The sequence below is a fragment of the Fulverythrobacter ferritrahens genome (assembly GCF_020539485.1).
Lineage (GTDB): Bacteria > Pseudomonadota > Alphaproteobacteria > Sphingomonadales > Sphingomonadaceae > Andeanibacterium > Andeanibacterium ferritrahens.
On sequence record NZ_JACDXU010000001.1, the window covers coordinates 956,726 to 1,187,411 of the forward strand.

206 protein-coding genes, 5 tRNA genes and 2 pseudogenes (2 of these 213 cut by a window edge) are annotated in these 230,686 nt (G+C 62.4%); 73 read left to right on the top strand and 140 right to left on the bottom strand.

The genetic code is table 11. From position 1 onward, the window contains the following. The 5 genes from H0274_RS04670 to H0274_RS04690 form a co-directional block, all read right to left on the bottom strand. Positions 1–319, bottom strand: partial view of a squalene/phytoene synthase family protein gene (locus H0274_RS04670; protein ID WP_226793371.1) — the start only. It extends 338 nt beyond the left edge of the window; only the first 319 of its 657 coding nucleotides appear in the window; it begins with the start codon at positions 317–319; its stop codon lies off the left edge, out of view. Between the two features lie 56 nt (positions 320–375). Beyond that, positions 376–1,728: a pyruvate dehydrogenase complex E1 component subunit beta gene (locus H0274_RS04675; protein ID WP_226793374.1), complete on the bottom strand. Its 1,353-nt coding sequence runs from the start codon at positions 1,726–1,728 to the stop codon at positions 376–378. A 1-nt stretch (position 1,729) separates the two neighbouring features. Beyond that, entirely contained in the window at positions 1,730–2,839 is a 1,110-nt protein-coding gene (pdhA, locus tag H0274_RS04680; RefSeq protein ID WP_226793377.1) for a pyruvate dehydrogenase (acetyl-transferring) E1 component subunit alpha, read from the bottom strand. Positions 2,840–3,012: 173 nt separating this feature from the next. Next, entirely contained in the window at positions 3,013–3,324 is a 312-nt protein-coding gene (locus H0274_RS04685) for an FtsB family cell division protein (protein ID WP_226793380.1), read from the bottom strand. 68 nt (positions 3,325–3,392) lie between these two features. Beyond that, complete coding sequence (locus tag H0274_RS04690; RefSeq protein WP_226793383.1) at positions 3,393–4,424, bottom strand: aldo/keto reductase; 1,032 nt, start codon at positions 4,422–4,424, stop codon at positions 3,393–3,395. Between the two features lie 191 nt (positions 4,425–4,615). Between H0274_RS04690 and H0274_RS04695 the strand changes: the two genes are divergently transcribed. Beyond that, complete coding sequence (locus tag H0274_RS04695) at positions 4,616–5,197, top strand: hypothetical protein (protein WP_226793386.1); 582 nt, start codon at positions 4,616–4,618, stop codon at positions 5,195–5,197. Between the two features lie 86 nt (positions 5,198–5,283). Here the strand turns inward: H0274_RS04695 and H0274_RS04700 are convergent, their stop codons facing one another. Then, positions 5,284–6,501, bottom strand: coding sequence for a MarR family transcriptional regulator (locus H0274_RS04700; protein ID WP_226793390.1), 1,218 nt, complete (start codon positions 6,499–6,501; stop codon positions 5,284–5,286). An 896-nt stretch (positions 6,502–7,397) separates the two neighbouring features. Between H0274_RS04700 and H0274_RS04705 the strand changes: the two genes are divergently transcribed. Together H0274_RS04705 and H0274_RS04710 are read left to right on the top strand one after the other, a co-directional pair. Then, positions 7,398–10,940 carry a TonB-dependent receptor domain-containing protein gene (locus tag H0274_RS04705; RefSeq protein WP_226793394.1) on the top strand — a complete coding sequence of 1,181 codons (3,543 nt, stop codon included), beginning with the start codon at positions 7,398–7,400 and terminating at the stop codon, positions 10,938–10,940. A gap of 183 nt (positions 10,941–11,123) precedes the next feature. Further along, on the top strand, positions 11,124–12,110 hold the full coding sequence (locus H0274_RS04710) for a zinc-dependent alcohol dehydrogenase family protein (RefSeq protein WP_226793397.1): 987 nt from the start codon (positions 11,124–11,126) through the stop codon (positions 12,108–12,110). A gap of 109 nt (positions 12,111–12,219) precedes the next feature. Here H0274_RS04710 and H0274_RS04715 read toward each other — a convergent pair whose 3' ends face one another. The 5 genes from H0274_RS04715 to grxC form a co-directional block, all read right to left on the bottom strand. Next, positions 12,220–13,569 carry an aldehyde dehydrogenase family protein gene (locus H0274_RS04715; RefSeq protein ID WP_226793401.1) on the bottom strand — a complete coding sequence of 450 codons (1,350 nt, stop codon included), beginning with the start codon at positions 13,567–13,569 and terminating at the stop codon, positions 12,220–12,222. Positions 13,570–13,685: 116 nt separating this feature from the next. Further along, positions 13,686–13,762 (bottom strand) — tRNA-Arg (locus H0274_RS04720). Between the two features lie 40 nt (positions 13,763–13,802). Then, positions 13,803–14,285: a DUF1178 family protein gene (locus tag H0274_RS04725; RefSeq protein WP_226793403.1), complete on the bottom strand. Its 483-nt coding sequence runs from the start codon at positions 14,283–14,285 to the stop codon at positions 13,803–13,805. Continuing rightward, the gene (locus H0274_RS04730) at positions 14,282–15,127 is read right to left on the bottom strand and encodes a carbon-nitrogen hydrolase family protein (RefSeq protein ID WP_226794438.1); all 846 of its coding nucleotides are present in this window, start codon (positions 15,125–15,127) and stop codon (positions 14,282–14,284) included. Before H0274_RS04730 ends, H0274_RS04725 begins: the two co-directional genes overlap by 4 nt. A 36-nt stretch (positions 15,128–15,163) precedes the next feature. Next, positions 15,164–15,427, bottom strand: coding sequence for a glutaredoxin 3 (gene grxC, locus H0274_RS04735; RefSeq protein ID WP_226793406.1), 264 nt, complete (start codon positions 15,425–15,427; stop codon positions 15,164–15,166). Positions 15,428–15,603: 176 nt separating this feature from the next. Between grxC and H0274_RS04740 the strand changes: the two genes are divergently transcribed. Next, complete coding sequence (locus H0274_RS04740) at positions 15,604–16,074, top strand: Hsp20 family protein (RefSeq protein ID WP_226793409.1); 471 nt, start codon at positions 15,604–15,606, stop codon at positions 16,072–16,074. 76 nt (positions 16,075–16,150) lie between these two features. On the opposite strand, the gene H0274_RS04745 is transcribed toward H0274_RS04740, so the two are convergent. From H0274_RS04745 to tpiA, 3 genes are all read right to left on the bottom strand, one after another. Further along, positions 16,151–17,782: a CTP synthase gene (locus H0274_RS04745; protein WP_226793413.1), complete on the bottom strand. Its 1,632-nt coding sequence runs from the start codon at positions 17,780–17,782 to the stop codon at positions 16,151–16,153. 130 nt (positions 17,783–17,912) lie between these two features. Beyond that, entirely contained in the window at positions 17,913–18,317 is a 405-nt protein-coding gene (secG, locus tag H0274_RS04750) for a preprotein translocase subunit SecG (protein ID WP_226793420.1), read from the bottom strand. A gap of 108 nt (positions 18,318–18,425) precedes the next feature. Further along, positions 18,426–19,184: a triose-phosphate isomerase gene (tpiA, locus tag H0274_RS04755; RefSeq protein WP_226793423.1), complete on the bottom strand. Its 759-nt coding sequence runs from the start codon at positions 19,182–19,184 to the stop codon at positions 18,426–18,428. Positions 19,185–19,395: 211 nt separating this feature from the next. On the opposite strand from tpiA, the gene H0274_RS04760 reads away from it, so the two are divergent. The 9 genes from H0274_RS04760 to lexA all read left to right on the top strand — a co-directional run bounded on the left by H0274_RS04760 (position 19,396) and on the right by lexA (position 28,652). Next, positions 19,396–21,330, top strand: a complete 1,935-nt coding sequence (locus tag H0274_RS04760) for a peptidylprolyl isomerase (protein WP_226793426.1) — start codon at positions 19,396–19,398, stop codon at positions 21,328–21,330. 8 nt (positions 21,331–21,338) lie between these two features. Further along, entirely contained in the window at positions 21,339–22,853 is a 1,515-nt protein-coding gene (gene trpE / locus H0274_RS04765; protein WP_226793430.1) for an anthranilate synthase component I, read from the top strand. Then, positions 22,853–23,653, top strand: a complete 801-nt coding sequence (locus H0274_RS04770) for a phosphodiester glycosidase family protein (RefSeq protein WP_226793434.1) — start codon at positions 22,853–22,855, stop codon at positions 23,651–23,653. Before trpE ends, H0274_RS04770 begins: the two co-directional genes overlap by 1 nt. Next, complete coding sequence (locus tag H0274_RS04775) at positions 23,650–24,234, top strand: anthranilate synthase component II (protein WP_226793437.1); 585 nt, start codon at positions 23,650–23,652, stop codon at positions 24,232–24,234. Before H0274_RS04770 ends, H0274_RS04775 begins: the two co-directional genes overlap by 4 nt. Then, positions 24,231–25,226 (top strand): anthranilate phosphoribosyltransferase, encoded by a 996-nt coding sequence (gene trpD / locus H0274_RS04780; protein WP_226793440.1) that lies wholly within the window; start codon positions 24,231–24,233, stop codon positions 25,224–25,226. The genes H0274_RS04775 and trpD overlap by 4 nt, the downstream gene beginning before the upstream one ends. 34 nt (positions 25,227–25,260) lie before the next feature. Next, complete coding sequence (trpC, locus tag H0274_RS04785; protein ID WP_226793443.1) at positions 25,261–26,046, top strand: indole-3-glycerol phosphate synthase TrpC; 786 nt, start codon at positions 25,261–25,263, stop codon at positions 26,044–26,046. A gap of 162 nt (positions 26,047–26,208) precedes the next feature. Next, the gene (moaC, locus tag H0274_RS04790; RefSeq protein ID WP_226793446.1) at positions 26,209–26,685 is read left to right on the top strand and encodes a cyclic pyranopterin monophosphate synthase MoaC; all 477 of its coding nucleotides are present in this window, start codon (positions 26,209–26,211) and stop codon (positions 26,683–26,685) included. Between the two features lie 4 nt (positions 26,686–26,689). Further along, positions 26,690–27,886: a molybdopterin molybdotransferase MoeA gene (locus tag H0274_RS04795; RefSeq protein ID WP_226793449.1), complete on the top strand. Its 1,197-nt coding sequence runs from the start codon at positions 26,690–26,692 to the stop codon at positions 27,884–27,886. A 70-nt stretch (positions 27,887–27,956) separates the two neighbouring features. Further along, entirely contained in the window at positions 27,957–28,652 is a 696-nt protein-coding gene (gene lexA / locus H0274_RS04800) for a transcriptional repressor LexA (RefSeq protein WP_226793453.1), read from the top strand. Between the two features lie 10 nt (positions 28,653–28,662). Here lexA and H0274_RS04805 read toward each other — a convergent pair whose 3' ends face one another. Beyond that, positions 28,663–30,927, bottom strand: coding sequence for a ComEC/Rec2 family competence protein (locus H0274_RS04805; RefSeq protein ID WP_413463461.1), 2,265 nt, complete (start codon positions 30,925–30,927; stop codon positions 28,663–28,665). 28 nt (positions 30,928–30,955) lie between these two features. Between H0274_RS04805 and gltX the strand changes: the two genes are divergently transcribed. Together gltX and H0274_RS04815 are read left to right on the top strand one after the other, a co-directional pair. Further along, positions 30,956–32,398 (top strand): glutamate--tRNA ligase, encoded by a 1,443-nt coding sequence (gltX, locus tag H0274_RS04810; protein ID WP_226793456.1) that lies wholly within the window; start codon positions 30,956–30,958, stop codon positions 32,396–32,398. A 12-nt stretch (positions 32,399–32,410) separates the two neighbouring features. Further along, positions 32,411–33,697, top strand: coding sequence for a citrate synthase (locus H0274_RS04815; RefSeq protein WP_226793460.1), 1,287 nt, complete (start codon positions 32,411–32,413; stop codon positions 33,695–33,697). 54 nt (positions 33,698–33,751) lie between these two features. On the opposite strand, the gene H0274_RS04820 is transcribed toward H0274_RS04815, so the two are convergent. Genes H0274_RS04820 through H0274_RS04835 form a run of 4 tightly spaced genes read right to left on the bottom strand, consistent with a single transcriptional unit; the run spans position 33,752 to position 37,671 of the window. Next, entirely contained in the window at positions 33,752–35,122 is a 1,371-nt protein-coding gene (locus H0274_RS04820) for a sensor histidine kinase (RefSeq protein WP_226793463.1), read from the bottom strand. Beyond that, complete coding sequence (locus H0274_RS04825; RefSeq protein ID WP_226793466.1) at positions 35,122–36,081, bottom strand: hypothetical protein; 960 nt, start codon at positions 36,079–36,081, stop codon at positions 35,122–35,124. Before H0274_RS04825 ends, H0274_RS04820 begins: the two co-directional genes overlap by 1 nt. A gap of 29 nt (positions 36,082–36,110) precedes the next feature. Then, the gene (locus H0274_RS04830; RefSeq protein ID WP_226793469.1) at positions 36,111–37,310 is read right to left on the bottom strand and encodes a hypothetical protein; all 1,200 of its coding nucleotides are present in this window, start codon (positions 37,308–37,310) and stop codon (positions 36,111–36,113) included. A 52-nt stretch (positions 37,311–37,362) separates the two neighbouring features. Then, positions 37,363–37,671, bottom strand: a complete 309-nt coding sequence (locus H0274_RS04835; protein WP_226793472.1) for an Hpt domain-containing protein — start codon at positions 37,669–37,671, stop codon at positions 37,363–37,365. Positions 37,672–37,739: 68 nt separating this feature from the next. Here H0274_RS04835 and H0274_RS04840 point away from each other — a divergent pair, with 68 nt between their 5' ends. Beyond that, complete coding sequence (locus H0274_RS04840; protein ID WP_226793475.1) at positions 37,740–40,004, top strand: coiled-coil domain-containing protein; 2,265 nt, start codon at positions 37,740–37,742, stop codon at positions 40,002–40,004. Between the two features lie 10 nt (positions 40,005–40,014). Here the strand turns inward: H0274_RS04840 and H0274_RS04845 are convergent, their stop codons facing one another. From H0274_RS04845 to H0274_RS04960, 24 genes and pseudogenes are all read right to left on the bottom strand, one after another. Next, positions 40,015–40,308: a DUF1467 family protein gene (locus H0274_RS04845; RefSeq protein WP_226793478.1), complete on the bottom strand. Its 294-nt coding sequence runs from the start codon at positions 40,306–40,308 to the stop codon at positions 40,015–40,017. Between the two features lie 4 nt (positions 40,309–40,312). Beyond that, positions 40,313–41,959: a ribonuclease J gene (locus H0274_RS04850; RefSeq protein ID WP_226793481.1), complete on the bottom strand. Its 1,647-nt coding sequence runs from the start codon at positions 41,957–41,959 to the stop codon at positions 40,313–40,315. Beyond that, positions 41,956–42,750, bottom strand: coding sequence for a type III pantothenate kinase (locus tag H0274_RS04855; RefSeq protein WP_226793484.1), 795 nt, complete (start codon positions 42,748–42,750; stop codon positions 41,956–41,958). The genes H0274_RS04850 and H0274_RS04855 overlap by 4 nt, the downstream gene beginning before the upstream one ends. Beyond that, positions 42,750–43,481, bottom strand: coding sequence for a biotin--[acetyl-CoA-carboxylase] ligase (locus tag H0274_RS04860; protein WP_319018202.1), 732 nt, complete (start codon positions 43,479–43,481; stop codon positions 42,750–42,752). The genes H0274_RS04855 and H0274_RS04860 overlap by 1 nt, the downstream gene beginning before the upstream one ends. After that, the gene (gene nuoN, locus H0274_RS04865) at positions 43,482–44,945 is read right to left on the bottom strand and encodes an NADH-quinone oxidoreductase subunit NuoN (protein ID WP_226793487.1); all 1,464 of its coding nucleotides are present in this window, start codon (positions 44,943–44,945) and stop codon (positions 43,482–43,484) included. Continuing rightward, entirely contained in the window at positions 44,945–46,477 is a 1,533-nt protein-coding gene (locus tag H0274_RS04870; RefSeq protein ID WP_226793490.1) for an NADH-quinone oxidoreductase subunit M, read from the bottom strand. The genes nuoN and H0274_RS04870 overlap by 1 nt, the downstream gene beginning before the upstream one ends. Continuing rightward, positions 46,477–48,519, bottom strand: coding sequence for an NADH-quinone oxidoreductase subunit L (gene nuoL / locus H0274_RS04875; protein WP_226793493.1), 2,043 nt, complete (start codon positions 48,517–48,519; stop codon positions 46,477–46,479). The genes H0274_RS04870 and nuoL overlap by 1 nt, the downstream gene beginning before the upstream one ends. Before the next feature lie 4 nt (positions 48,520–48,523). Beyond that, positions 48,524–48,829, bottom strand: coding sequence for an NADH-quinone oxidoreductase subunit NuoK (gene nuoK / locus H0274_RS04880; protein WP_054529815.1), 306 nt, complete (start codon positions 48,827–48,829; stop codon positions 48,524–48,526). Between the two features lie 46 nt (positions 48,830–48,875). Continuing rightward, on the bottom strand, positions 48,876–49,493 hold the full coding sequence (locus H0274_RS04885; protein WP_226793496.1) for an NADH-quinone oxidoreductase subunit J: 618 nt from the start codon (positions 49,491–49,493) through the stop codon (positions 48,876–48,878). 15 nt (positions 49,494–49,508) lie between these two features. Beyond that, positions 49,509–49,994 (bottom strand): NADH-quinone oxidoreductase subunit NuoI, encoded by a 486-nt coding sequence (nuoI, locus tag H0274_RS04890; protein ID WP_226793499.1) that lies wholly within the window; start codon positions 49,992–49,994, stop codon positions 49,509–49,511. Continuing rightward, on the bottom strand, positions 49,991–50,401 hold the full coding sequence (locus tag H0274_RS04895; RefSeq protein WP_226793501.1) for a hypothetical protein: 411 nt from the start codon (positions 50,399–50,401) through the stop codon (positions 49,991–49,993). Before H0274_RS04895 ends, nuoI begins: the two co-directional genes overlap by 4 nt. Then, entirely contained in the window at positions 50,398–51,444 is a 1,047-nt protein-coding gene (gene nuoH, locus H0274_RS04900) for an NADH-quinone oxidoreductase subunit NuoH (protein ID WP_226793504.1), read from the bottom strand. Before nuoH ends, H0274_RS04895 begins: the two co-directional genes overlap by 4 nt. Next, positions 51,441–53,450: an NADH-quinone oxidoreductase subunit NuoG gene (gene nuoG / locus H0274_RS04905; RefSeq protein ID WP_226793507.1), complete on the bottom strand. Its 2,010-nt coding sequence runs from the start codon at positions 53,448–53,450 to the stop codon at positions 51,441–51,443. The genes nuoH and nuoG overlap by 4 nt, the downstream gene beginning before the upstream one ends. Next, positions 53,450–54,235, bottom strand: coding sequence for a hypothetical protein (locus H0274_RS04910; RefSeq protein WP_226793510.1), 786 nt, complete (start codon positions 54,233–54,235; stop codon positions 53,450–53,452). Before H0274_RS04910 ends, nuoG begins: the two co-directional genes overlap by 1 nt. Beyond that, positions 54,232–55,542 (bottom strand): NADH-quinone oxidoreductase subunit NuoF, encoded by a 1,311-nt coding sequence (gene nuoF / locus H0274_RS04915; RefSeq protein WP_226794441.1) that lies wholly within the window; start codon positions 55,540–55,542, stop codon positions 54,232–54,234. The genes H0274_RS04910 and nuoF overlap by 4 nt, the downstream gene beginning before the upstream one ends. Continuing rightward, on the bottom strand, positions 55,539–55,679 hold the full coding sequence (locus H0274_RS04920; protein WP_226794475.1) for a hypothetical protein: 141 nt from the start codon (positions 55,677–55,679) through the stop codon (positions 55,539–55,541). Before H0274_RS04920 ends, nuoF begins: the two co-directional genes overlap by 4 nt. Beyond that, positions 55,679–56,347, bottom strand: a complete 669-nt coding sequence (locus H0274_RS04925; protein ID WP_226793513.1) for a complex I 24 kDa subunit family protein — start codon at positions 56,345–56,347, stop codon at positions 55,679–55,681. Before H0274_RS04925 ends, H0274_RS04920 begins: the two co-directional genes overlap by 1 nt. Then, positions 56,347–56,697: a nuclear transport factor 2 family protein gene (locus tag H0274_RS04930; RefSeq protein WP_226793516.1), complete on the bottom strand. Its 351-nt coding sequence runs from the start codon at positions 56,695–56,697 to the stop codon at positions 56,347–56,349. Before H0274_RS04930 ends, H0274_RS04925 begins: the two co-directional genes overlap by 1 nt. Further along, positions 56,694–57,908 carry an NADH-quinone oxidoreductase subunit D gene (locus H0274_RS04935; protein WP_226793519.1) on the bottom strand — a complete coding sequence of 405 codons (1,215 nt, stop codon included), beginning with the start codon at positions 57,906–57,908 and terminating at the stop codon, positions 56,694–56,696. The genes H0274_RS04930 and H0274_RS04935 overlap by 4 nt, the downstream gene beginning before the upstream one ends. After that, positions 57,905–58,465 carry a hypothetical protein gene (locus H0274_RS04940; protein ID WP_226793522.1) on the bottom strand — a complete coding sequence of 187 codons (561 nt, stop codon included), beginning with the start codon at positions 58,463–58,465 and terminating at the stop codon, positions 57,905–57,907. Before H0274_RS04940 ends, H0274_RS04935 begins: the two co-directional genes overlap by 4 nt. A gap of 14 nt (positions 58,466–58,479) precedes the next feature. After that, positions 58,480–59,094 (bottom strand): annotated as a pseudogene (locus H0274_RS04945) (NADH-quinone oxidoreductase subunit C); the annotation flags it as partial. 2 nt (positions 59,095–59,096) lie between these two features. Then, complete coding sequence (locus tag H0274_RS04950; protein WP_319018203.1) at positions 59,097–59,651, bottom strand: NuoB/complex I 20 kDa subunit family protein; 555 nt, start codon at positions 59,649–59,651, stop codon at positions 59,097–59,099. Further along, complete coding sequence (locus H0274_RS04955) at positions 59,642–60,016, bottom strand: NADH-quinone oxidoreductase subunit A (RefSeq protein ID WP_054529802.1); 375 nt, start codon at positions 60,014–60,016, stop codon at positions 59,642–59,644. Before H0274_RS04955 ends, H0274_RS04950 begins: the two co-directional genes overlap by 10 nt. Positions 60,017–60,162: 146 nt before the next feature. After that, positions 60,163–61,611, bottom strand: a pseudogene (locus tag H0274_RS04960) (coniferyl aldehyde dehydrogenase); the annotation flags it as partial. Positions 61,612–61,714: 103 nt separating this feature from the next. Between H0274_RS04960 and H0274_RS04965 the strand changes: the two are divergent. Continuing rightward, positions 61,715–62,911 (top strand): thiolase family protein, encoded by a 1,197-nt coding sequence (locus tag H0274_RS04965; protein WP_226793530.1) that lies wholly within the window; start codon positions 61,715–61,717, stop codon positions 62,909–62,911. 91 nt (positions 62,912–63,002) lie between these two features. Continuing rightward, the gene (locus H0274_RS04970) at positions 63,003–63,377 is read left to right on the top strand and encodes a hypothetical protein (RefSeq protein WP_226793533.1); all 375 of its coding nucleotides are present in this window, start codon (positions 63,003–63,005) and stop codon (positions 63,375–63,377) included. Positions 63,378–63,395: 18 nt separating this feature from the next. Here H0274_RS04970 and H0274_RS04975 read toward each other — a convergent pair whose 3' ends face one another. Next, entirely contained in the window at positions 63,396–63,866 is a 471-nt protein-coding gene (locus tag H0274_RS04975; protein WP_226793536.1) for an SH3 domain-containing protein, read from the bottom strand. A gap of 88 nt (positions 63,867–63,954) precedes the next feature. Here H0274_RS04975 and H0274_RS04980 point away from each other — a divergent pair, with 88 nt between their 5' ends. Both H0274_RS04980 and H0274_RS04985 read left to right on the top strand, forming a co-directional pair. Further along, complete coding sequence (locus H0274_RS04980) at positions 63,955–64,983, top strand: 2-hydroxyacid dehydrogenase (protein WP_226793539.1); 1,029 nt, start codon at positions 63,955–63,957, stop codon at positions 64,981–64,983. 145 nt (positions 64,984–65,128) lie between these two features. Beyond that, positions 65,129–66,427 carry an ammonium transporter gene (locus tag H0274_RS04985; protein ID WP_226793542.1) on the top strand — a complete coding sequence of 433 codons (1,299 nt, stop codon included), beginning with the start codon at positions 65,129–65,131 and terminating at the stop codon, positions 66,425–66,427. A 50-nt stretch (positions 66,428–66,477) separates the two neighbouring features. Here the strand turns inward: H0274_RS04985 and H0274_RS04990 are convergent, their stop codons facing one another. From H0274_RS04990 to H0274_RS05020, 7 genes are all read right to left on the bottom strand, one after another. Further along, positions 66,478–67,206 (bottom strand): esterase/lipase family protein, encoded by a 729-nt coding sequence (locus tag H0274_RS04990; RefSeq protein WP_226793545.1) that lies wholly within the window; start codon positions 67,204–67,206, stop codon positions 66,478–66,480. Positions 67,207–67,224: 18 nt separating this feature from the next. Further along, the gene (locus H0274_RS04995; protein ID WP_226793548.1) at positions 67,225–68,631 is read right to left on the bottom strand and encodes an NAD(P)H-dependent flavin oxidoreductase; all 1,407 of its coding nucleotides are present in this window, start codon (positions 68,629–68,631) and stop codon (positions 67,225–67,227) included. A 28-nt stretch (positions 68,632–68,659) separates the two neighbouring features. Next, positions 68,660–69,403 carry a class I SAM-dependent methyltransferase gene (locus H0274_RS05000; protein ID WP_413463462.1) on the bottom strand — a complete coding sequence of 248 codons (744 nt, stop codon included), beginning with the start codon at positions 69,401–69,403 and terminating at the stop codon, positions 68,660–68,662. Further along, positions 69,400–70,527, bottom strand: a complete 1,128-nt coding sequence (prfB, locus tag H0274_RS05005; RefSeq protein ID WP_226793551.1) for a peptide chain release factor 2 — start codon at positions 70,525–70,527, stop codon at positions 69,400–69,402. Before prfB ends, H0274_RS05000 begins: the two co-directional genes overlap by 4 nt. A 100-nt stretch (positions 70,528–70,627) precedes the next feature. Then, entirely contained in the window at positions 70,628–71,176 is a 549-nt protein-coding gene (locus tag H0274_RS05010) for a peroxiredoxin (protein WP_413463471.1), read from the bottom strand. Positions 71,177–71,215: 39 nt separating this feature from the next. Beyond that, a complete protein-coding gene (locus H0274_RS05015) occupies positions 71,216–73,744 on the bottom strand; it encodes a penicillin-binding protein 1A (protein WP_226793557.1) in 2,529 nt (842 codons plus the stop codon). Positions 73,745–73,799: 55 nt separating this feature from the next. Further along, positions 73,800–74,675: an N-acetylmuramoyl-L-alanine amidase family protein gene (locus H0274_RS05020; protein WP_226793560.1), complete on the bottom strand. Its 876-nt coding sequence runs from the start codon at positions 74,673–74,675 to the stop codon at positions 73,800–73,802. A gap of 564 nt (positions 74,676–75,239) precedes the next feature. On the opposite strand from H0274_RS05020, the gene H0274_RS05025 reads away from it, so the two are divergent. Next, positions 75,240–78,038: an Rne/Rng family ribonuclease gene (locus H0274_RS05025; RefSeq protein WP_226793563.1), complete on the top strand. Its 2,799-nt coding sequence runs from the start codon at positions 75,240–75,242 to the stop codon at positions 78,036–78,038. Positions 78,039–78,222: 184 nt separating this feature from the next. On the opposite strand, the gene H0274_RS05030 is transcribed toward H0274_RS05025, so the two are convergent. After that, positions 78,223–78,858, bottom strand: a complete 636-nt coding sequence (locus H0274_RS05030; RefSeq protein WP_226793566.1) for a class I SAM-dependent methyltransferase — start codon at positions 78,856–78,858, stop codon at positions 78,223–78,225. A gap of 166 nt (positions 78,859–79,024) precedes the next feature. Between H0274_RS05030 and H0274_RS05035 the strand changes: the two genes are divergently transcribed. From H0274_RS05035 to zapE, 3 genes are read left to right on the top strand one after another with little or no spacing between them, the layout of a single operon-like run. Beyond that, entirely contained in the window at positions 79,025–79,807 is a 783-nt protein-coding gene (locus H0274_RS05035; RefSeq protein WP_226793569.1) for a succinate dehydrogenase iron-sulfur subunit, read from the top strand. Between the two features lie 5 nt (positions 79,808–79,812). Further along, the gene (locus tag H0274_RS05040; protein WP_226793572.1) at positions 79,813–80,250 is read left to right on the top strand and encodes a GFA family protein; all 438 of its coding nucleotides are present in this window, start codon (positions 79,813–79,815) and stop codon (positions 80,248–80,250) included. Next, complete coding sequence (gene zapE, locus H0274_RS05045; protein ID WP_226793576.1) at positions 80,250–81,368, top strand: cell division protein ZapE; 1,119 nt, start codon at positions 80,250–80,252, stop codon at positions 81,366–81,368. The genes H0274_RS05040 and zapE overlap by 1 nt, the downstream gene beginning before the upstream one ends. Before the next feature lie 53 nt (positions 81,369–81,421). On the opposite strand, the gene H0274_RS05050 is transcribed toward zapE, so the two are convergent. The 13 genes from H0274_RS05050 to H0274_RS05110 form a co-directional block, all read right to left on the bottom strand. Beyond that, the gene (locus H0274_RS05050) at positions 81,422–82,318 is read right to left on the bottom strand and encodes a crotonase/enoyl-CoA hydratase family protein (protein WP_226793580.1); all 897 of its coding nucleotides are present in this window, start codon (positions 82,316–82,318) and stop codon (positions 81,422–81,424) included. A 267-nt stretch (positions 82,319–82,585) separates the two neighbouring features. After that, a complete protein-coding gene (locus H0274_RS05055; RefSeq protein WP_226793583.1) occupies positions 82,586–84,484 on the bottom strand; it encodes an XrtA/PEP-CTERM system amidotransferase in 1,899 nt (632 codons plus the stop codon). An 11-nt stretch (positions 84,485–84,495) separates the two neighbouring features. Beyond that, positions 84,496–86,058 (bottom strand): exosortase A, encoded by a 1,563-nt coding sequence (gene xrtA, locus H0274_RS05060; RefSeq protein WP_226793585.1) that lies wholly within the window; start codon positions 86,056–86,058, stop codon positions 84,496–84,498. Continuing rightward, positions 86,048–87,286, bottom strand: coding sequence for a TIGR03087 family PEP-CTERM/XrtA system glycosyltransferase (locus tag H0274_RS05065; RefSeq protein WP_226793588.1), 1,239 nt, complete (start codon positions 87,284–87,286; stop codon positions 86,048–86,050). The genes xrtA and H0274_RS05065 overlap by 11 nt, the downstream gene beginning before the upstream one ends. After that, positions 87,283–88,341: a FemAB family XrtA/PEP-CTERM system-associated protein gene (locus tag H0274_RS05070; protein ID WP_226793591.1), complete on the bottom strand. Its 1,059-nt coding sequence runs from the start codon at positions 88,339–88,341 to the stop codon at positions 87,283–87,285. Before H0274_RS05070 ends, H0274_RS05065 begins: the two co-directional genes overlap by 4 nt. Continuing rightward, entirely contained in the window at positions 88,338–89,237 is a 900-nt protein-coding gene (locus tag H0274_RS05075; protein WP_226793594.1) for an XrtA system polysaccharide deacetylase, read from the bottom strand. The genes H0274_RS05070 and H0274_RS05075 overlap by 4 nt, the downstream gene beginning before the upstream one ends. Before the next feature lie 10 nt (positions 89,238–89,247). Next, entirely contained in the window at positions 89,248–90,429 is a 1,182-nt protein-coding gene (locus H0274_RS05080) for an XrtA/PEP-CTERM system-associated ATPase (RefSeq protein WP_226793597.1), read from the bottom strand. A gap of 31 nt (positions 90,430–90,460) precedes the next feature. Further along, positions 90,461–92,104, bottom strand: a complete 1,644-nt coding sequence (locus tag H0274_RS05085) for an autotransporter outer membrane beta-barrel domain-containing protein (RefSeq protein WP_226793600.1) — start codon at positions 92,102–92,104, stop codon at positions 90,461–90,463. A 1-nt stretch (position 92,105) separates the two neighbouring features. Then, positions 92,106–93,230 carry a P-loop NTPase family protein gene (locus tag H0274_RS05090; protein ID WP_226793603.1) on the bottom strand — a complete coding sequence of 375 codons (1,125 nt, stop codon included), beginning with the start codon at positions 93,228–93,230 and terminating at the stop codon, positions 92,106–92,108. 13 nt (positions 93,231–93,243) lie between these two features. Then, on the bottom strand, positions 93,244–94,764 hold the full coding sequence (locus H0274_RS05095) for an XrtA system polysaccharide chain length determinant (protein ID WP_226793606.1): 1,521 nt from the start codon (positions 94,762–94,764) through the stop codon (positions 93,244–93,246). Between the two features lie 19 nt (positions 94,765–94,783). After that, a complete protein-coding gene (locus H0274_RS05100; protein ID WP_226793609.1) occupies positions 94,784–95,422 on the bottom strand; it encodes an XrtA/PEP-CTERM system exopolysaccharide export protein in 639 nt (212 codons plus the stop codon). 210 nt (positions 95,423–95,632) lie between these two features. Further along, positions 95,633–96,859 carry a pyridoxal-dependent decarboxylase, exosortase A system-associated gene (locus H0274_RS05105; protein ID WP_226793612.1) on the bottom strand — a complete coding sequence of 409 codons (1,227 nt, stop codon included), beginning with the start codon at positions 96,857–96,859 and terminating at the stop codon, positions 95,633–95,635. Beyond that, the gene (locus H0274_RS05110) at positions 96,856–98,382 is read right to left on the bottom strand and encodes an acyl-CoA ligase (AMP-forming), exosortase A system-associated (RefSeq protein ID WP_226793615.1); all 1,527 of its coding nucleotides are present in this window, start codon (positions 98,380–98,382) and stop codon (positions 96,856–96,858) included. The genes H0274_RS05105 and H0274_RS05110 overlap by 4 nt, the downstream gene beginning before the upstream one ends. A gap of 42 nt (positions 98,383–98,424) precedes the next feature. Between H0274_RS05110 and H0274_RS05115 the strand changes: the two genes are divergently transcribed. Genes H0274_RS05115 through H0274_RS05130 form a run of 4 tightly spaced genes read left to right on the top strand, consistent with a single transcriptional unit; the run spans position 98,425 to position 101,204 of the window. Next, on the top strand, positions 98,425–99,405 hold the full coding sequence (locus tag H0274_RS05115; RefSeq protein ID WP_226793618.1) for a GNAT family N-acetyltransferase: 981 nt from the start codon (positions 98,425–98,427) through the stop codon (positions 99,403–99,405). A gap of 45 nt (positions 99,406–99,450) precedes the next feature. Continuing rightward, the gene (locus tag H0274_RS05120; RefSeq protein ID WP_226793621.1) at positions 99,451–99,732 is read left to right on the top strand and encodes a phosphopantetheine-binding protein; all 282 of its coding nucleotides are present in this window, start codon (positions 99,451–99,453) and stop codon (positions 99,730–99,732) included. Between the two features lie 3 nt (positions 99,733–99,735). After that, positions 99,736–100,419, top strand: coding sequence for an alpha/beta hydrolase family protein (locus H0274_RS05125; RefSeq protein ID WP_226793624.1), 684 nt, complete (start codon positions 99,736–99,738; stop codon positions 100,417–100,419). Next, a complete protein-coding gene (locus H0274_RS05130; protein WP_226793627.1) occupies positions 100,416–101,204 on the top strand; it encodes a hydrolase 1, exosortase A system-associated in 789 nt (262 codons plus the stop codon). Before H0274_RS05125 ends, H0274_RS05130 begins: the two co-directional genes overlap by 4 nt. 12 nt (positions 101,205–101,216) lie before the next feature. Here H0274_RS05130 and H0274_RS05135 read toward each other — a convergent pair whose 3' ends face one another. From H0274_RS05135 to H0274_RS05170, 8 genes are all read right to left on the bottom strand, one after another. Continuing rightward, positions 101,217–102,422 carry a class I SAM-dependent RNA methyltransferase gene (locus H0274_RS05135; RefSeq protein WP_226793630.1) on the bottom strand — a complete coding sequence of 402 codons (1,206 nt, stop codon included), beginning with the start codon at positions 102,420–102,422 and terminating at the stop codon, positions 101,217–101,219. Further along, complete coding sequence (locus H0274_RS05140) at positions 102,419–103,807, bottom strand: NAD(P)H-hydrate dehydratase (protein ID WP_226793633.1); 1,389 nt, start codon at positions 103,805–103,807, stop codon at positions 102,419–102,421. The genes H0274_RS05135 and H0274_RS05140 overlap by 4 nt, the downstream gene beginning before the upstream one ends. Continuing rightward, entirely contained in the window at positions 103,791–104,171 is a 381-nt protein-coding gene (locus H0274_RS05145; protein ID WP_226793637.1) for a hypothetical protein, read from the bottom strand. The genes H0274_RS05140 and H0274_RS05145 overlap by 17 nt, the downstream gene beginning before the upstream one ends. Positions 104,172–104,263: 92 nt before the next feature. Then, complete coding sequence (ilvD, locus tag H0274_RS05150) at positions 104,264–106,120, bottom strand: dihydroxy-acid dehydratase (RefSeq protein WP_226793639.1); 1,857 nt, start codon at positions 106,118–106,120, stop codon at positions 104,264–104,266. Between the two features lie 258 nt (positions 106,121–106,378). Then, complete coding sequence (locus H0274_RS05155; RefSeq protein WP_226793643.1) at positions 106,379–107,107, bottom strand: N-formylglutamate amidohydrolase; 729 nt, start codon at positions 107,105–107,107, stop codon at positions 106,379–106,381. Further along, positions 107,104–107,910: a 4-(cytidine 5'-diphospho)-2-C-methyl-D-erythritol kinase gene (locus H0274_RS05160; protein WP_226793645.1), complete on the bottom strand. Its 807-nt coding sequence runs from the start codon at positions 107,908–107,910 to the stop codon at positions 107,104–107,106. Before H0274_RS05160 ends, H0274_RS05155 begins: the two co-directional genes overlap by 4 nt. Beyond that, complete coding sequence (locus H0274_RS05165) at positions 107,907–108,338, bottom strand: endonuclease domain-containing protein (RefSeq protein WP_226793648.1); 432 nt, start codon at positions 108,336–108,338, stop codon at positions 107,907–107,909. The genes H0274_RS05160 and H0274_RS05165 overlap by 4 nt, the downstream gene beginning before the upstream one ends. A gap of 54 nt (positions 108,339–108,392) precedes the next feature. Continuing rightward, entirely contained in the window at positions 108,393–110,039 is a 1,647-nt protein-coding gene (locus tag H0274_RS05170; RefSeq protein ID WP_226793651.1) for an electron transfer flavoprotein-ubiquinone oxidoreductase, read from the bottom strand. Between the two features lie 87 nt (positions 110,040–110,126). Between H0274_RS05170 and H0274_RS05175 the strand changes: the two genes are divergently transcribed. The 6 genes from H0274_RS05175 to H0274_RS05200 all read left to right on the top strand — a co-directional run bounded on the left by H0274_RS05175 (position 110,127) and on the right by H0274_RS05200 (position 116,195). Beyond that, complete coding sequence (locus H0274_RS05175; protein ID WP_226793654.1) at positions 110,127–110,897, top strand: hypothetical protein; 771 nt, start codon at positions 110,127–110,129, stop codon at positions 110,895–110,897. A gap of 1 nt (position 110,898) precedes the next feature. Beyond that, positions 110,899–112,674 (top strand): lytic transglycosylase domain-containing protein, encoded by a 1,776-nt coding sequence (locus tag H0274_RS05180; RefSeq protein ID WP_226793657.1) that lies wholly within the window; start codon positions 110,899–110,901, stop codon positions 112,672–112,674. Between the two features lie 47 nt (positions 112,675–112,721). Then, positions 112,722–113,249: a molybdenum cofactor biosynthesis protein B gene (moaB, locus tag H0274_RS05185; protein ID WP_226793661.1), complete on the top strand. Its 528-nt coding sequence runs from the start codon at positions 112,722–112,724 to the stop codon at positions 113,247–113,249. Positions 113,250–113,606: 357 nt separating this feature from the next. Further along, on the top strand, positions 113,607–114,491 hold the full coding sequence (locus H0274_RS05190; RefSeq protein ID WP_226793664.1) for a hypothetical protein: 885 nt from the start codon (positions 113,607–113,609) through the stop codon (positions 114,489–114,491). A gap of 179 nt (positions 114,492–114,670) precedes the next feature. After that, positions 114,671–115,753 carry a PA0069 family radical SAM protein gene (locus tag H0274_RS05195; protein WP_226793667.1) on the top strand — a complete coding sequence of 361 codons (1,083 nt, stop codon included), beginning with the start codon at positions 114,671–114,673 and terminating at the stop codon, positions 115,751–115,753. A 67-nt stretch (positions 115,754–115,820) separates the two neighbouring features. Beyond that, on the top strand, positions 115,821–116,195 hold the full coding sequence (locus H0274_RS05200; protein WP_226793670.1) for a hypothetical protein: 375 nt from the start codon (positions 115,821–115,823) through the stop codon (positions 116,193–116,195). Here H0274_RS05200 and dnaE read toward each other — a convergent pair. Further along, positions 116,192–119,659, bottom strand: coding sequence for a DNA polymerase III subunit alpha (gene dnaE, locus H0274_RS05205; RefSeq protein ID WP_226793673.1), 3,468 nt, complete (start codon positions 119,657–119,659; stop codon positions 116,192–116,194). The genes H0274_RS05200 and dnaE overlap by 4 nt on opposite strands. 130 nt (positions 119,660–119,789) lie before the next feature. Here dnaE and H0274_RS05210 point away from each other — a divergent pair, with 130 nt between their 5' ends. Further along, positions 119,790–120,407 carry a Yip1 family protein gene (locus H0274_RS05210; protein ID WP_226793676.1) on the top strand — a complete coding sequence of 206 codons (618 nt, stop codon included), beginning with the start codon at positions 119,790–119,792 and terminating at the stop codon, positions 120,405–120,407. Between the two features lie 63 nt (positions 120,408–120,470). On the opposite strand, the gene H0274_RS05215 is transcribed toward H0274_RS05210, so the two are convergent. The 3 genes from H0274_RS05215 to recG all read right to left on the bottom strand — a co-directional run bounded on the left by H0274_RS05215 (position 120,471) and on the right by recG (position 124,576). Then, positions 120,471–121,157, bottom strand: coding sequence for an ABC transporter ATP-binding protein (locus H0274_RS05215; protein WP_226793679.1), 687 nt, complete (start codon positions 121,155–121,157; stop codon positions 120,471–120,473). Beyond that, a complete protein-coding gene (locus tag H0274_RS05220) occupies positions 121,150–122,391 on the bottom strand; it encodes a lipoprotein-releasing ABC transporter permease subunit (protein ID WP_226793682.1) in 1,242 nt (413 codons plus the stop codon). Before H0274_RS05220 ends, H0274_RS05215 begins: the two co-directional genes overlap by 8 nt. A 127-nt stretch (positions 122,392–122,518) precedes the next feature. Beyond that, positions 122,519–124,576, bottom strand: coding sequence for an ATP-dependent DNA helicase RecG (gene recG, locus H0274_RS05225; protein ID WP_226793685.1), 2,058 nt, complete (start codon positions 124,574–124,576; stop codon positions 122,519–122,521). A gap of 119 nt (positions 124,577–124,695) precedes the next feature. Between recG and H0274_RS05230 the strand changes: the two genes are divergently transcribed. The 3 genes from H0274_RS05230 to mfd all read left to right on the top strand — a co-directional run bounded on the left by H0274_RS05230 (position 124,696) and on the right by mfd (position 129,015). After that, positions 124,696–125,100 (top strand): host attachment family protein, encoded by a 405-nt coding sequence (locus H0274_RS05230; protein ID WP_226793688.1) that lies wholly within the window; start codon positions 124,696–124,698, stop codon positions 125,098–125,100. A 1-nt stretch (position 125,101) separates the two neighbouring features. Beyond that, positions 125,102–125,374, top strand: a complete 273-nt coding sequence (locus tag H0274_RS05235) for an FAD assembly factor SdhE (protein WP_226793692.1) — start codon at positions 125,102–125,104, stop codon at positions 125,372–125,374. A gap of 161 nt (positions 125,375–125,535) precedes the next feature. Beyond that, positions 125,536–129,015, top strand: coding sequence for a transcription-repair coupling factor (mfd, locus tag H0274_RS05240; protein ID WP_226793694.1), 3,480 nt, complete (start codon positions 125,536–125,538; stop codon positions 129,013–129,015). Positions 129,016–129,034: 19 nt separating this feature from the next. On the opposite strand, the gene H0274_RS05245 is transcribed toward mfd, so the two are convergent. Further along, the gene (locus tag H0274_RS05245; protein ID WP_226793697.1) at positions 129,035–130,354 is read right to left on the bottom strand and encodes a GGDEF domain-containing phosphodiesterase; all 1,320 of its coding nucleotides are present in this window, start codon (positions 130,352–130,354) and stop codon (positions 129,035–129,037) included. A gap of 160 nt (positions 130,355–130,514) precedes the next feature. On the opposite strand from H0274_RS05245, the gene H0274_RS05250 reads away from it, so the two are divergent. Together H0274_RS05250 and H0274_RS05255 are read left to right on the top strand one after the other, a co-directional pair. Next, positions 130,515–131,303 carry an NAD kinase gene (locus H0274_RS05250; protein ID WP_226793700.1) on the top strand — a complete coding sequence of 263 codons (789 nt, stop codon included), beginning with the start codon at positions 130,515–130,517 and terminating at the stop codon, positions 131,301–131,303. 85 nt (positions 131,304–131,388) lie between these two features. Further along, positions 131,389–131,463: transfer RNA gene (locus H0274_RS05255), tRNA-Asn, on the top strand. A gap of 67 nt (positions 131,464–131,530) precedes the next feature. Here the strand turns inward: H0274_RS05255 and H0274_RS05260 are convergent. The 5 genes from H0274_RS05260 to H0274_RS05280 form a co-directional block, all read right to left on the bottom strand. Beyond that, positions 131,531–132,265 carry a class I SAM-dependent methyltransferase gene (locus H0274_RS05260; protein WP_226793703.1) on the bottom strand — a complete coding sequence of 245 codons (735 nt, stop codon included), beginning with the start codon at positions 132,263–132,265 and terminating at the stop codon, positions 131,531–131,533. Between the two features lie 62 nt (positions 132,266–132,327). Further along, positions 132,328–133,530, bottom strand: a complete 1,203-nt coding sequence (locus tag H0274_RS05265; protein WP_226793706.1) for an MFS transporter — start codon at positions 133,528–133,530, stop codon at positions 132,328–132,330. Between the two features lie 15 nt (positions 133,531–133,545). After that, a complete protein-coding gene (locus tag H0274_RS05270; RefSeq protein WP_226793709.1) occupies positions 133,546–134,424 on the bottom strand; it encodes an SMP-30/gluconolactonase/LRE family protein in 879 nt (292 codons plus the stop codon). A gap of 81 nt (positions 134,425–134,505) precedes the next feature. Beyond that, positions 134,506–137,265: a preprotein translocase subunit SecA gene (gene secA / locus H0274_RS05275; RefSeq protein ID WP_226793711.1), complete on the bottom strand. Its 2,760-nt coding sequence runs from the start codon at positions 137,263–137,265 to the stop codon at positions 134,506–134,508. Between the two features lie 104 nt (positions 137,266–137,369). Further along, complete coding sequence (locus H0274_RS05280; protein WP_226793713.1) at positions 137,370–137,642, bottom strand: hypothetical protein; 273 nt, start codon at positions 137,640–137,642, stop codon at positions 137,370–137,372. A 125-nt stretch (positions 137,643–137,767) separates the two neighbouring features. Here H0274_RS05280 and argJ point away from each other — a divergent pair, with 125 nt between their 5' ends. Both argJ and H0274_RS05290 read left to right on the top strand, forming a co-directional pair. Next, positions 137,768–138,994 (top strand): bifunctional glutamate N-acetyltransferase/amino-acid acetyltransferase ArgJ, encoded by a 1,227-nt coding sequence (argJ, locus tag H0274_RS05285; protein WP_226793716.1) that lies wholly within the window; start codon positions 137,768–137,770, stop codon positions 138,992–138,994. Next, a complete protein-coding gene (locus tag H0274_RS05290) occupies positions 138,991–139,797 on the top strand; it encodes an inositol monophosphatase family protein (protein ID WP_226793720.1) in 807 nt (268 codons plus the stop codon). The genes argJ and H0274_RS05290 overlap by 4 nt, the downstream gene beginning before the upstream one ends. Before the next feature lie 31 nt (positions 139,798–139,828). Here the strand turns inward: H0274_RS05290 and trxA are convergent, their stop codons facing one another. From trxA to ahcY, 8 genes are all read right to left on the bottom strand, one after another. Continuing rightward, on the bottom strand, positions 139,829–140,149 hold the full coding sequence (trxA, locus tag H0274_RS05295) for a thioredoxin (protein ID WP_226793723.1): 321 nt from the start codon (positions 140,147–140,149) through the stop codon (positions 139,829–139,831). A 77-nt stretch (positions 140,150–140,226) separates the two neighbouring features. After that, positions 140,227–143,682, bottom strand: a complete 3,456-nt coding sequence (addA, locus tag H0274_RS05300; protein ID WP_226793726.1) for a double-strand break repair helicase AddA — start codon at positions 143,680–143,682, stop codon at positions 140,227–140,229. After that, positions 143,679–146,735, bottom strand: coding sequence for a double-strand break repair protein AddB (gene addB, locus H0274_RS05305; protein ID WP_226793729.1), 3,057 nt, complete (start codon positions 146,733–146,735; stop codon positions 143,679–143,681). Before addB ends, addA begins: the two co-directional genes overlap by 4 nt. Next, positions 146,728–147,444, bottom strand: coding sequence for a nucleotidyltransferase family protein (locus H0274_RS05310; protein WP_226793732.1), 717 nt, complete (start codon positions 147,442–147,444; stop codon positions 146,728–146,730). Before H0274_RS05310 ends, addB begins: the two co-directional genes overlap by 8 nt. Beyond that, on the bottom strand, positions 147,441–148,424 hold the full coding sequence (locus tag H0274_RS05315) for an aminoglycoside phosphotransferase family protein (protein WP_226793735.1): 984 nt from the start codon (positions 148,422–148,424) through the stop codon (positions 147,441–147,443). Before H0274_RS05315 ends, H0274_RS05310 begins: the two co-directional genes overlap by 4 nt. After that, entirely contained in the window at positions 148,421–148,864 is a 444-nt protein-coding gene (gene tsaE, locus H0274_RS05320) for a tRNA (adenosine(37)-N6)-threonylcarbamoyltransferase complex ATPase subunit type 1 TsaE (RefSeq protein WP_226793738.1), read from the bottom strand. The genes H0274_RS05315 and tsaE overlap by 4 nt, the downstream gene beginning before the upstream one ends. Then, positions 148,861–151,203 carry a sensor histidine kinase gene (locus H0274_RS05325; protein ID WP_226793741.1) on the bottom strand — a complete coding sequence of 781 codons (2,343 nt, stop codon included), beginning with the start codon at positions 151,201–151,203 and terminating at the stop codon, positions 148,861–148,863. Before H0274_RS05325 ends, tsaE begins: the two co-directional genes overlap by 4 nt. Positions 151,204–151,299: 96 nt before the next feature. Further along, positions 151,300–152,709 (bottom strand): adenosylhomocysteinase, encoded by a 1,410-nt coding sequence (ahcY, locus tag H0274_RS05330; protein ID WP_226793744.1) that lies wholly within the window; start codon positions 152,707–152,709, stop codon positions 151,300–151,302. Positions 152,710–153,004: 295 nt separating this feature from the next. Here ahcY and H0274_RS05335 point away from each other — a divergent pair, with 295 nt between their 5' ends. Continuing rightward, positions 153,005–153,484 carry a peroxiredoxin gene (locus H0274_RS05335; RefSeq protein ID WP_226793747.1) on the top strand — a complete coding sequence of 160 codons (480 nt, stop codon included), beginning with the start codon at positions 153,005–153,007 and terminating at the stop codon, positions 153,482–153,484. Positions 153,485–153,532: 48 nt separating this feature from the next. Here H0274_RS05335 and H0274_RS05340 read toward each other — a convergent pair whose 3' ends face one another. From H0274_RS05340 to H0274_RS05360, 5 genes are all read right to left on the bottom strand, one after another. After that, entirely contained in the window at positions 153,533–154,006 is a 474-nt protein-coding gene (locus H0274_RS05340; RefSeq protein WP_226793750.1) for a GFA family protein, read from the bottom strand. A gap of 16 nt (positions 154,007–154,022) precedes the next feature. Beyond that, positions 154,023–154,598 (bottom strand): GTP cyclohydrolase I FolE, encoded by a 576-nt coding sequence (gene folE / locus H0274_RS05345; protein ID WP_226793753.1) that lies wholly within the window; start codon positions 154,596–154,598, stop codon positions 154,023–154,025. 100 nt (positions 154,599–154,698) lie between these two features. After that, positions 154,699–155,190, bottom strand: coding sequence for a hemerythrin domain-containing protein (locus H0274_RS05350; RefSeq protein WP_226793756.1), 492 nt, complete (start codon positions 155,188–155,190; stop codon positions 154,699–154,701). A gap of 199 nt (positions 155,191–155,389) precedes the next feature. Continuing rightward, positions 155,390–155,466 (bottom strand) — tRNA-Arg (locus tag H0274_RS05355). 45 nt (positions 155,467–155,511) lie between these two features. Next, on the bottom strand, positions 155,512–155,952 hold the full coding sequence (locus tag H0274_RS05360; RefSeq protein ID WP_319018204.1) for a (deoxy)nucleoside triphosphate pyrophosphohydrolase: 441 nt from the start codon (positions 155,950–155,952) through the stop codon (positions 155,512–155,514). Here H0274_RS05360 and H0274_RS05365 point away from each other — a divergent pair. Both H0274_RS05365 and H0274_RS05370 read left to right on the top strand, forming a co-directional pair. Next, the gene (locus H0274_RS05365; RefSeq protein WP_226794476.1) at positions 155,842–156,210 is read left to right on the top strand and encodes a Flp family type IVb pilin; all 369 of its coding nucleotides are present in this window, start codon (positions 155,842–155,844) and stop codon (positions 156,208–156,210) included. The genes H0274_RS05360 and H0274_RS05365 overlap by 111 nt on opposite strands. Before the next feature lie 98 nt (positions 156,211–156,308). After that, positions 156,309–156,485 (top strand): Flp family type IVb pilin, encoded by a 177-nt coding sequence (locus H0274_RS05370; RefSeq protein ID WP_226793759.1) that lies wholly within the window; start codon positions 156,309–156,311, stop codon positions 156,483–156,485. Between the two features lie 106 nt (positions 156,486–156,591). On the opposite strand, the gene H0274_RS05375 is transcribed toward H0274_RS05370, so the two are convergent. The 5 genes from H0274_RS05375 to H0274_RS15595 form a co-directional block, all read right to left on the bottom strand. After that, complete coding sequence (locus tag H0274_RS05375) at positions 156,592–158,073, bottom strand: M48 family metalloprotease (protein WP_226793762.1); 1,482 nt, start codon at positions 158,071–158,073, stop codon at positions 156,592–156,594. Positions 158,074–158,175: 102 nt separating this feature from the next. Next, entirely contained in the window at positions 158,176–159,117 is a 942-nt protein-coding gene (locus H0274_RS05380) for an acetyl-CoA carboxylase carboxyltransferase subunit alpha (RefSeq protein ID WP_226793765.1), read from the bottom strand. Between the two features lie 10 nt (positions 159,118–159,127). Then, on the bottom strand, positions 159,128–160,021 hold the full coding sequence (locus H0274_RS05385; RefSeq protein ID WP_226794445.1) for a tyrosine recombinase: 894 nt from the start codon (positions 160,019–160,021) through the stop codon (positions 159,128–159,130). Positions 160,022–160,025: 4 nt separating this feature from the next. Beyond that, positions 160,026–161,855 (bottom strand): hypothetical protein, encoded by a 1,830-nt coding sequence (locus H0274_RS05390; RefSeq protein WP_226793768.1) that lies wholly within the window; start codon positions 161,853–161,855, stop codon positions 160,026–160,028. Then, the gene (locus tag H0274_RS15595) at positions 161,852–161,986 is read right to left on the bottom strand and encodes a hypothetical protein (RefSeq protein ID WP_264295447.1); all 135 of its coding nucleotides are present in this window, start codon (positions 161,984–161,986) and stop codon (positions 161,852–161,854) included. Before H0274_RS15595 ends, H0274_RS05390 begins: the two co-directional genes overlap by 4 nt. Before the next feature lie 96 nt (positions 161,987–162,082). Here H0274_RS15595 and H0274_RS05395 point away from each other — a divergent pair, with 96 nt between their 5' ends. From H0274_RS05395 to H0274_RS05405, 3 genes are all read left to right on the top strand, one after another. After that, positions 162,083–162,652 carry a shikimate kinase gene (locus H0274_RS05395; protein WP_226793771.1) on the top strand — a complete coding sequence of 190 codons (570 nt, stop codon included), beginning with the start codon at positions 162,083–162,085 and terminating at the stop codon, positions 162,650–162,652. After that, positions 162,643–163,749 carry a 3-dehydroquinate synthase gene (aroB, locus tag H0274_RS05400; protein WP_226793774.1) on the top strand — a complete coding sequence of 369 codons (1,107 nt, stop codon included), beginning with the start codon at positions 162,643–162,645 and terminating at the stop codon, positions 163,747–163,749. The genes H0274_RS05395 and aroB overlap by 10 nt, the downstream gene beginning before the upstream one ends. 217 nt (positions 163,750–163,966) lie before the next feature. Continuing rightward, positions 163,967–165,367 carry a peptide MFS transporter gene (locus H0274_RS05405; RefSeq protein ID WP_226793777.1) on the top strand — a complete coding sequence of 467 codons (1,401 nt, stop codon included), beginning with the start codon at positions 163,967–163,969 and terminating at the stop codon, positions 165,365–165,367. A gap of 22 nt (positions 165,368–165,389) precedes the next feature. Here H0274_RS05405 and H0274_RS05410 read toward each other — a convergent pair whose 3' ends face one another. The 6 genes from H0274_RS05410 to gorA all read right to left on the bottom strand — a co-directional run bounded on the left by H0274_RS05410 (position 165,390) and on the right by gorA (position 172,247). Continuing rightward, positions 165,390–166,667, bottom strand: coding sequence for an O-acetylhomoserine aminocarboxypropyltransferase (locus H0274_RS05410; RefSeq protein ID WP_226793779.1), 1,278 nt, complete (start codon positions 166,665–166,667; stop codon positions 165,390–165,392). Positions 166,668–166,712: 45 nt separating this feature from the next. After that, complete coding sequence (bioB, locus tag H0274_RS05415) at positions 166,713–167,720, bottom strand: biotin synthase BioB (protein WP_226793782.1); 1,008 nt, start codon at positions 167,718–167,720, stop codon at positions 166,713–166,715. A 56-nt stretch (positions 167,721–167,776) separates the two neighbouring features. Beyond that, a complete protein-coding gene (locus H0274_RS05420; RefSeq protein ID WP_226793785.1) occupies positions 167,777–168,556 on the bottom strand; it encodes an enoyl-CoA hydratase-related protein in 780 nt (259 codons plus the stop codon). A gap of 146 nt (positions 168,557–168,702) precedes the next feature. Further along, entirely contained in the window at positions 168,703–169,035 is a 333-nt protein-coding gene (locus H0274_RS05425; protein WP_226793788.1) for a hypothetical protein, read from the bottom strand. Between the two features lie 236 nt (positions 169,036–169,271). Continuing rightward, positions 169,272–170,804, bottom strand: a complete 1,533-nt coding sequence (locus H0274_RS05430; RefSeq protein WP_226793791.1) for an acyl-CoA carboxylase subunit beta — start codon at positions 170,802–170,804, stop codon at positions 169,272–169,274. Between the two features lie 99 nt (positions 170,805–170,903). Next, entirely contained in the window at positions 170,904–172,247 is a 1,344-nt protein-coding gene (gene gorA / locus H0274_RS05435; RefSeq protein WP_226793795.1) for a glutathione-disulfide reductase, read from the bottom strand. A 160-nt stretch (positions 172,248–172,407) separates the two neighbouring features. Between gorA and ygiD the strand changes: the two genes are divergently transcribed. Then, complete coding sequence (gene ygiD / locus H0274_RS05440) at positions 172,408–173,226, top strand: 4,5-DOPA-extradiol-dioxygenase (RefSeq protein ID WP_226794446.1); 819 nt, start codon at positions 172,408–172,410, stop codon at positions 173,224–173,226. Between the two features lie 4 nt (positions 173,227–173,230). On the opposite strand, the gene ybaK is transcribed toward ygiD, so the two are convergent. Both ybaK and pgi read right to left on the bottom strand, forming a co-directional pair. Next, positions 173,231–173,704: a Cys-tRNA(Pro) deacylase gene (gene ybaK / locus H0274_RS05445; RefSeq protein ID WP_226793798.1), complete on the bottom strand. Its 474-nt coding sequence runs from the start codon at positions 173,702–173,704 to the stop codon at positions 173,231–173,233. A gap of 125 nt (positions 173,705–173,829) precedes the next feature. Next, positions 173,830–175,347 carry a glucose-6-phosphate isomerase gene (gene pgi / locus H0274_RS05450; RefSeq protein WP_226793801.1) on the bottom strand — a complete coding sequence of 506 codons (1,518 nt, stop codon included), beginning with the start codon at positions 175,345–175,347 and terminating at the stop codon, positions 173,830–173,832. A 207-nt stretch (positions 175,348–175,554) separates the two neighbouring features. Between pgi and lepB the strand changes: the two genes are divergently transcribed. From lepB to era, 3 genes are read left to right on the top strand one after another with little or no spacing between them, the layout of a single operon-like run. Further along, entirely contained in the window at positions 175,555–176,430 is an 876-nt protein-coding gene (gene lepB, locus H0274_RS05455) for a signal peptidase I (RefSeq protein WP_226793804.1), read from the top strand. Then, positions 176,385–177,110 carry a ribonuclease III gene (gene rnc, locus H0274_RS05460; protein ID WP_226793807.1) on the top strand — a complete coding sequence of 242 codons (726 nt, stop codon included), beginning with the start codon at positions 176,385–176,387 and terminating at the stop codon, positions 177,108–177,110. The genes lepB and rnc overlap by 46 nt, the downstream gene beginning before the upstream one ends. Next, positions 177,107–178,009, top strand: coding sequence for a GTPase Era (gene era, locus H0274_RS05465; RefSeq protein WP_226793810.1), 903 nt, complete (start codon positions 177,107–177,109; stop codon positions 178,007–178,009). The genes rnc and era overlap by 4 nt, the downstream gene beginning before the upstream one ends. Before the next feature lie 77 nt (positions 178,010–178,086). Here era and topA read toward each other — a convergent pair whose 3' ends face one another. From topA to plsY, 4 genes are all read right to left on the bottom strand, one after another. Beyond that, positions 178,087–180,663, bottom strand: coding sequence for a type I DNA topoisomerase (gene topA / locus H0274_RS05470; RefSeq protein WP_226793813.1), 2,577 nt, complete (start codon positions 180,661–180,663; stop codon positions 178,087–178,089). 106 nt (positions 180,664–180,769) lie between these two features. Then, a complete protein-coding gene (locus H0274_RS05475) occupies positions 180,770–181,456 on the bottom strand; it encodes a hypothetical protein (protein ID WP_226793817.1) in 687 nt (228 codons plus the stop codon). Positions 181,457–181,539: 83 nt separating this feature from the next. Continuing rightward, complete coding sequence (dprA, locus tag H0274_RS05480; protein ID WP_226794447.1) at positions 181,540–182,631, bottom strand: DNA-processing protein DprA; 1,092 nt, start codon at positions 182,629–182,631, stop codon at positions 181,540–181,542. Between the two features lie 23 nt (positions 182,632–182,654). Next, entirely contained in the window at positions 182,655–183,248 is a 594-nt protein-coding gene (gene plsY / locus H0274_RS05485; RefSeq protein WP_226793821.1) for a glycerol-3-phosphate 1-O-acyltransferase PlsY, read from the bottom strand. 138 nt (positions 183,249–183,386) lie between these two features. Here plsY and murI point away from each other — a divergent pair, with 138 nt between their 5' ends. From murI to H0274_RS05500, 3 genes are all read left to right on the top strand, one after another. Beyond that, a complete protein-coding gene (gene murI / locus H0274_RS05490; protein WP_226794448.1) occupies positions 183,387–184,181 on the top strand; it encodes a glutamate racemase in 795 nt (264 codons plus the stop codon). 128 nt (positions 184,182–184,309) lie between these two features. After that, the gene (gene hemA, locus H0274_RS05495; RefSeq protein ID WP_226794449.1) at positions 184,310–185,530 is read left to right on the top strand and encodes a 5-aminolevulinate synthase; all 1,221 of its coding nucleotides are present in this window, start codon (positions 184,310–184,312) and stop codon (positions 185,528–185,530) included. Between the two features lie 51 nt (positions 185,531–185,581). After that, complete coding sequence (locus H0274_RS05500) at positions 185,582–188,161, top strand: cation-translocating P-type ATPase (RefSeq protein WP_226793824.1); 2,580 nt, start codon at positions 185,582–185,584, stop codon at positions 188,159–188,161. A 27-nt stretch (positions 188,162–188,188) separates the two neighbouring features. On the opposite strand, the gene H0274_RS05505 is transcribed toward H0274_RS05500, so the two are convergent. The 5 genes from H0274_RS05505 to H0274_RS05525 all read right to left on the bottom strand — a co-directional run bounded on the left by H0274_RS05505 (position 188,189) and on the right by H0274_RS05525 (position 194,057). Next, entirely contained in the window at positions 188,189–189,781 is a 1,593-nt protein-coding gene (locus tag H0274_RS05505; protein ID WP_226793827.1) for an EAL domain-containing protein, read from the bottom strand. A gap of 56 nt (positions 189,782–189,837) precedes the next feature. After that, positions 189,838–191,040 (bottom strand): type III PLP-dependent enzyme, encoded by a 1,203-nt coding sequence (locus H0274_RS05510; RefSeq protein WP_226793830.1) that lies wholly within the window; start codon positions 191,038–191,040, stop codon positions 189,838–189,840. Positions 191,041–191,227: 187 nt separating this feature from the next. Continuing rightward, a complete protein-coding gene (locus H0274_RS05515; protein WP_226793833.1) occupies positions 191,228–192,403 on the bottom strand; it encodes a carboxynorspermidine decarboxylase in 1,176 nt (391 codons plus the stop codon). Between the two features lie 10 nt (positions 192,404–192,413). Beyond that, a complete protein-coding gene (locus tag H0274_RS05520) occupies positions 192,414–192,764 on the bottom strand; it encodes a DMT family protein (RefSeq protein ID WP_226793835.1) in 351 nt (116 codons plus the stop codon). Between the two features lie 81 nt (positions 192,765–192,845). Continuing rightward, the gene (locus tag H0274_RS05525; protein WP_226793838.1) at positions 192,846–194,057 is read right to left on the bottom strand and encodes a saccharopine dehydrogenase family protein; all 1,212 of its coding nucleotides are present in this window, start codon (positions 194,055–194,057) and stop codon (positions 192,846–192,848) included. 47 nt (positions 194,058–194,104) lie between these two features. Between H0274_RS05525 and H0274_RS05530 the strand changes: the two genes are divergently transcribed. Then, entirely contained in the window at positions 194,105–195,079 is a 975-nt protein-coding gene (locus tag H0274_RS05530; RefSeq protein WP_226793841.1) for a threonine ammonia-lyase, read from the top strand. Between the two features lie 73 nt (positions 195,080–195,152). Beyond that, positions 195,153–195,581, top strand: coding sequence for an MAPEG family protein (locus H0274_RS05535; protein ID WP_226793844.1), 429 nt, complete (start codon positions 195,153–195,155; stop codon positions 195,579–195,581). A gap of 84 nt (positions 195,582–195,665) precedes the next feature. Here H0274_RS05535 and trxB read toward each other — a convergent pair whose 3' ends face one another. After that, positions 195,666–196,631, bottom strand: coding sequence for a thioredoxin-disulfide reductase (trxB, locus tag H0274_RS05540; protein ID WP_226793847.1), 966 nt, complete (start codon positions 196,629–196,631; stop codon positions 195,666–195,668). Between the two features lie 205 nt (positions 196,632–196,836). Between trxB and H0274_RS15695 the strand changes: the two genes are divergently transcribed. Further along, positions 196,837–198,399 (top strand): class I adenylate-forming enzyme family protein, encoded by a 1,563-nt coding sequence (locus tag H0274_RS15695; RefSeq protein ID WP_226794450.1) that lies wholly within the window; start codon positions 196,837–196,839, stop codon positions 198,397–198,399. Here the strand turns inward: H0274_RS15695 and H0274_RS05550 are convergent. The 6 genes from H0274_RS05550 to H0274_RS05575 form a co-directional block, all read right to left on the bottom strand. Further along, a tRNA-Met gene (locus H0274_RS05550) sits at positions 198,356–198,432 on the bottom strand. The two genes, H0274_RS15695 and H0274_RS05550, sit on opposite strands and share 44 nt — an antisense overlap. Positions 198,433–198,507: 75 nt before the next feature. Then, positions 198,508–199,023, bottom strand: a complete 516-nt coding sequence (locus tag H0274_RS05555) for a 2'-5' RNA ligase family protein (protein WP_226793850.1) — start codon at positions 199,021–199,023, stop codon at positions 198,508–198,510. Between the two features lie 16 nt (positions 199,024–199,039). Further along, positions 199,040–199,435 (bottom strand): hypothetical protein, encoded by a 396-nt coding sequence (locus H0274_RS05560; RefSeq protein ID WP_226793854.1) that lies wholly within the window; start codon positions 199,433–199,435, stop codon positions 199,040–199,042. A gap of 32 nt (positions 199,436–199,467) precedes the next feature. Beyond that, the gene (gene mltG, locus H0274_RS05565) at positions 199,468–200,454 is read right to left on the bottom strand and encodes an endolytic transglycosylase MltG (RefSeq protein WP_226793857.1); all 987 of its coding nucleotides are present in this window, start codon (positions 200,452–200,454) and stop codon (positions 199,468–199,470) included. A gap of 3 nt (positions 200,455–200,457) precedes the next feature. Next, a complete protein-coding gene (gene fabF / locus H0274_RS05570) occupies positions 200,458–201,720 on the bottom strand; it encodes a beta-ketoacyl-ACP synthase II (RefSeq protein ID WP_226793860.1) in 1,263 nt (420 codons plus the stop codon). A gap of 98 nt (positions 201,721–201,818) precedes the next feature. Further along, positions 201,819–202,055 carry an acyl carrier protein gene (locus H0274_RS05575; RefSeq protein ID WP_054529543.1) on the bottom strand — a complete coding sequence of 79 codons (237 nt, stop codon included), beginning with the start codon at positions 202,053–202,055 and terminating at the stop codon, positions 201,819–201,821. Between the two features lie 371 nt (positions 202,056–202,426). On the opposite strand from H0274_RS05575, the gene H0274_RS05580 reads away from it, so the two are divergent. Continuing rightward, a complete protein-coding gene (locus tag H0274_RS05580; protein WP_226793863.1) occupies positions 202,427–203,545 on the top strand; it encodes an NADH:flavin oxidoreductase in 1,119 nt (372 codons plus the stop codon). 51 nt (positions 203,546–203,596) lie between these two features. Here H0274_RS05580 and H0274_RS05585 read toward each other — a convergent pair whose 3' ends face one another. From H0274_RS05585 to aspS, 3 genes are read right to left on the bottom strand one after another with little or no spacing between them, the layout of a single operon-like run. Beyond that, a complete protein-coding gene (locus tag H0274_RS05585) occupies positions 203,597–204,496 on the bottom strand; it encodes a CHAD domain-containing protein (RefSeq protein ID WP_226793866.1) in 900 nt (299 codons plus the stop codon). Positions 204,497–204,527: 31 nt separating this feature from the next. After that, the gene (locus H0274_RS05590; RefSeq protein WP_226793869.1) at positions 204,528–205,466 is read right to left on the bottom strand and encodes a tetratricopeptide repeat protein; all 939 of its coding nucleotides are present in this window, start codon (positions 205,464–205,466) and stop codon (positions 204,528–204,530) included. 36 nt (positions 205,467–205,502) lie between these two features. Further along, positions 205,503–207,284 carry an aspartate--tRNA ligase gene (aspS, locus tag H0274_RS05595; protein WP_226794451.1) on the bottom strand — a complete coding sequence of 594 codons (1,782 nt, stop codon included), beginning with the start codon at positions 207,282–207,284 and terminating at the stop codon, positions 205,503–205,505. Between the two features lie 167 nt (positions 207,285–207,451). Between aspS and rnd the strand changes: the two genes are divergently transcribed. From rnd to H0274_RS05610, 3 genes are read left to right on the top strand one after another with little or no spacing between them, the layout of a single operon-like run. After that, positions 207,452–208,654: a ribonuclease D gene (gene rnd / locus H0274_RS05600; RefSeq protein ID WP_226793872.1), complete on the top strand. Its 1,203-nt coding sequence runs from the start codon at positions 207,452–207,454 to the stop codon at positions 208,652–208,654. A 12-nt stretch (positions 208,655–208,666) separates the two neighbouring features. After that, positions 208,667–209,563 (top strand): hydrogen peroxide-inducible genes activator, encoded by an 897-nt coding sequence (locus H0274_RS05605; RefSeq protein ID WP_226793875.1) that lies wholly within the window; start codon positions 208,667–208,669, stop codon positions 209,561–209,563. A gap of 31 nt (positions 209,564–209,594) precedes the next feature. Continuing rightward, positions 209,595–210,110 (top strand): DUF2721 domain-containing protein, encoded by a 516-nt coding sequence (locus H0274_RS05610; protein WP_226793878.1) that lies wholly within the window; start codon positions 209,595–209,597, stop codon positions 210,108–210,110. A gap of 43 nt (positions 210,111–210,153) precedes the next feature. Here H0274_RS05610 and pgsA read toward each other — a convergent pair whose 3' ends face one another. Continuing rightward, entirely contained in the window at positions 210,154–210,720 is a 567-nt protein-coding gene (gene pgsA, locus H0274_RS05615; protein WP_226793881.1) for a CDP-diacylglycerol--glycerol-3-phosphate 3-phosphatidyltransferase, read from the bottom strand. Positions 210,721–210,858: 138 nt separating this feature from the next. Here pgsA and H0274_RS05620 point away from each other — a divergent pair, with 138 nt between their 5' ends. After that, complete coding sequence (locus H0274_RS05620) at positions 210,859–212,175, top strand: MFS transporter (protein ID WP_226793884.1); 1,317 nt, start codon at positions 210,859–210,861, stop codon at positions 212,173–212,175. A gap of 24 nt (positions 212,176–212,199) precedes the next feature. Here the strand turns inward: H0274_RS05620 and H0274_RS05625 are convergent, their stop codons facing one another. Further along, positions 212,200–212,343, bottom strand: coding sequence for a hypothetical protein (locus tag H0274_RS05625; RefSeq protein ID WP_226793887.1), 144 nt, complete (start codon positions 212,341–212,343; stop codon positions 212,200–212,202). 282 nt (positions 212,344–212,625) lie between these two features. Between H0274_RS05625 and H0274_RS05630 the strand changes: the two genes are divergently transcribed. Beyond that, positions 212,626–214,317: a thiamine pyrophosphate-binding protein gene (locus tag H0274_RS05630; RefSeq protein ID WP_226793890.1), complete on the top strand. Its 1,692-nt coding sequence runs from the start codon at positions 212,626–212,628 to the stop codon at positions 214,315–214,317. Between the two features lie 63 nt (positions 214,318–214,380). Here H0274_RS05630 and H0274_RS05635 read toward each other — a convergent pair whose 3' ends face one another. Next, on the bottom strand, positions 214,381–214,551 hold the full coding sequence (locus H0274_RS05635; protein ID WP_226793893.1) for a CsbD family protein: 171 nt from the start codon (positions 214,549–214,551) through the stop codon (positions 214,381–214,383). Positions 214,552–214,631: 80 nt separating this feature from the next. Continuing rightward, a complete protein-coding gene (locus H0274_RS05640) occupies positions 214,632–215,039 on the bottom strand; it encodes an EVE domain-containing protein (RefSeq protein WP_226793895.1) in 408 nt (135 codons plus the stop codon). Positions 215,040–215,202: 163 nt separating this feature from the next. On the opposite strand from H0274_RS05640, the gene H0274_RS05645 reads away from it, so the two are divergent. From H0274_RS05645 to H0274_RS05680, 8 genes are all read left to right on the top strand, one after another. Continuing rightward, positions 215,203–216,891 (top strand): putative bifunctional diguanylate cyclase/phosphodiesterase, encoded by a 1,689-nt coding sequence (locus H0274_RS05645; protein WP_226793898.1) that lies wholly within the window; start codon positions 215,203–215,205, stop codon positions 216,889–216,891. 175 nt (positions 216,892–217,066) lie between these two features. Next, positions 217,067–218,248: a chromate efflux transporter gene (gene chrA / locus H0274_RS05650; protein WP_226793901.1), complete on the top strand. Its 1,182-nt coding sequence runs from the start codon at positions 217,067–217,069 to the stop codon at positions 218,246–218,248. Between the two features lie 134 nt (positions 218,249–218,382). Further along, positions 218,383–219,192 carry a diaminopimelate epimerase gene (gene dapF, locus H0274_RS05655; protein WP_226793904.1) on the top strand — a complete coding sequence of 270 codons (810 nt, stop codon included), beginning with the start codon at positions 218,383–218,385 and terminating at the stop codon, positions 219,190–219,192. After that, positions 219,189–220,373 (top strand): MiaB/RimO family radical SAM methylthiotransferase, encoded by a 1,185-nt coding sequence (locus tag H0274_RS05660; protein ID WP_226793907.1) that lies wholly within the window; start codon positions 219,189–219,191, stop codon positions 220,371–220,373. Before dapF ends, H0274_RS05660 begins: the two co-directional genes overlap by 4 nt. Further along, positions 220,370–221,293 carry a signal recognition particle-docking protein FtsY gene (ftsY, locus tag H0274_RS05665; protein WP_226793910.1) on the top strand — a complete coding sequence of 308 codons (924 nt, stop codon included), beginning with the start codon at positions 220,370–220,372 and terminating at the stop codon, positions 221,291–221,293. The genes H0274_RS05660 and ftsY overlap by 4 nt, the downstream gene beginning before the upstream one ends. Further along, positions 221,293–221,958, top strand: a complete 666-nt coding sequence (locus tag H0274_RS05670; protein ID WP_226793913.1) for an inner membrane-spanning protein YciB — start codon at positions 221,293–221,295, stop codon at positions 221,956–221,958. The genes ftsY and H0274_RS05670 overlap by 1 nt, the downstream gene beginning before the upstream one ends. A gap of 137 nt (positions 221,959–222,095) precedes the next feature. After that, the gene (locus H0274_RS05675; protein ID WP_226793916.1) at positions 222,096–222,668 is read left to right on the top strand and encodes a urate hydroxylase PuuD; all 573 of its coding nucleotides are present in this window, start codon (positions 222,096–222,098) and stop codon (positions 222,666–222,668) included. 36 nt (positions 222,669–222,704) lie between these two features. Then, positions 222,705–222,872 (top strand): hypothetical protein, encoded by a 168-nt coding sequence (locus H0274_RS05680; RefSeq protein WP_226793919.1) that lies wholly within the window; start codon positions 222,705–222,707, stop codon positions 222,870–222,872. A gap of 94 nt (positions 222,873–222,966) precedes the next feature. Here the strand turns inward: H0274_RS05680 and H0274_RS05685 are convergent, their stop codons facing one another. The 8 genes from H0274_RS05685 to H0274_RS05720 all read right to left on the bottom strand — a co-directional run bounded on the left by H0274_RS05685 (position 222,967) and on the right by H0274_RS05720 (position 230,150). Continuing rightward, positions 222,967–224,922 (bottom strand): potassium transporter Kup, encoded by a 1,956-nt coding sequence (locus H0274_RS05685; protein WP_413463463.1) that lies wholly within the window; start codon positions 224,920–224,922, stop codon positions 222,967–222,969. A 110-nt stretch (positions 224,923–225,032) separates the two neighbouring features. Next, a complete protein-coding gene (locus H0274_RS05690; RefSeq protein ID WP_226793921.1) occupies positions 225,033–225,686 on the bottom strand; it encodes a tetratricopeptide repeat protein in 654 nt (217 codons plus the stop codon). Further along, positions 225,683–226,087: a cytochrome c-type biogenesis protein gene (locus H0274_RS05695; RefSeq protein WP_226793923.1), complete on the bottom strand. Its 405-nt coding sequence runs from the start codon at positions 226,085–226,087 to the stop codon at positions 225,683–225,685. The genes H0274_RS05690 and H0274_RS05695 overlap by 4 nt, the downstream gene beginning before the upstream one ends. After that, positions 226,084–226,620, bottom strand: coding sequence for a DsbE family thiol:disulfide interchange protein (locus H0274_RS05700; RefSeq protein ID WP_226793925.1), 537 nt, complete (start codon positions 226,618–226,620; stop codon positions 226,084–226,086). Before H0274_RS05700 ends, H0274_RS05695 begins: the two co-directional genes overlap by 4 nt. Continuing rightward, positions 226,617–228,578, bottom strand: coding sequence for a heme lyase CcmF/NrfE family subunit (locus H0274_RS05705; RefSeq protein ID WP_226793927.1), 1,962 nt, complete (start codon positions 228,576–228,578; stop codon positions 226,617–226,619). Before H0274_RS05705 ends, H0274_RS05700 begins: the two co-directional genes overlap by 4 nt. A 24-nt stretch (positions 228,579–228,602) precedes the next feature. Continuing rightward, the gene (gene ccmE, locus H0274_RS05710; RefSeq protein ID WP_226793929.1) at positions 228,603–229,064 is read right to left on the bottom strand and encodes a cytochrome c maturation protein CcmE; all 462 of its coding nucleotides are present in this window, start codon (positions 229,062–229,064) and stop codon (positions 228,603–228,605) included. Between the two features lie 140 nt (positions 229,065–229,204). Beyond that, positions 229,205–229,924 carry a heme ABC transporter permease CcmC gene (ccmC, locus tag H0274_RS05715; protein WP_226793931.1) on the bottom strand — a complete coding sequence of 240 codons (720 nt, stop codon included), beginning with the start codon at positions 229,922–229,924 and terminating at the stop codon, positions 229,205–229,207. A gap of 149 nt (positions 229,925–230,073) precedes the next feature. Continuing rightward, positions 230,074–230,150: transfer RNA gene (locus H0274_RS05720), tRNA-His, on the bottom strand. 190 nt (positions 230,151–230,340) lie between these two features. On the opposite strand from H0274_RS05720, the gene H0274_RS05725 reads away from it, so the two are divergent. After that, positions 230,341–230,686, top strand: partial view of a prolyl hydroxylase family protein gene (locus H0274_RS05725; RefSeq protein ID WP_226793933.1) — the 5' portion only. 287 nt of this gene lie beyond the right edge of the window; only the first 346 of its 633 coding nucleotides appear in the window; it begins with the start codon at positions 230,341–230,343; its stop codon lies off the right edge, out of view.

Sequence of the window (230,686 nt, forward strand, 5' to 3'; positions counted from 1 at the left end):
CAGGATCGATCCACTCTGAAAGCAGTAGCTCCCAGCCATCCACGAGCTTGCGAAGCGCCTCTTCCTCCCCCTCGAAGGCCGCCAGGGCGCGTATCAGCTCGTCCGAGTTTTCGCGCTTTTGGGAGGCAAGGCTCAGTTGGTCGCGCCACCACGCAAGGCGCATCTGTGCCATGATAGGCTCACTGGCCTGTCGCACTGCCTGAGCGAGCCGTGCTTCCAGTGCCAGAAGCGCCAAGGTGGCAGGCTTCATTCGTCCCGGTGCGTAGGCCAAGGCAAGCCGGTGGGCGGGCGACAGGGTTTCGATCAGGCTTTGCGACATGGATGGCGGATCGCGCAAAGCGCCCGCCGTGGCAAGCCACGGCGGGCTTCAATCGCTTAGCGGTAGCAGACCTTCTTCACTGCCTCGACGATGCGCGGGGCATCGATCAGCGCCATCTTTTCGAGATTGGCGGCATAAGGCAGCGGAACGTCCTCGTCGCAAACGCGCAGGACAGGGGCGTCAAGATGATCGAAGCCGTCTTCCATGCAAATCGCCTGGATTTCCGAAGCGATGGAGCATTGCGGCCAGCCTTCCTCTGCCACCACAAGGCGGTTGGTCTTGGCGAGGCTTGCCAGCACGGTTTCCTTGTCGAGCGGACGCAGGGTGCGCAGATCGATCACTTCCGCATCGATCCCTTCCTCGGCCAGCTTGTCCGCTGCTTCCAGCGCCAAGCCAACGCCGATGGAATAGGACACGATGGTCACGTCCTTGCCCTCACGCATGATCCGGGCCTTGCCGATCGGCAACACATGATCGTCGAGCTGGGCCAGTTCATAGCTGCGGCCGTAGAGCAGCTCGTTTTCGAGGAAGACGACCGGATCATCGCAGCGGATCGCGGCCTTCAGCAGGCCTTTCGCGTCGGACGCATCATAGGGAGCGATCACGATCAGGCCCGGCACAGCGGAGTACCACGGCGCATAATTCTGGCTGTGCTGTGCGCCCACGCGGCTCGCCGCACCGTTGGGACCACGGAACACGACCGGACAACGCATCTGGCCGCCGGACATGTAGTTGGTCTTGGCCGCCGAATTGATGATGTGGTCAATCGCCTGCATCGCGAAGTTGAAGGTCATGAATTCCACGACCGGGCGCAGGCCGCCCATCGCCGCACCGGTGCCGATACCGGCAAAGCCATATTCGGTGATCGGTGTGTCGATCACGCGCTTCGGCCCGAATTCTTCGAGCAGGCCCTGCGTGACTTTGTAGGCACCCTGATATTCGGCAACTTCCTCGCCCATCACGAAGACGCGGTCGTCACGGCGCATTTCCTCGGCCATGGCATCGCGCAGCGCTTCGCGAACGGTGACGGAGATCATGTTGGTTCCCGCCGGGATTTCCGGATCGCTGGCGCGCGGTGCAGCCACGGGCTTCTCGGCCTTGGCGACCGACGGCTCAGCCGGAGCTTGTGCAGCGGCGGCGGGAGCCGGGGATGCGGATACAGTTTCGCCCTCGCCCGCAATCAGTGCGATCACGGTGCCGACTTTCACATTCTCCGTCCCTTCCGGAACCAGAATGGAACCGATCGTACCTTCATCCACGGCTTCGAATTCCATCGTCGCCTTGTCGGTTTCGATCTCGGCCAGAATATCGCCGGCGCGCACTTCGTCGCCTTCCTTAACCAGCCACTTGGCCAGTGTGCCTTCCTCCATGGTGGGGGAAAGGGCGGGCATCTTCAGTTCGATCGCCATCTCAGTAGCTCCCCACCAATACGTCGGTGTAGAGTTCGTTCGCCTCGGGTTCGGGCGAATTCTCGGCGAAATCGGCCGCTTCGGCGACCTGGGCGCGGATCACTTTCTCGATTTCCTTCAGGCGGTCTTCCGAAATGCCGCGCTCGAGGAGTTCGGCCTTCGCATGGTCGATCGGGTCCTTCTTCTCGCGGACGCCCTGCACTTCCTCGCGCGTGCGATATTTCGCCGGGTCAGACATTGAATGGCCGCGATAGCGATAGGTGTTCAGCTCCATCAATACGGGGCCATGTCCTTCGCGCACGTGCTTCGCGGCGATCTCGGTCGCCTGCCGCACTTCCAGCACGTCCATGCCATTCACATCCATGCCGGGAATACGGAAGGCCGTGCCACGGCGATAGAAGTGCGTTTCGGCCGAGCTGCGCTTGACCGAAGTGCCCATGGCATACTGATTGTTCTCGATCACGAACAGGATCGGCAGCTTCCACAGCGAGGCCATGTTGAAGGTCTCGTAGACCTGACCCTGGTTCGCCGCGCCGTCGCCAAAATAGGCGACGCAAATGCCGCCATCTTCACGGTACTTATGGCCGAAGGCGAGACCCGCGCCGAGCGGAACCTGCGCGCCGACGATGCCGTGACCGCCATAAAACGCATGCTCGGTGCTGAACATGTGCATGGAACCGCCCTTGCCCCGGCTGATGCCGGCGGCACGGCCCGTAAGTTCGGCCATGATGATCTTGGGATCGATTCCATAGGCCAGCATATGGCCATGGTCGCGATAGCCGGTGATGACGCTGTCCTTGCCGGATTCCAGCGCGGACTGGATACCCACCGCGACAGCTTCCTGGCCGATATAAAGGTGGCAGAAACCGCCGATCAGGCCCAGGCCGTAAAGCTGGCCCGCCCGCTCTTCGAAGCGGCGGATGAGCAGCATCTTCTCGTAAAGATCGAGCAGTTCCTCGTCGCTCGCTTGATAGCGCTTCTGCTGTGCATGCGCTTCCTGAAGACTATGGAGCGCGAAATTGTCGCCTGCCGTAGCGGCGGAAGATTCCCCAGCGGAATTCTCGTTCGTCTTGCTGGAAGAAGTACCGGATTTGGAGGCAGGTTTTGCCAAAATCGTATCCCTTCGTCTGGCCTCTCGCATATGCCGTGCACGCTTTCGCACGAGGCGGCTTCGCGCTGCCTATAAGCGCAAGGCAAGCGCCTAGGCAACGCCCCGAATGCACAGATAATGAAAAGCTTGAAACACGTTTCGGTGCCAGGACAGCTCAAAAATAACCAAAAAGGTTAGTCGAGCTTAATAACGACTTCGTCTTGATGCACGACGTTCAGATTCTTGCGCAGCAATTCGCCCACGAGATCGGGATCGGCCTTGTTGGGATCAAGCAAGGCGACGCGATTCTGCAGCTCATCCCGCTCTGCCTTGAGTTGAGCGATCTGATCTTCCCGCTTGTCGAGCAATCGGAGATTCTCGCCCCAGGCGAGCACCCCGCTGGGCCCTGCGAGAGACAGGCCGCCAAGCACCAGAAGCCAGCCAAGCGCGCCCATCTGGACCAGCTTGTCTTTCGGCGTCAGGAGCGTTGGATCATTGCGCGACATAGCTCACCTATGAATCACAGATAAAGGCAGGATTCAAGGGATTTCGCGCATTTCCCGGCCAGTCTGCGCTACCTTGGGCGGCGAAGCGATTCCCGAGTGGTTCCGCTCGGCATATCAGTAAGTGGATTGACGGAGGTCCCCGGCGCGCAAATGGCATCGATTGCGTCCAGCAAGGACGGATCAAGCCGCATCTCTCCACATGCCAGCAGGCTTTCCAGATGGTCCATCACTCGAGGGCCGATAATCGCGCTGGTGACTGCCGGATGCTCGATGGCGAAGGCAATCGCCATCTGCGCAAGAGGTAGCCCGGCGTCGTGCGCCAGCTTCTCAAGCCGCGCAACCAGTTCCAGCTTGCGTCGGATAAGCTGCGATTCCGGATCGAACTTGCCCGTGAAGCGCTTGGAGAAGGTGACAACCCGGCTGGATTCGCCGAAATCCGAGGCCCCCTTGTACTTCCCCGAGAGGAAACCCCCATCGAGCGGGCTCCACACGATCATGCCCATTCCATGTCGCGCACAGGCGGGCAGCACGAACCGCTCTATATCGCGGTTGAAGATCGAATAGACGCTCTGCTCGCAGCGGAAAGGCAGATAATTGCGACGATCCGCCGCCCATTGGGCTTCGACGATGCGGTCGGCAGGAAACATCGAGCTGCCAAAGCTGCGGATCTTGCCCTTGCGCACCAGTTCGGTGAGCGTGAACAGCACTTCGTCTATATCGGTAGCAGCATCCCAGCGGTGCATCTGGTAAAGATCGATATAGTCCGTCTGGAGGCGGCGCAGACTTTCGTCCACGGCCCGTTCAATCCATCGGCGCGAGCCGCCCCGCATATTGGGATCATCTCCCATCGGATTGAAGAATTTGGTGGCCACTACAATCGTATCACGTCGCCCCTTCAGGGCGCGCGCCACGATCTCTTCCGATTCGCCGCGTGAATAGACATCCGCCGTATCGAGAAAATTGATCCCGGCATCGAAGGCGCGATGCATGATGCGCACACAATCGTCATGATCGGGATTGCCAAGCGCCCCGAACATCATCGTGCCCAGGCAAAGCCGGCTGACCTGCATTCCCGTGCCGCCCAGAACCCGCATTTCCATGTAAGCACCCTTCCCCGTCGGCTTGTGGCCCGGATCTCTAGACCCCCACTCAGCGATTTCCAGCCAAAAGCGTTCCCGCCCCGTCGTGCCTGTGCTAGCAGCCGCGCAAGAAACGAGTGTTGCAACGGCTTGATGTGCCTCTTGCGCGAGCGGGGCCGTGCCGCCAGTGTCGCCGTGGTATTGAGAGGAGAATGTCGATTATGGTCCACCGCATGAAGCACATGCAGCACGCGACCGCACTGCTGGTAAGTGCCGGCGCGGCGGCGGTTTGCCTGTCTGCCCCGGCGTTTGCGCAGGTGGACCCGGCCACTACGCTCAACATCATGCGCGAATGCGCGAAGATCGACGATCCGACGGCACGCCTTGCCTGTTATGACAATAATATCCGCATGGGCGGCGGTTCTCCGCGTGTCCCCGGTGCCGGAGAGCGCGTGCAGGGCGGCGGCGCAGTCCTCGGTGCTGCGAGCAATGGCGGCACTCAGGGTTTCGGGGCAGAGAGCGTGAAGAACGCCGATCGCTTCAGAAGCTCTGAAGATCGTGGCCAGGGCCCCGACGAAATCCGCGCCAAGATTCTCGAAGTGCGGGAACGCGAACCGGGCATCTATCTGGTAACGCTGGAAGGCGGCGCGCAATGGCAGTTCTCGGACTCGGTGGGGCGCAGTTTCCGCGCGCCGCGCAAGGGTGCCCTTGTCGAGATTCAGCGTGCCTCGCTCGGCAGCTTCCTCATGGTTGTGGATGGACAGGCAGGCGTAAGAGTGCGCCGCGTCAAATAATCTCGAACAATCCACTCCGAATTCTAAGAGGGGCCGCCGGGTTCTGTCCGGCGGCCCCTCTTGCGTTTACCGTCCAGAGCAGATTGTTAGTGGCTCTCGAGTTCCTCGAACGCCCGCTCCCGCTCGAGCTGAGCTGCGGCATTGCGGCGAATTTTGTCGAAAGTGGTGAGAAATGCCTCCAATTGTCGCGCGGGCACAGGTTCCATCAGGAACTTGCTCCGATTGAAGCCAGTCTCCACGATTATGTCGTAAAGCACCTGTCCTTCCGCGCTGGGAGAGAAGCGACCGTGCCTGCGGCCCAGCTTGCCTTCCCGCACTACGAGGCCTTTTTCGATCAGATGATTGACGGTGCGCCCCGCCTGACTGTGATCGCGCTCCAATATGCGGACGAGATAGGCCCAATCGGTCGGCGGGTTCTTCCCGATTTCGCTCAGTACCCAGGCTTCGAAATTTGAAAGACCCGTGCGCCGTTTGAAAGCGAGCGCGCCACTTCTGGAAAAATACGCGCTCAAGGTAAGCAGCGGGGAGACAATGCGCGATCTGTCGATCACAATCGGCTCGTTAACTCTGCCAACTTCGATGCCATGTCCCGGTTCGATTTCCTGATCGGAACGACCGGCTTTGTGGGCGAGTTCCCTCTCTTGCTCGTAAAGAGTGACTGCCCGGTCCAGCAGTATCTCCGTGACAGCGAAGAAATCCTGCAATTCCTTGTCGCTCACGTCGAAAGCCAGTTCGCGGTTGCGCAGTTCCGCCATGCGAAGCAGGCGCTCGCCCAGCGCTTCCCCTTTCCGGGTGAGGGCCACGGGGCTGCGAATTTGCTCCCGCTGAACCAGCTTCAGTTCAAGCAAACGCTTCACAGACCGGCTGACTTGAGCCTTGTCGACGCCGATTGCGGAAGACAGGCCGGCGGGAACCAGCGGCCCGCGAATTTTGAGAAGGAACAGGATGCGGCGATCAAGCTCGACCAGATCGATCTCGCGCGCATAGAAAAGTTCCGCGCTCTCCCGAACCTTGTGCAGCACCTGCCACAATTCGCTCTGGAACAGCCGGGGCGGCGCCTGTCCCTGCGGCTGGGCCGATCCCGCGGCGGTAACCGGAGTGAATCCTTCAAGTATGCGGTCAAGCTGCCGGGTAAACTCCTCGCCCGGAGACGATGCTTCGCCCCCGTTCGCGAATGTTTCCGTTGCGGCCCCCATCGCGAGGCGATCGACAAGGCGCAAGGCGTCTTCCGCCTGCTGGCCCAGGAACACCGCCAGACTGTTGATCGCGCTCTCGTCGAGCTTGGGGATCGTTGTGCCATTCATCAGGCTATCAAGGATTTCCCGCCATCGACGCCGTGCATGCCTGCGCAGCAAAAGCTGCCAGTCTCCAGCGATCGCTGACGCGCCGCCTGCATGTGTATCGTCCGCTTGCCCGCCCATCTTGGTGGCAATCCCTCCTCGTTTGTCCAACCGCGTCGCTCTTGTCCGGCGAAAATCCTGCGGCCCCACGGTCAGCCTAATCGGAAAGTTTCCAGATTGATAGAGCGTTAGATTTGCGTTCCCCCGCCCCTCCCCGCTCCGGTATTTCTCCATTCCGGCACGAAACTTCGCTCTCAATCCACCAATCGGCCGAACGGGATGATGTGCGGGCGCAGGGCTCCCATTTTCAACATGCAGAACTCATGTTGAAGCCAGACATCATCAACCTGCTGCTGCCAGAAGTACTATCGCCGAAGAAACGCGCGCGACTCGCAATGGAGCCCTGTTTTTTATTCTGGCTTGGCGAAGTTACGGAATCCGCTACGGCATACCGCAGGTTGATCGCCGATAAGCCGTGCGAGTGTCACCATCCTGACACAGTCACGAAGTTCCTCAGCAACCAGGCCTTGGCGACTAGACAAGATCAACATGCCCACATAATATTACAAGGCTGGTCGAGAGTTCCGAGACAAAACGGGCCTCGATGTGGGAGAGAGTAAATGGGGCAATCGCAGCTTTCTGCTGCCTGTGACGGCTATTTGGGATGCGCTTTTTGCGCGTCCATGGGTGATTCTCGCCGTCCTGTTTCCAGGTCTTCTCTGATCATCCCTAACATCGGGTCTGATTTGCCTGCCCTTTCAGGGCTGGGCACTTTCGGCGTTTTCACCGCCAATTTCTGAGAAGTTTCCTACCCGACGGCGCCCTGCCGTCGCAAAGATTGTCAAAGGGAGGGTAGAATAGTGAGTACCACTTTTAACACCGCACGGGGTTTCAGGACCCTGTTGCTTGCCGGAAGCGCCAGCGCTGTTGCGCTGTCGTTCGCCGCGCCAGCCTATGCGCAGGATGGCGCAACCGAGGATGATAGCGCACCTATCATCGTCACGGGTTCGCGCATTCAGCGCAAGGACTTCGAATCCAACAGCCCGATCGTCACGGTGAATGAGGATCTGCTGCAGCAGTCCAGCACCGCTGCGATTGAGCAGAACCTGAACAAGCTGCCCCAGTTCACCCCGGCGAAGACGCCCACGGGCGGTGGCGACATTCAGCCGACCGCGACCAACACCCCCGGTGCCGCGACCATCTCGCTGCGCGGCCTTGGCGCCAACCGCAACCTCGTGCTGCTCGACGGCCGTCGCGTGACGCCCAGCAACGCTGCGGGTATCGTTGACATCAACACCATCCCGTCGGCCGCCATTCAGCGCGTCGAAATCATCTCGGGCGGTGCTTCGGCAACCTACGGTGCAGACGCTGTTGCCGGTGTCACGAACTTCATCCTGAAGAAGAACTTCAACGGCCTCGAGCTTGATGGCCAGTATGGCATCACCGAGCATGGCGATAACGCCGAATATCAGCTGTCGGGCATCATGGGCACCGACTTTGCCGATAATCGCGGTAACATCAGCATCGCGATGTCGTGGAACAAGCGCGAAGAAAGCTTCCAGCGCGATCGCGACTGGTATCAGGATCTCTGGCGTGACCCGACCACGGGTGCCGGCGGCCGCTTCTTCCCGCTCAATCCGGGCATCGCACTGGGTTACGGCAATGCGCCCGACCCGACCGTATTCCTGAGCAAGTTCCCCGGCGCCAATGCCGTAAATCAGGTGATTTCGCTTAAGCCCGGCGCAAACCCGGCCTTGGGCACGAGCTATACCTGCACCAACACTTTTGGCGCAGCTCCTATTGATAGCGGCCTTTGCAGCATTGCCGCGATTCCGACCGGTCCCGACACCTATAACCCGGTGAACGTACTCGGCGGCCTGCAGGGCTTCTCGATCTACGCCAATCAGAATGGCAGCCTGTTCACCACCGGCTACAACCAGCGCGGTGGCGCCGGTCTGTTCGATGGCAAGACCGGACAGGGTGACATTGCGGTTCGCAACTCGAACGGCAGCCTGAAGTTCGTCGATACGAATGCTTATCTGATCCTGCCGCTCACGCGCTACAACATGTTCATGCGCGGCAATTACGAGATCAATGACTGGATCGGCGTATTCGCACAGGGTCTCTTCAGCAATACGAAGACCTTCACCACCCAGCAGGGCGGTGCCATCACCAGCGGTTGGGACGTGTTCCTGCCCTATGGTACGGGCGTCTATACCGGTAGCGCCAACTCGGCGACTGCCTATGGCAGCGTTGGCCTGCCCAGCTCGGTCATCCTCAACGGCATGTCCTATAACGGTTCGGCCTTCGTCGATGCCACTCCGGGCGACCTGAGCGACAACCCGACCAACCCGGCTTTTGCTTCGGCATATGGCAGCCAGTACTCCTGCGCACTGAATGCTGTTGGCGGTTGTTCGAATAATCAGGTTATCGGCCAGTACCTGCCGCAGAATATTCAGGACATCCTGAATAGCCGTACCGATCCGAACGGCCGCGTTGAAATCAACTATGGTTTCCCGCAGAATCGCTCGGTCACCAACGAAGTCACCACTTTCGATCTGATGGCCGGCTTCGAAGGCATGATTCCGGGTACGGACTGGACCTGGGAAGCATACGTCAAGCACGGTGCGACTTCGACCTACACCCGTCAGACCGGCGTGTTCTCGCTTAGCCGTCTTCGCACTCTTCTCATGTCGCCTGGCATGGGCAAGGGCTTCAAGGCGAACAGCAACACCGCCAGCGGCCGTCCGGGCTTCGGTGCGAACTTTGCAAGCTGCACCAGCGGCATGAACTTCTTCGCGCTGAGCTGGGATCAGATTTCCGCCGATTGTAAGCAGGCCGTTACGGCTGACCTGAAGAACAACTCCAAGGTCTCGCAAACGATCGCGGAAGCCAACGCACAGGGTAAGCTGGCGGATCTGCCCGCTGGCGAACTGCGTGCAGCGCTTGGTGCCAGCTATCGTAAGCTGAGCTATCAGTTCATCAACGATACGCTGACCAACCAGGGCGAATCCTTCCTGGATCAGGCCGTTGGCATCTATCCGAGCAGCGACTCGTTCGGCGAATACAACGTCAACGAGTTCTACGGCGAACTGCTGATTCCGGTGTTGCATGACATCCCGGGCATCAAGGCGTTCAACCTGGAAGTCGGTGGCCGTTATTCGGATTACAGCACCACCGGTGGCAGCTGGACCTACAAGATCCTCGGCGACTGGGAAGTGACCGACTGGCTTCGTTTCCGTGGCGGCTTCAACCGTGCGGAACGTGCGCCTAACATCGCTGAACTCTTCCAGTCCTCGTCGCAGATCTTCGGCTTCAACGCTCTGGGCGATCTGTGTTCCGAACGGTCCACCTATCGCGTCTCGGCCAATGCGGCGGCTGGCGGCAACTCGGCAGCCAATGCGGCTGACGTGAAGGCGGTCTGTAGCGCTGTGATGGACAAGACCGGCGGTGCCAACACCGGTGCGAGCTATTATGGCCGCGACATCACCCAGCAGCCGGCTCCGGGCGGCGGTTTTGCCTGGACCAACGCGAAGGGCAATCCCAACCTGAAGCCCGAAACGGCTGAAACCTGGACTGCCGGTGTCGTGATCAGCTCGCCGTTTGAAAGCGCAGCGCTTTCGCGCCTGCGTCTGGCGGTTGACTGGTACAAGATCCAGCTCAGCAATGCGATCGGTCTCCAGGGTGCCGGTACCGCTCTCCAGCAGTGCCTTGATCCCTATTGGAACCCGAGCGTAGCTGGCGCCGCCAGCGATGCTGCCAAGGCAGCTGCGGCGGCTAACAACCAGTATTGCGCCGGTATCCGTTACGATCCGGCTCCGGTACTGGGTGCGGCCAACTTCGACGTGACCTATTACAACGCCGGTGAAGTCAGCATTCAGGGCCTCGACGCCCAGCTTGACTACGCCGTCGATGTGGGTCCGGGTACGCTCACGACCAATGTGCTCGTGAACTACTACCTCGAATACAAGTCGCGCGAACTGATCAACAACCCGCTGGTCGACTATGTCGGCACGCTGGGTACTGCTCAGAACGGCCTGAATGCCGGTGCATTCCGTTATCGTGTCCTGACCACGCTGGGCTACAGCGTCGGCCCGGCCTCGCTGACGCTGCAGTGGCAGCATCTGCCCTCGATCAAGCAGGAAAGCGCCGCCGTGGCGCCGACCCCGATCAGCGGCTACAAGGCCTATGACATGTTCAACCTGTACGGCACCTACAGCGCGACCGACAACCTCACCTTCCGGGTGGGCGTCGACAATCTGCTGAACACGGCGCCGCCGGTTGGTGGCATCAACACCGCGACCACGCCGACCTCGTCGACGCTGCCGGGTGGTGCATTCAACAGCCAGTTCTATGATACGAACGGCCGCCGCTTCTACATTGGTGCGAACGTCAAGTTCTGATCCTTTCAGGAAGCAACAGAATCAGGGCCTTCCCTTCGGGGAGGGCCCTTTTTCTTTGCGCTCAATTCTTCCCCCCGAGCGCATTACTTATGCGTATCAGCGCGGTGGACAGCGACGCCGGAACGATCCTATCGTTTCGATAAATCAGAACATTCGGGCCAGAACATTCGAGAGGGTACAGAAATGGCAAAAGTAATCCGCCTCCATCGCCAGGGTGGGCCGGAAGTCCTCGAGTTTGAAGATATCGACCTGCCTCCGCCAGGTAAGGACGAAGTTCACATCAAAGTTGAAGCGATCGGACTGAACCGTTCCGAAGCGATGTATCGGGCAGGACGTTATCCCGTGCCCGTCACACTCCCCTGCCTGATGGGCTATGAGGCCGCAGGCACTGTGCTGGCGCTGGGCGAAGGGGTCGAGGGCTTCGCGGTGGGGGACAAGGTGTCGGTCGTCCCCAAATATCGGCTCGGAACCTATGGCGTCTGGGGCGAGGAAGCGATTGTGCCGGCTCACGCCCTGCTCCCTGCGCCTCCCGGCCTCAGCATGGCAGAGGCTGCATCGGTCTGGATGCAGTATTTCACGGCCTTCGCGCTTGTCGAGGTGGCAAATGTCGGCGTCGGCGATGCGGCGATCATCCGCGCAGCTTCATCCAGTGTGGGGATCGCGGCGATCCAGCTCGCCAACTGGGCTGGCGCCACTCCCATTGCCTGTACGCGAACCAGTGCCAAGGCAGATGCCTTGAGGAACCTGGGCGCGGCCCATGTGGTCGCCACCGAGGAGGAAGATCTGGTGGCGCGCGTGATGGAGATCACCGAGGGGAAAGGCGCCCGTTGCGCGTTTGATCCGGTTGGCGGCCCCTATGTTTTCACGCTGGCCTCCGCGCTTGCGGAACGCGGCATACTCTTCATTTATGGCGGCCTCAGCGAGACGGAAACTCCCTACGCCCATTGGCCTTGCGCGATGAAAGGAGCCTCGATGCGCGGTTGGGTTGCCAGCGAGATATGGAACCATCCCGAGCGTTACCGGAACGCACAACGCATCATCTACCAAGGATTGGCAGAAGGCCATCTGAAGCCTGTGATCTCGAAGAGTTTTCCCTTGGAACAGATCGCAGAGGCCAATGCTTATCTGGAATCCAACCAGCAGATCGGCAAGGTAGTCGTCACCGTCTGAAATCTCACTTTGAGATCACACTACGGAGCGAAAAAAGGAAAGGGCACCCCGACGGGATGCCCTTTCTCTTATTCAAAGGCAGCACCACATCCTGCCTGTCCCGATGAGCTTACTGGTGGATGTAAACCGCCCGCTCGTGCGAAAAGGCCTTGAAGCCGAAATAGCCGTGATAGCTGCCCATGCCGCTGCCATTGACGCCGCCAAACGGCAGGCGGTTTTCCAGATAGTGCGAGAACACGCCATTGACGGTCACGCCGCCCGAGGAAGTCCGGTCCAGCACCTTCTGAACATTGTTTTCATTCGGGCTGAAGACATAGAGCGCCAACGGCTTGTCGCGCGCCTCGATATAGCCGATCGCCTGATCGAGATTGTCATAGGTCATGACCGGCAGCAGCGGAGCGAAGATTTCCTCCTGGAGGATCTTCATCTGCGGAGTGACGTCAGTCAGCATGGTGGGGTGCACGGTGAGGTCAGCCTCGTCGAACGTGCCGCCAACCGCGACTGTAGCGCCCTTCTCCACCGCGTCGTCGAACATCGCCTTCACGCGGTTGAAGTTGCCCTGGTTCACGACCTGGGCAATCGCCTGCTTATTGATCGATCCAGCTTCGTCATAGAGGTTCTTCTGGACGTTGCTCTTGAAGGCTTCGACCAGTTCCGCCTTCTTATCTTCCTTCACGAAGACATAGTCGGGGCAGATGCAGGCCTGGCCGCCATTGAACTGCTTGGCACCGGCCAAGGCCGCACCGATGGCGCCGATATCCGCGCCATCGTCGATGATGACGGGGGATTTGCCGCCCAGTTCCAGCGTCACGCTGGCGAGGTTCTTGGCCGCAGCAGCCATCACGATCTTGCCGACGCGGGTGCTGCCGGTGAAGAAGATGTGATTGAAGGGCAGTTCGAGCAGCGCTTCAGCCACGCTGACATCGCCTTCAAACAGTGCGACTTCGTTCTCGTCGAAAACTTCCCGGATGATGGTGCCGGCAATCTTGGCGGTGGCCGGGCACAGGTCGGTCAGCTTGACGATGCAGCAATTGCCGGCGGCAACGGCGGCAGCGACGGGGCCGAGTGTCAGGCCGAGCGGGAAGTTCCAGGGACCGAGGATGAGGCACACGCCGCGTGCTTCGTAAACGATCTGAGCCCGGTCGGCGGGATTCTTCGACGGAGTAACTTCGGTGGGCTTCATCCAGTCATCGAGACTGTCGATGTTAAGCTGGATATTGCCGAGGATGTTCAGCACCTCGGTGACGCGAATTTCGCCCTCGGGCTTACGCGTATCTTCCAGAACAGCCGCGACGATATCATCCGCATGGGCTTCGATGGCGGCCTTCAGCTTCGTGAGCTTGGCTTTGCGCTGCTCTGCGGTGGAAGCTTTGACGTCCCACTGATGCGCCTGTTGCAGGGCAAATACACGGGCGATGTCCTTGGAGAGGTCTGCGGCAGTTTGCGTGGAGCTGGTCATGAGGTTTTCCGTCTATGATCGAAGTGAAATCCGCGGCCCTGTCGGCATCCTGAGCGCACCAAGCATCCCGCGAACCCGCCAGCCAAGATGGCCATTCTTCGATGGCCATTCAAGGTTGGTGCGCCCGACAGGATTCGAACCTGTGGCCCCCAGATTAGGAATCTGGTGCTCTATCCTGCTGAGCTACGGGCGCACGCATCCGAGCCTTTAAGCGGCCTTCGCCGCGCTGGCAATCAGTTGAGTTCGTCTGGCGGAGCGACGGGGAAAAGAAGCGGCGCAACCGCGATACCCTCCTCCAGCAATTCCTTTGCTTGCGCGGGGCTGGCCTTGCCGTGCACGGATTCCGCATCACGCTCGCCATAATGCATCGCGCGCGAAACCTCGGCAAAATCTTCCCCAACCCATTTGGACTGCTTGAGGGCTTCGGCCTGAATCTCGGCCAGTTTTTCGAAGACCTGCGCCATTTCGGGGGGCATGCCCCCAGCCACTGCCACACCCTGCCCTTCAGCCACTGTCGGCTCGGGTAAAGGAATGCTGCTTACCTGATTGCCCTTGCGCGGCACGGCCGGGGCCATGGGTGCCTTGGCGACCTCGGCGGAGCCGCAATGCGGGCACGAGACGAGGCCGCGCGCCTGTTGGCCGGCATAATCCTCCGACGAGGAAAACCAGCCCTCGAAACGATGGCCCTGTTTGCACGAGAGATCGAAGACGATCATGATTGGCCCGACTTAGAAATTTCCCGGCGATTGGCAAGACTTGGCAATTGGGAACGCACTTCTGCGATGCGCGCGGGATCAATCTCGGCAAAGCCCAGACCAGGCGAATTGCCGCCCATATCGAGCAGGACTTCGCCCCAGGGATCCACCACCAGCGAATGGCCGTAGGTGCGCCGCCCATCCTCATGTTCTCCCACTTGCGCGGCGGCGATGACATAGGCGCTCGCCTCTACCGCGCGGGTGCGCAGCAGCAGATGCCAATGGGCTTGGCCGGTGGGGACCGTAAAGGCCGCGGGAATTGAGATTGCATTACAATAACGCTTCCCAAGCTCTTCAAACAACGCGGGAAAACGCATGTCATAGCATATGGCTAGGCCCAACCTGCCGAGCGGTGTCTCGGCCGTCACCACCCTCTCGCCCGGAGCATAGGCTGCGCTTTCACGCCACTGCTCTCCGGTCGATAGCTGCACGTCAAACATGTGGATCTTGTCATAACGGGCGGCGATCGAACCACCCGGGGCGATCAGGAAGGTGCGGTTCGCCCCGCGCGGATCTTCCGCGGGATCGGCGTCGCTTTGGGTCACGGCCAGCGAACCGAGCGAGACCCATATGCCCGCATCCCGCGCCGCGACCCGAGCGGCGGAGAGGACGGGATTCTCATCCTCCGGCACGATATGCTTCGCCGCGCGCTGGCGATCGCGATCGATCATGCCGCACATTTCCGGGGTGAACAGCATGGCTGCCCCGCCCTTTGCGGCATCGGCAATTGCGGCATCGATCGCTCGGGCATTGACGAGCGGATCGATACCGGACGTCATCTGCAAGATAGCAATACGGGTCATATCCGGGCGGGTCATGTTAGGCATTATTGCCGGGCATCAAAGGCCAAGCAGCGGGTCAAGCTTGCCCTCGCGGTCCAGCGCCGCGAGATCATCCGATCCGCCAACGTGATAGTCCCCGATGAAAATCTGGGGCACGGTGCGCGCATCGGGCGCCCGGCGCACCATTTCCTCGCGCTTCTCGCCGCCGAAGGTCACATCGATTTCCTCAAACTCCACCCCTTTCCTGGTGAGCAGGCTCTTGGCGCGTACACAATAGGGGCAGCCGAATTTGGTATAGATATCAATCTTTGGCGCGCTCACGGCGTGATCCTTTCGCTGTTGCGATTCCCATAGTGCTTACCACTTGAAGCATGGGCTGGACTTCATATCTAAGCATTGGAGCCGCGTGCCGGAAGGGCGCGGAGTTCCAAATGAAGGAAGTGCCGTATTTCGGGCTTCCACAGGGTCAAATTGCTCAGTTGAGGATTTGTGGAAATATGAACCGTTTCGACCTTACCCCCTATCGCCGCAGCACCGTGGGTTTCGACCGCCTGTTCGATCTTCTCGAAGGCCAGGCCCGCCTCAATACCGGCGATAATTACCCCCCCTTCAATATCGAGCGCCGCGGTCAGGATGCCTATCGCATCACCGTGGCCGTCGCCGGTTTCCGTCCCGAGGATCTGGACATCACCGCACAGCAGAACCTGCTGGTGATCCAGGGCCGCAAGAAGGAAGAGACGCAGGAAGGCGAATTCCTCCATGTCGGCATCGCCAATCGTGGCTTTGAACGTCGTTTCGAGCTGGCCGATTATGTCCGCGTGGAGAATGCCCAGCTCGCAGATGGCCTTCTGGTGATCGACCTCCTGCGCGAAGTGCCTGAGGCGATGAAGCCCAAGAAGATCCTGGTGAACGGCCAGAAGGCGCTCGAAGTGGTGCGCAACGAGGATGGTCAGGCCGACGCTGCCTGATCGCTTCGCGCATAGCTGAAAAACGAAGGGCGGGCCCATCGGGTCCGCCCTTATTGTTTGGCTTGGAGGCTTCCGCTCAGACCAGTCGCGACTGGTGCAGCGCGGCCTGGATGAAGCTCGCGAAAAGCGGGTGCGGATCGAAGGGCTTGCTCTTCAGTTCCGGGTGGAACTGGACACCGATGAACCACGGGTGGTCAGGCCGCTCCACGATTTCCGGCAGCAATCCATCAGGCGACATGCCCGAGAAGATCAGCCCGCCCTTCTCCAGCGCATCCTTATAGGCACCGTTCACTTCGTAGCGATGGCGATGCCGTTCAGAAATGGAGGTTACCCCGCCATAGACGGAGGAGACATGGCTGTTGGCCGCAAGGTGCGCCTCATAGGCGCCAAGGCGCATGGTACCACCCAGATCGGTATCGGCGCCGCGCTTCTGCAAGCCTTCCTTGCTCATCCATTCGGTGATGATACCCACCACCGGATCCTTGGTCTCGCCAAATTCGGTTGAGCTTGCGCCTTCAATGCCCACTGCCCGCGCGCCTTCCACGCAGGCCATCTGCATGCCCAGACAGATGCCGAAGAACGGCACCTTGCGTTCCCGCGCGAAACGGACCGAGGCGATCTTGCCTTCCGATCCACGCACGCCAAAGCCGCCAGGCACCAGAATGCCGTGCATCGGCTCAAGCTGGGCAGCGATATCCAGATCGTCCTGCTCGAAGATTTCGGCATCGATCCAGCGGATATTGACCTTCACCCGGTTCGCCATGCCGCCATGGACCAGCGCTTCGTTGAGCGACTTGTAGGCATCGGGCAGGCCGACATATTTGCCGACCACGCCGATGGTCACTTCGCCTTCGGGGTTCTGGTAGCGGTCGATGATGTCGTTCCACCGCGTCAGATTGGGCGCCGGGGCTTCAAGTCCGAAATGGCGGAGCACTTCCGCGTCCAGACCTTCGCGGTGATATTGCAGCGGGACGGCATAGATCGAGCTGGCGTCCAGCGCCGGGATAACCGCTTCAGGCCTCACATTGCAGAACAAGGCGATCTTGCGCCGCTCGCCTTCGGGCAGCGGATGTTCGCAGCGGCACAGCAACACATCGGGCTGCACGCCAAGGCTGGTCAGTTCCCGCACGGAATGCTGAGTGGGCTTTGTCTTCAATTCGCCCGCTGCCGAGACATAGGGCACCAGCGTGACATGGATGGCGCAGGTCTGTTCCCGGCCCATCTCGTTGCGCAGCTGACGGATCGCCTCGATAAAGGGCAAGCCTTCGATATCGCCGACGGTGCCGCCGAATTCGCACAGGATGAAATCGAGATCATCGGTATCCGCCAGGGCGAATTCCTTGATCGCATCGGTCACATGCGGAATCACCTGCACCGTCGCGCCAAGATAATCGCCGCGACGTTCCTTGGCGATGATATCGCGATAGACTCGGCCTGAAGTGATGTTGTCGCCCTGATGGGCGGACACGCCAGTGAAGCGTTCGTAGTGGCCAAGATCGAGATCGGTCTCCGCCCCGTCGTCGGTCACATAGACTTCGCCATGCTGATAGGGGCTCATCGTCCCCGGATCGACGTTGAGATAGGGATCGAACTTGCGGATGCGGACCTTGAAGCCGCGCGCCTGCAAGAGAGCGGCAAGACTTGCCGCCATGAGACCTTTTCCGAGCGAGGAGACCACGCCGCCGGTGATAAATATGTACCGCGCCATGGGAGTCGGGCCTTAAGACGAGTTTCGGATTCGGCGCAAGCGAATGCTTGCGCCAGATGGTGGCAATCCACAATTATGTGGGCCACGCCTGCGATGGGATACACGCCGCATGCAGCGCGCGGGCGCTGCCTTACTGGGCTGCGCCCTGCAGCGGATCGCCGCCGGCCGGCTGAGCCGTGCCGCTGGCTGCATCCGCAGGAGCCCCTGACGGAGCCGCCGCACCACCGATGAGATCGGCTTGAGCGTTCTTTTCCGGAGTTACCGAGCGATCGAGCGTGGCATCAACTTCACGGCCGGAAGTCGCCCCGACGGCAAGTGCTGCCAGAACGATGCTGAGCAAGACGAATATAGTCGCAAGAATCGCGGTTGCCCGGGTGAGGAAGTCCGCGGCACCGCGCGCCGACATCAGGCCGGCCGGGCTACCGCCCCCGCCGAGACCGAGGCCGCCGCCTTCGGAACGCTGCATCAGCACGACAGCCACAAGGGCCAGAGCTACGATGGCCTGGACGACCGTAAGAAACAGGAAAAGCGACATCTGTCGGGTCTGGCCTTCTTGATATTCTCTATCGTTGGAGCGGCAGATAGCGATGCAAGGCCGGAACCGCAAGGGAGCGGCCCCGATCCGTCATCGCCGATCCTGCCTTCAGCCTTCGGTGCGTTCCGCCGCGGCGACGATAATGCCGAGGAAGCTCTCCGCCGTGAGGCTCGCCCCGCCAACCAGCGCACCGCCAACTTCGGCGACATGCAGGATGTCGGCTGCGTTCTCCGCCTTCACCGAACCGCCGTAAAGAATGCGGATTTCCGTGCCCGCCGCGCCGAAAATTTCTACCAGTTGATCGCGGATGGAGCGATGCATCTGGCCGATTTCTTCAATCGAGGGGGTCCGGCCCGTGCCGATGGCCCAAACGGGCTCATAAGCGATGGTCATCTTTTCGGCATATTCCGTGCCATCGGGCAGGGAAGCTGCGATCTGGGCGGCCACGACTTCTTCAGCCTTGCCTGCGTCACGATCCGCTTCGCTTTCGCCCACGCACAGGATCACCTGCAATCCGGCATGGAGGGCCGAGCTCGCCTTGGCCTTCACCACTTCGTTGGTTTCGCCATGGTCGGCGCGGCGTTCGCTGTGGCCGACGATGACAAAGCCTGCGCCGGCATCCTTCAGCATTGCCGCCGAAACGTCGCCCGTATGGGCACCGCCTTCGGCCTGGTGGCAATCCTGCGCGCCCACGCCGATCAGCGAGGCTTCTTTGCGGATGGCATGGATCAACGTGTAGGGCGGCGCAATCGCCACCTCTGCCTTGATCAGACGTTCTGCCGCACGGTCGATCGCGCGGGCTTCGGCGAGCATGGCGCGAGTGCCATGCATTTTCCAATTGCCGACAATATAGGGGCGCTGGGCCATCAATTGTCCTTAACCTGTTCGCGGGGCGCCGCGATTCCGGCGCCGCCTGGGGTGATGCCCGCTAGTCCCGGGCGGCTTGCTTGTCAAAACCGCTTTTCCACATAGGGGCAAAGCTGCCTCCACTGTTGCCCCCCAGCCTCAGCGGGGATAAAGCGCCTGCCGACCGGGCAGAAGAGCCCAGAAACCATTACTGATCAGGCGGCGCCTACCCATGCTTCAGCTGTTCCGCAGTTTCATGAATTCCAAGTCCGGCGTGTTCGTCACGCTGGCAGTGCTCGCCCTGATCGCGATTGCCTTCGCGATCGGGGATATCGCCAATACCGGCACGTTCGGGGGCGTTGCAGGGGGGGATCGTGTAGCCATTGTCGGCAAGCGCAAGATCAGCACTTCCGAGCTGGAACAGGCCGCCCGCACCGAATTCGAGAATCAGCGTCGCAGCAACCCCACGCTCACCATGGAGGCGTTCATCGCCCAGGGCGGGCTGGAGCGCGTGCTTGACCGCCTGATCGACCGCACGGTGCTTTCCGAATTCGCCAAGACACACGGGCTGCGCGCCGGGGAACGTCTGGTGGGCAGTGAAATTGCCCGCATTCCCGCCTTTACCGGCCCGGACGGCAAGTTCAGCCAGGATGCCTATCGCGCCGCGATTGCGCAACAGGGGCTGACCGACCAGCAGGTTCGCGAAGACATCGCCTCCGGTCTGCTCGTGCAGCAGGCGATTGCGCCGGTTCTGCCGGGCGGCGTCATGCCGCCTTCACTGGTCTCCCACTATGCGGCACTGCTGCGCGAGAAGCGCCATGGGTCGATCGGCCTGCTTCTGAGCGATGCCTATGCGCCCACCACCGGGCCGAGTGCCGCGCAGCTTGACGAGTTCTACAAGAAGAACAAGGCGGCCTACATGCGCCCAGAGCGGCGCGTGATCCGCTATGCCCTGTTCGATGCAAGCGCGGTCAAGAACGTTACCGAGCCCACCGAGGCGGAAATCGCGGCCCGTTACAAGCGGGATGCGGCCCAATATGCCGCCACCGAAAAGCGCCGCCTGACGCAGCTGGTCGTTCCGACCGATGCGGCAGCCAAGGCCATCCGCGATGAAATGGCCAAGGGCAAGTCGCTCGATGTCGCCGCCCGTGAAAAGGGCCTGCAGGTTACGCAGATCGGTCCGATCACCCAGAGTGAGCTTTCCGCGCAGTCTTCCGCTGCCGTTGCGCAGGCGGCCTTTGCCGCCCAGCGGGGCCAGATGGCTGCCACTGCGCGCGGCGGGCTGGGTTTCTACATTCTCCGCGTCGATGCGGTTGAAAGCACTGCCGGCCGCACGCTGGATCAGGCACGGGCGGAAATCCGTACTGCTCTGATGGCGGAGAAGCATCGTCAGGCCATCGCCGACCTCAGCGCAAGGGTGGAAGACGAATTCGATGGCGGTTCGAGCCTGGCAGAAGTTGCCAAGGATCTCGGAGTTCAAGTCCAGGCCACGCCCGAAGTGATCGGCAATGGCGCGGTTTACCTCAAGCCGGGCGAAACCGCTCCGGCGGTTCTGGGCCGCGTTCTTTCCACTGCCTTCCAGATGGAGGAAGGCCAGCCCCAGCTCGCCGAAGTGGAGCCGGGCAAGACCTTCCTGATCTTCGACGTAAGCGGCATCACGCCTGCCGCCGCCGCCCCACTCGCCGATGTGCGCGAAATGGTGGAGAAGGCATGGCGCCGCGCCGAGGGAGACAAACTGGCCAAGGCTGCCGCCGACCGTGTGATGAAGGCCGTCGCCAAGGGCGAGACGGTCGCCGCCGCAATGGCCAAGGAAAAGGTGAAGCTGCCTGCTCCCGATCCCGTAAACATGAACCGCGAGGATCTCGCCAGGCTGGGCGGACGCGTGCCGCCGGTGCTGGCGCTGCTGTTCAGCATGGCCGAAGGCACGGTGAAGCGGCTTGAAGCCCCGAACGACAATGGCTGGTTCGTGGTCAAGCTGGACGATATCGAGCCCGGCAAGCTGCTGCCCAACGATCCGCTGCTTGCCCAGGTCAATGGCCAGCTGGGCCAGGCGCTGGGTGACGAATATGCGCAGCAATTCACTGTCGCCGCCCGCAAGGAACTCGGCGTGGAACGTAACAAGGCGGCTATCGATGCCGTCAAGAAGCAGCTGGCGGGTCGCAATTGAAAACCGTGATGCTTTCCGGAGCCCTGCCTGAGAATGCCGCTGCGGCCCGCGCTGCCCTTGCTGAAGGGCGGCCCGCGCTGGTGTGGCGCAAGCTCGTTGCCGATACGGAAACCCCGGTCGGCGCGGCGCTGAAGCTGATCGTGCCCGGCCGCGGCGATTTCCTGCTGGAATCGGTCGAAGGTGGCGAGACGCGCGGGCGCTACAGCCTGCTAGGCCTCGATCCGGACCTGATGTTCCGGGCCACCGGAGCAGCCTGTGAAGTCAATCGCCGCTGGCAGCATGACCGGGAGGCTTTCGAGCCCCTACCCGGCGAGAGCTTTGCCGAGTTGCGCGCTCTGGCCGCCTCCTGCCAGATCGACATGCCGAAGGAGCTGCCTCAGGCTCTCGCATGCCTCGTAGGCTATTTTGCCTATGAGACGATCGGGCTGGTGGAAGATCTGCCGCGCGCGCCGCAGAGCGAGCTGGCCGTTCCCGACATCCTGATCGCCCGCCCCACGGTGACGCTGGTGTTCGACCGGCTGAGTGACGAGCTGTTCTGCATCTCCCCCATCTGGTCGGCCGAGAATCCTGACCGCGCGATCGAGCTTGCGGGAGAGAAGATCGACAGCGTGCTGCGCCGCCTTGCAGGGGCAATTCCCGGTCAGGTGAAAGACGCGACGCTGCCTGACATGGAGCTGACCCCGGTGATGCCGGAAGGGCTCTATGAAAGCATGGTCGCGCGCGCGAAGGACTATATCGAAGCGGGCGACATCTTCCAGGTGGTGCTGGCGCAGCGTTTCACCTGCCCCTTCCCCCTGCCCCCGCTGGCGCTTTACCGCGCGCTGCGCCGGGTGAACCCCTCGCCCTTCCTCTATTTCCTCGACCTGCCCGGCTTCGCCGTGGTCGGATCGAGCCCGGAAATCCTGGTGCGTGTGCGCCATGGAGAAGTGACTATCCGCCCGATCGCCGGCACCCGCCCGCGCGGCAAGACGGATGAGGAAGACCGGGCGAATGAGGAAAGCCTGCTGGCCGATGCCAAGGAACGGGCAGAGCATCTGATGCTGCTCGACCTCGGCCGCAACGATGTGGGCCGCGTCGCCAGCAAGGGCAGCGTCAAGGTGACGGCCAGCTTCACTATCGAACGCTACAGCCATGTCATGCACATCGTCAGCAATGTGGTGGGCAAGCTCTCGCCCGATCATGACGCGCTGGACGCCCTGTTCGCTGGCTTCCCGGCGGGCACCGTTTCAGGCGCGCCCAAGATCCGCGCCTGCGAGATCATTGCCGAGCTGGAACCCGAATCACGCGGTCCCTATGCGGGCGGCGTCGGCTATTTCGGGCCCGATGGCTCCATCGACAGCTGCATCGTACTGCGCACCGCCGTTGTGAAGGATGGCGTGATGCATGTGCAGGCCGGCGCGGGCATCGTGGCGGACAGCAATCCCGAATATGAACAGGCGGAATGCCGGCACAAGGCAGGCGCGCTGATCGCGGCGGCCCGCGAAGCCGCGCGGGTGGCGAGCGAGCCGGACTTCGGGCAGTAATGCGGGCGCTGGTTGCCCCTTTTCTCGCAGGGGCGGCGCTCGCGCTTTCCTCCTGCGGGGCGTCTCTGCCGGGCGGAGATCCTGCGCTCGATCTGACGGCAGGCTGCCATGAGACGCGCTTCGAGAATGTTCCGCTGACCCTGTGCGTGGCCGACCCTGAACTGCATTCCATCCGCACGGCGCTCGCCCCCGCTACCGAGACCGGCGGCGGGCCGCCCTGGCGCAGTCTCGCGGCTTTTGCGGCCAACCGCTCGCCCGAGGCACCGCCGGTGGTTTTCGCCTTCAATGCCGGCATGTTCGACGATGATGGCAAGCCCATCGGCTATTACGTCGAAAATGGCGAACGGTTGCAGGCGCTGAGCCGCAAGGCCGGGCCCGGTAATTTCCACATGCTGCCCAATGGTGTCTTCTATGGCGCGGGCGGCAAGTGGGACGTGCGCAGCGCGGAAGATTTCTTCTCCAGCGTCACCAACCGCCCCGATTTCGGCACGCAATCCGGGCCGATGCTGGTGGTGGATGGCGAGCTGCATCCCGGCATTCAGGACGACGGCGCATCTTTGCGCATCCGCAACGCCGTGGGCGTGGACGATAATGGCCGCGCGCTGTTCGTGATTTCCGACCAGCCCATCAGCTTCGGCAAGCTTGCCCGTTACTACCGGGACGTTCTGAAAGTCAGGAACGCGCTGTTCCTTGACGGGACGGTTTCCCAGCTCTGGGACCCGGAAAACAGACGGCTGGACAATACCTATCCCATCGGCCCCTTGATCGTGGTCGAGAAACGGGCAAAGGCGGCACCATGATCCTGGTTATCGACAATTATGACAGCTTCACCTGGAACCTGGTCCATTATGTGATGGAACTGGGCGCCGAGGTGAAGGTCGTCCGCAACGATGCCCTTACTGCTGCGGAGGCTCTGGCCACCGGCGCGCAGGGCTTCCTGCTCTCGCCCGGCCCCTGCACTCCCAACGAGGCAGGCATCAGCCTCGATCTCGTGGCAGCCTGTGCCGAGGCGAAGAAGCCGCTGCTGGGCGTATGCCTGGGCCACCAGTCCATCGGCCAGTATTTTGGCGGCAAGGTGGTGCGCGGCGGGCTGATGCACGGCAAGACCTCGCCCGTGCGGCATGACAATACCGGCGTGTTCGAAGGCCTGCCGAGCCCCTTCATCGCCACGCGTTATCACTCGCTGATCGTTACCGACATTCCTGACGATCTGGTGGTGAACGCCACGGCCGACGATGAATTCGTGATGGGCTTCCGCCACCGTGAGCTGCCGATCCATGGCGTGCAATTCCACCCGGAAAGCATCGCCACGGAACATGGCCACGATCTGCTGGCCAATTTCCTCAAGATCTGCGGCATCAACGCCACAACACTGGCATGAGCGGCCTCCCCCACGTCGTCGACGTTCCGCTGGAGGAAGCGGAAGCGGAAGAAGCCTTCGGCGCGATCCTTGATGGCTCGGTGCCGGACGAGGACATCGCCAACTTCCTGATCGCCCTGTCCGACCGGGGAGAAACCGCCAGCGAGATCGCGGGTGCGGCTCGTGCCATGCGCGCGCGGCTGATCCCGGTCCGCGCGCCCGAAAATGCCATCGACGTCTGCGGCACTGGCGGGGACGGCCATCACACGCTGAATGTCTCCACTGCCGTCTCGCTGGTCGTGGCCGCCTGCGGCGTTCCGGTCGCCAAACACGGCAATCGCGCGGCTAGCAGCAAGGCTGGCGCGGCTGACACGCTGGAAGCGCTGGGCCTTGATCTGGACCGGGCAATGGCCACGGCAGAAGAAACGCTGGCCGATATCGGCATCTGCTTCCTCTTCGCCGGGCGTCACCATCCCTCGATGGGCCGCATCATGCCCATCCGCAAGGCAATCGGCCGCCGCACGATCTTCAACCTGATGGGCCCGCTGGCCAATCCGGCCAATGTGAAGCGCCAGTTGGTTGGCATCGCCCGCCCGGCCTATGTCCCGATCTATGCCGAGGCACTACTGCGCCTTGGCACAGAACATTCCATGGTCATTTCGGGCGACGAGGGGCTGGACGAACTCAGCCTCGCCGGGGGCAGCGAAATCGCCGAAGTGCGCGACGGGCGCATCCTGATGAAGCGGGTCGAACCTGCCGATGCGGGCCTGCCCGCCGCGCCGCTCAGCGCGATCAAGGGCGGTGATCCCGTTCACAACGCCGCCGAATTGCGCAAGCTGCTGATGGGCGAGCATGGCCCCTATCGCGATGCCGTGCTGCTCAACGCAGCCGCCGCGCTGATCGTGGCGGGCGAAGTGCAGAGCTGGATCGAAGGCGTTGAGGAAGCCGCAGAGGCAATCGACAAGGGCCTGGCCAAGGCCATTCTCGATTGCTGGATCGATGCGGTGAAGTAAGACTACGCTTAAGTGAAAATTCAGGGCCGGGACAATGGATAAACTCGCCGAAATCTGCGCCACCAAGCGCGAGGAAGTGGCCGCGCGCAAGCCGCTGGCCACTCTGGCCGATCTTGACGCTTGCGCTGCTACGCAATCCGCCCCTCGCGGTTTTCGCCGCGCGCTCGAAGCGAAGATCAATGGCGGCTATGGCCTGATCGCGGAGATCAAGAAGGCCAGCCCCAGCAAGGGCCTGATCCGCCCGGATTTTCATCCCGCCGACCATGCCCGTGCCTATGAAGCGGGCGGCGCGGCATGCCTTTCCGTGCTGACCGACGCCCCCTATTTCCAGGGGCATGAGGATTTCCTGATCGAAGCCCGCGCGGCCTGCGCCCTGCCGGTGCTGCGCAAGGACTTCATGGTCGATCCGTGGCAAGTGGCGGAAGCTCGCGCCATCGGGGCCGACGCGATCCTGATCATCGTCGCCGCGCTGGACGATGCGCAGATGGCCGAGATCGAGGCTGCCGCCATCGAGCGCGGCATGGATGTTCTGGTAGAAGTCCATAATGAGGCGGAGATGGAACGTGCCGCCGCGCTCAAGTCCCGCCTGATCGGGGTCAACAACCGTGACCTGAAGCGCTTCGTCACCGATCTCGCCACTACCGAAAGGCTTGCTCCGCTCGCGCCGGAAGGCAGCTTGCTGGTGGGCGAAAGCGGCATCAATTCCCATGCCGATATCCTCCGCCTGGCCGAGGCTGGCGTGCGCTGCTTCCTGGTGGGTGAAAGCCTGATGCGGCAGGCGGATGTGACGGCGGCGACGAAGGCGCTGCTGGGAGGCTGAACCGCCCCCTGTCCTACACCCGCCCAATCTGGCATGGGGACAGGATGAACGCACACTTGCACAGGGTTTTCGGCCACCTTTCCCGTCTTCCGGAGAGGTCCGAAACCGATCTCTTTGTACTGTGTCAACCTTGTCAACTTCGGCGGAAAAGCGCGTAGCCAGATGACCCAGCTCACTCATATCGACGAATCGGGCGCGGCCCGCATGGTGGATGTCGGCGCCAAGGCGGAGACTGCCCGCAAGGCCGTCGCGACGGGCCGCATCCGCATGTCGGTCGAGGCACTCGCCGCGATCCGCGATGGCGATGTTCCCAAGGGCGATGTCTTCGCCGCCGCGCGTATTGCCGGGATCATGGCCGCGAAGAAAACGGGCGAGCTGATCCCGCTCTGCCATCCGCTGTCGCTCGACGCAGTGACTGTCAACTTTGCGTTTGAGGAAGGCGCCGTGCGCGCCACCGCCACGGCCAGCCTCACCGGCAAGACCGGCATAGAAATGGAAGCAATGACAGCGACTTCCATCGCACTCCTGACAATTTACGATATGGCCAAGGCCATCGACAAGGGCATGGTAATCGAAGGCGTCCGCCTGCTGGCCAAGAGCGGGGGCAAATCCGGCGACTGGCACGCTCCGGAAGAATGATCCGATGAAGCCGCCCATTCCGCTTGTCGAGGCACAGGCCCGACTGCTCGCGTCCGTCACCGCGCTACCTGCCGAGAACGTGCCGGTGGAAGCCGCGCTGGGCCGCTGCCTGGGCGAACCTCTGGCCGCGCATCGCACTCAGCCTCCCGCCGATCTCTCCGCCATGGATGGCTATGCCCTGCATCTGGGAGAAGAAGGGCCGTGGCGCGTGATTGGCGAAAGCGCAGCCGGGCATCCCTTTCCCGGAACGGTGGGCCCGGGCGAGGCGATCCGCATTTCCACCGGCGCGCTGATGCCTGCGGGGGCCGATGCCGTGCTGTTACAGGAAAATGCCACGCGCGATGGCGATGTGCTGAGCCTCAATGGCGAGGGCGAGCCCCGTGCCCGCCATATCCGCCGGGCAGGGTTCGACTTCCGCCAGGGGGACGAATTGCTACCTGCCGGCACTCGCATCGGCGCGGCGCAGATCGCGCTGGCGCTGTCGGGCGGGAATGCTGCCCTGCCGGTCCATCGCCTGCCGCGCCTTGCCATTCTCGATAGCGGGGATGAACTCGCCGCCGACCCTGCCAATTGCGCGCCACATCAGATCCCCGCAAGCAACGGGGCCATGCTGGCCGCCATGGCGCGCGGGCTGGCGGGGAGTATAAACCGCATCGGCCCGGTGCCCGACGATCTCGATACCCTCGCCCATGCGCTGGAACAGGCGAGCGGCGCCGATGTGATCGTCACCAGCGGCGGTGCTTCCGTGGGCGATCACGATCTGATCCGCCCGGCGCTGCAAACCTGGGGCGCCGAGATCGATTTCTGGCGCGTGGCCATGAAGCCCGGCAAGCCGCTGCTGGTTGCCCGCAAGGGCGCAACTATCGTGCTGGGCCTGCCCGGCAATCCGGTGTCCAGTTTCGTCACGGGCTATTTCTTCCTGCTGCCACTGCTGCGCGCATTGGCAGGCGACCGCACCCCCCTGCCCCTTCCGATCCCGCTGCCGCTGGGCGTGGATCTTCCGGCGGGAGGCTCACGCATGGAATTCCTGCGCGCTTCGCTGACAGACGGTAAGGCCATGCCCGTATCCGAACAGGATTCCAGCGCATTGAGGGCCATGGCCTCCGCCGGACTGCTGATCGAACGCCCGGCAAATGCCCCTGCTGCTCCGGCAGGTTCGGTCATTCCGGCCTATTGGATCGAAAATGGCGGTGTTGCTTGACTTGACGGGATAAGTTGCCTAGTTGTTCCGCATTCGTTCCCTAAATGGAACATATGAGGAGGCCGCTTCGATGCTCACCGCCAAGCAACATGAGCTTCTGCTGTTCATTCAGACGCGTCTGGAGGAATCGGGCATTTCCCCGAGTTTCGAGGAAATGAAGGAAGCACTGGACCTCAAGTCCAAGTCTGGCGTGCATCGCCTGATTTCCGCGCTGGAAGAACGTGGCTTCATTCGCCGCCTGCCCAATCGGGCACGCGCGCTGGAAGTGCTCAAGAATCCCGAGGATGTGAACGCCAAGGGCGCCCGGCCTGCCAATGATGTCGCGGCCGATCCGGTAAGCCGCGTCACCACGCCGCCACGCGCTCCGGCCTTTGCGGCCAATGACGTGATCGAGATTCCGCTTCACGGCAAGATTGCAGCAGGCGTGCCTATCGAGGCACTGGAAAGCGACCGCACCCTGCCTGTTCCGGCCGCCCTGCTCGGCGCCGGCGATCATTATGCGCTTGAGGTTTCGGGCGATTCGATGATCGAAGCGGGCATTCTCGATGGCGATTTCGCTCTGGTGAAACGTACCAGCACGGCCCGCGATGGGGAAATCGTGGTCGCACTGGTTCGCAATGAGGAAGCGACTCTCAAATATCTGCGTCACGAAGCGGGCAAGATCCGGCTCGATCCGGCCAATGCCGCCTATGATCCGCAATATTACGAACCACATGAAGTGATGGTGCAAGGGAAGCTGGCGGGGCTGCTGCGCCAATATCACTGAGTTCTGAGGCTCAGTTCTGACGCTCAGTTCCGGCACTCAGCCGGTTACTCTGGGGGTGAATTGATGGGGAGGCTGAAGGTGGCCGGAATCGTGCCGCCTCGGCTTCCTTCCCTTTCCACCAGCCATGATCGCCCTGCCCCTCGGCGACTGTGTGGATTTCCCGCTTGTCGAGATAGATCGCAAGACCGCCCGTTTCGCTCAGCATGCGGCGGTCGGCCTTGATCCATCGGGGGTGGCAGGATCGTGGCAGAGAGCGTTCCGCCACCACGATGTCGGCCAGATCGCAGGCGGCTGCCAGTTGGCGCTCCTCGATCCGTTGTTTGCTCAGGGCCAGCAGCAAATGCCAGTCTCGCCCGCCGCGGCTGAGAGTGACCGAGCAGAAATCCGCGCTGCATTGTGCGCCAGGCCATTCGGACAGGGCCAGCACCTGGCCTTCCATTCCAGCCATTTCCTGCAGTGTTTCGCGTGTGAAGCCGCTCTTCGATTCCCGCAAGACCAGCAGCCTTTCCCCCTCGCCTGAAATGCCCACCTGCCTGCCGTCGCCAGAGACGAGCAGATCGGGAACGGGCGTGAGGACCAGCATGATCGTGGCCAGAACCAGCGGCGTAAAGCCCAGCAGCCTGATGGGGCCTCGCCACAGGCCGAGCCACAGGCTGCCCGCAGCAAACAGGGCAAAAGTGCCTTGCCCCATCTGCGGCATCAGCTTGACCGCGCCGGGCTGGTCCGCCGTGAAATGGGCAAGCCAGATCAGCAGGTCGAGCGACTTGCCCGCCAGCCACCAGGCCGGGCCGCCCAGCCCCACGCTGTCGAGCAGCAGACCCAGCGCGATCAGGGGCATGGAAATGAAAGTGGTAAGCGGAATGGCGATCACATTGGCGAAAGCTCCATATCCGCCCATGCGGTGGAAGTGGAACAGCACCACCGGCATCAGCGCGATTTCGATGACCAGCCCGGTCGCCAGCAGCATGGCTCCCTGCCGCCCGGCACGGATAAGCCAGCCTTCCTCACGCGGCGCCAGAAATGCCCGCACCGGAGCCGCGCCATGCAGGGCGACAATCGAGATCACGGCCGCGAAGCTCATCTGGAAACTCGGCCCGACAAGCGATTCGGGCCACAGCAGCAGCACGAATGCCGCCGCCACGGCCACCAGCCTGAGCGACAGGGGTTCGCGCCCCAAAGCCAGCGCCAGCAGCACCAGCACTGCCCCAACGCAGCTTCGCACCGTCGGCACTTCCGCCCCGGTCAGCAATGTGTAGCCAATCCCCGCCCCTGCCGCGAGTGCCGCCGCGACAACCGGCAGGCGCACCCGCAAGGCCAGCCAGGGCCACAGGCCCAGAAGCCGGATCGCCAGGAAATAGGCCGCCGCGATCACCGCGCTGACATGCAGCCCGCTGATCGACAGCAGGTGCGAAAGGCCCGCATCGCGCATCGCATCCTCATCTTCCGGCGCGATCGCACCCCGGTCTCCACTGGCCAGCGCGGCAGCAATCGTACCGGCGGAGCCATCCAGGCGGGAACGGACATGATCGGCCAGGGACCGCTGCAAGGAAGCCAGCCCCTGCCGTTCCCTTGCCGGTTCGACCAGTTCGGGCGTCGCAAGCGCGCTACCGGTCGCAGCCAGGCCGTTGAACCACGCGGCCCGCGCAAAATCATAGCTTCCCGGCAGCATCGGCGGAGCGGGAGGCATCAGCCGGGCCTTGACCCGGATTCGTGCGCCTTCGCCCAGTCCGGGGGCATCCTTTTCCAGCGGCAGGTTCACACGCACTTTCATCGCCCGGCCACTTCCCGGCTCCCGGGTGGCCAGCACGAAACGCACACGCCCCTGCGCGGGCTGCTCGATCCGCTCCAGCACCCGGGCATCGAATATACCTGCTATGGGCCGCTCTATCGGCTCTGCCCCGACCAGCGCGGACTTGGCCCACACCACGGCGACTCCGGCAGCGAAAGCGAGTCCCACTGCCGCGACCGCCATCCGCAAGTGCGCTCCGCGCCCCTCCTCGGGCCACCATCGAAGCGCTACCATGGCGGCAAAACCCGCCGCCAGTGCCGTGCCCAGCCATTGGAGCGGCCCGGAAAGCGCGAACCAGGCCCCGATTCCGGCGGAAAATGCCACGGCCACCCATGGTCCGCGATCGAATCCGGAAGCGTCCAAAAATGCGTCGATCCTGTCTCGCGCGCTAGACAAGAGCCGTTCCATTCGCCAATGCGTCTGCTGCATCGCAGCATCCTGTGGCACGTCATCCTGAAGGACTGAAACGGGTGGGCTGTCTGCCATAAGAACAATGGAAAGGATCAAGTGGGTCATGGCAAGCGTTAGCGGCAATGCGGCTGAAACCGGCACCCCGGTGGTCACGCGTTTTGCGCCGTCGCCCACCGGCTTTCTTCATATCGGCAATGCCCGTACCGGCCTGTTCTCGTGGCTCTATGCCCGCCATCATGGCGGCAAGACCCTGCTGCGTATCGAAGATACGGACAAGGTGCGTTCCACCAAGGAAGCGATCGACGTCATTCTTGACGGGCTGGATTGGCTGGGCCTCGAATTCGATGGCCACACCTATTACCAGTCGCAGTTCGAGGCGCGCCACGCCGAAGTGGCGCATGAGCTGATCGCCAGCGGCGCGGGCTATCGCTGCTATCTCACCCAGGAAGAACTGGCTGCCCGCCGCGAGAAAGCGCGCGAGGAAAAGAAGCCCTTCCGCATCGAGAGCGAATGGCGCGACGCCGATCCTTCGACCTGGCCCGAGGGGCAGGATTACGTGGTCCGGATCAAGGCCCCGCGTGAAGGCGAAACGGTGATCGAGGATCTCGTCCAGGGCAAGGTGACGGTAAAGAATTCGGAGCTGGACGATTTCGTCCTCCTCCGTTCCGACGGGACGCCCACCTACATGCTTGCCGTGGTGGTGGACGATCACGACATGGGCGTTACCCATATTATTCGCGGTGACGACCATCTGAACAATGCCTTCCGTCAGCTGACCATCATCAAGGCGATGGGCTGGCCCGAACCGCGCTATGCTCACATCCCGCTGATCCACGGGCAGGACGGCGCCAAGCTTTCCAAGCGTCACGGCGCCATGGGCGTCAGCGACTATCGCGACGAGCTGGGCATTCTGCCCGAAGCACTGCTGAACTATCTGCTCCGCCTTGGCTGGGGCCATGGCGACCGCGAGGAGTTCACCAAGGAAGAAGCGATCGAGCTGTTCGACATCGGCGGTGTCGGCAAGAGCCCTTCGCGCTTCGACATGAAGAAGCTGCTCAGCCTTAACGGGCACTACATTCGCGAGGCGGACAATGCGCGGCTCGCGGCGCTGATAGCCCCGCGCATCGGCCCCAAGGCCGATATCGACACGCTGGTGGCAGCCATGCCCGTGCTGAAAACCCGCGCGCGCGATATCAACGAGCTGGCCGATGGCGCCGCCTTCCTTTTCAAGTCCCGTCCGCTTGAATTGACGGCCCAGGCGCAAGCCTTGCTGGACAGCGATGCCCAATTGCTTTTGTGGCGGATTTCCGCCCGTTTGGCGGCTGAAAATGACTGGACATCCGGCCCGCTGGAGGCCAGTTTGAAGGCAATGGCGGAAGAGCTGGGGCTGGGCCTCGGCAAACTCGCACAGCCGCTGCGCGCGGCGCTGACGGGGCAAACCACCTCGCCAGGTATTTTCGACGTACTGGTCCTGCTCGGGAAGGAAGAAAGCCTTGCGCGTATCGATGCGCAGGCCATTCCGGGCGACCAGACTGCAGAGCTTTGAGGAGTACGACACTTGGCTGACAAGCACGCGAAGCTGACCGTTGGAGACAAGAGCTACGATTTCCCGGTCCTGGAGGGCAGCGTAGGCCCGGATGTAGTCGACATCCGCAAGCTCTATGGCCAGTCCCATCTGTTCACTTACGATCCGGGTTTCACCTCCACCGCTTCCTGCGAAAGCGCGCTGACCTATATCGATGGCGAGGAAGGCGTCCTGCTCCATCGCGGTTATCCCATCGGCCAGTTGGCGGAACATTCCAGCTTCATGGAGGTGGCCTATCTGCTGCTGAATGGCGAACTGCCCAACGCCGACGAATATGACAACTTCACCCGCACCATAACGCGCCACACCATGCTGCACGAACAGCTGGCGACCTTCTATCGCGGTTTCCGCCGCGATGCGCACCCGATGGCGGTGATGTGCGGCGTGGTCGGGGCCCTGTCCGCCTTCTATCACGACAGCACCGATATTTCCGATCCCGAACATCGCCGGATCAGCTCGCACCGCCTGATCGCCAAGATGCCGACCATTGCGGCGATGGCGTATAAATATTCGGTGGGCCAGCCCTTCATGTATCCGGACAACAAGCTGTCCTACACGGGCAACTTCCTGCGCATGACCTTCGGCGTGCCGGCCGAGGAATATGAAGTGATCCCCGCGGTGGAACGCGCGATGGACCGGATCTTCATCCTCCATGCCGACCACGAGCAGAACGCATCGACCTCCACGGTCCGTCTCGCCGGCTCGTCGGGTGCCAATCCCTTCGCCTGCATCGCGGCCGGTATTGCCTGCCTCTGGGGCCCGGCCCATGGCGGCGCGAATGAAGCCGCGCTCAACATGCTGCATGAGATCGGCACGCCCGACAAAATCCCGCATTATATCGAGCGCGCGAAGGACAAGAACGATCCGTTCCGCCTGATGGGCTTCGGCCACCGCGTCTACAAGAATTACGACCCCCGTGCGACTGTGATGCAGAAGACGGTCCGCGAAGTCTTCGAAGCGCTGAAGGTGGACGATCCCCTGTTCGAAACCGCACTGCGGCTCGAGGAACTGGCGCTTCATGACGATTACTTCGTCGAAAAGAAGCTGTTCCCCAATGTGGACTTCTATTCGGGCATCATCCTGTCGGCGATCGGTTTCCCGACCACCATGTTCACCGCCCTGTTCGCTCTCGCCCGCACCGTGGGCTGGGTGGCGCAGTGGAACGAAATGATCAGCGACCCCGGCCAGAAGATCGGCCGTCCGCGTCAGCTCTACACCGGCCCGACGCAGCGGGATTATATCCCCTTCGACAAGCGCTGAGCCCTATCATGCGCCTGCGCCGCCAACAGGTGGCGCAGGCAGCAGGCTCACATTTTATCGATCTTCGCGGGGCAAGGTCAGAGTAAAACGGGCACCCTTGCCCGGCATGCTGCTGACACTCAGTTCGCCGCCCATCGCCCGGGCAAGCTTGCGCGAAATATAGAGGCCCAGGCCCGAACCGCCATCGCCGCTGCGGCCCAGTCGTTCGAACTTGTCGAACACCTTGGCCTGCTGTTCTTGGGACAACCCCTGCCCCTCATCCGCGATCGTGACACTCGCTTCGCCAGCACCGCTGCCCAGCTCGACATGAACCCGCGATCCTTCCGGCGCGTAGCGAATGGCATTGCCGATCAGGTTGAGCAAAACCTGCAGCACTCGCCGGAATTCGCCGACGGCAGGCAGGCGCTCGGCCAGAGCTGGCGGATCGATTGCAATTCCCTGTTCCTGCGCGCGCACCGCCAATATGCCGACGGCGCGGCGGGTCACATCGGCCAGATCGATACGGTCGGGCGCGGTAGTGAACTCCTCCGCCTCGACCACTTCCAGATCGGACAGGTCATCTATCAGGGCAAGCAGATGCTGCCCGGCCGCGGCAATGTCTGCTGCGTAATTGCTATATTCCTCTGCCAGTGGCCCAGCGAGCCGGGTGCGGATCGTTTCCGCATTGGCGATGATCCGCGCAATGGGCTGTCTCAGCACGGGTGCGACATCCCGGCCAATCGCCGCCCCCGGAACCGCCCTTGGCGCTTCCGCTGTATAGGCGAGCGGCATCTGGGTGGGCGGCTGATCCGCGGATAGATAGAGTTCAAAGCCATTGCTGCCCGGCTCAGCCCCCCCAAGAGGGACGAGACTGGCGCGCCAATGGCGGTTCGATCCCGGCAGGCGCACAGCAGCGCCATCCAGCAACCGCCAATGCAGGGGCTGATGGTGCTGGCTTCCTTCCACCTCAATGAAATCTGTCCATGGCCGCCCGATGCCTTTGCGCATCGCCGCAGCCAGCACGCGCAATTCGCGCGAGGCAGTGTCCGCCGAAAGAATCGCCTGTTGGGGATCGAGCCGGGCAATCAGCTCTGCCAGATCCCGATCGATCTCGGCGCGGCGCGATTCCGCGATCCCGGGATCTTCGGACGGTATCTGAGCCGACTGCCAGTTGGCCAGGCCGATTATGCAACCGGCGTCGTCCGGAAGCACTTCGACCCAGGCTGTCACGGCTTCCTGACCGAACTGGGCCTGTATCGGCTGAGCCAGCTTGAGCCCATAACGCCGCGCCTTACGCACCAGTTCCAGCAGGGCTGGCGTGGCAATCACTCCGGGAAGTTCGCCCCCGCTGCGCAGTTGCATGACTGCAAGCAGCTCATCGGCCTCAACGAGCCGGTCATCGGCATCGCTGCGCGCCTGCGCGATATATTTGGTTGCCAAGGCCATCAGACGTCACTCGCGAGAGGCGTTGAACCGGCGAGCAGAGCCGCCGCGCGATCGGAACGGAGCTGGTCGAAACCTTCGGGCAAGGTGACATCCGGGTGAAGATACAGGAGTTGCTCGTCCACTGCCGACGGTTTCAGTCCCGCCGAGCGAAGACTGAGCGCCAGTCTTGCCAATTGGCGTTCATGGGTCGAAAGCACTGCCAGATCCCGTTGCTGCCCGGACCCAACTGCCAAAGCGGTGAGGAACATGGCCACACCCGCGTGGCTTACCGACAGAGCCGCGATCGCTCCACCTCCCATGCCGGTGACGAGCCTGGAGAGAAGCCCCAACCGGCTGCGGCTCTCATCGAAATCGGACCGGAAGGCCGCGTCAGCCTTTCGGACTGCCTCTTCCGAATCCACATCCGCCAGTGCGCACATGGTGAGCAGAACGGAATGGAAAAGCTCGCCGGGCAATTCATTCAGATTGAGCTCCATCCGCCTCAACCCCTGAACAAAACGGGCCTGGGCCGCCAGTGTGGCCATGGCGGAACTCGCCGTTTCAGCATCGGGCGAGCCGATAAGGGCCTGCAACAGCGGTGAAAGCACCGGATCGAGACCGCTGCGCATATGAAGGCGATCGGCAAGCTGCCATTCCATTGCCAAAGCGTGCAAATGGCTCACAAGCGCGCTTTGCCCCAACAATGCGTCGCAAAGCTCCTCAATACGCTCCGCCACATAATCTTCGGGATTTTCGATACCCGCCGCGTCTGCCTGCGCATGGAGAAGTTGCAGGGCGATGCTTGCGCCCATCCCCCGCACCCGCGCCACGGTTTCATCGCTGAACAGCGAAAGCCCGTCACTTGCCAGCAAATGCCGCAGAATAGGGCCGAGCGTACCGATCATTGCGTCGCCCTCCGCCAGTTCAAGGCGGAGGACGTCTTCGACGCTCTGATCAGTGAGGTGATTCATGCCGGCCATTTTTCTAGCCCCGCCATAGCGGTTCTTGGTTAAGCCTGCGTTATCTGCCCTGACTCGCGTGAAAAGCCCAACAAGGCTGCGATCAGGAGCAGAACCAGAAGCTGTATAGCAGGAAGCAAAACGCCCCCCGCTGCGGCGATTGCCAGAAGAAGAGCCAGAGCCGCCCGGTCCTGAGCCACTTCAGCCCATTTTGCAGAAATATATCCACTCGCGATGCGCGCCATTCCGAGGAGGACAAGCGGCGGAAACAGACGCTCCGCCCGCGTTCCGTGCAAGGCGAGCGCAAGAACTGCGACAAGCGCCAGATCGATCAGAATTGCAGCAATCGCCAGCGAGCGCCCGGTCCCTTCTTCCTGATCGCTGCCGGCCTTGGCCAGCATTGCCAGTGCAGCGCCAGATTCGCCGGAAATCCAGCCCAGCCCGCATAATATTATCCCCGCGACTGCATGTTCGAACCAGGCGGACACAACGCCCAGCCCCGCCAGCGCAATCCCTGCCCCGGCAAGGAAGTCAGGCTTCCACCCCCTCGCCAACAGAGAGCCGCCCCATTTGCGCATTCCCAATCGGGCTGCCGCCCTGCCGGGCGCCCAGAGCGAAGGAGGGGCGATATGGCGACGAAACCAGTCCGGTTCGAGCTGTGCGAGCATTTCCCGCGACGTGATCAGGGCCCAGCGCCGTTCCGCAAGCAGAGCCTCGGGCAAGGAGCGTTCTGGAACCCTCCCCTGCAAGGCAATCCGCAGCAAAGCGGAGATTGTGTCGCAATCGGGCGGAAGCTGGTTGATCCGCTCCACCAGCGCACCGGGCATGCCAAGCAGACCCGCCCAGGCGTGATTGAGGTCGATGCGCTCGAAACCTGCTGCAATCCCCGGTTCAACAGGCAGAACCAGTACTCCTGAGCCATTGGCCAGGGCGACCTTTGCTTCCGCCGCAGCAGGCAGGAGCCCATCGGCGACAACGATCAACTCGTCGGCCGTATTTACCAGACCGGCCAGCTGGCGCGGGCCTGCGATCAGGTTGAATCTCGCCCCCTGGGCTTCAACGCGGTGTTGCAGGGCAATAAGATCTCGCCCCACGCCTCCAGAAAGGCAGACGATCCGCTCGCACCCCAGCCCCAGCAAGAGTTCAAGTTGCCGTTCCGCAAGACTATGGCCGGCCAGAGCCAGCACCGCGAGCGGCGTTTCCGGATCGTCACCGGCTCGTTCAATCAGTGAAATAAGACCTACGCGCACCGCTTCGATCTAGGGCAGCGTCAATGGCGTGCCAAGCACAGAAGCAGCCATCTCAATCGACGGGATGACTGAACCCGTCAAGGAACTGCTCAAGCTTGCGAATTACCACCGGTTCGCCCGGGGCGGAATCAAGTGCCTCCTCCGCCAGACCGATCAATCCTTCGGCATGGAAGCTTGCGGCGAGTCCTTTCAAACGCATGGCCGCGACATTCCAGTTTCCATCGCACCGCGCACGGCGCAGAAGATCCACCTGGTTGGCGAGGCTGTGGGTGAAGGCATCGCGCAGCTCCAACAGCAGCGCCGGGTCATCCCCGGCGGCAGCCGCCAAAGTCGCATCGAGAGCACCATTTTCGTAAGCCATTGGCGCTTCATATGCGCACAAGGTTAAGGCGGGGTGTATTGCGGGTCGATCCGTGATATTCTGGAATAATGTCTGGGGGATCACATATCGTTTCGCTCGGCAAGGGGGATATCCCTTCCGAAGCCCGTCCCGAAACCGCGCCGGATGCCGCGCTGGAACTGACCGTGGAAACGGCCGAGGAGGCCCAGCTATTCCTTGAAGAGGGTGGTGCGCCAGCAGGTCGCTTCGGGTGGATCGTGCCGACTCTGGCGCTGCTCACCATTGCCGGATGGACTGGCTTCTTCATCTGGGCGCATCTGGGGCAAATGCTCGCTGGTGCATCGCCGACGATCTGGAGCAGCTGGATTGCCCAATGGGCGATGCCCGCAGTTCTGGTGGTCGGCCTGTGGCTCCTCGTCATGCGCTCAAGCAGGCGTGAAGCCCTGCGTTTCGGCGCTGTTGCCCGATCGCTGGCAGAAGAAAGCGCGATGCTGGAGGCCAGGTTGACCACCGTCAATCGCGAGCTGAGCCTTGCCCGGGAGTTTCTGGCTGCCCAGTCGCGCGATCTGGAATCGCTTGGCCGTGTTGCCGGAGATCGCCTTTCCGAAAATGCGGAGCGTATGTCCGCCTTGGTCCACAAGAACACCTCCCAGATCGAATCCATCGCCAGCGTCAGCACCACCGCTCTGGCCAACATGGACAAATTGCGCGACGAGCTGCCGGTTATCGCCACATCCGCCCGCGATGTGACCAGCCAGATCGGAAATGCGGGACGCACCGCAAAGTCCCAGCTGGACGACATGATCAGCGGGCTCCAGCGCATGAACAGCTTCGGCGAGGCTGGCATGAACCTCACCGAAGATATGAAAGCAAAGGTGAGCACCACGCTGAGCGAGTTGGAAAATCATACGCATCGGATCAGTCAGAATGCCTCTTCCGTCATCGCGGATATGAACCGGCAGATCGATGCCCTGCGCGGCGAATGCGACGCGTTTGCCGAGGCGATTGAAGGGCGGCGAATGCAGCACTCTTCACGCGAGGCTGAGGAGATTCAGACGTTCCAGTCGCGAATTGCCGAACTCGATTCCCGCATTTCCGATTATCAGCAGCGCCACCTCGCCCATGTCGGCACCCTCTCCCAACAGGGCGAGGAACTGGCCGCGCGAATCCGCCAGATGAGCGAGCAGATGGAAGCGATCACCGCGCGCGGTGGGAAGATCGGCGGCGAACTGGCCCAGACTATCGATCTGATCGCGGCAAGGCTCAAGGCCAATCAGGAGGTCATCGAAAGCACGGATCAGTCCGTAAGCGAACTCACCGAAGCCAGTGTCCGCCTCCTCGAACTCGTGCAGGCCGGCGCACAGCATAGTCGCGAACAATTGCCTTCTGCTCTCGCGCTTGCCGAGCAGCGCCTGACAGATTTCGAAACGCGCACGCGCGAACTTGGCCCCATGCTTGACGAGGTTGGCGAGAAAGGACGGGCCCTCTCGGATTACGTCCTGTCTGCCCGCGAAAACGGCAAACTGGTGCTCGATGAACTGGAAGTGCTGCATGGCTCTCTGGCCGAGCAGGAAGACGAACACAGCCTGCGCATCGCAAATCTGCGTGACGCGATTGTAGCGCTGGGTGCAGAGAGCGATACTGTTACCCGCCAGTTGCGCGGCGAAATGGTAGAAGCCGTCGAAAAACTTCAGGGCGTGCTCCAGGCCGCCATCGATCAACTGGGCAGCGGGGATAGTCACACGATTGACGAACTCGCAGGCAGGATCGGGGCCCAGAGCGCCGAAGCTATCGAACGCGCCATCCGTCTGCGCGCCGCCGAAGCGATTGGCGAGCTTGAGCAGGCCGCAGCCCATGCAAGCGGCGTAGGCCGGGAAGCCGCGCGACAGTTGCGGGATCAGCTTGCCAAGGTAGACGAGTTGGCCGGGAATCTGGAGAACCGGGTGGCCCGCGCGCGGCAGCGCGCCGAAGAACAGGTCGACAATGATTTCGCGCGCCGCGTCGCGCTTATTACCGAGAGCCTCAATTCCAACGCCATCGACATTGCCAAGGTTCTGTCAAACGACGTAACCGACACCGCCTGGGCTGCCTATCTGCGTGGGGATCGCGGCATCTTCACTCGCCGCGCAGTGCGCCTGCTCGATACCTCCCAAGCGCGGGAGATCGCCGAGATCTATGATCAGGACAGGGATTTCCGCGAGCATGTCAACCGGTACATCCATGACTTCGAGGCGATGCTGCGTAGTCTGCTCTCAACCCGGGATGGCAATGCAATGGGGGTTACCCTGCTCTCCTCGGATATGGGCAAGCTCTATGTGGCGCTCGCCCAGGCGATCGAGCGTTTGAGGGACTGACCCGGCGCGGTCAGTTCTTCATATGCTCTTCGAATTCGGGCGGCTCGCCAAAAATGTTCAGATCTTCAGGCCCGATCCAGCCATTGATATAATTGGCCACGTAAATCGCACAGAGGATCGCGGCAATAATTGTAGCACGAATAGCCACCTTTCCCGGTCGGAAGTTCGCTGGCGCACTGTCCGCCTGGCCGGGTGTTTTTTCCACCCCCGCTTCATCGTGAGTTTTCACTCCGAAGGGCAACAGGGCAAAGGCCGTCAACACCCAGAACAATGCGTAGATCGCAAGGATCGACGTCCACTTCATCGCCTCACTCCCCGATCAGGATCACGCGCGTTTGCGGCTTCTTGCCGCACCAGCGCTGCGCCGCTCGCCGGGCCGCAAGGCGGGCGGCCTCCGCAACCGCTTCCCGATCCTTGCGCGCACCGCCTTTCAGGCGCCTGAGCGCTTCGGAAATATCGCTGACCGCTTCTCCGACGAAGTCATCGTAATCCTCGTCCAGCGGCAGACCAATTCCGTGCACTTGTGCCTTGCCCTGCCCATCCAGCGTAACGATCACAACCCCATCCCGCGCCATGCGGCGGCGCATGGTCATCGCTTCACCATCGGCCGGAACAATGATGTCCCCGTCGAGCACCAGCCTGCCGGTAGGCACCTGTGCCAGCTTCCCGGGTTTACCCGGCGCGAGGCGGACGATGTCGCCATTCTTCTGCAGGATCTGCTGCGGAATGCCACTGCGCGCGCCTACGCGCGTCTGCTCCGCCATATGGCGCAGCTCACCATGTACGGGCACAAGGATTTCCGGGCGCAACCAGGAATAGAGTGCCTCCAGCTCCGGGCGCCCCGGATGGCCGGAAACATGGGTGTGGCTCTGCCGGTCAGTCACCATCACCACGCCGCGTTCAGCCAGACGGTTCATGACCGCACCGATAGCTAATTCGTTCCCGGGGATCTGCCGGCTCGAGAAGATAACCACATCGCCAGCCACCAGGCCAACGTGATGCGTATCCTCCGCAATGCGGGCCAGAGCGGCCCGGGGCTCACCCTGCCCGCCGGTGGCAATGATCAGAACTTCGCCGCGAGGCAGGCTCATGGCCGTATCGAAGTCGATGACGGGCGGGAAATCGGCCAGATAGCCGCTTTCCCGCGAAACATCGATGATCCGTTCAAGCGAGCGCCCCGCCACGCAGAGCTGCCGCCCGGTAGCTCGCGCAACTTCGCCCAGCGTGTGAAGCCGGGCTACATTGGAGGCGAAAGTGGTAACGAGTACCCGCTTGCCGGCGTGTTTCCGGACTTCTTCCAGCAACCCGCGCGCAACCTCCCCTTCGGAACCGGAAGGCTTCGGATTGAAGACATTGGTGGAATCGCAGACCAGAGCGAGAATGCCTTCATCCCCAAGCTGGGTAAGTTCCTCTTCCGTCGCCGGCTCTCCGATCAGCGGCTCGTCGTCCAGCTTCCAGTCGCCCGTATGGAATATCCGGCCATAGGGCGTTTCGATCAGCAGGGCGTTGCCTTCCGCGATCGAGTGGGCCAGTGGCACATAGGAAATGTCGAAGGGGCCCAGCGCGAAGCTGTCATTCCCTTCGATGATGTTGAGCTCCACATCATCGCTGATCCCGGCCTCTTCCAGCTTGCGCATCACCAGTCCGGCAGTGAACGGAGTGGCATAGATGGGCACGCCGAAATCCGCCGCAAAATACGGCACAGCGCCGATGTGGTCCTCATGTCCGTGAGTCAGGACGATGCCTACGAGGTCCTTGAGCCGCGCCTCGATGAAGGCCGGATCGGCAAATACCAGTTCGATACCGGGATATTCGTTGCCGCCGAAAGTCATGCCCAGATCGACCATCAGCCACTTGCCCTCGCAGCCATAGAGATTGACGTTCATGCCAATCTCCCCCGAGCCCCCGAGTGCAAGGAAGAGCAGTTCCTTCTCCGGTGTAAAATCCTTCTTCAACTTGCGTTTTTCCTTCCGGCCAGCAGAGCCAGGCCCTCAAGCGTCAGGTCCGTATCGACAGCGTCGAAAATCCTTACGTGCTGATCGAACAATATGGCTAGCCCTCCGGTGGCGATAACCTTGGCAGGGCGTCCAATTTCGGCGCGCAGACGGGCAATCAGCCCCTCCATCATCGCGACATAGCCCCAGAAAACACCGATCAGCATCTGATCCTGCGTGTTACGCCCGATCACCGAGTTCGAGCGGGGCTCCTCGATCGCGATGCGCGGCAGCTTGGCGGTGTTGTTAACCAGTGCATCAAGCGAAAGATTGATGCCAGGCGCGATGATTCCGCCCTTATAGGCCCCACTGAAATCGACCACGTCGAACGTGGTGGCGGTGCCGAAATCCACCACTATCAGATCGCCGGGATATTTGGCATGCGCCGCAATCGCATTCACCGCGCGATCAGCCCCCAGAGAACCGGGTTCATCCACATCTATGGGCATGCCCCATTCGGCAATCCCCTGTCCCGCAACCAAGGCTTCGACGCCAAAATATTTGCTGGAAAGCACCTGCAAATTATGAAGCGCGCGAGGCACCACAGTAGAGATAATCACCTGCGTCACATCTTCGCGGACAAAACCCTCAATCGACAGGAGTTGTACCAACCACACCGCATATTCGTCGCCAGTTCGCCTTGGGTCGGTGGCAATCCGCCAACGAGCGCGAATGACGGGCTTGTCCTGACCGTCCATTCCGAACAGGGCAAACACGACATTGGTGTTTCCGACATCGACAGCGAGCAACATCAGTCCTGCCCTCCAATCAGCGATACGTCCCCTGCATGGATCATCCGCAGGCTTCCATCTTCAAGACGGAGGCACAGTGCTCCATCCGCTGCAAGGCCATCAAAACGGCCTTCGATTGTTCCTTCCGCACCGGTCTGGACGCTTAGCAAGGTTCCAGGCGGATGGGCTGCCGCAGTCCAGCGGTCAATGATGTGAGACAGCCCGGACCTCCGCCAGCCTTCGACTTCGCGAGCGAAATGCCCGGCGAGATCCTGCGCAAAACCGTCCCGGTCCACAACTGAGCCGAATTGTTGAAGTGACGTGACACTCCGCCCCGTGATGGCCGGGGCCTTGACGAGATTAACGCCAATCCCGATCACGACCGCATTGCCCACCCGTTCGAGCAGAATGCCTGCCAGCTTGCCTCCAGCTAGCAGCAGATCATTCGGCCATTTGAGTTCCAGCCTGACTGGTGTCAGCAACTGGCTCAAAACGGCGTGGTAAACCGCCAGCCCGGCAACAAGCGCCAGAGTATGTGGCGCAGGCTCCCCGCCATCCAGATGGACGACGGTGGAGCCCATGAAGTTGCCTTCACCATTGAACCATTGGCGGCCTTGACGCCCCCTACCCGCACTCTGCCGGTCTGCGACGAGCCATTGGCCTTCAGGCACCGCCTCCCCCGCGCGCAACCGCGCGACGAGGTCGGCATTAGTGGAACCGGTTTCCGTAACGGTTTCGATCAGGCCCGCCAATTAGACGCCGAGAAACAGCACGGCGGCAGCCTTGTCCGCCAGATTGCCCAGCCAGGGAGTGAGCAGATAGCCAAGCGGCGAAATTGCCAGAGCAGAGATCGCGAGCAGCGCCCAATGGGCCCAGTCGCTCTCACCCTTCACCACATCCGCCGGTTCATCGAAATACATCACCTTTACTACCTTGATGTAGTAGAAGGCGCCGATCACGCTGGCAGCGATACCGATCGCGGCAAGTGCCACGAAACCGGCATTGACCGCAGCCTGGAACACCACGAACTTGCCCCAGAAGCCGAACAAGGGAGGAATGCCAGCCAGGCTGAACATTACCAGCATCAGGCAGAATGCCAGCGCCGGACGAGTGCGGGAAAGCCCCGCAATATCGGCAATGGCTTCCACCGAATTGCCGTTTTCATCCTTCAGCATCAGCACGGCGACAAAGCCGCCCACCGTCATCGCCACATAGATGGCGAGGTAGACCAGCATGGCCGAAGCGCCGGCCGGCGTTCCGGCCGCGAGGCCAATCAGGATGAAGCCGACATTGTTGATCGACGAATAGGCAAGCAGTCGCTTGAGGTTCGATTGGCCAATCGCACCCAGCGCACCAATCACGATCGAAGCGATGGCGGCGAAGATCACGATCTGCCGCCATGCATCGTCCTGAGCGCCGAAGGCCTCGAGCGTGACGCGCATGGTCAGTGCCAACGCAGCGACCTTGGGTGCCGAGGCAAAGAACGCCGTAACCGGCGTCGGCGCGCCTTCGTAAACGTCCGGCGTCCACATGTGGAACGGCACCGCGCTAATCTTGAATGCCAGGCCGGCCAGCATGAAGATCAGGCCGAACAATGCGCCCATGGCCATCTCGCCGTTCAGCGCAACCCGGATACCCTCGAAGCTGGTCGTACCGGTGAAGCCATAGGTGAGGCTCATGCCGAACAGCAGGATGCCCGAAGCCAACGCACCCAGCACGAAATACTTCAGGCCCGCTTCCGCAGAACGGTCATCGGTACGCAGGAATGCTGCGAGGACATAGGCGGCAAGGCTGTTCAGTTCGAGGCCGATATAGAGCGTGATCAGATCCCGCGCGGAAACCATGATCGACATGCCCAGCACGGCGAACAGGATCAGCACCGGATATTCCGCGCGCATCGCATTGAAACGCTCGAAGAAGGCGGGTGCGATAACCAGCGCCGCGCCACCCGCTGCGAAGATCATCAGCTTTGCCAGCCCGGCGAAGGCGTCAGCAGAGAACTGTCCGCCGAAGGCCAGCGTATCAGGCCCGCTCGCACCTGAGCAAACCGCTGGGGCAACGAGGAAGAAACAGGCACCGAGCACGACGGCGGCAGCCACGCTGATCGCGCGGGAAGCCTTGTCGCCAACCCAGGCCGACACAAGGAGCAGAACCAGGCCCGATACCGACATCAGCAATTCGGGCGCGATAAGCTTAAGGGAAGCTGCGAAATCCATCAGTGCGCTCCCCCCTGCGCGGCATGTTCTTCAACTGGTTTGGGTTTACCGATTTTCAGATGTGCATCGCCCTGAGGCGCGGCACGGGCAAGACGGGCGTCAAGCGCCGCGATATCCTTGCGCATCGGGGCAAGGAAGCTCTCGGGATAAACACCCATCCACAGCACTGCTGCAGCCAGAGCACCCAGCATGGTCCATTCACGCAGGTCGATGTCGGGCATTGCCGCCGCATCGGCGTTCTTCTGCTCCCCGAAAGCAACCCGGCGATAGAGATACAGCATATAGGCAGCACCAAGGATGATACCGGTGGTGCAGACCAGCGCCACCCAGGTTGAAATCTGGTACACGCCCGCAAGGCTCAGAAATTCGCCGACGAAGCCGCTCGTCCCGGGCAGGCCGATGCTTGCCATGGTGAAGAGCAGGAAGAACATGGCGTATTTCGGCATGTTGATCGCGATCCCGCCATAGCGACTGATCTCGCGCGTATGCAGCCGATCGTAAATGACGCCGACGCATAGGAACAGCGCGCCGGCCACAAGGCCGTGGCTGAGCATGACGATCATCGAACCTTCGAGACCCTGCGTGTTGAACGCAAAGAGGCCGATGGTGACCACGCCCATATGCGCGACGGATGAATAGGCAATCAGCTTCTTCATGTCGTGCTGGACGAGGGCGATCAGGCTGGTGATCACCACTGCTGCCATCGACAGAGCATAAATCAGCCATGCGAACTGCGCGCTCGCTTCCGGGAACATCGGCAGCGAGAAACGGATGAAGCCATAGCCACCCATCTTCAGCAACACGCCCGCCAGGATCACGGAACCGGCAGTAGGCGCCTGAACGTGAGCGTCGGGAAGCCAGGTGTGGACCGGCCACATCGGCATCTTGACCGCGAAGCTGGCGAAGAACGCCAGGAACAGCCAGGTTTGTGCCTGCACCGGGAAATCATAGGCCATCAGCGTCGGGATGTCCGTCGTCCCGGCTTCATGCACCATCCACATCATCGCGATCAGCATCAGCACGGAGCCGAGCAGCGTGTAGAGGAAGAACTTGTAGCTGGCGTAGATCCGGTTGTCCCCGCCCCAGATACCGATGATCAGATACATCGGGATCAGGCCTGCTTCGAAGAAGATGTAGAACAGGTACAGATCCTGGGCCGCGAACACGCCGATCATCAGCACTTCCATGAGGAGGAAGGCCGCGAAATATTCGCCGACGCGCTTGGTGATCGAGTTCCAGCTGGCGCCAATGCAGATCGGCATAAGGAATACCGACAGCACGATCAGCAGCAGCGCGATCCCGTCAATACCCAGCGCATAGCTGAAGCCCGCGAACAGTGGAACTTTCTCGACGAATTGCCACTGCGCCCCGCCGATATCAAAGTTGAGCCAAAGCACGATGCCGAGCGCAAAATCGACCAGCGTGGCGATCAGTGCGATCCAACGCGCTGTCTTCGCTTCGGCGAACAGGCAAGCGACGGCGCCGACCAACGGCACCAGCAGCATGAGCGAAAGGATTGGAAAGCCCCCCATCACTGCACCATCATCCAGCTGATCGCGGCAACGAGACCGAGCAGCATGACCAGCGCATAGCTATAAAGATAACCCGACTGCACCTTTCGTGCGACCACGGCGCCCTTTTCGACCACCCAGGCGGCACCGTTCGGGCCGAAGCGATCGATCAGCCCCACGTCACCCTTCAGCCAAAGCTGACGGCCAAGCCAGAAGGCAGGTTTCACGAAGATCAGGTTGTAGAGTTCGTCGAAATACCACTTGTTATAGAGGAACGCGTGAAGGTTCCGGAACTGGTCCACGAACTTCCGCGGGATCGACGTGTCTTTGATGTAGGCGAACCAGGCGACGACAAAGCCGATCAGCATCACTGCCGTAGCGGTCAGCTTCACCCAGAGCGGCACACCGTGCATCGAGTGGATCAGGTGCTCGTTATAATAAATCGCGCCCTGCCAGAAATGCTCGCTGTCGATGAAATAGGGGCTGAAAACAAAGCCCGCAAACACCGCGCCTACCGAGAGGATAATCAACGGCGTGAGCATGACCCACGGGCTCTCATGCGGGTGATAACCCGCCGTCCCGTCATCATGTTCACCGTGGCTGTGATGATCGTCATGGGCATGATCGTGCCCGTGATCCGCATGACCATGCTCGTCATGCACCGCATGCTGAATATGCTCGGACTGCGACCAGCGCGGTTTGCCCCAGAAGGTCAGGAACATCAGGCGCCAGCTGTAGAAGCTGGTCAGCAGCGCAGCGAATGCACCGAGCCAGAAAGCCGTGCGGCCCATCTCTGTCCCGCTGGCGAAAGCCGCCTCAAGGATGGAGTCCTTCGAATAGAATCCTGCAAAGCCGAACACGCCCAGGATACCAACGCCAGTGATCGCCAGAGTGCCAGCCATCATTGCCCAGAAGGTGATCGGGATGTGTTTACGCAGGTTGCCGTAATAACGCATGTCCTGTTCGTGATGCATCGCGTGGATCACGCTACCTGCCCCCAGGAACAGCAGCGCCTTGAAGAAGGCATGCGTGAACAGGTGGAACATAGCCGCGCCATAGGCGCCAACGCCCGCAGCGAAGAACATGTAGCCCAGCTGCGAACAGGTGGAATAGGCGATAACCCGTTTGATGTCCCACTGAGTGGTGCCCACCGTCGCGGCGAAGAAACAGGTGGCGGCGCCAATGAAGGTCACAACCGTCAGCGCATCGGGCGCTGCCTGGAACATCGGCGACAGGCGGCAGACCATGAACACGCCCGCCGTCACCATGGTGGCCGCGTGGATCAGGGCGGAAACAGGCGTCGGGCCTTCCATCGCGTCAGGAAGCCAGGTGTGCAGGCCGAGCTGGGCCGACTTGCCCATCGCGCCGATGAACAGCAGCAGGCACAGGATCGTCAGCGTATCAAACCGCATGCCGAGGAAACCGATGGTCGATGCGCCCTTGAGAGCCGGCGCTGCCGCCAGAATCTCGGGAATGGAAGTCGTCTGGAACACCAGAAAGGTGCCGAAGATGCCCAGCATGAAGCCGAGATCGCCCACACGGTTGACCACGAAGGCCTTGATTGCCGCTGCACCGGCCGACGGTTTCTTGAACCAGAAACCGATCAGGAGATAGGAGGCCAGGCCCACGCCTTCCCAACCGAAGAACATCTGGACCAGATTGTCCGCCGTTACCAGCATCAGCATGGCGAAGGTGAAGAGCGACAGATACGAGAAGAAGCGCGGCTGGTCGGGATCGTCCGACATGTAGCCCCAGCTATAGAGGTGAACCAGCGCAGAGACGCTGGTGATGACCACCAGCATGATCGCGGTGAGCGTATCCACCCGCAGCGCCCAGTCGAACGTCATATTGCCCGAATGGACCCACTGCAGCACCGGAACCACGGTAGGCTCGGCAGCCCCGGTAAGGAAGCTGATGAAGATAGGCCAGGAAAGCCCACAGGAAATGAACAGGCCGGCCGTCGTGACCGACTTGGCAACGGTATTTCCCAAGGCACGGTTGCCCAGCCCCGCAATTGCGGAGGCCAGCAGCGGCAGGAATACGATGATCAGGATGGAGGACATGAGTTTAACCCTTCATCCGGTTGACATCGTCGACCGCGATCGTGCCGCGTCCACGGAAATAGATCACCAGGATCGCAAGGCCAATGGCTGCTTCACCTGCGGCAACCGTCAGCACGAACATCGCAAATATCTGACCAGTCAGATCGCCAAGGAAGGCGCTGAAAGCCACCAGATTGATGTTCACAGCCAGCAGGATCAGCTCAATCGCCATCAGGATAACGATCACATTCTTGCGGTTGAGGAAAATGCCGAGCACGCCGAGCACGAACAGGATCGAGCTGACGACGACATAATGTTCGATACCAATCATGCGCGCAGCACTCCGCTGTCCCGCTCGCCCCGAGCTTGTCCAAGGATCACAGCTGCACCCCCTGGCCGACTTCCGGCTTCACATTCACGGTCGCATCCTCCGGACGGCGACGGACCTGTTTCGAAATGATCTGCGGGCGCGTGCCCTTGCGTTCGCGATGGGTCAGCACAATCGCGCCGATCATCGCGACCAGCAGGATGATGCCGGCACTTTCGAACAGGAACAGATATTTGGTGTAAAGCAGCGCACCGATGCTCTCGATATTGCTCTTGCCGAGCAACGGAGCCGCGGAGCCGTCAGGCGTGCCGAGTTCCAGCGAGCCGGCGCGATAGGCGCCGATGCCCAGGACCAGTTCGGCCGCCAGCACTACTGCAATCAACATGCCGAGCGGGAAATTCTTTACGAATCCGGCGCGCAGTTCGGCAAAATCAATGTCGAGCATCATCACGACGAACAGAAACAGCACTGCGACTGCGCCAACGTAAACGATGACCAGCAGCATAGCGATAAATTCGGCACCGACGAGCACCATCAGCCCCGCGGCGTTGAAGAACGCCACGATGAGCCACAGCACGGAATGCACCGGGTTGCGGGCCATGATCACCAGCGTGGCGCTGGCGATGGTAAGGGCCGCGAAGAGGTAAAAGGCAAGGACCTGGATCATGGGTTCGCGCGCCCCCTAGCGATAGGGCGCATCGGCTTCAAGGTTCGCGGCGATAGCACGCTCCCACTTGTCCCCGTTCGCCAGCAGTTTAGCCTTGTCATAGAGCAGTTCTTCGCGCGTTTCGGTCGCATATTCGAAGTTCGGCCCCTCGACGATCGCATCCACCGGACAGGCTTCCTGGCAGAAGCCGCAATAGATGCACTTCGTCATGTCGATATCGTAGCGAGTGGTGCGGCGGCTGCCGTCATCACGCGGTTCCGCCTCGATCGTGATCGCCTGTGCCGGGCAAATCGCCTCGCACAGCTTGCACGCAATGCAGCGCTCTTCCCCGTTGGGATAGCGACGCAACGCGTGTTCGCCGCGAAAACGCGGGCTCAGCGGGTTCTTCTCGAACGGATAGTTGATCGTCGCCTTGGGCTTGAAGAAGTACTTCAGCGTGAGGGTATGAGCCTTCACGAACTCCCACAGGGTGAACGATTTGACGAGGTGCGCGACGCTCATGCGCCTTCCTTTCCGTCGCCGGGCATAACCATGCAGCTTCCTTCAAGCCCGATCATCGTGCGCTGTGCGGCCTCCGGAGTGAGATCCTCCATGATCGAGGCGCGAGCAGTGCCCGCTTTCGGGTCAATTTCGAAAATCGTGACGTCGATGGGCGAATTACTGCCATCGTCGAGTTGCAGATAGAGATTATCGGGCAGGCCATCGAAGACCTGCGCCACCTTGACCTCATTCTCACCGAAGGCACCTGCCTCGGCTTCGAACTTGTAAAGCGTCAGAACATTACCGCTGAAATTCGAGGTCGCTTCTGCGGTCGGAGCGAACACCTCGAACTTGCGCGTCACCACTTCGCAATCGAAGGAGGTGCCGGAAGCAGCCGCTGCAGCAGTCAAGGCAAGCAGCATGCTCATGCCCCATACCTCGTGACCATCAGCCAGCCCGAAACCAGCACCACGAACAGCAGGCTCATCGGCAGGAAGATCTTCCAGCCCAGGCGCATCAGCTGGTCATAACGATACCGGGGCACCGTTGCCTTCACCCAGCTGAACACGAAGAAGAAGAAGAAGATCTTGGCGAACAGCCACAGCCAGCCCGGAATCAGGTACAGCACCGGAATGTCGAGCGGCGGGAGCCAGCCACCGAAGAACAGCACCGCGTTGAGCGTGCACATAAGCAGCACGTTGGCATATTCACCCAGCCAGAACAGGGCGAAGGCCATCGAGGAATATTCGGTCTGATAGCCAGCAACGAGCTCCGATTCCGCCTCGGTAAGGTCGAATGGCGCGCGCGCGGTTTCGGCCAGCGAGGAAATCAGGAACATCACCCACATCGGGAACAGCAGCAGGTTGAAGAAATAGCCGTTCACGATGCCGAGACCATGGCCCTGCTGAGCCTCGACGATACCGTTGAGGTTGAAAGTCCCGGACCACAACACCACGCAGATCAGGATGAAACCGATCGAGACTTCGTAGGAAATCATCTGTGCCGCGGCACGCATGGCGCTGAAGAACGGATATTTCGAGTTGGAAGCCCAGCCAGAAATAACGACGCCGTAAACGCCGAGTGAACTGACAGCCAGAATATAAAGCAGGCCGACATTGATGTCCGCCAGAACCGCGCCGGAATTGAACGGGATCACCGCCCAGGCCATCAGCGCCACCGTGAAGGTTATGATCGGCGCGATCAGGAAGAGGCCCTTGTTCGAGGCTGAAGGGATGATGGTTTCCTGCAGAAACACCTTCAGACCGTCGGCAAAGCTCTGCAGCAGACCGAAGGGGCCCACCACGTTGGGGCCCTTGCGCAGCGCCATGGCCGCCCAGATCTTGCGATCGACATAGATGATCATGGCCACCGCCAACATCAGCGGCAGGGCGATCAACAGGATACCGGCGATGGTCGCGATGAACCACGACCATTCATAGGTCAGGCCGAGGGACTGGAAATAACTGGTCATTCCGCCGCCTCCGCGAACTCAACGCCATGGAGCAATTCGGATGAGCAACGCTGCATCGTCTCGCTCGCCCGAGCGATCGGGTTAGTAAGGTAGAAGTCCTTGATTGGATAGCGAATTTCTCCGCCCAAATCAGCCTTGGCATCACCCTTGGGCAGGTCGCTGCCGTAATCGGCCAGACCTTCAATACCCAGCGCAGGAACTTCTGCGATCATCGCCGCCTGCAGTTCCGCAAAACTGTCGAACCCGACAGTCACGCCCAGCGCATCCGCAAGGGCGCGCAGGATCGTCCAGTCCTCGCGTGCATCACCCGGTGCGAACACCGCCTTGTCGGCGAATTGCACACGGCCTTCGGTGTTAACGTAGGTGCCTGCCTTTTCCGTGAAAGCGGAAGCCGGCAGGACAATGTCCGCAGCATGGGCCGCCTTGTCGCCATGATGGCCGATATAGACCTTGAGGCTGCCTTCAAAGGCACTGAAATCGACTTCATCGGCACCAAGCGCAAGCAGAACCGCAGGCTTTGCAGCCACCAGATCCTTGATCCCGCCCTGCTGCGCAAAGCCCAGCATCAGCGCGCCCATCCGAGCTGCGGCCATGTGCAGAACGTTGAAGCCGTTCCATTCAGGCGTGACCATCTTGAACTTGACCGCCAGTGCCAGCGCGGCATCATGCGCACCGGCCGCCAGCCCTGCCCCGCCAAGGATGATCGCTGGACGCTTCGCATCCTTGAAAGCATCCGAAACGTCGCCCGGCAACTTCGAAAGCACCGAAACATCGGCACCCAGGAAAGTGGCAGGATAGGTTGTTTCCCATTCGGGCCCGACGATAAAGATCTTCGCGCCGTTCTTGGCCGCCTTGCGCAGGCGGACATTCACCAGAGGCGCTTCCCAGCGGACATGGCTGCCGACAATCAGGATGGCATCAGCCGTTTCGATTCCGGCGAAGGTGCTGTTGAAGTTGACAGCGGCAAGGCTGGAAACAGCATAATCCATGCCGGTCTGACGGCTCTCGATCAGCGAAGAACCACTGGCCTTCAGCAATACCTTGGCCGCGAACATCGTTTCGCAATCGAGCATGTCGCCCGCGATGGCGGCGATGCTCGCACCCGGCTTGGCCTTGGCAATGGCGGCGAAGGCATCTTCCCAGCTAGCCTGCTGAAGCTTGCCCTGCTTGCGGATCCAGACACGGTCGAGGCGGCGGCGGGTGAGACCATCCACCTGGAAACGCGCCTTGTCGCTCAGCCATTCCTCGTTCACGTCGTCATTCACGCGCGGAAGAATGCGCAGCGCCTCGCGCCCGCGGCTGTCGATCCGGATGTTGGAGCCGACCGCGTCCGAAACGTCGATCGAAAGGGTCTTCTTCAGTTCCCACGGACGCGCTTCGAAGGCATAGGGCCGCGAAGTCAGCGCACCGACCGGGCACAGATCAATCACATTCGCCGAAAGCTCATGCTTGGCAGCGCGTTCCAGATAGGTGGTGATCTGCATGTTCTCGCCGCGATAAAGCGCGCCGATTTCGTCCACGCCGGCGATCTCTTCCGAAAAACGCACGCAGCGGGTGCAGTGAATGCAGCGGGTCATCACCGTCTTGATCAGCGGGCCCATGTATTTTTCGGTGACGGCGCGCTTGTTCTCGTCATAGCGCGAAGCGCCGCGACCATAGGCAACCGACTGGTCCTGCAGGTCGCATTCGCCGCCCTGATCGCAGATCGGGCAATCGAGCGGGTGATTGATGAGGAGAAACTCCATCACCCCTTCCCGCGCCTTCCTGACCATTTCGCTGTCAGTGCGGATTTCCTGGCCTTCACCGGCGGGCAAAGCGCAGCTCGCCTGTGGCTTGGGCGGACCAGGCTTCACCTCAACAAGGCACATGCGGCAATTGCCGGCAATCGAGAGCCGTTCGTGATAGCAGAAACGCGGAATTTCCTTGCCCGCGGCCTCACAGGCCTGGAGCACGGTTGCCCCTGCGGGGACTTCCACTTCGATGCCGTCTACGGTGAGCTTGGGCATTACTGGGTAACCTCGGAACTGTCGGCCTCGGCCGGCGCACTATTATTGGAAGCGTGCCACAGGGCTTCGCCCAGCCACACACGCAACGAGGACGGATCGAGCTTGAGTTCACGTCCTTCGGAGATGCAACCGCTCAGAGACGGCATCAACTCCTTGACCGCCAGCTTTTCATCTTCCGAGCCCGAAGGGGTGCGGAAATAAAAGTCGCTGGTGTGGGGATCGGCCGCCACCACGCAATCCGCGAAATTCATGGCAACTTGAACCTCCGGCACGTTTTCAGAAAGCGGATAAACGCGATCCTTCACGACATTGCCCGGTTTCACCCAACTCGCGTCATCGGGATATTGATCGAAATAGGCGGTTTCCAGCAACCACTGGCGCAATCCATTGGGATAAAAGCGCAGTGCTACGCCGCTATTGTTCGATTCTGCGACCCGGCCAAGGCAATCGTGAAACCCAAAGAGCTGGGCGAGTTCCTCGCCATTGGTGCCGATCTGCTCGAAGGACACAAAACCGAAATCCGTCTTCGCGAGAAAGTTGAGCGATCTCTCGTTAGAGCGATTGTAGAGACAGCGGGAAAACTGCCCAAGCATCGCCTTGCTGCGCTTTTTGCCGACACTTGACGATTTCTTGAAATCGAAGGTCCGCCGCGGTTCCGTCGGGAAGGCATTCTTGCGCTTGATGCGCGAATTGAGCGGCGTGTAACTATCGCTATTGGATTGCGCAGCAAGGGGTGCCGAGACCAGCACCGCCGCACAGCCAATTACGATCGACAGCCGTTTCACTCCGCTGCCTCCTGCATCGATGCCGAACGCTCGGTGATGCGGCGCTCGATTTCGGGGCGGAAATGCTTGATCAGCCCCTGGATCGGCCACGCCGCCGCGTCGCCCAGCGCGCAGATGGTGTGGCCTTCGACCTGCTTGGTCACCTGCTGCAGCATGTCGATTTCCTCGACTTCCGCATCGCCGGTGCGCAGGCGTTCCATCACGCGGTACATCCAGCCCGTGCCTTCACGGCACGGTGTGCACTGGCCGCAGCTTTCGTGCATATAGAAGTGGCTCAAACGGCTGATGGCGCGGACGATGTCCGTGGATTTGTCCATCACGATCAGCGCGGCAGTGCCGAGGCCCGAACCGACTTCTTTGCAGCCGTCGAAGTCCATCGGCACGTCCATCATCATGTGGCCGGGGACGAGCGGCACGGAGGACCCGCCGGGGATTACAGCGAGCAGGTTATCCCACCCGCCGCGAATGCCGCCGCAATGCTTCTCGATCAGTTCGCGGAAGGGAATGCTCATCGATTCCTCGACCACGCAGGGCTTTTCTACATGGCCGCTGATCTGGAAGAGCTTGGTGCCCTTGTTGTTCTCCCGCCCGAAGCTGGAGAACCAGCTCGCACCGCGCCGCATGATGGTGGGCGCGACCGCGATGGATTCCACATTGTTCACCGTGGTCGGGCAGCCATAGAGCCCCGCGCCGGCAGGGAACGGAGGCTTGAGGCGCGGCTGGCCCTTCTTGCCTTCCAGGCTTTCGATCATCGCGGTTTCTTCACCGCAGATATAAGCGCCAGCGCCGCGATGGACGAAGACGTCGAAATCGTAGCCCGAACCGGCGGCATTCTTGCCCAGCAGGCCCGCATCATAGGCTTCGCGCACAGCCGCGAACAAAGTCTCCGCCTCGCGGATATATTCGCCGCGGATGTAGATATAGGCCGCCCGGGCACGCATGGCGAAACCTGCCACCAGCGCGCCTTCGATCAGCTTGTGCGGATCGTGACGGATGATCTCGCGATCCTTGCACGACCCCGGTTCGGACTCGTCAGCATTGATCACCAGGAAGCTCGGCTTGGGGTTGCCGTTCTGATCCTTTGGCGGTTCCTTGGGCATGAAGCTCCACTTCATGCCGGTGGGGAAGCCCGCACCGCCGCGCCCGCGCAGCCCCGAGGCCTTGATTTCCTCGATGATCGCATCCGGCCCCTTGGCGAGGATGTCCTTCGTATTATCCCAATCGCCGCGCGACTGCGCAGCCTTCAGGTTCCAGGGCTGGAACCCGTAGAGATTGGTGAAGATGCGGTCCTTGTCAGCCAGCATCAGATATACCCCTGCCAGAACAGCACGCCCGCGAAGCCGGCCAGCATCACGAACGAGGCGAGCTTGATAAGCCCGGTAAACATTTTCCAGGCGAGAAAGCCCACAAGAAGCGCCCCGCCGATGGTGATTGCGGTGCCCATCACCACTCACCCCGATAGTCGTGGTTTTCCTTGACCATCGCTGCCAGCGAAGTGGGTTCGCCTACCGGCTCCACCGTGTGGCGGCCGGGCAATTGGGTGCCGGGCTTGGGCGTTTCACCCTTGGCCAGCGCATCGAGAACCTTGTCGAAGCTCTCGACCGTCAGATCCTCGTAATTGTCGTCATTGATCTGGACCATGGGAGCAGAAGCGCAGTTGCCCATGCATTCCACTTCGGTGAGGGTCCACATCCCGTCATCCGTGGTGTGCCCTTTGTGCATGCCACGCTTCTTGCATGCGGCCATGATGTCGTCGCTGCCACGCAGCATGCAGGGCGTCGTGCCGCAAACCTGCACGTGATACCGGCCAACCGGCACCAGATTATACATGGTGTAGAAGCTGGCGACCTCGACCACGCGGATGATCGGCATGTCGAGATAGGCCGCGACATATTCCATCACCGGGATCGGCAGCCAGCCCTGTGTATTCGTTTCCGCCCCCACCTGGCGCTGGGCCAGATCGAGCAGGGGCATTACGGCCGAACGCTGGCGTCCCACCGGATAACGGGCGAGTACTTCCTTTGCCTTCTCGGCGTTTTCCGCATTCCACGCGAAATTGCCCCAGCGGGCACGCAGTTCGGGAGTATCGGGTTCGAGATGACGGGCAGCCATTAGCGGATGAACTCCACGCGAGAGCACTTGTCGCCCTCGAACGAATAGACGGCGATCACATCGAAGGGTTCGACCAAGGCCGAACCGTCAGTGGCGGGGCCACGCGTGACATGTTCGCGAAAGATCACATAATTGCCGATCGCCTGTTTCTCGACGATTTCGGCACGGTTTTCCGGCCAGCGGGCAAAGGCTGCGGCGAGGCCCGAACGCGTGCCTTCCTTGCCTTCGCGCACCACATCCCCGCGATAATTCGCTTCGCAGGCCTCGTCGGTCATGTACGAAACGTACATATCCACGTCCTGTGCATTATAGGCCGCAATCATCGCTTCTGCGGTTTCAAGATGGCTCACCGGTCACACTCCCCGAACACAACGTCGATCGCGCCGAGAATAGCGGTCGCGTCGGGCAGCATGTGGCCCTTGCACATGAAATCCATTGCCTGAAGGTGGCTGAAGGCGGTCGGGCGGATCTTGCAACGGTAGGGCTTGTTGCCACCATCGCTCACCAGATAAACACCGAACTCACCCTTGGGGCTTTCGGTCGCCACATAGACTTCGCCCGCCGGAACGTGGAAGCCTTCCGTGTAGAGCTTGAAGTGGTGGATCAGCGCTTCCATCGACTGCTTCATCTCACCGCGCTTGGGCGGCGCGATCTTGCGGTCGAGCGAGGCAATCGGGCCTTCCGGCATTTCGGCCAGGCACTGCTTCATGATCCGGGCCGACTGGCGCACTTCCTCCACACGGACCATGAAGCGGTCATAGCAGTCGGAATTGGTGCCGACGGGAATTTCGAAATCCATCCGGTCATAGACGTCGTAGGGCTGGCTCTTGCGTAGATCCCACGGAATGCCCGCGGCGCGGATCATCGGGCCGGAGAAGCCCCAGGCCAGCGCATCTTCCTTGCTGACGACCGCGATATCCACATTGCGCTGCTTGAAGATGCGGTTGTCGACCACGAGCGACATGGCATCTTCGAACAATTGCGGCAGGCGCGTGTCGAGCCAATCGGCAATGTCAGTGAGCAACTTGAGCGGCACATCCTGATGCACGCCGCCGGGGCGGAACCATGCGCTGTGCATGCGGGCGCCTGAAGCGCGTTCGAAGAAGTTGAGGCAATCCTCGCGGATCTCGAACAGCCACAGGTTGGGCGTCATCGCGCCTACGTCCATCACGTGCGAACCCATGTTCAGCATGTGATTGCAGATGCGGGTCAGCTCCGCGAACAGCACGCGCAGATATTGGGCACGCAGCGGAACTTCGAGATTCAGCAGCTTCTCGATCGCGAGAACGTAGCTGTGCTCCATCGCCAGCGGCGAACAATAGTCGAGCCGGTCGAAGTAAGGCAGCGCCTGAAGATAGGTCTTGTGCTCGATCAGCTTTTCGGTGCCGCGATGCAGCAGGCCGACATGCGGATCGATCCGCTCGATGATCTCGCCATCGAGTTCCATCACCATGCGCAGCACGCCGTGCGCCGCAGGGTGCTGGGGTCCGAAATTGATCGTGTAGTTGGTGATCGTCTCGTCGCCGGTCGTCGGCGACTGTTCCAAGGTCAAACCGCTCATGCGCAGATCCACATCCCCGGCGAATAGAGCCGTTGCTTGCCATTGGCGTCGGTAACGCCAAGATTGGCGGCATAGCGGCTGACGCCGCCGGAAACACCGCCCTTGGAGCCGCGAGCGACTTCCACGGTGATCGTGCCGTTCGAATATTTCCCGCCGGCCTTGATGCCATCCAGCCCGATATCGCCCATCGTCGCCAGATTGACGATCACGCCATCAACCCGCACGGCAGCCTTCCCGGCCGCGCCCTGATCGGCGGGAGCAGCTGCGATCAACAGGTCTCGCCCATCATTATGCTGGAAAGTACAGCCACCCTTGCGCTGCCCGAGGTCCACGCCGGACAAATCGCCAAGTGCCTGGAGGACAGGCCCCTCACCCTTGTCTACTGGCTGGCCTGCCGTATCCTTCGGCAGATCGCGCTGGACGTCCGGCTGAACGATCTTGGTACCGGCCGGAGCCTCCACCTGCTCGTCCTGTTTCTTCACCAGGTTGCAGCCGGCAAGGCCTGTGGCCGCGATGGCCAAGGGCAGAACGGCACGGAAAGCGACGAACGCTCTCACTTGCCTTCTCCTTCCGCCTTCTCGTCACCCGGAAGCACGTATTTGGCGCCTTCCCACGGGCTCATGAAATCGAATTGCCGCAGATCCTGCGCCAGTTCGACCGGCTCATAGACCACGCGCTTCTCCTCTTCGGAATAACGCAGTTCCTGATAGCCAGTCAGCGGGAAATCCTTGCGGAAAGGGTGCCCCTCGAAGCCGTAATCGGTAAGGATACGGCGAAGGTCGGTATTTCCTTCGAATAGCACGCCATACATGTCGAACACTTCGCGCTCGAGCCATCCGGCATTCGGCCACAGGGTGGTGACAGTCGGCACGGGAGTATTTTCGGCCGCGCGGCACTTCACCATGATGCGGTGATTGCGGGTGACCGAGAGCAGCATGTAAACGACATCGAACCGTTCCTCACGGCTCGGATAGTCAGCGCCGGCGATTTCCATCAGCTGCTGATATTCATGCTCGTCACGCAGAAGACGCAAGGCATCTTCCACATTCTCGCGCACCACGGAAAGCACGATTTCGCCATGCTCTTCCTTGGCGTGGATGAGCATGTCACCCAGCGCCGTGGCGAGCTTATCGGCAATCCCGTCAATCTGGGCGATCTTCGGGGCTGAATGCAGGACCTGTGCCATCCTTACCTCTCGATCGTACCGACGCGGCGGATCTTACGCTGCAACTGCATGACGCCGTAAAGCAGTGCTTCGGCGGTCGGCGGGCAGCCCGGGACATAAATGTCCACCGGGACAATGCGATCGCAGCCGCGCACCACCGAATAGGAATAGTGATAATAGCCACCACCATTGGCGCAGCTACCCATCGAGATCACATATTTGGGATCCGACATCTGATCATAGACCTTGCGCAGCGCGGGGGCCATCTTGTTGCACAGCGTGCCGGCCACGATCATCACGTCGCTCTGACGCGGCGAAGCGCGCGGGGCGGCGCCGAAACGCTCCATATCATAGCGCGGCATGTTCACATGGATCATCTCGACCGCACAGCATGCAAGGCCGAAGGTCATCCACCACAGCGAGCCCGTGCGGGCCCACTGGAACAGTTCTTCAGTCGAGGTGACAAGGAATCCCTTGTCGCTGACTTCCGCATTCAGGCTGTCAAAGAAGGCCTGATCCGGCGCGGTCATTGCGCCCGGCTGAGCAAGTCCAGCCTTCTGAGGCTCGATCACTCCCATTCCAGCGCTCCCTTCTTCCAAGCATAGGCAAAGCCGATCACCAGTTCGCCCAGGAACACCATCATGGTAATCCAGCCCGGCCAGCCCGTAACATCCAGACTTACCGCCCAGGGGAACAGGAACGCAGCTTCCAGGTCGAAGATGATGAACAGAATGGCCACCAGATAGAAGCGCACGTCAAACTGGCTGCGCGGATCTTCGAAAGCTGGGAAACCGCATTCATATTCGCTGAGCTTTTCCGCATCGGGATTATGGGCACCGGTAAGCCGTGCGACCCCCATGGGGAGAAACACGAAGGCAGCCGACAGACCCAGCGCGATGGCAAGGAAGATCAGGATCGGCAGATATTGTGACAGATCGACCACGGACGATTCCCGTAAAGCGGAGACAGTTAGAGTCGGGTCGCCTCTAGGCCCTGCCCAAGCGGGGTGCAAGGCCGGAAGGGAGCAAATCTGGCGCGAATTTAGCCATCGATCCCCAGACTTGATCTGCCTCCCGCGGCTAAAATTGTCTATTTGCGCAACAACATCTTCAGGGCCCGCCGCGTGGCAGCACCATAGGGAGGCTTGAGGCCCGACAAGGCCGCCACATCCCAACGGGGCTGGCGATAGATCGCGCGAGCATGGCTGAAGGCCCTGAAGCCTTCGGGACCATGATAGGCGCCCATGCCCGATGGGCCGATTCCCCCAAACGGCAGATCATCCTGCGCGATATGCAGGATAACGTCGTTTACGGTTGCCCCGCCGGAAATGGTGCGGGCCAGAACCTGCTCGACCTCCGTGTCGTCCTCGCTGAAACAATAAAGACCAAGCGGCCGGTCATGCGCATTGACGTAGTCGATGGCATCGCCGGTGGTTGAACAGGCCACCACCGGAAGGATCGGACCGAATATCTCCTGCTGCATTACCTCCATCGCGTCGTTCACATTGCGCAATATGGTGAGCGGCATCTTGCGGCCGTTGCTGACGGAGAAATCCTCGCCTGCCGGATTGACCTCAATGATCTCGGCGCCTTTTTCGGCCGCATCCCGGATCAGCCCCTTCAATCGCTCGAAATGCCGATCATTGAAGATTGAGGTGTAGTCGCCATTCGCCAGAAGCGTGGGATACATGGTGCTCGCACTGTCCACGATGCTGGCGATTGCTTCCTGTTCGCGATCTTCGCGCACCAGCATATAGTCCGGCGCAAGGCAGATCTGCCCTGCATTCATCAGCTTCCCGATGGTCACCCGTTCCGCCATGCGGGCGATATTGGCGCTGCGCCCCACGATGACGGGGGACTTGCCGCCAAGTTCAAGCGTGACCGGAACGAGGTGGCGCGCGGCGGCTTCCATCACCTTGCGTCCCGTCGCGGTCGAACCGGTGAACACCAGATGATCGAAAGGCATCGCGACAAACCGGGCGGCAATATCCGCTCCGCCCGTGACCACTGCGGCTTCTTCCGGTGCGTAGAAGCGACTTATGAGATCGGCCACCAAGGCCGAGGTTCTTTCAGTGAATTCGCTCGGCTTCACCAGAACACGGTTACCGGCGGCGAAAGCCTGCATCATCGGGGCAAAACTCAGGCCGACGGGGAAATTCCACGGCGAAACAATACCGATAACGCCTTTGGGTTCATGCCGGACCTGCGCCCTCCCCCCGATCAGCCCCAAGGGAAAGGTCGCGGCACGCCGTTCCGGCCTGGCCCAGCGCTTCAGACTCTTCAGGCAATATTTGCCCAGGCTTACTGCAGGCAAAATATCCGTAAGCATTGAGAGATCGTGACTGCGATTTCCGAAATCGGCTGACATCGCTGCCGCCAGATCGTCCGCATGATCCACCAGCAGGGCAATTGCGCGGCGGATACGGTCCGCCCTCAGGTCGAGAGGTTCAGGCCGGGCAATTTCGAAAGCCCTGCGCTGGCGCGCCAGCAGTCCGGCTACATCAATCTGAGGCGCCTGTTCCATTTCGCCCGTCTCCTGCCTGGTTCAAACATCCCGGCCGCTTGATGAATTGATTCTGCCGCACTGCAGCATTACATCGGCAGTGTCCTCGTCTTCCTATGCGAAAGGCCGATATTCCGCCATGTCCGAGTTTTCTGCCAACGATCCCATCGTGATCCTGTCTTATGCGCGCACCCCCATCGGCGGGATGCAGGGTGCTCTTGCCGAGGTTTCGGCAACCGATCTTGGCGCAACAGCGGTCAAGGCCGCAGTCGAGCGCGCCGGAGTGCAGGGTGAAGATATCGAGCGCCTTTACATGGGCTGCGTGCTCCCTGCCGGCCTTGGCCAGGCACCTGCGCGTCAGGCGGCCCTGAAGGCGGGCCTGCCCAAGTCGGTCCAGGCAACCACCGTGAACAAGGTCTGCGGCTCCGGCATGCAGACAGTCATAATGGGGTCCGAGGCGCTCGCCGCTGGCAGTGTGGAAGTGATTGTCGCGGGCGGCATGGAAAGCATGACCAATGCGCCCTATCTGCTCAAGAAGCACCGTTCCGGCGCGCGCCTTGGCCATGACACAGCCTATGACCACATGTTCCTTGATGGGCTGGAAGATGCCTATGAAGCAGGCGCGGCCATGGGCAGCTTCGCCCAGGAAACCGCGAACGACTATCAGCTGACGCGCGAGGCGATGGACGATTATTCCATCGAAAGCCTCCGCCGCGCCAATGCTGCCATCGCTAACGGTGCCTTTGCCGGCGAAGTTGTGCCCGTGACCTATACGACCCGCGCCGGCGAGGTGACGGTGGATAAGGACGAGCAGCCCGGCAAGGGCCGTCCCGAAAAAATCCCTCAACTTCGCCCTGCCTTTGCCAAGGACGGCACGATCACTGCAGCCACTTCCAGCTCGATTTCCGATGGCGCGGCCGCCCTTGTGCTGACGCGGGAAAGCGTGGCCAGGACAAAGGGGCTCAAGCCCGTCGCCCGGATCGTGTCCATGGCCGCCCATGCCCATGAGCCGCGCCTGTTCACTACCGCTCCGGTCGGCGCAATCCAGAAGGCGTTGGCCAAGGCTGGATGGGAAATCGGCGATGTCGATCTGTTCGAAGTGAACGAGGCCTTTGCCTGCGTTGCAATGTTCGCAATGCACGATCTTGGCATCCCGCGCGAGAAGATCAACGTGAACGGTGGCGCCACCGCTCTGGGCCATCCGATCGGCGCCAGCGGCGCGCGCATTATCGTGACCCTGCTCAATGCTCTGAAAACACAGGGCAAAAAGCGCGGCGTTGCGTCGCTATGTATTGGCGGGGGTGAAGGTACGGCCGTGGCAGTAGAATTGCTCTGACCCAAACCGGGGAGAACTTTGAAACGGGCTGCGTGAAAGCGCGCGATTTGTGTTAAAATGTCGATCTCTTTAAAAAAGGGGAGAGGCAATAATGAAAAAAATCGCGTTGCTTAGCGCGGCCCTGATCTTGGCCGCATGTTCCGGGTCTGAAAGTGAGAGCCAGAAAGCGGCTCCGGAAACTCCGAAAACACCTGAAGAAGCTGCCCTGGGTACTTTTGAAGTCACTAACGCCGATGGCAGCAAGATGACTTCCGTCGTATCACCCGATCGCTCCTACACCGACGCCATCCGGGGCGAAGTGGTTGAATGGGGCACCTGGGAAATCAAGGATGGCAAGACCTGCTTCACCCCTGAGACAGAGGGCAAGAAGCCGAATTGCTATACCAACGGGGCGCCTGCCGAAGATGGCAGCTATACCGCTACTCCGGACGAAGGCGATCCGGTCAAGATCCGCAAGCTCAGCTAAGGGCCGAGCCCAAGGGGCTCAGGGTTCGCCGGCACCCCAGAGGCGCTGCTGGCGGACCCAGCCTTTGCGCTTGTCCACCATCAACTCGCACCAGCCTGCTTCACAATCGCCCAGCTTGCCCACCACGCCGGGTTCGACATTCCAGCGCAAGGCGCTGCCTTCGCTTGGCCCATCGCGCATGGATGCAAGCCCCTTGCCCACAACCAGAGCAGTCCGTTCCGGGCTGAGCAGGCGGGCAACGACCCATCCCTGCGCTCCGTCGGCATCGCGGATCAGCCGCCAACCTTCCATCACGCGGACCACTTTTACCGGCAAATGCGCACGGCGATAGACCCACTCGATCTTGTATTCCTCGCTGGGGCCCACGCGCATGTTGACCTCCTGGGAGCGCATGGAGGCCCAATAGGGCACTTCCCGGTTCTGCGCAGCGGCAGGAACCGCCAGCAAGGCAAGAAGGACAAAGGTGAAAGTTCTGGCGAAGAATCGCATGTAATTCCCTTACCCCCCTCCCCGGTGCCGCTTCAAGCAAGCAATCCGGCGCTTGACCACCTCCCGGCAGGAGCATAGCGCGCTAAGCATGACTGACAGCACTCAACCCGCGCCCGCCTCTGCATCCCCCCGCCGCGTTGATGGCAAGCCGCGCGTCATTGTCACGCGGCATCTGCCCGGCGTGGAGCCCCGCATGGCGGAACTGTTCGACACGGTACTCAATACCGAAAACCGACAGTTCAGCCGGGATGAACTCGTGGCCGCGATGCAGGATTGCGATGTGCTGGTGCCCTGCGTGACTGACAAGATCGATGCTTCGATGATTGAAGCCGCCGGCGGCCGGATGGGGCTGATCGCCAATTTCGGCGCGGGGGTCGATCATCTCGATCTCCATGCCTGCCAGGCGCGCAAGATCATGGTCACCAATACGCCGGGCGTCTTTACCGAAGATACCGCCGACATCACCATGGCGCTGATCCTCTGCGCATCCCGCCGCCTTTCAGAAGGTGTCCGCATGGTGGCCGCCAATGAATGGCCGGGCTGGTCCCCCTCGCACATGCTGGGGCGGACCTTGCGCGGGAAGGTTCTGGGCATTGTGGGGATGGGCCGTATCGGCCAGGCCCTCGCCCACCGCGCCCGCGCGTTCGGCATGCATGTGGTCTATAACAATCGCAGGCGCCTGCCCGATGCACTTGAGACCATCCTCGGCGCCGAATTCGAGCCTGATATGGACCGGTTGATCGCCCATTCCGATTACCTGTCGCTCAACTGCCCGGCCACTGCAGAAACCAAGGGCATGCTCAATGCCCAGCGGATCGCCACGATGAAGCCCGGCTCCTTCGTGATCAACAGCGGCCGGGGCGATCTGATCGACGAAGATGCACTGATCGATGCGCTGCGCAGCGGTCACCTTGGCGGCGCAGGACTCGACGTTTTCCTGAACGAACCGAACATCGATCCGCGCTTTGTGGACCTGCCCAATGTCGTGGCCCTGCCGCATCTGGGCAGCGCAACGGTAGAAGGACGGACGGCCGCCGGCGAAAAGATCATCCGTAACATCCAGAGCTGGGCTGACGGTCATTCACCGCCGGATCGGGTAGTAGTAGGTTTGGGCTGAGGTAGGGCCAGCAGGCAAGCCTGACCTGAAACGGCGCACATCCGCAGTTTATTGCGACAGTCGCTTGTCCTGCGCCAGAATCCTGTCCTAGACGCCCGCATGACGTAACAGCCGCGCCAAGCGGACGCAGGGGAGACTAATCAGGATGTTCCGCAGACTCATTGCGGCGATGGCACTCGCCGTCCTGCCGACCGCAGCCTTCGCGCAGGATCCTTACGCCGCCGCAGGCGATAGTGGGGACACTGCCTGGATCCTGATCTCCTCCGCATTGGTGCTGCTGATGTGCCTTCCGGGCCTCAGCCTGTTCTATGGCGGCCTCGTAAGGGCCAAGAACTTCCTTTCGGTTGCCCTGCAATGCGGCGCTGTGGCCGCCGTCGCCTCGCTCCTTTGGGTCATGGCCGGCTATACTCTTGCATTCGGCCATGTCACCAATGGCTGGTTGGGTGCCGGCAATGCCTGGATGCTGATCGACCTTGGCAATGTGCGCGATGGACTGACCATTCCCGAAAGCACCTTTGCCCTATTCCAGATGACCTTTGCCGCAATCACCCCCGCCCTCATGGTCGGCGCATGGGTCGATCGCGCCCGCTTCGGCTGGGTCATAGGTTTCTCCGCCCTTTGGAGCCTGATGGTCTATGCCCCTGCCGCACATTGGGTTTGGGGTGACGGATGGCTCGCTTCTACCATGGGCACGCTCGATTTCGCCGGGGGCATTGTGGTTCACACCACAGCGGGTGTCTCCGGCCTTGTGATCGCGCTGCTGCTCGGCCGGCGACAGGGCTTTCCCGGAACCGCGATGCTCCCCCACGCACCCGGTCTCACCATGATCGGCGCGATGTTGCTCTGGGTCGGCTGGTTCGGCTTCAATGGTGGCTCCGCCCTTACCGCGACAGATGATGCTTCCACCGCGATTATCAACACTCATGTCGCCGCCGCCATGGCAGCCCTTACCTGGGTGCTGATCGAGCGTTTCACCTTCGGCAAACCGACCAGCGTGGGTTTCGCAACCGGCGCTATTGCCGGGCTTGCTACCGTCACTCCGGCGGCCGGCTTCATCTCGCCCGGCGCGGCGATCCTGTTCGGGGCGCTGGCGGCCGTGGTCTGCTATGGAGCGATCCATCTCTTCAAGATCAAGCTCAAGATCGACGATTCGCTGGATGTCTTCGCCGTTCACGGCATAGGCGGCATGCTGGGCTCGCTGTTGCTTGGCGTGTTCATTTCGCCCGCCCTGGGCGGAACCGGCTACCCGGAAGGTCTCAATATGGTGACTATGGTGGCGGCGCAGGTTGTGGGCGTCGGTGCTGTCGCGATCTGGTCCGCCATTGCCACTGTGGTACTGGCGCTGGGCGTGTCGTTCCTCATCCCGATGCGCGTCAGCCCTGAAGACGAGACCGAGGGGCTCGACATTACCAGCCATGGCGAGCGCGGCTGGGAGTTCGACTAGGTTTTCGAAAGGATCGAGCGCAGCCTTCCTTCGGGAAGGTTGCGGGAAATTCAGACGGCGATTCCCGCCGTTTCGTCCGCAGGCAAATTGGCCGCCAGCATTTCCACCACCTGACGGACGCCATCAGCAGTGCCGCCATAGCCGAAATGCGTCACATCCAGTTCGATCTGCAGATCGGATTCACTGCCCAGCCCGCGCGCTGCCGCCGGGGCGACTATCCCATCGCTGGCTGACCACACCGCTATAGTCGGCACCGGGGGTTTGGTCAGGAAGTCGAGACCTTCGGGCACTTCGTCGACGGAATGCTCATTAACGAGATTATAGAGCCTCCACGCGCGGTTGCGATGCCGATCGCCCGAAAAGGGGCTGCCCAAGCTCACGATCAGCGCAATCTTCTCCGGAAGCCGATTGCCAAGCGCCCTTGCCACAATCCCCCCGAGGCTCCACCCCAGCAGGATCACCTTTCGGCCCTCGCGCCCGGCAATAGAGTCGAGGCGCTGCTCGAGAGCTTCCACCAGTCCCGGCCGGAACCCGAGATTAAAGCCCTGCTCCCAGCCATAGGAATGGAAGCCCGCGCGATCGAGTGACCTGCGCAGCAGCGCCGTCGACAGATCGTCAGTCATGAAGCCGGGCAGCACCAGAACGGGCCAGCCCTTCCCATCGGCCTGGCAATTCACCGGACCGTGCCAAGGGCTCAGCCCCAGTGGAATGGCAGCGCCTGCCTCAGTCAGCAGGCGCCAAAGCGGTGGGAGCGGCGGTTCTCCGGCCTTATCAGCCACGTGCCAGCCCCCGCGCGCTCAATCGCCGGTAAGGATACGGTCAACCAGTTCCTTCACCGTAGGGGTGAAGTTGTTTGAATAGAACGGATCCTGCTTGAAACGATAGGCCGCATGGCCGGCGAACATCAGGTTCCGGTCTACGTCGCCACCATGGGCTATGTCCTGCAGAGTCTTCTGAATGCAGAAGCTGCGCGGATCGGCAAGACGCCCGGTGGTGTAATCATCATGGTCCTTCCATGACGAGAAGCCGCAATGCGAAAGGCAACCCATGCAATCGGTCTGATCCTTGCGGATCTCGTTGCGGTCATCGGCGGTAACGAACACAACCGTGTCGTCCGGCGTCTTGAGCGCTTCAGTGAAACCCTGCGAAACCCAGACGCGCGCGCGTTCCAGATCCTTGGGGGCGACCCAGAAGTTCTTGCCCTTCACGCCGACATCCAGCTGGACCGTATGCTCTCCCGCTTCAACGCGTGAATAGGGAATCTGGCGCTCGGAACGAGCCTGAAGATCGAGCAGGAACGGCGTCTTCACTGCCGAGCTGTAGAACCCGGTGGGAGAAAATTTGTGCAACAGCACATCGCCCGGTTCGATCTTGCGCAGGGCGTCCTTCCACTGCTGCGGGATCGGGCTTTCATGAGTCAACAACGGCCGGGTGCCGTACTGGAAGGCGATCTGACCCAATTCAGGATTGTCGATCCAGTCGTTCCATTCGCGCAGGAACCACACGCCACCGGCCATGATGATCGGCACGTCGTCCGAAATGCCTTCCGCCCGCATGGTTTCACGCAGCGCCTTGACGCGGGGATAGGGATCTTCCGGCTTCTGGGGATCCTCGGCGTTGGAAAGGCCATTATGGCCGCCCGCCAGCCACGGATCTTCATAGACTACCGCGGCCATCAGTTCGCTGACCTTGTGGTAGGAACGCTTCCACAGCGCGCGGAAGGCGCGTGCGGAACTGATGATGGGCAGGTAATTCACATTGAAGCGCGCGGCGATCTCCGCAAGCTTATAGGGCATGCCCGCGCCGCAGGTGACGCCGGTGACCAGACCACGGGTCTTTTCCAGAACGCCTTCAAGGACAGCCTGGGCACCACCCATTTCCCACAACACATTGATGTTGATTGCCCCGCGTCCGCTGGCAACGTCGTAAGCCCGGCGCACCTGTTCCACCGCGCCGTCAATCGCGTAGCGGACAAGTTGCTCGTGCCGCTCCACGCGCGTGCGCTGCGGATAGAGCTGCGGAATCACATTGCCGTTTGCGTCATAAGAATCAGCGTTAACCGCGCTGACCGTGCCGATGCCCCCGGCAGCCGCCCAGGCGCCCGACGAGGCATGGTTGGTGGCAGCAACGCCCTTCCCGCCTTCAATCAACGGCCAGACTTCCCGGCCACCATATTGGATCGGCCGCAACCCTTTGAAACTCATGTACGTTCCTAAACTATACGCGCCAGACTTACGAGGGCGTCTTCGTTTCCGTTGCCCCCGGCTGGCCGCAGGGTTCGATATCTTGTGGCTCGGGCCTGTCGCCCACTGCTTCGAATTGCGCGTAGTACCCGGCGAGCTCAGGTTTACGAACAAATTCGACGAGACGAAAGCCCACATGGTCGAATTCACAGAATAACAGCTTGGGTTCGATACCGTGCTGGTCCGCCGGACGATCCCGATCCACGACGATTATCTGCCCGCCCGGACGCAGCGCTGGCCGCAGGCGCCAGAGAAAGGCATAGGGCTCCGAAACCTCATGATACATGTGGATCAGGAATACCCGGTCAAAGCTCTTTTCCGGCAGACGAGGATCATCCTCCGCCCCGAGCTTGATCGATACGTTGTCGAGCCGCTCGCGCTCCACCCGGATGCCCAGGCGCTTGATCGCTGCTTCATCGATATCCTGCGCCAATACGCGCCCGCGCGTGCCGACCTTGGAGGCGAGACGGACAGTATAATACCCTTCGCCCGCGCCAATATCGGCAACGGTCATGCCAGGGCGGATATTGGCGAGATCCATCACCGTCTGCGCTTCGCGCCGATCGTCGCGGGCCTGTTCGGAAGAAACGCTGTTGCCGCCCAGATTGGAGACCGGACGATAGGCCCGCGGAAATTCACGCGCGGTTTCCGGCCGGCCGTCATCCTCCTTCTTGAACAGGTTGCAGCCGCCCAACAGCAGCAGCCCTACACAGAAGGCCGCGCGCAATCTCACTCGACATCCTCCACTTCAACCGCCTCACCGGTTACACGCTGGGCCAGAGCGGCGGAGATGAAGTCGTCAATGTCGCCGTCCAGCACATCGTCAGGCGCGGTGGAGGTGGTGCCAGTGCGCAGATCCTTCACCATCTGATAGGGCTGCAACACATAGGAACGGATCTGGTGACCCCAGCCAATGTCGGACTTGGAGGCGTGTTCGGTACTGGCAGCCTCTTCCCGCTTGCGCATTTCTTCCTCGAACATGCGGGCGCGCAACATGTTCATCGCGATTTCGCGGTTCTTGTGCTGCGAACGGTCCACCTGGCTCGCCACGATGATCCCCGAGGGAACGTGGGTGATGCGCACTGCGGAGTCCGTGGTGTTGACGTGCTGACCGCCCGCGCCCGATGCGCGGTAAGTATCGATCCTGAGGTCCGCCGGGTTGATTTCGATGTCGATATTGTCGTCGATCACCGGATAGACCCATACAGAACTGAAGCTGGTGTGGCGCCGCGCCGAGCTGTCATAGGGGCTGATGCGCACCAGACGATGCACCCCGCTCTCGGTCTTGGCATAACCATAGGCGTTCTCGCCTTTGATCAGCAGCGTAGCGCTCTTGATCCCGGCCTGTTCGCCTGCGTGATAATCCACGAGTTCCACCTTGTAGCCATGGCGTTCGGCCCAACGCGTATACATGCGCTGGAGCATTTCCGCCCAGTCCTGGCTCTCGGTACCCCCGGCCCCGGCGTGGATTTCGAGATAGGTATCGTTGGCATCGGCCTCGCCCGAAAGCAGCGCCTGCACCTTGTCGGCATCGGCGCGGATTGCCAGCTGCTTCAGAGCATCCAGCCCTTCGCGCACGACATCCTCATCACCTTCCATTTCGCCCAGTTCGACGAATTCGATGGCATTGGCCATCTCCGCCGAAATCTCGTTGACGGTGCCGATTGAGCTTTCGAGGCGGCGACGCTCCCGCATCACGCTTTCCGCGTTTTTCGGATCATCCCACAAGGTGGGATCTTCGACGCGTGCGTTCAGCTCGTCGAGCCGCCGCACTGCGCGATCCCAATCGAGCGAACGGCGCACCAGCGCCAGGGCTGCTTCGATCCGGTCAATTTGGGCCTGCCCTTCGGCACGCATGGCAATCTTACTCCGCTAATCCAGCGGCCCGCTTAGCGGAAGACTGCCGATTGTAAAGAAGGGCTGCCCCGCGAGGGCACCATATCGTGCCTGGCGGCGGTCAGCGCCCTTTCAGTTCCTTGACCTTGGCCAGCGTGCGGCTGACGTGCTCGCGCCAGTCGAGATCAGAATGGGCCAGCTTCACCTTGCCGTCCCTGCCAATGACATAGCTGGTGCGGTTGGAAAGGCCGGTGTCCTGCCCGTTCATCACGAAGCCTACGTCATAGGCCTTGATCAGCGCCTTGTTCGCGGTCGCCACCGGGAACTTGTTGCGGCATTCCTCTGTGGAGAAGCGCTTCAGTGTGGGCAAATCGTCCGCCGACATGCCCACCACGGTAGCACCAGCCTTATGGAAATCGTCCATTGCCTCGGCAAAGGCGTTGGCTTCCAGCGTGCAGCCCTGCGTGAAAGCCTTGGGGAAGAAATACAGCACTACCGGTCCCTTCTTCAGGGCCTTGGCCAGATCGAAGGTAAACCCCTTCCCCGCCAGCGCCCCTTGGGTGGCGAAGGTGGGAGCTTTCGCCCCCTGAGGAAGCTGTGCCGAAGCGGCGCCGGGCAAGGTGGCGACTGCCACAATGGCCACTGCGGCAGCCAGATTACGTGCGATCATCATGCGTTCTCCCCTGTGCAATCCTGCAAAGGTTCCGGTTCAATAAAGGCCACCCTGCTCTTCGGCGAAATTCTGCGGCTGCCGATTATCGGAAGTGCCGTTTGTAACGCCCTGCTTCGCCGCTTGTTCCCGCCTGCGCAACTGCGCAAGGATCATGTCGCGCATGGCGTCAATCTCGTCCTGCAAGGCGGCGCGGCGCGGCTCAGTATCGGGTTTGAACGCTTCCCAGATCACGCTCGATTTCGGATCGTCAGTGGGCCAGGCGCCGAAAATGCGGCGGCCCGTGGCACGGTCGATCCGGACCATGCGGATTCCCGCCGGGGCCACGAAGGGCCTCCCGTTCCAGCGATCCCGGCTTTCATTGACGAATTGCTTGAAGATCGGCGCCGCAATTGTGCCGCCCTGGGCATAGCCACCCATGTTGCGCGGCTTGTCGAAGCCCATATAGACGCCCGCGACGATGTCGGGCGAGCCGCCTACGAACCACACGTTGGTCGGGCCGTTGGTGGTCCCGGTCTTGCCGAAAAGCGGCAGGTTGAGATCGCGCAGCACCACGGCCGTACCCCGCTGAACCACGCCTTCCAGCATGTGCACCACCTGGAAGGCCGTGCGCGGATCGAGCACCTGCTTGCCCACCGGCTTGAGCCGCGGCATCGGCTTGCCATCCCACTGCGGCATGTTGCAGCCGGTGCATTCGCGCTTGTCGGCGCGCCAGATCACCTTGCCACGACGGTCCTGCACGAAATCGATCGTGCTCTGGCCAAACTGCAATCCGTGATTGACCAGCGCAGAATAGGCGTTGACCATCCGCGCAACCGTGGTTTCCCCAGCGCCCAGCGCGAAGGAAGGATAAGGATCATATTTGCCGATCCCCACGCGGTCGATGGTCTTCACCACATTGGGCATGCCTGAATCCATCGCGATGTGGACGGTCATCAGGTTGCGGGACTGTTCGAGGCCCCAGCGCATCGTATGTTCGCCACCGCCGCGCGCACCGCCGAAATTGCGGAAGCATTTTTCGCCAAGCGCCGCGCCCTGATAATAGCAATATTCGCCATCGAGGACCATCGTCGCCGGGGTCATGCCATGATCCAGCCCGGTGGCATAGACGAAGGGCTTGATCGTGGAGCCCGGCTGCCGCAGCGCCTGTGTCGCACGGTTGAAGCTGTCTAGCCGCGGGTCGAAACCGCCCTGCATGGCCAGCACGCGGCCGGTATTGGGATCTTCTGCCAGGAAGCCGCCGGAAATTTCGGGAACGCTGCGAATCCGCCAGCCATTGCCTTCCGGAGTGGCTGCGACGACGTCACCCGACTTGAGCTTATCGGGCAGGCCCACCAGAGGCGCTTCCTTGCCATCGGTAAAGCCGATCCGGGCGGAACCGCCGGAACGGCTCGTCACCACACCCACGCGCCAGTTCAGATATTTGATCGCAAGGCCGGAACTCTGCAGCTGGCCGCGCCATTCGCCCTTATCCATATCGATCGTGGCAATGGGCCCGCTCCAGCCCTTGGCGGATTGATAGCGCAACAAGCCGGAACGCAGCGCATTGCTGCCGGCTTCCTGCAATTCCGGGTCCAGCGATGTGCGAACCCACAGGCCGCCCGCATAAACGCTATTCGGCCCATCTTCCGCCTGCTCACCGAACTTCTCGATCAGTTGGCGGCGCACATCCTCCATGAAATATCCGGCATCGACCGTAGTGTAATCGGGCCGCTGGGTAACCAGACCCAGGGGCTGCGCCTTGGCGGCATCCGCTTCTGACCGGCTGACGAAGCCATTCTCCACCATTTCGTCGAGCACCCAGTTGCGGCGCTCTATCGCGGAATCATGAAATTGCGGACGCCCATAGCGCTCAGGCGCCTTGGGCAGGATCGCAAGGAAAGCAGCCTCATGCAGTTGGAGATCGCCGACATCCTTGCCGAAATAGGCGCGCGAGGCCGCCTGGACGCCAAAGCTGCGGCGACCAAGGGGAATTTCATTGAGGTAAAGCTCGAGAATCTGCTGCTTGGTCAGCACACCCTCGATCCTGCGGGCAAGCAGCATTTCCTTCAGCTTGCGGGTGATCGAATATTCGTCCCCCACCAGAATATTCTTCGCGACCTGCTGAGTAATGGTGGAGCCGCCGCGCGCGCGCTGGCCGCTGCCGATCTTGCTGACGTAATCGACCACGGCGCCCGCAAAGCCCGTGATATCCACGCCGCCATGGGTCCAGAAAGTCTTGTCTTCCGCAGAGAGATAGGCGTTGATCAGCGGCTTGGGAAAATCCCGGAACTGCAACTGGACACGCCGTTCCCGAGCGTAGGAATCCACGATGTTGCCGTCTATTCCGCGCACCATGGTGGGCAATGGCGGTTCATATTCCAGCAGCATCTTCGCGTCGGGCAGGTTGCGCGCCAACAGCAGCCAGACGAGCAACCAGACGAGCAGCAGCCCGACGATCGCGGTGGATGCCCAGCGGAACGCAGGACTTTGGCGCCAGTTCTCCCGGAACCAGTTCATCACGCTGTGCGCTTCGCGGCGGATCCGGTAATGGATCGATTGCGGGGCGGATTGATTAGTCTCGCTCATGGTCGCGCGCGCCTTAGCACGGCGTGTTCGCCCGATGCCAGAAGGAAGCGCGCCTCTATGCGCCGGGGCGGGAATTGCGCGCGAAGAATATGCGGATGGCACGCTCCACGGCGTCGGCGAACCGCTCCTTTCCTTCCGGAGTGGCAAGCCGCTCCACATCCTGCGGATTGGTCACGAAACCAGCCTCGAACAGCACCGAAGGCACGTCGGGCGCACGCAACACGGCCAGCGCGGCCGCACGGCGCGGCTCGGCATGGAAGGCGATAGCCCCAGTCCCTTCGCGGACGATCAGTTGCGCGAACTCCGAGGATTCGGCCTGCGCACGGCGCTGCGACAGGTTTACCAGAATGGCGCTGACGACATCACTTTGGCCGGACAGGGAAATCCCGTTCAAACGGTCGGCATTATTTTCCCGCGCGGCAAAACGGGCTGCTGCCTCGTCCGAGGCCTTTTCCGACAATGTATAGACGCTGGCACCCTGTATCCCGCTCTCAACTCCTGCAGAATCTGCATGGATCGAAAGAAACAGATCGGCCCCAAGCCTGCGGGCGATTTCGGCACGTTCCTGCAGCACAAGGAAACGATCATCGTCACGGGTCAGCGCCACGCGGATACCGCCCTCCTGCAAGAGACGATCACGCAGGGCCAAGGCGAGCCCGAGAACCAGACGCTTTTCCTCGAGCCCCTGGCCGGAAGCGCCCGGATCATGCCCGCCATGCCCGGCATCGATGACTACCAACGGCATGGCGGCATCCGCCGGCCCCTCCACCTTGGGCAGGTTCACAGGCTTACCGGAGGTGGGCAACTCAACCCTGATGACATAGGAACGGCCAAGAGCCGGCACAGGCAGGTAGAGGCCAAAAGCATACAGCCCGGCAAGCAGGGCTGGCGGAAAGAGAAGCAACAGCCAAGGCAGGACGCGCAGTGCCATCACCGCACCGCTTAGGTTCGCGGAGTACATGGCGACAAGAGGAATTATGATACCAGTCGCGCAATTTTCGTGCGCAAAGCGGTTGCCGATGAAAAAACGCAGTGCTAGCACGTTGCAACCGGGCTATTCTGCCTTGCGAGATCCTACCAGCGCTGCTGCGGCCACTGAAGGCGCAGGCACCGCCGCGGAGAATCCCCTCGCAGCAATCCCGGTCAATCTCCGGGCTATATTTCGGGAAACGCTTTTCCCGGAAAAAAGGTCCGGCCCGCATACAGGTTGATGCCGAAATGAGAATCTTTTGCCCCGTACGATCGCCGCAGCCGCAGGGCTGCGTTGCGATGTCGCGGCGCATAGCGGCGCAGCGCACCGGCGACGGGCCGCCCGTTCTTATTTCCGCAGACACATTCCGCTTCGCCGGCTGCATTCAGCAGACCGGCGAATTTTCAATTTCCGGCCGCCACGAATGGCAACGTCCTCGGGCCGCCGGTTTCAACGCATATGTGCGCGCCGCTTCCATCCATACCGAAAAGGTCGCAGGAACAGGGCGCGCCTGGAGAATTCATAATGGCCACGCGCATGCTAATCGATGCGCGCCACCCGGAAGAAACTCGGGTGGCGGTGCTCAAGGGCAATCGGATTGAGGAGTTCGACTTTGAATCTGCTGAGCACAAGCAGATCAAGGGAAATATCTATCTCGCCAAGGTAACCCGGGTAGAACCCTCGCTGCAGGCGGCATTCGTCGATTTCGGCGGCAACCGGCACGGGTTCCTCGCCTTCAGCGAAATCCACCCCGACTATTACCAGATCCCGCGCGAGGATCGTGAGGCGCTGCTCGCCGAAGAAGCTGAAGCCGCCGCCGAGGAAGCCGCTTTGCGCGCAGCCGAGGAAGAAGAGGAAGACGCGCTGGCCGAAGAGAGCGAAGGCGATGCCTTTGCGGATGAAATGGCCGGTGAGGATGGCGTCGAGGAAATCGACACCTCCGAGAAGGATGATGTCGCCACCATCGAAGGCGGCGAAATCGCCGATGGCGATGAGGAAGACGGCGAAGGCAACGCGGATGACGGCGTTGAAGGCGCCGAAGATGGCAACAAGCCCCGACGTGGCCGTCGCCAGGGCCGTGGCGGCAATCGCGCCCGCGCCAAGGAAGTGGACGAAGTACGCGCCAAGCGCATGGCGCTGCGCCGCCGCTACAAGATTCAGGACGTAATCCACAGGCGCCAGGTGCTGCTGGTGCAGGTCGTGAAGGAAGAACGCGGCAACAAGGGCGCCGCCCTCACTACCTATCTCAGCCTTGCTGGCCGCTATTGCGTGCTGATGCCCAATTCCACTCACGGCGGTGGCATTTCGCGCAAGATTTCCAACGCTTCGGATCGCAAGCGCCTGAAGCAGATCGTGGCCGAAATGAAGCTGCCCAAGAGCATGGGCTGCATCGTTCGCACAGCCGGTCTCCAGCGCACCAAGCCGGAAATCAAGCGCGACTTCGATTATCTCGCCCGTCTGTGGGACGAAATCCGCGAAAATACGCTGAAGAGCGCGGCCCCCACGCTGATTCATTCGGACAGCGATCTGGTGAAACGCGCGATCCGCGACATCTATAATCGCGACATCGAGGAAGTCGTGGTGGAGGGCGAGCTCGGCTACAAGGCCGCGCGCGACTTCATGAAGCTGCTCATGCCCAGCCATGCGCGGCGCGTGAAGGCCTATTCCGACCCGGTGCCGCTGTTCCAGCGCTATGGCGCGGAAGACCAGCTGACCGCCATGTACGATCCTGTCGTACAGCTGCGTTCGGGCGGTTACATCGTCATCAATCCGACCGAGGCGCTGGTCTCGATCGACATCAACTCCGGCCGCTCGACCAAGGAACATGGGATCGAGCAGACGGCTCTCGCCACCAATCTCGAAGCGGCGCATGAAATCGCAAGGCAACTGCGCCTGCGTGACATGGCCGGGCTGGTGGTGATCGACTTCATCGACATGGAGTACAATTCCAACATCCGCAAAGTCGAACGCGCGATGAAGGACGCCCTCAAGCACGATCGCGCGCGCATTCAGGTGGGTCGTATCTCCGGCTTCGGCCTGATGGAAATGAGCCGTCAGCGCCTGCGCACCGGCGTGCTGGAAGCCACCACCCGTTCCTGCCCGCATTGCGACGGCACCGGTCTGGTGCGGACCGCCTCCAGCGCGGGCCTTTCCGCCCTGCGCCTGATCGAGGACGAAGCGGCCAAGGGCAAGGGCACGATCATCACGCTCTATGCCAGCACGGAAGCGTCGATCTATCTGCTCAACGCCAAGCGCGCCGATCTGCATGAGATCGAGGATCGCTATGGCGTCACCGTTCAGGTGATCCCCGAGGGCGAGAATGAGGGCGCCAAAATGCGCGTCGTCTCTGGCGGACCGCGTCCCACTTCCCTCCCCAAGTTCGAACCCATCGTCGATGAGATCGAAGAGGAAGAAGAGCTGGAAGCCTTCGTCGATGAGGAAGAAGACGAAGAGGGCGAGAATGACGACCGCAACAAGAAGCGTCGCCGCCGCCGCCGTGGCGGTCGCGGGCGGAAGCGTCGTGACGAGATGGATGAAGGCTCCGACGAGGAGCGTGAGGATGACGAATCCGAGGCCGGGGAAGATTCCGCAGCTGATGAGGGCGAGTCCGACGAATCTGATACCCCGACTGACGAAGACGGCGAAGGCTCCCCTCGCAAGAAGCGCCGTCGGCGTGGTGGCCGCAACCGCCGCAAGAAGCGTCTGGACGGTGAAGGCGAAGGGGAAGGTGAAGCCGAAGGCGCTGCCCAGGACGGCGAAAGTGCTGCAGAAGATGCAGAGGTAGCGGAAGCCGAACTGGCGGAAACTGCCGAGCCGGCCGCCGAAGAGGCCGCAACTGTGGAGGCTCCGGTTGAAACGCCCAAGCCCAAGGCCCGCCGCAGCCGCGCAAAGAAGGTGAAGGAAGAACCTGCCACCGATGCGGAAACGACTGCCGGGGAAGCCAGCGTGGCAGAACCCGCTGCAGCTGCCGAGGAGGCTCCTCCCGCCAAGCCGAAGCGCACGCGTCGCAAGAAGGCAGATGCCGAAGCAGAAGCTGCCGCCGCTGCGGAAGCGGCCGTAGAGACGCCCGCTGCGGAAGTCTCTGCGGAGGTGGCACCGGCCAAGCCGAAGCGCACTCGCCGCAAGAAGGCCGAGCCGACTGCGGAAGCACCGGCTGCAGAAGTGGCAGCTCCCGAAGCCGCGCCCGCCGAGACGGTAGCGGAAGTGGCCACTGCCGAACCGGCCGCACCTTCCGAGCCGGAGCCCGCTGCGGCTCAGGAAGCATCACCGGAAAGCTCCGCCTCACCCCGTCGCGGCTGGTGGCAGCGCACTTTCGGAGAATAGGCCCAGAAAGGTTATCCCGGCCGTTCGGAACCCGCCCTCTCAGCCGCTCTTGCGGTGACACTGGCGGGGCCTCTGCAACGGCCGGGACAGTCTAAGTCAAGGCAGCCCGGCTGCTGGATGTGGCTGGCGGGAAATACGGCCCTCGTCGTCGTAATGGTGACGCTACATCATCGCTGTCCGGCCTCTACGGCCCGGGCTTCACGGCGACGCCCCATTCCATGAACCCGGCCCAGCGGGGCATCTTGCTCATGTAGAGACTGCTGGAATCCGCAATCTCGAAACCAGTCCGTTTCACGGCGGGCCTCACTTCGCGGGTCAGATGGCAATTGCCCATCATCCTCTTCCAGACCGGCTCGATCATACGCTGGGCGCGATAAACGCCGGGTTCCGGCGCGCGGCCATGTTCGAGGAACAACAGCCTGCCGCCGGGCGCCATAATACGGCGCATCTCCGCGAGCACACGCGTCTGATCGGTGACCGAGCACATTGTGTAGGTACAGACCACCGTATCGAAACTGTCATCCGGAAAGGGGATCGCTTCACCCTTCCCGATCCGGATATCGGCCTGCCAGCCCTTCTCCTGCGCGGCCTTCAGCGCGCCGTCCAGCATGGCGGGGGAAGGATCGATAGCAGCAAAGCTCGTCACGCGGGACGGATCGTAGAATTGCTGGTTCAGCCCGCCGCCACAACCCAGTTCGAATACGCGGCCTTGCGCCAGCGGCACTAGGTGGCCCCGCAATTCATGGATGCGCGCATCATTGCAGGCGCACTTGATGATCCGGGGGAGGACAGCCTCCTCATACCAGCTGCGCAGTCCCATCCGCTCTCCTCTTCCGCCCGCCGTGCCCTGCCGGACCGGCGTAGTTCTATCGGAAAGGGTAATGGGCTGGCCTGGGGGGATGACGCAATGGTCTTTTTCACGCCCCACCGCCTTGCCCCGCGCCGCACAATCGCTAGAGAGAACGAGACTCAGCAGGATCGCACCGATGGCAACCTTCACACTCCCCGCGAACAGCAAGATCACCGGCAAGAGCCGCGACCATTCCACACCCGGCGCCACTCGCCCCAAGAAGTTCAAGGTCTATCGCTATGACCCGGAGAGCGGAGAGAATCCGCGCTTCGACACATTCGAGCTGGATCTGGACCAGACAGGCCCGATGGTGCTGGACGCCCTGCTCAAGATCAAGAACGAGGTGGACCCCACCCTCACCTTCCGCCGCTCCTGCCGCGAAGGGATCTGCGGATCCTGCGCGATGAACATGAACGGCAAGAACGGCTTGGCCTGCACCACCGCGATTGAGGATCTTTCAGGCGAAATCCGCATCACGCCGCTGCCGCATATGGAAGTGGTGAAGGATCTGGTGCCCGATTTCACCCATTTCTACGCGCAATATGCCTCGATTCGCCCCTGGCTTCAAACGGTCAGCCCCACGCCTTCGGGCAAGGAACGGCTGCAGAGCCCCGAACAGCGCGAGAAGCTGGACGGGCTTTACGAGTGCATCCTGTGCGCCTGCTGCTCCACTTCCTGCCCAAGCTATTGGTGGAATTCGGACAAGTTCCTCGGCCCGGCCATTCTTCTGCAGGCCTATCGTTGGCTGGCTGACAGCCGTGACGAGATGACCGGTGAGCGGCTGGACGAGCTGGAAGATCCCTTCCGCCTCTATCGCTGCCACACGATCATGAACTGCGCCAATGCCTGCCCCAAGGGCCTCAGCCCCGCCCGCGCCATTGCCGAGATCAAGAAGATGCAGGCAGAAAGGCACGGCTGATCGCCATGGTGGATGCCGGTACTGTTCTGGAAGGTGGCTGCCTGTGCGGAGCGATCCGTTACAGGCTGACCGGCCCCAGCCTGTTCGTCTCGCAATGTTGCTGCAAGGATTGCCAGAAGGCCACCGGCACCGGCCATACGACCATCGTAGGCATTCACAAAAGCCAGCTCGAACTGGAAGGCACACCTGCAACCTACACCAATGTGGGGGAAACCGGCGGCAGTGTCACTCGCCATTTCTGCGGCACCTGTGCGGGGCGGCTCTATACGTCGGGGGATCTGCCGGGCGATCACATCATGGTGCAGGCCGGATCGCTGGACGATCCCAGCGCCATTTCGCCGCAAAGCGTGATCTATCTGAAGAATGCCCCAGTCTGGGATCGCTTCGACCCTGACCTGCCCAAGTTCGAGGCCATGCAGCCGCGCGAAAATCACGCCCGCTGATGACCGGAATGCTGGTTCGGTACGAGGCTTTGCTGGCCGCCGGCGAGTTGCGCCCCGATCCGGAGCAACGCGCGGCAGCAGGGCGGTTGGATGCGCTGCAGCGCGAGTTGGAGCAAGGCTCTCACAAACCGGGGCTGCTGGGGCGGCTGTTCGGCAAGAAGGCCGGGAACCCGCGCGGGGTCTATCTGTGGGGCGGCGTCGGGCGCGGCAAGTCCATGTTGATGGACCTGTTTCACGAAACGCTGGGCATTCCTGAGAAACGTCGCGTCCATTTCCATGCTTTCATGCTGGAAGTCCACGCCCTGCTGCGCGAGGCCCGACAGAGCGAGAGCGGCGATCCGATCCCGCCTGTTGCCGCAAAACTGGCCCAGGGCCTGCGAGTCCTCGCTTTTGACGAAATGGTGGTGAACAATTCCGCCGATGCCATGATCATGAGCCGCCTGTTCCGCGCATTGATGATGGACGAAGGCGTTACGGTGGTGACCACATCGAACCGTGCGCCTTCCGATCTCTACAAGGATGGCCTCAATCGCGAGCATTTCCTGCCCTTCATCTCACTCATCGAAAGCGAGATGGACGTGCTGGCCCTCAACGGTCCCGTCGATTACCGGCTCCAGCGTCTCGGCGGAATGGCCACCTGGCACACTCCGCTTGGCCCCGAAGCGACGGATCAGGTGCGGGAGGCGTTCTTCCGCCTGACCGATTACGCGCCCGAAGATGCCGCCCATGTGCCGAGTGCGGAACTTGAGGTTGGCGGGGGGCGTAAGCTGTTCGTGCCCAAGAGCCTGAAGGGCGTGGGAGTATTCAGCTTCAAACGGCTATGCGGCGAGGCGCGCGGCGCGGCGGATTACCTTGCCATTGCCAGAACCTATCACACCGTGATTCTGGTCGGGATACCGGTGATGGGTCCGGATCAGCGCAACGAAGCCGCGCGCTTCGTGACGCTGATCGATGCCCTGTACGAACATAATGTAATCCTGCTGGCGGCCGCAGCGGCAGAGCCCGAGAACCTCTACAAGGCAGGAGACGGGCGCTTCGAATTCGAACGCACCGTCAGCCGCCTGATGGAAATGCAGAGCGCCGATTATCTTGCCAGAGGCCACGGCGCCGCCAGCTGATTTGCGGGGTCCGATTTGCGGGGGGCCCGATCCGCAAATGCCCGATCAGTGCATCAGGCTGCCGCGCGTGAAAGCCTTGTCTGGGCCGCCGCAAGCCTGCTCATCACCTTGAGGTCCTGCTCCCGCAATTGCAGCGCGGCATCGGCCCACAGATCGACGATCCGCTTCATTTCCTCAAGCCGGATCGGCTGTGCAACTTTCATTGCCTTGCGGGCATTCACAAGGCCACCATGGCGCCGTTCGGACTTGTCGATGAAGTCCCGGCAGGCCTTGAGCCCCTCCCCCGGTTCGGCCAGCTTATGGACGATCCCCAAATCATACATCTGCTCTGCGGTGTAGGTCTCGTTGGATACGATCAGCCGGTCAGCCATCGCCGCGCCGAGCTTTCGCGACAGATAGGCATGAGCGCCCATGCCGGGGAACAGGCCGAACATCACTTCAGGCAGGCCGAAAGTCGCGCCCCGTTCCGCGATGATGTAGTCAAACGACAGAAGCGCCTCGAAACCGCCGCCCAGCGCCGCACCTTCGACAAGGCCGATGGTCAGCATCGGAAGATCGAGGCACTGCGTGTTGCGCTGCAGGATCTCCACGCATTTATAGCCGTATTGGGCCAGCGCGGCACGATCGCGTTGCCTGATAAGCCTCTGGAAAAGCTCCAGATCGCCGCCGAAGCAGAATACGCCTGGCGCCCGGCTTCCCAGAACGAGGAAACGCAGCGGCACCTTTCCGGGGCCAAAACTATCCCCGATCAGACGCTGCCAGTTGATGAAATCGCCCAGCATGGCCGGAGAAAAACTCGGCCGCCCGGCAGGGCGCATATAGGTCCAGAGGGTCTGGCGGGAATCCTCGTAGAGGACATCCAGTTCCTTGAGCTGGAACAGCTCTTCCGGAATGGCCAGGTGCCTTGCCCCCGCAGTGACGAGATATTCCTCGCCCTCACCGAGAAGCATGGCGGGGCGCTCGCCCCCATCAGATTCCAATTCGCCCCTGTCGAGACTGCTCGCCAGTCGATCCATAGACAGATCCCTCTTTCGCGACCCCCTGTCTGCTGAATTTTTATGTTCTTCGCAGAAGTCATTGAAGAATCTACGTCACGGGGGAGACTCTTGGCAAACGATTTGTTTACCAAACTCATCCGCAATGACGCTTATCTCCCTCCCAGCTGGCGCAACGGGCTATCCATTTGCCTTCGATGGTTGGGCCCAAAAGGGAGCGCCTCAGCCGGAAATGCCCAGCTGGCGCAGCGATCTGTCGAGCATCAGCAATTGCCACAAAAGCCGCGAACGATCCGCCCGGCCCGAGATATGTTCTTCCGCCAGGCGCGCGATCCGGCCCGCGCTGAACCAGCCTGTCCGGGCGATTCCAGCGGAAGAGGCAATCGCCCGCGCCTCGCCCGCAAGCGGCCCGCGCAGCCATTGCGCGATAGGGGTAACGAAGCCCTGCTTGGGGCGAAACAGGATCGTGTCAGGCAAATATCGACGCATGGTCTGCTTCATCAGCCATTTGCCCTGCTTGCCGCGCACCCGCATTCTGTCAGGTAGCGAGGCGGCAAATTCCACCAGGCGGTGATCGAGGAGAGGTTCCCGCGCTTCCAGGCTGACAGCCATGCTCGTGCGGTCCACCTTGGTGAGAATGTCCCCCGGCAGCCAGAACTTGAGATCGACATATTGCGCGCGGTCCAGCCCGGAGCGAGCGGGCGCGGCCCGCATCATCTCGATGAAGGGAAGCTCGGCACTGTACCCCGCCAGTTCCCGGCGCATGGCGTCGCTATATAGCCCGGCGCGCAGATCAGGGCGATTGATTGCCAGAGCGGCGGCATAGGCTTCCTCGCCATTGGCAGCCAGAGCTTCCAGCGTCGATTTCGCCCGCATGGGCCGCGGGGCCCAATCCGCCTTGGGATAGAGCGCGCCCAGCGCCCCGAACACCGGCGCGCGCAAGGCCGACGGCAGGAAGGATCGCACCCGATCCTCATGCGCCTGGAACACCTGCCGTCGATAGCCGGCAAAGGCCTCGTCCGCTCCGTCGCCCGAAAGGGCCACCGTCACATGCTGCCGCGCCAGTTGGCATACCCGCCAGGTCGGCAATGCGGAGGCATCTGCGAAAGGCTCGTCAAACATGGCGGCGAGCCGATCAATCTCCGCGAAATCGTCGGCCGCCACCACTTTGCTGTGATGATCGGTGGCAAACAACCGGGCCACTTCGCTGGCATAGCCCGTCTCGTCCTCAGCCTCGACATCGAACCCGATGGAGCAGGTCCGCACCGGCTCGCGACTGGCCTCGGCCATCAGCGCCACCACGCTGGAACTGTCCACCCCGCCGGAAAGGAACGCGCCGAGAGGCACATCGGCCACCATGCGCGATGTCACTGCCTCGCGCAGGTGATGCAGCAGTTCAGCGCCCAGATCGGCTTCCGATCCACGGCGGCGGGAGGCGAAGCTCACATCCCACCATTTGATCGGCGCGGATGGCGCGGTATTGTGGCGCAGCAGGCGATAATGGCCTGCGGGCAGCTTCTCCACACCCTTCAGGATGGAGCGATGATCGGGAACATAACCCCAGGTGAGGTAATCCTCTATCGCCAGCGGATCGACTTCCCGCCGCAACAACGGATGAGCCAGCAGGCCTTTTAGCTCCGAAGCGAAGGCGACGCTGCCGTCGCTAAGCTGCGCAAGGAACAGGGGTTTCACGCCAAGGCGATCCCGCGCCAGAAACAAGGTGCGATCCGCCATGTCATACAGGGCGAAGGCGAACATGCCCTGCAACCGGTCGAGACAGGCAACGCCCCATTTGCGCCAGGCAGCCAGGATCACTTCGGTATCGCCATGCGTGCGGAATTCCGCGCCGCCTGCCTCAAGTTCCCGGCGCAACTCTCGGAAATTGTAGATTTCTCCGTTGAACACGATCACCGCGCGTCCATCTGCCGACTGCATCGGCTGGGGCGATCCGGCCAGATCGATGATGGAGAGACGCCGATGGCCCAGCCCCACGCCGGGTGCGGTCCACACGCCGCCGCCATCGGGCCCGCGATGGACGAGCGCATCGCACATACGCTCGACCCGCGCGGGATCGACCGGCTTGGGCGTCTGGCAATGGAAGATCCCGGCAATTCCGCACATAATTCGGCCAGTTAGGGAAGTTGAGCGATGCCGTCCATCCATTCACCCACTGGGCCAGTGGCACGACGGAAGGCAGCGATGCTCTGGGCGGCGGGGTGACCGGGCCGCTCCTCCGCGGAGAGGACAAGCGTCATGGTCGGTTCGGCGCGAACAAGCAGCCGATCGCGCATATTGGCCAGTTTCAGGCGCGAATTGCTGCCGGTCAGCAAATCGCCGGTGCGATAGAAGGTCGCCGCGAGACGGGATACGCGGCCCTGCGCCAGCAGCAGATCGGCCTGGGCATCGGGAATGGCAGGGCCAGGCTTGAGCCAGCGCCAGTCGCTGTCAGGCACCAGAGCGCCCTGCCCGAACGCCCCGGCCTCGCGCCCTTCGTCCTGCGCTGAATAGAATGCGTAGAACACATCAACCTCATGCCCATGGCCGTCCACATAACGGCCAAGCAGGCGATGATCGGCCCCGCTTGCGCGCGGCTCCCACCAGACCTGCGGGCGGTAGTCCACCATCTTCCAGCCCGGCACCACGGGCAATGCGATCTGCGGAGGAACAGGCGCGGCGAGCCGCTCTGCCCGAGCCGCCCAGGCGCCGGTCAGCAGCACAAGCGCAACAATTGCCAGCAGGGCGCCCCATCCATTGATGCTGAACCGTGCAAGCCGCGCGAGAAATGGAGCAGCCGAAATGGCACCGGCGTCAATCAGCGGATCGTCAGCCGCACGGTCGAAAAAGCGCCATCCCAGCGCGAGCAAAACCCCCATCACGATGGCGAAGAACACCCAGCCATAGAAAATATGGTCAAACCCCTGGGCGAATTCCACGCCCTGAAACTGGGCGATATAGATCGTGCCCCAAGCCCTGACACCATTGGCCAGGACCGGCAGGATCACCGCCACCGCGACAAAGGCGATCCGTCGCCCCCATCGCTCGAAACAGACATGCGCGACCAATGTGCCAAGGGCGATCATCGCGATCAGGAATTTCACGCCCGAACAGGCTTCCGCCACTTCGAAAAGCCCCGCGGGCGTGTCGATAAACACCCCCTCGATCCGGGCTGGAATGCCGCTCAGATGCGTAAGGCCGATAGTCAGTTCGGCCGTGATCATCTGCAGGGTCGGCACCAGTTCGTCTCCAAAGGGGACGAGGAACAGCAGATAGGCCAGCGGAAAGAGCAACCCTGCCGCCACGCGCGGCCCCAGCAAGGTGAGCGCGGCGCCCTGCAAGGCCGCCACCGCACCCAGCTGCCGCGCCAGATTGAGGCCGGAAATCGCGCCAAGCAGCCATAGGATTGCGGCACCCGCCACCACGATCAGCCCCGGCCACCAGGAGGAAGGAACGAGCCGCGCCAGTTCGCGCGCCCGCAGCCAGACAAGCCAGCCCACAATCGCAGGCACCAGCAATATGTGATTATAGGTGGAACTGTTCCACCACTGATCGGCCATCTCGGCCCAGTCGTGCCAGAACCATGCGATCAGCCCGATCCATGCCAGTGCGAGGCGGACAAGCGGAAGCTGCCATTGCCTCGGGAACCGGGCGATCAGGCCACCGAACCCGCCGCGAAGCGTCGCGGCATCATGCGGCATTTCGGCTCGCCTTTTCCGGGCGAGGCAAACCCATGATATCCGGAAGATCGGCCAACATTGCCGCCCAGCCCCGCTGCTCCACCACGAATTGCCGGGCCGCCGTTCCCATGGCCCTCGCCCGCGCCGGATCCTCCAGCATTGCCCGGACGCACTGCGTCAGCTCTGCATCGCTATCGCCCACGCGGAAATGGACACCATCCTGTGCGCCAATTCCCGTCGCCGCGCCGGGTGTGAGCACCACCGGGCAGGCCATGGCCATAGCTTCCAGCACCTTGTTCTGGACACCGCGCGCCAGGACCAGCGGTGCGATCGCGATGTCCGCCCCGGCAAGAAACGGCCGGACATCGGGAACTTCTCCCCAGATGCGCACTCCGCCCTGCCCGTCATGCGCAAGCAGTTCCTTCGAGGGGGCCCGTCCGACGACATGGAACCGGGCGCCAGGCCATTCGCGGCGCGATTCGGGCAGGATGTGCCGGATGACGCGCATCGCGGCTTCTACATTGGGCGCGTAATCCATCTGGCCGGTGAAGACGAGATGCGGCCCCGGATTCTCGTCCAGCGGATGCTCCGCCATAGGGGCGGCAGGGTTAAAACTGGCGGTGTCGATGCCATTGCCCAGTGCCCGCACCTTTTCTCTGGCGGGTCCTCGCAGGCGGGAACGCAGCAGCTCGGCTTCGGCTTCGCTGACAAGCAGAGTCACAGCGGAAGCATTGGCAAGGCGCTGCTCCTCGGCCTGCAACAGCCGCCCCTCGCGCGCATCGATCCACGCGCGAAGGCCGCTTCCGCCAGCGGCGTAACTCTCGAACTTGGCGGAATCGACATCTACGAGATCGACCACCAGGCGGCCGGAAAACCCCGCCGGCACATATTGGCCCATCTGGCCGGAGAAGACGTAGATTGCCGAGATCGGCCGGGTGCGGAGGATGTCCTCGACATAATTGGCCAGTGCCGCGCTGCCAAAGGCTGCAATGCTGACCGCCTCCCCCCGCAGCAACGCCTCGCATCCGGCGACGATCAGCGGGCGGGAACGCGAAACGAGACGGTATGAGGCAGCAATCGCGGCAAGATCACCTTCATGCGCCCAATCGTCCGGATTATCGACGAAACTCGCGACATGAACGGGGGCAAGCGCCGCCAGCGCCGTGAGTATGTGGTGGGACCGGATCTTATCCCCCCGATTGGGCGGAAATGGCAGGCGGTGGGCAAGAAAGAGGATTTCCCCGCTCATCCCAGACCCCGGGCAATGATCGGGCCGAGCCGGTTGGCTACCGCCAGCGGCAATCTCCGCCACAGCGCGATCCGGGCCGCATGGCGCGCGCTGGTGGGGTCCGCATCGCGCTTGGCCGTGCCCGGTGCCGTCCAGCTGGCATAGGCCAGCGGCGTAGGCTCGAAGCCCCAGTTCTTCTTGAAATGCCAGGCGCCGCTATTGGTCTTCGAACGGCCGAAATCGAACCGTGTGCAGCCCCGCGCGCGGGCATGACGCATCAGTTCGAAATACATCCGGTCATTCGCGCGCAATGTCCGGGCAGCCGCCACACCGCCACCCCAATAGGGCAGCACCGCACCCTGATGATAGAAGGACAGGACGCTCGCCACTGGGTTACCACCATGGCGGATGGTCAATATGTCCGCATCGAGAGCGTCGAGCATTGCTTCAAACAGGGAGCGCGGGAAAACGGGTGTGCCGAGATTGCGCACGCTTTCGGCATAGACGGCATAATGTGCCGCGCGGTCTTCCGCCCCCGTGCCGACGTGGACGGTCAGATCCTGCTCCAATCCCTTGCGAACCTCGGCCCTCTGCTTGCGCGGAATGGCCAGAAGTTGTGCTTCATCATCGGGCGCCAGTTCCCACTCAAAGCCGCAATGGCTGTCCGTCCGGATGTCCCAGGCATGGGGCAAGGCCCCGCCGCGCAGTTCCACCGTGGTGCAACTGTGGCGCAGGGCCAGTTCCTCTGCTGCGCGTGCCAGCGCCTCCGCGCTTTCGCTCCGCTGGGCCAGGATTCCCCCCCCCACCGCGAAGCCGCTGGAAACCATCGCGCTGCCGAAAATGGGAGAATGGATGCGGCTGAGCGGTAGCCAACCGGTGATTGCGCCCGCCTTTTCCGCCACCAGCCCCAACGCCTTCTGGCCCGTGCCTTGTTCCACTGCTGCGAGCCATGCCGGACGATGGAAGATCGTGCCTTTCATCGCCGCTACGAAACCTTCGATCCGCGCGGTCTCGCCCCGCTCGCGCAGATCGACCGTGCGGACCGTCTCACCGGCAAGGGAAAAAGGCGCGTTCACGCCGCCAGATCCAGCGCGCGCGGGGCCTCCTGCCGGGCAAGCTCATCCATCCGGCCCCAACGAAAATCTCTCAGCAATTGCTCCAGCTTTCCGGCCATGCCACCCAGATTGGTATAATGGCGCAGGCGCGATTTGAGCGGAGCATTGGCGACGCGCGGCTGGCCGGGATCGATTTCCCACGGGTGGAAATAGAAGATGGCGGGCCGGCCGTCGCGCCCGTTTACCTGGCGGATTGCCCAACGCGAAAAACCATAGGGCAACACACGAAAGAACCCGCCGCCGCCCGCTGCAAGCCGCCTGCCTGCGAATTCCGCCGTGGTGACAGGAATTTCCACCAGATCGCTGTCCGCCAGCGGCCTGAAAGCGAAACGCGGCGCGTCCCGCCAGCCATAGTGATCGTGGGTGATCGGCGCCACGCTGGAGGAATAGGCATAGCCCTGCTTCGCCAGTTCCTCGTGTGCCCAGGGCGTGCGGGCATCGATGGAGAAGCTGGGCGCACGATAGCCGGTAACGGCCATTCCGCTCGAATCCTCGATTTCCTGCTGCGCGCGGCGTATATCCTCGGCAAAGCTGGCGCGATCAAGCGTATGGACGCGGGCGTGATCCCAGCCATGGCTGGCCAGTTCATGCCCCCGCTCCGCGATCCGGCGCATCAATGCCCGGTTGCGCTGTGCGACCCAGCCCAGGGTAAAGAATGTGGCCTTCACGTCAGCCTTGTCGAACAGGTCGAGGATTTCTTCGACATTGCGTTCAACACGCGCGGCCAGACCATCCCATGCGCCACGCTCGATCACATGTTCGAACGCGCCGACCTGGAACCAGTCCTCCACATCAACGGACAGGCCGTTGACCGGAGTGCCGCCTGCTGGAGGCAGAGAGAGCGCTTCCTCGCTCACGCCTTCATCCTCACGCCGCGATTTGCGAAGGGTCGTTTTCGATCCACTCGATCAACATGGTCAGCGTGTGACGCATCGTGCGCTCCTGCTCGATCAACCGGGCTTCAAGCTGAGCCACACGTTCCCGCAGCGCCTCGATTTCGGGGCTGGCAGCCTCGGTCTGCGCATCGCCCCGGGAATAGGACAATTCAACGACCGCCTGCTGCAGTTCCGCGATCTGGTTGTCGCGTTCCGCCAGCGCGCGGCGCAGTTCCTCGGGCCTGATTCCGGCCACGGGAGCGGCAGGACGCGGGGCGGTCGCGGCTTCTGCCGCAGCGGCCTGTTCCACCTGTGCGGGCGTGCGCGCCTTCACTACCGGTGCGGCGGCGGGGAAGGCATTGTCGCCATCCATTTCCGCCAGCACCGCATGGAGCATGGCCGCATCGATGCGAGAGCGCTGCTCCACCGCGCCCAGCAGCATAAGGCGATTGGCAATCTGGTTGATCCGGCGCGGAATGCCGCCCGATGCTTCGTAAAGTTCCGCAAAAACGCGCTGGTCGAAAGAGGGACTGGAGCCATCCCACCCGACATGCTTCAGGCGATGGACCACATAGGGCTCGATCTCCGCCGCATCCATCGGTTCCAGATGGTGGGCCGCGATCACGCGCTGGCGCAATTGCTCCAGCCCGCCTTCGGACTGCAGCATGGCGCGGAATTCCGGCTGGCCAAGCAGCAGGGTCTGCAACAGCGGATGCGAACCGAGCTGGAAGTTGGAGAGCATGCGCAGTTCTTCCAGCGCGGCGACCGAAAGATTCTGCGATTCATCGACGATCAGCAGACAGCGACGGCCCGCGCGCGCTTCCTCATGCAGGAAGCCCTCGATCGAGCCGAGCGCGCTGGCCTTGTCATGCCCGGTAATGTCCAGGCCGAAGCTCTGCGCCACCACATGGACGATTTCCTCATCGTCCAGCTTGCTGGTCACCACCTGGCCGACGGTGAGCTGGGCCGGATCGATCGAGGCCACGAGATGCGCCACCAGAGTGGACTTGCCCGCCCCGACCTCGCCGGTGATGACGATGAAACCTTCCCCCTGCGCCAGGCCATAGCGCAGATAGGACAGCGCCTTGCGGTGCGTCCCGCTGGGGAAATAGAAGGCCGGATCCGGCGTCAGCTGGAACGGCTTTCCCGTGAGCCCGTAAAAATCGTCGAACATTATCCCTACCTCCGGGCCCAGGCCGAATAGTTTAGAACGAATATCGCATACCAAGCAGCGCCGCGGCAGACAAAGTGTCATCCAGCGTGCTGTTGTCGCGATTCACGCCATCGATACTGACGGCAGCCGTTGCCGAAAGATGCTGCGTGATGGAACGATAATAAGCGGCCGAGGCGCCAAAGCCGGTCGAACCGCCCGCCAGTTCGAAATCACTGTCGAACCAGCTGGCATAGATATTGGTCGAAACGCTGGAACTGTCACCCAGGCGGCCATTGAGATAGGCCGCAAGCCAGACGGTTTCGTCGGCCTTGCCGTTCACATCGGCCAGAACCGTGTTGTCGGCGGCGATGAACTTGCGGTTGTCATATCCCGCGCCGATGCCTGCCTGCCAGCGGCCGAACCGCTTGGCATAAGTGGCGGCCACGCCGCGCGAGCGGAAGGTGGAAGAGCGCACGGCGCTCAGCACGCTGCCAAGGCAGGCGCCCTTGTCGAGACTGTCGACGCAGCCGGTGATGTCGCCCGAGATCGGATTGCGAAGCGCCTGAAACTCGGTCGGCAGATTGGCCAGCGCATTGTTCAACTGGCCGCCGAAGCCCGATACTGTGTCATAAACGCCCACATTGAAGCTGGAGCGCGAGCTGGGCTGGTAGGACAGCGAGCCGTAATAGCTCATCGAGCCATAGCGGCGGCCCACATGCGCTTCCAGCGACGTGCGCCGGCTCGGACGCCAGAGCACGCCTGCGTCCCAGATCAGCCCATCGGTCTGATAGGCGATCTGGCGGGGTGAGGATTTATCGGTGACATAGCGGCCATCGGCGCCCACCACCGGCTTGCCCTGCCCGTCCAGCACCGCGTCGCGCGAGGAAATCTTCACATCTTCATAGCCGACGCCGCCAACCAGCGCCAAGGAGGGGCTGACCGGCACGGTCACATCGGCGCGCACATGGCGATCATCCACGCGCTGATCGAGATTGTTGATGTCCTCGCGATACCATCCGGCACCCACACCGACACCCACCGGCAGCAGCGTATTCGGCCGCGCGCCGACGCGAAGCTGGGCATTCTGCACCACGCTTTCGTCGAACACATCCACCGGTTCTGCCCCCGGAGCACTCACCAGCGCATCGGGTTCTTCAACCTTGGTGTAGCCGATGCGGTAATGCCCTTCGACTTCCAGATCGCCCATGCCCGTATGCAGCGAAGGACCGGCATAGACGCCGTAGATATTGGCCTTGCCCGCATTGTCCACGATCGGGCTGAGGATGGAGGCGCCATTGCCTTCCACCCGGGTGCGCGCCGCGATGCCGCCTGCTTCAAGCGTCAGCGTCTGCGGAATGAGGCCGACGCCCACGCGGGCAATGCCGCTGATGAGATCGCCATCGGGGGAATCCTTTTCCCACCCGATACGCCGTTCATAGCGCAGCGAGATGGCGCCTGCCGTATTGCGACCCGTCACCTGAGCATCCACGCCTGCGGCAATGCGCGAATAGGTCACCACATCATTGCCCGGCGAAAGCTCCGCCGTGAGAACCTGCGCTGCCTCGATATAGGGCGTGACCGAAACCTGGCGGGGTTTGCCCTCCGCCTCTTCCGCATGGGCGGCAAGAGGCAGCGCGGCGCAGCCAAGGACAATCGGGAGGGTATAAAGGCGGTGGGCCACAAACCGGCGGGCCATCTTACGCTCCATATCCATAATAGGAGCCGAAGCGCCGACCGCTGGGGCTGAAACGCGCATCATTCAGCAACAACTTGATGTCTTCGCAATGGGACAGCAGGTGCAGTGCATCCTCGATGGATCGCTGGCCAGTGGAATCGGCCCGGACGATCAGCACCGCCTGCCCGACATATTTGGCGATTTCCGCGGCCGGCGATGCCGCCAGAACCGGCGGAGAATCGAAAATGACCATACGATTGGGCGCGCCCTGCGTCAGCCGGTCGAGCAGCTGCGCGGTCTTGCCGGAGGCGAGATATTCGCTGTCGCGCGTGGTCTGGTTTCCAGCGGGCAGCACCCACAGGCCGGGAATGTCCGTGCCCAGCACGCAATCCTCGACCCGGATCGAAGGATCGGCCAGCGCATCCATCAGCCCCGGGCCGCCGGGCAGGCCCAGCACTGAAAGGATGGAAGGCTTGGCGAAATCGGCATCCACCAGCAGCACCTCGCCATCGCGCTCCGCCGCCATGGCCAGCGCGAGATTGGTGGCGCAGAAAGTCTTGCCTTCGCCCGGCAATGGCGAACAGACCAGCATCCGCTGGGCCTTGCCGCCCATGCCCTTCACTTGAGCCTCGCGCGCGGACTGCAGCAATTCGCGCTTCACGATGCGAAATTCCTCAAGCAGGGTCGAAACCGTGCCTTCAGGCTCGATCAGGCCCTGCTCGCGCAGATGGGCGCGGTTGATCGGGTGCCGGGTTGCCGGGAAATCCACCGGATTTGCAGGCGGCGTCTGCATGGCAGCAGGTGCAGGTTCCGCAATCTTCGCGGCAGGCTTCTGGGGGGCAACCGAAGCCGGCTCCGCGGCGACCTTCTGGACCGGCGGGATCACCGGCGCGCCAATCGGCACCGGGCGCGCATCGGGGGGCGGAGGCCGCCGGCGTTTGATCCGGGTGGGAATGTCCGCCAGGTTCTTCGGCACCGGCGCGGGAGTGAACGAACCGCCCAGATCGAAAGCGCCATTCGCGCGCTCGAACAGCGAGCCGCCTTCCTTTGCGCCCTTATCCTCGCCCGATGCGCCTCCGTCGTTCTGGGGACCGTCCCGGGAATCGTCGCGTTCCGGAGGAAGCGGGATCTTGCTCTGATCGGTCATGTCGCTTCCCCCCTCAGGCCACCATGCCGCGCTGGATGAATTCCACCGCCAGCAGCACGATGAACAGCCCGCACAAGGCGCCCGTCCCGGCCGCGAATTGTTTCAGGCGTCGTGCCTTCAGCACCCGCCCCGCTTCGGTGGTGACGTGGGAGATCGTGCCGATAACCGGCAGATCGAACACGGTTTCCAGCTTCCCCGCGGTGGCATAGGAAGAACGCAGCTGGCCAATGCCCCAGCCCACGCCAGCCCCGCCAGCCATGCCCACCACCAAAACGCCAAACAGCAGCAGCGGGCGATTGGGCGCGGAAGGAATGCGCGGCGTTGTCGGCGGATCGATCACCTCGAACTTCACGGCGTTCCGTTCAGTCTCCACCTGCCCGCGCAGACGCAGTTCCTCGCGATCCTTCAGCAGCTTGTCATATTGTTCGCGCAGCACTTCATAGTCGCGGCTGATCCGCTGGGCCTCAGCCGCAACGCCCGGTTCGAGCGACTGGTTCGCCGTGATCTGCATCAGTTCCGAATTGAGCGCCGCCTTGCGCGATTGCAGTGCCTGGACATTGGCCATGCGCTCCGCCCGAATAGACTGGAGCGAGCTATAGGCCGGGTTCGGCATGCCCCCGCCATTGCCCTGCTTCGCGGCCTGCTGGCGCAACGAGGCGATCTGCTTTTCGAGAGTCACCACATCGGGATGGCTGTCAGTCAGCCCGCGCGCGCGCATGTCTGAAAGATTGGCTTCCGCCTGCATCAATGCGCCGGCCGCGCCGCCGACCTGCCCCGGAACGACCAGAGTGCGCGGAGTGCCTGCGAGCTGGCCATCGGTGGCCGCCAGCGCGCTTTGCGCCGCAGCCAGATCCGCCTCCACGCTGCGCAGTTCCGCGCGAGTGGATTCGAGCCGCTGCGAAATGGCCGCAGCGCCGCCGATCAGTTCAGGATGCTTGGCCTCGAAAGCGAGGCGTTGCTGCTCGGCCGTTTCCAGCTGCTTCTGCCTGTCGGCCAGTTGCTGGTCGAGAAAGTCGATCGTCTCGCGCATTTCTCCGCGCGATCCGCCCAGATTCTGCTCGCGGAAAATGTCGATCAGTTTCTGCACCACCTCCTGAGCCAGCTGGGCATTCTGTCCATCGGACAGATCCCTGCGGCCGCTTTCGGCGGTAATCTCGAACAGGTTTTCCTCGGTGCTTTTCACCGTGATCGTCTTGGCCAGCGCCGCCACCGCATTTTCCATCTCGCGCGGCGTGTTGACCATGCTGCCAAGGCGCGTGGAACGGATGACCTTTTCCAGGTTCACCGCGCTCGTCAGCGTCTGGGTGACGCGTTCGATATCCTTCTTGCGGCTACCCGTGCCGATACCGATCTGCTGGGCCAGCACATCGTCGAGCTGGACAAAGATACGGGCCTTCGATTCATAGGCATTGGGGAACATCGCCACGGCCAGCCAACCTGCGATGCACAGACCCCAGGCGACCGCCAGCGCGAGCCATCGCCGGTTCCAGACCGACCATAGCGCCGCGCGGATCTCTTCTACGATGGCATTCATCCCCTGTGCCGCCCCGCCCTCAGAACATGCTTTCGGGAATGATGATCACGTCGCCCGGCATCAGCAGGACATTGGCCTTGCTGTCGCCCTTCTTGAGCAGGTCCGACAGGCGCAGGGCATATTCCTGCTGCTTGCCCGTTTCCTTCTCGAAACGGACCAGCTTGGCACGGTTGCCGCTGGCGAATTCCGACAGGCCGCCCACCGCGATCATCGCATCGAGCAAGGTCATATTCGCACGATAGGGGATGGAGGCCGGCTTTTCGGTCGCGCCGACAATGCGGACCTGCTGGCTGAAAGTGCCGGCGAACTGGTTCACGATCACGGAAACCAGCGGGTCGGTGATATATTGGGAAAGCTGCAGACGGATATCCTCGGCCAGCATGGTGGGCGTCTTGCCCACGGCGGGCATGTCGGAAACCAGCGGCGTGGTGATGCGCCCATCGGGGCGCACCTGCACCTTGGCGCCCAGTTCCGGGTTGCGCCAGACATGCACGGTCAGTTCGTCAAGCGGGCCGATCACATATTCCTCGCCCGGCCCTTCCTGCATCGCCACGAACTGGGCGGGCGGCAGCTTGGGCCCGGTGCTGGCACAGCCGGTCAGCGCAAGGCTGACCATGGCCAGTGCCATGAACATGCGGGCAGTCACACTCTTGTGCATCGATACGTCCTCACGCAGATCTAGGCATTATTTGCAGCCGTGATGAAGAAACGGCTTGTCCGTTCCCAATGCCCGGCCCCCTTCGATCCGGGGCTGGTCTTTCCCGAAAAGGGTGAACATCTCGTTATCCAAGGCCGAAAAGCGAGGTTTTGGGAGGGGCTTGGCGGCACTGTCCCGAATAGGGACTGGCCCATATCAAAGGTTAAATGGTTAAATAAGAATTTCCCCGGCAGGCCCTTGCCCCAGGAACATCGCCGGGCTGGCGCTGGCGCCATAGGCACCGGCGCAGAATACCGCCACCAGATCGCCCACATCGGCACGCGGAAGCGCCGCCTGATCGGCGAGGCGATCAAGCGGCGTGCACAGGCAGCCGACCACATTCACCTCCTCCTCAACCTCCGCGCCGAAGCGGGTGGCGATGGCCAGCGGATAGTTGCGGCGGACCACGGTGCCGAAATTTCCCGAGGCCGCAAGCTGATGATGAAGCCCGCCATCGGTGACGAGATAGGTCTGGCCATGGCTGGCCTTGCGATCGACGATTCGCGTCAGATAGACGCCTGCTTCCCCCACCAGATAACGGCCAAGTTCGATACAGAATTGGGTATTTTCAAGGCTTTCAGGAAGAGATCTGAAGCGATCTGCCAAGGCCGCCCCAATTATCCCAATGTCCAGCGGCGCGTCGCCATTGAAGTAGGGAATGCCAAAGCCGCCGCCCATATTCAGTTTCGGCAAAGGCGAGCCGATTTCTTCCGCCAGCCTGTCCGCCAGCGCCAGCACATTGGCCTGGGTTTCGATCAGCGCCTCCGCGTCCAGCGCCTGGCTGCCGGCGAAGATATGCAGGCCGCACCATTGCGCACCCTGATCAATCAAATGGCGGGCGAGCGCAGGCACCTGATCCGCATCCACGCCGAAGGGCTTGGCCCCGCCCCCCATCTTCATGCCCGATCCGCGCAGTTCGAAATCGGGATTCACCCGGATGGCAAGGCGCGGTGTCACGCCAAGGTGCGCGGAAATTTCCAGCGCGCGCCGGGCTTCGTTCGTGGATTCGAGATTGATCGTCACGCCTGCCGCGATGGCGGCTTCCAGTTCCGCATCGCGCTTGCCCGGCCCGGCGAAGCTGACCTTCGCGGGATCGATCCCGGCGGCACGGAGCATCGCAAGCTCCCCGCCCGAGGCAATGTCAAACCCGTCGACCAGACTGGCCATTTCCCGCAGCAGCAGGCCGAAGGGATTGGCCTTCACCGCATAATGGATCGCCAGCCTTGGCGGCATGGCGGCGCGCAGATCGGCAATCCGGCGGGCGATCATCTCGCGCGAATAGACGAACAAGGGCGTGCCCCCCGCCTGCGCCACAAACTCGCTCGCGGTCTTGCCGCCGATGGCAAGCTCGCCATCCAGCGCCGCGAAACCTGCGGGGATCGGGCCGAGCGGCTTCATGCGCCAAGCTCCCGCTGCAGGGCTGCCCGGTCGATCTTGCCATTGGGATTGAGCGGCATGACGTCCCGCCAGTGGAATATGCGAGGCTGCATGAAATTGGGTAGCTCCTGAGCCAGAATGCGCGGCAGGCGGGTTTCCGCATCTTCCACCCCGGCGCGGGGGCGCACGATCAGATGGACAGCCTGCCCCAGCCTCTCATCCGGAACGCCCAGCGCCACGGCTTCCGCCACCAGCCCGGTGGCAAGCGCGGCATCCTCTATCTCCTGCGGGGAAATGCGGTTGCCCGCGCTCTTGATCATCGCATCGCGCCGGCCGGAAAAATAGAGCAGGCCATCCGCGTCGCGCATCACCCTGTCGCCAGACCATACCGCCATGCCGCCATAGGCGGAACCCGCCGGAGCAGGCTGGAACCGTTCCGCCGTGCGCTGCGCATCCCGCCAATAGCCTTGCGCCACCAACGGCCCGCAATGGACCAGCTCCCCCTCCTCCCCCGGCGCGGTGATGGCGCCATCATCCCCGATCACCAGCACTTCGGCGAAGGGAATCGCCTTGCCCATCGAAGTGGGGTGCGTGTCCACCAGGGCGGGATCGAGAAAGGTGGAACGAAACGCCTCGGTCAGGCCATACATCGGGAACAGCCGCGCCTGCGGGAAGATCGCGCGCAATTTGCGCACCAGAACCACGGTCAGTGCGCCGCCGCTATTGGTCAAGCGGCGTAGCGGGGCGGAGGATTCCTCCGGCCAGTCCTGCTCCACCAATTGCACCCATAAAGGCGGCACGGCGGCCAGAGTTGTCACGCCATGGCGAGCGCAGGCTTTCACTACATCGCGGGCGGTGAGATAATCGATCGGCACCACGCTCGCCCCCGCGCGCCAGGCGGAAAGCAACTGGTTCTGGCCATAGTCGAACGACAGGGGCAGTACGCCTAGCACCACATCATCCGCCCCCAGCCTCAGATAATTCGCCACGCTGACCGCCCCGAGCCACAGATTCGCATGACTCAGCATCACGCCCTTGGGCCTGCCGGTAGAGCCGCTGGTATAAAGGATCGCCGCCAGATCGCCCGGATCGGCGGACGATGGCGCGAGCGCGCCGTCCAGAGCCTCGGCGCCTGCCCAGACCTCCGCCTCCTCGATCAGCGCGCAGCCTGCGGGAACATCGCCTTCGCCAAGGCTGCCGAGGCGAGCGGCATTGCCCACCAGCAGGCTTGCGCCGCTATCGGCCAATATATGCGCCAACTGCGCATGTTTGAGCAGCGGATTGACCGGCACATGCACCAGCCCCGCCCGCGCCGCGGCGAGGGGCAGCAGACAGGTCAGTTCGCCCTTGGCCGCCCAGCTCGCCACGCGCGCGCCCTGTTCGGGCACACGCGCCGCCAGCCACGCGGCGAGCAAAGAGATACGCTCCCTTAAGGCCTTGTAGGTAAGGACGCCTTGCCTGAGGACGAGCGCCGCCGCATCATCCTGTCCGAACAGGGCAAGATGGTCGAGCGGTCTGGCAATCGGATCGGGGGCGACAGGCATCGGGACTCCGGCAGGAGGCTCCACTAAAGGGGAACCGTTCAGGTGATCGCGGTCAGCTATCACAACAGGGTTAATGTCTTGCAACCACCCGGTTTTGCAAGCGCCGCTCCGTTCGACCGGGCGGAATGGTTCGCCCTGCTCGCAAAGGAAGGCGGGCTAGATCCCTTCATCGCCATGGCCGGAGACGGGCTGCATACGCTGGCCCTGCCGCTGATGCGCGAAGGATCGGCGCTGGTACCCCTGGCCAATTGGTACAGTTTCTTCTGGCGGCCACTCGCCACTCCAGGGGCGAATCAGCCGGCCCTGATGCAGGCCATCGCCCGCAGACTTGCGGATGAGGCGCGCCGGATCGTACTGTGGCCGCTGCCGGACGAGGATCGCAGCGCCACCATGCTGGCGGCGGCCTTCCGTTCCGCCTGGTGGATCGTGCTGCGCGAGCCCTGCGACACCAATCACATATTGCGCGTAAGCGGGCGATCCTATGAGGATTATCTGGGCGGGCGCCCGGGCACATTGCGCACCACGCTGAAGCGCAAGGCGAAGAAGGTGGAGGTGGAAATCCACACGAGCTTCGATCCCGCCGCATGGGCCGCCTATGAGGCGATCTATGCCGCGAGCTGGAAGCCGGCGGAGGGCAAGCCCGCCATGCTGCGCCGCTTTGCCGAGGAAGAAGGCGCGGCAGGCCGCCTGCGGCTGGGCATTGCCCGCAGCGAAGGCAAGCCGCTGGCCGCCCAGTTCTGGACCGTTGAGGCCGACACCGCCTTCATTCACAAACTGGCCCATGTGGAAGAGGCCGGGCCGCTTTCGGCGGGAACCGTGCTGACCGCCGCCCTGTTCGAGCATGTGATCGATCGCGATCAGGTGGAAATGGTCGATTTCGGGACAGGTGACGATCCCTATAAGGCGATGTGGATGGAAGAAACGCGGCCGCGCTTCCGGCTGGAGTGCCTGCGCCCGGCCAATCCCGCCAACTGGCCCCGCCTTGCGCGCGCGGGGTTGCGCAAGCTGCGCGACAGGACTTAAAGCCGGGGCCTTCCAGGGCATTGGCCCCAATCGATGAAAGACGCGATGAGCACCGCATCCGAAATTTCCGGCCAGACCGACACGATCCTGCGCGAAATCCTGTGCGATGTGCTGGGGCTGGACCGCGCGCGCGTGGATGGTTTCACCAGCGATACGGGCCTGTTCGGCCATCTGCCGGAACTCGATTCAATGGCAGTGGCCGGGCTTCTTACCGAAATCGAGGATCGGCTGGACATCATCATCGACGATGATGAAATCGACGGCGAAATGCTGGAAACCTACGGGGCGCTGCTCGCCTTCGTGGGGAACAAGCGCGAAGTCGGCTGACCTATGCCGATAGCCGTCTGGCCCACTCCCGATGGCGGCGAGGAATATGCCCTCGCCTTCGATTCCGGGCGTGCGCGGCGGCTGTTGATCCTGCCCCCTCTGTTCGAGGAGGCGAACAAGGTGCGGCACACGCTGGTGGAGGCAATGCGGCGGCTGGACCGCATGGGGATCGATTCATTTCTGCCCGATCTTCCCGGCTGTAATGAAAGCCCCGCCCCGCTGGAGCGGCAATGGCTGGCCGGATGGCGCGCCGCCGCAATCGCCGCCGCAGGGCATTTTGCGGCAACCCATCTGCTGACTGTGCGGGCTGCCGCCATCCTTGCCCCGCCCGCGCTGTCCGGCTGGCGCTATGCCCCCACGGGCGGCGCGAATGCACTGCGCGCGATGCTGCGCGCGCGGAGCATCTCCGGGCGCGAATCCGGCATCAACGAAACTGCGGAGGATCTGCTTCAGATAGGGCGCGGCGAAGGGCTGGAACTGGCCGGCTATCGCCTGGGCCCCCAAATGGTGCGCGATCTGGAAGCGGCGCGCCTGCCTGACAGTGGCCGCCTGTCCGACATTCCCCATGCGGCGATCGGCGGCTCCGCACCCTGGCTGCGCGCCGAACCGGGCTTCGATCCCGCACAGGCGGACATGCTGGCGGGTTTCCTCGCAGTGGAACTGGGCAAAATGGATGAGGGCAAATGAGCCGCATCCACCTGACTTTCCCATGCGAAAGCGCGCAGCTCTTCGGAACGCTGGACGAGGCGGCAGAGGAAGCTCCTGGCAAGGCCGGCCTGCTGATCGTCACCGGCGGGAACGAAACACGTGCCGGGGCCTTTTCCGGGCAGGCCCAGCTCGCCGCGCAGATCGCAGCGGCAGGCCATCCGGTGTTCCGGTTCGACCGGCGCGGCGTAGGCGATAGCGAGGGGGAAAACGGCGGGTTCCTCCACAGCGCGCCGGATATTTCCGCCGCCCTTGCGGCCTTTCGCGCGGCGGCTCCACGGATGGAGCGCGTGGCAGGCTTCGGCAATTGCGACGGGGCAAGCGCCTTGATGCTGGCGCATGGCGCGGGGCTGGACGCGCTGGCGCTAGCCAATCCGTGGACGATCGAGAATGAGGACGCGCCTCCGCCCCCGCAGGCGATCCGGGCACGCTATTCCAGCAAATTGCGCGATCCGGCGGAAATCCTGCGGCTGCTGAGCGGCAAGGTTTCCTTCGGCAAGCTGATACGCGGCATCGGGCAGGCATTGCGCCCTGCCCCGGCGCCGACCAGTCTGGCCCAGCAGGTCGCCGCTGGCCTTGACGGTTTCTTCGGCCCCGCCACGATCCTGCTGGCGGAGCGGGACCGCACTGCCCAGATTTTCGCGGCGGGCTGGGATCCGGCCGATCCCCGCTTGCGCCACTGCCCCGGCGCCAGCCATGCCTTTGTGGAGGCCCATGCGCGTGAGTGGCTCTCCGCGCAGTTACTGGAAATGCTGGCGGCCCTTTAGCTGCTCTCGGCTTCAGCCCTTCACGAACAGGCTGGCGAGCTCGACATGGGTGGACCAGCGGAACTGGCCGACAGGCCGCAAATCCACCAGGCGATAGCCGCCTTCCACCAGCAGGGCAGCATCGCGCGCCCAGCTTGAGGGATTGCAGCTGACATAAACGATGCGCGGCACGGTGCTGCCCGCGATCAGCTTCACCTGTTCGCGCGCGCCGGCGCGCGGCGGATCGAGCACGATCCCGCCAAAGCGGTTCAGCTCGTCCAGCTGCAAGGGATTGCGGAACAGGTCGCGATGCAGCGCATGGACCGGGCGCCCGGAAGTGCCGGCAGCCGCCTTGCACGCCAGATGCGCATCGCGCGATGCCTCTGCCGCCAGCACCTTGGCCGGGCCGGCCAGCGCGAAAGCGAATGTGCCGAGGCCGGAGAACAAATCGGCCACCACCTTCGCACCATCCAGCCATTCCCTGGCACAGGCGGTGAGCATTTCCTCCCCATCCACAGTCGCCTGCAGGAAGGCACCGGGGGGAAGCGGCACCGAAACCCCGCTCAGCGATATGGTTACGGGCACCGGCTCCCACCGTGTTTCAGGCCCATAGCCTTCATCCACCGTAAGCCGGGCAAAGCCGCTTTCCCGTGCAAAATCGAACAGGGCTTCCGCATCGGCCAGCCCCTCGAAACTCAAGCCCTTTAGCCCGCAGGCAATGCCCTGCTCCGCCAGAGTCAGTTCGATATCGGCGGCATATTTGCCCTTCCGCCGCGCCAACAGGCGGCGCAGCTGGCCGACAGCCTCGAACAATTCAGAGGCCAGCACGGGGCATTCGCTGATGCCCACCATCTTGTGCGATCCCGTCTCGTGAAAGCCGATCAGCGGCCCGCCGCCGCCATTGATTGCATGAAGGGTCGCCCGGCGGCGGCTGTGCGAAGGCGACAGATGCACGGGGTGCAGGCGTTCCGCCACCAGCCCCCGGCCCTGCGCATGGGCGGCATTCACCACCCGTTCGGTGACGAATGTAGCCAGCGCCTCCTCGTCCAGATGCTGGAGCTGGCATCCGCCGCAGGTGCCGAAGTGGCGGCAAGGCGGATCGACATGATGGGGGCCGTGTTCCAGCGTGCCATCAATATGCAGCAGATCGCCCGGCGCGGAAAAGGGCGAGTGGCGGCCACTGGCGGTAACGCCGTCGCCCTTGGCGGCGATGCGGATAATCTCTTCGGTTTCGGTCACAGGCAGCGCGCGTAGGCGGCTGGAATATGCGTGACAAGCCCCGATGGCACCAGCAGCGGCCCGGCGAGCCGCGCGGCCTCCCCATGCAGCCATACTGCCTCGCAGGCGGCGGTGAAGGGATCGGCGCCCGTGGCAAGGCGGCTGGCGGCAATCCCGGCCAGGACATCGCCTGAACCGGCAACCGACAGCCAGCTCGGTGCAGGCCGTGCCACTTCCACCCGGCCATCGGGCGCGGCAATCAGCGTGTCCGCCCCCTTGGCGATCACCACCATGCCCGTGCGCCGCGCCAATTCCTGCGCCACGGCGCGCTTGCCCTGCGCGGCAATGTCGAAAGCTACGGCAAGCTGCGTCAGCTCCCCTTCGTGCGGCGTGGCAAGGATGGGAGAACGGCGCCCGGCCAGCATGGCGGGCGTGAGCGCCACCAGCGCATCGGCATCCAGCAGCAGCGGCACTTCGCGGGCCAGAACCTCGCCAAGCCGCGCCTGCGCGCCCGCGCCCCGGCCAAGGCCCGGCCCCAACAGCGCGGCGGAAAGACGCGGATCGCCCAGCGCCTGCGGATCGACTACCAGATCGGGCGGCGTACCCATGGGGGCCTGCGCCGCGGCAAGCCGGACATAGCCCGCTCCGGCGCGCATCGCCGCCTCGCTCGCCAGCAGAGCCGCGCCCGGCATGGCGCCGGGGATCACGGCCAGCAGACCGCGCGTATATTTGTGGGCATCGGCGGCGGGCGCCTGAAGGTGCGGCTTGCCGAGCAGATGGGCAACGCCGGGAACCTGCGCCGCGCCGATGGAAACCAGCCTGCGCTCTCCCATCAGGGCAGCGGCGGGCATGGTCCAATGGGCGAATTTCCATGCGCCGAGACATATGGTCAGGCGGTAATCCGGCAGGTGATCGTTCAGGGCGCGGCCACTGTCGCTTTCCACGCCGCTTGGCAGATCGACAGCGATCCGCAGCGGATGGCTATCCGCCAATTGCCGCAGCATCTGGAACAATTCGGGGCTCAGCGGCCGGACCAGCCCGCTGCCGAACAGGCAATCGACCAGAACATGGCCGCGCAGGCCCTCGGCGGAGGGCAGAACCTCGCCCCGATAGGCCGCACGGGCATTGCGCGCGGCATCGGTGCCGGGGGCGAGCGGGGCCACCACCGTCACCGGCAGGCCGCGCTCGCGCAGGGCCTCGGCAATGACATAGCCGTCCCCGCCATTATTGCCGGGGCCGCACAGTACCGTGACGGATTTGGGCCAGCCGAGCCGCCAGACCCATTCCGCCGCCCCGCGCCCGGCGATCTGCATCAGCGCATCCACGCTGCTGCCTGCCGCAATCAAAGCCTCCTCCGCATCGCGCATCTGGGCGACGGTGAGTATCTGGTCACTCGCCCGGCGCATGGGCCTTCACCGTTGCAGGAAAGCGATAGCGGTCATCCGCAACGCGTATGTCGAGCCGACCATCCACCAGATCGGCCTGTGCCTGTTCGGCCCCGTCCGCAGGTTCCAGCCCGCGCCCGTCGGTCAGCACTGTGAAGCGCCGGAACCCGCCATCGGGATGGCGCACGATCAGGATGCGGGCGCCATCGTCGGCCGTGCCCTTCTCCACCTCGCATTCGCGCAGGAACCATTGCGCACCGCCGATGGCGCATTCGATCAACTCGTTGCCACTGGCGGAGCGAGTGGGTGCTTCCTTGGCTTCCTCAGCCTTGGCGGGGGATTTCTCCACCGCTTCGGGGGAGCAGGCGGATAAAAGCATCGTCATTGCGAGCCCGAAGGGTGCGGCAATCCAGGGCCGTTGCGCACAACCGCTCCGGATTGCGTCCGGCGCTCCTCGCAATGACGAATGCGTATCCATTACCCCCGCTTGAGCTGCGAAACGTCGCGCACCGCGCCGCGTGCGGCGCTGGTGGTCATGGCGGCATAGGCCTGCAGCGCCGCCGAAATCTTGCGCGGGCGCGGTTCGGCGGGTTGCCATGCGGCATCACCCTTGGCCTCCATCTTCGCGCGGCGATGGGCCATTTCTTCATCGCTGACGGCCAGATGGATCGTGCGGCCCGGAATGTCGATCTCGATCATGTCGCCCATCTCGACCAGCCCGATGGCGCCGCCTTCCGCCGCTTCGGGCGAGGCATGGCCGATGGACAGGCCCGAGGTGCCGCCAGAGAAGCGGCCATCGGTGATGAGCGCGCAGGCCTTGCCCAGCCCCTTCGATTTCAGATAGCTGGTCGGATAAAGCATTTCCTGCATGCCCGGCCCGCCCTTGGGCCCTTCATAGCGGATCACCACCACGTCGCCCGCCTCGACCTGGCCGGTGAGGATCGCGGTCACGGCAGCGTCCTGGCTTTCATAGACCTTGGCCGGGCCGGAGAATTTCAGGATGGAATCGTCCACGCCCGCCGTCTTCACGATACAGCCTTCCAGCGCGATATTGCCGTAAAGCACGGCAAGGCCGCCGTCCTTGGAGAAGGCATGTTCGGCCGAGCGGATCACGCCGTTTTCACGGTCAATGTCCAGCTCGTCCCAGCGGCGGTTCTGGCTGAAGGCGGTCTGCGTGGGCACACCACCGGGAGCGGCCTTGTAGAATTCCTGCACCATCGGATTGTTGGTGAGGCGAATGTCCCAATCGGCCAGCGCATCGCCCAGGGTCGGGCTATGTACGGTCGGCAGCGCAGTGTGCAGCAGCCCCGCACGATCAAGCTCGCCAAGAATGGCCATGATCCCGCCCGCGCGGTGAACATCTTCCATATGGACGTCGTTCTTGGCCGGGGCGACCTTGGACAGGCACGGCACCTTGCGGCTCAGCCGATCAATATCGGCCATGGTGAAGTCCACTCCAGCTTCCTGCGCGGCGGCCAGAAGGTGGAGAACGGTGTTGGTGGAACCGCCCATGGCGATATCCAGGCTCATCGCGTTTTCGAAGGCTTCGAAGCTGGCGATGGCGCGCGGCAGGACGCTCACGTCGCCCTCTTCGTAATAGCGCTTGGCGAGCGTCACCACGAGGCGGCCGGCGCGTTCGAACAGCTGCTTGCGATCCGCATGAGTGGCCAGCTGCGAGCCATTGCCCGGCAGCGAAAGGCCCAGCGCCTCGGTCAGGCAGTTCATCGAATTGGCGGTGAACATGCCCGAGCAGGAACCGCAGGTGGGGCATGCGGAACGCTCGATCTCGGCCACTTCCTCGTCCGAATAGGCTTCGTCAGCGGCGGCAACCATCGCGTCGATCAGGTCAAGCGCGACTTCCTTGCCCTTCACCACGACCTTGCCCGCTTCCATCGGCCCGCCCGAAACGAACACGCAGGGAATGTTGAGGCGCATCGCGGCCATCAGCATGCCGGGCGTGATCTTGTCGCAATTGGAGATGCACACCATCGCATCGGCGCAATGGGCGTTGACCATATATTCCACGCTGTCCGCGATCAGGTCGCGCGAAGGCAGCGAATAGAGCATGCCGTCATGGCCCATGGCGATGCCATCATCCACGGCGATGGTGTTGAATTCCTTGGCGATACCGCCCGCCGCATGGATTTCCCCCGCGACCAGCTGGCCAAGGTCTTTCAAATGCACGTGGCCCGGCACGAACTGGGTGAAGCTGTTCACCACCGCGATGATCGGCTTGCCGAAATCGCTGTCCTTCATTCCGGTGGCACGCCACAGCCCCCTCGCGCCCGCCATGTTGCGGCCATGGGTGGAAGTGCGGGAACGATAGGCAGGCATGATACAGGCTCCGAAATCAGGTTTGCAGGCGCTCTACTTCAGGTAGCGGGCGAGCCGAAGAAGAAAATGGACAAAGTGGGGACAGTGCCAATCTTCCTGTCACCCCCGACTTGTTCCGGGGTCCAGCTCAATAAGGGTGCCACGCAAAGCCAGGAAGGCGCAAAGAGATTGCGCGTTCACTCACCTTCTTCGCGTCTTTGCGCCTTTGCGTGAGATAATCAGCTGGACCCCGGAACAAGTCCGGGGTGACAGGCAGGGTTATTCCCCGATCGCAATCGCCACACGGTTGCATATCCGCGCCAGCCGCTCGGCCCATTCGGCCTGCTGTTCAGGCGTCGATAGCCGGTCCTGCCGAACCTCAACCCCGAAATAGGGCCTGCCCTCGGCCTCGGCATGGACGTTCATCGTGGTGTTGAGCACCTTGCCTGAATAGGGCTGGTTATCGCCCACATTCAGCCCTTCCGCCGCCAGCACCGGAATGGCCACGCGGGCGGCCCGGTCATCCTGATTATACAGCACCCCGCATTCCCACGGGCGCCTGCAATCGGGATCGCTGGCCAGTTGCGGCGTGAAACTGTGGAGCGAGAGGATCAGCGAAGGCGGCGTTTCTTCCAGCAACCGGGCGAGCGCGGAGTGATAGGGGCGATAGAAACGCGCCATCCGCGCTTCATGCACCTCGCCGCGATTGCCGGGAATTTCCACTCCGTCGCTCACTTCGGGAACGCTGGCGAGGGAATCCTCATCCCGGTTGAAGTCGCACACCAGACGGCTGACATTGCCCTGAAAGGCCGCGATGCCGGGATTCTGCGCCATCAGTTCGCCCACCACGGCAACCCCGATGTCGATAGCGATATGCTGGTTCAGCAGCGCGGGATCGATGCCCAGCTCGATGTCGCCGGGCACTGCATTGGAAGCATGGTCCGAAACCACCAGGATGCCGCCGAAACGCGGGGTTCCCAATATCCGGTATGCCTCATGCTCGATCATCGCAGTCTGCCTTCCATGCGCCACCATTGCGGATGTTCCTGCGCTAGCCGCTCGGACGCGGCATGCAAGGCCTCCGGGCTGTCGAACAGGGCAAAACAGGTCGCGCCGCTGCCCGACATGCGCGACAGCCAGGGGCCTGTTGCCTCAAGATCACGCAACACATCGGCGATTTCGGGGCAGAGCGAGATGGCGGGCGCTTCCAGATCGTTGCGCCCTTCCAGGGCGATCTGCCGCGCACTGCCTTCCGGCATGGGCCCGCGATCCTGCCCATCCCACGCCTTGAAAACCGGACCGGTGGCCAGCGGAATGCGCGGATTGACCAGCAGCACGGGCATTCCGGCAAGGTCGACCGGGCCGGGTTCCAGCTCCGTCCCCGTGCCGCGCCCCACGCAGGTCACGCTTTCCACGCAGGCGGGCACATCCGCGCCCAGCTGCGCGGCGCGTTCCCGCCAGTCATCCGGCAGGCCGTGTGTGCGCTCCACCAGCCGGAACACCGCCCCCGCATCGGCAGAGCCCCCGCCCAGCCCGGCGGCGACCGGCAGGTTCTTCTCCAGCGTGATCGCCAGCCCATCGGCGCGCGGCAGGGCCCCCAGCGCGCGGGCAACGATATTGCCGAAGGGATCGGTCAGCGCAGCCCCGAATTCCCCGGTGACGGCCAGACTATCCTGCTCCGCCTGCCGCGCGGTGAGTTCGTCCCCCGCATCGACAAAGGCGAAGAGCGTTTCCAGCTCATGATACCCATCCTCCCGCCGCCGCCGGACGTGGAGGGCGAGATTGATCTTGGCGTAGGCGGTTTCCCTCACAAATCCTCCCCGTTCCGGGGAGGGGGACCATCCGCAGGATGGTGGAGGGGCACACGCGGAGTCATCGGAACGCCAATCCTGTCACAACAAACCTCAACTACCCGCTCCATAGCCGCCCCGACATCGTCCAGCACAGCCTTCGCCGGAACCCGCAGCGTAGCAACGCCTTGCGACCGAAGGAAATGGGACCGAGCAGCATCCGCCTTCGCCGCACGAATACCGCTGTGGGCAAATCCGTCCACCTCGATCGCCAGTCGCGCCCCCGCGCAATAGAAATCCAGCACATAATCCCCCGCCGGATGCTGTCGCCGGAATTTCAATCCTTGCGAGCGTTTGCGCATTTCCCGCCAGAGCATCGCTTCGGGCAAGGTCATTTCGCTGCGCAATTTGCGAGCGCGTTTGACTGTGTTGCGAGGTCCGGTGATCACGCCTGTGCCCCTCCACCACCTTTGGTGGTCCCCCTCCCCGTTTCGGGGAGGATTTCACATATTCGGATAATTCGGCCCACCGCCGCCTTCGGGCGTTACCCATTCGATGTTCTGCGTCGGGTCCTTGATGTCGCAGGTCTTGCAGTGGACGCAGTTCTGGGCGTTGATCACCAGGCTGGGATTGCCTTCCTCCACGCCCACGAATTCATAGACGCCCGCCGGGCAATAGCGTGCTTCCGGCCCGGCATAGACCGGCAGGTTGATCGCCGTGGGAACCGTGGGGTCTTTCAGCTTCAGGTGACAGGGCTGGTCTTCCTCGTGATTGGTGTTCGACAGGAACACGGAGGAAAGCCGGTCAAAGCTGATCACGCCATCGGGCTTGGGATAGGCGATGGGCTGGTAATTCTTCGCCTCGCCCGTGGCGGAGGCATCGGTGTGGTGCGCCATGGTGAAAGGCAGGCGAATGCCCAAAGTGCGCAGCCACATATCCGCGCCCGCCAGAACCGTGCCCAGCGTGCCGCCGAACTTCGCCACCAGCGGTTCGGCATTCTTCACCAGTTCCAGTTCCTTCGCGATCCAGCTGGACCGCAGCGAGGCGCCATAGCCGCTCAGCTCGTCATTCTGGCGGCCGGTCTCGAAGGCTTCGGCAATGGCTTCGGCGGCGAGCATCCCGCTCTTCATCGCGGTGTGGCTGCCCTTGATGCGCGGCACGTTCACGAAGCCTGCCGAACAGCCGATCAGCGCGCCGCCGGGGAATTCCAGCTTGGGCACGGACTGCCAGCCGCCTTCGTTGATCGCCCGCGCACCATAGGACACGCGGCGGCCGCCCTCCAGAATGGCGCGGATTTCCGGGTGCTGCTTCCAGCGCTGGAATTCCTCGAAGGGATAGACATAGGGATTGGCGTAATCGAGCGCGGTGACGAAGCCGAGCGCCACCTGCCCGTTGGCCTGATGATAAAGGAAGCCCCCGCCCCAGCTGCCGCTTTCGCTCAGCGGCCAGCCCTGCGTGTGGAGCACGCGGCCCGGCACATGCTTTTCCGGCGCGATGTCCCACAATTCCTTGATGCCCAGGCCATAGACCTGCGGCTGGCAATCCCGCTCCAGATCGTAATGCGCCTTGAGCCGCTTGGTCAGATGGCCGCGCGCGCCTTCGGCGAACAGGGTGTATTTGGCGTGCAGTTCCATGCCCGGCTGATAGTCCGGCTTGTGACTGCCATCCCTGGCCACGCCCATATCCTGCGTGGCGACGCCCATCACCGCGCCAGCCTCGTCGAACAGCACTTCCGCTGCCGGGAAGCCGGGGAAGATCTCCACGCCCAGTGCCTCGGCCTTTTCCGCCAGCCAGCGGCACAGATTGCCCAGCGACCCGGTATAGCAACCCTTGTTGCTCATCAGCGGGGGCATCATCGCATGGGGCATGTCGAGCTTGCCCGTGGCGGTCAGCGCCCAGTGCCAATTGTCGGTGACGGGCACTTCGGCCATCGGGCAGCCGTCTGTGCGCCAGTCCGGCAGCAGCTCGTCCAGCGCCTTGGGATCGACCACCGCGCCGGAAAGGATATGCGCGCCGACTTCCGAGCCCTTTTCCAGAATGCACACGCTGGCATCGGGCGCGAGCTGCTTGAGACGGACGGCGGCGGCAAGGCCGGCGGGCCCGGCCCCAACCACTACCACGTCATAAGGCATGGATTCGCGTTCGCTCATTTTCCGGCGTCCTCGATGGAAAAGTGTCTTCGTGAACGCAGGAGCCTTGATTGCTGGCGGCGGCGAGGTCAAGACTGGAGGCGACTTATGGACACTGCCGCATCCCTTCCGCCCAGCCGCACGCTCGCCGCGCAATTCGCCGCCGTGCAGGACTGGTGGCGAGAGGCCGGGGTGGACCATATTTTCACCGACGCTACGGAAGTCTGGCTGCACGAGCCAAAGGAGGAAGCGCCTTCCACTCCCCGGCGCATCCCGCCTGTCATTGCCCAGCCCGAGGCAGAGGTTCAGCGCCCCAGAATCGGCGGCGATCCGGCCAGCTGGCCCCAGCGGCTTGAGGACTTTGGCCAATGGTGGCTGACCGAGCCGAGTCTCGATACGGGCGGCCCGCGCCCCCGCATCGCCCCGCGCGGCGCTGGCGGCGCGCAGCTGATGGTACTGGTGCCCGAACCGGAGCCGGAGGATAGCGAAACGCTGCTTTCCGCATCGCGCGGGCGGCTGCTGGCCAGCTTCCTGCGCGCGGCAGGAGTAGATCCGGCGGATGTCTATCTGGCCAGCACGCTTGCCCGGCATACGCCCGCGGCGGACTGGGCCTCGCTGTCTTCCGATGGGTTGGGGGCCGTGGTGCTGCATCACATCGCGCTGGTGCGCCCGCGCCGCGTGATCGCCTTCGGGCGCGACGTTTTGCCGCTGATCGGCCACGATCCGACGCAAACTCAAGCAAATTACCGCGAAATTAACCACCATGGCGTGACTTTTCCGCTATTGCCGGAAAGAAGCCTCGACTTTCTGCTGGCCCGCCCGGCCGCTAGATCGGGCTTCTGGCAGCGGTGGCTGGATTGGACGGACGGCTCGGACTGACATGACTCGCACAAAACGAATGGCGCTTGCCCTTCTCGCAGGCGGGATCGGATTCACGCTCGCCACGTTCACATTGGCAACGCCGGCCATGGCCGACAGCGCTGAATATTTCCACGCCCATGCCACCGGCTCCACCGTGCCCACGCTGCTTCCGCAGTCGGACCGGGACTATTACCGGGATTTCTTCAACGCGATCGACAAGGAGGACTGGGCCAAGGTCCAGGATCTTCTCGCCCAGCGCAAGGATGGCCCGCTGCACAAGGTGGCGCTGGCGGAATATTATCTCGCCGCGCGTTCCCCCAAGGTGGAACTGCCGCAGATCGAGGATTGGCTGAAAGGCGGCGAAAGGCTGCCCCAGGCCGAACAGCTCGCGCGGCTTGGCATGAAGCGCGGGCTCACCAACCCGCCTGCCCTGCCCCAGCAGCAGAGCTTCCAGCGCCAACCCTCCCCGCCCAAGCGCATTCGCCCCGGCGCGGTGGAGGATGGGACCATGCCCGAGGCCGTGAAGGCCCAGATCCTCGACCGGATCACCAATGACGATCCCGATGGCGCGCGCACCGCGCTGGGGGGCGTCGATGCCCTGCTCAGCCCCGAAGCCCGCGCCGAATGGCGCCAACGGGTGGCCTGGAGCTATTATATCGAAAACCGCGACGCCGATGCGCTGTCGCTGTCGCTCACCGTGGCCGAAGGGGCGGGCCCCTGGGTAGCCGAAGGCCATTGGGTGACCGGCCTTGCCGCCTGGCGGCTGGACGATTGCACGACCGCCCTCTACGGCTTTGAAAGCGCGGCCCAGCGCAGCGCCAATCCTGAATTGACCGCCGCCGCGCATTACTGGGCCAATCGCGCCGCCGTGCGTTGCCGCATGCCGGAAAAGGCCAGCGCCCATCTGCGCCAGGCGGCCCGGACGGACGAAACCCTCTATGGCATGCTCGCCGCCGAGCAGCTGGGCATTGGCCTGCCCAATCGCTTTGCCAAGCCCGATTTCAACCAGAAGGACTGGGACCGCCTGAAGGACAAGGACAATGTCCGCATGGCAATCGAACTGGCCGAGATCGGGCGAGACGATCTGGCAAGCAAATTGCTGATCCATCAGGCGAAGATCGGCGATGCCCGCGATTATGAATCGCTGTCCCGCCTGGCGCGCGGGCTCGGCCTGCCTTCCACGCAATTGTTCATGGCCAATAATGCCCCCTCGGGCGGAAGGGCCGATCCGGCTTCCAGCTATCCCGCGCCGCGCTGGATGCCGGTTACCGGATGGGAAGTGGACCCTGCGCTGGCCTATGCCCATGCGCTGCAGGAATCGAACTTCCGGGTCAGCGCGGTCAGCCCCGCCAATGCGCGCGGGCTGATGCAGATAACGCCGATCACCGTGCGTGAACATGCCCCGCGCCTCAATCTCTCGGCTGCGGCGGTCGATCTGGACGATCCTCGAGTAAATCTCGCATTCGGCCAGCAAAATCTTGAAATGCTGCGCGATTCTACCGCGACCGAAGGCAAGCTGCCCAAGATCATGGCGGCCTATAATGCGGGCCTCACTCCCGTCACCCGCTGGAACAGCGAAGTGCGCGATCAGGGCGATCCGCTGCTCTACATGGAATCCATCCCCTATTGGGAAACGCGCGGCTACGTCGCCATCGTTATGCGCAATTACTGGATGTATGAGCGGCAGGCGGATAGCGATTCTCCCAGCCGCATGGCGCTCGCCCAGGGCCAATGGCCCGCCTTTCCGGGCCAGCCCAGGAGCGGCAGGGTCTGGCTTTCCGCAAAACGCGATTAAGCAGCCCGGATTCCCCGGCACACCGATAGTCTAGAAGGGCCCAAGCCATGGCGGTCGATCCCGCACGTATCTTCAAGCCGATCAATATCGCCCTGCTCACCGTATCCGACACGCGCGGCCCGGATGAAGACACTTCGGGCGACATTCTGGCAGACCGGATCAAGACCGCCGGGCACAGACTGGTGGCCCGCGCGCTGGAAAAGGACGATGTGGCCATCATCACCCAGCGCCTGAACAACTGGATCGACGATCAGAGCGTGGACGCGGTGATCATCACCGGCGGCACCGGCCTGACCGGCCGCGACGTGACGCCCGAGGCGCTGGACCGCGTGAAGGAAAAGGACATTCCCGGCTTTGGCGAATTGTTCCGCTGGATCAGCTACAACACGATCGGCACCTCCACCGTCCAGTCCCGCGCCTGCGCCGTGGTATCGCGCGGAACCTATGTCTTCGCCCTGCCCGGATCGAACGGCGCAGTGAAGGACGGGTGGGACGGCATCCTTGCCGAACAGCTCGACAGCCGCAACCGGCCCTGCAATTTCGTGGAACTGATGCCGAGGTTGCGGGAGAAATGAGCTAAAGTAGTTTGACAGGTAGGCGACTTGAGCTTTTAATTCTCATGCCTTCGCCATCCGCGCACGCCGGAAGCAATGTCGGGAATCTGCCGGGCGTGATCGCTTGCCATGCCCAACCCGTCATCCTGAACTCGTTTCAGGATCTATTTCTCCGGATTGCGTGACAGCGTATGGGGAAGAATGGATCCTGAAACAAGTTCAGGATGACGCTGATAAATAGATTTTTTAGGTATTTCTGATACTTATCGTTCAATCCAGCCAATCAACCTCATTCCGCCCAACAATCCCCTGTCCTACACGCAGCCTCATGCATAATAGACCTGATTCGCCATTTGTTCTCAACAGGAGAAGCGGATCATGGAATTCACGCAATTTGCCGGAACCGAGCTTCCCGCCCGCAAGGACGGGTGGAGCGGCGCGCTCAAGGTCAGGTTCCTGGATCACCTTGCCAGCAAGGGCACGGTCCGCGCGGCCTGTGCGGCAGTGGGTATGTCACCCGAGGCGGCCTATCGCCTGAGGCGGCGCGATGGGCTGTTTGCGCGCGGATGGGCCGCCGCTCTGGTGCTGGCGCGCGAGGTGAGCAGCGACGAACTGGCTTGCCGCGCGCTGGACGGGATCGAGGAAGACATCTGGTATCGCGGCGAGCTGGTCGGCACGCGGCGCAAATATGATACGCGCCTGCTGCTGGCCCATCTCGCCCGGCTCGACCGCATGGTGGAAGAATGCTCCGACGAGGACCCGCACAAGGGGGACGCCGCACGGTTCGACGAACTGCTGGCCTCCTTGTGCGATCAGGATCGGCCCTGCGACGAAGACCGGCCCGGCAGCCCGGGAAAAGACCTGCCTCCCGAGCGGGAAGACTTCATCATCGAGGCCCGGGGACGCGCATGGCAGGAGGCCTTCCATCGGACACCCGTCCGTGAGGGCGCAAATCCGGCCGACAGCGAGCCCGATCCCATCTGGGATGAAGAGGACGGGGACGGCTATTACAGCGAAGAAAGCTGCGAACTGCGCGAAGAGGCCGCCGATCAGGCTGGCGAGGAAGCCGCGCTGGAAGCAGCGGCGTGCTGGGATGACTGGTTCGCCCGTGGCTGCGCAGCGGTGGACGCCGCCTGCGCACCGCCTCCCCCGCCCCGGCGGCTGCGAGGGTCGGCCAGCCTGCTCAGCACTGTGTCAACCTTGTCAACTTCGGGCGGGATCGGGGATGGGGCCATCGGGCAAAATCAGAACCGCTCAGCCTGAGCTTGTGGAAGCCTGTCCTGAGCGGCGGCAGCCGGCAGACAGCCGATGGGACCACGCGCCTCCCTTGGGCATGGGAGACCTTCGCCCGCGTGCTTCGAAAGGCTCAGCACGAGCGGAGCCTAGGGGCCGGAAAGGACACGCACCTTGCCAATGTTCCACTTATGTTCTATCCATTCCCCATGCCCGTCCCTCCCCCCATACGCGGCCGCGGAGCCACTTCCTCCACCCTGTCGCGGCGCTTCAACCTGCCCGCGCGGGAGGTGGATGGGGACTGGCTGGATGAAGTGGAGGCGCTGGACGGCCCGCCGCCAAAGCTGCGCACCAGTGTCACGCAGGAGCATCCGCGCACGATCCTGAACTTCAACAAATCGCCCGACATCCCGTTCGACCGTTCGATCAATGCCTATCGCGGCTGCGAGCATGGCTGCGCCTATTGCTTCGCGCGCCCGACCCATGCCTATCTCGACCTGTCGCCGGGGCTGGATTTCGAGACCAGGCTGTTCGCCAAGCCCGATGCGGCGCGGCTGCTGCGCGAGACGCTGGGGAAGAAGGGCTACAAGGTGCAGCCCATCGCCATGGGGACCAATACCGATCCTTATCAGCCGATCGAGGCGCAATATCGGATCACGCGGCAGATATTGGAAGTATGCCTGGAAACACGGCATCCGGCGCTGATCACCACCAAGTCCGACAGGGTGCTGCTTGACCTCGATATTCTGGCAGAAATGGCGGCCAACAATCTGATTTCAGTATCTCTTTCCGTTACAAGCCTCGATCCGCATCTGTCCCGCACGCTGGAGCCGCGCGCGGCAACGCCCAGCAGGCGTCTGGCCGCGCTGGCGCGGCTTTCCGCGGCGGGCGTGCCCACTCATGTCTCGGTCGCACCGGTGATCCCGGCCATCACCGATGGGGAAATGGAGGCGATCCTGGCCCGCGCGGCGGAGGCGGGGGTTACTTCCGCCAGCTGGATTCTGATTCGCCTGCCGCATGAAGTGGCGCCGATCTTCCGCGAATGGCTGGACGCCCATTTCCCGGAGCGGGCGGAAAAGGTGATGGCCATCGTGCGGGCCATGCGCGGGGGCAAGGATAATGACGGGCGCTATTTCAAGCGCTTCCGGCCCGAAGGCGTCTGGGCCCGGCTGCTGCGCGACCGGTTCCGGCTGGCCGTGAAGCGCAGCGGCATTGCGCAGTATTATCCCCGGCTGGATTGCAGTGGCTTCCGGCCGCCGGTGCAAGGGGGGCAGATGGATCTGTTCGGGTAAACTTCCTGTCATGCCAAGGGGATAGATGGCGCTTGCGCCGCGGAAAGTTAACAGGCAGGAAATGACGATGAGCGGCTTCGAACAGGCCAAGCTGGCCCTTGTCCATTTTACCGGCCTCGAAAGAGACGCGCTGCACATCTACGTGTCGCTGATCGTCTTTTTCGGCTCCTGCCTGCTGCTGCGCTGGAAAGCCTGGCAGATCAGGCCGCTGCTGCTGGTGCTGCTGGCCGCCCTGATCGGCGAGTTTCTGGATCTCTATAATCAATCCACGCTGGGCCAGCCTCTGCTCTGGGGTGAAAGCGCGAAGGACATGGTGAACACCTGCATGGCCCCCGCGATCCTGATGCTGATGGCCCGGCTGAGCGGCGTGTTCCGCAAGACTGGCGCAAGTGAGGCGCTTGACGGGGAAGCCGCTTCTCCCGGGGATGCCCCCCAGGCCTAGGCGACCAGACGCAGATTGCTCCGCCCGCCCTGCGGCTTGAAATCGCCCACGATCAGCCCCTCGATATCCGAAAGCCGGTCCACCAGTTCGCCATCCAGCGCGAAATCGCGTCCAAGGCGGACGAGCGGCCTGAGGTCCGGCCCGGCATTGAGCCGCGCCATCACTTCGCCGCAGCCCGGATTGCCCGGCAGCAGAGCCAGCGCCAGCTGTTGCAAGGCTTCCTCGCTGGTGATTTCCAGCGTCAACTGCATCCGGGTGGAGCCGGTGACTTCCGCCAGGGGCCGCGCCCCGCGCACCGTCACGCGCGGCGGTTCGTCCGGGCTGGGTGAATCGAGTTCCACCGTCAGCAGCACGCAGGTGCCGTCCGCCGCCCATTTCGGGAACGCATCGACCAGGCTCTCCTCGAAACAGGCGGCGCTGAACTGGCCGGAGGAATCCGAGAAATCGGCGCGGATGAACTCGCTGCCCTTGCGTGTCCGGCCCTTGCTCGCCCCTTCCACCATGGCGGCCATCACCGCCGTGCTGCGCCCGCTGGGCGCGCCGCCTTCCATCAGGCCGGCATAGGACCGCGCACCATTGGCGGAGGCCACGGCGCGATATTGCTGCACCGGATGGGCGGCAAAATAGAAGCCGAAATTCTCCCGCTCCTTCGCCATCTGCTCGGTCTTCGACCAGGGCGGCGTATCGACCAGACGCAGGGCCTGTTCCTGATGGCCTTCGCCGCCGAACAACCCGGCCTGCCCGCTTTCCCGCTCGCGGTTGGAAGCATCGGTCACGGCCAGCAATATGTCGGCATTAGCCAGCACCTTGGCGCGGTTCGGCTCAAGGCAATCGAAGGCCCCAGCGCCTGCCAGCCCTTCCAGCTGGCGGCGGTTCATCGCGCCGGGCGGCACGCGGCGGAACAGATCCTCAAGGCTCTCGAACGGGCCATTGGCTTCGCGTTCGGCCACCAGAACTTCCATCGCCTTCTCGCCGACATTGCGGATGCCCGCCAGCGCATAGCGCACGGCGTGCCCCTCATGCGTCTGATCGACCGAAAACTCGGCCTCCGACATATTCACGTCCGGCCCGGCCACCTCGATCTTGTTGCGGCGCATATCGTCCACGAAGACCGAGAGCTTTTCGGACTGGTGCATGTCGAAGCACATGGATGCGGCGTAGAATTCATGCGGGTAATGCGTCTTGAGCCATGCCGTCTGGTAAGACAGCAGCGCATAGGCCGCCGCGTGGGACTTGTTGAAGCCGTAGCCTGCGAATTTGTCGATCAAGTCGAACAGCTCGTTGGCCTTGGCCTTCTCGATGCCCGAGATTTCCTTGCAGCCATCGACGAAGCGCTGGCGCTGGGCATCCATTTCCGCCTGGACCTTCTTGCCCATGGCGCGGCGCAGAAGGTCTGCATCGCCCAGCGAATAGCCGGCCAGGATCTGCGCGGCCTGCATCACCTGTTCCTGATAGACGAAGATGCCGTAGGTTTCGGAAAGGATGCCTTCCAGCTTGGGATGCGGATATTCGATCTCCGCCTCGCCATTCTTGCGCTTCCCGAACAGGGGGATGTTGTCCATCGGGCCGGGCCGATAGAGCGAGACGAGCGCGATAATGTCTCCGAAATTGGTCGGCTTCACCGCCGCCAGCGTGCGCCGCATGCCTTCGGATTCCAGCTGGAACACGCCCACCGTGTCACCCCGCTGGAGCAGCTCGTAAACCTGTTTGTCATCCCACGGCAGCGTGTCGAGATTGACCTCGATCCCCCGCCGGGCGAGCAGGTCCACCGCCTTGCGCAGCACCGACAGGGTCTTGAGGCCGAGGAAGTCGAACTTCACCAGCCCGGAATCCTCGACGAACTTCATGTCGAACTGCGTCACCGGCATGTCCGAACGCGGATCGCGATAGAGCGGCACCAGCTGGGCCAGCGGCCTGTCTCCGATCACCACGCCTGCGGCATGGGTGGAGGAATTGCGCGGGAAGCCTTCCAGCTGCATCGCCAGATCGATCAGGCGCTTCACATCGGGATCGGAATCGTACTCGCGCTTGAACTCGGCCACGCCATTCAGCGCACGCGGCAGCGGCCAGGGATCGGTGGGATGGTTGGGCACCATCTTGCACAGCCGGTCCACATGGCCGTAGCTCATCTGCAGGATGCGGCCCGTATCGCGCAGCACGGCGCGGGCTTTCAGCTTACCGAAAGTGATGATCTGGGCCACGTGATCGTGCCCATATTTGCGCTGAACATAGCGGATCACCTCGCCGCGCCGCGTTTCGCAGAAGTCGATATCGAAGTCCGGCATGGAAACGCGTTCCGGGTTGAGGAAGCGTTCGAACAGCAGGCCCAGCTTGATCGGATCAAGATCGGTAATGGTCAGCGCCCAGGCCACCAGCGAGCCCGCGCCGGAACCGCGCCCCGGCCCCACCGGGATGCCGTTTTCCTTCGCCCATTTGATGAAGTCGGCAACGATCAGGAAGTAGCCGCCAAAGCCCATGCGGTTGATGACGTCGATCTCGAATTCGAGCCGCTCGTCATAGATCCGACGCTGTTCCTCCGTCAGATCCTCGTAAGGCGCGAGCCGGGCAGCGAGGCCCCGGCGCGCATCTTCCGCCATCATCCGCGCTTCGCCTTCCTTGTCACCGGCAAGGCTGGGCAGGATCGGCTTGCGCTTGGGAGGCGCCACGGCGCAGCGGCGGGCGATGGTCAGCGTATTGGCCAGCGCCTCCGGCAGATCCGCGAATTCCTCCGCCATCAGTTCGGCCGATTTGACGAAGGCTTCAGGAGCGGAGCGCGGCCTGTCCGGCGCGTCGATCTGGGTGGAATGGGCAATGCACAGCATCGCGTCATGCGCGGCGTGGAAAGCCGGCTCCGCAAAATTGGCGGGATTGGTGGCTACCAGCGGCAGGCCGCGGGCATAGGCATAATCCACCAGCCCCTCTTCCCCCGCCTCTTCCACGGGATCGCCACGCCGGGAGAGTTCGATATAGAGGCGGCCGGGGAAGAACTCCTCCAGCCTATGCCCGTAATCCCACGCTGCCTCCGCCTTTCCGTCGGCGAACAGGCGCGTCATCCCGCCCTCGCCCGCGCCGGTCAGGGCGATCAGCCCGTGATTATGCGCAGCCAGATCGGCGAAAGTGACGTGCGGCTCCATCTCCAGCGGACGGTCCAGATGGGCGCGGCTGACGAGGTGGCACAGGCTGTTCCACCCGGCCTGATCCTGAGCGAAAAGCGGCAGATAATCTACCTGCTTGCCATCCTCCCGCACCACGCCCAGCAGCGTGCCGATGATCGGCTGCACGCCCTGATCGCGGCAGGCGCCGGCAAAGGCGACCGTGCCATACAGCCCGTTGCGATCGCAGATGGCGATGGCAGGGAACTTCCGTTCCTTCGCCAGTTTGGCGATGGCCTTGGGATCTATCGCGCCTTCCAGCATGGAGAAGGAGGAGAAAACCCGAAGCGGAACGAAGGGGGCGAAGGACATAATGCAGAGGTAGCAAGCGCATCCCGACGATCAAGGGCGATGCCGCGCCGGCTGGGGAAAAGCCTGAACACTTGCGCTTCGTCGAAAAAAAGGTTCCACTCCCGGTCCAGTTACCGAGGGGAGACTGGCAATGTCGGATAATCCGTTGAGTTCCGAGAATACCGCCTCGCTCATCGCCCGCGCCAAGGCGATGATCATGCAGCCCAAGGCCGAATGGTCCAAGGTTGCTGCCGTGCCCGGGAACGTTCAGGGCATATTGATCAAATACGCCTTGCCGCTGATCGCCATCGGCCCGATCTGCAGTTTCATCGGCGGGCAGCTGTTCGGCTACAATGCCATGATCATGATGTTCCGGCCCAGCCTGTCCTTTTCGCTGACCATCGCGATCACCGGCTTCGTCCAGTCGATCATCGCGCTGTTCGTCGTCAGCTTCGCCGCCAATTTCCTCAGCCCCAAATTCGGCGGCAAGGATGATTTCGGCTCGGCCTTCAAGCTGGTCGCCTATTCGATGACCGCCGCCTGGCTCGCGGGAGTGTTCGGCATACTTCCGATGCTGGGCGGCATCGCGGCCATCGCCGGGGGAATCTACAGCATCTATGTGCTGTTCCTGGGTGCCACACCCGTCATGGCCGTGCCGCAGGAGAAGGCCGCTGGATATATCGCGGTGACCGTTCTGGTGGCGATCGTGGCCTCGATCATCCTGAACATGGTGGCCGCTTCCTTCATCACGCCGGCCATGGCGTTCTGACGATCCGGCAGCAAGGGAGCCCGCAGAACACGGGCTCCTTTTTCGGCGCCTCTTGAGCCCGATCTATTCGAGCACGCCCTCGTGCAGGCGCACGACGCGGTCCATCGCCATGGCGAGCCGCTCATTATGCGTGGCCACCAGCGCCGCGCTGCCTTCTCCGCGCACGAGGCGGACGAATTCGGCCAGCACCTTGTCTGCCGTCGTCTCGTCGAGATTGCCGGTGGGCTCGTCAGCCAGCACGATGCGGGGCCGGTTGGCCAGAGCGCGCGCCACGGCGACGCGCTGCTGTTCGCCGCCGGATAGCTGGCTGGGCCGATGTTCGAGCCGCGCCCCAAGGCCGAGCGAGGTCAGCAATTCGCTGGCCCGTGCCTGAGCCTCGGCCGGGCTTCTGCCCGCCACCAGTTGCGGCAGGATCACGTTTTCCAGCGCGTTGAAATCGGGCAGCAGGTGGTGGAACTGATAGACGAAGCCGATGCAATCGCGGCGCAGCGCGGTGCGTCTATCCCCCGGCAGAGTGCTCGCATCGGTTCCGGCGATCTCGATCCGCCCGCCAAAGCCGCCTTCCAGCAGGCCCACTGCCTGGAGCATGGTGGATTTGCCCGAGCCCGAGGGACCAAGCAGCGCCACGATCTCGCCCGGCTGGACTGCCAGGTTCACCCCGCGCAATACGTCGATCCTCACCCCGCCCTGCTCGAAGCTGCGGGTCAGGTTGGTCAGCTGCACCACCGGCATCAGATGGGCGTTATTCATAGCGCAGCACCTGCACAGGATCGGTATTGGCGGCGCGGAACGCCGGATAGAGCGTAGCTACGAAGCTGAAGACCAGCGCCATTATGCTGATGGCGATAACTTCGCCGGGATCGGTGCGGCTCGGCAACTCGGTGAGGAAGCGGATCGAAGGGTCCCACAGGTTCTGGCCCGTCACGATCTCTATCCCGCGCACAATCTGCTGGCGGAAGAACAGGAACACGAAGCCCAGCGCCAGGCCCGCCATGGTGCCCAGCGCACCGATCAGGAAGCCGGTGGTGACGAATATCTTCAGCATACTCGTTCGCGTGGCACCCATGGTGCGCAGGATCGCGATGTCCCGCGTCTTGGCACGCACCAGCATGATGAGCGAGGACAGGATGTTGAATACCGCCACCAGCACGATGATGGACAGGACGACGAACATCGCCACCCGTTCCACCGCCAGCGCCTCGAACAGGCTGGAGTTGATCGTCTTCCAGTCGGAAATCACCGCCACGCCCGCAAGCTGGCGCTGAACCGGCGCGAGGATTTCGGTCACCTTGTCAGGGTTGACGGTCTTCACTTCGATCATGCCTACCGTGTCGCCGATCAGCAGCAGGGTCTGCGCATCCTGCATGGGCATGACGACGAATTTCTCGTCATAATCATACACGCCCACTTCGAAGATCGCGGCCACTTCATAACCGATCTGGCGCGGCACGGTGCCGAAGGGCGTTGCCCGACCGGCGGGATTGATGATGGTGATCGTATCGCCGATCCGCGCGCCGAGATTTTCCGCAAGCCTGCTGCCGATGGCAACCTTGCTGGCGCCGGGCCGCAACTGGGCAAGGCTGCCGGAAACCTGCTGCGGTTTGAGGCGATTGATGTCCTGCTGCGTATTGCCGCGAACCAGCACGCCTTCAACGCGGCCGTTGAAGGTGACCAGCAGCGGCTTTTCGATGAGCGGAGAAGCGCGGACAACGCCCGGCGTCTTCTTCACTTCCTTGAGCACCTGCTGCCAATTATCGAAGCGTTCGCCATAGGCCTGGATGATGGCATGGCCGTTCAGCCCCACGATCTTGTCGAGCAGTTCGGCGCGGAAGCCGTTCATCACGCTCATCACGATGACCAGCGCGGCGACGCCAAGCATCACCGCCACAAGGCTGATCCCGGCGACGAGGGCAATGAAGGCCTCTCCCCTGCCGGGCAGCATGTAGCGCTTGGCGATCATCCATTCGAAAGGTGACAGGATCAAGCGGGTTGCTTTTCGTTGTTATCGTCCAAGTGGGCGGGGTTTAGAGGTGCCCCGAAGGCGAGGCAATGGAAAAGGCCCAAACGGAATGCGCCCGCCCATCCCCATATGCGGTTGGTCGAATCCTGCGTCACCCGCCCCTCAGCAATTGCACTCCCCAGTCGCGCTCGAACAGATAGAGCAGCAGCCTTGCCGCCGCGCCGCGCGGGCTGGCGAGCCCGCCGTCACGTTCGATCAACAGGCGCGCATCGTCATGGGCGAGCGGCAACAGGCGCTGGATCTGATCGAGCGTGGCGACATTGAAGGCACTCTCGCCCGACTGGCGAGTGCCCAGCAATTCGCCGCCGCCGCGTAGTTCGAGATCTTCCTCTGCAATGCGGAACCCGTCCTGCGTTTCGCGCATCAGGGCGAGCCGCTGCTTGGCGGTTTCGGACAATTCGTTTCCGCGCAGCAACAGGCAGACCGACTTTTCCGATCCGCGCCCTACGCGCCCGCGCAGCTGGTGAAGCTGGGCAAGGCCAAAGCGTTCGGCCTGTTCGATCACCATCAGCGTGGCGTTGGGCACATCCACGCCGACTTCGATCACGGTAGTGGCGACCAGCACCTTGGCCTGTCCGCTGGCGAACCGCTCCATCGCGGCGTCCTTCACCTCAGGCTTAAGCTGGCCGTGGACCAGCACGACGTCCTCTCCGAAGCGTTCCCTGAGCGACGCGAAGCGTGCCTCGGCAGCGGCAAGGTCTTCGCCCTCATTCTCGCGCACCATGGGACAGACCCAATAGGCCTGCTGGCCGCCAGCAATATGCCGTTCGATCCCGGAAACGACATCCGCCAGTCGTTCTATCGAGATAACGCGCGTATCGATCGCCTGCCTGCCCGGCGGCATTTCGTCGAGGCGGGAGACGTCCATCTCGCCATATTGCGCCAGCGTGAGCGTGCGGGGGATCGGTGTGGCAGTCATGGCAAGGCAATGCGGCGTCACCCGGCCCTTCTGCGTCAGCATCAGGCGCTGGCCGACGCCGAAGCGGTGCTGCTCGTCAATCACTACCAGCCCGAGATTGCGATAGGCAACCGCTTCCTGAAAGATGGCATGGGTGCCGATCACGATGTCGATACTGCCATCGACCAGCCCCATCAGGATGCTTTCGCGCGCCCTGCCCTTGTCGCGCCCGGTGAACAGCGCGACGTTCACTCCGGTGGGCGCGGCAAGGCGGCGGATCGTTTCGAAATGCTGGCGGGCAAGGATCTCGGTCGGCGCCAGCATCGCCGCCTGCGTTCCGGCCTCCACTGCCACCAGCATGGATTCCAGCGCCACTACTGTCTTGCCCGCACCGACATCGCCCTGGAGCAAGCGCAGCATCGGGTGGCCCTGGGCCATGTCGCCTTCGATCTCGGCAATGGAGCGCTTCTGCGCGCCGGTCAGGCCGAAGGGCAATTGCAGCTTCGCCCTCAGCGAACCATCGCCCCGCAAGGACTGGCCACGCCGCGTGCGATTGCTTTCCTTCACCAGCATCAGGGCAAGACTGCTCGCCAGCAGCTCGTCATAGGCCAGACGATCCCGCGCGGCGGCGTGTTCGTCCTTGTGGGCCAGCACCAGCGCATCGCGCCAGGCGGGCCATTTCTGGCGATCGAGCAAAGTCGGCTCGATCCATTCAGGCAGTTCCGGCGCGCGGGCCAGCGCCTGCGCCACCAGCCCCGCCACGCGCGGCTGGGTCAGCCCTTCGGCAAGACGATAGACCGGCTCCACCAGCTTACCCGCCAGACGGCTGCTCTCCTCCTCGACATGATCGGGGTGCACGATCTGGAGCATCTGGCCATATTGATCGAGCCGCCCGGCGATCCAGCGCTTCTCCCCCAGCGGAAGCTGTTTGCGCGCGCTGTAGGAAGCCCGGCCGAAATAGGTGAGCGCACAGATATTGCCGAGCGCATCTTCGGCCAGCACGCGGAACGGACCGCGCCCGGCGGAAGCGCGTTGCTCCACCGGAGTGAGCGCCACCACGATCTGCTCGCCTACGCTTGCCTGATCGAGATTCTCAACCGCATGACGCAACACGAAACGCTCCGGCAGGTGATAGGCAAAGTCCTTCACCCGCGCGAGGCCGAGCTTCTCCAGCGGCTTGCGCAATTTGGGGCCGACGCCCTCCAGAGCGTCGGCTTCTACGAAAAGCGGATTGAGCTGTTCTGGCCGCATGAAGGCTCCTTGCCCCATCGACAGAAAATTCGCCAGAATTGACGCAGCTCATTAAACTGTCCGTCCCGAGTCACCATATGGCCCTACTGGTAAGGGTATTAAGAGTGAGGAGAAGGTGAATGCTGCTGCCCCATGGTGCAATTATCGCTCTGGTCGATGGCGCGAAGTTCGAGCTCTATCGCAACAGCGGTAATGAGGCTGAGCCTGAACTCGCCCCCCTGCCCGCCGTCAAGCTGGACGAGCATAATCATGGGTCGGGTGGGCGCCATTATTCCAGCGCGGGCAATCCGCAGGCCAGCCTTCAGGATGAAGACGCGCATGCAGCAGGCGTCGCGGAATGGCTCAACAGCCGGGTGCTCGGCCACAAGATCGACAAGCTGGTGGTGATCGCCGCACCCCGCACCTTGGGCGAATTGCGCAAGCATTATCACAAGCAGACCGAGGCTGTGCTGCTGGGCGAGTTTGCGAAGGATATGGCGGGCCGCAAGCCCGAAGATATCCTCGAAGCCCTGAGGGCCAAGTAAGATGCCCGGTGCCCCGACCCGGGAAGCTCGCCTTGCCCGCGCAAAGTTTCGTGCGTGGCATCGCGGCACGCGCGAAGCCGATTACATGATCGGCGGTTTTTTCGACCGCCATCATGCCGATTGGGACGAGGCTGCGCTCGGCTGGTTCGAGGCACTGCTTGACGAGGATGACGTGGAGATCATGGCCTGGGCGCTGGAAGCACAGCCCGTGCCGGAAAAATATGCCGGCCAGATGATGCGCCAGCTCCAGATGATCGATTACGTCCGCATCTGATCCCCTCGGGCGGTCGCATTGCTTGCGCGGCTGGCCAATGGGGCATTCGACAACGCGCGCTCCCCCCGCTAGGGAGCATCGACTTTCACAAAACCCGTTTGCGCTGAAATCGCGCCAACGGGTTTTCGTGCGTGCGCAGACTACACGGATCGACACCACAAATGCCCGATTTCCAACGCATTCTCTCCGCTTCCTCCCCGCTGACGCTCGCTTCCGTCGCGCGCGGGGCGCAGCCATTGGTGCTGGCGGACCTGGCGCGCGCATCGAAGGGCCGGGCCGTGTTCGTCGCGCCCGACGATACCGCAATGCGCGCAGTGGCCGATGCCGCCGCCTTCTTCGCGCCCGAATTGGAAGTGATCGAATTCCCGGCGTGGGACTGCCTGCCCTATGACCGTGCCAGCCCTGCCCTCTCGATCAGTTCGCAGCGCCTGTCCGCGCTCCACAAGCTGCAACGGGGCAAGAAGAACGGGCAATTGCTGGTCACCACCGTCAATGCCCTGCTCCAGCGCGTCCTGACCCCCTTCCGTATCCGCGAATCCGTGCGCGAGATCGTGCCCGGAATGCAGATCGGGCATGAGAGCCTGATCGCGCTGCTCCAGCGCCAGGGCTATTCGCGCACCGACACTGTGATCGATGCCGGCGAATTCGCCGTGCGCGGCTCTGTATTCGACATCTTCCCCTCCGGCTTCGAAGGCGGGCTGCGGCTCGACTTTTTCGGCGACGAACTCGAAAGCCTGCGGCTGTTCGATCCCTCCACCCAGCGCAGCACAGGCATCGTGGAAGGGCACCTGCTGCTTCCCGCCAGCGAGGCCCTGCTGGACGAGGACACGGTCAAACGCTTCCGCACCCGTTATCGCGAGATGTTCGGCGCCAATGCCACTGGCGATCCGCTCTATCAGGCCGTGAGCGACGGACGGCGCCTTGCTGGCATGGAACACTGGCTGCCCCTGTTCGAGGACAAGCTCGCCAGCCTGTTCGATCACCTTTCGGCCGACGACGTAATCGTGATCGACAATGCGGCCATGGGATCGGCCGACGAACGGCTGGGCGACATCGAGGATTATCATCAGGCCCGCGTCGAGGCATCGGGGCAAGCGGCAGGCTCCTATCGCCCACTGGCCACCGATGCGCTTTATCTCTCCCGTGACGAGTTTGCAGAACGCCTGTCAGGCTGGCCGGTTCACCGGGCGGATATCTTCGCACAGCCCGAAAGCGGGAGCGTGATCGACTTCGCCTTCTCCAGCGCGCGCGATTTCGCGCCGGAACGCGCGCGGGGGGACAATGTCTATGAAGCCGCCGCGCGGCATCTCAACACCATTGCCAAGGCCGGGCGGAAACCGCTGATCGCGGCCTATTCTCAGGGCTCTCGCGCGCGCATTTCCTCCATCCTTGCAGAACAGGGCGCCGAACCGCGTCTTGCAGACACCTGGCAGGAGGCGCTGGGTTTTGCGGCAAAGGGCGCGCCGGTCGCTGTCGTCCTCCCACTGGAAACCGGCTTCGCCAATGCCGAGATGGAGGTGGTCACCGAGCAGGACATGCTGGGCGACAGGCTGGTCCGTCGCCGCAAGCGCCGCAAGGATGCCGACGCATTTCTGGCCGAGCTTTCGGCACTCAATGCTGGCGATCTGGTCGTCCATATCGACCATGGCATCGGCAAATATCTCGGGTTGGAAGCCATCGCGGTCGGCAAGAGCCAGCATGATTGCGTGATGCTGGAATATGCCGGCGGGGATAAGCTCTATATCCCGGTCGAGAATATCGACGTCCTCACCCGCTACGGCTCCTCCGACGAAGCTCTGCCGCTCGACCGGCTGGGCGGCGAGGCATGGCAGAAACGCCGCGCCAAGCTGAGGGAGCGCATTCAGGCCATCGCCGCCGAACTGCTGCGCACCGCTGCCCTGCGCGCCCTGCGCACCGCCCCGGCACTGGTGCCGGACGAAAGCGGCTATAACCAGTTCGTCGAGCGCTTCCCCTGGCAGGAGACCGAGGATCAGGAACGCGCGATCGAGGACGTGCTGAACGACCTCGCGGAAGGCAAACCGATGGACCGGCTGGTCTGCGGCGATGTCGGCTTCGGCAAGACGGAAGTGGCTTTGCGCGCTGCCTTCGTCGCCGCGATGGAAGGGCAGCAGGTCGCGGTGGTGGCCCCCACCACTCTGCTCGCACGCCAGCATTTCGAGAACTTCTCCACCCGCTTCAACGGCTTCCCGATCAAGGTCGGCCGCCTCTCCCGCCTCGTCCCGCCCAAGGAAGCATCCGATACGCGCGACGGGTTGGCGGACGGCACGGTGGACATCGTGGTCGGCACCCATGCGATCATCGCCAAGCAGGTAGAGTTCAAGCGCCTTGGCCTCGTAATCGTGGACGAGGAACAGCGTTTTGGCGTGAAGCACAAGGAACGGCTGAAGGAACTGAAGGCCGACGTCCATATGCTGACCCTTACGGCCACCCCCATACCGCGCACCTTGCAAATGGCGATGAGCGGGCTGCGCGAACTCACCACCATGCAGACCCCGCCGGTCGATCGCCTGGCCGTGCGCACCTATGTGATGGAGTGGGACGAAGTGGTGATGCGCGAGGCCCTGCTGCGCGAACATCACCGTGGCGGGCAGAGCTTCATCGTCGTGCCGCGCATTGCCGACCTGCCCGATATCGAGGACTGGCTTCACAAGGCCGTGCCGGAAGTGAAATACATCTCGGCCCATGGTCAGATGGGCGCCCGCGAAGTGGAAGAGCGCATGGCCGCCTTCTACGAGCGCCGTTATGACGTGCTGCTTTCCACCACTATCGTGGAAAGCGGCCTCGACATTCCCAGCGCCAACACGATCATCATCCATCGCGCGGATCGCTTCGGCCTCGCCCAGCTTTATCAGCTGCGCGGCCGAGTGGGCCGCTCCAAGCTGCGCGCCTATGCCTATCTCACCCATCCGCGGGACCAGCAGCTTTCCGAAGTGGCCGAAAAGCGCCTGAAGGTGTTGGGCGATCTCGACGGATTGGGCGCGGGCTTCCAGCTTGCCAGCCACGATCTCGACATTCGCGGTGCCGGCAATCTGCTGGGTGACGAGCAATCCGGCCATATCCGCGAGGTCGGCTTCGAGCTTTACCAATCCATGCTGGAAGATGCGATCCTGGCTGCCAAGGCCGGCGATATGGGGCTGGAGCGCGACAACAGCGGCCTTTCGCCGCAGATCACTGTGGATGCCCCGATCATGATCCCGGACGATTACGTGCCGGATCTTGCCGTGCGCATGGCGCTCTATCGCCGCCTGAACGATGCGAAGGGCAAGGAAGAACTGGATTCGCTGGCCGCCGAAATGATCGACCGCTTCGGCCCCCTGCCCTCGCCCACCGAAAACCTCGTCAAGCTTATCGAGATCAAGCAGCAGGCCATCGTCGCCAATATCGCCAAGGTGGATGTCGGCGCACGCGGCACGCTGGTGACGTTCCACAAGGATTCGTTCCCCGATCCGGCGGGTCTGCTTGCCTATGTCGAACGCCTGCAAGGCACGGCCCGCCTGCGGCCCGACATGAAGCTGGTGATCGAACGGGCATGGGGCGATCCGAAATCGCGCCTCAATGGCCTCTATCAGCTGACCAAGGGGCTGTCCGGCATTGTGAAGCGAGCAGCAAAGGCGAGCTGAGGAGCCCTTCCTTGAAGGTCTATCGCGTCCCGGCAAACGTCCTGAACGCCGCTGCGCCCATAGGCCTCGCCCGCAGGAAGCCCTGATAGCAGGCGCAGCCTTCCCGCGCGATCAGCGCGCGCTGGGCCTCTGTTTCGATGCCTTCGGCAATCACTTCGAGTTCCAGAGCATGGGCCATGGCGACGATGCCGCGCAGAACCGCAAGGTCGCGCATGTCTTCGACTATGTCCTCCACCATCGTGCGGTCGAGCTTGAGATAGTGAAGCGGCAATATCTTGAGATAACGGAAATTGCAGAAACCCGCGCCAAAATCGTCGAGCGCAACGCGAATGCCCAGGTCCACCAGCTTGCCCAGAGCCAGGGCGGAACGGGCAAGGTCGGTCAGCAGCGCCTGTTCGGTAATCTCGATCGTCAGCCGTTCGGGAGCAAGCCCGGCGCCGCTCACGATAGAAGCAATATCCTGCGCAAAATTACCGGCCGAAAGGTCCGCCGGAGTTACGTTGAGCGAGAGGTGCAAGGGGGCAGGCCAATACGCGGCCTCTGCCACCGCACGGGTCGCGATATGGCGGGAAAGCTGGGCAACATGGTCCGCCCGCTCGGCAATAGAGAACAAGGCCGCCGCACCGATCCGCCCGAGCAATGGATGCTCCCACCGGGCCAGCGCCTCTGCCCCAACCAGCGCATCGTCTTCGCTGCGGAACTGGGGCTGATAGAGAATCTGGATCTCGTCCCGGTCCAGCGCGGCGAGCAGGTCTGCTTCCAGTTGCGCGGCACTGCGGCCGGCAATGCTGGCATCGCCATCCACCCATACCACCCGGCGCCCACTTTCAAGCCGTACGCGTTCCATAGTGTCAGCAAGCCTGCCGAAAATCGCATCGGCGTTTTGTAGCGGAAGCGCACGCATCAAGGCGATGCGCGGCCAGAGCCGCAAGGTGCCGGCTCCCACAGGATTCGCGATAGGCCGGGCAATGCTCTCGGCCAGGGTTTCGGCCAGCCATTGCCAACGCTCCCGGCTGCACTGCTCATGAGCGACCAGCAGGAAATTGCCGCCGCCCATGCGCGCGACCACCCATTCGCCCGTCAGTTCATCCGCCGCGAAGCGCGACATTCTGTTAGCCACGGCAACCAGCGCGGAATCGCCTGCCGCCTCTCCATAGGCGAGATTGACCGTATCGAACCGGCGCAGGCCCAGCATCATTGCGTGGATAGGCGCAGTCCCCCCGTCCCGCGCCGCATCATCCTGCCATTGCACGATCCGGGCGCGCGCGCCGGCTGGCCCCACCAGCCCCGTCAGCGCGTCTCGTTTCTGATCCGGCACCTGATGCAATTCGTCTGCCATTCTTCGCTTGTAAGACCTGTTGCCGGAACTCATGTGGTTAGAACACCATCCGCGCCCTTGCGATTGCAAAACGGGGCGTTGCTCCATAGTTTCGTTCTCTGTCGCACAGGTGCGCCCGCACCGCCATCCGGAGGTTTCTGCAAATCGTGAGCTGCACATCGTGAGCCAGGGACACGCCTTTTCAGCGCTTGCGATAGTGGCGTCGGAAGCACCGCGCGCGCAGGAGGCGGCTGGAGAGCTGGCCGGGCTGGTCGATTGGGTGCCGCTGGAACAAGCGGAAGCCGTGGTCGTGCTGGGCGGTGACGGCTTCATGCTGCAAACGCTGCACCAGATGATCGACAGCGGCCGGGTTCTGCCCGCCTATGGCCTGAACCTGGGCACAGTCGGTTTTCTGATGAACAGCTTCCGCAGCGGACGAAAGCTGGTGGAACGCATCAATCGTTCCCGTGCCATCGCGGTAGACCCGCTGCGCATGGAAGCCTTCACTCGCAAGGGCGAAAGCCACATTCACTACGCCATCAATGAAGTCTCTCTGCTGCGTGAAACGCGGCAGACGGCCAAGATCGAAGTGAGCGTGAACGAAAAGGTCCGTATTGCGGAACTGGCATGCGATGGCGTTCTGGTGGCCACCCCCGCCGGATCGACCGCCTATAACCTTTCCGCCAGCGGGCCGATTCTGCCGCTCGATTCGCAGCTTTTGGCGCTGACCCCCATCAGCCCCTTTCGCCCCCGCCGCTGGCGTGGAGCATTGCTGCCTGACCGCAGCCGGATCAGCTTTCGCGTGCTAGATCCCGACAAACGACCGGTAGCCGCCGTGGCCGACCACAAGGAAGTGCGCGATATTGCCGAAGTCCACCTGGAGATCGCCCGGGACAAGGAATTGACGCTGCTGTTCGACCCCGGCCACAGCCTCGACGAACGCATTGTGGCCGAACAATTTATCGCCTGAGCCGGAGAATGCATAAAATTTGCTTTGGCCGCTTGCCAAACCAAACGGGCCTGAATATAGGCCCACTCCTGCCCGGCAGGGCTGCTCCCCGATAGCTCAGCGGTAGAGTAGGTGACTGTTAATCACTTGGCCGTAGGTTCGAATCCTACTCGGGGAGCCACTACCTTCCAGGTGGCAAAAAAGGGGCCTTTCGGCCCCTTTTCTTTTGACCCGCATATTGGCGCCGCTCAGCCCGGCTTGCGGAAGCGCAGGGCAAATTTGTCCGTCTCTCCACGGATCGCCGGATCGCTTACTCCCAGACCGTGCTTGTCATCCGGATTGTGCAGCACATCCGATTCTGCCTCCAGCTTGAACCCGGCTTCAGTCACTGCGGATTTCACCGCTTCCGGATCGATTCGGTGGAGCGTGCGGGTAGCGCTGGTTCCCGTCCCCGGCGCGGAATGATCCTCCACGAAATAAATGCCACCCGGCTTCAGCGCCTTGAACACCGAACCGTTGATACCGGCGATATTGCCGTTGGCCATGTCGTGGTAGTTTTCCGTGGTCCAGACGAGGTCCACCGGCTTTTCCAGCGTGAAATCGGCGAAATCGGCAACTAAGACCGTCACATTGCCATATTCCGCAGCCAGCTTGTTGATCGCATCCAGCCCGCCGGGCCGGCTGGCGAAGAAGCTGGGCATCATGGCATAGACATGCCCCTGGGGCCCAACGGTCTTGGCCAGAATGCGTGTGTAATAGCCGCCGCCCGGCGCGATCTCCGCCACGATGTCGCCCGGCTTCACGCCTGCGAACGTAACGATCTCACCCGGCTTGCGGGCATTGTCCCGCGCCGTATCCGTGGCTGGTCTGCCCTGATCGGCAACCGCAGTGGCCACAGCCGGGCTGACTTCGGCCTGCGCCGGAACGGCGACCGCCATGGCAAGGGCAATGCCGGCGATCCCGGCAAGAATGGATGATTTCACGGCTCTCTCCCTGATAAGCACTGTCGGGCAAACGCGGGAGAGGAGCAGCTGGTTCCGTCGCCCTAAGCCGCCCGCTCCTGCCCAGCACGCTTCTGTGTAAGGCCCACAAGCTGGATCGCAAAGGGAACCGCAAAAAGCACGATCATGGCCGCCCCCGCAAACCACGGGATATCATGCCCGGCCGATTCGTAGATCAGGCCGAAAGCAGGCGGCGCAACGATGCGAGAGAAGGCGTTAGAGGCCATGATCAGCCCCATCACGCTGCCCTGCCGCTCCACGGGTGCCGTACGCGACGTGAGCGCCCCTGCAGTGGGAAAGGCAAGGCTATGCCCGACCATCAGCATCCCCATCAACGCGACCGCCACGTAGGGTTCCCGCAGGATGGGCTGCAGCAACATGGACAAGGCGATGATCAGCAAGCCGGCTGTGATCACCCGCCCTTCCCCAAAGCGCGTCACCAGCGGGTGCAGCAGGAACAATTGCACTACCAGGCCGCCCAGGCCGATGGCGATGAAGGCAAAGCCAAGATCGCGCGCAGTCCATCCGAAATTCGACTCGCTCCACAGACCATAGATCGCCTCGCTCGAAGCGAAGGCGGCAATGCCGAAGAAGGAAATGACGAACAGGCGGAACAGCAGCGGGCTCTGGACGATATAGGCAAAGCCCTCGCTATATTTCGGCAATGCACGGGCTTTCCCGGCGGGCGGATTGACGTCCCGCAGCACCAGCAGAGACCAGACTGCAGCGACGGCAGACAGCCCCGCCGCCACCAGAATAGGCGCCCGGAAATCGGCCAGCGCCGTGCCTGCACCCGCGAACAACCCGCCAATCACCGGTCCGAAGGCGAAGCCGAGGCTGAAGGCCGATCCGAACAGGCCCATCGCCTTCGCCCGCTGTTCAGGCGGGGAGGCATCTGCCAGGAAGCCCTGCGCGACGCTCAGCGTACCGCCGAAGAAGCCGTTCACCACGCGGATGGCGATGGCCAGCCACAGTACTGGCGCAAAGGCGAAAGCCACATAAGTCACCGCCGCGCCGGTGGTCGTCAGCACCAGCACGGCTCGCCTGCCCCATTTGTCGGACTGGCGGCCCCAGTAGATTTCGCCAAAGACGTTGCCGAGGCTGTAGGCCGCGAAAAGCAGCGCCACTTCGAACGGGCCCGCCCCAAACAGCGGACCATAGAAGGGCAACAGCGGCAGGATCAGACTGAAGCCCGCAATGTTGATGAACACCGCGAACATCAGCGGGAACATACGCCGGTCAATCATGTGGGAATGCCTCTGTCAGCCGCCGTAGCGCGGTTCGGGAATACCGGTGGCTCCAAGTCCTTCGATCAGGAAGATCAACCCGTCATCAGGTTCTGACGGCTTGCCGATGCAGGAAGGATCGATGGTGGGGACGAACATCCGGTCCAGATCCGGCCCCATGAACATGCAACTGGCGGGAATGTTGGTGGGGAACTTCACTTCCCTCAGCACTTGCCCTTCAGGCGAGAGGCACAGCACCACCCCGCCCTCGCAAATCGCCACCCAGATGTTGCCATCCGTATCGACGGTCGCGCCATCGGGAATCGGCCCATAGGATGAGGTGTCGAAGAACTCGCGCCTGCCGCTCACCGCCCCGGTTTCTATATCATAATCATAGGCATAGATCATGTGGCGCAGACTGTCAGAATGGTAGAGAATCCGGTCATCGGGCGACCAACACGGGCCGTTGCCGAGATGGATGTCATCGTCGATCTGGGTGAGTTTGCCATCGGTTCCGAGAGACCAGAGCCCGCCCAGCGGCTCCTTCATCGTGCGATGGCTTGTGCCGAAGACGAAACGCCCGCGCCTGTCCACTTTCCCATCGGCCAGTTGCAGCGCCGGATTGGGCGGGTCCATCAGGGCAAAGAGAGATACCTCTCCGCTCGAGAAATCGAGGTAATGAATGCCCGTGACGAGGGCGACAATCGCGCCGTCCGGCCGGGTTCCACTGCCGCGCAGAGCCATCGAGCCGATCATGTCGGGCACGTCCCATGCCCTGTGTTGGCCCGTGGCTGGATCCCACCGGAAGACCTTACAGTCCACGATGTCGATATAATAGAGCGCCTGCTCGGCTACGTCCCAGACCGGGCCTTCACCCACCTTGCAACGCGGCAGATCGAGTTTCTGTATCTGCATGGTCCCTCCACTCCCGTGGGGGACCATAACAGATGTTACAATTGCGGCAAGCGAGAGAACGCTCGCCCTATGCCATAGAGATCAGGCAATCGCCCCGTGGCAATGCTTGTACTTCTTGCCCGAACCGCAGGGACACGGCGCATTACGGCTGACATTCATCTCACGATAGGGATCGCCCAGAACCGCACCTGGCACCACACCGGGCGCAGGCGCCATTTGCGGCGAACCGGCGAGCGAGCCGAACATCTCTTCCTGTCCAGCGGAGCCATCACCATCATTGCTGTCGTCCATCCCGGTGAAGGGATCGATATGGCCCGTGAGGAAGGAAGGCAGTTCAGGCAGTTCCGAAACCGGTTCCGGCGGAGCGATCCGTAATTCGCTGGTCATCAGAATGCGGGTCACATCCTCGCGAATCGTTTCCAGCATGCGTTCGAACAGGCCGAAAGCTTCCTGCTTGTATTCATTGATCGGCTGCTTCTGCGCGTAAGCGCGCAGGAACACCACCTGACGCAGGGCGTCGAGCGTGGCGAGGTGTTCCTTCCAATGGAAATCCAGACGGTCGAGCAGCACCTGCTTTTCGACCTGCCGCCAGATCGATGCGTCCGAAGCGGCGATCTTCGTTTCCATGTGCGCATCGGCCAGTTCGACGAGCCGCTGTTCGATCAGTTCAGGCTCCAGCGCATCTTCCTGCATCCAGTCATCCAGCGGAGCTTCCAGCGCCAGCACATCGGCAATGCGTTCCTTCAGCCCGGCGATATTCCACTGCTCGGGATAAGAGCCCGGAGGGCAAGCCTCGGCCACCAGCGCGTTGACCGTCTCGTGGCGCATATCCACCACGACATCGTCAACCGCCTCGCTATCCATGATTTCGGCGCGCTGTTCGTAGATCACCTTGCGCTGGTCATTCATGACGTTGTCATATTCGACCACCTGTTTGCGCACGTCATAATTGCGCGCCTCGACCTTCTTCTGTGCCGTCTCGATAGCTTTGGAGAGCCACTTGGACCCGATAGCCTCACCATCGGCGAGGTTCGAATTCATCATGCGGGCAAACAGCGTATCGGGGCCAAAAATGCGGAGCAGATCGTCTTCGAGGCACAGGTAGAACTTGGAAAGGCCGGGGTCGCCCTGACGTCCGGAACGGCCGCGCAGCTGGTTGTCGATACGGCGACTTTCATGCCGTTCCGTGCCGATGACGCAGAGCCCGCCAGCATCGAGAACCTGCTTCTTCTCTGCTGCGATTTCCTGCTTGATCCGCGCGAGCGCGGCATCACGCTCGGGACCTTCAGGCATATCTTTCAGCTCGTCTTCCGCCCGGAATTCGAGATTGCCGCCCAGCTGAATGTCGGTGCCGCGACCGGCCATGTTGGTGGCGATGGTCACCGCGCCGAGCCGACCGGCCTGTGCAACGATATGCGCCTCGCTCTCATGGAAACGGGCGTTCAGCACATTATGCGCCACCCCTTCCTTGCGCAGGAAGTCCGAGAGAAGCTCGGATTTTTCGATCGACACGGTGCCGACCAGCACCGGCTGGCCAATCTCGTTCTTTTCGCGGATCAGCTTCGCGATCGCCTGAAACTTGTCATTCGTGTTCTTGTAGAACTCGTCTTCCTCGTCGATCCGCTGCACCGGCACGTTGGTGGGGATTTCAACGACGTTGAGCTTGTAGATGTCGTAGAATTCCGAAGCTTCCGTCGCAGCTGTGCCGGTCATGCCGGAAAGCTTGGGATACATGCGGAAATAGTTCTGGAAGGTGATCGAGGCCATCGTCTGGTTCTCAGGCTCGATCTTCACCCCTTCCTTGGCTTCCACGGCCTGATGCAGGCCGTTCGACCAGCGGCGGCCATCCATCATGCGGCCAGTGAACTCATCGATGATGACAACCTTGTTGTCCTTCACGATGTAGTCGATGTCGCGCTTGAAGATGATGTTGGCCTTCAGCGCCTGGTCGAGATGGTGGACCACCTGCGTGTTCTCGACATCGTAGAGATTGTCGGTGGCGAGCAGGCCGGACGAGACGAGCAGCTTCTCCACCTCTTCGACGCCGTCTTCAGTCAGCGAGACATTGCGGGCCTTTTCGTCAACATCATACCATTCCGCCGGAATGGTCTTCACCACCTGATCAATCGAAACGTAGAGTTCGGACTTGTCCTCGGTCGGGCCCGAAATGATCAGCGGAGTACGTGCCTCGTCGATCAGGATCGAGTCCACTTCGTCAACGATGGCGTAGTTGAAGGCGCGCTGCACCATCTGGCTGCGCTCATGCTTCATATTGTCGCGCAGGTAATCGAAGCCGAATTCGTTATTCGTGCCGTATGTAATGTCGCAGGCATAGGCCTCGCGGCGCTGATATTCGCCGATATTGGGAACGATCACGCCCACGGTCAGGCCCAGCCAGCGATGGAGCTGCCCCATCCATTCAGCGTCGCGCCGGGCGAGATAGTCGTTCACCGTAACGACATGCACGCCCTTGCCCTCGATGGCATTGAGATAGGTCGCCAGCGTGGCCACCAGTGTCTTGCCCTCGCCCGTGCGCATTTCGGCGATCTCGCCGCGATGCAGCACCATGCCGCCAATCATCTGCACATCGAAATGGCGCATGCCCAGCACACGCTTGGAAGCCTCGCGCACGGTGGCAAAGGCTTCGGGCATGATGTCATCCAACGTCTGACCATCTGCCAGCATCTGGCGGAACTTGGCGGTCTGGGCCTGCAATTCCTCGTCGGAAAACGCCTCCAGCTGCGGCTCAAGCGCGTTGATCTGGCGGACGATCTTGTCGAGCGATTTGACGTAACGGTCGTTGGACGAGCCGAAAATGGCCTTGGCAATGGCGCCGATCATGGGAAAATCCTGTGCTGTATCGGGAATCCGGGCATGCCGGACAGAACTGGCCGCACACGCGCATGGCGTCGCAACCCGGGCTTCAATCTATCGGAAAGCGGGCGCTATTCGTGCGCGCGGTCAGCCTGAAGCTGAACCGTGGGGATCACAATCGTGATGACGGCCGGACGGCAGCCCGGCATTTGCGGCTTCCTGTCGCCAATGCGCTCGACCTGGATGGTCTGCTGGGTAACGGCCTTGTCCGCACATTTGGCGACACTGTCGCCCGCCGCGTGAAGTTCAAGCCCATCAAGCGCAATCGCACGAGCCTGTGCAGGCGCTGCCACGGCGGCAAGCCCGGTAAGGATCGCAAACAAGGTCAAAATACGCTTGAGCATCGATCGCAAGATAGTCGCGACTTTGCCGCGCGTCCAGTAGCGGCGGCCACACAAATCGATGCTGCCGCCTGTCGGCCACGCTCGCCACTTGCCCGCAACCGGCGTCGGACCTAATGGCTGCCCTCATGGAACTCGAAATATCGCCGCTCGCGAAGCCTTTCCCCGACATGCCCCAGATCGCAGGCGTGACCCTGCGCGTCGCGCGCGCGGGTTATAAGGATTGGGGCCGCTGCGACCTTACCTATGCAGAGCTGGCGGAAGGCACTGTCGTGGCCGGCGTGTTCACCAAAAACGTCTGCTGTTCTTCCGAAGTTGAACTGGGCCGCGAACAGGCGAAAGCCGGGAAAGCCCGCGCGCTCATCGTCAATGCAGGCAATTCCAATGCCTTTACCGGCTATCGCGGGCGCGAGGCGGTGGAGCAGATCATGGGGCAGGTCGCCGCCCATCTGGGCTGCGCGCCTTCCGAAGTGTTCGTCAGTTCCACGGGCGTGATCGGCGTCCCCCTGCCGAAGGACAAGGCACGCGCCGGCGTCGAGGCGGTTCTGGATGCAGAACCCTGCAGTTGGGAAGACGCGGCGAGGACCATCTCCACCACGGACACTTTCCCCAAGGGAGCGATGACGCAGGCCATGATCGGCGGAAAGACAGTGACACTGGCCGCGATCATCAAGGGCAGCGGCATGATCGCGCCCGATATGGCGACGATGCTTGGCTATATCTTTACCGATGCCGCAGTTTCGCCAGCGTTTTTGCAGCAGGCCCTTTCGGCGGCCAATCTGCGGACCTTCTCCTGCATCACCGTGGATAGCGACACCTCCACCAGCGACACTGTGCTGGCCTTCGCCACCGCCAAGGCAGGCAACGATCCGCTGACTGGTGAGGACAGCCCTGGCGCAGATGCCTTCACTGCCGCGCTGCTCGACATCTGTCGCCAGCTCTCCCACCTCGTGGTGCGCGACGGCGAAGGGGCGCAGAAATTCATCACGGTGGACGTGACGGGCGCCGTTTCGGATGAAAGCGCACGCAAGATCGGCCTCGCAATTGCCAATTCCCCGCTGATCAAGACCGCAATCGCAGGCGAAGATGCCAATTGGGGCCGTGTGGTGATGGCAGTGGGCAAGGCAGGCGAACCGGCCGACCGCGACAGGCTGTCCATCGGCTTTGGCGGCGTCTGGGCCGCGAAGGACGGGCAGCCTCTCGCGGATTATAACGAGGCACCGGTGGCTGAGCATCTCAAGGGCCGCGAGATCGACATTTCAGTCGACATCGGACTTGGCGATGGCCGCGCCACCGTCTGGACCTGTGACCTGACACACGGCTACATCGCGATCAACGCGGACTATCGTTCGTGAACCCGGACGGCTTGCACGATGCCGTCCATTCCCTGCTACGTGATGTAGCCCGCCAGGCGATCCTGCCGCATTATCAGACGCTCGCAGACCATCAGGTAACGGCGAAGGCGGCGGACGATGTCGTCACTGTGGCGGATCACCTGTCGGAGGAAATGCTGGCCGAAGGGCTGGCAAAGATCATCCCCGGCCTTTCCATCGTGGGCGAAGAAGCGGCCCATGCCAATCCTTCCGTGATGGACCGGCTTTCCGCCCCATGCTGGATCGTCGATCCTCTGGACGGCACCCGCAACTTCGCCAGAGGCAAGCCACCCTTCGGCATTTTGCTGGCACTGGCAGAAGGCGGGGAATGTCATACGGGCTGGGTTTATGACGTTCTGACCGACCGCTTCTGTGTCGCTCATCGCGGCAAGGGCGCCTTTGTGAACGGTCGGAAAATCACGGCTCGCCCCAGCGAGGGAACCCTCCCGATAGCCGCTATTTCGCTGATATTCATGGACCCGGCCCGGCGGGAGGCGATCATCGATCAGGTCGCTCCGCATTACCGCTGCGTCGATGTGCCCTATTGCGCGGCAGAGCAATATCCACGGCTCGCGCTGGGGGAGAACGACATCGCCGTCTTCGAGCGGACCCTCCCGTGGGATCACGCAGCGGGGGTGCTTTTCCTCAACGAAGCCGGGGGAAAGGCCGCACGGCCAGACGGTTCAGCCTATCGCGTGGACGATGGGCGCAAAGGCCTGCTTTGCGCGGCGAGCCCGGCCTTGTGGGATAATTTGGCCGGCCTGATGGAAAACCTGCCGGCCTGAACCCCTCCTCCGAAGAGGAGGGGAAATCACATCACAGAACGCTTTCGATCCAGCTCTTGATCTGGCTCTTGGGTGCGGCGCCGAGCTTGTGAGCCACAGGCTGACCACCCTTGAACAGAACCATCAGCGGGATCGACTGGACGCCGAAGGCGCTGGCGGTTTCGGTGTTTTCCATGATGTCCACCTTCGCGATGGTCACCTGTTCGCCCAGTTCCTCGCTGATTTCTTCCAGCGCGGGAGCGATCATCTTGCAGGGGCCGCACCAGTCAGCCCAGAAATCGACCAGAACGGGCTTGTCGGAATTGATCACGTCATCGGCAAAGCTGGCGTCGGTCACGGCCTTGGTAGCCATCGGGATTCTCCTGAAACGTCGTTGATCTGCAATTTAGGCAGGCTCGCCCCGAAGGCAACGGGCCGAGGGTGAAAGGATTACTGCGCTGGGGACAAGTGCGCTTTGTGCTCTGCCAGCAAAGCGGCAGGCAAGGCGAACAATTCAGGCGTCTGGGTATAGAGAACCGCAGCCTCCACTACCCGCCCCGGATAGATTACCTCCAGCGCAGCGACATAGGCCGCCATCTGGCGCAAGGTGGCCATCGGGATTTGCGTAAGCGACCGGGGCGGACGGGCAGCTGTCTTGAAATCCACCACCATCACGCGGTTGGCAGTGACGAACAAGCGGTCCGCAGTACCGGCGATTACCCTGCCCTCGACCGTGGCCGCCAGCGGAACTTCGGCAAGCGCGGAAGGGGAGAATATCTCGGCCCAGTCGGGAGCGTTCAGCACCGCCAGAGCCGCTTCCGTCATCTCTTCGCGGGTTGCTTCATCCAGATCGGCAGCCCGACGCGCCAGCCACTGCCGGGCAGCCCCGGCGCGAGCATCCCGTTCAAGCTCGGGCAGGCGTTCCAGCAGGGCGTGGATCAGTGTCCCCCTTCGCGCAGCCGCCTCCATCGTTCCGGGAGGCATAGGCGGCATGGGCGCAGTATCCTCGCCAAGCGAAGACGGCGCGAGCGGGCGCGGCGGGCGCGGTTCCGGCCCTATCGGCCGCAAAGCCCATTCCGGCAAGGCGATGGAAGCCTCCCCGGAAACCGCCGGGCTTCCGCCCGCTACTGGTGGCGGCAAAGCTCCAATTTCCCAGCGACGCCCCCACACAGGGTCTTCGATTGGCTCCCCGGTGAATATCGGGCGAAGCTGCGCATGCCAGCTATCAGGCGCGGGTTCATCCTCCCGGCTGCCAAGCGCACCGCCAATGAACAAAGCCTCTTCCGCACGGGTCATCGCCACATAGAGCAGGCGCCAATGTTCCTCCCGCTCGGCAGCGGCACCCGCTGCTTCGGCCTGGGCGATACGCCCCACCTTTTCCTCGCCTGAAAGGCTCGGCAAAGGCACGCGTCGCCCCGCCCCGCCCGGCAGGATCTCTTCAAGTTCCAGCCCGCGCGGCGGGGATGTGTCGGGATTTCCAGCCGCATCCGCCAGAATGACGATCGGTGCCTGAAGCCCCTTGGAGCCGTGCACGGTCATCACCCGCACCAGATCGCTGCTTGCCCCGGCCTCGCGCTTCAATTCACCCTCGCCAGCATCGAACCACTGAATGAAGCCCTGCAGACTGGGTGTAAGCGCGCTGGCATAAGCGAGCGCCGCATTGAGCAGTTCGTCAATCGGATCATTCGCCTCGCGCCCAAGCCGGGCGACGAGTTTACGACGTCCTTGCCAGGAACCAACCAGAATCCAGTGCAACAACGCCTGAGGCGGCTCGTAATCCGCACGTGCCAGCAATTCGCCCAATTGCACCAGTGTGGCCCGGACGAGTGGATCGGATGAAGCACGCAGGTGGCCCCACAGGCGCACCCGGCCATCTTCCCGCCAGCCATGATCGAGCAAATCCTGCTGGCTCCAGCCGATCAGCGGAGAAACAAGCAGATTGGCAAGATTGAGGTCGTCCAGCGGCTGCGCGGCAAAACGCAAGGCGGCCATCAGGTCTTTCACCGCCAGAGGGGCGCCAAGCCGAAGCCGGTCCACCCCTGCCACCGGCACGCCGGCCGCATAGAGCCGCGCGACGATCAGCCCCGCCAGATCGCGGCGCTTGCGGACCAGCACCATGATGTCGCCCGGCCCGGCGTTGCGATGCCTCCCCTTGGCGAGCGGGAAGCCCTGATCGAGCCATGCCTTGACCTGCCGGGCAATCTTGCCCGCCATCCGGCGTTCCGCGCTGGATATCCAGCTCTGCTCGCCTTCATCCTCTCCTGCATCGTTGGCCTCGGAGGAAACCGGCTGCCACAGAATGACAAGGCCGGGGCGATCATCACCGAAATGCTTTTCCGGTTCATCGCTCAGGCCAAAACGACCATGCCCGATGGCGGCGATCGCCTCGTCCACGAAAGTGAGGACTTGCTGGGCAGTCCGGAAGCTCTGGCCAAGCCCGAGGTCGAGCAAGTCCCGCGCCGGTCCGCCGCCGCGCGCTTCCCGCGCATTCGCCACCGCACCCGCCAGCGCCTTGCGCACCCGATCCCGCGCCCTCGCGAAATTCTCGGGACTGGTGCCCTGGAAACGGAAAATCGCCTGCTTGTAATCGCCCACCACGAACAGGGTGCGCATCTTGCCATCGCGCTGCCCCAGTCCGGCGAAGAAGTCCCCTGTCAGCGCATCGATGATCCTCCATTGCGCCTCATTGGTGTCCTGCGCCTCATCCACCAGAATATGATCGAAACGCCGGTCCAGCTTGTAGCGGATCCAGTCCGCCAGATCGGAGCGATGGAGCAGGTCGGAAGCGCGGCGAATCTGGTCGTCGAAATCGATCAGCCCTTCGCGATTCTTCGCATCTTCCCATGCCAGCGCGAATTTTCGGCCGAGCATCAGGGCCGATAGTAGCCACTTCGCCAGGCCCAACAGAGCCTTGAACTGCGCGACTTCGGCAATCCGCTCCCCCACGCGGGCGACGTAATCGGGGTAGGCCGGATCGATCCCGAGCATTTGCTTGAGGCTGCGCGGCTCCCCCTTCTGGGTGAAGAGCGCGCTTTGCAGATCGCCAAGCCGCTCCGCCCGTTCGCCGGGGCTTGCAGCCAGCCATTCCCCGATGGCCGAAGCAGTGTCCTGCCCGGTCTTGGCCTTCCATCCTGCCTGCGCCGTCATGCACATGCGTAGCGAGACAGTGTCAAAACGATCATCCGCGCATAACGCCACGATATCCGCTTCGGACGCATCGGCGGGCAGACCGAGCAACTGGTTCAGACGGTCAGCAAAAGGAGGAATCCAAGCCCCTGCACCGAACCATGCCTCTCGCGCCTGGGCGCATGTCATCAGCCAGGCTTCGACCGCATCCGGCCCTTTCCTGAGCGAAAGGTCCGCCAGGGCATCGAGCGTTTCTTCGTCACCCTGCTGCTGCGCCTCCACCAGCATTTCCGCCAGCACCTCCCGCGCCAGCAGACTACGCTCGCGATCTTCCATGGCACGAGTGCCGGGAGTAAGGCCTGCTTCCTCGGGAAAGGCCGAGAGCAGCCATTGGGCAAAGGCGTGGATCGTGTCGATCCTCAATCCACCCCCCGGGCAATCGAGGACGCTGGCAAACAAAGTGCGAGCCCGTTCGATGGCATCGGGCCCAAAATCGGCCCCGATTGCCTTGAGGTCCGCCGCCAGATCGCCGTCCGGCATACGCACCCAACCGGCCAGCACCTCATTGACGCGCACGGCCATCTCCGCCGCGCCAGCCTTGGTAAAGGTCAGGCAGAGAATCTCGGAAGGCTGGACATCAGGCTGGAGCAACAGGCGAAGCACGCGGGCGGATAGCACCTGGGTTTTGCCCGTGCCCGCTGATGCCGAAAGCCACACAGTGCGTTCCGGATCGACCGCATGGGCCTGATTGCCCTTGAGCGGATAGACCTTGCCGCTCACGTACCCTTCTCCCTAGCCCCGTTCTGCTTGGCCCCGTTCCCCTTAGCCTCGTCCTCCAGTCCCATCCATTCATCCAGACGCATCAACTGGTCATATTCGCCATAATTGGGCAGATCGGGATTGAGCCGCGCAGTGAAGGGTTCGGCGCCCAATATCCAGCGGCTGAGCGCGTCGTGCAGATAGTCTTCCGTCCTTTCGAGGAATTCCTCGCGCAGCAGGCCCGTCTTCTTGCGCCCTTCCTTGATAGGCTCATCCCGCTTGCCGAACCCGGTTTCGCTCTGCGGATTTTTTCCGAAGGACCAATATTCGAAATGGGTAGGTTCTCCGGTGATTACCTCACCCGCACTGTCGCGGATCTTGCCGGCCTGCGCCATCAGCCCCAGAACCCCGAGTTGGAGCGCAAAACCTTCCTCCACCATTCTGCCGGAGGGCGGAGAGCCTGTTTTGTAATCGACAATGGCCAGTTCGCCGCCCGGCAGGCGGTCGATCCTGTCAGCGCGGCCACGCAGCGTTACCCCGCGCACTTCCATTTCGCCCCAGGCTTCGACAGCGGCTACTTTCCGTTCGGGCAAGCGCTCGGTCAGCTCGCTCTCGATCCACTGCAGCGCCGCCATCAGGCGCGGCCGCCACAAGGTCCGCATCAGAGGATGCGCGTTGATCTGTTCCAGCACCCGTTCCGCGATCGGGGCAAGCTCACCCCCCTCAAGGTGCCATGCTTCGAGAATCTTGTGTGCGGCGTCCCCCCTCCAGGCCGCAGTGGGCACTGTATCCAGCGCATCGAGGCTGCGCAGTTTGAGGATGGCATTGGCATAGAACTGATAGGGATCGCCGCGCAGCCGATCCAGAGCGGTGACGCTGATCGGAACCTTCCGCCGCTCGGCCGACGGCATCGGCTGCGGCCGCAAATATTGCGGTGCACGGGGCGCCGCATCAATGGCGCGAGCAAGCCTGACGGCCTCTGCTTCCCGGTGATCGCCCAGCAATTTCTCTCCCAGCAGCGCCTCGACGCGCAGGAGAAAGCGCGAAGGGATGGCCGGGCCGGATATGTCCCTGTCGGCCCTGCTGAGCACCACTTCCGGCGCGCCTAGCAGGCCGGCAAGGTCATGTGCTGAAAGGCCGATACGGAAATCGGCTGCGGGTACGCCCAATATTCGCAGAATGGCAGGCGCCAGCAGGGAATCCTGCGTAGGTATCTGGGGCCAGCTTCCTTCATTCAGCCCCCCGCAGATGACCAGTTCCGCGCGCGTCATCCGCGCTTCCAGAAGGCCGTAGATCGCCACGCGCGAATGGCCGCCCCAGGGCGGACGAACGGCGATAGCATCCATCCGCTCGCGCAGCACCGCGTGCAGATCTTGGGGGGCCAGCAAGGTTCCCACGTCACGGGCGTGGAGCCTCAGATCCTCTACCAGCGAAGCCAGCGCACGTCCGTCTTCCCGGGCCCACAGGGCTTCGCCGCACAATGCCTCTCCGGCAGACGCCAGAGCGTCAAGCAAATCGGCCAGTGGAGCTTCGTCCCTGCCGCCCAGTTCCAGCAACGGCACAAGGGCAGCTTCGATATGTTCCCACCAAGGGAGAATGCCGGGATCCCGCTCGGCCAGCTTCATCGCCAGTCGGCGCGGAACGGCAAGGCCAGGTTCGGGCCGCGGCCCGCGCATATCGCGTTCCAAGGCACGCGCACGCTCAAGCCAGTCCGGCCGCCCCTCCCCAGCCCCGGCGAGGGGATGGCCCAACAAGGCCATAAGCGGGACCGGCGCAGCATGATCCGCCATGATCTCGCCCAGCAGCAGAAGAACCCGGCCCGCCGCCGTTTGCGACAACGGCCTGCCGGCGGTGTCGTCGGCCGCGATGTTCCAGCGCTGCAGATGGGCTGCCACGCGGCCGGCAAGACTGCGATCCGGGGTCACCAGCGCAACCCGCTTCTCCGACTCTTCCAGCGATTGCCGGATGAGCAGCGCGATGGCTTGCGCTTCTTCTTCGGGATTGGCGGTGTTCATGATCCGCACACCTGCAAGGCGGCGTTGTTCCGCAGGCATCGTGGCCCATTGCTTGCTGGCCTGTGGCGGCAGGAACAGGCTGGAAATGGCATGGGTACGCTCGGGCGGCCCCTTTGCCATCCCGGCACGATGCCATTGCTGCACCTCCTCGCGTGCCACCCCCATGCGGTTAAGCAACAATTTGAGGTGATATTGCGGATGGGTAACGGCATCCCCCCGCGCAAAGACCGGCCCGCCCCCCTCCTTCGGCGCTCCGGCGCAGCCCAATTCGTCCCACACCGCATTGTCCATCGACAGGTCGAGGTCCGGCAGGATTACCCCGCCCTGCGGCAGTTCGGAAATGACTTTCAGCAGGCGCGCAAGGGCCGGTGCCGAGCTGGTTACGCCCGCCACAACGATTGGGGAAGCTGGCGGGGCCGCCCGCCATTTGCGCGCTGCCGCGTTGAACAACATGTTGCGCCGGGTGGCCGCATCCACCTCGCCCCGTTCCGCCAGCTCTGCCAGCCAATATTGCTGAACCGTAGCGAAAAGCCGGGTATTGGCGGACCAGTGGTGAGACAGATCGGCGAGGACATTCAGCACCTCGTCGCTCCACAGCCGTTCCGGCGCGACGTCCTCGACCAGCAGACGATCCATCGCCTGCGCGATCTGGGCAGCAAGCCGCAGAGCAGTTGCGCCTTTTCTGGCCTGCTCGCCTCCATGTTCGCGCACCAGTTCAGCCAGCCGCAGCCAACGGCGCGTGGGATCGGCGGCGGGTGGAATATCGCCAGTCTCTCCGATCGGATCGAACAGAGGGCCCAGCGTCTCATCCAGATCGAGATCGCCAACCACCGCCATGCGCGGCATCAGCAGGCCGGATTGGCCTTCCTGAGTGCCGTAATGACGGATGAATGCCTCTGTGACCGTGCGGATGGCGCGGCGGCTCGGCAAAAGAAGCGTCAGCCGGGCAAGGCCGAAATCCTCTTCCGAATAACGCGGCACCAGTCCCGCCACCAGAGCATCGGCAAAGCCGCGATGGGCAGCAATCGAATAGACCTGAGGGCCCGACCGCTCAGCCACGTTTCAAAGCGGATTCTGTGGGCCCAATCGCGCCTGGCTCGCCCACTTCGAACCACTCCCCCGCAAAACAGAGCCCGTAAAGCCTGCCTTCCTCGATCGCGCGGCTCCACAGAACATTGGTCGAGAAGGGCCCTTCCGGTGCATCCCGCAACAGACGGTGCGAAACGAGCTGGATGCCGCTGTAGATGAACGGCGCGATCCGACCCGAGCGCCGGCGCGAAATACGCCCCAACGGGTCCATCTGGAAATCACCCTTGCCGCGATAATTGAAGGCTCCCGCATGCGGCACCAGTAACAGCAGGGCATCCATCCGTTCAGCATCCCAGCTTTCCGAAAGCTCCCGAAAGGCATCATAGGGCCCGTCGAGCCAGATATTGTCCGCGTTCACAGAGAAGAACGGATCGGGCAGCAATGCCTGCGCCTTCACCATCCCGCCGCCGGTTTCCAGCAGCAGGGCGCGCTCATCCGAAATGGTGACCTTGGGCATAGGCCGGGCGCCAAGATGGGCTTCCAGCGCATCGGCCAGATAGTGAACGTTCACCACCGCCTTCGTCACCCCGGCAGCGCCAAGGCGATCCAGTACATGGTCGATCAACGGCTTGCCGGCCACCCGCACCATCGGCTTGGGCTGGGTCGCAGTGAGCGGGCGCATGCGCTTGCCGAGGCCGGCCGCGAGCACCATCGCCGTATCCGATGCAAGTGTGCTCACCCCAGCCCTCCTCCGCACCTCTCCCGGACATCCTTCGGGATATTGGCATCGAACCAGCGCGCGACAGGCTCAAGTGCAGGATGAGCGAGATCGCGCTCCAGCGCTTCCCACACGCGCGGGATGAAGGCGAGATAGCGCGACTTGCCGTCCCGCTTCCAGAGGCGGGCGAAGATACCCACGATCTTGGCGTTACGCTGCGCGCCGAGGCGGGCATAGTCAGCCGTGAATTCGGCGTCATGTTCCGGCCCGCCATTCACCTGCGACAGGTAATGATCGAGCATGGCCCGTTCGAGTTCCATCGAAACATCACGCCGGGCATCCTGCAGCAGCGAAACGATGTCATAGGCCGGGTGGCCCACAAGAGCGTCCTGGAAATCGATCAATCCCTGCGCGCCATTCGGCAGCAGCATGATGTTTTCCGCGTGATAATCGCGCAGGACAGTGATGCCGGGCGCCTGTCGGGTAATGACCGGGGCCATCACCTTATCCCACGCATCGGCATAGGCAGCAGCGTCCACTTCGATCCCCGCAGCCGGGCAATACCACTCCGGGAAGAGCGCCACCTCGCGCTGATAGACCGCCATATCATAGGGCGGGAACGGCCCGGGCGACGAGCGGTGGAGCTTCACCAGCGCGTCAATCGCACCGCGATAGGTTTCCTGCTCGGCAGCGGGATGGACATCCAGCCAGTCCCGCATCCGATCGGAACCGAAATCTTCCAGCAGGACGAGGCCCCGCGCGCGATCCTCCGCATAAATAGCGGGAGCACGATGGCCATGTTCGGTGAGCCAGTGAGCGACATCGAGGAACGGCCCCGGATCTTCATGAGGGGGAGGCGCGTCCATCAGCATCGCGCTTTTCGCGCCATCCCGGATACGGAAATAGCGACGGAAACTGGCATCTCCGGGCAAAGGTTCAATGGACGCACCTTGCCAGCCTGCGCTGGCGAGGAATTGTTCGATACCGTCAGGCAGGCTCATGGAAATCGCCCTAGCCAATCCGCCCCCGTCTCGACAACGGCCTTGCGCCCTTCACCCGCAATTTCCAGCGCGATGGAAAGGCAACCGGGCTCATGAGCGAACCCCCCGGCATGATCCGGCCATTCGGCAATCATCGCCGCGCCCTCCCGATAATCGTCGAGCCCCAGTTCCTCCGCTTCTTCCGGGCGGGACAGGCGATAGAAATCGGCATGAACCAGCGGCAAGCGGACGGCTGGCGGATCGTAGGTTTCGATGATGGTGAAGCTGGGTGACGGAACCTCGCCCTGATGGCCCAACGCCGCGATAATCGCCCGCGCGAGCGTCGTCTTCCCAGTGCCAAGACCGCCGGTGAGCGCCACCACGTCTCCCGCCCGCAGGCGTTCAGCAATTCGGCCGCCCAGATGTTCCATCGCGGCGAGATCGGGGAGATCCACGATCATGGCAGAATCATCGTCACGGTCGTGCCAGCGCCTTTTTCGGACACGAGCGAGAGCTTGCCGCCATGCGCCTCGATCAATTGCCGCGCGAGCGGGAGACCGAGCCCCTGCCTACGGGCGACCGTCTTGCCGTCATGGGCGACCTTATAGCCTTCAAGCGCGCGGGCAGCATCGGCCTGGCTCATACCTCCCCCGTTGTCGGAAACCACGATACGCACCCCCTCTTTCACGCGCGCAATATCGACCAGTATTTTTCCGCCCTCCGGCGTCGCGGCAATCGCATTGTCCAATATATGGCCGATTGCCCGGCCAAGGCGCCGCTTGTCGGCCTGGATGCGTCCTGCCGATCTGTCACCGCGCAATTCAAGCGACAGGCCTCCGCCGGTAATTGCTCCTTCACGGTCCCGCACGATCGTCGTGAGGAACGGGAACATGTCGAGCGGGGCCAGGTCGAGCGGAAGAAGGCCGGCCTCGCTTTGCGAAAGATCGAGGACATTCTCGATCTGCTCTCCCAACCGGGCGACAGATTCGAGAATTGCCGCAACATATTCCTTGCCGCTTTCGGAGAGTTCCCCGGCCACCCCGCTCTGCAGCAATTCTGCAAAGCCACCGATGGACGTGAGCGGCGTGCGGAATTCATAGGACATGTTCGCGAGGAAGCGGGTCTTCACAGCATCCGCTTCTTCCAGAGCGGCATTACGCTCCCGCAGGGCAGCCTCGGCCTTCTGAGAATCCGTGATGTCGAGCACGGTGAGCAGGCCATTGCCGTCCGGCAAGGGAACGCCCGCGAATTCCAGCGTGCGCCCATCCGCCAGCACGACCCTGCCCTTCTTCTGTCGACGATCGAGGGTGGCCGCGCGGACGACATCCCCGATGGAATCGGCCTGAGGAGGCCGTGCGAGACGGTCGCGGATCTGGGCGAGCAGCGCCGAGACATGGGGGTGCGCGTCGAGAAATTCGCCGTCGAGCCCCCAGACCGCCAGAAAACGCCGGTTCCACAATTGCAGCCTACCGTCAGGCGCGAAGACGGCCAGGGATTCGAACAGGGAATCGAACGTCGCCGTCCGGGTACGCAACAGCGTGTCACGCGTGGCGGACAATGCAAGCTGCTCCGTCCGGTCTTCCGCCACCAATACCAGCCCACCATCCGGCATGGGCTGGCCTACGATGCGCAGATGCGTCCCATCCGGCAGAGGCCAGGCCTCTTCCTTTGGCGAGCCCGCGGCAAACCATGCCCCAAGTTCACGCCGCCACGCCGGAAAGTCCCGGACTTCCGGTACGCGATGAGCATCGCGTGCAATGTCCAGGAAACGGTCGAAATCCGGCGGATCGATGGCGATCGTGCCGGGAAGTTTGAAAATACGCTGGAACGGCTGGTTGGCGAAGGTGAGGAACCGCCGTTCATCGAACTGCGCCACCCCGACGCTCAGTTGGTCGAGCATGGAACGCTGCGCCTCGCGGAACGCCTTGAAGGCGCGGCCCAGCTCTTCCATGTCCTCGATGTCCACGGCATATCCTGCCACGCCTTCTTCGCCCAGAGGCAGATCGCTGACGCGCAATGCGCGGCGCTGCCCGTCGATAGTGGCGGAAACCATGCGCTCGATCGGCATGTCCTTGGCATGGGCCTGACCCGCGACCTGAGCTGCCGTCAGGCCATCGGTTGCCTCGATCAGCTCGATCTGTCCTTCAACCGCAGCCTCCGCACTCGCAGCGCCAACAGCATCGACATAGGCGGAATTGACCAGCCGCAGCTTCATATCCGGTCCACGAAACCACATGGGCATTGGCGCGGCCTCAATCAGGCCGACAAGCGCAGCAAAATCGCCTCGCGCCCGCGCGGCTTCCGCCCGCAAACGCGAAAGTTCGGTCTGGCTGTCGGAAAAATCGAAAAACCATACGAGCGCCGCCCCGCCCGGAGACACCGAAGGATCGGCCAGATGACCATGTACCGCCAGACTGCGGGTGGTTCCGCGCGGCGTGACCACCATGCGGAATGGGGCCGCGGTTTTCTGCGCGCGGCGAACGTTCTCGTCGAGCTGGGAGAGCTGGTCCGAAGCCAGCCCGTGCGTGCGGGCATCCAGTTCGGAGAGATAACCCGGCACTGCGTCGAGCCCCAGCCAGGACGCCAGCCGCTCAGGCGCTTCGATCCGGCCATCCGCCCGCACAAGCATCGGAACCGCGGGCGATTCCTCGACCATCCGGGCAAGCCGCTTGGCCGCCCGGCGCGCGCCCTCGGCTCCACGCGCCGCGCCGTTGGAACGCAACACGAGCAGAGCGGCGCCAAGAGTCCACGCTGCCAGCAGCAGGCCGAGCAGCGCCAAAGCGGTGGGGCTCATTTCCATCGCGACTTCGCTATGCCCGGCAGGCCGCGATTACAATGGTATCGCTGGCAATCCTCTTGTGGAAAGCGGCGGATTTCTCCGCCGCCCCACATTCGATCAATAACGGTAATGATCAGGCTTGAACGGCCCTTGCGCCGGAACGCCGATATAATCGGCCTGCTTCGGCGTGAGCGTCGTCAACTTTACGCCCAGCTTTTCAAGATGCAGCGCAGCCACCTTCTCGTCGAGATGCTTGGGCAGGACGTAAACCTGATTGGCGTAATCGTCGCCCTTGGTGAACAGTTCGATCTGCGCCAGCACCTGATTGGTGAAGCTGGAAGACATCACGAAGCTGGGATGGCCGGTGGCGCAGCCCAGATTCACCAGGCGGCCCTTGGCAAGAACGATGATCTGCTTGCCGTCCGGGAAGGTAACGAGGTCGGTACCCGGCTTGATCTCGGTCCACTCGTAATTGTCGAGCGCCGAAATCTGGATCTCGCTGTCGAAGTGGCCGATGTTGCAGACGATCGCCATCGGCTTCATCGCCTTCATATGTTCGGCGGTGATCACGTCTTCATTGCCCGTGGCGGTGACGAAGATGTCGCAGCGCGTCACGGCTTCTTCCATCGTGACGACTTCATAGCCTTCCATGGCCGCCTGCAGCGCGCAGATCGGGTCGATCTCGGTCACCATCACGCGTGCGCCGCCCTGGCGCAGCGAAGCGGCCGAACCCTTGCCCACGTCACCGAAGCCCGCAACACAGGCAACCTTGCCGGCCAGCATCACGTCGGTCGCACGGCGGATAGCGTCGACCAGCGATTCCTTGCAGCCATAGAGGTTGTCGAACTTCGACTTGGTCACGCTATCATTCACGTTGATCGCGGGGAAAGGCAGCTTGCCGTTCTTGGCGATGTGATAAAGGCGGTGAACACCCGTCGTGGTTTCTTCCGACACGCCCTTGATCGACTTCACCGTCTCGGTGAGGTATCCCGGACGCGCCTTGAGGAAGGCCTTCAGCGCGCGCTGGAACTCGATTTCCTCAGCATTGGCCGGTTCGGGCAATTCATCGCCCGCTTCCACCCGCGCGCCCCACAGGGCGAACATGGTGGCATCGCCGCCATCGTCCAGGATCATGTTGCAGGTTTCGTCACCCCAGTCGAAGATGCGACCCACATAATCCCAGTAATCGGCGAGGCTTTCGCCCTTGATCGCGAATACTGGGATACCCCGGGCTGCGATGGCGGAGGCGGCGTGATCCTGCGTGGAGAAGATGTTGCAGGTTGCCCAGCGCACATCGGCACCCAGCGCCACCAGCGTTTCGATCAGCACAGCCGTCTGAATGGTCATGTGCAGGGAGCCGGTGATCCGTGCGCCCTTCAGCGGCTGCGCCGCACCATATTCTTCACGAAGGGCCATAAGGCCCGGCATTTCGGTTTCTGCAATCGCGATTTCAGCCCGGCCATATTCGGCGAGAGAAATATCCTTCACGACGTAATCGCCGGTAATTGCCGCAAAATTGGTCGCCACTGCGTGTTCTCCGGGAAGCGAGACAAGAGGAAAGATGCCAGCAAAGGGGGGTGGCATCCCTTGCAACGCTCTTAGACGTTGCCGGGACCGGAGGTAAAGCCGGGTTACGACGAATAGATTTCAAAATACCAATCGCGGATGGCCGATCTGTGCCGGACGCCATGTTCCCTCTGCCCTCTATGGGGAACCATCAAGCGAAATTAGCCCTGAGGCAAGAAACTCCCGGTTGCGCCCCCGCACTCTTGCAGCCTATCCCCGCGCCAGGACGGATAATGGCTCTGGAAAGGTATATGACATGACGATTTCTGTTGGCGACCAACTGCCTGATGTGAAGCTGGTGAAGGTGACCGCGAACGGCCCTGAAGCCGTGCAATCGGGCGAATATTTTGCGGGCAAGAAGGTTGCCCTGTTCTCGGTGCCGGGTGCCTTCACCCCCACCTGCTCGGCCAAGCACCTGCCCGGCTATGTCGAAAAGGCCGAGGAACTGAAGAGCAAGGGTATTGACGAGATCGCCTGCACGGCCGTGAACGATGCCTTTGTGATGGGCGCATGGGGCAAGGCCTCCGGCTCGGATGCAGTCACCATGCTTGCCGATGGCAATGGCGATTTCGTGAAGGCACTGGGCCTCACCATGGACGGAAGCGGCTTTGGCATGGGCACGCGGGGCCAGCGCTTTTCGCTGGTGGTCAACGATGGCGTGGTGGAACAGTTGAACGTCGAGGCCCCCGGCGACTTCAACGTCTCCAGCGCGGAATATATGCTCGGCCAGCTCTGAGGCTGAATTCGGGGCGGTTCTTTCGGATCGCCCCACCCGGCCCTGTCTTCAGGGTCTTTTGCCGTGCTCCGCAAATTCAGCGATGAGGCCGGCATATTCTTCCATCTTCGGAAAACGCTCGAAGCTCCGGCGCGCAGGAGTGGCAACCCAGGGCAGGCGTTCTGCCAGTTGCATCTCTGCGTAAGGCTCGAACCATGACGCTTCATCAAGCATCGTCGCGCGCAGGTTCACGAAGCCCATCTCCGGTTCTAAGGTAGTAAAGACCCAGCTCTTGCATGCATCGCAATGATGGTGATGCACCGCGGCGCCGTGGACGCCGCCTGTCACCACCGTTCCCTGGGAGAGGCGAAAGCCCGCCTGTGGAATTGTCAGCGTGGTGGAAAAGGCGCTGGCCGACATGCGCTGGCATCCAAAGCAATGGCAAACGCTGGCCAGCAGCGGTGCAAGCACGACCTCGAAGCGCACAGCACCGCACCGGCATCCTCCCGTCCATGGGAGTTTCCATTCAGCCTGTGCGTCCATGTGCGCCTCCAGCCTTTTAATACCCCATCAGCCGGAGCACTTCCTCGCGGCTGCGGTGATCCTTGCGGAACACGCCTGACACGCGGCTGGTCACCATGCCGACGCCGGGCGTCCTGACGCCGCGCGCGGTCATGCAGGAATGGCTTGCCTCGATTACCACGGCCACGCCGCGCGGCTTGAGATGCCGCTCGATACAATCCGCCACTTCGGCGGTCAGGCGTTCCTGCACCTGCAGGCGGCGCGCATAGCCGTGCAGCACTCTGGCAAGCTTGGAAATGCCTACAACATGGTCGGTCGGCAGATAGGCAATTGCCGCCTTGCCGATGATCGGGGCCATGTGGTGTTCGCAATGCGACTGGAAGGGAATATCCTTCAGCAGCACGATCTCGTCATAGCCGCCCACTTCCTCGAACACGCGGGAGAGGTGTATGCCGGGATCTTCGCTATAGCCTTCGCAATATTCCTTCCATGCGCGCGCCACACGCGATGGCGTATCGACCAGCCCTTCACGGCTTGGATCGTCACCGGCCCAGCGGATCAGCGTACGAATGGCTTCCTGGACCTCTTGGGGCACGGGGGGTTTGGTGCTCATAATTCCAATTCCTGCCACGCGAGCCCTCAGCCGGGCAACGCCATGGATGGCCCGTTAGAGTGCCAAACCCACTTCGCCAAGTGCCCCTTGGTCCATCGAGCTATTCCTTGGCGTCTTCCTTGCGTTCAGGCGTAACTTCCGCCTCTGCCGTCTCTGCCGCTTTGCGCCGTTCGAACACCTTTTCCATGAAGGCTTCATCTTCCTTGGTGAGGTGCTCGGCAAAATCAGGGAAATGTTCTTCTTCCTCCTCATCGATGTGATGGAGGTACTCGTCGCGCAGCTGGCGGAACTTCACCAGCCAGGCACCGCTGGCCATATCGGTCGCTGCGATATCGTTGAGCGATTCTTCGATCTCGTGATGCTCCGCCACGGAATGGCGGGTGTCGTCGGTGGTTTCGGGCTTGCGCATCATCGTGGAATAGAGCGCCTGCTCTTCCGCCGCGGCATGGCCCTTCAGTTCAATGGTGAGTCTTTCGAACAATTCGGCCCGCTCATCCGATTCCCCGTGGGTCTGCTCGATGCGCTCCAGCAGTTCGCGATGGAGATCGTGATCCTGCTTGAGACGTTCGAAGATATCGCTGTTTACGGCCATGCTCTCTTCTCCATGCAGTTGCAGATGCAGTTGGAGTTCGTGAAACGCAGGGCCGAACGGGGCCGTTCCAGCGGCAACGGGGAAGCGTGTGCCGTATAAGGGGAAGCGTGCGGAGCCTCCAGGTGCGGCTTGGAACGGGCGTCACAAACCGCACAAAACAAAAGGGCCGCCCCTTCGCAGGAGTGGCCCTTTTGTTTTTTGGCGCACCCGGAACGATTCGAACGTCCGACCCTCAGATTCGTAGTCTGATGCTCTATCCAGCTGAGCTACGGGTGCGCTTGGAGGGCGGCCAATAGGGCTGAGTTTTCATCTTGGCAATACCTATCCGACGTCTTTTTTCAGATTCCTGAGACTATCCAGCAAAATTATGTCGAGAGGCGGCTTTTCCAGCGCCTTGGCCTCCTGGAATGTGAACCAGCCCCAGCCTCCACCCTCGTAGGCATGGGGTTCTCCCTTCCAGAGCGTCACAGTGTAAAGAAGAATGACAATCGCGGGGTTGGCGCCGTCCGGATGCGATTCAGCAAAGGCCGCCGGCGCCATGCCTGCCGGATCGAGAATTATCCCTAATTCCTCATTAATCTCTCTGATCAGCGCCATTACAGGCGTTTCCCCAAGCTCAACCTTGCCGCCGGGGAACTCCCACAACCCTCCATGATGCTTCCCGAAAGGGCGCCTGTGCATCAGCACCCGGCCATCCCCGTGCATGATCGCGGCAGCCACTACCGGCATCCATGTCGGGATATTTTCCAGGTCAGTAGCCATCAGAAACCTTTTGTTAGGATTTGTATGGGAAATGATGATCGTCAGTCCGAATTGGACGGGGGTAACAGAGCAGTGAAAAGAAATCTTTTCGGTGCGATCCTGGAAGATACCAGGGGTGCTGCCGCCGTCGAATACGGATTGATCGTGTCATTGATTGTGATTGCGATCGTCGGGGCGCTGCAAGGCGTCGGAAATGGCAATAGTGGGTTGTGGGCCCTGATTGTCGAGAAAGCCGATTTCGCGATGGGGCAATTTTGAGATTAGGCCTTTTTCAACCTTTGTCACGTAGTCACAACCTGCCCGAACCAGTCATGTGGGGTTGGCCCGGGCGCGAAGATTGTACCAGGAGACAAGCGATGAAGTTCATGAACAAGCTGCTGCGCGACGAAGCTGGCGCCACCGCAATCGAATACGGCCTGATCGCCGCCCTGATCGCCGTTGCCGCCGTGACCGCGATGAGCACCCTCGGTGGTCAGTTGAAAACGACCTTCAACACCGTCGAAACCAAGATGGCCAACACCCCGGCCACGTAAGCTTCGACATGGCAGCGGTCAGGATCTGACTGCGCCATAGCAAGCATATTAAAGGGCGGCAGGGAAACCTGCCGCCCTTTCCATATACCTGCTTGTCATAGGCGGCTTAGTTACCCCTTACGACGACCTTGACCTTCTGCCCTGCCTTCACCGTATCGCCTGCGGCAAGTCCGTTCAGCACCCGGAAGCGGGCCTCTCGCGAATCCGTGTAGGCCATGCGATTGGCCAGCGAGGCGACAGTGTCGCCGCTCTTTACGGTCACCACCTCCAGCTTGCGCGGCGTGACAGCGGCGGCCTCCGACGCACTGAGCCGCCGCATCGATGCAAACATCCCGTCAAACACGCCTGCCTGCCCGACCGGAGCGAGGGCCGCGAAATGCAGCGCCTGACCGCTGGAAAACTCATAGGCATAGACAACTACGTCCACCTGCCCTTCCCCGCTCTGCACACGCGCGGTGCCGACCATGGCCGGGATGCCGTTTACTGTGGTGCGCTTGACGCTTTGGGGAGCAAGGGTCTGCTGGGTGCCGCCGAGTTTCTGGAATACCTGCCGCACATAGGTTTCCAGATTGCCATTGTAGGCCGCACGGGAAAGTTGGGCCTTGCCGCTATTGCCGTTGATCGAAACCGCATCGGCTCCGTTCACCATGTAGAAGCCCTGCGGTGCCTTGAAGGACATGCGCAGATCGGGATGGATGAACTGATTCCCCTCGATCACGCCCTGATGAGCATCGTCACCATAGACGATGCCGCTGACCCGGGTGAGGAAAGCATCACGATTTGTCGTTCCGCCATTGGCCGCGCCAGCCAGTTGCAGCGCATTCTGCACGCGGGAGGCCGGGTCCGGGTGCGTGGAAGCCCATTCCGGCATACGCGCATCCCGCCCCTGAAGCTGTGCATCGAGAGAGTTCTGCGCGGCGAGGCTGGCCAGAAGGCTCGCCATGGCGCGTTTGTCGTAACCGGCAGTGCCCAGATACTGGACGCCCAGCCCATCGGCCTCCAGCTCCTGCCCGCGCGAATATTTGAGAGTCGCCAGTTCAGGGACTGTGCTGGAGATTTGCTGCCCCAGCCGCCCCAGTGACGAATCGCCCAGCAACACGCCTGAAAGAATCTGCCCCAGCGCGCCGAGAAGCGCATTCTGCTGCGCCGCCTGTTGCCGCTTGGCGGAATGACGCGCGGCGACATGGCCCACTTCATGCCCCAGCACCGCCGCCAGTTCCGCCTCGTTGTTCATCAGGGCGACCAATTGCCGGGTGACGTAAACATAGCCGCCGGGAATCGCGAAAGCGTTATTCACCGAGGAATTGAGCAGCGTCACCTTGAAGGCCCCGGGCGAATTGCCCAGACCGGACTGGAAAGCGATGTTCTGCCCGACGCCGATCACATAATCGGCCTGAGAACCACCCATGGCGCCGCCGAATTCGGAAACGATCTGCGTATGTGCCTGGGCGCCCTGCTGGGCTTCGGTGGGAGTGATCGGGCTCCCCGCTGAGGCAATGGGGCCGCCAGCCATGCAGCCGGCCAGCGCAAGGCAGGCCACCCCGCCAAGCGCCGTGGAACGTGTGCGAATCTTCGCAAATGCAGACATGAATGCTCCTCCGTGCGGCTCGTATGGCCGCTCCAACACGGGGGCATAGTGCTTTGGGGGCCGCGCCCATGCAAGCGCGACCGGGAGAAAGCGTGGTTTTCCTCAGCCGATCTTGAGGAAGCGGTCCTCGCGCATCTTGCGCAGGGCAGCCGAGCTTTTCTTGTTCAGAGCGTCCAGTTCCTGCGCAATAGCCGCACCAAGCGCGAGGGCTGTTTCCCGGCGATCCCGATGGGCACCGCCTGCCGGTTCTTCCACGATCCGATCGATCACGCCCAGTTCAAGCAGATCGTGGGCCGTCATCTTCATAGCCTCCGCCGCGAGCGGGGCCTTTTCGCCTGTGCGCCAGAGAATCGAGGCGCAGCCTTCCGGCGAAATAACGGAATAGACCGCATGTTCGAGCATCAGGACGCGTTCGGCGCTGGCCAGTGCCACCGCGCCGCCCGAACCACCTTCACCCACGATTGCTGCGACCATCGGCGTCGGCAGTGCAAGACAGGCCTCGGTCGAACGGGCAATGGCCTCCGCCTGGCCGCGCTCTTCCGCCTCGATCCCCGGAAACGCGCCGGATGTATCCACCAGCGTCACCACCGGCAGGCCGAAACGCCCGGCCATCTCCATCAGGCGCACCGCCTTGCGGTATCCTTCCGGCTTGCCCATGCCAAAATTGTGGCGAATGCGGCTTTGCGTGTCATGGCCCTTCTCGTGGCCGATCAGCATGACCTTGCGCCCATCCAGGGTCGCCAGTCCGCCGATTATCGCCTCGTCCTCGCCAAAATAGCGATCCCCGCCGAGCGGCACGAAATCGTCGAAGATCTCTTCGACATAATCCTTGAAGTGCGGCCGCATCGGATGGCGCGCCACCTGCGTCTTCTGCCACGGAGTGAGCGAGGCATAAGTGCTGGCCAGCAGCTCAGCACTTTTGGCCTCAAGCCGCTTGATCTCCGCCGATATATCGACGTCGTCACCTTCGGAAGCGGCACGAAGCTCCGCAATTCGAGCTTCAAGGGCGGCAACCGGCTTTTCGAATTCGAGATAGGAAATCATGCGCCCTGCGCTAGTCGTCCGAAGGCTTCGGGGCAAGAGGGGCGCGGCCCAGAGGGTGGCGTTCATTCACCAGCGCCACCAGACGCGCGGCATCGACATGAGTATAAATCTGCGTGGTCGCGATATCCGCGTGGCCCAGCAGGGTCTGAAGAACCCGCAGATCCGCGCCGCCTTCCAGCAGATGTGTGGCAAAGGCATGGCGCAGAACATGGGGGCTCAGTTTTTCGGGAGCCAGGCCCGTCCGCACGGCCAGTTCCTTCAGCATCTGATAAAGGCGGATGCGACTGAGATGCTTGGCACGGGAAGGAAAGAGATAGCGCCCCTCCCCCTGCCGCACTTCCAGCCAGCGGGACAGCGCCTGCCGGGCCCGCGCCGAAACCGGTACCATGCGCGAAACGCCCCCTTTGCCAGTAACGGTCAGGAATGGGGCATCGCGCGGAACGGCCGAGAGCGGCAGCGACACCAGTTCGGTCGCGCGCAGACCGGAACCATAGAGCAGTTCCAGCAGCGTCAGCAGCCGGACTGTATCCATCCGTCCATTTTCCGCCTCCTCCTCCGCGCGGGAGAACAGGCTGGCCACTTCCTCATGGCTGAGAATCTTCGGTAAAGCGCGCCTTGCGGGCGGCCTTGGCAAGGCTGGGGAGGGATCGTCCTTTCTCAGCCCTTCATCCTGAAGGAAGCCGTAAAACTGGCGCAAGGCCGAGCTTTTGCGGGCCACACTGGCCGGAGCAAGCGAAGCCCAACGGGTGGCAAGCGAGGCAATAGCGTCCCTGTCGGCTCGCTCAAGATTGCCGAGCAGTTCCTCCGCGCCCTCCAGATCCCGGCGATAGGCCGCCAGCGTATTCGCAGCCGCCCCACGCTCGGCAGCGAGCATGGCGAGGAAGGATTCAATGGCGCCCGAGATAACCCTATCCCCGGGCGACGGCCTCTGCCGCGATCATGCGCGCTTCGGCGGAGAGCCCCACGCGATCAAGCGAGCGGACGATATAATAAAGCTGGCGCGCCGTCATCATTTCCCACTTGTCGCCTTGCATGCCGAGCCCTGCCAGCATTGCGACGAGCGCCGGATTATCGGCCTCCGCAGCGCGCGTGATCATCCGGCTCCACGAGCTTTCACGTGCAAGGTTAAGGCCACGGGATTCCGAAAGGCTGCGGATATCGCCTTCATCGAGACGGCCAAGGCCCGCCAGCCCGGCAAGAAGGAACTGCGCCTTGCGCTGGCCCGCGCTCGAATCGTCGTCAAAGAAGGACTCGACCGCAGACTGGCGTACTGTGCTGTCCTGCCTGGTCTGCGCCAGTGCCAGCATCGCCCAGCCCGCGCTGCCCTGCGGGACGACGGAGGCCCAGCGCATAGCATTCCGATCGAGCCCGGCTGTCAGCATGGAAGCGATCAGCAGCGGGGAATCGTCCTCCAGATCCTTGCTCGGCGTAATGCGTGCCGCCGCATAGGCAGTCAGCACCAGCCTTCCGTAATCGGGCGTGGCGGAACCCCACAGATCGCGGATTGCCTGAATACGGTCGGCCGGATCCTGCGCCACATAGGCTTCGCGCAGCAAGGCGGCGCGCTGGGCCACTTCGCCCTCGATCTCCGGCGTGGAGAAGATCTGCGAATAGAGATCGACCAGCGCCGCGCTGGAGAGGATGCCTTCCCCGGCAGCCCGATCGGCCGATGCTGCGCGGATTCCCAGCGGCAAGGCGGGCGAAAGCGCCCCCATGCGGTCATACCACGCGCCCGCACCGTTCCGCAGGCTGTCCGGCACTTCGATACCCAACGTCACAGCCAGCGAATAGCGCCAGGGGTTAAGTTCGCGCACATCGTTCCATTCGATGTTCACGGCCTGCCCGCCTTCGGCCGCGGCCCCGGCATAACGCTTGGCCAGCAGCACATCGATACGGGGCGCGGTGCCGCGTGAAAGGGCAATGTCCAGATCCCGCGCGGCCTGCCGCCCGTCGCCAGCGTAGGAACGGCAGATGGCCTGCACCATCTTCCATTCGCCATCCTTGCGCATATCCCCCTTGAGCCGCGCGACCGGGCACAGGCCGACAATATCGCCAGTCAGCAGATAGGCATCGAAAGCCGCATTGGTGAGCGCGGAATTGTAGTTGGAGGAATCGACATCCTGCACCAGCGCGCGGGCGACATAGCCTTCACCCATGCGGTTGAGCGCAGCGGCGCGCAGGGCGGCGAATTCCACCGGGTCCATGCCCTGCGGCGCGTCGAGGCGGCTGGCCAGAGTGCGCCGCAGCAGGATATGGCCCCAGCGCGAGACCAGCGGATGCTTCGTCGCCCCAAGTGCAGCGCGCACCAGTGCGGCAGGCTGCCCGGCCACGGCGCGGGCCGGAAACCCGCCTTCCTCCTGCGAGATCACGCCTACCCTCTGAAGCGAACGGCGCGCACCGGGTGGAATATCGAATTTCGGCTTGAGGCCCAGCAGTTCGTCGATTTCGTCAGGGCTCATATTCTCGATCTGCGCGATCGAGGGAAAATTGGCAGGCAAGGCGGCGGCAGGCGCGCCGCTCTCCACCGCCCCCGGCAACGGCTGCACCACTGGCGAGGAAATGGCACCACCCTGCTGAGGGGCGACCACGGTCGGCGCCGCAATGGGGGCGGCAGGTCGCGCAGCCGGCGCGGGCGCCGGTTTGTCAAAGCCCGGGGGCAAGAGCGATTCAGGCGCGGCAATCGCCATGCCGGAAGAGAATACCAGCGCGGCGGCGCCGATCAGGAGGGCGCGCTTCACTTGAAATCTCCTGGCAGGGCAACAGGTTGGCTGATTTCGCGCATGGGCTGTTCGCCCCCGTCATACCACGCCAAGGCGAGCACCAGCAGCACGATCACCGCCAATGTTGCAACAAACCCCCTGGAACTCATGGCCAATGATCGCGTCCTCGCCAGCTTCATCCAGCCGCGCGCAAGGTTCGCGCGGCGCTTGCGCTGCCGGTTAGCGCATCTATAGGCAAGGCGGCAATGACCAAACCCGAACCCATGCTCAGCGACAGCGAGATAGAGGAGCTGGCCGCCCGTATCGACCGGCCGATCGCGCTGGTGGGAATGATGGGCGTGGGCAAGTCCACTATCGGGCGCAAGCTCGCCAGCCTGCTCCACCTGCCCTTCACCGATGCCGATGAAGCAATCGAAAAAGCCGCGCAGATGAGCGTTAGCGAGATTTTTGCGCGTTTCGGCGAACCCTATTTCCGCGATGGAGAACGCCGCGTAATCGCAAGGCTGGCGGCGGATCGCCCCTCCATCATTGCCACAGGGGGCGGCGCTTTCGTGAATGACGAGACGCGGCACCTGCTGCTGGAAAAGGCCATCTGCGTGTGGCTCGATTGCGATACGGACACGCTGGTGGAACGGGTTGGCCGCAAGGACACCCGCCCGCTGCTGCGCGATGGCAATCCGCGCGAAATCATCGCACGCCTGAAGGCAGAGCGCGAACCCTATTACTCGCAAGCGCCGATCAAGGTGATGAGCGAGGCCGGCCCGCATAATCAGGCCGTGCAGAGAATTCTCAAAGGTATCGAAAAATGGCTGTAATCCCGGTCGAACTCGCGGGACGTTCCTATGAAGTACGCGTGGGCAGCGGCCTTCTGGCCAATGTCGCGGAAGAATGCGGCGCCATGCTGCGCAAGCAGCGCGTGCCGATCGTCACTGACGCCAATGTGGAACGGCACTGGCGCGCTGCAGTGGATGCCTCGCTGACGGCGGCAGGCAAGGAACCGCGCTGGCTGGTGCTCGATCCGGGCGAAGCGACCAAGAGCTGGGATGGCCTGTCGCGCGCCATCGACTGGTTGCTGGGCGAGGAAGTAGAACGCGGAGACCATATTCTGGCGCTCGGCGGAGGCGTGATCGGCGATCTGACCGGCTTTGCCGCCGCGATTCTCAAGCGCGGCTGCGGCTTCATCCAGCTTCCCACCAGCCTGCTGGCGCAGGTGGACAGTTCGGTGGGCGGCAAGACGGCGATCAATACGCCTACAGGGAAGAACCTGGTTGGCGCATTCCATCAGCCTGCGCTGGTGCTGGCCGATCTCGACGCGCTGGATACTCTGCCGGTGCGCGAAATGGGCGCGGGCTACGCAGAAGTGATCAAATACGGCATCCTTGGCGACAGGCCCTTCTTCGACTGGTGCGAGGGTAACGGCGCCAAGGTGATCGCGGGTGACAAAGCGGCGCAGGAATATGCCGTGACCGAAAGCGTGAAGGCCAAGGCCCGCATCGTGGCCGAGGACGAACGCGAGACGACCGGCACGCGCGCCCTGCTCAATCTGGGCCATACTTTCGGCCACGCGCTGGAAGCCGAAACCGGCTTTTCCGACCGGTTGCTGCATGGCGAAGGCGTGGCGATGGGCATGGTCCTCGCCGCCCGCTATTCCGCGCGGCGCGGGTTGATTTCCGGTGAGGATGCCGAGCGCGTGGCCACCGCCATCGCCTCTGCCGGACTTCCTTCCGAACTTTCATCGCTCGGCCTGAACGTCAGCGGCAAGATGCTGGCCGCCCATATGTTGCATGACAAGAAGATGGATGCGGGCACCCTGCCCTTCGTCCTCCTGCGCGGCATTGGCGAAGCGTTCCTCGACAAGACCGTGCCGCTGGACGACGTGGCAGAGTTTCTGGACGGGCAGTTGCAGGTTTAAGAACCTCCCCGTCACGGGAAGGGGGACCGCGCCGCGAAGCGGCGGGGTGGTGGGACACCCGGGATAAGCCCTTCCATCTGACCGTATCGCGTAGGGCGCCAGCCCCCCACCATCCTTCGGATGGTCCCCCTCCCCATTTTGGGGAGGATTGTTTTTGAAGCGAGACAAGCCGCCCCCACCCCGCTAACCCGTTGCGCCTGTAACGAACGGGGATTCCATGACCACCGCCGAAGCAACGCCCGAGCTGGATATCGAAACCCGCGCCGACCGTGCCTTTCTCGGCCACCCCAAGGGGCTTGGCTATCTGGCCTTCACCGAGGCGTGGGAACGGTTTTCCTATTACGGGATGCAGACCCTGCTGGTGCTCTACATGGTCAAGCACCTGCTGCTGCCGGGACAGGTGGAGCAGGTCGCGGGGATCGAGCAATTGCGCGCCCTTTATGGTGGGCTGGAGGGACAGGCTTTCGCCTCCGCCATCTTCGGAACCTATGCCGCCAGTGTCTATCTGACGCCCATCCTCGGCGGATGGCTTGCTGACAGGGTTCTGGGCAAAAGGCGCACCGTTCTGTTCGGCGCGATCACCATGGCGCTGGGCCATTTCCTGATGGCCTTCAATGTCACCTTCCTGCTCGCTCTCCTCTGCCTGATCCTTGGTTCCGGCATGTTCAAAGGCAATATCGCGAGCCAGGTCGGCTCGCTTTACAAGCCGGAGGATCTGCGCCGGGCGGACGCGTTCCAGATCTTCTATCTGGGCATCAATGCCGGCGTCATTGCCTCGCCTCTGATCGTGGGTACGCTGGGCGAGAAGGTCGGCTGGCACTATGGTTTCGGCGCGGCAGGCATTGGTATGCTGATCGGCCTTGCGATTTATGTCGCGGGCCAGAAATATCTGCCCAAGGAACACTTCGACGTGCCCGGCAAGGCAGCGGAGCCGCGCCAGCCGATGACCCGGAAAGACTGGCTGGCAACCTTTGCCCTGCTGCTGCTGATCCCGGTAATGTCCGTTGCCATCGTGCCCAACAACCAGATCTTCAACGTCTATCTGATCTGGGCGGATCAGGATTTCGCTCTCCGCTGGGGCGGCATACTGCTGCCAACCAGCTGGCTGGTGACGCTGGACGCGGTCGTCTCGGTCAGCTTCCTGGCCGGCGTCGCCCTGTTCTATCGCTGGTATGGCCGACACTGGCAGGAACCGGATGAGCTCTCCAAAATGATCATCGGGTCGGCCTTTTCCATGGGCGGGATGGCCTGCCTCTACATGGCTGCCGTGACCATGCCGGAAGGCGGGAAGATCGGCCTGTTCTGGCCAGTAATGTTCCACATCACCAACTCGATTGGCTTCGCCCATATGCTGCCGGTCAGCCTTGCCCTGTTCGCGCGGCTTGCGCCCAGACAGATCAACGCGACGGTGATCGGCCTCTATTACCTCGCCTTCTTCGGCGGGAACTCGCTGGTGGGCTATCTCGGTACGAAGTTCGAGACGATGAACACCGGCGCATTCTGGCTGATGCACCTGATGCTGGCCGCAGCGGCCGGTGTGGTGTTCATCCTGTTCAAGCTACTGCTCGCCCCGCGCCTGATGCACCGGGCAGAGGGAGAAGACGTCGCGCTCGCCTGAGCGCGACGTCCCATAAATCGGATCAGATCTGGTCCAGTGCCTGGGCCATATCGGCGATGATATCGTCGATATGCTCGATGCCCACGGATACGCGCACTACATCAGGTACGGCACCCGCCCGGACCAGAGCATCGCCTTCCAGCTGGCTATGCGTGGTGGAAGCCGGATGGATCACCAGCGAACGCGTGTCGCCGATATTGGCAAGATGGCTGAACAGCTTGAGCGCGCCGACCAGCTTCACGCCCGCATCGTAACCGTCCTTCAGGCCGAAGGTGAACACGGCCCCGCCTTTGCCGCCGAGATAGGTCTTGGCCAGCGCGTGATACTTGTCATCCGGCAGGCCCGCATAGGAAACCCAGCCCACCTTGGGATGGGCCTTGAGCCACTGGGCCAGCGCCAGCGCATTGCTGCAATGGCGCTCCATGCGCAGGGTCAGCGTTTCCATGCCGGTCAGCGCCAGGAAGGCGTTGAAAGGCGCCATGGCGGGCCCGAGATCGCGCAGGCCCAGCACGCGGCAGCCGATGATGAAGGCAATCGGCCCCACGGCATCGGTCAGCACCGCGCCGTGATAGGAACCGTTGGGCTGCGACAGGGTCGGGAACTTGTCCGAAGCGGCCCAGTCGAACTTGCCTGCATCCACGATCACGCCGCCGATGGAATTGCCATGGCCGTTCAGGAACTTGGTGGTGGAATGCACCACGATGTCCGCGCCATGCTCGATCGGGCGGCACAGCACCGGGCTGGCCAGTGTATTGTCCACCATCAGCGGAACGCCTGCATCATGGGCAACCTTGGCGATAGCCGCAATGTCCTGCACCACGCCGCCGGGGTTGGCGAGGCTTTCGATGAAGACCACGCGGGTCTTCTCATCGATGGCCGCAGCGATATTCGCCGGATCGTCCGCATCCACGAAGCGGGCTTCCCAGCCGAACTTCTTGAAGCTTTCGCCCAGCTGGTTGAGCGATCCGCCATAAAGCTTGTTCGCAGCCACGATGTTGCAGCCCGGCTCCATCAGAGTGTGGAACGCCAGGAACTGCGCCGCATGGCCCGAAGCCACCGCCAGCGCCGCCGCGCCGCCTTCCAGCGCCGCGATCTTGCCTTCCAGCGCCCCATTGGTGGGGTTCATAATGCGGGTGTAGATATTGCCAAATTCCTGCAGCGCGAACAGGCGCTGGGCGTGGCCGGCATCCTCGAACACATAGGATGCGGTCTGATAGATCGGGGTGATCCGCGCCTTGGTGGTGGGATCCGGTTCCGTCCCGGCGTGGACCGCCAGCGTATCGAGTTTGGGTTCGCTCATTTCAGCACTCTCCAATTGGCGCAGCTCCTCAGTGCGCACTTGAAATCAAACGGGTTCGGCAATTTTGCAGGCGCGCATCGGCTCCTCGCCCTCGAGCGGCTTCAGGCCCAGCCGGGCGAACAGCGCGGCATCGGCATCGTCGCCGGAATTGGGCGCGGTCAGCAACTTGTCGCCGGTGAAGATCGAATTGGCCCCGGCCATGAAGCACAGCGCCTGCGCGGCCTCGCTCATGCTCTCGCGTCCGGCGGAAAGGCGCACCATGCTCAGCGGCATGGTGATGCGCGCGGCGGCAACGGTGCGGACGAATTCGATATCGTCGATCTTCGCCAGCGGCGTATCGGCCAGCAAATCTCCCAGCACGGTGCCCTTCACCGGCACCAGCGCGTTGACCGGCACGCTTTCAGGATGCTGCGGCAGGGTGCTGAGCGTGTGGATGAAGCCCACGCGATCTTCCCGCGTTTCGCCCATGCCCACGATCCCGCCGGAACAGACATTGATCCCGGCAGACCGGACATTTTCAAGCGTATCCAGCCGGTCCTGCATGGTGCGGGTGGTGATGACCCGCTCGTAATATTCGGGGCTGCTGTCGATATTGTGGTTGTAATAATCGAGGCCCGCCTCGGCCAGCATGTCGGCCTGTTTCGGGCTGAGCATGCCCAGCGTCATGCAGGTTTCCAGCCCCATGGCGCGCACGCCCTTCACGATCTCCACGATCGCGGGCATGTCCCGCTCCTTGGGGTTGCGCCAGGCGGCGCCCATGCAGAAACGCTGGCTTCCAGCATTCTTGGCCCGGGCAGCGGATTGCAGCACTTCGCGCACATCCATCAGCTTGGAGGCTTCAACGCCGCTGTCTGCCTTCACGCTTTGCGAACAATAGCCGCAATCTTCCGGACAGCCGCCGGTCTTGATCGACAGCAAAGTGCAAAGCTGCACCTCGTCCGGCTTGTGATGCGCGCGGTGAACCTCGGCCGCCCGGAACAGCAGTTCGGTGAAAGGAAGGTCGAAAAGGGCTGCGATTTCATCGCGCGTCCAGTCAGTGCGGATCTGGGTCATGGCCCGGCTATCCACTTCTCGCGAGCCGGGTTCAAGCCCGAACCTGCCTGACGGGTCTACTCCCCCCTGAACTGCGGCGCCCTTTTTCCGAGAAACGCGCCGATCCCTTCCTTTGCATCATGAGTGCCCGCGGCTTCCCGCTGAGCGGCAGCCTCCGCATCCATGACGGTGCCGTATGAATGGTGGAGCGCGGAGTAGAGATTCGCCTTCATAAGCCCCAGCGCGGCAGTAGGCCCGGCGGCAAGGCGCACGGCGAGCGATTGCGCCTCATCCGCCAGCTCGGCGTCCTCCACACAGCGATGGATCAGGCCCCATTCGGCTGCCCGGCCCGCCGGAACCTTCTCCCCAAGCATCAGCATTTCGGCAGCGCGGGCCTTGCCGATCAGGCGCGGCAGAATCCAGCTTGCCCCACCATCGGGCACCAGCCCGATATTGACGAAAGCCTGCAGGAAATAGGCGCCCTGCCCTGCAAGGCAAAAATCGCAGGCCAGCGCGATGCTGCACCCGATCCCCGCGGCCGCCCCGTTCACTTCGGCTACGATGGGCAGGCGGTGTTCGGCAATATCCATCACCAGCGGATTGTAATGATCCACCAGCGAGCGATAGGCCCCCTCCCCGGCGTCTTCCTCGCCCAGGATCGCGCTGAGATCGGCGCCGGAACAGAAGGCCCGCCCCTCGCCCCGGATCAGCACCGCCCGCGCGGCGCCGGTGTTGGACAGGGCATGGCGCATCTCATCCGCCATGTCCTGCGTCAACGCATTGAGCTTGTCGGGCCGGGCGAGCGTGAGAGTGGCAACGGTGCCGGCAATCTCGAAGCGGATGAATTGATAGGCCATGGATATGATCTCATCCCAATCGCACCGGCCGGTCAGGCGGAAGGTGCCTCACCGGTCATAGTGCCTCCTGCCTTCCGGCGACGGAAGGCAAAATCGGCATGAGTTATCGTCGGGGGGCCGGGAAACGCTCGCCCCGGCCTTCCAGCTCACTTCTTGGCGGGAAGCTTGTCGAATTCCGCCTGGAGCTTTGCCAGTACTTCATCGCTGAGCGCTGCGGGCTCGAACTGCTGGACGGCCTTCAGAGTGAGCGAGCGGCCCATCGTCTGGAACATTTCATTGGCATAGACCGTGGGAATCAGCGCCTTGAGCACTTCAACCGCGGCAGGATCCTCCAGCAGGGTGCCGACCGGCGTCGTGTCCACGCTGTAATGCCCCGAATGCGCGGCCGCATCCTCGGCATAGGCCGGAGCGGACATCATCGGCACGAGACCACCGGCAGCAACGATGGCCAGAGCAGCGGAAAACAGTTTTGAGCGCATAATTCCTCTCCTTAGGAATATAGGCTCTAATCCAATTCACCCGCGATTGCGAGCGCAAAGCGGAGAGGCAGGACGAGAGCCGGAGCTTCGATTAGTTCCTTGAGCACTGTCGTCTTGCTGAACTTGTTTCAGCATCCATTCTTCCCCGCGAGCGGCCGCATGAAACGGAAAAATGGACCCTGAAACAAGTTCAGGGTGACAACGGAAGACGATGGCTTTTTTAATCGAACAAGCCCTCAAAGGGGCGGATTTCCGTGTTTCTTCCAAGGATTTTCCAGCTGCTTGTGGCGCAGCTTCCTCAGCCCCAGCGCAATCCGGCGGCGCGTGGAATGGGGATGGATCACTTCATCGATGAAGCCCTTGCTGGCGGCGATGAAGGGGTTGGCGAAGCGTTCCTCATATTCCTTCGTGCGCTGCGCGATCTTTTCCGGGTCGCCGGCATCCTTGCGGAAGATGATCTCCACCGCGCCCTTGGCGCCCATCACCGCGATTTCCGCCGTGGGCCAGGCATAGTTGAGATCGCCGCGCAGATGCTTGGATGCCATCACGTCATAGGCCCCGCCATAGGCCTTGCGGGTGATGACGGTGATCTTGGGCACGGTCGCCTCGGCATAGGCGTAGAGCAGCTTGGCACCGTGCTTGATGATGCCATTATGCTCCTGCGCGGTGCCGGGCAGGAAGCCCGGCACGTCCACGAAAGTCAGGATCGGGATGTTGAAGCAGTCGCAGAAGCGCACAAAGCGCGCAGCTTTCTTTGAACTGTTGATGTCCAGGCAGCCCGCCAGCACCATCGGCTGGTTCGCCACCACGCCCACCGTGCGCCCTTCCACCCGGCCGAAGCCGATAATGATATTGGCGGCATGGTCAGGCTGGATCTCGAAGAAGTCGCCTTCATCCACCACCTTCCGCACCAGTTCGTGCATGTCATAGGGGTGATTGGGATTATCCGGCACCAGCGTGTCGAGGCTGTCCTCGATCCGGTCCCACGGGTCAGCGGTCGGCCGTTCGGGCAGGTCGGACCGGTTGGACAGCGGCAGGAAATCGAAGAAACGCCGCGCCGCGACCAGCGCCTCCAGATCGTTGTCCAGCGCCAGATCGGCAACGCCCGTCTTGGTGGTATGCGTGGTTGCCCCGCCCAGTTCTTCCTGCGTCACCACCTCGTTGGTGACGGTCTTCACCACATCCGGCCCGGTTACGAACATGTAGCTGGTGCCCTTCACCATGAAGATGAAGTCCGTCATTGCCGGGGAATAGACTGCCCCGCCCGCGCAGGGCCCCATGATCAGTGAAAGCTGCGGTACCACGCCGCTGGCCAGCACATTGCGCTGGAATACTTCGGCATAACCCCCAAGGCTGGCCACGCCTTCCTGAATGCGCGCGCCGCCTGAATCGCTGAGGCCGATCACCGGGGCGCCCACTTTCAGCGCCATGTCCATGATCTTGCAAATCTTCTGCGCGTGCCGTTCCGACAGGGAACCGCCGAACACAGTGAAATCCTGCGCATAGACGAATACCAGCCGACCATTGATCGTGCCGCTGCCGGTCACTACCCCGTCACCGGGGACGGTCTGCGCCTCCATCCCGAAATCGGTGCAATTATGCTCGACATACATGTCGAGTTCCTCGAACGATCCGGCATCCAGCAGCACGTCCACCCGCTCCCGCGCGGTCAGCTTGCCGCGCTTGTGCTGCGCATCGATCCGATCCTGTCCCCCGCCCAGCAAGGCGGCGGCGCGGCGGCGTTCCATTTCGGCGATATTGGCGGACATGCGTGCCTTGCGGCTCTCCCGATCCGGTTATGCCAGTGGCCTAACGCGCAGGCGGGAGAGGGGCAAGCGCCATAGATCCTCCCCGAACCGGGGAGGATCTTAGTTCAGCAGAACCAGCTCTTCCGCCATGGATGGGTGCAGCGCCACGGTGGCGTCGAAATCGGCCTTGGTCAGCCCCGCCTTCACCGCGATGGCAGCTACCTGCAAAATCTCCGGTGCTTCCGGGCCGACCATATGGATGCCCAGCACCTTGTTCGTGTCCTCATCCACGATCATCCGATAGAGCCCGCGCTCCGCATTGGGGGAGAACAGGTTCTTCATCGGCCGGAAATCGGATTTGTAGACCTTCACATTCGGATATTCGCGCCGCGCCTGTTCCTCGGTCAGCCCCACTCCCGCGAGCGGCGGCTGGCTGAACACGGCGCTGGGAATGTGGTCATATTCCACAATGCGCGGCTTGTTGCCGAACACGGTATCGGCAAAGGCGTGGCCTTCACGGATCGCCACCGGGGTCAGTTGCACGCGGTCCGTCACGTCGCCCACGGCATAGATGCTGGGGCAGGACGTGCGATTATACTGGTCCACCGGAACCTCGCCCTTCACGCCCAGCTTGATGCCTGCCGTTTCAAGGCCCAGCCCGGCAGTGTTCGGCTTGCGGCCCGTGGCGATCAGGATCTGGTCCGCCTCGATCGTCTCTCCGCCCAGATCGGCCAGCAGCGAGCCGTCGGCCTGCTTCGTGACCGAGCGGATATTGGCGTTCAGCTTGAACTGGATACCGCGCGCCTGCGCGATCTCGCTCAGCCGTTCCACCACGCCCCGGTCATAGCCGCGCAGGATCGTTTCGGAGCGATTGATTACGGTAACTTCGCTGCCCAGCGCGTTGAATACCCCCGCGAATTCCATGGCGATATAACCACCGCCCACCACCAGCAGGCGCTTGGGCTGCTCTTCCAGATGGAATACTTCGTTGGAACTGATGCAGTGCTCCACGCCCGGAATGTCCGGCATGGCAGGCCAGCCACCCACGGCGACGAGGATATATTTCGCGGTGATTTCCTTGCCCGACGCCAGCTTCACGCTGTTCGGCCCGGTCACGGTCGCGCGTTCGAGATATTTCTCGACCCTGTTGTTCTCCAGCGTCTTTCCGTAGAGCCCTTCCAGCCGGTCCACATCGGCATTCACGAAATCGCGCAGCACCTTCCAGTCGAAGCTCTTGCCCTCGATCGTCCAGCCGTAATTCCCAGCGTGGGAGAGTTCTTCCGCGAACATCGATCCATAGACCAGCATCTTCTTGGGCACGCAGCCGCGGATCACGCAGGTGCCGCCCACGCGATATTCCTCGGCCACGGCAACACGGGCGCCATGGCTGGAAGCAATGCGGCTGGCGCGGACCCCGCCCGAACCGGCACCGATGATGAACAGATCATAGTCGAAATCAGACATTCGCAGGGCTCCTCTGGGCCGAGCGATATGGAGAGCGCCGCGATGCAAATCAATCTTCGGCTGCGGACAAGCACGCGCTCTGGCAATCGGGCACTATCATCGCCATCTGGCGATCAACGCCAACCTTACCAGTGCCGATATGGAGATTCCCTTGAGCAAGATGCCCGCATTGTTCGTCGGCCACGGAAGCCCGGCCAATACGTTCGAGGATAGTCGCTATGCCCGCGCCTGGCGCAAGATGGGCGAAGTGCTGCCCCGCCCGCGCGCGATCCTCTCCATTTCGGCCCACTGGTATTTCAGCACCTCCGCCGTGACGGCGATGGAGCATCCGCGCACCATCCACGACTTCTACGGCTTCCCGCAGAAATATTTCGATTTCCAATATCCGGCACCCGGCGCGCCGGACGTGGCGGCGATGGTGGCCGAAGCGGCCAAGCCGATCTGGGTCGGGCTGGACCGGGACCAGTGGGGGATCGATCATGGCACATGGTCCGTCCTCGCCCATATGTATCCCGATGCCGACGTGCCGGTGATGCAGCTTTCATTGAACGGCGTGCGTCCGCTGGATTACCACATGCAACTCGGCGCGCAGTTCGCTTCCCTGCGGGATGAAGGCGTGCTGATCATGGCCACGGGCAATGTGGTCCACAACCTTTCGACCATGCGGCGCGACGAGGTGGATTTCGGCCATGACTGGGGCATCCGCTTCGACAAGGCCGCAATCGAAAAGCTGGAAAGCGATCCGGGCGACATCCTATCGCTCGCCAGCCACCCGGATTACGCCATGGCCGTGCCTGCGCCGGATCACTACATCCCGATTCTCTACATCGCCGGGCTTGCCGCTGCCGAGAACGAGCCCCTCAAGGTATGGAACGAAGGCCACGCGCTGGGCGCCGTGTCTATGACGTCCTACGCCATGGGCATGGACGATGCGGCCCTTGCCGCCGTGCGCGAGGCTGCGGCGCTGGAAGCGGCCTGAGCGGTCAGGCCACCACGCTGGCCGCAACGGCGCCAAGCACGCGCTGGGCGTCCTTCGGGTCCAGCCGTAGCTGAAGGCCGCGCTGGCCGCCATTGATGAACACCAGATCATGCGCCAGCGCGGCTTCCTCGATGGCGACGGGCACCTTGCGCCGCTGGCCGAAGGGGCTGATCCCGCCGACCTTGTAGCCGGTCGCCCGCTCCGCATCGGCGGGCTTCATCATCTGCGCCGACTTGCCGCCCAACGCGGCGGCGAGTTTCTTCATCGCTACTTCCCGGTCCGAAGGCAGGATGACGCAGGCGGGCTTGCCGTCCACCAGCGCCATCAGCGTCTTGAGCACGCGCGCCGGATCTTCCCCGATGGCTTCCGCCGCCTGCAACCCGATCCGGTCTGCATCGGGATCGTAATCATAGGTGTGAACAGTGAAGGCAACGCCGGAGTGCTCCAGCGCGCGGGTTGCGGGGGTGGCTTTCGACATGGTTGTTCCACTAACCCAACTTGTCATCCCCGCAAAAGCCGGGACCCAGGCCAAATGTTCGAAGCTGGGTCCCCGCTTTCGCGGGGATGACGAAATGGGAGAGAAATGAATGAAGGAGGGCTAGATCACCCCAACCCCGCAGCCTGCAGCAGCGCCGTGGTGCTGGCGTCGAACTTGGCCCCGCCTGCCTCGATCTGTTTGGCGATTTCCTTGCCCAGTTCCACACCGAACTGGTCGAAGGGATTGATCCCCATCAGCACGGCATTGGCGAAAGTGCGGTGTTCGTGGAACGCGATCAGGGCGCCTACCGTGGCGGCGTCGAAATCGTCGCACAGGATCGTCGCGCTCGGCCGGTCGCCCGGATAGGAGCGCGCCGGATCGCTGCTCGCCCTGCCCGCCATCAGCGCCGCCCCTTGGGCGAAGCAGTTCATCAGCAGGATGCGGTGATGCGCCGGGTCCAGCACATCGCCTGCCGCAATGCTGGCGATGAAGTCCACCGGCACCAGATTGGTGCCCTGATGGAGCAATTGGAACACCGCATGCTGGGCATCGGTGCCCACCCCGCCCCAGGTGATCGGCGCGGTTGGGCCCGAGACGGGCTTGCCATCGGCGGTCACGCTCTTGCCGTTGCTCTCCATCTCCAGTTGCTGGAGGTAGGAGGGCAGCAGGCGCAGCCGCTCGTCATAGGCGAAGCACGCCCGCGTCTGGCAGCCACGAATGCGGCTGTAATAGAGATCGGCAAAGGCCGCGCGCAGCGGCAGGTTTGCCGCCCCATCCGTTTCCGCGAAATGCCGGTCCATCGCCGCGGCGCCGTCCAGCATCTCTAGGAATTCATCCATCCCCACCGCCATGGCGATGGGAAATCCGATGGACGACCATAGCGAGTAACGCCCGCCCACGCTTTCCGGGAAAGGCAGGATGCGCGTTTCATCCACGCCCCATTCCACGGCCTTTTCAGGATAGGCGGTAAGCGCCACGACCCGGCCGGAAGGATCGGCCACGCCATGCTGCGTCATCCATTCCAGCACGCTGATCGCGTTCGTCATGGTCTCGATTGTGGTGAAAGTCTTTGATGCGACCGCAAGGATAGTGGTCTGCGGATCGCAGGCGGCAAAGGCCTCTTCCAGAGCGCAGCCATCGATATTGGAAACCACATGGACATCCACGAGCGGCATTTCGCGCGCCAGCGCGTCCACCGCCAGGGCCGGGCCCAGCGCCGATCCGCCAATGCCGACATGGATCAGATGCTTCACATCGCCCATCGCGCCTTCATGGATCGCGCCCACCAGCATGCCCATGCGGGCGAGCAGCGCCTGCGCCTCTTCCACGCTGGCAGGATCGCCCACGCCGCGCAGGGCGGTATGTTCCGCCGCGCGATTTTCCGAAGGGTTGACCACTTCGCCGGCGAACAGCCGGGCGCGCATATCGGCAAAGCCGGCCGCATCGGCCAATTCGTCGAACAGACCGATCAAGCCATCATCCAGATGGGTCTTGGACCAGTCGAACAGGATGCCCCCGCCGCCGGGCAATTCGAGCCGGTCCGAAAGTACCGCGACGCGGCCTTCATCCGCGAAGAGTTCGGCAAGGCTTCGCCGCGGGCGGGCCGACAGCCTCTCCCAGATCGATGAAATACCCTCGCTCATAGAGCTCCCCCTTTCCTACATGCTCGCGATCGGCGTAAGCTTTGCCGCAATGAATGAAAAGGCCCAACTCCCCGAGAATGCGCCCTTTTTCCGGTCAACCGTGACAGTGGAAGGCATTTGCTTCAGCACAGTGTCAACTTTGTCAACTTTGGTCGCCAGTCGCTGGGCACTTGACGGCAGGCGACGTGGCCCACAAGTGCTGGCGCAATGACCGAAACGACACCCAGTGCGCCCTCGCCGGCCGCCGCTCAGCAGGGCAAATCAGAGCCCCCTGCTCCCTCCGCGCAGCCCGCGAAGAAGGAGAAGGACGAAGGCAATTTCTTCATCTTCCTGGTGAAGCTGATCGTCATCATGCTGGCCTTCCGCACGCTTGCCTTCGCGCCCTTCAATATCCCCAGCGAGAGCATGCTGCCAGGCCTGCAGAATGGCGACTATCTGCTGGCGTCGAAGTGGAATTACGGTTTCTCGAACAATTCCCTGCCCTTCGGCGTCCATCCCTTCCCTAATGGCCGCATTCTGGCCAGCCAGCCGCAGCGCGGCGATGTGGTGATCTTCAAGGCGCCCCCGCTCAACAGCGAGGATTACATCAAGCGTGTGATCGGCCTGCCGGGGGATCAGATCCAGATGATCGGCGGGGTGCTGCACATTAACGGCATTGCCGTGAAGAAGCAGCGCATTGCCGATTTCGAACTGCCGATCTCGCCCAACACGCGCTGCTTCTCCGCGCAATTCGCAGCGACGAACAAGGATGGCCTGTCCGTCTGCCGCTATCCCCAGTTCCGCGAAACCCTGCCCAACGGGGTGAGCTACAATGTGCTGGATTACGGCCAGACCCCGCAGGACGATACCTCCGCCGTCGTGGTGCCCGACGGGATGCTGTTCATGATGGGCGACAATCGCGACAATTCGCTCGACAGCCGCTTCCCAGCCGTTCCCGGCCAGGGCGTGGGCCTTGTTCCGCAGGATAATCTGGTGGGCAAGGCATCAATCATGATGTGGTCCACCGATGGATCTTCTTCCTGGCTGCTGCCCTGGACATGGTTCACCGCAGCGCGCTGGAGCCGGATCGGGGGCACGTTTTGAACGGCAAGGTAACGCTTTCTGACGAGGCACGCGGCTTCCTGGAGGAACTGGGCTTCGGGCCGGTGACGAATGACGATGTATGGCTGGAGGCGCTGACCCATGGCAGCACCGGCGATGCACGCGATTATCAGCGGCTGGAATTCCTGGGCGACCGCGTGCTGGGCCTCGTCATCGCCGACTGGCTCTATGAGCGGGAAAGCCATGCGGAAGGCAAACTGTCACAGCGGCTCAACGCGCTGGTCAGCCGCCAGATGTGTGCCTCCGTCGCGCGCAGGATCGGCTTGCCGGATCATATCAGGCTGGGCCCGCAGGCCCGCGCCGATGGCGGTTCGGACAGCGACAATATTCTGGGCGACGTGATGGAAGCCCTGCTGGGCGCAGGCTTTGTGGAACATGGCTTCGATGCGATGCGCACCCTCATCCGCCACTTGTGGGCCGAGGGCGTAAAGGGCGGCGTCGGCCAGTCCAAACACCCCAAGAGCGCACTTCAGGAATGGGCCGCCGGCAGCGGCAGGCGCATACCCGAATACAGGCTGGTGGATCGGCAGGGGCCGGACCATGCCGCACGCTTCACCGTGGAAGTCAGCGTCAAGGGCGTGGGTGAAGCACGGGCAACCGCCCACAGCAAATCGGAAGCGGAAAAACAGGCCGCACGGGAATTCATGGAGAAATTTGCATGAGCGAGGGCAAGACCCACTGCGGTGTCGTGGCCGTTATCGGGGCACCGAATGCGGGCAAGTCCACGCTGGTCAACGCATTGGTCGGCCAGAAGGTCGCCATTGTCAGCGCCAAGGCGCAGACCACGCGCGCGCGCCTTCTGGGCATCGCGCTGGAAGGCGATACGCAGATCATTCTGGCCGATACGCCCGGCATCTTCGCGCCCCGGCGACGGCTTGACCGCGCCATGGTGAGCGCCGCCTGGGAAGGCGCGCAGGAAGCGGACGCCATCCTGCTGGTGGTAGACCCCATCAAGCAGCGCCGTCACGAGCTGGAGCCCCTGATCGAGGCCCTGAAGGACCGGCGGGAACGCAAGATCCTGGTGCTCAACAAGGTGGATGCCAGCGCCAAGGAACCGCTGCTGGTGCTGGCCGAAGAACTCTCCGCCAAGGCGGATTTTTCCGAGGTGTTCTTCGTCTCCGCCATGTCGGGGGATGGCGTGCCGGAACTCAAGGCCCGGTTGGCGGAACTGATGCCGGAAGGCGAATGGCACTATCCCGAAGATCAGGTGAGCGACGCTTCGGAACGGCTGCTGGCCTGCGAAATCACACGCGAGCAGCTCTATCGCCAGCTGCATGACGAACTGCCTTATGACTCGGCGGTTCGCCCTGAAAGCTACAAGACCTTGTCCGATGGCAGCCTGGAAATTCACCAGCAGATCGTGATCGGCCGCGAAAGCCAGAAACCCATCGTGCTGGGCAAAGGCGGATCGAAGATCAAGGCCATCGGCGAGGCCGCACGCAAGGAATTGGCCGAATTGCTGGGCGTAAAGGTCCACCTGTTCCTCCACGTGAAGGTGGAGGAACACTGGGCCGAAAGCCGTGAAATCTTCGAGGAAATGGGGCTGGACTGGGTGAAGTAGGCGAACTCAGCCCGCGTCCCTAATTACGGCCGATCCGGCGGCGGAAGAATTCCGTCGCCGAATAACTGCACCGCAGGTCAGGCCTTCTCCTTGGCTGGAGCCTTCTCCTTTGCAGGAGCTTTCTTCTTCGCCGGGGCCTTCTTCTTTGCGGGTGCCTTCTTCGCCGCCGTTTTCCTGGCGCCACCCTTCTTCTTGGCCGGCCCCTTGGCAACACGCGCATCGATCAGGGCGATGGCCTGTTCCTCGGTGAGGTCTTCAGGCTTTACGTCCTTGGGGATGGTCGCATTGGTGGTCCCATCGGTGACATAGGGACCATAGCGGCCCGGCATCACCTTCATCTCGCTGCCGCTGGTGGGGTGAGCACCCAGCACCTTGATCGGTTCCGCCTTGGTGCCCGAGGAACGCCCCGGCCCACGATTGGCCGCTTCGGCCAGCAGCGAGACAGCCGCATTCATCCCCGTTTCGAACACGTCGCGGGTTGAGGACAGCTTCGCATATTTGCCGTTATGCGCCAGATAGGGGCCATAGCGCCCGATGCTGGCCGTGATCGGCTCCCCACTCTCCGGATGGGTGCCCACTTCGCGCGGGAGGCTGAGCAGCTTGAGTGCCCATTCCAGATCGAGTTCCGGTATGTCCTTGGGAATGGAAGCGCGCTTTGCGTCCTTTTCCTCACCCAACTGGATATAGGGCCCGAAACGGCCGACCTTGCGCAGCACTTCGAGGCCGGTCACCGGATCGGTGCCGAGCGTGCCATCCTCACCGCCATCGCCATTCTCACCACCCGGCTGGGCGAAGCGACGGGTATATTTGCACTCGGGGTAGTTGGAGCAAGCCACGAAGGCACCGAAACGTCCGCCGCGCAGGGCCAGCTTGCCCTCGCCGCATTTCGGGCACAGGCGCGGATCGCTGCCATCATCCTTGGGCGGGAAGAGATAATCGGAAAGGAAGGCGTCCAGTTCCTGCGTCACTTCGCTGGGCTTGCGCTCCATGACTTCATCGCTCTTCGGCTTGAAGTCGCGCCAGAATTCTTCCAGCACCTTCTTCCACTCGGCGCGGCCACCCGAAACGTCGTCGAGTTCATCCTCCATCTCGGCGGTGAAATCATAGCCGACGTAGCGCGGGAAGAAGCGCTCCAGGAACGCGGTCAACAGGCGCCCGCTTTCCTCCGCGAAGAAGCGGTTCCGTTCCGTACGGACGTAGTTGCGATCCTTCAGCACCTGGATGATCGAGGCATAGGTGGAAGGCCGGCCGATGCCGAGTTCCTCCAGCCGCTTGACCAGACTGGCTTCCGAATAACGCGGCGGCGGCTGAGTGAAATGCTGGGTCGCTTCCACTGCCTTCTTGGCCGGGCTGTCGCCCTTGTGCATCACGGGCAGCAGGCCTTCGTCCTCGTCCTCGCCCTTCTGGTCCCGCCCTTCCTCGTACACGGCGAGGAAGCCGGGGAACTTCACGACCTGCCCCGTGGCGCGCAATTCGTGCCGTCCGGTGGGGTCGCGCAGAGTGACCGTGGTCCGCTCAAGGCTGGCGGAGGCCATCTGGCTCGCCATCGCGCGCTTGTAGATCAGTTCATAAAGGCGGGCCTCGTCGCCCGAACCAGCATGATCGCGCATGAAGTCGGTCGGGCGGATCGCCTCGTGCGCTTCCTGTGCGTTCTTGGCCTTGGTTTCATAATGGCGCGGCTTTTCGGGCAGATAATGCCCATCGTAGCGCTCCGAAATGGCCCGGCGCGCTGCGGCAATGGCACTCGGGTCCATCTGCACGCCATCGGTACGCATATAGGTGATGGCGCCCTGTTCGTAGAGATTCTGGGCGCACCGCATGGTGTGGCTGGCGGAAAAGCCCAACTTGCGGGCCGCTTCCTGCTGCAGGGTTGAGGTGGTGAACGGCGGCGCGGGATTGCGGCGCAGCGGCTTGGTCTCCACCTCTTCCACGGTGAAGCGCCCAGCCTCGACCGCGGCCTTGGCCTTCAGCGCGATGCCTTCCTCACCCAGAGAAAGCCGTTCCAGCTTCTCGCCGTCAAAACGGACAAGGCGGGCCTCGAATTCGGTCCCGTCCTGCTCCATCCGGGCCAGAACCTGCCAGTATTCCTGAGGCTTGAACTGCTCGATCTCATGCTCGCGCTGGCAGATCAGCCGCAGCGCGACGGACTGGACGCGCCCTGCGCTCTTGGCTCCGGGCAGCTTGCGCCACAGCACGGGAGAAAGCGTGAAGCCGAACAGATAATCCAGCGCGCGGCGGGCCAGATAGGCATCGATCAGATCCTCATCCAGCTGGCGCGGATGCTTCATCGCATCGGTAACGGCCTGCTTGGTAATCGCGTTGAAGGTGACGCGTTCCACCTCCTTGGGCAGAGCCTTGCGCTTGGCCAGCAATTCCCTGACGTGCCACGAAATCGCTTCCCCTTCGCGATCAGGGTCAGTGGCGAGGATCAGGCGATCAGCCTTCTTGGCCGCATCGGCAATGTCTTTCACGCGGGAGACCTTGTCGCGATAGGTTTCCCAATCCATCGCGAAATCCTCGTCCGGGCGGACAGAACCGTCCTTGGGCGGCAGATCGCGGACATGCCCATAGGAGGCGAGGACCTTGAAGTCCTTGCCGAGATATTTCTCGATGGTCTTCGCCTTGGCGGGCGATTCTACGATCACAAGCTGCATGGAATTCCTGAAAAGACCTCTACACGTACGTACGCGCGAGGGTGGTGGCGGCCTGCCTTGTTCGTCAAGCCGCCAATTAAGGCAAGAGCGCGATTGATTGCCCCGCTCAGTCGAACACACCCATCGTATCGCGCGCGCTGATCAAACCGAACAGGGCAACCCCCAAGGCACAGGAAATAACACTCGCGGCTGCGCTGCCCAACTGCCCGATCACCGTGCCCACCAGTCCGAGCTGCGGGAACAGGAAGGGCGGAAGGAATGCAAGGGCGTAAAACAGGATCATCATGGCCAGTGAGGCTGCGATGATGGTGAACTCATTCCCCTTTGTCGCCTCCCAGCTCTTGCCCAGCGAGTCCATGATGCCCATGCCCCGCCCGATGAACAGCGAGGGAGCAACGCTCCACCGGGCCATCAGCACAAGACCGGGAATGATCAAAAATATCAGCCCTGCGCCCACCGCGAGACCAATCAGGAGCGACATTCCGAGATAGGCGAAGAAGCGCCGGTCCCGCTCCTGCGTGACGAGGCCCGTGCGACGAAGCATCGCCTCGATCAGCAGATAGGAGCCGATGATGCCGACGACTGTCGCAGCAAGGCCCAGCGCCGATGCCTGGATCATGGCCGAAAACGAAACTGCCTGTTGCGGATCCCCGCGTACCAGACCCGCCGCAACGCCGAGCCCTGCAATCACTGCGATATAAAGCAGTGCCGGAGCGATATTCCGGCCGACGACATCCATCGTCTTGTCAATTATGATACCGATCTTGAGATCGCGACTAGGTAAACTGGTCATGATTTCCCCCTCTTCCACCAGCCCCATTCATAAGCTGGACCGATTTTGCGAACAGTCAAGGGTGCGCTGTTAAGCCCTCGCAATCAGGCAACCTTACTGACCCTTCCACCTGCGTGACGTTCCAGCCTGCCCGCCAGTTCGAGTTCGAGCAGCGCCATCTGCACCGCCGCAGCACTTGCGCCAGACTGGCGGATCAGTTCATCCACCGCGACCGGCGCGATGGTCAGCAGGGCGGTAACATCAGCCTCGTCCCCAGCCTCCGGTGCGGCGGGCTCCGCCTCGAACAAGTCCTGCGCGGAAGAACGCAGGCGGGAAGACATCCCTCCACCAAAGCTCGAGACAAGCTCGATCACATCGGCCGCAGACTGGATGAGTATCGCCCCCTCACGGATAAGCTGGTTGCAGCCATGGCTGCGCGCATCGAGCGGGGAGCCGGGAATGGCCATCACCTCGCGCCCATATTCACCCGCCAGCCGCGCAGTGATGAGCGAACCCGATTTGGGGGCAGCCTCCACTACGAGAGTTCCCAGCGCCAGCCCGGCAATGATGCGATTGCGGCTGGGGAAATGGCTGCCGCGCGGTTCCGTGCCGGCGGGCTGTTCGGCCAGCAGGAGGCCGTTCTGCGCGATTTCCTCCTGCAACTCCGCATGCTGCGGGGGATAGGCAATGTCGATCCCGCTGGCGATCACGCCCACCGTTGCAGGCATAGCGCCGCGATGGGCAGCCCCGTCTATTCCTCGCGCAAGGCCGGAAACGATGGTGAAGCCCTCTCCGGCAAGCTCCGCCGCCAGATCGCGTGCAAGACGCATGGCTGCTGCTGAGGCATTGCGTGCGCCAACCAAGGCAATGCACGGCTTCGCAGCCAGGCCAGCGTCGCCCCTCACCGTCAGTACCGGAGGAGCGCTTTCGATCTCGGCCAGCATGGGGGGATAATCGGAGGAATCATGGAAAAGGTAACGTGCGCCAGCGCGGCGCACTGCCGCAATTTCCGTCTCGATCCGCTCACGAGGTGCCGCGCGATATTTAGCGCCGCCCTTTGCAGCGAGATCGGGAAGAGCCTCCAGCGCCTCAACAGCCGTGCCGAAGCGGTGCATAAGCTGGCGGAAGCTGACCGGCCCGACGTTGGGAGAGCGCAGAAGACGGATTCGGGCAAAAGCCTCGTCCCGGGAAAGCATGGCCTTTGGCGAGGCCGCCAAGCTCACTTCCTGGAACCGATCTTGGGTTCAGCCCCGTTCTTCAACCGCGCGATATTGGCGCGGTGCAGCCAGATCACCAGCGCGGAAATCGCCACCAGCCAGGGGAATGCCGCAGGATATCCGAACGCATAGGCCGCTATCGGCGCTGCGACTGCCGCACTGAGGCCCCCGAGCGAACTGATCCGGGTGACCGCAAGCATGCCGATCCATACAAGCGCATAGGCAAGCCCGACAGGCCAGCCGATGCCGAAGCAGACTCCGGCCGTAGTAGCCACCCCCTTGCCGCCCTTGAATTTCAGCCAGACGGGGAAGCAATGGCCCAGCACCACACCCAGTGCCGCGAGCCCTTCGAGCCCGGGAAACAGCCGGGCAACCAGCAAGACTGCCGCAGCGCCCTTGGCCAGATCGAGCAGCAGGGTCAGGACCGCCAGCCCCTTGTTCCCTGTTCGCAGCACATTGGTCGCGCCGATATTGCCGGAACCGATCTGGCGCACATCACCCAGCCCGGCCAGGCGGGTGAGCAGCAGGCCAAACGGGATCGAACCCAGCAGATAGGCCAAAACCGCCGCCGCCAGAATCGCCTGCCACTCGCTCATGAAACTCCCTTTCCCGTCGGCACTCTATAGCTCACGCCTTGCACTTCAGGGGCACGAAAACAATCCGTTCTCGCTGCGAAAGTGGGCAAGCGCGAACTGCCGGTTGACGCCCAACACGGCTTTGTCCATCCCGCGCCGATGGACCCGAGTTCGCCGATCCTGCTGTTCGATTCCGGAGTCGGCGGACTGACGGTGCTGGCGGAGCTGCGTAAACTCCTGCCGCAGGCCCCGGTGATCTATGTCGCCGATTATGCCGCCCTGCCCTATGGCGAAAAGACCGAGGCTCAGATTGCCGGGCGCGTGCCGGCGCTGCTCGGACGGCTGGTTGAACGCTATCGCCCTCGCCTCGTCACCATCGCCTGCAATACCGCCAGCACCATTGCGCTGGCCGCCGTGCGCGAAGCGCTGGACCTGCCGGTGGTGGGCACGGTTCCCGCCATCAAGCCGGCGGCCGCCATGACGAAGACCGGCGCGATCGGACTGCTTGGCACGGCAGCAACTATCCGGCAGGCCTATGTCGACAATCTCGAGCGGGAATTTGCTCAGGACAAGGTGCTACTGCGCCATGCTGCACCCGATCTGGTCAAGGCAGCCGAGGCCAAGCTGCGCGGTGAACCGGTAGATCCGGCAGTATATGAACGTGCTGCAGATGGCCTGCGAGGCCAGCCCGGAGGTGAGAGAATCGACACGGTCGTACTGGCCTGCACGCATTTCCCCCTGCTGGAGGAAGAGCTGGGCAAGGCATTGGGACCGGGCGTAAAATTCGTGGATGGGGCCGCGGGCATAGCGCGGCGCATCGCCTACCTTACTCAGGGGCAAAGCTTCGAGCGCAAGGGGCCGGACATCGCGGTTTTCACCGGCACAAATGGCGACCTCGAGAAATTGCGCCCGGCGCTTGCAAGCTACGGGCTCGATCACATTGAACATCTTTAATGCGAACCTATCGCAAACTCCGTGCTTTAATTGATTTGGGTCATGGCGTAAGGCGCCCGGAATTGCTCTGGCTGCCCAGCGAGTCCCGCATCGGGGTTCGATTGCAGCGTTAGGAACGGATGGATCCGTTGAATTACGACCAGATCTTTGACCAGGCGATCGACAGGCTTCACTCGGAAGGCCGTTATCGCGTCTTTATCGACATTCTGCGCAACAAGGGTTCCTACCCCAATGCGCGGTGCTTCGCTGGACATAACGGCCCGAAGCCGATCACGGTCTGGTGCTCCAATGACTATCTCGCCATGGGGCAGCACCCCAAGGTGATCGAGGCGATGGAAGAGGCGTTGCACGATGTCGGCGCCGGTTCCGGCGGCACCCGCAATATCGGCGGCAACACGCACTATCATATCGAGCTGGAAAACGAGCTGGCGGATCTGCACGGCAAGGAAGCTGCGCTGCTGTTCACTTCGGGCTATGTCTCGAACGACGCCACGCTTTCCACCCTCGCCCGCCTGCTGCCCGGCTGCATCATCTTCTCGGATGAACTGAACCACGCGAGCATGATCGCGGGCATCCGCAATTCGGGCTGCGACAAGCGCGTATTTCGCCACAACGATGTGGCGCATCTGGAAGAACTGCTGGCCGAAGCCGATCCCAATCTGCCGAAGCTGATCGCTTTCGAAAGCGTCTATTCGATGGATGGGGACATCGCGCCGATCCATGCGATCTGTGACCTTGCGGAAAAGTACAACGCGCTGACCTATATCGACGAGGTCCACGCCGTGGGCATGTATGGCCCGCGCGGCGGCGGCATCACCGATCGTGATGAGGCAGCCCACCGGATCGACATCATCGAAGGAACGCTTGGCAAGGCCTTCGGCGTGATGGGCGGCTATATTGCGGCCGACAAGAAGATCATCGACTGCATCCGCAGCTATGCCCCGGGCTTCATCTTCACCACTTCGCTCAGCCCGGTTCTGGTTGCGGGCGTTCTGGCCGCCGTGAAGCACCTCAAGAGCTCCAGCGTGGAACGCGATGGCCAGCAGTCCGCCGCCGCCTTCCTCAAGCAGTCCTTCCGCGATGCAGGCCTGCCGGTGATGGATTCCACCACCCATATCGTCCCGCTGATGGTGGGCGATCCGGTGCGGGCGAAAAAGATCAGCGACATTCTGCTCGCCGAATACGGCGTCTATGTGCAGCCGATCAACTTCCCCACCGTGCCCCGCGGCACGGAACGTCTGCGCTTCACTCCCGGTCCGGCCCATACGGAAGAGATGATGCGCGAACTGACCGAAGCGCTGGTGGAAATCTGGGACCGCCTCGATCTGGAACTGCTCAAGGCAGCATAATGGTGGCGGGCGCGTGCTCGTCCGTCACATATTGTGTGATATTGTGCACAGGTGACTGATCCTGCTGCAATACAGGGCGAACGCGCTCCACTTTCTGGTCTGAGCAAGGCGGAAGCCGCCGCGCTCCTCGCATCCGAGGGGCCGAACGAGCTTCCGTCCGATCAAAGCCGCAAACTTGGCGAGATCCTCGGCGGCGTATTGCGCGAACCCATGCTGGCGCTGCTGCTTGCGGGCGGCCTGATCTATCTCGCATTGGGCGATCTGCAGGAAGCCATTCTGCTGATCATCTTTGCGGGCTTTTCCGTCGTGGTCACAACCTTGCAGGAAGCACGGTCCGAGCAGGCTCTGGCCGCCTTGCGTGACCTGGGCAGCCCCCGGGCGCTGGTGATCCGGGATGGGGAACGCGTCCGTATTGCCGGGCGCGACGTGGTGCGCGGCGATCTGGTAATTCTCAATGAGGGCGACCGGATTCCCGCCGACGGCGTTCTCCTGCGCTGCGATAGTCTGACCGCCGACGAATCGCTGCTGACCGGCGAGTCCGTCCCCGTTTCCAAAACCGCCACGCCGCCGGATGCCGGCAATGCTCGCCCCGGCGGAGATGGGCTCCCTTATGTCTGGTCGGGGGCGCTTGTCGTGCGCGGCAGCGGGATTGCCCGGATTACCGCCACCGGGCTGCGCAGCGAGATGGGGAAGATCGGCGCCGCGCTGCATGCGCTGGAACCCGAAGTGCCCCGCCTCAGGCTACAGACACAAAGGCTGGTCTTCTGGTTCGGCGCGCTGGGAGCTGGGGCATGCGTGCTTGCGATCCTGCTTTACGGTTTTCTGCGCGGCAGCTGGCTGGACGCGGCCCTGGCCGGCATCGCCCTGGGTATGTCGATGCTGCCGGAGGAATTCCCCGTCGTCCTGACGGTATTCATGGCCATGGGGGCAATGCGCCTCTCGCGCGTCAATGTCCTCACCCGGCGTGCCGCTGCCATCGAAACGCTGGGTTCGGCAACGACCTTGTGCACGGACAAGACAGGCACCCTCACCGAAAACCGAATGAAAGTCGCTGAATTGCGGCTGCCGGACGGACGCCGCCTGACTTTCCCAGGCGCTCCGCTGCTGGAAGAGGATTTCCGCCTGCTCGCTCGCTTCGGCATCCTCGCCAGCGCGGAACAGCCGGTCGATCCGATGGAAGTTGCCTTTCACGATCTCGCCGGAACCGATGGGGCGGACGGTCTGCTGGCCGATGCAGGAAATGGCTGGTCGCTCCGCCGCCAATATCCGCTCGATCCGAGCCTTCTGGCAATGTCCCATGCCTGGCGCGATGGGAATGGCGGAGGGCACGTCATCGCCTCCAAGGGTGCGCCGGAGGCAATTGCCGAATTATGTGCCATGTCCGCCGATGAAAAGGCCCGCATGCATGCCCAGGCCGACGCGATGGCAGAAGAAGGGCTGCGCGTTCTTGGCGTGGCCGAAGCAAGATGGAATGGCGGCGACCTGCCACCGGATCAACGCCATTTCGAATTTCGCTTTCTCGGTCTGGCCGGGCTGGCGGATCCGCTGCGCTCCTCCGTGCCGGAGGCGGTCCGCCAGTGTCGGGAAGCCGGCATCCGGATTGTGATGATCACCGGCGATTATCCACCGACCGCTCGCGCAATTGCCGAACAGGCCGGAATCGCGGTCGAAGAGGTGTTGAGCGGGGATGATCTGCGCGCGATGAGCGATGACGATCTCGCCGCCCGGATCGGCACCGTGAACGTCTTTGCCCGGATCATGCCGGAACAGAAGCTACGGCTGGTGGAAGCACTGAAAGCACGCGGCGAGATCGTGGCCATGACGGGCGACGGGGTGAATGACGCCCCTTCCCTCAAGAGCGCCCATATCGGCATTGCCATGGGCAAGCGCGGCACTGATGTGGCGAGGGAGGCGGCCTCAATCGTCCTGCTCGACGACGATTTCGGCTCGATCGTCACCGGCATCAGGGTCGGGCGGCGCATCCACGACAATCTGCGCAAGGCGCTCGCCTTCATTGTTGCGGTGCATATACCTATCGCGGGCCTAGCACTGCTGCCGCTGCTGGTAGGAATGCCGCTGCTGCTTGCGCCGATCCACATCGCCTTTATCGAGATGATCATCGATCCGGTCTGCTCGCTGGCATTCGAGGCGGAAAAGGAAGAAAGCCGCCTGATGCAGCGCCCTCCTCGCGCGCCGGACGCCCCGCTGTTTCCCCGCTGGATGGTGGCATGGTCGGCTTTGCAGGGCATAGTTGCCTGTGGGGCAACTGCAGCGATCACATTTCATGCCTGGCTCGGCGGAATGGAAGCCGATCAGATTCGCTCCATTACCTTTCTCAGCCTCGTGCTGGGTATTCTCTGCCTGATATTGGTCAACCGATCCTACAGCGCGTCTGTCATCCGGGCGATCATTCGTCCCAACCGTCCGTTGGCGATCGTGGCGTTGATCGTCTTCGCGATTCTCACCCTTTCGCAGCTTGTGCAGCCCGTAATGGAAATGTTCCGTTTCGCCCCAGCAGGGGCTGACGAACTCGTTCTCGTCGCGATATCCGGCGCGGCAACATTGTTGCTGCTGGAATTGATCAAACCCTGGTGGCGCACCCGCCTGTTTCCGGAAACCTCCGCAGAGTGAGGAAGGGGGGCCTTCGCGCTCGCCCGATCAGGCGACGCGAGGCCTGGTCAGGACGCCTTCCACGGCCCTCTGGTGCCGCAGGAGCTTTCTCAAGTCCTCCAGCTCCATCGGGCGGCCATAGAGATAGCCCTGCCCATATTCCACCTTGAGGGCCTTCAGTTCCCGTTCCTGCTGTTTTGTCTCGATCCCTTCAGCAACGATTGCCAGTTTCAGATCCTTGGCCATGTCGATAATCCGCCCGGCGACCTGGCTCGTCGCTGCATCGGTGCCAAGCGACTGGACAAAGAGCTTGTCGATCTTGAGAAAATCGATTTCGAGCTTCGCAAGATAGCCCAGGCTCGAATAGCCCGTCCCGAAATCGTCGATAGCCACTTTGGCCCCCGCATCGCGCAAGCGGCGCATCGTTTTCTGGGTCTTCTCGATATCTACCAGGCTTCGCTCGGTGGCCTCGATTACCAGATTGGAATAGGCAATTCGGGATCGCTCCACCAGCCGGTCCAGTTCCTCCATGATATCGGCGCTGTGCATGTCCTCTGCCGAAAAATTTACCGTGAAATAGAAGTCTGGCGCAATCTGCACGACGGCTTGGACATCCTGTGCGAGCAGTTCCAGCATCCGGCCTGTGACCAGTCGGATGAGGCCTGCATCCTCTGCAACGGCAATGAAACGATCGGGAGAAATGGCATCATGCTCACCCCGGTCCCAACGAAGCAGCGCTTCCGCCCCTACGATCCGCCCGGTCCTCAGTTCGATTACCGGCTGATAAAGGAGATGGAACTTGCCACGCTTCAAGGCGCTGCGGATCATCATCGGCATGGAAGCGCGGCTGCGGACGATGTAGAGCAGCACGCCTGACAGGAGCAGGCCGACTATCACGCCCAGCGGGATCAGGATTCCCGCTATCTCGCTCGCATAGCCCGAGCTCTTTCCGACAGGCAGCATAGCGAACGCGCCAATGTCGTATTTCCGGGAGCGAACGATCGCGATCTGATAGTTTCCGGACGAGATCACCGTATCTCCAGTGAGATCGGGCCGCCGGATAAGCGAAGGGATCGTTCCCCGGAAGGCTCCGGGTGTCCGCTGGGACCAGGAGAAGGCGCCAACCGACAGGCCCGGAACATAATCGACGAAGTTCAACACCGCATCGTGATGCACGATCCCGACTGCGGAGCCGATCTGCACCGCGATATATCGCTGCTTCGGGTCGATCAGGGTCACGTTGTTGCGAAAACGCGTCCGGGTGTATGAATCGACGTCTGGCGGGCCAAGATCGAACGGCTGATTTCCCGCAAATGAGGAACAGCGCATTACATCGCCATCCACCCACCCGACTGCCTGCAGCAGAGTGGATTCAAGATCGATCTTGCGCATCACGGCCAGCCCCTCGGCTGAACAGGCCATTCCCGGCGACAAGGCATTGATCGCCTGTGCTGCGGCAAGGATCTGATCCCCGCTGACTTCCGAGCGGGATAGAACCCTGTGAGCGATATCCAGCGCGTGGCGCTGCTCGCTCTCAACCTCCTGATCACGAGCGAGCGTGATCGCCGCAATTATCGGCAAGGCCGTCGTGAGGCACACGCCCAGCACGATGATGGCATTCAGGGGACTTATTGTGCGCATCCCGCTCCTCTTCCTCAGTAAGAATACTAGGGAAGAGAAGCGGAAAGGTTAATCCCTTAGCGCAGGCTGACGACGTTATCGCTCGGCAGGATCTGGCGATCACCACGATAGAGGCTGGCCATAGGTTCATCCGCGACATTGACCGAGATCGCCTGGCCAAAGCCATTGAATCCGGTCTTCATCGCGCTGCCATAGGCGCCCAGCATGCCGATCTCGATATAGTCGCCCGGGCCGATATCGGCCGGAAGCATGAAGGGGCCCTTCATGTAATCGGCATCGTCGCAGGTCGGGCCATAAAAGGCGAATTCCTCCCCGGCACCGCGCAGCGCATCGCCCAGCGCGTTCACGGGGAAGCGCCAGTCAATATGAGCCGCATCGAACAAGGCGCCATATGCGCCGTCGTTGATATAGAGCTCGTCGCCCCGGCGCTTTTCCACCTTGACGATCATCGAGCTGTATTCCGCGCACAGGGCACGGCCCGGCTCGCACCAAAGCTCCGCATTGTAGGAAATGGGCAGAGCTTCGAAATAACGATCGATGATGGCGAAGAAATCTTCCAGCGGCGGCGGTTCCATGCCCGGATACTGGCTGGGAAACCCACCCCCGACGTCGACGATGTCAACCGTCACGGCCGCTTCGGCAATGGCCGCGCGCACGCGCTCCAGCGCCTGGACATAGGCGAACGGCGTCATCGCCTGGCTACCGACATGGAAGCAGATGCCCAGTGCGTCGCAATGCTGGCGAGTGGCCTGCAGCAGCGGAGCCGCATCGGCCAGATCCACGCCGAACTTGGACGCAAGGCTCAGTTCCGAATAGTCGGACGAAACGCGCAGGCGCACCAGCAGCGAAAGATCAGCCGCCGGCTCACCCGCTTCACTCGTCGTTGCCGTGACAATCTTCTCCAGTTCCTCGATCGTGTCGAGGCTGAAGGTGCGCACGCCATGGACGTGATAGGCTTCGCGAATGGCGCTGCCGGTCTTCACCGGATGCATGAAGCACAAGGTGGCTTCAGGCAGCACCGAACGCACGAGCCGCACCTCGGCAATCGAGGCGACGTCGAAATGCGTAATTCCCGAATCCCACAGAATCTGCAGCAGTTCCGGCGAAGGGTTCGCCTTCACCGCATAGAGCGACGTGCCCGGAAACTTCTGTGCAAAGAAGCGGGCAGCGCGCGCAGCAGCGTGCGGGCGGTTGAGGATAACGGGTTCGTCCGGAGCGAGGTCGCGGACTACAGCCGATGCGCAGGGATAGATGTGCAACTCAAGGGACCCCCAAAACGGTTCGTTTCAGACAAGGCTGCCTTGCGGTTAGGAAGTCCCCTTGGGGCAGCGAGGGGCGGATATAGGACCCCTTCGCTGAACATCAAGTGAAAATCGTACCCAGACGGGACTATGTCACAGAACTGTAATTTCCATGTTTACATCACAATTTCAGTTAGTTGAGCCGTCAGGAAAGCCGATCTCGGAAGTCCTCATAGCCAAACTTGCGCACCTGTTCGAGGGAATCGGTCTCCGAATCCCATAGCCAGATGCTCGGCAGAGGCACGCCGTTGAAGGTAGTGGTCTTCACCATCGAATAATGGGCCTGGTCCAGAAAGGCGATTCGCTCGCCTGGCCGGCATTCGACAGGCAGGCTGTAATCCCCAATCACATCGCCCGCGAGGCAGGAGGGGCCGCCGAGCCGCACCGCCTCAGCCGAGCTTTCGCCCTCGCCCAGCATGGCCGGTCGATAGGGAGCCTCAAGCACATCGGGCATATGGCAGGTCGCGGAAATATCCGTGATAGCGAGTTGCATCCCGTTCCAATGCGTATCGAGAATCGTACCCACGAGAATGCCCGCATCCAGCGCAATCGCCTCGCCCGGTTCGAGATAAACTTCCGCGCCGGTATCCTCCTGCACATCTTTCAGAAACTCGACCAGTTCCTCGCGTTGGTAATCCGCGCGGGTGATGTGGTGGCCACCTCCGAAATTCAGCCATTTGAACTGGCCGAAATAAGGCTCCAGATAATCGAAGACCTTGTCCCAGGTGCGCTGGAGCGGCGCCAGATCCTGCTCGCAGAGCGAATGGAAATGGATGCCATCCACCATGGCCATGTGCTCTTCAGTCAACTGGTCGATAGGGAAGCCCAGCCGCGAATGAGGCGCGCACGGATCATAACGCGGCACGTCCCCTTCGGCATGAAGAGGGTTGATGCGCAGACCGATGTCGAAGGAATCCCCGCGTATCCGGGCTGCATCCAGAATGGCCGAGCACCGTTCGATCTGCATCGGCGAATTGAAGATCACATGGTCGGACAGACGGCAGATTTCGTTGAGATCCTCGGCCTTGTAGGCCGCGCAATAGGTCGCGATCTCGCCATCGTAATGCTCGGCCGCCAGCATCGCTTCCCACAGGCCGGAAGTGCATACGCCGTCAAGATATTCCCCGATAACCGGCGCCACCGACCACATGCTGAACGCCTTGAGCGCAGCCAGCACCTTCACGCCGGAAGCGTCGCGAATATCCGCCAGAACCTGCAGGTTCTGGCGCAGCTTCGCCAGATCGACCACGAAGGACGGGCTGTCCACGCGGGTCAGGTCGAAATGGGTAAAGGCACCCGGATCGCCGGCTCTGGTTTCCATAGTTCTTTCCTTAACCCAGAGGGGATTTGAAGATGAAGAATGCCCCGCCCGCAATCAGCAGGAAACCGATAATCTGGCTGGGCCCCGGTCGCTGATCGAACAACAGCCAGGCTACCATCACGAAAGCCGTGAGCGACATGACTTCCTGCATCGTCTTCAGCTCGGCCAGCGAATAGACCTTCGACCCGATGCGATTGGCGGGAACCGCGAGGCAATATTCGAAGAACGCGATGCCCCAGCTTACCAAAATGACTGCCCACAGCGCCTTGTGCGGGAATTTCAGGTGCCCGTACCAAGCGAGGTTCATCATGATGTTGGAGCCGGCCAGCAGCCCGATGGGCGCGAGGAAATTCCAGTTCATGCCTTGAACCCCGTATGCGCTCCGGCAATGGCAGGAGCATCAAGCCACGGGCCCCTGCCTTCACAGGGGCCCGCCGATTCCTCAGAAATCCACCGGACCGGAAAGCTCTTCCACGGTCCAGGGCAGGCCATGCTTATTGAGCATCTCCATGAAGGGATCGGGATCGAGTTGTTCGATATTGAACACGCCGTCTCCCTTCCAGATGCCCTGCACCATCAGCGCGCTGCCGATCATCGCCGGAACGCCGGTGGTGTAGCTGACGGCCTGATTGCCGGTTTCGGCAAAGGCATCTTCATGGTCGCAGATATTCTTGATGTAGAACGTCTTCTCGCCAGATCCGTCCAGCGCCTCGCCGGTGGCGATGCAGCCGATATTGGTCTTGCCCTTGGTGGTGGAACCAAGGCTGGCGGGCTCGGGCAGCACGGCCTTGAGGAACTGGAGAGGGATGATCTCCTTGCCCTCATAGATCACCGGATCGATCCGGGTCATACCGACATTCTGCAGCACGGTGAGATGCTTGATGTACTCGTCGCCGAAGGTCATCCAGAAGCGCGCGCGCTCCATCTCGGGCACGAACTTCGCGAGGCTTTCCAGCTCCTCGTGATACATCAGATACATGTTCTTGGGGCCCACCCCTTCAAAGTCGAATTCGACCTTGTTGGACATGGCGGGGGTTTCCACGAACTGGCCGTTCTCCCAGTGGCGGGCAGGCGCGGTCACTTCGCGGATGTTGATTTCCGGGTTGAAATTGGTGGCGAAGGCCTGGCCGTGATCGCCGCCATTGCAGTCCAGAATATCCAGCGTGCGGATGGTCTTCAGCTTGTGCTTCTTCAGCCACATGGTGAACACGCTGGTCACGCCCGGATCGAAGCCACTGCCCAGCAGCGCCATCAGCCCGGCTTCCTTGAAGCGGTCATGATAGGCCCACTGCCACTTATATTCGAACTTCGCCTCTTCCTTCGGCTCGTAATTGGCCGTGTCGAGATAACCGACGCCGGTCTCGAGGCAGGCATCCATGATGGTGAGATCCTGATAAGGCAGTGCCAGGTTCACCACCAGGCTGGGCCCGATCTGCCGGATCAACGCCGACAGCGCCGGAACGTCTTCCGCATCGATGGCATAGGTCGCCACGGTTTCGCCCGTGCGTTCCTTCACGCTCTGCGCGATGGCATCGCATTTGGACTTCGTGCGGCTCGCCAGATGGATTTCCGGAAAGATGCCGGCATTCATCGCCATCTTATGTACCGCGACCGAGCTGACACCGCCCGCGCCGATCACCAGGACCTTGCTCAAAACCTATCTCCTTTGCCGAAGCGTGATTGCGCATATAGATCGCTTGCATGACAGCACAACCGATGCACGCACCTTCCCATGACGGAACGGTCTCCGCAGCCGCCCGGATTGCGGAAATTCTGCCGCCCACGCCTCTGCTTCCGGTAGAGATAGAGGGCATTCCCTTGTGGGTGAAGGCTGAATGCCTCCAGCCCATCGGGGCATTCAAGATTCGCGGCGGCTGGAACCGGCTGAGCACGCTTTCACTGGAAGAGGCCAAGCGCGGTGTCGTGGGCGTCTCCAGCGGCAATCACGCGCAAGGCGTCGCATGGGCGGCGCGGCGATTGGGCATCCACGCCGCCATCGTGATGCCAAACGATGCTCCGCAAGTAAAACTCGCCAATGTGCGCGCTCTTGGGGCGGAAATAGTCCTGTATGATCGCCCAGGCGGAGAGGATCGAGACGCCATCGCCCGTGCCTTGTGCGAGGAGCGCGGGGCCACCTTCGTCCATGCCTATGGCGATGCCTGGGTGATCGAAGGCCAAGGCAGCGCGGGCATCGAGATCGCGGCCCAGATGGCGGAACGCGGAATCGCAGGTCCCACGCGGATCGTTGCCCCATGCGGCGGCGGCGGGCTGACCGCGGGCCTCGCCCTGGCCTGCCCCGACGCAGAGATCGTGCCGGTAGAGCCCGAAGGATGGGACGATGTCGCGCGTAGCCTCGCGGCAGGCAAAATCCTTTCGGTGGGCCCCAATCTACCCCCGACAGCCTGCGACGCATTGCAGACGCCCGCTACCTGGCCGATCAATTTCGCCGTACTGCAGCAGCGTGCCTCTCCCGGCCTTGCAGTGAGCGAAGCGGAGGTGCGCGCGGCGCAGCGTTTCGCCTTCTCCCATTTGCGGCTTGTTCTGGAACCCGGAGGATCGGTTGCGCTGGCGGCGGCCCTTGCCGGCAAGGTGGCGCTCGATCCCGGCACGGTCATCATGCTGACGGGCGGCAATGTTGACCCGGCGAGCTTTGCCAAAGTTCTGGAAAACGCCTGATTAGTTGCATTTGACAATCTAATGGGACCCATCCAGTCTCTGCCCGTCCTGGCAAGGGGAGGGGAGAGAAAGGATGGTAGGAATGGCGATCCTGCAGCCGGTGGTGGTGCTGGCCGCGTGGACGATGGTGATGTGCGCCTGGATGTATGCCACTCGCATTCCGGCAATGTCGGCTGCCAAGGTCGATCCGAACCGGCTGGCGACCGATCCCGAAGCAACGCTGGACCGCATCCTGCCGCCACAGATCCAGTGGAAAGCCCATAATTACAATCATCTGCATGAAGCACCTACGGTGTTCTATGCAATTGCCATCGTACTGGCGATCATCGGACAGGGCGATGGGTGGAACGCCTATTTCGGCTGGGTCTATGTCACCTTGCGGATCGCACATTCACTGGTGCAAGCCACCATCAACCGCGTGATCCTGCGCTTTGCCTTGTTCGTCGCCTCCACCCTCGCACTAGCCATTCTGATCCTGCACGCAGCGATAGCGGTGTTCTGAGGCAGATGATGTTGGCTCCTGCTCAGGCAGGAGCCTCTTTACATCCTGGAGTGAAGTCCCTGCCTGGCAGGAACTCGCTTGCACTCAGGCCCTGGTCTTGGCCTTCTCGAAATCGCGATGCGCAAGGAAGCGTTCGGCATCGAGCGCGGCCATGCAGCCCGTGCCCGCTGCGGTGATCGCTTGGCGGTAAGTGTGATCCATCACGTCACCGCAAGCGAATACGCCGGGAACAGAGGTCTTGGGCGTGCCTGGCTCCACCAGGAGATAGCCGCTTTCGTCCATGGGCAGCTTGCCCTTGAACAGTTCCGTAGCGGGCGCATGGCCGATAGCGACGAAGGCACCGTCCACTTCCAGCGTGCTCGTCTCACCGGTGACGGTGTCGGTCAGTTCAAGATGATGCAGCGTGCCGTTCTCGCCAGCCACGAAACGGGTGACGGCCTTGTTCCAGAGCGTGGAAATCTTGGAATTGGCGAACAGACGGTCCTGCAAGATCTTCTCGCTGCGCAATTCGTCCCGGCGGTGGATCAGAGTCACATCGTCAGAATGGTTGGTCAGATAGAGCGCCTCTTCCACGGCGGTATTGCCGCCGCCGATCACCGCCACCTTCTTGCCGCGATAGAAGAACCCGTCACAGGTTGCGCAAGCCGAAACGCCCTTGCCCGAGAGCGCATGTTCCCCTTCCACGCCGAGCCACTTCGCCTGAGCGCCCGTAGCGATCACCAGCACATCCCCGACATATTCATCGCCGCTGTCGCCAATCGCCTTGAACGGTGAACCACCGGAGATGTCGATGTCCACGATCGTGTCCCACATCATTCGGGTGCCGACATGCTCCGCCTGTGCCTGCATTTCCTGCATCAGCCAGGGGCCCTGAATCACTTCACGAAAGCCGGGGTAATTTTCCACATCTGTCGTGATCGTAAGTTGCCCGCCGGGCTGAAGCCCCTGCACCACGATCGGCTCCATCCCCGCACGCGCGCCATAGATGGCCGCGGAGAGACCCGCCGGGCCAGAACCGATGATCAGCATGCGTGTGGTGTGCGTCGCCATAATACCCTAGAATCCGTATGCCTGTTGCCTGCGGGGCATGTAGTGTTTCACTTGGCTCGCGACAATCTCAGTGCGGCTTGGGCTGGGGAAAGCTGCCCTGTACCCGTGGAGCGCCTGCTTCTCCCCCCTGCCCTCCTCTTGTCTCCCGACGCTCGAACGCGCACAGGTTGCGGACAGAACAGATGACAGGGAAGTGCCAGAGCCGATGCAGATCCTTCACCCCATTTATTCCCACAACCGCGAAAGGATCGCCGCCCGCGCAGGCCGCACGCTCATAACCTATGGCAGGCTGTGCGCCGATATCGACACGATGGCGCAATGGTTGCTGGATCAGGGGTTGCTTCCGGGCGACCGCGTGACGTTGCATCCCAACCACCTCGCCAATCCGAGCTATTGGGACTGGATTGCCCAGTTAGGGGCCATTCGGGCCGGGCTGGTTCATTCCACCGGCGACATACCGGCAGAAGTGACTGCAAGTGGCGCGATTGGCCCTCACGCCGCGGCTATCGGAAAAGTGGGAAAGCTGGCTCCCCACGCCGATCCGCGACTCAAGCTGGCCTTTGCCCCTGCAAGCAGTGCCCCATTGGCCCAGCAGATCCAGCTCAAGACGGCTCCTCGGGAACTCGCAGGACTGGAAGCGCAATCGGTACGTCTGCTCTCAACATCAGGCACCACAGGTACACCGAAGGTCGTGAAATGGGACGCCCCCCTCTTCGCGGGAAGGCTGGAACAGGTCCGCGAAACCGGCGACATCACTCCCGATACGATAATCCTGACGCTGCTGGGTCTCATCACTACCACCGGCCTGCGCTATCCCCTTGCTGCCTGGCAGATCGGCGCCACGGTCCTTCTTCCCACCATGGGCGAAGAACAGCCCAATTTCCCTGAGATCGCCGGCGCTTCCACTTTTCTGGCCTCCTCCCCATTTCGCATCCAGGAATTACTGTCTTTTGTGCCCGGCGAATGGCCCGGCAGCGACAAACGCGTAATCGAACTGTTCGGCGGACGGGTTCCGCCTTTGCTCCGCAAAGCCTTGCTGGCGAAATGCTGTACCAGCCTGCGGATGAGCTACGGTGCGACGGAGGTTGGCCGGGTGGCCGCCGGCGATGCCGCACTTGTGTCGCGCAATCCGGGTGCCGTCGGCATGACGGAGCCGGGTGTCACCGTTCAGATCGTGGATGCGGAAGGCATCGAGCGGCCAAGCGGCGAGCCCGGCATCGTGCGCCTGAAATCCGCCTTCATGTGTGACGGCTATCTCGGGCTTCCTCCTTTCCCAGGCCAGAAAGCTCCATTTCGCGACGGTTGGTTTTATCCCGGGGACATCGGTATTCTCTATCCCGACGGCCTTTTCGCGATAACGGGGCGCAGTTCGGAAACCATCAATCTTGCCGGGGCGAAACTCTCCCCCGTATTGCTGGAAGAACGGATCGGCAAACTACCGGAAGTGAAAGATAGCTGTGTGGTAGCCATGCAGCTGGATCACGGCGATGTGCTGGGCGTGGCGCTTGTGCTTCAGCCCGGCCAGGAGATTTCTCAAATCCGCGCGAAGATAGGCGCGGTTCTGCCCCCGCATATCTCTTTCGTCCTGTTCAACGCCCAGTCCATCCCCCGCAATGCCATGGGCCGTATTCCGCGGCAGGCAGTCGCACTCGAACTCACCAAGCGACTGCAACGCAAGGAAGCGACTCGGCAAGCGAGCTTAAACACCAATAATACTGATAGGATGGTAGCGGAGGAGGGACTCGAACCCCCGACACGCGGATTATGATTCCGCTGCTCTAACCGGCTGAGCTACTCCGCCCCAAGGTATGTGCCCTGTGGGCTACCCTCGCATCGCGTGGGCAGGCGGCGCATTTAGGTTGGAGTTTTCGGTTGGTCAACCGCGAAACGGATATTGTGCAATCTCTCCCCACAATCCGCCTTCCCAGACATAGAGACCAAAGCCCCTGAACCGGAATGCGCGGCGCTCCAAGGTCTTCCGCAGTTCCGCTTGCAAGGCGCGTGCAACTGCGGGCTGCACCTTGTTTTGCACGGTTATATGCAGCCGCAGCGGGTGGCTATCCTGTGCCGAAAGCAGGCCGTGAAGGCGTTCGGACATGAGATCATGCATGGCCACCATGCCGGGACTGTCCACATCCAGCGCAGTCCCACGACCCAGATTCATGATCCCGCTAATTCGTGCATCAGGCGCCCTTCCCCGGGAAAGGTCCGCCAGAAGCCGCCGAATCTCCCCCTCGGAAGAAGGCGGCAAGGCATGAAACAGGGTGACATGGGCACGCAGCCGATTGCGCTCCGGCGGATAATGCCGCCGCCGCAATCCGTCTGCCCAGCCCAGGATGTCCGGCGGCAGTTCAGCGGTGATCAGGAGCGGCGCGGATCTGATCTGGCCCACCCCTCACCCTGGATGATCAACCAAGAAAGCCGGGATCGGCTTCCATTGAACCGCAAGTGGAAAGAAGTTCGTCCACTGCCGCATTGAATCTGTCATCGTCCATGGCGTTGAGCGTTTCTACCAGGCTGTTGCTCACACTGATGAAATCGGGCTCGTGTCGCTCGTTAAAACCGTCGGGAAACCTTGAAGACAGAAAATCGTGCCAGGTCTCGGCCATGAAAGCAGCATATTCCGCTTCGTCCTCGGCATTCTCGGAATTTTCGCCCAGCAGGGAATAGATCGCCTCACAGGCGAGGCCCTGCTGATAGGCGGTCTCGGAATCGGGGGATGCCTGTTCTTGCCCCCAGGCCGGCCCAGACAGGGCAAGCAGCGCCGGCAAGGTGAGCGCGGCAAGACGGATACGGTCGATCATGGCCCTGTTTCCCCTGTCAGGCGCGGTGCGCCTCATTCAATTTCCCCCCGCTGGCGGCGCAGGGCGAACCAGCGGGCGACATTGGCGTTATGCTGCTGCAGCGTGTCGGCAAAGACGTGCCCCCCCTTGCCGTCCGCCACCATATAGAGTGCGCTGGTTTTCGCGGGCGACAACACCGCCTCGATCGATTCGCGTCCGGGATTGGTGATCGGCCCCTTGGGCAGCCCAACCATCGAGTAGGTGTTGTAATCGTTCACCGCGGCGATCTCCGACTGGAGAATGCGGCGGCCAAGCGGCTTGCCTCTGGTGATCGGGTAAATGATCGTCGGGTCAGCCTGCAGCAGCATGCCAGTGCGCAAACGGTTGGAATAGAGGCCCGCAACCATCTTGCGTTCTGAAGCAACGCCGGTTTCTTTCTCCACGATGGAGGCCAGGACCAGGGCTTCCCTAGGGCTTTTCACGACGGTGTCGGGGGAGCGTTTGTCCCATGCGTCAGCCAGTTCCTTCGCCATCGCCGCCTGCATCCGCTGGAGCACCGCAGTGCGGCTTTCACCACGCGCGAAATCATAGCTGTCGGGCAGGACAGAGCCTTCGGGTGGCACCGGAATGCTGCCGGTGAGCAGCTTTTCCGCCATCAGACGTTCGTAGACGAGGATAGACGGCATCCCTTCCGGGATCGTGACCATCCGCCGGATGACTTCGCCGTTCTGCAGGATCCCCATGATCCGCCGGGGGCTCGCGCCTGCAGGCAGCATGAATTCACCCGCCTTTATCGGTTCTTCGCTGGCAAAGAACTTGGCACGCAGGCGGAACGCATCGGCGGAAGAAATCGCGCCCTCTGCTTCCAGCCTGTCGACCACACCGTAAAGCGATGAGCCCGAAGGGACGAGGAAGCTGGTGTCCTTTTCCAGCGGGCCAGGGCCAAACCAACCCCAGCCGAACAGCGCCAGCGCCGCCGCCAGCACCAGCCCGATAGCCGCAAGCAGCTTCATCAGCGGGTTGCGGCGGCGCCGCGCCATGGATCAGTCTACCTGCTTCATCACCAGGCTGGCATTGGTACCGCCAAAGCCGAAGCTGTTGTTCAGCACCGCGCGCACCGGGCGCTTCTTGGCAGTATAGGGGACAAGATCCACACCCTCGCAACTCTCCGACGGATTATCGAGGTTGAGCGTGGGAGGCACGATCTGATCGCGCAGAGCCAGGATGCAGAAGATGCTCTCAACGGCACCAGCCCCGCCCAGAAGGTGACCAATGGCGGACTTGGTCGAGCTCATGGAGACATGGGACATCGCATCGCCAAACAGGCGGCGCACCGCGCCCAGTTCCAGTTCGTCACCCATCGGCGTCGATGTGCCGTGGGCGTTGATGTAGTCGATGTCGTCCGGCGTCACCCCGGCCTTGCGCAGCGCCATTTCCATGGAACGGAACGCACCCGAACCTTCCGGATGCGGCGCCGTGACATGATAGGCATCGCCCGACAGGCCATAGCCGACCACTTCGGCATAGATCTTCGCACCGCGCGCCTTGGCATGCTCATATTCCTCGAGCACCACCACGCCTGCGCCCTCGCCCATCACGAAGCCGTCGCGGTCCTTGTCATAAGGACGGCTGGCCTTTTCGGGCTGGTCGTTGAAATTGGTGGAAAGCGCGCGCGCTTGCGCAAAACCGGCAATACCGATGGGGCACACGGTGCTTTCCGCGCCGCCCGCCAGCATGATGTCGGCATCGCCATCCTTGATCATCCGCGCCGCGTCACCGATCGAATGCGCGCCGGTGGAGCAGGCGGTGACGACCGCATGGTTCGGCCCCATCAGGCCGTATTTGATCGAGACCTGACCCGAGATCAGGTTGATCAGGCGGCCGTGCACGAAGTGCGGGGAAACGCGGCTCGGGCCTTTTTCATAAAGGACGATCGATTCCTTCTCGATCCCCGGAAGGCCGCCAATGCCCGAACCGATGGAGCAGCCCGCGCGCAGGCGCGTTGCCTCGTCCATGTCCGTCAGCCCGGCATCCTCGATCGCCTGACCCGCAGCATCGATCCCGAACACAATGAATGGATCGACCTGCCGCTGGATCTTGTGATCGACGCGCTTGTCCGCGTCGAAACCCCAGGGATGATCGGCCGGCTTCACTTCGCAGGCAATCCGGCACTTCTGATCCGAAGCATCGAATTTGGTAATGGGGCCTGCCCCGCTCTTTCCGGCCAGGATGTTGGACCAGGTGGTCTCCACATCGGCCCCCAAGGGGGTCACGAGGCCAAGACCGGTAACAACCACACGACGCATATCACTCTCCAAAGTCACGAAAGGCCCAGCCTTTAACGGCTGAGCCTTCCATCCCCGTCACGTCCGGCGGGACCATACGCTAAGGGGTGTAAGGGCAATCAGCCCTTGTGATCTTCGATATACTTGTTGGCATCGCCGACAGTCGCGATCTTCTCAGCCGCATCGTCGGGAATTTCGACGCCGAATTCTTCTTCAAACGCCATCACCAGCTCGACGATGTCGAGGCTGTCAGCGCCCAGATCGTCGATGAAGCTGGCATCGGGCGTGACCTTGTCGGCTTCGACACCAAGGTGTTCGACAACGATCTTCTTCACGCGTTCGGCGGTATCGCTCATGGAAATCCCTCTCAAAGGAACATTTAATCTCGGCCTTCGCCCCTAAAGAAGCCCGCGCGCGCTGGCAAGAGGATAGGGTTCGCCTGACGGATCGGCACGGAGAAAGGCCGCGCAGCGCGGAAAAACCTTCATGGAAGCAAGGATTTCGCGCAGCCGCGCCTCGCCCTCGACTGTGGAGAGCTTCGCGCCGCATTCCCATGTCTGACGCAGACCGGGGTTTTCACCGGGGGATAGGTGCCCCGCACATGGAGTCGCACGACAGCGATTGCCAAGCGACGCTTCGCCGATGTGAAGCAATGGTTTGACCGGCCCGCCTTGATTGCGCGATGCAGCACCATAGCTTGCAATTCCCCCTCATGATGGAGCCTTGCATGTCCTCCGCTTCGAACAATGTTCTTTTCCGCCCCTTTTCGCTGAAATCGCTCAATCTCGATAATCGCATCGTGATGGCGCCGATGACTCGCGCCATGGCCCCCGGCGGCATCCCCGGCCCGGCCAACGCGGCCTATTACAGGCGTCGCGCGGAAGGCGGCGTGGGGCTGATCCTCTCGGAAGGCACGGTGATAGACCGCCCCGCCTCCCGCAATGATCCCAACATCCCCTTCTTCCACGGCGATGCTGCCCTGTCCGGCTGGAAGGGCGTGATCGACGCCGTTCACGAGGTCGGAGGCAAGATGGCGCCGCAGATCTGGCACACTGGCGCAACCATTACGCCCAGCGGATGGGAACCGGAGGCTCCCGTAGAAAGCCCTTCAGGCTTGCTCGCCCCGGGCAAGCCGCGCGGCAAGGCGATGAGCGAGGAGGACATCGCGGATACGATCGCCGCCTTTGCCAAGGCCGCCGCCGATGCCCAGCGGCTGGGTTTCGACACGGTCGAAATCCACGGCGCCCATGGTTATCTGATCGACGAATTCTTCTGGCCAGGCACCAATGAACGGACCGACCGCTATGGCGGGCCCACCATTACCGAACGCTCGCGCTTCGCGGCCGAGGTGGTCGCGGCGATCCGCGCTGCGGTAAGCGCAGATTTCCCCGTGATCCTACGCCTCAGCCAATGGAAGCAGCAGGATTACGCCACTCGCGTCGCCACCACGCCCAAGGAAATGGAGGAATGGCTCGCTCCGCTGGTTAGCGCGGGCGCGGATATTCTCCACTGCTCCCAGCGTCGCTTCTGGGAACCCGAGTTCCCCGAAATCGACGGCGAGAACGGCCTGAATTTCGCCGGCTGGGCCAAGAAGATCACGGGCGTCCCCACTATCAGCGTCGGCTCGGTCGGCCTCTCGGGCGAATTCTTCGGCGCCTTCGCCGGGCAGGGCTCGGAAGTCTCTCCGCTCGACAAGCTGGTAGAGCGGATGGAGCGCGACGAATTTGACCTGATCGCCGTCGGCCGCGCGCTGCTGACCGATCCCCAATGGGTCAACAAGGTGAAAACCGGCGATTTCGATCACCTGCGCGGCTTCCAAGCCGCTTCTCTCGCCGAACTGGCCTGATGCATTACCCTGGAGCGGGCGGCCAAGGCCGCTCGCTTTCATGGTGTGCCTCTAGTTCTTCGCGGCCTCCCAGTTCAGCCAGAGGGCGTGCCAGCGCTCGATAAAGGCATCTACGGTTTCAGCCAGCAGGCGCCCGCACAACAGGCGAGCGCGATCTTCCAGCACCTCGCTTTCGCGGGCGGCCAGCGCGAAGACCGGGGCAAGTTCCTCCCCAGTGCCGAAATGGATGCCGTCCTGCTCAAGCCGGGCGACGAACATCGCCAGATCGTGGTGCTGGCCAAGACCATGCGCAAGATCCTCCGCCACAGTGGCACGGGCGTCCATTTCCTCCGGCCACAGCGGGCGCAGCAGCCGGGCGTGGCACCAGTGATAGCGAACATGCTTGCGCAGCTCGTGGAAATCCTCGGGCCGCCGATCCTGCAAAGCGCGGGCGGTATCCGCCAGCATATGACCATAAGTGATCGCAGCGCCCTCCCCCGGCACCTGCCAGCCTTCCCCCTCGACAGTCCAGAGCGTGGCGCTCTGATCAAGCTGATCCAGCCGCTCGCGCGCATCGCGCAGAAGTTCCGCCACACCCTCGCCCTGCCGTTCCACTTCACGTTCCGAAGCGAGATGCCCGCAAATGCGCTTCAGCATCCCGCGCGCGGCATGGCCTTCGGCCTGCCGGGCAAGGAACTCCGCCGTATCGAGCATCACTTTCGCGTCGCGTGTGGCGGATAATGGCCGGGCGATGGCGCGGATGGCGGCATCGGCGTCGGCGAAATCGTCAAACCCGGTGCGGAACAGACGGATCAGCCCGCGCAGGGTCTTGCTGCGGCGACGGATTTCGTGGACGGCTCCGGGCGGTTCCCGATCCTCGATCGCGGCCACGGCTTCGGCAATCTGGCCGCGCGCGATGCGGCGCAGGGCATCGCCGAGAGTGCGATCCTCCACGCTCAGGCTGTAGCCCATGGACCCTGCCCAGCGGAGGAACGCCTCACCCTCATTCGCCCCAATGCTCCTGCAATTGCTGTTCCGCGCGATGCCTCCCCGCGATCCGGGCCAGACCCTGTTCGGGGTAATCATGGCCCGGCGAAAGCTGCAGCGCATAGCGATAATGTTCCGCCGCCAGATCGAGATCGCCACGCATTTCCGCGCATAGGCCACGGTTGAAGGCAATGGAAAGCTGGGCCGGGTCCGTTTCCGCCAGGCTTTCCCATTCGCCACAGGCCGCTTCCGGATCGGCGGGCGTAATCTTCACAGCCTGCTGGAACGCCTTGGCGGCCTCCCCTTTCAGCCCCTTGCGGCTTTCCATGACCCGGATCGCGCGGCGTTCGTGCAGCGGAGCGAGCTGGAAGCGCAGATCGCCGGCCACGCCATCGAGCAATTCTGCGACCGTGCTTTCCTCGGACTTCACATTGTCATCATCGCGGGGGCAATAGCTGAGCTGCTGCGAAGGCGCGCCATCGCGCGCATAGAGCTGTTCCCCGCGCCAGCTGACAAGCCTGAGCGAATAATTGAGGCTTATCGTGCGGCGCAGGCAACGAGCGTCCACTTCCTTGTGTTCGACGCATTTCTTGCTGTTCTGCTCGTCATATTTGGCGCAGCGCTTGCGCTTCAGCGTTATGTCCTCGAAGCGGGTCTGGGCTGTAGCGGTGCCCCGCAGCACAGCGTCCACCTCCCCGCCGCCGCGCCCGGGCAGGATGACGAACCACGGGCGACCGTCCACTTCAACTCCGCGCAGCTGATCCTCAATGCGGATCGACAGCGCGGGGCCATCGACACCGCCGAAATTCTCCACGGCAATGCTGTTCACGCCCGCCGCAGCGTCAGCTCCCGCCGGATAGGTGCCCGTGATAAAAAGCGATTCAGCCTGCAAGGGCGCGGCAAAACTCCACGCGGCAAGCGCGGCGATCCAACCGGCCCAGCCCCCGATACGCAAACCGACCTCCTCCGTTCCGTCAGGAACGGAGGGCTATCACTGCTTGGGCTGCTCCACAATGCGGATGCCCAGCTCGCGCAGCTGCTTCGGCTCAGCCGGAGTCGGCGCCCCCATCAGCAAATCTTCTGCTCGCTGGTTCATCGGGAACAGAGCCACTTCGCGCAGATTCTGCGCGCCGCACAGCAGCATCACGATACGGTCCACACCGGCGGCCATGCCACCATGCGGCGGGGCGCCATACTGGAATGCACGGTAAAGGCCGCCAAAGCGCTCCTCCACGTCCTGCTTGGTCAGGCCGACCATTTCGAAGGCCTTGATCATCAGTTCAGGCGACTGGTTACGGATCGAGCCCGAGGCGATTTCATAGCCGTTACAGACCAGATCGTACTGATAGGCCTTGATCGTCAGCGGGTCCTGATTGGTCAGCGCATCCATCCCGCCCTGCGGCATCGAGAACGGGTTATGCGCGAAATCGACTTTCTTGTTGTCCTCGTCCCATTCATAGAATGGGAAATCGATGATCCAGCACAGTTCGTAACGGTCACGGTCGATCAGGTCGAGCTGTTCGCCCACGCGGATGCGGGCCAAGCCGGCGAGCTTGGCCGCCTGTTCTTCCTTACCGGCCGCGAAGAACACGCCGTCATTCGGGCCGAGGCCCAGAGCCTCGATCAGCGCCGCGGTCTTTTCCTCGCCGTGGTTCTTGGCGATCGGGCCGCCGGGGACGCCATCCTTGATGTTGATATAGCCAAGGCCGGAGAAGCCCTCGCCCCGCGCCCAGTTGTTCATGTCGTCAAAGAACTTCCGGCTGCCTGCGCCTGCACCCGGGGCCGGGATTGCACGGATCACCCCGCCATTGCCGACGATGCTTGCAAAGATGCCGAAGCCCGATTCCACGAAGTGCTCGGTCACATCCTTGACGATCAGCGGGTTCCGCAGATCGGGCTTGTCCGAACCGTAATCCAGCATTGCCTGGGCATGCGGAATGCGGCGGAACTCCCCGGCGGGCGTCACCGGCTTGCCTTCGGCGAAATCGGCGAACACGCTCTGGAGCACCGGCTCCATCGTCTCCCAGATTTCTTCCTGGGTTACGAAGCTCATTTCAAGGTCGAGCTGGTAGAACTCGCCCGGCAGACGGTCAGCGCGGGGATCTTCGTCGCGGAAGCAGGGGGCGATCTGGAAGTAGCGGTCGAAACCCGCGACCATCAGCAGCTGCTTGTACTGCTGCGGTGCCTGCGGCAGCGCGTAGAACTGCCCCTGATGAATACGGCTGGGCACCAGGAAGTCGCGCGCGCCTTCAGGGCTGGAGGCAGTGAGGATCGGCGTCGCATATTCCGTGAAGCCGATGGCTTCCATCTTGCGGCGCATGTCCGAAATGATCTTCGTGCGCTTCACGATATTGGCGTGCAGCGTTTCGCGGCGCAGATCGAGGAAGCGATAACGCAGGCGGATTTCCTCGGGATATTCCTGCTCGCCCGCAACCGGCAACGGCAGTTCTTCCGCGCGGCTCTGCACAATCGCCTCGCGTGCGAAAACCTCGATCTCACCAGTGGGGAGATTGGGGTTCACGGTGCCGGCGCTGCGAGCCTTCACTTCGCCATCGATAGTGACGACGCTTTCCAGACGCAGCCCGTCCAGAAGCTTGAGCGCGGGGCTGTCCTCATCGGCGACGATCTGGGTGATGCCGTAGTGGTCGCGCAGATCGACGAACAGAACGCCGCCATGATCGCGCTTGCGATGCACCCAGCCTGAAAGGCGCACGGTCTCGCCGACATTCGCGCTCGAAAGCGCCGCGCAGGTGTGGGAACGATAGAGGTGCATCGAATCTCTTTCCATTCGGCCATCAATAAGGCAGGGGGAAGCCGCGGCCCGAGGGTCAGCCAGCCGGGCTGGCCCTTGAGGCGAAGGCCGCCATTTTGTCAAGCCGCAGGCCCCTGAAGGGGCCACCAGCCAGGTCTCCCGTAAGGGAACCGAAAAGAAATGTCGCAATGAAGATACACGACCTGATTACGACGACCGAAGAACTGGCCGCCCTGTGCGAACGCTTCGCCAAAGCGGAATTCGTCACCGTCGATACCGAGTTCATGCGCGAGAACACCTATTGGCCCGAATTGTGCCTGGTGCAGATCGCCGATGACAAGGAAGCCGCCGCCATCGATCCGATGGCTCCCGGCATCGACCTGGGCCCGCTTCTGGAACTTCTCACCGAAAATGAGGATGTTCTGAAAGTATTTCACGCCGGCAGCCAGGATGTGGAAATCATCTACAACCTCACCGGCAAGACCCCGCATCCCATATTCGACACTCAGATTGCCATGATGGCGATCAGCCAGTCCGAACAGATCGGCTATGCCAATCTGGTGGAAGCCTGGATGGGTACCCAGATCGACAAGGGCGCGCGCTTTACCGATTGGGGCCGCCGCCCGCTGACCGAACGGCAGATCGAATATGCCATCGGCGACGTAACCTATCTCTCCAGGATTTTTCCCCGCATCCTGAAAAAGCTGATCAAGACAGGGCGCGGCGTCTGGCTGAATGCCGAAATGGAAAAGCTGGCCGATCCGGAAAATTACCGCAACGATCCAAGCCAACTCTGGCGCCGCATCCGCGCGCCTTCCCGCAATGCACAGGTACTTGGCCGGTTGAAAGAACTGGCAGCATGGCGCGAAGTGGAAGCGCAGGACAAGAACATTCCGAGAGGCCGCATCATGCGTGACGAAACGCTGGCGGACCTCGCCAGCCATCCGCCAAAATCGCAGGAAGACCTGGCCAAGGTCCGCGGCCTATCTGGTGCATGGCGGGAAAACGAGATCGGCAAGCGCCTGATGCGTATCCTCAAGAACGCCGAACCTCTGCCGCAGGACGAAATGCCTGAAAAGCCGCAACGCGGCGCGCCGCTGGGCAAGGAAGGCGCTCTCGTGGCCGATCTGCTCAAGCTGCTGCTGAAGATCCGCGCACGCGAGATCGACGTCGCCGCACGCCTGCTCACCCGTTCCGACGAGCTGGAACTGCTCGCCGCTGGTCTGCGCGACCTGCCGATCTTGGATGGCTGGCGCTATGAAGTGTTCGGCCGCGATGCTTTGGAACTGGTGGAAGGCCGCCTTGCCTTCGCAGTCGAAAAAGGCCGGCTGAAGATGACGCGGGTGGAACAGGTAACCGTAGCGATCGAAGCCGAGCAGGAAGCAGAGTGACAAAGGACTAGGATGAGCACCTATCTGCCCACCATCAAGCAGCTGCAATATCTGGTTGCGCTGCATGAGCATGCCCATTTCGGGCGCGCGGCGGATAGTTGCTTCGTCTCCCAATCAACGCTTTCCGCCGGCATTCGCGAGCTGGAATCGCTGCTGGGCGTGACTCTGGTGGAGCGCAGCCGCCGCGTGGTGCGCTTCACCCCCCTGGGCAATGCGGTGGTCGAAAAGGCGCACCGCCTGCTGCGCGAGGCGGAGGAACTGGCCGATCTGGTGCAATCGGCAGGCAAGCCGCTGGCGGGCGAATTGCGCATGAGCGTGATCCCCACCATCGCGCCTTTCCTGCTTCCCCGCATTCTGCCGCGCCTGCGCAAGGAGCGCCCGCAGCTCAAGCTGTTCCTGCGAGAGGAACCCAGCGCGGCGGCAATCGAATCCCTCCATCACGGGCGCGCCGATTGCGTGCTGCTCGCCCTGCCCTTCGCCACTGGCGAGGTGGAGATCGAATCGCTCGGGCGAGACAGGCTTTACGTTGCCTTCCCCGAAAACGATCCGCGCGATCCCCCTGCCGAAATTCCCCCAGCCCTGATCGACGAAGGGCGCCTGTTGCTGCTGGAGGACGGGCACTGCCTGAAGGAACACGCGCTGGCCGCCTGCAATCGGCCCGAACTGCGTGCCAGCGCGACGATGATCGGCACGTCGCTCCACACGCTGGTGCAAATGGTGGATAATGGCTTGGGGGTTACCATTGTGCCGGAAATGGCGATCGAGGCAGGCATACTCCACGGCACGCATGTGGTCGCCCGTCCGCTCAAATCGCCTAATGCCAGCCGTGAAGTCGCTCTGGTGTGGCGCCGCAATTCCCCCCGTTCCGACGAATTCCGCCTGCTGGCCGAGGAACTTCGCGTCGGTTGAACCCCGCGAGCGCCGGGGCTAGGAACCGCGCGTGGAACTTCATTTCGCCTCAGCTACCCTCGCGGGGGAATTGCTCGCCCGCACTTCCAGTACGGCGCGCGTACAGGAGATGGTGCAGCTTTCGCTCACCCCAGCCTTCCTGCTTGCCGCGATCGGGGCCTATCTCAACGTTATGAACCAGCGCCTGACCTGGATCGTCGAACGGGTGCATCTGCTGGAACAGCGCGAGGAACACGAGATTCCCGATGAGGAGATCGAGCAACTGCCCGTGCTGCGCAAGCGCCGGAAGTTCGCCCATATCTCGATCAATTTCTGCACCGCTGCGGCGCTGCTGATCTGTCTTGTGGTGAGCCTCATGTTCATCAGCGCCTTTATAAAACCGCCGCTTGGCACCTATGTGGCCCTGTGCTGGATCGCGGCGATGGCGATGGTATTCGGCGGGTTGCTGTCATTCCTCATGGAAACGCGCCTTGCCACCCGTTCGCTTGACGACACGCGGCGCATTTCCCGCAAGATCGAGATGAAGGATAGTGAAAGAGGGGACTGATCCTACGCCGGGTACCGGTCTAGCCGTTCAATCCCAGCACCGTTCAATCCATGTGCTTGATGCCGACGCGCAGATAATCCCAACCGGTAACCACCGTCAAAATCGCCGCACCCCACAGGCTTAGCAGGCCGACCTGGTGAATCCAGAGCTGCCCGGGCAGTGCCCCCGCAAGGATCAGCGCGCCCAGCGCGACGAGCTGGAATGTCGTCTTCCACTTGGCGAGCTTGGATACAGGCATTGAAACCTGCAGCCCGCCCAGGAATTCCCGCAGGCCCGAAACCGCAATCTCTCGCACAAGAATGACAAGCCCGGCGATCACGTGGAAATCGCCCAAATACTCGCCCCGCAGCCCGCCTTGAGCGGTCAGCACCAGGATCACCACCGCCACCATGATCTTGTCGGCAATGGGATCAAGGAAGATGCCCAGCTTGGAAACCGTACCACTGGACCGCGCGAGATAGCCGTCGAAATAATCCGTAATGCCCATAAGGCAGTAAAGGAGAAAGGCGAGGCCGTAACCGCTCTGCCAGTTCGGCCACCATAGCAGGAAGGCCAGAAGGGGCAGCGCCACGATGCGCGACAGGGTCAGGAGATTGGGCAGCGAAAGCATGACGTGTGCCCCCTTAGAGCCTCCAGCAGACTTGTGCCAGAGCCGCCGTGCAAGTCAGGAAAATGCCTTTTGCCCCTTGCCCGCCCCGGACATGCCGTTAGAGGTCCATCGCAACACGAGGTTGCTTGCCGGGGCTGAATGACGACCACACCGCATCTGCTAAGGCAAAGGCGCTTCCTGCCGCTTTTCGTCACGCAACTGCTCAACGCCTTCAATGACAATCTGTACAAGAACGCCATGGTGCTGTTCGTCGTGTACAGCGTCTATAATTCCGAGGCGGCCGAGGCGCAGTTCAGCGCCATCGCATCGGGGTTGTTTATCCTGCCCTTCTTCCTGCTTTCCGCCCTATCCGGGCAACTGGCCGACATGCGGGACAAGGCCCGCATCATTCGCACGGTAAAGCTGGCGGAAATCTTCATCATGCTGTGCGGTGCCACGGGGCTTGTGCTCGCCTGGCACGGAACCCTGACGCATGTGCTGGCGATCCCGCTGATGCTGGCCGCTCTGTTCGCCATGGGGATCCATTCGACCTTCTTCGGGCCGATCAAATATGCGATCCTGCCCCAGCATCTGCAGAAGGACGAAGTGCTGGCTGGCACCGGGCTGGTGGAAGCCGGAACCTATATCGCAATCCTGTTCGGCACGATCCTGGCGGGCTGGATTCCGGTTGAATGGGCCGCAGTCTGCGTGGTCTTCACCGCACTGGTCGGTTATCTGACCAGCCGTCAGGTGCCTCCGGCCGAGCCCGTAGGTGAAAAGCAGGCGATAGACCGGCATATTTTGCGATCGTCCATCAAGCTGATCCGCGACACCATGCATGAACGCGAGGTATTCCTGGCGATCATGGCGATCAGCTTCTTCTGGACCATAGGGGCCGTGCTGTTCATCCAGTTCCCCCCGCTGGCCAAGAACGTGCTGCTTGCCTCCAAGGAAGTGGCAAGCCTGTTTCTGGTGATGTTCTCCATCGGGGTCGCGGCTGGATCGGTATCCATCAATGCGCTGCTCAAGGGGCGGGTGTCGGCACGCTATGCCCCGGCCTCCGTCATCGCGATGGGCGTGTTCGTGGCCGGTTTCTGGATGGTCTGCCGCGCCTGGCAGGCCGGGACTACCGGGACGGACCTGATGGATGTCTCGGAATTCCTCTCGCACCCATTGGCCTTTGCCGTGCTGGGCATGCTGCTGCTGATCGCCATTGCAGGCGGCATGTTCGTCGTGCCGCTCTATGCATTCCTCACCACCAAGGTCGATCCGGGTCAGGCGGCGCGGACGATCGCGGCGAACAATATCGTCAATTCCGGCGCCATGGTTGCAGGCTCACTGCTGGCCGTGGGGCTGAGCGCGCTCAACGTGCCGCTGACGGAGCAGGTGCTGCTGAGCGGCGGTATGTGCCTGATTTCGGCCTGGCTCGGCTATGTACTCTACAAGGCCGAGAAACAGGGCTGCGGAAAAGCCTGAGGGCCGGCCTCCCGGCCCCGATTGTCAGGCGATGAAGGTGCCCACGGCCACAAAGCAGGCGCAATAGGCCAGCACGAACTGCCGCAGGCCATCCGTTGCTGCCAAGCCCTGCATGCCGTGGCTCTCGCCGGCCCATTCGCCCTTGCTGGCGACTTCTCCCCCGCTCACCACGCGAATCTCCCTCCCCGGCCTGATGGGCCCGCCGCCTCGCGTTACATGAGGCGGAAGGCTTGCCCGGAACGGATGGCGGGCGGTTTCATCGGTGAGGACCAGGCTGCGTCGCATCAGGTTTTCTTAACCTGATAGTAACCATATGGAAGCCGACCTTATCCTCTGTCGCAAGACGGGACATGCCCACTCTCGGATATTTCCTCTCATTCTTCCCGGCACGCGCCGCGCGATGCAATCAGGGTTCTTCCCCTTGGGCGGGACTGGCCCTAAAGAACGGTAATGAATGAAACCATCTCGCTGAATCCCTCCTCGCCGAACCCATCGCTCAGCGCCGCGCGCCTGCTTGTCGATTGTCTCGTCGCACAGGGTTGCGACCGGATCTTCACCGTGCCGGGGGAAAGCTTCCTGCCCGTACTGGACGCGCTGCATGACACCGAATCGATCCACACCGTCACCTGCCGCCAGGAAGGGGGCGCCGCCTTCATGGCCTGTGCCGATGGATCGATCACAGGCAAGCCCGGCGTGTGCTTCGTTACTCGCGGACCGGGGGCGACCAATGCCAGCATCGGCGTACATGTGGCGATGCAGGATTCACAGCCGCTGATCCTCTTCGTGGGCGATGTCGATTCCACCATGCGCGACCGAGAGGGCTTTCAGGAAATGGACTTCGCGGCCTTTTTCGGCCCGATTTCAAAATGGGCAGTGCGGATCGACGATCCCGCGCGCATCCCGGAATATATCGCCCGTGCCTATTCGGTCGCGATGGCCGGTCGCCCCGGCCCGGTGGTTCTGGCACTGCCGGAAGACATGCTGAGTATGGCCGTTTCCGGCCCAGCCCCCCGGCCTGCCGTTATCCGTCCGGCCCAACCGCCTTGTGGCGATGCCCTGAACGCCATGCTCGGGTTGATCGCGGACGCGGCCGCCCCGGTGGCGATCGTCGGTGGCGCGGGCTGGAACGCCAAGGCACGCGAATATTTCACCCAATTCGCCGAACGCATCGGCATTCCGGTGGCCACGGCTTTCCGCCGACAGGATGCGATTTCGCCCTCCTCTCCGGTCTATGCCGGCAATCTGGGCTATGGCCCCAATTCCCGGCTGGTGGAACGAATCAAGGCAGCGGATCTGGTGCTGGTGGTCGGCGCGCGGCTCGGCGAAGCGACCACGGACGGCTACGAACTGGTGACGCCTGAACACCCCGGCCAGATCCTGATCCATGTTCATCCCGACCCGGAGGAACTGGGCCGAGTCTATCGCACAGATCTTCCGATTTGCGCTGACATGGCCGAATTCGCGGAAGCTGCGGCCCTGTGGTGTGAGGACGAGATCATTCTCTTCGATGCCGGGGCAGAAGCCCATGCCGAATGGGAAGCCTTCAGCACGCCGGGTACAGACGGTACCGCTCTGGACCTTGCGCGCTGCCTCGCCACATTGCGCGAGGTGCTGCCCGCCGATACCGCGATCTGCAACGGGGCAGGCAATTTCTCCGGCTGGTGGCACCGTTACTGGCACTATGAGGGCTTCCCGTCCCAGCTTGCGCCAACCTGCGGCGCAATGGGCTATGGAGTGCCCGCCGCCGTTGCCGCGAAGCTCCGAATGCCGGAACGCATGGTGCTGGCCGTGGCCGGTGACGGGGATTTCATGATGAACGGGCAGGAACTGGCTACTGCCGCCCAATATGGCGTGGACCTGTTGGTGATCGTGGTCGACAATTCTACATACGGCACCATCCGCATGCATCAGGAACGGGAGTTCCCCGGCCGTATTTCAGCAACCAAACTGGTCAATCCTGACTTCGCCGCCCTCGCCCGCGCATATGGGGGATGGGCCGCGCGGGTGGAAAAGACGGAAGAATTCGCACCCGCCCTCGCCGAGGCGACCAGCCTCAAGGGCCTGCGCTTGCTGCATCTGGTAACCGACATCGAACGGCTCAATGCAGCCGGGACGACAGTAACCTCACTACGCTCCCGCTGATCGACCGATGGAAAAGGCCGCCTCCAAGGCGGCCTTTTCGTTATCAATCCAGGCGACGCGGCGTCAGATCTTGTCGCCCAGCGCGCCCTTGATCTTACCTACCAGATTCTGCGCTTCGCCTTTGCGCTCCTGCAGCTTGCCTTCGGCCCGTTTAGCGGGATCGGAAGAATGCTGCTTCGCCTTGCCGACGATCTCGTTGGTGATGCCTTTGGCCTTATCGGTCAGTTCACCCATCGAAGGTCTCCTCTATTGTGCGGCTCAACCGGCCGCCCTGAAAAGGAAACGATCCCAAATGGTGTACAGTTCCGAATTTATCACTCTGAAAGAGAAAGAATTTTCTTCCACTCCTCTGGTCGCACCTCAGCCACGGACAGGCGTGAAAGACGCACGAGTTCCATATCGGCCAGTTCAGGCAATGCCTTGATCTGCTTGAGGGTAACGGGCTTTGCCAGCTTGCGCAGGGGCTTCACTTTTACGGCAGCCCATTTGCCTTCCGGATCGGTCGGATCGGTCAACCCTGAGACGCTGATCGTCACGATGCCGACGATCTCAAGTCCGATATTGGAATGGTAGAAGAAGGCCTGATCCCCAACCTGCATCGCACGCAGATTGTTGGCGGCACGGTGGTTGCGCACTCCGTCCCAGGTGCCCTCCCCTTCGGCTACGAGATCATCCCAGCTGTAAGCATCGGGTTCGGACTTCATCAGCCACATTCGCGCCATCGCATTTCTCCTAATTCGCTGCGCCGCGCATATCGCCTCACACCCCTTCTGACCACAGGCCGGGTCACCCATCTGCCCGGCCCGATTGCGAAAAACAGCCTTGTTAACCTAATTTTCAGTGCGTTGGGGGATAGGAGGCTCGCAAAAAGCAGGGACGTTGCACTTGTATTCGAGCAGCAATACGATCGGCGGCAGCAATCGCGAGCCACTCGGCCATGCCGAGCGGGATGTTGTCGCACTCGGCATCGCGGTTGCCGCGCTGATCCTGTTCGTGGGTACGGGCGGAACGGTTTTACCTCAGATCGTGAGCACCTGGTTGGGCCACGCTCAAAATCCCGACGTTATCCTTTCCAACGCCTTATTGCTGAACATCGCACTGATCATTTTCGGCTGGCGGCGTTATGCCCAGCTTTCGCGCGAAGTGGCGGAACGCCGCAGTGCAGAGGAAAAGGCTCACCAGCTCGCCCAGACCGATGCGCTGACCGGCCTGCTCAACCGCCGTTGCTTCATTCCGGCCGCAGCAAAGCTGGTGGCAGATGTGGCCGAGACGAACCAGGGCGCGGCGGTGCTGATGATCGATCTCGACAATTTCAAGCAGATCAATGATGTCCACGGCCATAAGGCCGGTGACATCGCGCTGACCGAAGTGGCGCGCCGGATGGAAGCCTTGCTGCCGGTCACCGGGATCGTCGCTCGCCTTGGGGGTGACGAATTCGCCTGCGTGGTGCCTTATGAGCGCCGCCTGCCCGACAAGCTGGACCAGCTCGCCGCCAGCCTGATCGAAGCGGTGCGCGCGCCCATCCGGATCGAGAATAAGGAAGTCGAGGCAGCCCTTTCCATCGGCATAGCCCGCACCATCGAGAATCCCGATCCCGCAGCGGCCGAAGATTGCGCCCAATCGCTACTGCATCATGCCGATATCGCGATGTATCATGCAAAGAAGCGCGGCCATAACGGCTACGCATGGTTCGAACCGACGATGGAAAGCGAACTGCGCTTCCGCCATGAATTGGAAACGGGCATCCGCGCAGGCATTCCCAAGGGCGAATTCGTTCCGTTCTACGAACAGCAGATAGACCTCGTGACCGGCGATCTGGTTGGCTTTGAGATGCTGGCCCGCTGGAATTCGCCGCAATTCGGCCTTGTAAGCCCCGAGATTTTCATCCCCATCTCGGAAGAGATCGGCGTTATCGCCGAGCTTTCGGAACATCTGATCCAGCAGGCGCTGCAGGATGCGCAGAAGTGGGATCCCAATCTCACCTTGTCGATCAACATTTCCCCACTGCAATTGCGTGATCCCTGGTTCTCGCAGAAGCTCCTGCGGCTGCTGGTGGAAAGCGGCTTTCCCCCGCACCGGCTGGACATCGAAATCACCGAAAGCTGCCTGCACGAGAATATCGGCGTGGTCCGTTCCGTCGTCACCAGTCTGAAGAATCAGGGCGTACAAATCAGCCTGGACGATTTCGGCACCGGATATTCCAGCCTGGCCCAGCTCCGCTCGCTTCCCTTCGACCGGTTGAAGATCGACCGCAGCTTCGTGACCGAACTCGCCCATGAAGGCGCAAATGCCAAAATCGTGGAAGCCATCGTTTCACTCGGGCGCGGTTTCGATCTCCCGATGACTGCCGAAGGCATCGAGAATGCCGAAGTGCTGAAGGTGTTGCGCACCATGGGCCAGCTCAAGGGCCAAGGCTATCTCTATGGCCGGCCGGAAGATGCGAGCAAGACCTTCGCTCGCCTGAAGGAAAAGCGCCTGCTTGCCCCGGAAGTGCAGGAAGCCGCCGACCGAGCCGATGCGCTTGCAGTTCAGATCAACACGATTTCCGAGAAGGAACATCACGCAATGGGATGATTGGGCAGAACAGGCTATATGAACCTTCAGCCCCGACCTTCTCTTGCTTCACCTCTATTCCCTCCGGACGGAATAGTGATAAACTAAACCGACGGGCAATGCGGGCGCCCGGTCAGACGATATTCGTCCAAGTTCCGCTCCATAAGCCGTACCTTACGGCCGGAGCGCAAATGCTATGACGAATGAACCCCTTCCTCCACACCTCGGCCTTCTTCAGCTTTTCCTGAAATTCCTGCGCTTTGGATGCCTGGCATTTGGCGGGCCGGTTGCCCAGATCGCCATGGTCCGGCAATCGCTTGTGGAGGAAGAGCACTGGATTTCGTCCGCGCGTTTCAATCGCCTCCTTGCCGTCATGCAGGTTTTGCCTGGGCCCGAAGCCCATGAATTATGCGTCCATATGGGAATATTGGCGCGTGGACGTCTGGGCGGGCTCCTGGCAGGACTGGGCTTCATGTTGCCCGGCTTCATCCTGATGCTGCTGGCCGGGTGGCTATATTCCACATGGGTCCTTGGGAATGGCGCGATTGCCATCGCCTTGTTCGGGATTCAAATCGTGGTGCTGGCCATCATCCTGCGAGCGGTCTGGCGGATCGGAAAGCATGTGCTTGAAGATCGCCTGTTGTGGGTTCTCGGCTTCCTGAGTTTCGCGGCCACTCTGGCGGGGGTTGCATTCTGGATTCCCCTGCTCGCCTCGGGCCTCATCTATGCATTTGCCTCTCGCAGAAATGCGGTCCTCCTGATCGGGGTGAGCGCAGCTCTGCTCGCGTGGGGTCTCTATTCCTTCGGTCCGATTGTCGCCGGGCCCTTTCAATCGACCGGCAAGGCGAGCGTATTCGCCCTGTTTCTGGCAGGATTGAAGGGAGGGCTTCTGACGTTCGGCGGCGCTTATACTGCCATCCCCTATGTCCGCGCGGACACAGTAGGGCGTGGATGGTTGTCCGATGCCACGTTTCTTGACGGCGTTGCCCTGGCAGGAACGCTGCCAGCTCCCCTCGTCATCTTCGCGACCTTCACCGGCTATATTGTCGGTGGGGTGCATGGCGCGCTTGCGATAACTGCCGGCATGTTTCTTCCGGCTTTCGCCTTTTCCATGATCCTCTTCGAGAAGCTGGAGAGGATCGTGGAAAACCCCGCCCTCCATCGCCTTCTCAACGGAGTGGCCGCCAGCGTGGTGGGGATTATCGCCGCAACTCTCGCGCAGCTCGGCTGGTCAACTGGAGAACGCGTGTCCGATCCCCTCGCGGCTGCCGCGATCTTCGGACTGGGCATCGCAGGTACCTGGTGGTTCAGGGGCAGGATGGCCGCTCCGGCTCTCGTGGTGGCGGGCGGCCTGGCGGGATGGCTGTTCACGCCCTGAATGGCCCGAATGAAGATCCCCGGCCCGCATTCAGCTTGGCAGCGTCACAGGCCCGCTTTTTAGCGCGATATCTTGACCATCAGGACGGCTCACGCGTGACATTTCCCCGTTCACCACCTAGATGCGCCTGCGAAATGCGTGTTCCCTTCGTCAAGATGCATGGGCTGGGCAATGATTTCGTCGTGCTGGATGCGCGGCGCGATCCACTGATGCCGCTTACCAACGATCTCGCCCGTGCGCTGGCGGACCGGCGCACCGGGATTGGCTGCGATCAGCTGATCCTGCTGGAACATTCCGATGTGGCCAGCTTCCGCATGCGCATATTCAACAATGACGGCAGCGAAGTAGGCGCCTGCGGCAATGCCACCCGAGCGGTCGCCCTGCTGCATGCCGAACCGGCCACCATCGAAACGGCAGGCGGCATTCTGGAAGCTCGCCCGGCCGATGGCGGCATTTCCGTGGACATGGGCACGCCCCGCTTCGGCTGGGACGAGATTCCGCTCGCTTACCCGATGGACACGGCATCCATGCCCGTCGCGTGGGAAGACCTCGAGAATCCCATGGCCGTAAATGTCGGCAATCCGCATGCGATCTTCTTCGTGGAGGATGCAGATGCGGTGGACCTCGAACGGCTGGGCCCGCAGATCGAGCATGATCCCATCTTTCCGGAGCGGGTGAACGTCAATGTCGCCCAGATCGTCAGCCGCGAGGCGATTCTGCTGCGCGTGTGGGAACGTGGCGCCGGGCTCACCCGTGCCTGCGGCACCGGGGCCTGCGCCACGGCAGTGGCCGCGATGAAAAAGGGGCTGGTGGACCGGGAAGTGGCCGTTACCCTACCCGGCGGCACACTTACCATCGCCTGGGGTGCCGACAATCGCATCCTCATGACCGGGCCTGCCGCAGAGAGCTTTCGCGGTACCTTCGATCCGGCGGATTTCGCATGAGCGCGAAAGGCGCCGCCGAAGTCATCTCGCTGGGCTGCCGGCTCAATATCTCGGAAAGCGAGACGATCCGCGCCCTGCTGGCGGAAGAGCGCAACGTTGTGGTGGTGAACAGTTGCGCCGTCACTTCCGAAGCCGTGCGTCAAACCCGTCAGGCCATCCGCCGGGCGCGCCGCGCCAATCCCGATGCCCGTCTGCTGGTGACGGGCTGCGCAGCCGATATCGAGCGCGAGGCGCTGGCCGCCATGCCAGAAGTCGATGGGCTGGTCCCCAATGCCGCCAAGCTGGATGCACGCGCCTGGAATGTGGCGCAGCCTGCCACCCTCGCCCCGGTCAATCGGACACGTGCCTTCGTTGCTGTGCAGAATGGCTGCGATCACGCCTGCACCTTCTGCGTCATCCCGCAAGGGCGCGGCCCCAGCCGTTCACTGCCCGTGGCCACCGTATTGCGCGAAGTGGAGCGTCACCTGGACCAGGGCGCGACCGAGGTAGTGATTACAGGGGTGGACGTTACCTCATGGGGCCACGATCTCCCGGGCTCCCCTTCCCTCGGCGCGCTTACCGCTGCAATCCTGAATGCCTTTCCTCAACTGACCCGCCTTCGCCTCTCTTCCCTCGATGGTGTGGAAATCGATCCGCAATTATTCGAACTCCTCGGCGGCGAGCCGCGCCTCATGCCGCATCTGCATCTCTCGTTGCAGCACGGGCATGACCTGATCCTCAAGCGGATGAAGCGCCGCCACCTGCGCGCCGACGCTCTTGATCTGGTGGCCCGGCTGAAGGATCTGCGCCCCGAAATGGCCATCGGTGCCGACATCATCGCAGGCTTCCCCACCGAAGATGAGGCGATGCATGGAGCGAGCAGGTCGATCATCGGCGAATTGGGCATCGTTCACGCCCACATCTTTCCTTACTCCCCACGCCCGAACACACCGGCAGCGCGCATGCCGCAGGTGAATCCCGCGCTGGTGAAAGCCCGCGCGGCAGACCTGCGCGAACACGCAGCGGCGATCCGCACAAGCTGGCTGCAATCGCTGGTGGGTAAGCCGCTCAACATACTCGCAGAGCGCGATGGCACTGGCTATTCGCCCCAATTCGCCCGGGTTCGCCTGCCCCAAGGCATCGCACCCGGCACTATCGTCACCATTACCCCCGCCAAGCTCGAGGAAGGGCTGCTGTCATGAGCGAGAAGAGTTGGACCGAGCGCCTGTTCGGCGGCTTCCGCAAAACCTCCGAAAAGCTGAGCGAAAATCTGACAGCCGCTGTCGGCACCGCCAAGCTGGATGATGCCACGCTGGACGATGTCGAGGATGCGCTGATTCTCTCTGACCTCGGCCCCAGCGCGGCGGCGCGTATTCGCGCGAAGCTGGCCGAGAAGCGCTTCGGCCTAAACATCTCCGAACAGGAACTGAAGGAAGCCGTGGCGGAGGAAATCGCCGCGATCCTGCGGCCTGTCGCCAAGCCGCTCGAAATCACCGCCTTCCCGCGCCCGCAGGTGATCCTGGTGATCGGCGTGAATGGCAGTGGCAAGACGACGACCATCGCCAAACTGGCCCACCTCTTCCAGGAGGAGGATTATGGCGTGATGCTGGCGGCGGGCGATACTTTCCGTGCGGCCGCGATCGGTCAATTGGGCGTCTGGGCAGACAGGCTGGGCATCCCGATCGTGCGCGGTCCTGAAGGCGGCGATCCGGCCAGCATCGTGTTCGACGGCGTAAAGGCCGCGACCGATCAGGGTATTGACGTTTTGATCGTCGATACGGCTGGTCGCCTCCAGAACAAGCGCGAGCTGATGGATGAACTGGCGAAGATCCGCCGGGTGCTCGGCCGCCTCAATCCGGAGGCACCGCATGACGTGGTGCTGGTGCTGGACGCGACTAACGGCCAGAATGCCCTCGCCCAGATCGATGTATTCAAGGAAGTGGCAGGCGTGACTGGCCTTATCATGACCAAGCTGGATGGCACCGCACGCGGCGGCGTTCTTGTCGCTGCGGCGGAGCAATATGGCCTGCCTATCCACGCAATCGGCGTGGGTGAGAAAATCGACGACCTGCGTCCCTTCGATCCCGAGCTGGTTGCCCGCGTGATTGCCGGAGTAGCGTGATGAGCGAAGAACAAGTCCCTAAGCCCGCCCCGAAGAAAAGCGCCGCTTCCAGCTGGATCAACCTGCTGGTCGACTATGCCCCGCTGATCGTCTTCCTGGGCGCCTATCGATATTACGCACCGGCCGACAAGGAAGACAGCATTGGCGTAGTGCTGGCCGTGGTCCATTCGACCATTGCCTTTGTCATCACATCCGTGATCGCCCTTGCCGTTTCGAAATGGCGGCTTGGCAAGGTTTCCCGCATGCTCTGGCTTTCCACCGTCCTGATCGTGGGATTTGGCGGCTTGACAGTGCTGCTGCGCGATCCCTTCTATGTGCAGATCAAGCCGACCGTTTTGTACATCTTCTTCGGCGGCGTGCTGCTGGCAGGCTGGTGGAAAGGCAAAGCCCTGCTCCAATGGCTTCTTGAGGCTGCCTTCGAAGGCTTGAACGATGAAGGCTGGCTGAAGCTCTCCCGCAACTGGGGCATCTTCTTTTTCTTCCTTGCCGCTCTCAACGAAGCCCTCCGCCTCACGCTCAGCTTTGGGGACTGGCTGACGATAAAGGTGCCGGTATTTGCAGGAATTTCCTTCCTCTTCACTTTTGCCCAGCTGCCTATGCTTCTCAAGCACGGTCTCGCCATGGAAGCGGTGAAGGAAGAGGAAACTACTCTTCCTCCGCAGTAAGAATCCCGTGAGGAACGCGCCGTTCCCGCAACCCTTGCCGTAGGGTCATTTTTGGCGATACTCTGTGTCCTCGCCCGGATTTTCGGGGCGAGGACAGCCAGGAAATACAACACAATCTGGCAGACGGGGGAAACGACATGGCCAAACTATTCGGGAATCTCCAACTCATAGTAATCGTTGGACTTATTGCCGCGATCGCGATCATCGCAGCATTCGCCTCCAGTGTGGCGGCCGACGCGAATTCGATCCTGCGCTGGCTGCATCTGGTCTTCGGCATCTTGTGGATCGGGCTGCTTTATTACTTCAACTTCGTCCAGGTGCCGACAATGCCGGCCATTCCGGCGGAACAGAAGGGCGCGATAACGGGCTTCATCGCGCCAAAGGCTCTGTTCTATTTCCGCTGGGCAGCCCTGCTGACGGTGATTACCGGCCTGCTGATCGCGCAGATCAATGGTTATCTTCATTCCGCGATGAGCTTCACCGGCGAAGGTGCCGTCAAGCTGATCGGTGCAGGCATGTGGATCGCTCTCGTGATGGCCTTCAACGTCTGGTTCATCATCTGGCCGAACCAGAAGAAGGCGCTGGGCATTGTGGAAGCCACGCCCGAACAGAAAGCCGCCGCAGGGCCACGCGCCATGATCGCGAGCCGGCTCAATACACTGCTGTCCCTGCCCATGCTCTATTGCATGGTCAGCGCCAATCTGGGCTGAAAGGCTCAGGAAAGTGGTTGAGCTGGGGAAGTCGGAGTGAGCCTGCCTCATCGCGGCATTGCATTCGGTGCTCTGGTTGGCATCATGGTCGGCATGATGAGTTCGGTTGACACACCGACCAAAGTGGTAGGCCCCATGATCGCCTGTACGCTGATCGGATGGCTGATCGGGCGCTATATGGAGATGCGCAAACCCCGCAGCTAGGCGGTGTGTCCGCAAGATATACTATCGCCAAAGGAAAGGGCGCCCTGCACTGGCAGCGGCGCCCTTCTCATATCTGGGGCTTCCCCACTGGGCGTCAGATCTCCAGCTGACTGCCCAGTTCGACCACGCGATTGGTCGGCAGGCGGAAGAAGTCCATCGGTGTCGCCGCATTGCGGAGCATCCAGCTGAACAGCCTTTCACGCCAAATCGCCATGCCCGGGTTCTTGGAGGGCAACAGCGTCTGCCGGGAAAGGAAAAAGCTGGTCTGCATCATGTCGAACTTGCCGCCGCATTTGCCCGCCTGCTTGAGCGCGGCGGGAATGTCGGTCTCTTCCATGAAGCCGTAATTGATCACGAGCCGATAAAAGCCCTGCCCCAGATCGGTAATGCCTATCCTCTCTTCGGGATCGACGTAGGGCACGTCCGCGATATTCACGGTCAGTACCACCACCCTCTCATGCAGCACCTTGTTGTGCTTGATGTTGTGCAGCAGCGCCGATGGCACTCCGCTGGTGGCTGCCGACATGAAGATCGCCGTGCCCGGCACACGCTGCGTGCTGGCATGGGCCGATTTGGCGAAGATATCGAGCGGCAGCTCCACTTCCGCCATGCGCTCGCGCATCAGCTTGCGGCCGCGCGCCCAGGTGGTCAGCAAGGAGAAGGCAACCGCACCGATCGCCAGAGGGAACCAGCCACCATCGGGAATCTTCGTGGTATTGGCGGCAAAATACGCGCCGTCGATGATGAAGAAGGCGCCCACCACCGGCACCCATACCCACCACTTCCAACGCCACACCATCGCCACGAGCACCGCGATCAGGCAGGTGTCGATCAGCATCGCCCCCGTAACGGCAATGCCATAGGCCGCAGCGAGGTTGGAGGAGGTCTGGAAATTCAGGACCAGCACAATCACCGCCACCATCAACGCCCAGTTGATGAACGGGATATAGATCTGCCCCTGCTCGGTCTCGCTGGTGTGGCGGATCGAAAGGCGGGGAATGAAACCCAGCTGGATTGCCTGATGCGTGACCGAGAACGCCCCCGTGATCACGGCCTGGCTGGCAATGAAGGTCGCCATAGTGGCCAGAAGCACCAGCGGCAGGCGCAGCATCTCGGGCGCGAGAATGAAGAAGGGATTCTTGATAGCTTCCGCCGCGACGGCCGGCTCCATGCCCATGATCATCGCGCCCTGCCCGAAATAATTCAGCAAGAGGCACGGCATCACGAAGGAAAACCAGGAGATGCGCATCGCGCTGCGGCCGAAATGGCCCATATCCGAATAAAGCGCTTCCGATCCGGTCACCGCCAGCACCACGGAGCCCAGCGCCAGAAAGGCCGTTGTACCGTCCGCAATGAAAAACTGGATCGCGAACCACGGATTGAGCGCGATCAGGATTTCAGGCGACTGGACGATATGAACGATGCCCAGCACAGCCAGCACCGTAAAATAGATGATCATCACCGGGGCAAAGAGTGCGCCGACCTTGGCCGTGCCGCGCTTTTGCAGAAGGAACAGGCAGATCAGCAGCGCCAGCGCGATGGGAAGCACGAAGGGCTGGAAGCCCTGCTCGACTACCGTAAGACCCTCGACAGCGGACAGCACGGAGATCGCCGGCGTGATCATGCTGTCGCCATAGAACAGGGCGGTGGCGAACACCCCCAGCATTACCGCGATCCAGCCATATCTCGACTTGGCAATATGGCTGGAAACCAGCGCCACCAGGGCAAGCGTGCCCCCTTGCCCCTTGTTGTCCGCCCGCATCAGCAGGCCGACATATTTTATCGTGACCACGATCGTCATGGACCAGAAGATCAGGCTGACCACCCCATAGATATGGAGCTGATCGACTGTCAGCGGGTGATGACCGGCGAATGTTTCGCGAAAAGCATAAAGCGGGCTGGTCCCGATATCGCCAAAGACGATACCAACCGCGCCAATCGCCATCTTGTAGATGGAGGACTGGCGATCATGCCCGTGAAGGCCGGCGAATTCCCCCTGAGCCTGCGGAGGAGCGGCTTCGGGTTGCTGCGGCGTATCGGCGTCACTCATAGAGTTTAAGCGCCCCTCTTCTCGCCCTCATTGGCCGGAAAGGCTCCGGCAGGCGGGCGACGGCGCTTAGCAGTCCCGCTTCCGCACTGCAACATGGCCATCCGCGCGCCTCAACGCCCTGATTTCTGCGCCTCTTCGACCAGTTTGCGCAAGATCTGATCGTAACCCTCGAGTCGTTTTTCCAGAACATCGCGTCCCGGAGCGTCCTTGGGCATGGATTCGAGGCGTCCTGCCCAGACTTCCCGCCCCTCGATAAGCTTGCCTTGCCTGATAAGCGCCCAGCCCACGAAAAAGGCAGGACCGGCACTGTCCGGTGAAAGCTGCGCCGCACGGCGATAGGAAAGCAAGGCCGCCGGGGTCAGCATGCCGTCCGCCTGGAACGTCAAGGCATTCCCCAATGCCAGCCAGGCCTCGGCATCCTTCGGATTATCATGCACGGCGCCCCGCAAGAGGGCAGCAGCATTGGAATATTGCCCGCGTCGAACGAGCGCATCGGCCGTCAGCACCAGTGGATTGCTGGATCGATCGGAGGGGCCGACCAGCTGCTTGCGCATGTCGACGATCGCACCGCCCTCTTCCGCCTTGTCCGCACGCGGTGTGCCGGGCGCGCCAGGAAGATCGGGAGAACCCTGCAGGGCATATCCTGCCAATCCCAGCGCAAGCGCAGCGAGGACCGCTGCCCAGCTATTTCTGGGAAGTTTGAACACGAATGCAAACACGCCGAAACAAGCAACGGCGAGCACAATGGCGATGATCCAGCTCACGCCTTTTTCCCCAGCTTGTTGCGGAACACGAAAACGGCCACCAGCAGCAGCAATGCCGGGAGGGCAAAGAGCGGCCAGGTTGAACTCGTCACTTCAGGCTTGAAGCTGATATATTCGCCATAGCGTTCTATCAGCCACGCGCGGATCGCTTCCGGCTTCTCGCCACGGGCAACACGTACGCGCACCTGATGCCGCAAATCCCCGGCCATAGGAGCATCCGAATCCGCGATCGACTGGCCCTGACAGGTCAGGCAGCGCAGCGTTTCCATCAGCGCCTTGGCTTCCGCCTCCTGCCGGGGATCGTCGAGCTGCTTGTAAGCATAGGGCGCCGGTGGCAGTGAATCCTGTGCGGAAAGAGGCGCAGCGAGTATAAATGCGATAAGGAGCAGGAGCCGCTTCACAGCCCGGCCTCCTTCAGTTTTTCCAGCAGCATCGGCACATCCTGATCCCGGATATCCCCGATATGCTGGTAACGGATGATGCCTTTGCCATCGATCACGAAAGTTTCCGGCACACCGGATGAGCCAATACCCACCTGCACTTCGGAAAGATCGTCTGCCCCGATACGGCTATAGGGATTGCCGTGCTGGGCAAGGAACATAGCGACATCTTCAGGCCGATCGCGAATGGCGACGCCCACGATATTGGCGCCCGCCCGTTCGAGAGCGGAAAGCTGCGGAGCTTCCGCCGCGCAGGGCACGCACCAACTGGCGAAAACATTCAGCAAGCGCGGCTGCCCATCCCGCATATCCGACGTAGCGAGGCCCGGACGGTCCGCATTGGCGGGTTTCAGGGCAAATTCGGGAAGCGGCTTGCCGATCATCGCGCTCTCCACCGTAGTGGAGGCGGGATTCATCAACTGGCTGGCAACCAGCACGAAGAATGCCCCGAACAGCGCGAGCGGAACCCACAAAGTCCAGCGAAGCTTGCTCATGCCGCCTGCTCCTCGTCAGCGGCGGTACGGCGACGGCGGGCAATTCGGGCCTGAAGGTTGCGACGTTTCAGGTCGCCCAAAACGCGCCCAAGCAATGCGAGAAAGCCACCGAAACCGATCAGAAGGCCCCCATACCAGATCCAGGTAACGAAGGGCTTCCACCAGAGGCGGATCTGCCACCGCCCCCCATCGATCTCTTCACCCAGCACCGCGTAAAGCTGGCCGTTCCAGCGAGTAAGCAGCGCGGATTCGCTCGTCTTCTGGACAGGCGACCAGAACTCGCGCGACTGCGGCGCGATTTGCTTCGGCTTGCCTCCCTTATAAGAGGCCACCAGCACGCCTTCCAGCGCGGTCCAGTTCGGCCCAGCCACCGGCTCCACCGTCTCCAGCGTGACCTTCCAGGGACCGACTTCCACTGTCTCGCCCGGCGTCGCCGCGACGAGCTTTTCCTTCGTAAAGGCACTGTCAGCCGACATGCCGAACATGGCGACAGCAATACCGAAATGGGCCACCACCATACCCCAGACAGCCAGCGGCAGCCGGCGCAGGGAACGCCCCTTGAGCGGGAGGACACTACCCACCGCAACCGCGACTGACAGGGCAAGGCCCAACAGGGGCAGCAGGCCAATTGAGGTGTTGAACCACACTCCCGCCAGCACCAGCAGGGCAATCACACCCAACAGCACTGCTTCGTTCTGCACCCGCCCCAGGGAATCCCGCCGCCAGCGCAGCATCGGGCCAATCGCCAGCACCACCAGCATGGGCAGAAAGAACAGCGCGCTCACCGGGTTGAAATAGGGCGGGCCCACCGAAACCTTGATGCCAAAGGCCTCGGTCAGCAACGGATAGAGCGTACCAACCAGCACGATGGCCAGAATGGCGCTCAGGGCGACGTTGTTCACCACCAGCGCACCTTCGCGGCTGGTTACGGAGAAGCGCTCTCCTTCGGCCACCGTTCCCGCCCGCAGAGCGAAGAGGGTCAGGGCGCTGCCGATATACAGCGTGAGCAGGGCAAGGATGAAGCTGCCGCGCTCCGGATCGACGGCAAAGGCGTGAACGCTTGTGAGAATACCCGAGCGGACCAGGAACGTCCCGATCATGCTCATGGAAAAAGCCACCACGCCCAGCATGATCGTCCAGGCACGCAGCGCATCGCGCGCGGCAAGGACGCTGGCCGAATGGAGCAAGGCGGTTGCCGCCAGCCACGGCATCAGCGAGGCATTTTCCACCGGGTCCCAGAACCACCAGCCGCCCCAGCCGAGCTCGTAATAGGCCCAATAGGAACCGGCAGTGATGCCCAACGTAAGGAAAATCCATGCCCCCAGCACCCATGGCCGCATGGCGCGGGCAAAGTCCGGCGTGACCTGCCGGGTCAGCAGCGCGCCAACGGCAAAGCTGAACGCTACCGAGAGGCCGACATAGCCGAAATAGAGCGTGGTCGGGTGGTAAGCTGCGGCAACGTCCTGCAGCAACGGGTTGAGGCCATTGCCCTCTGGAGGTGCCGGGCTAAGCCGCTCAAACGGGTTCGAGCTGACCAGCAGAAAGGCATAGAAACCCAGGCTGACGAAAGCCTGTGCGGCGAGTGTCGCCAGCAAGGTCCGTTCAGGCAGGCGGTGTTCGATCAGCGCGATCAGTGCGCCCGCCAGCGCCATGACGGCAACCCACAACAGCATCGAGCCTTCATGGTTCGACCACGCGCCTGCGATCTTGAAGATCATCGGTTTTGCGGTGTGCGAATTCTCCGCCACCAGACGGACCGAAAGGTCTGTCTGCACAAACAGCAGGAACAGCGCCCCGAAAGACAGGGCTGCAAGCAACCCCTGCACTACGGCCGCCGGGCGCACCAGTGCGGCCAGCGTGGGCTCATCCCGGCGCAGCACCAATGCCCCGGCGACAAGCTGCATCGCGGCGAGTGCTGCTGCCAGCCATAAGGCTGCAAGGCCGAATTCGGCGATCATTGGCCCATGCTCATCTGGCTATGCTCACTTGGAGGTTTCTTCCACCGCGGCGCGCTTCTGCGCCTCGGTCATGTCATGCAATTCGCGCGGCACGTAATTCTCGTCATGTTTGGCAAGGAGAGTATCCGCCGCGAAAGTTCCATCGGCATCCATGCGCCCTTCGGCTACCACGCCCGAACCTTCGGTGAACAGGTCGGGCACGATGCCGGAATACCGCACCGGCACCCTTGCATCGCCATCGCCCACCACGAAGTTGATCGTAATGCCATCGGGCGCGGTCTTGAGCGATCCGGCCTGCACCATGCCGCCAAGGCGGACGGCCTGGCCCGGTTCTGGCGGATTGGCCACCATCTCGCTTGGCACATAGAAATAGCTCGCCTGGCTACGCAGTGCCCAGGCCGCCAGCAGGCCGGCGGCGATCAACACCGCCACCGCAATGGCTATCAGCACCAGTCGCTGATGCTTGGCTTTCAAACCCGTACTCATTTACCGCGAGCCTTATCCCGCCGCCTTTCGGCGCGCTTCATTCCAATCCAGCTCCATGCCACCAGGGCCAGCGTCCCGCCTACCCCAAGCCCATAGGAAGCAAATACGAATACCCAGTGATCCAGTGCCTCGCGCATCGATCAGGCCCCTTCCGCCTTGCGGCGCAACCGAGCCTCCGCCTGCACATCGGCAAGGATCGCGCGCATGCGTGCCAGCACGACCCCGCCGAAAATGAAAGTGAAGCCCAGCGTCGCAGCCATCAGGCCCCACAGGAACGGCCCCGCCATGGCGGAGCCGCCTGTCGTCAGGCTGGGGGGCTGATGCAGCGAATTCCACCACAGGACCGAATAATGGATGATGGGGATGTTTACGGCCCCAACCAGCCCGAAAATCGCAGCGATGCGACTTCCTCCGCCCTCCCGGGCAGAGGCTCCGGCAAGCGCAATATAACCGAAATAGAGGAACAGCAGCACCAGCATGCTGGTCAGCCGCCCGTCCCATACCCACCAGGTGCCCCATGCGGGGCGGCCCCAGAGCGATCCCGTAGCAAGGCAGAGAAACGCGAAGAAAGCCCCAGGAACAGCCGCGGCCCGCGCACCGATTCCCGCGAGGGGATGGCGCCAGACGAGTTCCACGAAGCTCGCCACCGCGATTCCGCTCCACCCTGCCATTCCCAGCCATGCAGCGGGAACGTGAATGAACAGAATCCGCACGCTATCGCCCTGCAACCGTTCAGGCGGAGCATATACCAGGCCATAATAGAGGGCAGCGCCCGTCAGCAGCAGGCCCGCCACCAGCAATGGAACGGTGAGCACGCGTGCGATACGGAGGAAGCGGGCAGGATTGGCAAAGCCGTGCATTATTGCGTTTGTCCGGTTAGCTGGCGGTGCTTTGGCAGGGAGACCGGGCAGAGGCAAGCAGAACCAGCCACAAATCGGCCCGCCAATTCACCATGCCGCTCGAACCCGCCTGAGGCTTGTGGCGTGCATTATTATCGGGGTCAGGGAAATGGGGCGATTGAGGGGTCTCGAACCCCCGACCTCCGGTACCACAAACCGGCGCTCTAACCAACTGAGCTACAATCGCCATAAGCCAGGCACACATCGAATCCGCGTACCAACAGGCATTCCCACAGAAGCAATCAAACCGCTCCCTGCGAGGCGGCGAGCCTCTTGCACAGAGCGAGCAAATTGCAAAGCAAAATTTACGCACTGCTCTCTGTCATGGGCAATGTTTCCTGCTTGAACACCGCCGCGCTCACACTATCGTCCCGCCCATGCCGTCTCCGGGCGAATCTTCCAGCGAAATCCTGCGCGCCTGCGACGGCATGCGTCAGGTTCCCACTCCGCGTGCGGAGATGTTCACCCTGCCCGGCTTCCTGCCGCCAGAATTATGCGTGCAACTGATGGCGCTGATCGACACCAATCGTCGACCTTCCACAATTGCCGACGCAAATGGCGACCATTATTTCCGCACGAGCGAAACCTGCGATCTCGATTCTGCAGAACCTGCCGTCATCGAACTGGAAAAACGGCTGATCGCCATCAACAAGATCGATGCGGCCCATGGCGAGCCAGCGCAGGGCCAGCGCTACGAGGTCGGGCAGGAATTCAAGGCCCACA

What these genes read in the sequence shown, in the direction of transcription:
- H0274_RS05365 (WP_226794476.1), top strand. Translation starts at nt 155,842, where the DNA reads ATGATGCTTCCCGAAAGGGCGCCTGTGCATCAGCACCCGGCCATCCCC.
- ccmE (WP_226793929.1), bottom strand. Translation starts at nt 229,064, where the DNA reads ATGAGTACGGGTTTGAAAGCCAAGCATCAGCGACTGGTGCTGATAGCC.
- ygiD (WP_226794446.1), top strand. Translation starts at nt 172,408, where the DNA reads ATGCCCGCATTGTTCGTCGGCCACGGAAGCCCGGCCAATACGTTCGAG.
- H0274_RS05630 (WP_226793890.1), top strand. Translation starts at nt 212,626, where the DNA reads ATGAATGAAACCATCTCGCTGAATCCCTCCTCGCCGAACCCATCGCTC.
- gltX (WP_226793456.1), top strand. Translation starts at nt 30,956, where the DNA reads ATGGCAAGCGTTAGCGGCAATGCGGCTGAAACCGGCACCCCGGTGGTC.
- H0274_RS04805 (WP_413463461.1), bottom strand. Translation starts at nt 30,927, where the DNA reads ATGGCAGACAGCCCACCCGTTTCAGTCCTTCAGGATGACGTGCCACAG.
- H0274_RS04970 (WP_226793533.1), top strand. Translation starts at nt 63,003, where the DNA reads ATGAAAAAAATCGCGTTGCTTAGCGCGGCCCTGATCTTGGCCGCATGT.
- H0274_RS04975 (WP_226793536.1), bottom strand. Translation starts at nt 63,866, where the DNA reads ATGCGATTCTTCGCCAGAACTTTCACCTTTGTCCTTCTTGCCTTGCTG.
- H0274_RS05620 (WP_226793884.1), top strand. Translation starts at nt 210,859, where the DNA reads ATGACGACCACACCGCATCTGCTAAGGCAAAGGCGCTTCCTGCCGCTT.
- H0274_RS05350 (WP_226793756.1), bottom strand. Translation starts at nt 155,190, where the DNA reads ATGGCCGTAAACAGCGATATCTTCGAACGTCTCAAGCAGGATCACGAT.
- aroB (WP_226793774.1), top strand. Translation starts at nt 162,643, where the DNA reads ATGGCTGTAATCCCGGTCGAACTCGCGGGACGTTCCTATGAAGTACGC.
- H0274_RS05080 (WP_226793597.1), bottom strand. Translation starts at nt 90,429, where the DNA reads ATGTTCGACGATTTTTACGGGCTCACGGGAAAGCCGTTCCAGCTGACG.
- moaB (WP_226793661.1), top strand. Translation starts at nt 112,722, where the DNA reads ATGGCGGTCGATCCCGCACGTATCTTCAAGCCGATCAATATCGCCCTG.
- prfB (WP_226793551.1), bottom strand. Translation starts at nt 70,527, where the DNA reads ATGCGTGCCGAAGGGCAGGCCCAAATTGACCGGATCGAAGCAGCCCTG.
- dprA (WP_226794447.1), bottom strand. Translation starts at nt 182,631, where the DNA reads ATGCTTTCCCGGGACGAGGCTTTTGCCCGAATCCGTCTTCTGCGCTCT.
- trxB (WP_226793847.1), bottom strand. Translation starts at nt 196,631, where the DNA reads ATGGCGACGCACACCACACGCATGCTGATCATCGGTTCTGGCCCGGCG.
- H0274_RS05155 (WP_226793643.1), bottom strand. Translation starts at nt 107,107, where the DNA reads ATGATCGAGCATGAGGCATACCGGATATTGGGAACCCCGCGTTTCGGC.
- H0274_RS05335 (WP_226793747.1), top strand. Translation starts at nt 153,005, where the DNA reads ATGACGATTTCTGTTGGCGACCAACTGCCTGATGTGAAGCTGGTGAAG.
- H0274_RS04935 (WP_226793519.1), bottom strand. Translation starts at nt 57,908, where the DNA reads ATGAGCGGTTTGACCTTGGAACAGTCGCCGACGACCGGCGACGAGACG.
- secA (WP_226793711.1), bottom strand. Translation starts at nt 137,265, where the DNA reads ATGATCGGCGCCATTGCCAAGGCCATTTTCGGCTCGTCCAACGACCGT.
- H0274_RS05430 (WP_226793791.1), bottom strand. Translation starts at nt 170,804, where the DNA reads ATGTCCGCCAATATCGCCGAAATGGAACGCCGCCGCGCCGCCGCCTTG.
- rnc (WP_226793807.1), top strand. Translation starts at nt 176,385, where the DNA reads ATGGTTCACCGCAGCGCGCTGGAGCCGGATCGGGGGCACGTTTTGAAC.
- trpE (WP_226793430.1), top strand. Translation starts at nt 21,339, where the DNA reads ATGCTTTCCGGAGCCCTGCCTGAGAATGCCGCTGCGGCCCGCGCTGCC.
- xrtA (WP_226793585.1), bottom strand. Translation starts at nt 86,058, where the DNA reads ATGCCGCATGATGCCGCGACGCTTCGCGGCGGGTTCGGTGGCCTGATC.
- H0274_RS05280 (WP_226793713.1), bottom strand. Translation starts at nt 137,642, where the DNA reads ATGCTCAAGCGTATTTTGACCTTGTTTGCGATCCTTACCGGGCTTGCC.
- H0274_RS05215 (WP_226793679.1), bottom strand. Translation starts at nt 121,157, where the DNA reads ATGAATAACGCCCATCTGATGCCGGTGGTGCAGCTGACCAACCTGACC.
- nuoG (WP_226793507.1), bottom strand. Translation starts at nt 53,450, where the DNA reads ATGCCCAAGCTCACCGTAGACGGCATCGAAGTGGAAGTCCCCGCAGGG.
- zapE (WP_226793576.1), top strand. Translation starts at nt 80,250, where the DNA reads ATGACCGGAATGCTGGTTCGGTACGAGGCTTTGCTGGCCGCCGGCGAG.
- ftsY (WP_226793910.1), top strand. Translation starts at nt 220,370, where the DNA reads ATGAGCGAGAAGAGTTGGACCGAGCGCCTGTTCGGCGGCTTCCGCAAA.
- H0274_RS05030 (WP_226793566.1), bottom strand. Translation starts at nt 78,858, where the DNA reads ATGGGACTGCGCAGCTGGTATGAGGAGGCTGTCCTCCCCCGGATCATC.
- trpD (WP_226793440.1), top strand. Translation starts at nt 24,231, where the DNA reads ATGAGCGGCCTCCCCCACGTCGTCGACGTTCCGCTGGAGGAAGCGGAA.
- H0274_RS04820 (WP_226793463.1), bottom strand. Translation starts at nt 35,122, where the DNA reads ATGGCCTTGGCAACCAAATATATCGCGCAGGCGCGCAGCGATGCCGAT.
- H0274_RS05700 (WP_226793925.1), bottom strand. Translation starts at nt 226,620, where the DNA reads ATGAGCAAGCTTCGCTGGACTTTGTGGGTTCCGCTCGCGCTGTTCGGG.
- H0274_RS05050 (WP_226793580.1), bottom strand. Translation starts at nt 82,318, where the DNA reads ATGCTTCTCGGTGAGGGCGAGGAATATCTCGTCACTGCGGGGGCAAGG.
- H0274_RS05370 (WP_226793759.1), top strand. Translation starts at nt 156,309, where the DNA reads ATGAAGTTCATGAACAAGCTGCTGCGCGACGAAGCTGGCGCCACCGCA.
- H0274_RS04675 (WP_226793374.1), bottom strand. Translation starts at nt 1,728, where the DNA reads ATGGCGATCGAACTGAAGATGCCCGCCCTTTCCCCCACCATGGAGGAA.
- H0274_RS05010 (WP_413463471.1), bottom strand. Translation starts at nt 71,176, where the DNA reads ATGATCGCACGTAATCTGGCTGCCGCAGTGGCCATTGTGGCAGTCGCC.
- gorA (WP_226793795.1), bottom strand. Translation starts at nt 172,247, where the DNA reads ATGTCTGATTTCGACTATGATCTGTTCATCATCGGTGCCGGTTCGGGC.
- H0274_RS05180 (WP_226793657.1), top strand. Translation starts at nt 110,899, where the DNA reads ATGACTCGCACAAAACGAATGGCGCTTGCCCTTCTCGCAGGCGGGATC.
- H0274_RS04745 (WP_226793413.1), bottom strand. Translation starts at nt 17,782, where the DNA reads ATGGCGCGGTACATATTTATCACCGGCGGCGTGGTCTCCTCGCTCGGA.
- dapF (WP_226793904.1), top strand. Translation starts at nt 218,383, where the DNA reads ATGCGTGTTCCCTTCGTCAAGATGCATGGGCTGGGCAATGATTTCGTC.
- H0274_RS05025 (WP_226793563.1), top strand. Translation starts at nt 75,240, where the DNA reads ATGGCCACGCGCATGCTAATCGATGCGCGCCACCCGGAAGAAACTCGG.
- H0274_RS05515 (WP_226793833.1), bottom strand. Translation starts at nt 192,403, where the DNA reads ATGGAAACCAGAGCCGGCGATCCGGGTGCCTTTACCCATTTCGACCTG.
- H0274_RS05190 (WP_226793664.1), top strand. Translation starts at nt 113,607, where the DNA reads ATGGAATTCACGCAATTTGCCGGAACCGAGCTTCCCGCCCGCAAGGAC.
- H0274_RS05505 (WP_226793827.1), bottom strand. Translation starts at nt 189,781, where the DNA reads ATGCGCACAATAAGTCCCCTGAATGCCATCATCGTGCTGGGCGTGTGC.
- H0274_RS04760 (WP_226793426.1), top strand. Translation starts at nt 19,396, where the DNA reads ATGCTTCAGCTGTTCCGCAGTTTCATGAATTCCAAGTCCGGCGTGTTC.
- H0274_RS05535 (WP_226793844.1), top strand. Translation starts at nt 195,153, where the DNA reads ATGGTAGGAATGGCGATCCTGCAGCCGGTGGTGGTGCTGGCCGCGTGG.
- H0274_RS05410 (WP_226793779.1), bottom strand. Translation starts at nt 166,667, where the DNA reads ATGAGCGAACCCAAACTCGATACGCTGGCGGTCCACGCCGGGACGGAA.
- H0274_RS05090 (WP_226793603.1), bottom strand. Translation starts at nt 93,230, where the DNA reads ATGACCGATCAGAGCAAGATCCCGCTTCCTCCGGAACGCGACGATTCC.
- H0274_RS05325 (WP_226793741.1), bottom strand. Translation starts at nt 151,203, where the DNA reads ATGGAAATGAGCCCCACCGCTTTGGCGCTGCTCGGCCTGCTGCTGGCA.
- folE (WP_226793753.1), bottom strand. Translation starts at nt 154,598, where the DNA reads ATGAGCACCAAACCCCCCGTGCCCCAAGAGGTCCAGGAAGCCATTCGT.
- H0274_RS05360 (WP_319018204.1), bottom strand. Translation starts at nt 155,952, where the DNA reads ATGGCTACTGACCTGGAAAATATCCCGACATGGATGCCGGTAGTGGCT.
- ybaK (WP_226793798.1), bottom strand. Translation starts at nt 173,704, where the DNA reads ATGTCGAAAGCCACCCCCGCAACCCGCGCGCTGGAGCACTCCGGCGTT.
- mltG (WP_226793857.1), bottom strand. Translation starts at nt 200,454, where the DNA reads ATGGCGCGGCGCCGCCGCAACCCGCTGATGAAGCTGCTTGCGGCTATC.
- argJ (WP_226793716.1), top strand. Translation starts at nt 137,768, where the DNA reads ATGGAACTCGAAATATCGCCGCTCGCGAAGCCTTTCCCCGACATGCCC.
- H0274_RS05035 (WP_226793569.1), top strand. Translation starts at nt 79,025, where the DNA reads ATGGCAACCTTCACACTCCCCGCGAACAGCAAGATCACCGGCAAGAGC.
- H0274_RS05200 (WP_226793670.1), top strand. Translation starts at nt 115,821, where the DNA reads ATGAGCGGCTTCGAACAGGCCAAGCTGGCCCTTGTCCATTTTACCGGC.
- H0274_RS05585 (WP_226793866.1), bottom strand. Translation starts at nt 204,496, where the DNA reads ATGGGCTACAGCCTGAGCGTGGAGGATCGCACTCTCGGCGATGCCCTG.
- moaC (WP_226793446.1), top strand. Translation starts at nt 26,209, where the DNA reads ATGACCCAGCTCACTCATATCGACGAATCGGGCGCGGCCCGCATGGTG.
- H0274_RS05685 (WP_413463463.1), bottom strand. Translation starts at nt 224,922, where the DNA reads ATGAGTGACGCCGATACGCCGCAGCAACCCGAAGCCGCTCCTCCGCAG.
- H0274_RS05270 (WP_226793709.1), bottom strand. Translation starts at nt 134,424, where the DNA reads ATGCAGATACAGAAACTCGATCTGCCGCGTTGCAAGGTGGGTGAAGGC.
- H0274_RS05475 (WP_226793817.1), bottom strand. Translation starts at nt 181,456, where the DNA reads ATGACCAGTTTACCTAGTCGCGATCTCAAGATCGGTATCATAATTGAC.
- H0274_RS04845 (WP_226793478.1), bottom strand. Translation starts at nt 40,308, where the DNA reads ATGAAGTGGACGTCGATCCTTGCGATCTACGCATTGTTCTGGGTGTTG.
- H0274_RS04715 (WP_226793401.1), bottom strand. Translation starts at nt 13,569, where the DNA reads ATGACCAGCTCCACGCAAACTGCCGCAGACCTCTCCAAGGACATCGCC.
- H0274_RS05670 (WP_226793913.1), top strand. Translation starts at nt 221,293, where the DNA reads ATGAGCGAAGAACAAGTCCCTAAGCCCGCCCCGAAGAAAAGCGCCGCT.
- H0274_RS05110 (WP_226793615.1), bottom strand. Translation starts at nt 98,382, where the DNA reads ATGCCTGTCGCCCCCGATCCGATTGCCAGACCGCTCGACCATCTTGCC.
- H0274_RS05705 (WP_226793927.1), bottom strand. Translation starts at nt 228,578, where the DNA reads ATGATCGCCGAATTCGGCCTTGCAGCCTTATGGCTGGCAGCAGCACTC.
- H0274_RS04920 (WP_226794475.1), bottom strand. Translation starts at nt 55,679, where the DNA reads ATGGGCACCGCAATCACCATCGGCGGGGCGCTTCTTGTGGGCTTTCTC.
- H0274_RS05580 (WP_226793863.1), top strand. Translation starts at nt 202,427, where the DNA reads ATGTCCTCCGCTTCGAACAATGTTCTTTTCCGCCCCTTTTCGCTGAAA.
- H0274_RS05235 (WP_226793692.1), top strand. Translation starts at nt 125,102, where the DNA reads ATGCCCGGTGCCCCGACCCGGGAAGCTCGCCTTGCCCGCGCAAAGTTT.
- H0274_RS05380 (WP_226793765.1), bottom strand. Translation starts at nt 159,117, where the DNA reads ATGATTTCCTATCTCGAATTCGAAAAGCCGGTTGCCGCCCTTGAAGCT.
- era (WP_226793810.1), top strand. Translation starts at nt 177,107, where the DNA reads ATGAGCGAGGGCAAGACCCACTGCGGTGTCGTGGCCGTTATCGGGGCA.
- dnaE (WP_226793673.1), bottom strand. Translation starts at nt 119,659, where the DNA reads ATGTCCTTCGCCCCCTTCGTTCCGCTTCGGGTTTTCTCCTCCTTCTCC.
- H0274_RS05145 (WP_226793637.1), bottom strand. Translation starts at nt 104,171, where the DNA reads ATGACGATGCTTTTATCCGCCTGCTCCCCCGAAGCGGTGGAGAAATCC.
- H0274_RS05425 (WP_226793788.1), bottom strand. Translation starts at nt 169,035, where the DNA reads ATGCGCTCAAAACTGTTTTCCGCTGCTCTGGCCATCGTTGCTGCCGGT.
- H0274_RS04870 (WP_226793490.1), bottom strand. Translation starts at nt 46,477, where the DNA reads ATGGGGGGCTTTCCAATCCTTTCGCTCATGCTGCTGGTGCCGTTGGTC.
- H0274_RS05635 (WP_226793893.1), bottom strand. Translation starts at nt 214,551, where the DNA reads ATGGGTGAACTGACCGATAAGGCCAAAGGCATCACCAACGAGATCGTC.
- H0274_RS05575 (WP_054529543.1), bottom strand. Translation starts at nt 202,055, where the DNA reads ATGAGCGATACCGCCGAACGCGTGAAGAAGATCGTTGTCGAACACCTT.
- H0274_RS05230 (WP_226793688.1), top strand. Translation starts at nt 124,696, where the DNA reads ATGCTGCTGCCCCATGGTGCAATTATCGCTCTGGTCGATGGCGCGAAG.
- trpC (WP_226793443.1), top strand. Translation starts at nt 25,261, where the DNA reads ATGGATAAACTCGCCGAAATCTGCGCCACCAAGCGCGAGGAAGTGGCC.
- H0274_RS15595 (WP_264295447.1), bottom strand. Translation starts at nt 161,986, where the DNA reads ATGAGTTCCAGGGGGTTTGTTGCAACATTGGCGGTGATCGTGCTGCTG.
- H0274_RS04885 (WP_226793496.1), bottom strand. Translation starts at nt 49,493, where the DNA reads ATGATCCAGGTCCTTGCCTTTTACCTCTTCGCGGCCCTTACCATCGCC.
- tsaE (WP_226793738.1), bottom strand. Translation starts at nt 148,864, where the DNA reads ATGATCGTGGATCTCCCCGATCTCGCCGCGATGGAACATCTGGGCGGC.
- nuoK (WP_054529815.1), bottom strand. Translation starts at nt 48,829, where the DNA reads ATGATTGGTATCGAACATTATGTCGTCGTCAGCTCGATCCTGTTCGTG.
- H0274_RS04825 (WP_226793466.1), bottom strand. Translation starts at nt 36,081, where the DNA reads ATGGCCGGCATGAATCACCTCACTGATCAGAGCGTCGAAGACGTCCTC.
- topA (WP_226793813.1), bottom strand. Translation starts at nt 180,663, where the DNA reads ATGCAGCTTGTGATCGTAGAATCGCCCGCCAAGGCGAAGACCATCGAG.
- H0274_RS05015 (WP_226793557.1), bottom strand. Translation starts at nt 73,744, where the DNA reads ATGAGCGAGACTAATCAATCCGCCCCGCAATCGATCCATTACCGGATC.
- H0274_RS04795 (WP_226793449.1), top strand. Translation starts at nt 26,690, where the DNA reads ATGAAGCCGCCCATTCCGCTTGTCGAGGCACAGGCCCGACTGCTCGCG.
- H0274_RS05100 (WP_226793609.1), bottom strand. Translation starts at nt 95,422, where the DNA reads ATGCACAAGAGTGTGACTGCCCGCATGTTCATGGCACTGGCCATGGTC.
- H0274_RS05245 (WP_226793697.1), bottom strand. Translation starts at nt 130,354, where the DNA reads ATGGCAGACGAATTGCATCAGGTGCCGGATCAGAAACGAGACGCGCTG.
- H0274_RS04925 (WP_226793513.1), bottom strand. Translation starts at nt 56,347, where the DNA reads ATGGCTGCCCGTCATCTCGAACCCGATACTCCCGAACTGCGTGCCCGC.
- H0274_RS05085 (WP_226793600.1), bottom strand. Translation starts at nt 92,104, where the DNA reads ATGGCCCGCCGGTTTGTGGCCCACCGCCTTTATACCCTCCCGATTGTC.
- H0274_RS05140 (WP_226793633.1), bottom strand. Translation starts at nt 103,807, where the DNA reads ATGCGCCGGGCGAGTGACCAGATACTCACCGTCGCCCAGATGCGCGAT.
- nuoL (WP_226793493.1), bottom strand. Translation starts at nt 48,519, where the DNA reads ATGTCCTCCATCCTGATCATCGTATTCCTGCCGCTGCTGGCCTCCGCA.
- aspS (WP_226794451.1), bottom strand. Translation starts at nt 207,284, where the DNA reads ATGCACCTCTATCGTTCCCACACCTGCGCGGCGCTTTCGAGCGCGAAT.
- H0274_RS05105 (WP_226793612.1), bottom strand. Translation starts at nt 96,859, where the DNA reads ATGAAGCCGCTCGGCCCGATCCCCGCAGGTTTCGCGGCGCTGGATGGC.
- secG (WP_226793420.1), bottom strand. Translation starts at nt 18,317, where the DNA reads ATGTCGCTTTTCCTGTTTCTTACGGTCGTCCAGGCCATCGTAGCTCTG.
- H0274_RS05315 (WP_226793735.1), bottom strand. Translation starts at nt 148,424, where the DNA reads ATGAGCCTGCCTGACGGTATCGAACAATTCCTCGCCAGCGCAGGCTGG.
- H0274_RS05640 (WP_226793895.1), bottom strand. Translation starts at nt 215,039, where the DNA reads ATGGCGCGAATGTGGCTGATGAAGTCCGAACCCGATGCTTACAGCTGG.
- H0274_RS04710 (WP_226793397.1), top strand. Translation starts at nt 11,124, where the DNA reads ATGGCAAAAGTAATCCGCCTCCATCGCCAGGGTGGGCCGGAAGTCCTC.
- H0274_RS04690 (WP_226793383.1), bottom strand. Translation starts at nt 4,424, where the DNA reads ATGGAAATGCGGGTTCTGGGCGGCACGGGAATGCAGGTCAGCCGGCTT.
- fabF (WP_226793860.1), bottom strand. Translation starts at nt 201,720, where the DNA reads ATGCGTCGTGTGGTTGTTACCGGTCTTGGCCTCGTGACCCCCTTGGGG.
- H0274_RS05660 (WP_226793907.1), top strand. Translation starts at nt 219,189, where the DNA reads ATGAGCGCGAAAGGCGCCGCCGAAGTCATCTCGCTGGGCTGCCGGCTC.
- H0274_RS05055 (WP_226793583.1), bottom strand. Translation starts at nt 84,484, where the DNA reads ATGTGCGGAATTGCCGGGATCTTCCATTGCCAGACGCCCAAGCCGGTC.
- H0274_RS05170 (WP_226793651.1), bottom strand. Translation starts at nt 110,039, where the DNA reads ATGAGCGAACGCGAATCCATGCCTTATGACGTGGTAGTGGTTGGGGCC.
- H0274_RS05375 (WP_226793762.1), bottom strand. Translation starts at nt 158,073, where the DNA reads ATGTCTGCATTTGCGAAGATTCGCACACGTTCCACGGCGCTTGGCGGG.
- H0274_RS04770 (WP_226793434.1), top strand. Translation starts at nt 22,853, where the DNA reads ATGCGGGCGCTGGTTGCCCCTTTTCTCGCAGGGGCGGCGCTCGCGCTT.
- H0274_RS05265 (WP_226793706.1), bottom strand. Translation starts at nt 133,530, where the DNA reads ATGATTGACCGGCGTATGTTCCCGCTGATGTTCGCGGTGTTCATCAAC.
- bioB (WP_226793782.1), bottom strand. Translation starts at nt 167,720, where the DNA reads ATGACCCAGATCCGCACTGACTGGACGCGCGATGAAATCGCAGCCCTT.
- H0274_RS05520 (WP_226793835.1), bottom strand. Translation starts at nt 192,764, where the DNA reads ATGAACTGGAATTTCCTCGCGCCCATCGGGCTGCTGGCCGGCTCCAAC.
- H0274_RS04950 (WP_319018203.1), bottom strand. Translation starts at nt 59,651, where the DNA reads ATGGGAGTGATCGAGCCTCAGAAGGCTGGACTTGCTCAGCCGGGCGCA.
- H0274_RS05560 (WP_226793854.1), bottom strand. Translation starts at nt 199,435, where the DNA reads ATGATCGACCGTATCCGTCTTGCCGCGCTCACCTTGCCGGCGCTGCTT.
- H0274_RS05175 (WP_226793654.1), top strand. Translation starts at nt 110,127, where the DNA reads ATGGACACTGCCGCATCCCTTCCGCCCAGCCGCACGCTCGCCGCGCAA.
- H0274_RS05530 (WP_226793841.1), top strand. Translation starts at nt 194,105, where the DNA reads ATGACAGCACAACCGATGCACGCACCTTCCCATGACGGAACGGTCTCC.
- H0274_RS04685 (WP_226793380.1), bottom strand. Translation starts at nt 3,324, where the DNA reads ATGTCGCGCAATGATCCAACGCTCCTGACGCCGAAAGACAAGCTGGTC.
- mfd (WP_226793694.1), top strand. Translation starts at nt 125,536, where the DNA reads ATGCCCGATTTCCAACGCATTCTCTCCGCTTCCTCCCCGCTGACGCTC.
- H0274_RS04840 (WP_226793475.1), top strand. Translation starts at nt 37,740, where the DNA reads ATGTCTGGGGGATCACATATCGTTTCGCTCGGCAAGGGGGATATCCCT.
- rnd (WP_226793872.1), top strand. Translation starts at nt 207,452, where the DNA reads ATGAAGATACACGACCTGATTACGACGACCGAAGAACTGGCCGCCCTG.
- H0274_RS04700 (WP_226793390.1), bottom strand. Translation starts at nt 6,501, where the DNA reads ATGAATGGCACAACGATCCCCAAGCTCGACGAGAGCGCGATCAACAGT.
- trxA (WP_226793723.1), bottom strand. Translation starts at nt 140,149, where the DNA reads ATGGCTACCAAGGCCGTGACCGACGCCAGCTTTGCCGATGACGTGATC.
- H0274_RS05605 (WP_226793875.1), top strand. Translation starts at nt 208,667, where the DNA reads ATGAGCACCTATCTGCCCACCATCAAGCAGCTGCAATATCTGGTTGCG.
- recG (WP_226793685.1), bottom strand. Translation starts at nt 124,576, where the DNA reads ATGCGGCCAGAACAGCTCAATCCGCTTTTCGTAGAAGCCGACGCTCTG.
- H0274_RS05065 (WP_226793588.1), bottom strand. Translation starts at nt 87,286, where the DNA reads ATGAGCGGGGAAATCCTCTTTCTTGCCCACCGCCTGCCATTTCCGCCC.
- nuoH (WP_226793504.1), bottom strand. Translation starts at nt 51,444, where the DNA reads ATGACCAGTTATTTCCAGTCCCTCGGCCTGACCTATGAATGGTCGTGG.
- tpiA (WP_226793423.1), bottom strand. Translation starts at nt 19,184, where the DNA reads ATGGCCCAGCGCCCCTATATTGTCGGCAATTGGAAAATGCATGGCACT.
- H0274_RS05340 (WP_226793750.1), bottom strand. Translation starts at nt 154,006, where the DNA reads ATGGACGCACAGGCTGAATGGAAACTCCCATGGACGGGAGGATGCCGG.
- plsY (WP_226793821.1), bottom strand. Translation starts at nt 183,248, where the DNA reads ATGAGCGAGTGGCAGGCGATTCTGGCGGCGGCGGTTTTGGCCTATCTG.
- ilvD (WP_226793639.1), bottom strand. Translation starts at nt 106,120, where the DNA reads ATGCCTGCCTATCGTTCCCGCACTTCCACCCATGGCCGCAACATGGCG.
- H0274_RS05420 (WP_226793785.1), bottom strand. Translation starts at nt 168,556, where the DNA reads ATGGCCTATCAATTCATCCGCTTCGAGATTGCCGGCACCGTTGCCACT.
- nuoN (WP_226793487.1), bottom strand. Translation starts at nt 44,945, where the DNA reads ATGGATTTCGCAGCTTCCCTTAAGCTTATCGCGCCCGAATTGCTGATG.
- ccmC (WP_226793931.1), bottom strand. Translation starts at nt 229,924, where the DNA reads ATGCACGGCTTTGCCAATCCTGCCCGCTTCCTCCGTATCGCACGCGTG.
- H0274_RS04980 (WP_226793539.1), top strand. Translation starts at nt 63,955, where the DNA reads ATGACTGACAGCACTCAACCCGCGCCCGCCTCTGCATCCCCCCGCCGC.
- H0274_RS05125 (WP_226793624.1), top strand. Translation starts at nt 99,736, where the DNA reads ATGCCGATAGCCGTCTGGCCCACTCCCGATGGCGGCGAGGAATATGCC.
- H0274_RS05405 (WP_226793777.1), top strand. Translation starts at nt 163,967, where the DNA reads ATGACCACCGCCGAAGCAACGCCCGAGCTGGATATCGAAACCCGCGCC.
- H0274_RS05130 (WP_226793627.1), top strand. Translation starts at nt 100,416, where the DNA reads ATGAGCCGCATCCACCTGACTTTCCCATGCGAAAGCGCGCAGCTCTTC.
- H0274_RS05210 (WP_226793676.1), top strand. Translation starts at nt 119,790, where the DNA reads ATGTCGGATAATCCGTTGAGTTCCGAGAATACCGCCTCGCTCATCGCC.
- H0274_RS05020 (WP_226793560.1), bottom strand. Translation starts at nt 74,675, where the DNA reads ATGGCACTGCGCGTCCTGCCTTGGCTGTTGCTTCTCTTTCCGCCAGCC.
- H0274_RS04855 (WP_226793484.1), bottom strand. Translation starts at nt 42,750, where the DNA reads ATGTTGCTCGCTGTCGATGTCGGAAACACCAATGTCGTGTTTGCCCTG.
- H0274_RS04995 (WP_226793548.1), bottom strand. Translation starts at nt 68,631, where the DNA reads ATGAGTTTCAAAGGGTTGCGGCCGATCCAATATGGTGGCCGGGAAGTC.
- H0274_RS05095 (WP_226793606.1), bottom strand. Translation starts at nt 94,764, where the DNA reads ATGAATGCCATCGTAGAAGAGATCCGCGCGGCGCTATGGTCGGTCTGG.
- H0274_RS04965 (WP_226793530.1), top strand. Translation starts at nt 61,715, where the DNA reads ATGTCCGAGTTTTCTGCCAACGATCCCATCGTGATCCTGTCTTATGCG.
- H0274_RS15695 (WP_226794450.1), top strand. Translation starts at nt 196,837, where the DNA reads ATGCAGATCCTTCACCCCATTTATTCCCACAACCGCGAAAGGATCGCC.
- H0274_RS04985 (WP_226793542.1), top strand. Translation starts at nt 65,129, where the DNA reads ATGTTCCGCAGACTCATTGCGGCGATGGCACTCGCCGTCCTGCCGACC.
- nuoI (WP_226793499.1), bottom strand. Translation starts at nt 49,994, where the DNA reads ATGAGCGTCGCGCACCTCGTCAAATCGTTCACCCTGTGGGAGTTCGTG.
- H0274_RS04740 (WP_226793409.1), top strand. Translation starts at nt 15,604, where the DNA reads ATGAACCGTTTCGACCTTACCCCCTATCGCCGCAGCACCGTGGGTTTC.
- H0274_RS05395 (WP_226793771.1), top strand. Translation starts at nt 162,083, where the DNA reads ATGACCAAACCCGAACCCATGCTCAGCGACAGCGAGATAGAGGAGCTG.
- H0274_RS05040 (WP_226793572.1), top strand. Translation starts at nt 79,813, where the DNA reads ATGGTGGATGCCGGTACTGTTCTGGAAGGTGGCTGCCTGTGCGGAGCG.
- lepB (WP_226793804.1), top strand. Translation starts at nt 175,555, where the DNA reads ATGACCGAAACGACACCCAGTGCGCCCTCGCCGGCCGCCGCTCAGCAG.
- pgsA (WP_226793881.1), bottom strand. Translation starts at nt 210,720, where the DNA reads ATGCTTTCGCTGCCCAATCTCCTGACCCTGTCGCGCATCGTGGCGCTG.
- H0274_RS04895 (WP_226793501.1), bottom strand. Translation starts at nt 50,401, where the DNA reads ATGAGCATGCTGCTTGCCTTGACTGCTGCAGCGGCTGCTTCCGGCACC.
- H0274_RS04775 (WP_226793437.1), top strand. Translation starts at nt 23,650, where the DNA reads ATGATCCTGGTTATCGACAATTATGACAGCTTCACCTGGAACCTGGTC.
- H0274_RS04695 (WP_226793386.1), top strand. Translation starts at nt 4,616, where the DNA reads ATGTCGATTATGGTCCACCGCATGAAGCACATGCAGCACGCGACCGCA.
- lexA (WP_226793453.1), top strand. Translation starts at nt 27,957, where the DNA reads ATGCTCACCGCCAAGCAACATGAGCTTCTGCTGTTCATTCAGACGCGT.
- H0274_RS04835 (WP_226793472.1), bottom strand. Translation starts at nt 37,671, where the DNA reads ATGGCTTACGAAAATGGTGCTCTCGATGCGACTTTGGCGGCTGCCGCC.
- H0274_RS05195 (WP_226793667.1), top strand. Translation starts at nt 114,671, where the DNA reads ATGCCCGTCCCTCCCCCCATACGCGGCCGCGGAGCCACTTCCTCCACC.
- H0274_RS05120 (WP_226793621.1), top strand. Translation starts at nt 99,451, where the DNA reads ATGAGCACCGCATCCGAAATTTCCGGCCAGACCGACACGATCCTGCGC.
- H0274_RS05675 (WP_226793916.1), top strand. Translation starts at nt 222,096, where the DNA reads ATGGCCAAACTATTCGGGAATCTCCAACTCATAGTAATCGTTGGACTT.
- murI (WP_226794448.1), top strand. Translation starts at nt 183,387, where the DNA reads ATGGACCCGAGTTCGCCGATCCTGCTGTTCGATTCCGGAGTCGGCGGA.
- H0274_RS04725 (WP_226793403.1), bottom strand. Translation starts at nt 14,285, where the DNA reads ATGATCGTCTTCGATCTCTCGTGCAAACAGGGCCATCGTTTCGAGGGC.
- chrA (WP_226793901.1), top strand. Translation starts at nt 217,067, where the DNA reads ATGACGAATGAACCCCTTCCTCCACACCTCGGCCTTCTTCAGCTTTTC.
- pgi (WP_226793801.1), bottom strand. Translation starts at nt 175,347, where the DNA reads ATGAGCGAGGGTATTTCATCGATCTGGGAGAGGCTGTCGGCCCGCCCG.
- H0274_RS04730 (WP_226794438.1), bottom strand. Translation starts at nt 15,127, where the DNA reads ATGACCCGTATTGCTATCTTGCAGATGACGTCCGGTATCGATCCGCTC.